We start from the raw sequence: 228,113 nt of genomic DNA, 5'->3' as shown, positions 1-228,113 counted from the left end.
TCTGACGTACATGATGCTTCGAACCTTGTGAACTCTGGTGCGCGCTCCTTCATATACTTATCTGCCTGATCTAAAATCTCTTCGACGTTTACATAAGTTCTGATATACGGCTTTGATCCCATGGTTGTTTGCAGGTAGCAGTAATGACAATGCCCCATACAGCCTGTTGCAAACGGAATGGCATATTCAGCCGAGGGTTTGGATGAATCAAACTTTAATGTTTTCCGGACACCGATAACTAAAGTTGATTTCGCATTGCGATATTGCTGAAGATGATTTTTCCCAGGAATATTACGCACCTGATTGTGGGATGTTGTTTCTCTGATTTCAATGCCCATATTCTCAAATTTTTCTTGTAATTCTTGGCCTAGCGGATATTCCAGTGCCCTCGGTTCTATATATACAAGCTGCGGAACAAATGGGTTCTGCATGATGCCACATCCTTTTCCTTTACTAACGTTACTTTTCTCACTAGGCGGAAAGGATATGAGTTGTAATGATTTCCTTGTTACTCATACGGATCAATATCAAAGAGTTCTTTGTAAAGCGATTTAGCTTCTTCATAGCTTGCAAACACAGCATCGTCCTCTGCGAACGGATGATAGGTTTCATAAATAAACAGGGAAAGCTCGCCTTCATGGTATGGATGGTGCACAATTTCGGCTTCCTTTATGTGAGCTACATTGGCAGCGTGCGGATTTCTGTAGATCACATAAACAGTATCTCCTGCGTTAAATTGGTTTGACATACTATCCCTCCTAGCCATGTTATTGTGTCCTTCTATGCCCTTACTTATGAAAAAAACCAGACAGGCCGGAGGCCGTCTGGTTTTTTTACATTACTTGAATGTTTCTTTTACGAACGCGACAACTTCTTCTGTCGTGCTCATAGATAAGATTTTCTCTTTGAATGACTCAGCTTCTTGTTTAGACAATTTGCTGATCTGTGTTCTTGCCGGAAGAATAGACGTTGCGCTCATTGAGAACTCATCTAAGCCTAAGCCGAGAAGGATTGGAATCGCAATCTCGTCTCCTGCCATTTCTCCGCACATGCCAACCCATTTTCCTTCTTTGTGTGCTGCTTCAATTACCAGTGTAATTAAGCGAAGGATTGCCGGGTTGTATGGCTGATACAGGTAAGATACACGTTCATTCATACGGTCAGCTGCCATTGTGTATTGGATCAAATCGTTTGTTCCGATACTGAAGAAATCAACCTCTTTAGCAAACTGATCAGCGATGACTGCAGTTGACGGAATCTCAACCATCATTCCGACTTCAATATCGTCAGATACAGCCTGTCCCGCTTTTACGAGCTTTTCTTTCTCTTCAAGAAGGATCGCTTTTGCTTCTTTGAATTCGTTAACTGTCGCAATCATAGGGAACATGATTTTCAAGTTTCCGTATGTACTTGCACGAAGCAGCGCGCGAAGCTGTGTTCTGAAGATTTCTTGCTCTTCAAGGCAAAGACGAATCGCTCTATATCCCAGGAACGGGTTCATTTCTTTAGGAAGCTGCAGGTAAGGAAGCTCTTTGTCTCCGCCGATATCAAGTGTCCGCACGACGACTGATTTTCCTTCCATACGCTCAAGAACCGTTTTGTAAGCATCAAACTGCTCATCTTCTGTAGGCAGCTGATCTCTTCCCATGTAAAGGAATTCTGTACGGTAAAGGCCAACTGCTTCTCCGCCGTTTTCAAGAACACCTTTTACATCATCAGGAGTACCGATGTTCGCTGCAAGCTCTACATGATGTCCATCTTTTGAGACAGTCGGTTCATTGACAAGCTTCGCCCACTCAGCTTTTTGAGCCAAATAAGCATTATGTTTTTCTTCATACTCTTTTACAGTTTCCGCAGATGGGTCAATAATGACATCGCCATTGATACCGTCAACGATAACAGTCACGCCGTTTTGGATCGTGCCTGTAGCCGCTTTCGTTCCAACAACTGCTGGAATCTCAAGAGAACGTGCCATGATGGCAGAGTGAGATGTGCGTCCGCCGATATCAGTAGTGAATCCTTTTACGAACTCACGGTTTAATTGAGCTGTGTCAGACGGTGTTAAGTCTTCAGCTACAATAATAACCTCTTCTGAGATCATGCTTGGGTTTGGAATTTCGACGCCAAGCAGGTGGCCGGTTACGCGTTTTGTTACATCGCGGATATCTGCCGCACGCTCTTTCATATATTCGTTGTCCATAGATTCAAACATGGTAACGAACATAGAAGACGTTTCTTTTAAAGCGAATTCAGCGTTCACTGAATCAGTGCTGATTTTTTCTTTCACAGGGTTCAGAAGCTCAGGGTCACTGAGAACTAAAAGGTGAGCAGAAAAAATATCAGCTTTATCCTGACCCAGTTCTTTCAAAGCGTGCTCTTTGATTTTTTCGAGCTCTTCTTTTGAACGTGCAATCGCTTCATCAAAACGGCTTACTTCCGCTTCAGAATCAGAGATGTTTTTCTTTTCAACCGTTAAATCTGGCTCTTCAAGCCGGTATGCTTTTGCAATCGCGATGCCGGCTGAAGCACCAATCCCTTTTAATTCTTGCATTACTCGCCGAGTCCTTCGCTTTTCATTGTTTCTTCTAAAGCGTTAAGAGCATCGTTTTCGTCAGCTCCGGAAGCAGAGATTGTGATCTCAGCGCCTTTAGCGATACCTAAAGACATAACACCCATAATAGATTTAAGGTTAACTGTTTTGCCGTTATATTCTAAATTAACGTCAGCGTCGTATTTGCTAGCAGTTTGTACAAGAACTGTCGCAGGACGAGCATGGATTCCAGAATCTGCAGTTACTTTAAATGTTTTTTGTGCCATTTTTATCATTCTCCTTTTAACTTAAAGCTTAATTACTTCACAATATTATATCATACAACCGTACTTGTCATCTGACAAGCACGGCGTACTAACACCCTTATTTTTCAATCTTCACAATATCTTCTTGTTCTCTGTTGACTGAACCGCTTGCTTTAATGCTGACTGTTTCTCCTTCAGCAAGGTTTGTAAATACAATCGGTGTCATGAGAGATGGGACATTCGGTTTGACTGCATCCAGATCAACTTCAAGAAGTTTTTGTCCAGGCTCAACGCGGTCTCCTTCTGATACGAAAGACGTAAATCCTTCGCCCTTCAGGCTGACGGTATCAATACCAAAGTGGATTAAAATTTCTCTTCCGCCGTCGGATTGCAGGCCGATCGCATGTTTCGTCGGGAACACATTGAGAATTTTTCCGCGAACCGGTGATACGACAATTCCTTCAGAAGGGAGAATCGCAAAACCGTCACCCATCATTTTTCCTGAGAAGACTTGGTCAGGAACATCCGTAATCGGGTGAATTTCCCCAGTAATCGGAGAAACGAAAACTTCCTCGCCGATTTCATTTTGCAGCGGTTCTGCAATCACTTCCTCAACCTGCTGGCCTACTTCCTCTTGAGCAGATGTTTTCGGTTCAGGTCTAGGCTTGCGTCCCGCAATAATGTCTTGCATTTGTGTTTTTAACCCGTCAGAACGCGGTCCGAAAATAGCCTGAATGTTGTTGCCGACTTCCAGCACTCCGGAAGCGCCAAGCTGTTTCAGACGGTCTTTATCAACCTTTTTCTGATCGTTTACAGTCACACGCAGACGAGTGATACAAGCATCAAGGTGTTTGATGTTTTCCTGGTCACCCATTGCCTGCAGAATCTCATAAGGAAGATCCCCTGCTTCACCTGTTTTCCCAGGTGCTGCTGTTTCTTCCGCAGCATCCTCGCGTCCAGGTGTTTTCAGATTAAATTTGCGGATGGCAAATCGGAATCCGAAGTAGTAAATGACCGCTAACCCTAAGCCGACAGGGATGACTAGCCACCATGCTGTCCGGTTCGGTAAAATACCGAATAGGAAGTAGTCAATTAAACCACCGGAGAATGTCATACCAATCTTAACATTCAACAGCTGCATGACCATGAATGAAAGTCCCGCAAACAAACAGTGAATCGCAAACAGGACTGGAGCAACGAATAAGAAAGAAAATTCCAATGGCTCTGTGATCCCCGTTAAGAAGGATGTCAAGGCCGCTGAACCCATAATACCTGCAACAAGTTTTTTGTTTTGCGGTTTTGCTTCATGATAAATGGCAAGCGCCGCAGCAGGCAGACCGAACATCATAAATGGATATTTACCTGTCATGAACGTACCTGCCGTTAACTGTACGCCGTCTTTAATCTGCGCCATAAAGATACGCTGATCCCCGCGGATGATTTCTCCTGCAGCACTCTTATAGCTGAAGAATTCATACCAGAACGGCGAATAGAAAATGTGGTGCAATCCGAATGGGATAAGCGAACGTTCAATCACCCCGAAGATAAATGCAGCAAGGGTTGGATTCGCTTCCACTAATCCTGTTGAAAAGGCATTCAATCCATGCTGGATCGGAGGCCAGATCACTAACATAATAAGACCCAGAATCAGTGCAGAAATTGACGTAACAATTGGAACGAAACGTTTACCCGCAAAGAAACCAAGGTATTGCGGCAGTTCAATTGTGTAAAATCTGTTAAACAATAATGCAGCTAACACACCGACGATAATACCGCCGAACACCCCTGTCGCCAAGGTAGGTATACCAAGCATGTTTACATATGCAGGATGGTTTTCCGTAAAGAACTTGGCTCTTTCAACTGAATCCGAAGGAATGGTTCCGTTTGCAAGAAGAACCGCACTCATGGATACATTCATTACAAGATAACCGATAATTGCTGCAATCCCTGCAACTCCATCACCATTGGCAAGCCCGATGGCTACACCTACTGCGAAAAGAAGCGGAAGGTTATCGAAAACAATCTGCCCAGCGCTTTCCATCACACCTGCTACAAGCTGAACATTGTCATTGCTCAAGAAATGCAGGACCTGAATCATGTCCTTATTTTGCATCGCATTCCCGATCGCAAGCAAAATACCCGCAGCCGGAAGGATCGCAACTGGAAGCATAAGCGCACGCCCAATTTTTTGAAGAACGCCGAATAATGCTTTAAACATAAGAATTGACCTCCTCTTTTTACTAGTCTGACCTTACAGCTAAAAATCATGACAACGAATTCACAGGCGTAAGTCTTCCAGTTTAACCGTTTACATTTGCCCTTTTACACAACAAAAAGGCATGAGCAAAATTGGGTGCGCAAAAGAACGAGAATGAACTTCCCGTTTTTTTCCCTCAATCACTCATGCCTGATCGAATCAGTAACACGTTATAAGGATAAACTAAATTTATGAAATTTTATTGGTTAATCGGTACAGATGAAGCGTCAGATAAACCGCTTCCGCCTCATGAACTGGTTTCTTCAATGTTTGCTGCAAGATTTTAATCAATTTCCAAGCTGTATTGTAGCATAGCGGATATTCATTTTTCAATAACAACATTAATTTTTCTGGTTCTTTAGTCGGTTCTTCTTTTTTAATTCTTTCTATTGTAAATCTGATATGCCTGATCAGCCGCAAATAGTTCACACTTTCCTTATTTACTTTCATTTGAAATGAGTCTTCAATCACCTCGACAAGCTGCGCCATGAGCTGAGAGTGCTGATTGACTTCGGACAGCGGACGGTTTGTCAACGCTGAATGGATATGCAGAGCGATAAAACCAATCTCCCCTTCCGGAAGGCAGATTCCCGCTTTTTCATTGATCATATCTATGACTTCTTTGGCAATTTGGTACTCCTCAGGATATAGTGACTGAGTCTCCATTAGAAATGGATTTTTCATATCAAATCCCTGCTGCTGCCTTTTGATCGCAAATGCGATATGGTCTGTCAACGCAATGTGAATATGTTCATTTAATGAGTGATTAGTCCTATTGCTTATGTGATAGATGACATCGTTTGAAATATCAACGAGCTTTTCATCAACATAGTCAAGGAGCTTTTTAAACTGCTTTTGTTCCTTCTCGTCTTTTAAAATGAACATTTTATCGTAGCCTTTATCTTCAATGACATCATCTTGTTTTTTTCCGAAACCAATACCTTTTCCGATTAAAACGACTTCGCTGTATTTATGATGAGAAGCAATTAATACGTTATTATTCAGTACCTTTTTCACTGTGAAGGACCCATTCACGATCCTCAGCTCCTTTGTCATTCAATACCTCATATCGTACATAACGAACAGAATGCACGTCAAACCTTTTTTCAATGCATTCACTAAACAGTCGATCTTTCGATGAGACGGTAATCCAGAACTTTCCTTTCAATCGGCTGCCCTTGAATTCTTTTTTCCAGTATGGCAAATGCCTGCTTTCCCATTTCCCTTGTCTGAATATCGATCGTTGTGATTCCAAGCGCTTGGCTGATTTCGTGGTTATCAACGCTTAAGATTGCAAGCTCATCCGGTACTGACACCCGCTGGTTCTTTGCTTCAAGAAAAAGCCCTGCTGAGACTTGGTCATTGGCAACAAAAATAGCCGTCGGCTTTTCCTTCCACGTTTTCCATTTATGAAAAAGCGCCTTCCCATCATTGATTGTAATCGCTTTCTCAACTACCCAGCCTTCACGAAATGCCTCACCGATCTCTTCCAATGCCTCTTTATAGGCTTTGATTCGAAAATGGCTGTTCATGCCTTTTTTTCTTGCCAAACAGATGGCTATTTTTTTGTGCCCTTTGGCAATTAAATAGTCCAAGCCGTTCCGAAATGCTTCTTGGTGAGGAATGCTGATGGTTGGGAAGCGGGCATTATCTGAATTCTGGCAAAGCAAAATCGGGCCCTCCCATTCCATGAGTTTCTCATCAGCAAGCGCCTTTGAGCAAAAAATCAGGCCGTCAACCTGGCGCTGCTTTAATTGGGACAGCGCAAAGATTTCTTTTTGTACCTCATAGTTTGTTTGGAATAAAGAGAGGTGAACCCCGGATTCCGCGGCTGCGTCGGCTATTCCTGCAATCAGCTCTGCAAAATATGGCAGATTAACCGTCGGCAAGACAACACCAATCATGTTTGAAAATCCTTTCGACAAATGTACAGCGTGAATATTTCTCGTGTACTCCAATGATTCCATTGCCTCAAACACTCTTTTTCGTTTGTCTTCACTGACGTATGGATGATTGTTTATGACTCGGGAAACCGTTGTAACAGAGACACCGGCTTTTTCTGCAATGTCTTTAATATTAGCCATAGATTCCCTTCTTTCTAAATCCCCTTGATCTGGAATGCGTTTCATACAATATGATATGGACGTACCAGATATCTTTTTGTGTTTTAAGCTGAAAGGAGAAGATCACATGGGTTTCTTCATTTTAATTGGGTTATGTCTCACTGTTCTCGGTGGCAGCTGTCTTGCTGTAAAACCTCTCAACCAAAAACATGAAATTAAACCCTTTCGAACATTTGATGATTTTTTTATTTAATGCAGATAAAAAAGGACGATGTCGAGAACAAAGTCCTTTTTTATTTCTATTACGGCAGTATGATTAACTCCTTTGGATATTGGGTCAGAGCAACTGCTCCGTCCTTTGTTACGTGAACGTCATCCTCAATGCGCACGCCGCCGATCTCAGGCACATAAATCCCCGGTTCGATCGTGTAGACCATGCCTTCCTGCAGCAGTGTATCGTTGGCCTGGCTCATTGATGGATACTCATGGACAGAAATTCCGAGTCCATGCCCAAGCCGGTGAGGAAAATAATCACCGTATCCCGCTTTTTCAATGATTCCGCGGGCAGTTAAATCCAGATCTCCGATTCTCACACCGGGTTTGCTTGCCTCAATCGCGGCTTTTTCCGCTTGAAGCACAGTCTCGTAAATGGCCTCCTGCTTCGGATTGATGGTTTTGTAAGCAAACGTTCTTGTAATATCAGAGCAATAGCCGTCAAGAATAACACCGAGATCAAATAATACAAAATCACCTTTCTTCAACGTGGCTGTACCAGGATTTCCATGAGGCTGGCCAGATTTTTCTCCGAATAAAACCATTGTAGAGAAAGACATGCCCTGAATTCCTTTTTTCTTCAGCTCATACTCAATTTGAGCGAGCACTTCCACTTCACTGATGCCTTCACGCAAAGCGGCTGTGCCGACTTCAACACCGTAATCTGCAAGCTTTGCCGCCTCTTTCAGCAAACGAATCTCATTGTCATCTTTAATCAGGCGAAATTGATTGAGTGTTTCTTCTGCTGAAACAAATTGAGCCCCGCCAGTCGCATGCTTCAGCTGTTCTGCACGTGATAGCGAGATTGAATCCTTTTCTACCGCAAGCGTATGTATGCTGATATTTCGCTTATTCAAGGCCTTCTCTATCAGCTCCCACGGATTTTCGTGATCCGCATAGCCAATGATTTCATGATTCCAGCCTGCGTTGCGGGCCTGTCCTGCTTCCATTCCTGGACAAACAAAGAAAGGCTCCTCTTCTTGAAAAATAAATAACCCCATTAATCTTTCATGCGGCTCTGTGTAAAAACCAGTTAAGTAAAAAACATTTTCTTTTGTATGAATAAATGCGGCAGTATGCCCCGCTTCCTTCAGCCATGAAGAGACGCGTTGTATTCTATTCACTTCTTGTTCCTCCCTGCCATTTGCAATGCATTGTTCTGTCTTCCATTGTAACAGGTTTTACCGGTGTTTGCCTTTCACGACGCCTTCATTTTCTAATGCATTTTATTTCCTGCTCCTCTTCCTGTATACTGACAGTAACGTTCAATCGCAGGGGGGTTGTTCCGTTTGCTGATGAATTTTTTCAGACGAAAAGCAGTTATGCTCTTAACAGTTTTGGGAATTTCCGCTCCTTTTATCGGGATGAAGATGGTGGGCTTTTATTATTACAGCTCTATCATAGGCTGTGCAGCGGGTTTCCTTTGCTGCATCCTCGCTCTCATCCTGGTTATGAAAAGATCTGAAAAAGACAAAAATGAAGGGAAAGCTTGATACATAAAAAACCAGCAGCCTGATTAGGGCTGCTGGTTTTATTTTAGGAGTCTTAAACCGTTTAGTATGACCAAAATCGTGCTGCCCTCATGACCAATCACGCCAAATGGCAATTCCATCACCTGCAAAAAGTTTGCACAAATCAGCAGGCAGATTACAGCTAGAGAAAACACGATATTTTGTTTGATGATCTTGTTCATTTTCCGAGACAAGCGGCACATGTTTACGAGCTTTTTCAAATCGTTTTTCATGAGGACCATATCAGCGGTTTCAAGTGCTACATCTGTTCCGCCGCCCATCGCAATGCCGACATCCGCCGCTTTGAGTGCCGGCGCATCATTGATTCCGTCACCCACCATTGCAATCGTTCCGAATTCTTCTTTTAACCGTTTGATTTCATTCACTTTTTGGTCAGGCAGGCATTCTGCTACGACAGTTGTCATGCCGGCTTCCTTGGCAATCGCTTGAGCCGTGTCTTCGTGATCTCCTGTCAGCATGGCCGTTTTAATCCCAAGTCGGTTCAGTTCTTCCATGACCTCTTTTGCTTCAGGCCTGATTTGGTCCTTCAGTGCGATACAGCCTGCTATTTGATCATCCTTTTTCACAAATACAATTGTATGACCGCTTTGAATGACATCTGATGCTGTTTGTTTCAAAAATTGTGCTGCCATTTCCTCGCCGATAAAACCTGCTTTACCGACCTTCCATTTCGCACCCGACACTTCTGCCATAACGCCAAACCCTGAGGTTTCTTCTATAGATATGTAGCTGGACTGATTCACGCCGCGGCTTTCAGCGAACGCCGTTATGGCTTGGGCGAGCGGATGGCTTGATTGCGTTTCGATGGCATAGACAGCCTCAAGAACTTCCGCTTCACTGAATCCTTCTGCTATTCTGATCGTCTCTACGGCAGGCTGGCCTTTTGTTACAGTGCCGGTTTTATCAAAGGCGATCATTTGCACTGAGCCCAGCTGTTCAAGAAAGACGCTTCCTTTCACAAGCATACCGTTGCGGGCGCCATTTGAAATCAGGGACAGCGCCGCTGGCATAATAGAGGCGACAAGCGCACAAGGTGACGCGACAACCATAAACACCATTGCGCGGTAGAAGGTTTCACTCCAGCTCCAGCCCAGCGCAAAGTGCGGGACGAATAAAAGGAGCGCCACCGCAATTAGCACACCTTTCACATAAGCATTTTCAAATCGTTCGATGAAAGCCTGCGCGGGTGAAACACTATTTTGCGCTGATTCAACCAGTTTGATAATTTTTCTGAATAACGAATCTTCATTTGCTTTCGTGACACGGACAGTCAAGGAGCCATTGCGATTCACCGTTCCTGTGAATACAGCGTCGCCTCTGTTTTTTTCTACAGGCATTGATTCACCTGTTAAAGCCGACTCGTCAAGACTTGTCGAGCCCGATTCAATGATACCGTCTGCCGCTACGCGTTCTCCAGGTTTGATCACAATCATATCACCGGCCTGCAAGTCTGAAACCGGAACTCTTTTGGTTTCACCATTGACCATCAATGTCGCTTCTTCAGGCTCAAGCTGCATTAAAGACGTTAAATCTCTGCTGCTTTTATTCATCGTGTATGTTTCTAAAGCTCCGCTTAAGGAAAAAATAAATATTAAAATAGCACCCTCTGCCCAGTATCCGATCAAGGCGGAACCAACGGCAGCGAAAATCATTAAAAGTTCTACATTCAGCGTTTTGGATTCGAGTGTTTCTTCGATTCCTTCCTTTGCTTTAGCAAATCCGCCGATCACAAAAGCCAGCAAGAAAAGTATTATGGATAATACCTGATATCCGGATAAGAGCCAGCCTGCCAAAATAAGAGCGCCTGATACAAGTGCTGCAATAAGCTCCGCGTGCTGTGCCCAGTTTTTTTCCCTCTTGTCTGTTTTCAATGGCTCATGCGGGTCGCGTTGAACGATAACTTGTTCATTCATATCGAATTCTCCTCTCTAATTGAGAACGTAAATCATCTTCATTTCTCTTATAAAAACAAAATCGCTGCCCAAAAGGCAGCTTTATCGTCAGTTATTTCTTGATGTCTTCCTTTATTATAGCACGCACGAAGAGAATTTCAATTATAATTATTTTAATTTCTTTTTGATAATAATTATCATTAATGTTTATTCACTTCTTCTCTATATGAAAAAAGCTGAGAGTCTATGCTCTCAGCTATTCTTCCGTCCATTCCTTCAGTTGTTCCGCTGTCATCGGGCCAATTTTTGTTTTTTCAATTTCTCCCTTTTCATTCAGCAAAAATGATGTTGGGATCGTAATGATATGATACTCCTTCATCAATTCCCCTTTTGAGTCAAGGACAATCGGAAACGTCAGCTTGTTTGCTTTAATAAAGTCTTCAACGACTTGCTGATTTTGTTCCGAATTCACTAAATTCACCGTTACCAGCTTTACACTGTCGGATGGATGGGCATCATAAAACGATTGAAACTGGGGAAGCTCCTTTTTGCAGGGCGGACACCATGACGTCCAAAAATGGAGAATTGTTTTTTGCCCTTTATTCGGAATCGAGATGTCCTCCCCTTCTATCGTTTTCATAAGAAAAACAGCGGGAACAGCAGGCTGTTTTTCCTCAGCTTGTGCCGCACATGGAAACCATGCAATCAACCCTAATAACATAATGTATATAGTAAGCAAGCGCTTCGTCAACATGGAATCTTCCTTTCATGCTTTTCAATTAGCTTGCCCCTGCAGTTCCTATATCATCCTTCAATTCGCGGCGTTCTGGTCCCTCCCGTAAGGAATACGGATACCTTCAATGCTTTGCAGATCGTGGCATAGTGCAGGCTCGTCAAAAGAATCATGCCAGTGTTCATTCCAAGGATAATCCCGAGCATTTGCAGATTCTCCATTGATCCCAGTACATACATCATACTTAGCGCAATGATATGGCTCCATACATTGTGATAAAAAGCCTCTTTCACAAAACCCATCCCGATTAAGCACGCCTGCAGCGGCATGACAAACAGATGAAAGAGAAAGTAAGGCCACAACAGCTGCAAGTAATACTGCGCTTCAGGAGAGTGAAAAAACAAATGTGTGAGAGGTCCCGCAAACTGGAACATGACCCAGACGGCAGGTATACCGTAACCTAATGTAATGAAAATCGACTGTTTCAGCCTTTTTAACACGATGTCATACTGAGAAAGTGCATAAGCTTCCGAAATACTCGGTATCATGACGACCATTAACGAATGGGCAATAAAAGCAGGGAACGACCCTATCGTCACAGCCACTCCTGCCAGCATTCCGTATTGATCGATCGCCGCTGTCCCGGCAACGCCCGCAGCCAAAAGAGCTCCTTTTACTAAAAAGGGTTCAATTGCATTGACAACCGCATGAAAAATGCGCAGTCCTGTTGTAGGAATTGAAACAGCAAGCAGTCTTTTCCTTACATCCTTTCCGCGCAAATGAATGTGCTGCTGGCCGGATAACGCCCGCCTTGCCATGATAAATTGTGAATATAAATAAACAAGCACGACCACATCACTCACGACTAGAACAAACAAGGAAACCAGCACAGCCATGTCCAATTCAAATGAGTACCATTGAAAAAAGAGGAATAAGCACAAGAGCTGGATGATTTTTTTCAGCACATTGGCAATTGCGATCTTCCCCATTTTCTGCACACCCATAAAGTAGCCCCTGGCGATTGAAGTAAAGGCGACAACAGGAATTAAGCCGATGACAATCCCTTTAATAAACGGGTGGTATGTATCAAATACCGGTATAAACGGAAGCGCAATACTAGCGGCGGCAGTAGAAAAAGCAGTAAAAATGGCTGTCATTCTGAAAGCGTGCCTCAGCATGCTTTCATGAAGCTTAGGATTTGACTCGGCAATGAATTTAGAAATGGATATCGGCAGTTCCAGGCTCGCGATGACAATAATTAAAAAGATCGTGGGCAAAATACTCATGTAAAGCCCCATCCCATGCTCGCCAAGCTCCCGCGCCAAAATCATATTGACGACAAATTCAAGGCATTCAGCGAAAAAGGCGGCAATGGATAAAAGAATGATCCCTTTCACAAATCGATTCATGATGTCTCTCCTTGTCTCTTGTACTACCAACATCATATGAGACAAGTTCAAAAATTATTTTATTTTTACTCTTTATATGAAAAAAAGCACAGCTGAGACAAATTGTCTCTTCTATGCTTAGACGGCAAAAACGTGTCTGCCGATTTTTTCTACGATTTTTCTTGAACGAATCCAATTATCTGACGCTGTTTTCGGATTATAAAAGAATATGGCATCTGTTTCTCTATTTTTTGAGGACAGCGCTTCTTCGGCAGCTTCAATCGATTCTTTATCAGGCTTTTGGTTAATGCTCCCGTTTGCGACCGGTTCAAAGGCGTTTTTCTGATAAATAACTCCTCTTATCGTATCAGGAAAACCTTTTTTCTCCGTTCTGTTCAGTACAACGCTTGCTACAGCGACCTTGCCTTTATATGATTCTCCTTTGGCCTCTGCGTGAACGAGACGGGACAGCAACTCTTTTTCAGACTGTGTATATGTTTCTTTCTCATCATTTGTTTTGTTCGGTTTATCTTTCTCTTTCTTTTCAGTGTGTGCTGATAGCTTAATCGGTTTTATTTTCTTGTCTTTATCAGCAGACAGTGAAGGGAAAGATTCATTCGTATTTCGATCTATATGTGTAAGCCATTTCGCTTCTTCATGTTTTGTCTTCTTTGTGCTCAGTAGTGAAGCTTGTGTATGCTCAATTTTGGCTGCAGGCATGAAACAAAGAAGAAAAACAGCCAGAGCAGTGAATTTCGTTGTCATACAGTTTCCTCCTTAAAGTGCTCCAAAAAACACTTCATAACCTTAACAAGAGATCCATTCATTTTCACGGAAAAAGATTTTCCAACTCTCCCAAGGAGGTATCAGGATGGAATAAAGAGGATGACTCACTGCTTAATGGCAAAAAAACAGTCTGAAATTCTATAAATATTGTCAAATTAAAACATGTTTATCCATCTTTGACACTTTACATTTTATTTACACCTGTTACAGACAGCTGTAATAAAAGGCTTGTATTCTGTCATATATGATAAAAAGGCTTCTCACGTATGAGAAACCTTCAGCTTCTTGGCTGTTCTAAGTATTGAAAGATAACATCTCCGCCTTGCTGGGCAATTCCTCGGAAATGTTTAAAATCATCTTGTTTAGATAACACGGCCCTGAAATCAAGAAAATGCTCTTTCTGGATTCTCAGTTCATTTATGGCGCCGGTGCGCAGCTGTTCAATCATTTCTGTTATTTCTTCGGGACGCAACAAAAATTCCCCCCTTTTCTTTCTATTGACGAAAATTAATATATCATCTTTATAGCGACAGAACAATTCATAAGGGAGATAAAACTCCTTATCGCTTTACTTCTCAATGAAAATACTGCAAAATACTTTCAAAAGGCATTATTATGTTTAAAGGAGAGGAAGCTTGTGAAAATCGCTAAGGTTGGGAATGTCATTGAATTTAAAAACGGATTAACCGGTGTTGTAGAAAAAGTAAATGAGAATTCTGTTATCGTTGATGTGACGATCATGGATAACTATCGGGATCTTGAGTTAGATTCATTGACAGTTGTTAATCATAAAAATTATAAGATCATCAGAGACTCCTATTAAAACCTCCTTATTTCCACATTTATTCAAAAACTGCAAGACGGACAATTTAACACCTTACATATGAAATTCGCTTTCTCAAAAGCTGCCGGCCGGCAGCTTTTTTACATAAAAAACACCGATCATGAATCGGCGTTTTTGTCTATTTCCGTTATTTCTATATAGAACTCGCTGACGGCCCCCGGTTCGTACAGGTTGGTCAATGATGTTGAATAATTTGTCATTTTCCCCCGGAAGGCAAGACCGCGTTCCGGAACCTCGACATTAAACGTTTTTTCATACAACAGGACAGCGATATCATGGTAAGTCTCATTCGTAACGTTTAAGGTAAATGCAATTTTTCGCTTCGGCTCGCTCTCCTCTTGATATGCAGCCATTTCTAACGTTACATTGTTTAACCGCAATGTCTTCACTTCATATCACTCCTTTATAGTCCATGCATCTTAGCATACCTTAGCGAATGTTTACAATGAATATGTTCTTAACGGTTATATGAACCAATTCATTCGAAAAGACACCTTTACAAACATACGTTCGTTAAATTATAATAAAACAGACGAGCTGCCATCCAGCATCCCGTCTTTTCATTAGAAAGCGGCGAGTGGAATTCCCCCCGGATTCGCTCGTCTTTTTTATGTAAAAACCCCCTCATTTCTAAGGAGAAACTATATGGTCGATTATCAACAAGTCATGTTTCACCATGCGTACCTTGGCGCCTTGAATTTCCCCATCCTTTAATGAGAGCGGTCAATCAATTCTCATCATGTTTTTTAGATAAACCAGCATCCATTCAGGAAGTATATGAGTGTATGCTTTTAAAGTTCTAGTTATTCGTGCGCTTCCATATCGATCCTGAACAATTCTGAATGAAATGCAATAATCCTGCTATTAAGGTAGCATGTGTATGACTTAAATCATGGAAGCAGAATAAATTCAACACATCCGTAATTACTTGAAATGCATACTATAACATAAGTTTGAATGGGGATTTCAAGCCCAATGTAATGCCTCGTATAGAACATTTCGGGAGAAGGGCCTATGGAATGCCCACACTGTTTTACCCACACTCGTAATAAACTCCTTTCAGTATGTCCATTTAGAGATTCATTGCAATTATCTTCGAATTTTGTTCTGAACTATAAATCATTATATATTTTTAAACACTGTATTCCAGACTGACGCATCTTCTTGTCCAAGACTCCAGCTGCCAAGACCTTTCAGATTATATTTTTGAGCGAGTTTTATTTTTGCTCTGAGTGACTGTTCATTTTCAAACCATAATGTATATGTTCCCGAAGGCAACGGCCCCTTGTTATCGTGATTGACAGTAAAAATAGCTTTTGGAGATTGACTCTTGGTGTCAAAAATAATTGTTCCGCTATGCCTTTTTACTAATGAGTCAACAAGGTAAAGGGGAATGGCTTGAGAGGCAGATTGGCCTTCCATCCAGCAGCGGCCATAGAATGGCAATCCTAAAACTAGTTTTTGAGGAGAGATTTTTTGGGTCAGAACATATTGAATGGACTTTTCCACCCATCCTACACTTGCGGTAGGCCCAGCAAGGCGGCTTTCATCATAGGCCATAACCATAAGATAATCTGCATATTTAGCTAAATACTCGTAATCATATGATCCGTGCCAGCCCTTCGTCCAGCCAAAAGGATTTGCCGCCACTGCAACTGATACTTCTTTATGTTTAGGAATACTTTCCCTTACTAATCTAATAAAATCTGTAAATAGATTCCGATCTTTTTCTGTAAGGTTTTCTATATCGATATTAACTCCGTCCAAATCCAGTTCTTCTATTGCATGAGAAATTTGTTTAGCTAAAAGAACTCGGTTCATTAATGCAAATCGTCCCAAATCCTGATCCCAATGATTGCTTAGAAAAGGAACTACTTTTAATTTTCTTCTATGAAGAGCTTTAATCACATCGGGATTAGCTGAACGGAGAAGTAATGATCCATCTTTTCTGATATAGAAAAAATCAGGAGACACAACATTTAATACTCCGTTCGTTTGATCAACGTGTTGAATAAAATCCCATCCTAATCCAGAATAGAAATAGCTCATTTGAAACATCTCATAACCCCTTCATCCCCAAAAATATCAAGTTCCCCACAAATAAAAAAATGAGGATTGTCATTTCAATTTGATTCGTTTCCGAAACCTCAAAGATTATCTTTCTCTTATCTTTATAATTTGTCCAGGATAAATTCTATCTGAAGAAAGCTTATTAAGATTCATAAGTTGTTGTACCGGAATTTTAAAGGATTTGGCAATCGTCCATAATGTATCGCCGGATTCCACATGATATACTTCGTATGTCACGGGAAATTCCATATAACGAGGCGTTCTTTTTACTTTATTCGCTTGATTTCTTATTTTAGGTATTTTCCCCTTCATTCATATTACTCTCCTTTAGAAAAATTTGTTATTAATATTTCTAAACCGTTTCTCTCTAATCTTAATGATTTGTCCAGCATATATTTGATCTGATTTGAAATGATTAAGCTCCATGAGTTGCTGCAGGGAAACATTATACTTCCTGGCAATTATTGATAATGTTTCACCGGGAGTAACATGATGGATCACGTATTTTTCTTTGAGAACATCTACATAATGAATGGTTTCCCCTAAGTTTCTTATGATTCCTCTGCTTTTTAGCACCTCAAGCATTCTCTCGGCTCTATGCCGATAGGAATCATTCTTTACAGCCTTTTTACCGTTTATCTGAATCTTTTTTCTCTCGCTATCATGATTCAAATAGTATTTAACCTTTTCCAAAGTTTCTTTTGGGGAGGAAGAAACGATGAGATCGCGGCCAGGTTTGAATTTACCTCGAACTGCTGGTGTATCCGATGTCAATAAAAACCCCCCGGAACCAAGAATCTCATAGGTGCGTTGCGTAAGTTGGCTTTCACAGTTTTGCAAACCGATAACGACTTTTGCTGAACTGTAAACTTTATATGCTTCAGTATAATCAAGGTATCCATGGATCCAATTGGGGGGAATTTCTCTTCCTATATATTTACTCATTTTTTCCCAGTTTCTCCCCCAAAAATCAATGCGAATACCTTTCCGTATAAGAGGACGAATAAGCGTTTTTAAAGAGGACGAACGGAACACTTCCGGATGTTCTTCAAGAAAATTAGGGTAAGCATTAGCCACCACTGCTATATCACAACTGTATTTCGCTAATGGTTTAATCTGGTGATGTATACTTTCGTGAAATGCAAAGTCTAAGTGAGCTGCTTTAATCCCCATGCTTTCATAAGTTTTACACAGAGAAGGCGTAACCGTGAAAACAAAATCCGGTTTCATCTTTTTAATTAACGGGATAGTAAAGTTTTGAGTGTGCAGCGGGTCTTCAGTAGCCCAATAAACGAGAGGGATATTCACCTTTTTAGTAGCGTTGCGAATCCAGGCCTGCTTTTCCCTTGAATGCTCTGGTGTCCATCCCATAGATACTATTAGATCTGGTTTAAATTCGTCTATCATTTCAGTGATATTTTCCCGACTTACAGGACCGGAAATCATTACGGTATGTCCTGCTTCCCTAAACCCATTCGGTAAACCATAGAGCCACATGGGATGACTCTCAAGGAAAAGAATTTTCACACATTTCCATCCTCTCTTTCACTTTTTAATGTCTACTTTATTGGTATGTATATGTAATATAACTTGTCGCGGTACTAGTCTATAAAAAACGTTCAGGTGTGAGATCACGTGATAGCTTGTGTGGGATGCCCCACAAAAAAAGAAAGCAACCTACAACATATTTTCCTATGTGGTTATTCAGGACATAAGGATTCCTTTAAATATTTTTAAAAGTATTAGAATACAAGGACAGGGATATTATTTTTTATTAAAAGTCAAGAGCCCCCGTTACTTTAAGTACATTTATTCACAGTGTAATCTTTTTTACAGGTCATTTAGTAGTAGCCCCAGGAAAATGCGAATTTACAACGTTAATCAAATTCAAACATAAAAAAGTCGAATTCCCTGTCCTTTAAGGAAAACGACTTTTTTATACGACTTCTTCAAGTAAATCCCCATTAACCTTTTTTGGGGACTATTTGTAATCTCTGCGCAGTGAAATTATACCTGTGCTAGCCCGCCATCTACGAACAATTCAACACCCGTCAAGTAACTGCTTTCGTCTGAAGCAAGGAAAGATACAGCGTTTGCTACTTCTTCAGGTGTCCCAACTTTTCCAGCTGGAACAGTATTTCTGCTATTTTCCAGTACCTCTTCAAGTGCATCACCAAAAAGCTCATCGTAGGCAGGTGTAAGAATAACTCCTGGACTAACCACATTTACACGGATTTCAGTACCTTTTAGGTCAAGAATCCAGTTGCGAACCAGTGCTCTTAATGCTGCTTTAGATGCTCCATATACACTAAACGCCGGGTTGCCAATTGATCCAGCAGTAGAGCCCGTTACAATAATAGAACCTACTTTGTCTGGGAATAGTGATAATGCTTTTTGAACAGTAAAGATGGTTCCTTTAACGTTAATGTTGAACGTTCTATCAACCTGCTCTTCAGTAATTTCACCTAATGGAAGGAAGTTGCCGATGCCTGCATTAGCAAAAAGAATGTCCAACTTACCTTTTTCCTGCTTTATAATGTCATATAGTTTGTCTAAGTCTTCAAGCTTAGAAATATCACCTTGAACACCGGTTACGTTCTTGCCAATTTGGTTAACAGCTTTATCAAGTTCGTTTTGTCTACGTCCCGTGATATAAACATATGCACCTTCGTTTACAAATTTTTGTGCCGTAGCAAGACCAATCCCACTTGTTCCACCCGTTACAAGCGCTATTTTACCTTCAAATTTACCCATACTTAACACTCCTTTAGAATTAATATTATTTTATGTCTAGTACCTTTAAGTACTTGAAGAACAACTTACAAGATATAGTATCCTTCAGTAAGCACATTATCGGAAGTACCCACTTTTTTGTGATATAGTAACTAAAAAGTAATAAATGTGGAATGGAGAGCTTTAGACATGAAAAAAAAATTTAGTTGTGGGTTTGAAGTGACAAAGGAAGTTATTGGCGGAAAATGGAAAGGCCTTGTATTATACTTTTTAATGAATGGACCAAAGAGAACGAGTGAATTAAAGCGCATTATCCCAAATATAACTCAGAAAATGCTGATTCAAACACTTAGAGAGCTTGAAGACAGTGGACTTGTGAGCAGAAAGATGTATAATCAAGTGCCACCGAAGGTTGAATATTCATCCACTGAACTTGGAGAATCTCTTAAACCTATCTTGCAGGAGCTCTGTCAATGGGGAAGCCATTATGCGGAGCAAAAGTATACAGAAGGTGAATATGAAATTGTACAACCAGAACAACTAAGTTAGGATTGATGTAGCTGCTGAAGTAAATGCTAAACAACTTCAATACCATCACCTAACAGATGAAGAACAGTCAGAAATAAATGAGATATTCAATTTTGAAAGTGAAGTTCTAATAAGAAGTGTCATCGACTATATTCAGGAGAACTTTGATGAAATTCAAAAAAGAGCTGTTTCAAATGTTAAAGAGAAGGTTCAGAAACTTAGCCAAAAAATAAATGAAGATATTGATAATAATATTTAATGCCTATGATCTCTAGATAGGCATATTTTCTTTCGGATAAAAAAGAAAAGACGTACAAATTGTACGCCTTAATCTGCTTCTGTACTATCAATTTTTCACTGCATAAAAGTCACAGTTCAGGTTGCACCTCAGGTCACACTTTTTAATACAATTCCCATGAGTAGAGCCATTTTCAGGTGTGACTTTTCCCACTTTTATTGAGCTTAGTGCGGGTCACACTCCGGTCACTTCGGGTCACCCTTCGCTGTGACCAGGTCACATTTCCGCTGAAAATTAACGCTAAATGTTCGGATTTTACTGTGACCACATTTCGCTTCACACTCCGTATCACACAACGGAATGATTAGCGATTATCAATCGTCTCCGGATACAAATCATGATTCATCATACGGTACTCGGCCATTTTCTCATACTTCGTGCCCGGCTTTCCGTAGTTTGTGTACGGATCAATGGAAATTCCGCCTCTTGGCGTGAATTTGCCCCATACTTCAATGTAGCGCGGGTCCATTAATTCAATCAAGTCGTTCATGATGATATTCATGCAGTCCTCGTGGAAGTCACCATGGTTTCTGAAGCTGAATAGATACAGCTTTAATGATTTGCTTTCAACCATTTTTTCATCAGGAATGTAGCTGATGTAGATTGTCGCAAAGTCAGGCTGGCCTGTTTTAGGACATAAAGATGTGAATTCCGGGCAATTGAATTTTACAAAGTAATCACGGTTTACATGTTTATTCGGGAAGGATTCCAGCACGTCCGGTGCATATTCGAACAAATAATTTGTACCTTGATTGCCTAGCAATGTTACACCTTCTAATTCTGATTCTTTTCTTGTCGTCATGTTCATCTTCCTTTCTATTATACTCCGCGTTTGTTGCCCCATAACAGGGTGTGCAGCTGCGGGAGCACTCTGACGAGATTCAGCTCCGCATCGACAGCTACCTTATCAACAAGCGCTTCATATTTTCCAAGCAAATGTGCAATCAGTGACTGATCATCTGTCGTATGCACGTCATCATTTCCGACTTGTAAATAAAACGGGATTCCCGGATACCGCTTGTGCACAGTTTTGGCAAATTCCAGATCTTCATCATTAAAGATGACAACCTTCAAGCTGACAGCATGCTGTCTATCATTCTCTTGAAGTGAAGTTAAAATGTGGTCAAGCTTTTGAAAGTTCGTTACCATTTTTGAGCTTGGCGGTTTTGGAGAAATTGTCAGGTCATCAATCAGCGTAAACCAATCCTGATAAACGGTCCCTTGAGTTTCAAGCGCTGCACGGATGTTATTTTCCTTCAGCAGTTCAATAAAAGCATCCAGCTGTTTTAACAGAGCCGGGTTGCCGCCTGAGATCGTCACATGAGAAAACGCGTCTCCCCCAATGTCCTTAAGCTCCGCAAAAATCTCCTCCGCCGTCATCCAGCGAATATCTTTTTTAGCAGACCCGTCCCAAGTGAAAGCGGAGTCACACCAGCTGCAGGAATAATCGCAGCCGGCTGTCCGGACGAACATCGTTTTCTGTCCGATCACCATGCCTTCTCCTTGAATCGTCGGGCCGAAAATTTCTAATACAGGAATTCCTTTAGCCATTCAAACCACCCTTTTTCGGACGGTAGACACAGTAGCTTGTCGGTGTTTCACGGACAAACACCTGTACACAGGTCGGCTTATTCTCCAAAGTGTCTAAATAAGCCTGTACGTTGTCATAAATCGTTTTCGCCACGACTTCAGTTGTCGGCAGCGAATACCGGTCGTCCTGAGAAAAATCTTCATGATCATTTAATAGCGTGTGATCATAGTTTCCGTGCACCAGTTTTTTGAGTACGCTGAAATTGACAAGAAAGCCTGAATCGTCAAGTTCGTCGCCGGCAACGGTTATATTTACGGTATACGTATGCCCGTGAACCCTGCTGCACGCTCCCGCACTTTCCCGAGGGATAAAATGAGCGGCTGAGATATGCATGTCCTTATTCAGTTCAAACGAATAAGGATGCTGGGCCTGCGGATAAATTTGAGATAACAATTTATGCACGCTCTCCTTTCATCACCATATATTCTTCATAACCTTTTGAACGAAGGTGACATGCCGGACATTCGCCGCAGCCGTCTGCGATGATGCCGTTATAGCATGTTAGCGTGTTGTTTTTCACAAAATCCAGCGCGCCAAGCTCATCTGCAAGCTTCCACGTTTCCGCCTTATTGAGCCACATGAGAGGCGTGTGGATCACAAACGGCTTCTCCATTGCCAGATTTACCGTGACATTGCAAGATTTCACGAATTCGTCACGGCAGTCAGGATAACCGCTGAAGTCTGTCTCGCAAACTCCTGTAATAATGTGGCGCGCGCCAATTTGGTAAGCCAGGATAGACGCAAAGGATAAGAATACCAAATTGCGGCCTGGAACGAATGTGGATGGCAGTTCGCCGTCTTTTACTTCTATCTCAATATCATTTCTAGTCAGGGCATTCGGTGCAAGCTGATTTAAAAGTGACATATCAAGCAAATGATTTTTCACACCAAGCTTTTCCGCAATGGATTTTGCCACTTCAATTTCCTGCGAATGTCGCTGATTATAATGAAAAGTCACCGTTTCGACTTCTTCGAATTCTTTTAAGGCCCACAGTAAGCATGTTGTACTGTCTTGACCGCCGCTAAATACGACAATTGCTTTTTCTTTTTTCATGATTCCTCTCCTTCTCCGCAATAAAAACGTCGGCGAGAGATATCGCTACAGCTAATTCACGCAAAAAAACACCTTTTTTCGGAAGGTGCTCTAGAAAAACATAAAAAAGGCCGTATCCAAGGATACAGCTCGTCCTTAGTTTTTTATAGAGGGTGTAGCTAGAACCTCTCCCGCATATCGCACGGATTTTCTTCAATTTTTTCACTTCTGCTATCTTACCATAATGATGTTTTTCTTGACAATAAAAAAGTCAGTCCCCGGTTCCTAGATCAATTATCGCTCTATAGTGACGGTTCGTTTCATTATATATATTTATAAACTGCGCCGCCGAGGAGCTTTTTTGCAAAGCAAAGCGCCTATGAAGGCCAGGCTCACATAGCCAAACAAGGGATAAATCGTTGAAATAAGCCTGCCGTACCCTATTTGGCTCGTAATATAAGCCGTGATCATAATGGCTGCAAAGATATATTTGCTTTTCACTGGAAGAAAGCTTTGCACTTGTTTTTCTAATCCATATAGATTACCGATAACTGATGTGAACACTTCTCCGAAAATAATGAGTAAATAAATCAAATGGACAGATCGTGCAAAGAGATAAACCACTTGCGCCATCGGTATATCATACAAAAATACATCCGGAAGAGTCGACAAAGACAGAAAACTCGCGGACAGCACAATCGTCAGCATCGTGCCTCCGATTAAAGCGCCTTTTTTTATCACTTTCTCCGATGACATTTCATTCGCCAGCGGAACCAAAACAGCTTGGGCAAGCGATAAATTTAAAGCCCCGTAAGAAACTGCTGATAACAGCCAATCCCAGCGATGCGGCCAGACCCACTGAGCTGCGTTTCGTGATTCGCTGAATATAAAAGAGTCGGCCACCACAATCATTGAAAAGATGATTAAAAGAGGAACAACAAACACATTGACACCGAAAATGCCTTTTACTCCTCTAGTCATCACAATTAAACTCAGACCGATTGTAATGAGCATCCCAATCTGAGCGGACATCCCCAGCTGTTCCTCAAAAAGCGCCCCTGCCCCTGAAAGCATAACAGATGTAACTCCAAGGAGAACAAACAGCATAAATACATTGATAATCCGCCCAGCCGTCGCCCCGAACAAAAATATGTTCATTTCTTGATATGACTTGGCATTGATTCGCTTTGAAATGATCATCAGCTTGGCCCCCAGTAACGTAAACATTCCGCCGCTGACGAGAATGCCGAAAAAACCGAACCAGCCGAACTTCAGAAAAAACTCAACAATTTCCCTCCCAGTCGCAAATCCAGCTCCGACTACTGTGCCGACATACACAAAAGCAAGCTGACTTGCAGACCCTTTTGATTGTTCCATTTCTTCCCTCCGAACGAACCGCAGTTTTGTCCATATATGCCTTTTTATAACCTATGAGACAAGTTCCTTGAAAAGACGAAGAAAACATGTTTTACTTTGTAACAAATCAAAAATTTTTGTGCATAAGACTTGAAAGTCAAAGATAGTCAGAGTATACTATTAATCAAAGTTGGTCAAACAAACCGGCCTTTTTTTAAAATCAATTGGTCAAAGATAGTCAAATATTCAGTCTGCTTTGAGCATATTGGTTTGAATGCCGCTAAGTTTGCCGTATACTAATAGTCAAAGAAGGTCAAATTATTAAGGAGGTTTTGGCAAATGCGTTGTCAACATTGTCATCAAAACGAGGCGACGATTCGCCTTAACATGCAAATAAATTCCGTTCATAAACAGATGGTTCTTTGTGAAACTTGCTATAACGAACTGACCCGTAAACCTTCAATGAGTATGGGTCCTCAATCTTTCGGATTTCCGTTTGAACAGGCATTCCAGCCGAAAGAACAGAGCGCAGCAAAACAACGCGGAAAAAAAGGGCTGCTTGATGAGCTGGCTCAAAATATTACAAACGGTGCTAAAGCCGGTCTCATTGACCCCGTCATCGGCCGTGATGATGAAGTGGCGCGAGTGATCGAAATTCTAAACCGCCGCAACAAAAACAATCCGGTTCTTATTGGTGAGCCGGGTGTAGGGAAAACTGCCATCGCTGAAGGGCTCGCTTTAAAAATTGCTGAAGGCGATGTTCCAAACAAACTGAAAAACAAAGAGCTATATTTGCTTGATGTTGCATCCCTTGTTGCAAACACAGGGATCAGAGGCCAATTTGAGGAGAGAATGAAACAGCTGATCACTGAGTTGAAGGAACGAAAAAATGTCATTCTGTTCATTGATGAAATTCACCTTCTCGTTGGCGCAGGCTCTGCAGAAGGATCAATGGACGCCGGCAACATTCTCAAACCGGCCCTAGCCAGAGGCGAACTGCAAGTCATTGGCGCGACAACACTGAAAGAATATCGTCAAATCGAAAAAGATGCCGCGCTGGAAAGACGTTTTCAGCCTGTCATGGTGCAGGAGCCTTCAATTGAACAGGCTATCCTCATTCTGCAAGGGATTAAAGATAAATACGAGGCGTACCATGGCGTAACATTCAGTGATGAAGCAATCAAAGCGTGTGTCACTTTATCATCCCGCTACATTCAGGACAGACACCTGCCGGATAAAGCAATTGATTTATTAGATGAAGCAGGTTCAAAAGCCAACCTGTTAATTGATGAACTGAATGATGAGGATGCCGCTGAACGCTTAACTGCAATTGAAGCCGAAAAAACAAAAGCCCTGGAAGAAGAAAATTACGAACTGGCTGCAAAACTCCGTGATGAAGAACTCGCATTGGAGAAAAAACTGAACAGCTCCTCCGCTCATACTGCTGTCACTGTGGAAGCTGAGCACATTCAGGAAATTGTTGAACAAAAAACAGGCATCCCTGTCGGCAAACTGCAGGCAGACGAACAAACGAAAATGAAAGAACTCGAAGCAAAACTTCATGAACGCGTGATTGGACAAGCAGCCGCTGTTCAAAAAGTGGCAAAGGCGGTAAGACGAAGCCGCGCCGGTTTAAAATCCAAAAACAGACCAGTCGGCTCCTTCCTCTTCGTCGGTCCTACCGGCGTAGGGAAAACAGAGCTTTCTAAAACACTGGCAGATGAATTATTCGGCACAAAAGACGCTATTATCCGACTCGATATGAGCGAATACATGGAGAAACACGCCGTATCTAAAATTATCGGTTCACCGCCTGGATATGTCGGCCATGAGGAAGCTGGACAATTAACTGAGAAAGTGCGCCGCAATCCTTACAGTATTGTGTTGCTGGATGAGATTGAAAAAGCACACCCAGACGTTCAGCATATGTTCCTGCAAATTATGGAAGATGGCCGTCTGACAGACAGCCAAGGCAGAACCGTAAGCTTCAAAGACACTGTGATCATCATGACAAGTAATGCGGGTGCTGGGGAGAAACAAACGAAAGTCGGTTTCCAATCAGATGACAGTGTCATCGAAGAACAAACATTGATTGATTCACTGAGCATGTTCTTTAAACCTGAGTTCCTCAACCGTTTTGACAGCATTATTGAGTTCCGCTCATTGGAAAAAGAACATCTTGTCAAAATCGTCAGCCTTCTTCTTGGAGAACTTGAAGAAACATTGGCTGAACGGGGCATTAGCTTGAATGTGACAGATGAAGCGAAAGAAAAAATCGCTGAGCTGGGCTACCACCCTTCATTCGGTGCACGTCCGCTAAGAAGAACCATCCAAGAATGGGTTGAGGATGAAATGACTGATCTGCTGCTTGATAATGGCGAGATCACAAGTTTTCACGTGATTTTAGAAGATGATAAAATCAAAGTGCGAGCGAAATAACAATCAGCGGTTTCCTTTTAGGAAGCCGCTTTTTTTATGCTTTCATACTCTTGACTTAGAAAATACCGTCCCTTCCCCTGAAGCGCTATTTCCCTTCATCCTTTACACTTTTTTTAAGGAGGGATGGAACATGTTTATATACAGTGAATATGTATTTCTACTATTATATGAATACCATCTGAAGGACAGCTTGCAAGCAAGCTGCTAATTTCAGTAGACACCCGGGCTTTTCAATTTTGGAGAGCCCGTTTTTGTTTATTTCTCCCTTCTATGCCTCTTCCTTGAATATTTCATGAACAAATTCACAATCTCCCTAAAGTTCCGGGCACCAAAACCGATATTAACCATAGACAAGCTAGTAAAAAAGGATTTGGTGAAAAACTATGGATAAAACTTCGTTAATCGGTATTATTCTTGCTTTTGTGGCATTGAGCGTCGGGATGGTTCTGAAAGGCGTCAGTTTCAGCGCCCTTGCAAACCCCGCTGCCATTTTAATTATTATCGCCGGGACAATATCAGCAGTCGTTATTGCGTTCCCAACAAAAGAAATTAAAAAAGTGCCTGCGCTGTTTCGAGTGTTATTTAAGGAAAATAAACAGCTCACAATAGAGGAACTCATTCCTATGTTCTCTGAATGGGCTCAGCTTGCACGCCGCGAAGGTCTGCTTGCTTTAGAAGCAAGCATTGAGGATGTAGATGATGCTTTCTTGAAAAACGGGCTCAGCATGGCTGTTGACGGGCAAAGCGCGGAATTTATAAGAGATATTATGACAGAGGAAGTCGAAGCAATGGAGGACAGGCACCAAGCCGGAGCCGCTATTTTTACACAAGCAGGAACGTACGCTCCGACACTTGGAGTACTCGGCGCTGTAATCGGGCTGATTGCCGCTCTCTCTCATATGGATAACACAGATGAGCTTGGACACGCCATCAGTGCCGCCTTTGTTGCCACACTTCTCGGTATCTTTACAGGGTATGTGTTATGGCATCCTTTCGCAAATAAATTAAAACGAAAATCAAAACAAGAAGTAAAACTGCGTGAGGTCATGATTGAAGGTGTTTTATCCGTTTTAGAAGGACAAGCACCGAAAGTCATCGAACAAAAGCTTTTAATGTATCTTCCTGCGAAGGACCGCTTGAAATTTGCAGAACAAGGAGAGGCGCAAAATGGCGAGAAAAAAGAAGAAGAAGCATGAGGACGAGCACGTTGATGAATCATGGCTCGTTCCTTACGCCGACATCCTTACTCTTCTCCTGGCATTGTTTATTGTGCTGTACGCGAGCAGCTCGATTGACGCAGCTAAGTTTCAAATGCTCTCAAAATCATTTAATGAAGTTTTTACAGGCGGAACCGGTGTACTGGACTACTCCAGTGTCACTCCTCCTGAAAACGAGTCAGACGGCGTCGATGAAGTAAAAAAGGAAAAAGAAGAGAAAGAGAAAAACAAAAAAGAAAAAGAAAAAGCAGCTGATCAAGAAGAACTTGAAAATGTGAAGAGCCAGGTGGAAAAGTTCATCAAAGATAAAAAGCTGGAACATCAGCTGGAGACGAAGATGACTAGTGAAGGCCTTCTAATTACGATTAAAGACAGCATCTTCTTTGATTCTGGAAAAGCGACCATCCGTAAGGAAGATGTGCCGCTTGCAAAAGAGATTTCAAATCTTCTTGTGATTAACCCGCCAAGAAATATCATTATCAGCGGACATACTGATAATATGCCAATTAAAAATTCTGAATTCCAATCAAACTGGCATTTAAGCGTCATGAGAGCGGTAAACTTTATGGGGCTCCTGATTGAAAACCCCAAGCTCGATGCAAAAGTGTTCAGCGCCAAGGGTTATGGCGAGTATAAACCGGTGGCTTCCAATAAAACTGCGGAAGGCCGAAGCAAAAACCGGCGGGTTGAAGTTCTCATTTTGCCGAGAGGCGCAGCGGAAACAAATGAAAAATAGCAAAAAAGGAAGCCTTGTGACATATCAGGCTTCCTTTTTTTACTTATTATGAAACTGTTTTGCGTTTAACCCTACTCTTTTTAACATTTCGGTGCACATCTCTACCTCTTCTTCGCTTAATACGCTGATCATTTCATCAATTTCAGCAGCGTGATCAGGGAAAATATCGTTCAAAAGACCGATGCCTTTTTCAGTAATTTGCGCAAATGTCACTCGTCTGTCTGTAGGAGACGCTTTCCGAATGAGAAGTTCTTTTTGCTCCAGCTTATCTACAACGTATGTGATGCTCCCGCTAGCCAAGAGAATTTTATCTCCTATCTGCTGCAGCGGCTGATCGCCTTTATGGTACAAAAGCTCTAGCACAGCAAATTCAGTCGGATTCAGCCCATGCTTATGAATATGCTTATTCATATGATCGTTAATAGACCGATACGCGCGCGACAGCACGATAAATAACTTCAGTGATTTTTCTGTCATGTCTCAATCATCCTTTTAGAAACCGTTACAGAGAAACATTAATAAACAAAGACCAAAATGTCAATAAAAATCTTTCCAATATTTCTCTTCTTTTTTAAAATGTAAGCTTGCCAACACCTTTTTCTAATTTTTTTGGTTATTTTTTCTTATTAAAGAAGAAGAAACAATGATATAATACCTCTAATCAGGTGTATGTTGGAGCGATGCAAATTGAAAATACTAAAAGGCGCCTGCGGGAGAGTCAAACTTTATATCATACTGGTCGTGATTCCGGCAATCGTCATCAGCTTTTTCGTATATGAAAAAGAAAAAGATACAATAGCTGCAGAACATAAACAAGAAGCAAGTGTCCTGCTAAACCTTCACCGCAACAAAATCAATTATTTAATCGGAGAAACAATGGCGAGAATGACCTCCTTGTCCATCGCCATCGACAGACCGGTTGATATAAAGAAAATGCAATCAATTTTGGAAAAGACCTTTGATTCAGAGCCGAGATTTTCCGGTCTCTATTTTCTCAATGCCAAAGGAGACGTCACCGCAAGCACAACCGAATTAAAAACGAAAGTAAACCTGGCCGACAGATCTTTTTTTACAAAAGCAAAGGAAACTAAAAAGACAGTCATTTCAGATAGTTATTCGAGCAGAATTACTGGTCAGCCAATTTTCACAATTTGTGTCCCTGTTTTGGACTCAAAACGTAATGTGACAGATTATCTTGTCGCAGCTATTCAAATTGATTATTTGAAAAATCTCATTAACTTACTAAGCCCTGATGTTTATATTGAAGTTGTGAACCAAGACGGGAAAATGATTTTTGCGAGTGGACAAGCCTCTCATGCAGAGGATCAGAAACCTGTCAGCGGATATCTGGATGATATCAGCTGGAATATGAAAGTCTATCCGAACCCGGTCACCATAGAAGAACTGACGAAAAGCCTAGTGCTTCCACTTTCATGTATTATTGTTCTGCTGAATATCCTATTTATTCTCGTGCTGTATTATTTGCTGAAGCGGCAGACCCAGCTGGAGCGCTCAGAAAATGAGGCGCAAAAATTAGAGCTGATCGGGACGCTTGCTGCTAGCACAGCCCATGAAATCCGTAACCCCCTCACCGGCATAAGCGGCTTTATTCAGCTGTTGCAAAAGAAATATAAAGGTGAGGAAGATCAGCTTTACTTCTCCATTATCGAACAGGAGATAAAGCGAATCAATCAAATAGTGAGTGAGTTTCTTGTTCTCGGCAAGCCGACAGCTGAAAAATGGGAGCTGAACTCACTTCAGGACATTATCGGAGAAATTATGCCGATCATTTATTCTGAGGGCAATCTATACAATGTTGAAGTCGAATTACAGTATTTAACCGAGCAGCCCTTACTCGTAAAATGTACAAAAGATCATATTAAACAAGTGATTTTAAATGTAGCAAAAAATGGCCTCGAGTCAATGCCTGAAGGAGGCAAACTGACGATCTCCCTGGGAGCTTTAGATAAAAAAGCCATAATCAAAGTTGTGGATAACGGTGAAGGGATTTCTCAGGAAATGCTGGATCACATTTTCCTCCCCTTTGTTACTTCTAAAGAAAAAGGAACCGGGCTCGGCCTTGTTGTTTGTAAACGGATCGTACTGATGTACGGAGGCTCTATTCATATTGAAAGTGAAGTTCGAAGAGGCACAGAGGTGACAATCACCCTCCCTGTATCCGCTTCATAGCCCCCCTGACCATGTCAGGAGGGTTTTTTATCTTCGTGATCGGGCATTGCCATTCGATTTGCTTGCTGGTCTTCCAGAAAAAAGGACTTTGATGAAACGCAACAGCATTTTCAAAAGTAAAAAAAACATAAAAAATACTAAAAAACCCTTTATACCTTCCGTGGCATCTAAAAACTCCATATTCCCTCTCCCCGTCACCTTTTGCTGAATCTCAATCGCAAATACGATGACAATAATGACTGTAACGGTATAGATAAAGGACAAGGCTGTCATACTCCATTTAGAAAGCCATGTAAACACAGCGTGAGTGACGCCGAAAAAGAATATGCCAAAAATGCCGATCACCCAAAAATGCATTTCTTTGTCAGTTAAATGAATGCCAAATATTCCGCATAAGGAAATAAAAGCATCATGAAATTGATTGACCATTTCGGTAATGAGAATCGCCAGTTCTTTCATTAGTTCCCTCTTTCATATGAATTTTTTCCAGAAAAAAAGAGCGCTTCCGAAAAGCTCTCTCTTTATATATGCATCTGATAGGCCGCTATTTATTTGCATCATATGCTGGCATAACATCTCTGCGGGGCCACAAGCCTAATTTCTTTACAAGGCCTTGAATCCCTTGGGAATGTTCGTTTTCTTGCATAAGCTGGTGATATTCATTTATTAAACAATCCAGCTCCTGACTGTGCCTGATCGTGTCATGCCCTGTAAATCCCTGCTTTCTAGCGGCATCTATCATTAACTTTCTTTTTTCATCAATAGACACCAACAATCTTTCTTGTTCAGAAGAACCGCCCATTCACTTCACCCCTCGCCGCTAAGAAATAGGAAACAAGTTTGATTGGGTTATTGTGCATTATTACAGATTATACTTTATTTGTAAACATATTTTCATTAAATAAGTTAATTTTTCAGGTATAATAGATATATTGATAGGATTAGAAGAACAATACCCAGGTGAAGAATATCTTAAACACGCCGCCAGGCAGGAGGAATGCCCAATGAAGAAAAAGAAAGCAATTATGCTCGGAGCGGCAGGCGGAAAAGCAATTTTGAAGAGGAAAAACCGAAAAAAATGTATCCAGCACATCACTACTTTTTTTCAGATGCTTCGCGATTGGCGAAATGGCGACTACCCTCGTTCACAGGTTAAAACACTTTTGCTGTTAACTGCCGCAATCCTGTATATCGTCATGCCGCTCGATATCATTCCAGACGTAATCCTCGGTCTTGGGTTCATTGACGATGCAGCTGTTTTAGGTTTGATTTGGACACTGATTAAAAAAGAACTGTCACAGTATGAAAAGTGGCGTTTGCAATAAATATAAAAAGCCCCGTTCGATGAACGGGGCTATCTCATGCTTATTGATTCACGCTGTCTTTTTCATAAATAGGAACCCAGCCTTCAGTTGTGACAAAAATTCTCATCGCGACAACTTTGCGGTCCTCCTGAAGCGTGAAGTAATGGCGGATATTCTCAGGCACGGAGATTAAATCTCCAGGGTTTAAACGGACATCAAAAAACGTTCCGTCCTTGCCTTGAATGACAAAAATACCGTGTCCGCTTACAATAAAACGAACCTCATCGTCTGTATGGTGATGCTCTCTTTTAAAGTTTTCAAGCAGTTCATCAAGTTTCGGATTGCTGTCTGACAATGAAATAACATCCTGTGCTTTATAGCCGCGGCGGGTTGAGATATCTTTAATTTCAGTTTCGAAGGTATCAAGAATTTGCTGTTTTTCTTCTTCTGTCAGATCATATTTCTCTGAGAGATGTTCCGGAAGTTTCGTGATATCCCATTGCTCATAAATAACCTCTTGACTGTCCAGAAATCTTGCCACTTCCTCTTGATTTTCAATCGTTGTATTTGCCTCATCATGAATTCGAATTGTAGCCATTTCAATTCCTCCTTTTATTTAACCAGCTGATGCTGGAGTGTTTTCAATTTCAAATGGTAGCTAAACAAAAATTCATACGCTTCAAGCACTCTTTTTGCCTCAAATGCTGTTCTCCCCCAAGCCGTAATACCATGATTTCGGATCAGAACAGCTCCTGAATCTTCTGAAATCTCTTCCGCAAACAGTGCCGCAAGCGTCGGGATATGTGCCGGATTTTCTATAATCGGAACGGTCACTTCTGCGTTCTCTTCCCACAAGCCGAGTGCTTTTATAATTTCCTGCCCTTTGAATGTGATTTTCTTTTGGTCTCCGTATAACTCTGAAATCACATTATTGTTTACCGTATGGACATGCAGGCAGCATCCGGCATTGGTTTTATTGTACAAATGTGTATGCAAAAGCGTTTCTGCTGACGGTTTCAGAGAATGCCCGCTTTCAGCAGGCTCTCCGTTTTGATCAACCAGCAGAAAATCTTCAACCGTCTCTTTGCGTTTATCTTTTCCGCTTGCAGTGACGAGAAATGTTAAAGGATCATCTGTAACCTTAATTGACAGATTGCCGCTAGTCGCCGGAAACCAATCTCTCTCTGCCAATTCCCGTTTTACTTCAGCGAGCTCTCGCCAGCGTTCTTGTTTTGCAGCCATTCCTGTACCTCCTTTACATTCTCAATTTCCTTTCTTATCTCATAAAAATCTTGATACGGAAGATGATTGAGGTTTTGCTCCCGGCATTCGTTTAATAAATAATCCCTTGCAAAGCATAGGTCAGACAGCTTTGCTGCCTCCACATCTGTAACCGAATCACCGATCATGATGATATATTGGTTCGGTTCAGAAAGTTCATGGATGACCGACGGCTTACAGCACCCGCATTGATTGCTGCATGTGCCCTTGCAGGAATGAGGCCAGTCAATATGGATATAGTCATTGTCAAATGAAGCATGGTTGCAATATATGCGTTCTTTCTCCACAATGCCTTCAAGCAAAGGATATACAAAAAAGTCCATTCCACCGCTTATGACATAAAACGGAATCTCGTGCTCATTGATAAATGCTACAAATTCCCGAAAGCCTTCCCTAATTTTTGCATCTTCCAATACAAAACTTGTAATCTCTTCTTTTAAACGGCTGGGCAGAAGGCCGAACATCCGCCCGACACCTTCCTTGATCGACAGCGTTTTGGAAAGTACGCCGTCTTTTAATGCCACCCACTCTGGGGGAGCAAATGTTTTCATGATATTTATAATGTTGTCGTTCATCGTGATTGTTCCGTCAAAATCACAAATAATAAAAGGTTTTCGAGTCGTCATACGGCTTCAACCTTTCCCCATTTATCTAGCGCAAGCTTAAGATCCTTGCATTGTTCGGCTTTTTCATCAATCGGCTGGGCCTCTAGGACCGCATCAATAATGGCTCTGAACGCTCGCCCCCCGCCTTGGGCACCGTTCGGATGTCCATGTACGCCTCCTCCGGCGTTAATAATGTGGTCTATGCCGAAATCACGCATTAATAGCGGAACCATGCCGGGATGAATGCCTGCTGACGGAACCGCAAATGTTTGGTTAAAAGCATCCTCTCTCACACATTCTTCATGAATCGCCAGTGCATCTGCTCTTGGAAGCGCAACCGAACCATATGGAGACGGAAAGAGGCTGAAGTCAGCACCGCAATATCGGTTTAATTTTCCGAGTAAAAGAGCGTGAGAAAAACCGTAAAACGGAGAAGACGTAAACGCTCCGCTGACTGCTGGATGCGCCATAATCGGAACTGGGATTTCAGGATCTTCTGCAAGGCCTTGCATAACGTCCAAGCCGTAAGCAAAGACATTAAACAAAAGCGCATCCGCTCCCAGCTCGGCGGCGCGTCTCGCTTTGTCTTTCAGATCAGCCGTACGTCCAGTCAAATTCACCGCATACAGCGTTTTATGTCCGGTTTGCTCATACGTTTCTTTCAATATTTGCTTTCCTTCTGCAATTCTTGTTTCAAAAGGCGCTAGACCTGTCTCAAAGAAAATTTCATCGTCTTTAATCAAGTCAACTCCGCCAAGCGCCTGCTGCCGGAGCTGTTCTTTAATATCACTCAGGTCCCTTCCGATTACGCCTTTAAATATGCTCATTAACAGCGGTCTCTCAAACTCTCCCAGCAGCTTCCGGATGCCGTATACGCCAAACTTCGGTCCCGGCAGTGCACGCTTAAATGCTTCAGAGAAGTGAAGATCGATTAATTTGATTTTTCCGTCCAGGGACAGCTTGCCAAACACTGTTGTCAGCAAAGCCGGAATATCCTGAGAGAAATTGATTTCAGGATAGGCAATTGTGATGACCGCTTGTTTTTCTGATGCAGCAGTTCCCTCTCTCTCCTCAACTTTTATCACCCGCCCCTTGTGCTTTTGCATTTGCTCCTGTTTTACAAGGGGCAGATCAGTCCAGGAGCCTACTGTCAATCCTGTTGCGATTTGTTCTGCTTTCTTCTCTGTATCGGCTCCCGGTTCGGTCAGGAGATATGTCGCTAATAACTCACTCATGCCAGAGCTCCTTTCATTTTCATCCATATCAAAAAACCTCTTCAAACTGCAATCGCGTCTAAAGAGGTTTCGTTTCTCGTCCGAATCTTATCTCTCAGCCGCTAGCTGCAAGAATTAGCACCGTGCTTTATAAGTCGGTTGCCGGGCTTCATCGGGCTCGTCCCTCTGCCTGCTCTTGATAAGAAAATATAGATTTTATAAATTATTTTGAATTATCCCATCGTTATAAGGTCTTGTCAATGCTTTTTTGGGTAAACAGGTTCAGTTTGCCAATTCGATAAGCGGCTTCCTTAAGTCTTTCTTCACTTGTTAAAAGTCCGACTCTGACGTAGCCCTCGCCATATTCACCGAAGCCGCTTCCAGCCGCAACTACCACATTCGCTTTTTCCAGCAAGAGATCTGAGAACTGCTCTGAAGTATAGCCTTCAGGCACAGGCAGCCATGCAAAAAAAGAACCTGCGGGAGCTGTTACATCCCAGCCGATTTCCCGGCATGCCGTGATCCAAGCATTTCTCCTGCTCTCATACCTGGCATTTTGCTCTGCCACGCACGTCTGATCGGCTAACAGTGCCTCTGCTGCAGCCTCCTGAGTCGCTCTGAAAAGACTGACAAACATATGGTCTTGATAAAGATTGATCGCTTCAATGACCGAAGCGTTTCCGACGGCAAAGCCAACCCGCCATCCTGCCATATTATACGTTTTTGACAGCGTGTAAATTTCAATTCCGATATCCTTCGCACCTTCAGTCTGCAAAAAGCTTAAAGGCTTGCAGCCGTCAAATCCTACAGCGCCGTAAGCAAAATCGTGAACGACGCAGATTCCGTTTTCAGTCGCAAAACGCACGGTATCTTCAAAGAACTCGGAAGTAGCAACAGCTCCGGTCGGATTATTGGGATAATTCAAATACATCAATTTCGCCTGTTCCCTTATTTCAGCGGTTATGCTGCTGTAATCAGGGAGAAACGCCCTGTCCTTTACGAGCGGCATCATTTCCATCTTTGCTTTTGCAAGTGTGACACCCGACCAGTAATCAGGATAACCCGGATCGGGAACTAAAATCGTATCACCGGGATTCAACAAGCATTGCGGGAGCTCGACTAGACCCGCTTTTCCGCCGAATAATACAGCGACTTCGGTTTCCGGATCCAGATCAATGCCGTATTCTCTTTTGTAAAATGCAGCAGCCGCTGACTTCAGACGGTATGAGCCGCGAAAAGAAGAATATTTATGATTCTCAGGATCAGCAACAGCTCGTTTCATCTCCTCGACAATATGTTCAGGAGTCGGCTGATCTGGATTTCCCTGTCCTAGATTGATAACGTCATGTCCTTCTGCGAGCTTTCGGTTCACTTTCTGCACCAGAGAAGCGAAGAATTGTTTAGGCAATTCCTTCAATACATGAGACTGTTCAAATTTCATCTATTCTCACCTTCTAAAAAAATCTTGAAATGATAGTCCATCATCATATATGGTTAAATGAAAAAAGTAAAGAAAAATTTGGGGTGTTAAAAAGATGAAATGGACGATATCTTGTCTTCAATTTGATATTTCATACGGCAAACCTTCGGAAAATATAAAAAAGGCTGAATTTTTCATCGAAAAAGAAAGCAAACATGCTGGTGTTCTTGTTCTGCCTGAATTATGGACGACCGGATATGATCTGGCCAATCTTGATGAACTCGCTGACGAAGACGGCCGCTCCGCTCAGAGCTGGCTGAAGAAAACGGCAAAAAAACATGGTGTTCATATTGTCGCCGGGTCGGTCGCTGTCAGGAAGAATTCTGATGTTTATAATACAATGTACATCGCGGATAAGGAAGGGCAAATCATTAAAGAGTACAGAAAAGCCCATCTTTTTCAGCTGATGGATGAGCATCTGTATTTATCAGCCGGTTCCGAAGACGGATACTTTGAGCTTGACGGCGTCAAAAGCTCAGGATTGATCTGTTACGATATCCGTTTTCCGGAATGGATCAGAAAACATACGACAAAAGGCGCCAACGTGCTGTTTATTTCTGCGGAATGGCCTCTTCCCCGCCTTGATCATTGGAAAAGCCTGCTTATTGCGCGGGCCATTGAAAACCAATGCTTTGTCGCAGCCTGCAATTGTACCGGTTCAAATCCGGATAATGAATTTGCAGGACATAGCCTGATTATTGATCCATGGGGGCGCATACTTGCTGAAGGCGGCCGAGAAGAAGGCATAGTCCGAGCGGAAATCGACCTTCAAGAAAGCGCAGAAGTTCGGGAGAGCATTCCTGTTTTCGATGATATCAGAAAAGATTTATATTAAAAAAAATATTGACAACTAACTAAATTACCTGTTACCATGTTCATCAACTGATAAATTAGAATTGTCAAACAAGTGAATATATTCTCTTATCGAGAGTTGGGCGAGGGATTTGGCCTTTTGACCCCAACAGCAACCGACCGTAATTCCATTGTGAAATGGGGCGCATCTTTTTCGCGCCGAGACGCTGGTCTCTTAAGGCACGGTGCTAATTCCATTCAGATCTGATCTGAGAGATAAGAGAGGCGGACATAGATGTTAAGCCTCCTTCTCTCTGAGAAGGAGGCTTTTTTACGGCTACATATTAAGTGATTACATAATTGGAGGTTATGATGATGGGAGTCACAAAAACACCTTTATACGAAACGTTAAATGAAAGCTCCGCTGTGGCGTTGGCGGTGAAGCTTGGCCTATTTCCAAGCAAAAGCACGCTGACATGCCAGGAGATCGGAGACGGCAACTTAAATTACGTTTTTCATATTTATGATCAAGAACATGACAGAGCATTGATCATTAAACAGGCGGTTCCGTATGCAAAAGTGGTGGGAGAAAGCTGGCCGCTGACAATCGACCGTGCAAGAATCGAAAGCAGCGCTCTCATCCGTCAGGGCGAGCATGTGCCTCACCTGGTTCCAAGAGTTTTTTATTCTGATACGGAAATGGCGGTTACCGTCATGGAGGATCTCTCTCACCTCAAGATCGCAAGAAAAGGACTCATTGAGGGTGAAAACTATCCTCATCTGTCGCAGCACATCGGTGAATTTTTAGGAAAAACACTTTTCTACTCATCAGATTACGCGCTTGAACCTAAGGTGAAAAAACAGCTTGTTAAACAGTTTACAAATCCAGAGCTATGCGACATTACGGAAAGACTTGTTTTTACAGATCCTTTCTTCGACCATGACACAAATGATTTTGAAGAAGAGCTTCGTCCTTTTGTCGAAAAGCTTTGGAATAATGACAGCGTTAAAATCGAAGCCGCTAAGCTGAAAAAGTCATTTTTAACGTCTGCAGAAACGTTGATTCATGGTGATTTGCATACAGGAAGCATTTTCGCAAGTGAGCACGAAACAAAGGTGATTGATCCTGAGTTTGCTTTTTACGGACCGATCGGCTTTGATGTAGGGCAATTTATCGCCAACTTATTTTTGAACGCACTCAGCCGTGACGGGGCTGACAGAGAGCCGTTATATGAACATGTCAAAAAGGTCTGGGAAACGTTTGAAGAGACGTTTAGTGAATCCTGGCAGAAGGACAGTCTGGATGTTTACGCCAACATCGACGGTTACCTCACTGATACGCTCAGCCATATTTTTGAAGAAGCAATCGGATTTGCGGGCTGTGAGCTGATACGACGCACGATCGGCCTTGCCCATGTAGCTGACCTGGATACGATCGTGCCGTTTGATAAACGAATCGGCAGAAAACGCTTGGCGCTCGAAACCGGCACAGCCTTTATCGAAAAACGTTCGGAATTCAAAACGATAACAGATGTTATTGAATTATTTAAGTTACTTGTAAAGGAATGATCTATTCATGACCCATTCATTTGCTGTTCCACGTTCTGTTGAATGGAAAGAAACAGCTATTACCATTTTAAATCAGCAAAAGCTTCCTGATGAGACGGAATATTTGGAGCTGACGACGAAAGAGGATGTATTTGATGCGATTGTCACGCTCAAAGTAAGAGGCGCTCCGGCGATCGGCATTACGGCTGCCTTCGGCCTAGCGCTTGCTGCCAAAAACATTGAAACAGATAATGTCACGGAATTCCGCCGCAGACTGGAAGACATCAAACAATATTTAAACAGCTCACGGCCTACCGCCATTAATTTGTCATGGGCGCTTGAGAGACTGAGTCATTCGGTCGAAAACGCGATTTCCGTAAATGAAGCAAAAACAAACCTTGTCCATGAAGCCATTCAGATTCAGGTCGAGGATGAGGAAACGTGCCGGTTGATCGGCCAAAACGCCCTGCAGCTTTTCAAAAAAGGCGACAGGATCATGACAATCTGCAATGCCGGCTCAATCGCGACAAGCCGCTATGGAACGGCGCTAGCTCCGTTTTACTTGGCCAAACAAAAAGATTTGGGATTACACATTTATGCCTGTGAAACAAGGCCTGTCCTGCAAGGTTCACGCCTTACTGCTTGGGAGCTGATGCAGGGGGGCATTGATGTCACTCTGATCACAGACAGCATGGCTGCCCATACGATGAAGGAAAAACAAATTTCCGCTGTTATTGTCGGAGCCGACCGAATTGCAAAGAACGGTGATACGGCAAATAAAATCGGCACATACGGTCTTGCTATTTTAGCAAACGCCTTTGATATTCCGTTTTTTGTCGCCGCACCTTTATCTACATTTGATACAAAGGTCGAATGCGGCGCTGATATCCCGATAGAGGAACGCGATCCCGAGGAAGTCAGGCAGATTTCCGGAGTTCGGACCGCTCCATCCAATGTGCCTGTCTTTAATCCCGCTTTCGACATTACACCTCATGATCTCATTTCAGGAATCATCACAGAAAAAGGGATTATGACCGGAAACTATGAAGAAGAGATTGAACAGCTGTTTAGAGGAGAAAAGGTGCATTAAAAAACCGCTGGACTTTGCTCATTTGGAGCCGAGTCAGCGGTTTTTTTGTTTCTTTTTGTTAACATTGATGATTTCATCTTTTTGAGCGCTTGATAAGATATGCAGTTTCACAAACAGTTCGGCAAAAACGGCAAGTTTCTCAGAGCGGCTCGGCTTCAATTGCTTTGTCCTCCTTTTTCATCAGACCAACTTTTTTAACTTAATAAAATGATATGTCGGCCGTGAAAAAAGGGAACGTGCCATATGTTTTATTTTTCTTTATAGGAGATTCGCTCGATGTTTAGCAAAAATGCTTTGATCTCCGTTTTGCTTCCGGCGTATCCTGTTAACGCACTGTTTTTGCCGATCACTCTGTGGCACGGGACAAAAATCGGCAGGTCGTTACGTTTATTAGCCTGCCCGACAGCGCGCACCGCTTTCGGACTGCCGACCGCAGCGGCAATATCCGCATAGCTTCGGGATTCGCCATATGGAATCCTCTCCAGCGCCTGCCACACTTTTTGCTGAAAAGGAGTGCCCTTTTGGCTGAGCGGCAGGGAGAATGTCTTCCTTTCGCCTGCGAAATATTCTTGAAGCTGTTGTTTCGCTTCTGCAAGATTAGGTGTTTCCTTGTGCTCAGTATTCTGAACCATTTCTTTCCAATCCACCCAATCTTCCTGACTGAGAAATAGACGAGTGATCCGGTCCTCCTCTTCGGCAATGATAAGTTCACCGAGCGGCGTCTCGGCTGTCGTATAGTAGTTCATTCATCATTCCTTCTTTCTTCAGCATTCTGTCTGACAGGAAGCGTAATATGAAAAACGGTGCCCTTCCCTTCTTCACTTTCTACCATAATCTCGCCTTGATGTTCTTCAATAATTTTATAGCTTACCATAAGCCCAAGTCCAGTTCCCCGTTCCTTTGTCGTATAAAATGGTTCACCAAGGCGCTTTAATTTATCTTCTGTCATTCCGATTCCCTCGTCTTTTAAGGAGATAAGAACATGATCTTGATCCAATGCCCTTATCGTTACAAAAATATTTCCGCCGTCAGGCATCACTTCGATGGCGTTTTTTAATATATTGATAAAAACCTGTTTCAGCTGATTCGGTTCACAGTAAATCGGGGGAATGTCGTCAATTAAATCAAGTTGCATTTGTACATTGCTAAGATTGGCTTGCGCATTTAGAAGGTCTATCGTGTCCCTCATAATTTGGGTAACATGTTTTTCCTCATACATAATGGCCTGGGGCTTGGCTAAAATCAAGAATTCGGTGATGATGGATTCGATGCGCTTTAGTTCTGAGGTGATCACGTTGAAGTAAAGGGCGTAGTCTCCCTCGACACTCCCTTTCAGAAGCTGAATGAAGCCTTTAAGAGCAGTCATCGGATTTCTGATTTCATGAGCAATGCCGGCTGCGAGTTCGCCGACAACATGAAGGGTATCTGATTTGCGCAGGCGTTCCTCCAATTCTTTTCGCTCTGTTACGTCTTTAAAGATAGCCAAGTTCATATTTTGAATAATATTCCGTTTAAATGAGAATTCGAGTTTTCTGTTATCACCGCTGCTCAGCAAAAATGGAATTTCGTTGTCCATTTCATCAAAATTAATCTGCCTTGCCGGTGATGCCAGATTTTCTATTTCATAAGCAGAAATAATATCTAACAGGCTGTGCTGTTTGATCTCTTCATGTGACAGGCCCAAAATATGGCTTGCTAACGGGTTGGCGTCAATGATCCTGTATTGATTATCGAACAATACATTGCCGTCCATTGAGCCGTTGAACACTTTTCTGAATTTCAGCTCGCTTTCCCGAAGCTCCTTTTCCATCCGCTTTCTGTCGCTTACATTTCTTAAGATCGTCAAATGCTGATTTTCAAGGATTGTCCGTTTTGAAGTAAATTCAAGCTCTTTGAATTGCCCGTTCCCCATTTGAAACAGCAGCTCTTCTCTGATCTCTCCGTATTTTGCGTATTTCCTTTTCGTTATGCTGTATTTCTGCTGCGAGTCAACGAGAAAATCACACAGCTTTCTTTTCAACAGCAAATTCATCGGCAGCTCAAAAATTTTACAGGCTGATTGATTCGCTTTTACGATTCTTCCGTCATTCGACCAGATGATGATGGCGTCCATTGCATTTTCAAAGATTTCTCTGAAGCGCTCCTCACTTTTAAAGAGCTGCAGCTCCATAGACCGCTTCTCTGTGATATCCCTCATAATGGACATATAAAAACCGCTGATGATGTTTGATGTAATCGTGAATTCAAATAGTTTTTGAACTCCTGAACGAAGCTTGACAGGCAGCTCCCCCTTCGCTTTTCCCTTGCGGTTGAGCGCCTTCCAGATATTGTCGAAATCTTTACGTGAGCCGCTGTCTATGAACTCATACAAAGATAAATGAGACAGCTCATTATGATTGATTTCAAAGCTTTTACAAAAGGACAAATTGGCATCAATAAAACCGCCATCTTTATCAAACAGGACGATTCCGTCAACTGCTCTGTCAAACAAGTCCTTAAAAAGCTGTTCATTCATAGAGAATTCCCGCTCCAGAATCTTCTTAGAAGATATGTCCCTCATGACAACAAAAAAGAAATCCTCGCCAATACCTCTTTTGGCCAGAAACTCTATGTATTTTGTTGCCCCGCAATCAAGCCTGATCGGAACCTCCTTCCACAGAAAGCCTTTTTTAAAAAACTTCTTTACGGAAAGATTCAGTTCATCCTTTGGGATTGAAAACAAAAAATCCAAAACAGAACGCTTTTTCAAATCTTCCGAGTCAACTTGAAGCATCCTTTCTGTTGCTTCATTTGCCTGAACAATCCGCATTTCGTTATCACAAATAAAAATAGCATCGAGCGTATTGTTGACAATCACTTGATGCTGATTCAATTCCTTTTTCAGTCGCGCGTTTTCTTCTTTGAGGCGATTCAGTTCCTCTCGCAGCTCCGAGTTTGTCTGGACACCAAGAGTTTCCATGCATGTACACTCCTTCTTCAAAACCTATCCCTCAATATTTCTACAAAATGCGGGAACTTCCTTCATTTGCCCTATAAATTTCAGAAAATTTCAGCGCCATTACATTACGAAGACATTTTCTACGATCCTTACCGTCACTTTACATCGACCTAACAATCAGCATTTTTTTAGATTCCTTTTTCATCTTTTATTTTAAAATATGTACCAGCAGGGAATAATCTCTTAGTGACTGATGAAAGAGAAGGTGATGCTATGAGTAAGTCGCGGGACAGTTATTTCGATAACGCAAAATTTTTATTGATATTCCTTGTTGTATTCGGTCATATCCTTCGTTCCTTTATTAATGATAATCATTTTATGCTCTACCTCTACAAGTTCATTTACACATTCCATATGCCTGCATTTATTCTTGTATCCGGTTATTTCGCGAAAGGCTTTAAACGGGCGGGATATGTAAAAAAGCTGGCGGTCAAGCTGATTATTCCGTATTTGATTTTCCAAATCATTTATTCCGTCTTTTATTACATTATGCAAGATGAAAGCATAGCAAATGTGAACCCGATTGATCCGCAATGGTCGTTATGGTTTCTTGTAAGCTTATTCTTTTGGAACCTGCTCCTATATCCTTTTTCAAAGCTTTCAAAACAGTGGGCGCTGTTTGTCAGCTGCGGAATCGCCGTGCTGATCGGTTATCTGGACTTTGTCAGCAGCACGCTGAGCTTGTCACGGACATTCGTATTCTTACCGATGTTCCTTGTCGGTTTTTATTTAAATAAACATCATTTTGATTTATTGAGATCAAAACGCGGCAAACAAATTGCGCTCGGAGTGCTTGCCGCAGTATTCGTCATCTGCTGGGGCATCGATTTTGACTATTCTTTTCTGTTTGGTTCAAAACCGTATTCTTCATTTGGAGACGTTACCCTGGTAAGCGGACTATCCCGAATCGGCTGGTATGTACTCGCCTTTGCGGCAACCTTCAGCTTTTTAGCGCTTGTTCCGCAAAAACGGTATTTCTTTACCAGATGGGGAACCCGGACATTTTACGTGTATCTGCTTCACGGGTTTATTATTAAAACATTACGGCAGGTCGGGCTTGAGGATTGGCTTACTGACTATCAAAGCTTAGTGATCCTCTTGCTTTTAACAGCAGCCCTGACATCAGTCCTCTCCAGCAACTTTGTTAAGACAGTCGCTCAGCCCTTCATTGAGCTGAGGATGACCAGCTTATTGCAATTTGTCAGAGGAACGGGCAAAAATGCTTATTTAAAATAGAAAAAGCACCTCTTAAGCGGACGCCGCCTAAGAGGTCTTTTTTATTGTTGTTTTTTGTTTTTTTCTTTTTTCTTTTCAGGCTTGGTGACTTCCAGCGTTTCGATGATCTTTCCGGCATTGTAATCCCCAAGTTCACTTGAGAATTCTTCCTCCAGCACCTTTTTATTCATAGGCTTTTTATGATTTTGCATGTCTCTGCTATGACGGTTTTTCTTCACAATTACATGCCTCCCTGCTGGCCCTGTTTGGAATTGCGGTTTGCCCCTCTAAAATTGGGGTCGTCATGATATTGTGTCTTATATGAATTGGGGTCCATGCTCTTGGTAGGTGTATTGTTATTTTTAATGGCTTCATTCACTTCAGCTTTACGCTTCATACGAATCCTCCTCGCCAATTTTCAGACATTTTAAGATCCAGGAGCGTAAATTGCACCTGTCGAAGTTAGGTTCTCCAACTGAACAGGAGGCACACATCTTTTTTTTGGCAATCAAAAAACACCGCAAAGTATGCGGTGTTTTGCCTATCCGATAATCACTCTTTCTTTCGGATAGTGATAATTCGCTTCAATTTCCTTTCTTCCGATCAGATACAGGAAGGTCAGGATGCCGATTCGCCCGATAAACATGACAATCATAATGACGCATTTTCCAACACTGCTCAAATCTGCCGTAATTCCAAGCGACAGGCCGGTTGTACCGAATGCCGAGCACACTTCAAACAAAAGCTCCAGCAGGGAATGCTTTTCTGTAATGGTCAGAATGAGTGTCGCGCCAAAAACGAGCAGGATCGCCATCATCGTGACAACAAGCGACTTCATCAAGTCAGCAGGGTGAAGCTCCCGTTTGAATACCTTTACGGCCTTATTGCCGCGGGCAAAATGAAACAGCGCAAGAAGGTTCAAAGCAAAAGTCGTTGTCCGTATGCCTCCCCCGACTGAGCTTGGCGACGCTCCAATAAACATTAGCGCACAAATAAAAAAGAGTGTGGAATCTGATAATTGGCTGATATCGATTGTTGCCAGCCCCCCGCTTCGGGTTGCCGTTGATTGAAACAGGGACAAAAACAAAACATCATGCCATGATTTTCCTGCGAACGCATGGTTTGCTTCCAGGGCAAAGATGCCAATGGCTCCAAACAAGACAAGTGAGCCGAACGTAATCGTCGTGATCTTTGTAAAAAGCGTAAATGGATAACGCCGATGCTTTGAAAACAGGAAATCCTTTACTTCAACAAGCACGGGAAATCCAATCGCTCCAAATATAATTAAAAGCATTGTAATAAACTGCACAAAGTAATCGTGGCGAAATGGAATCATCGAATTACCGGTAATATCAAATCCGCCGTTTGTCGTTGCACTGATACTGGCAAAAAATCCGTGTAAATAGGCTTCCTGATAGGAGTCATAGTAGGTTAAGAAATATGTGCCGAGTATCAGCCCGCCAAAAAATTCAATCCACAAGATCAGAAACAGTACCTGCTTCATCAGATTGACAATTCCTGAAAACTGGGATTGGTTTTGATCAACCATAATCAGCTTCCGTTCTTTCAGCCCGATTCGTTTTCCCATGATCAGCCAAATGAACGTTCCGAGCGTCATAATTCCGATTCCGCCAAATTGCAGAACAAATGCTAATATAAAAATCCCTATTGTGCTGAATGTATCAGCTGTATCAACAACTGTCAGTCCCGTTACACTGACTGAACTGACAGCTGTAAAAAGCGCATCAATAAACGTCCAATCCGCCCCCGGTTTATGGGCCGCTGGCAAACTCAGCAATATAACGGCCACAGTAACTGCAAGAAAATAATATAATGCGATCAGCTGGGCCGGTGACAAGGCCTGTATCAATTTTCCAAACTTTAATCTCATGTAAAATCCTTCTGCCTCTCTTTTTAAGTACGGTAATTATTCTAAAGATATTAGGTCCATTTTTAAAGGCTTTTACGAAACATTTTCTTAACTTGCTTATTTTTTTATGATTTTAGTCAATGGATAAAATAAAAAACCTCTGAGAATTCTCTCAGAGGAACAATGTGTTTGTATTATTTAGCTTCCAGCCGTCTGATTCGCTCATCTAAATCAGGGTGAGTAGAGAAAAGCGAAGAGCGCTTCTTGCCATTAATCTTTAACGTTTGGACAGCTGTCTGATCGTCTTCCATAATCCGGGAAGAATAGCTTTTAAGCGTCCGCAGCGCATGAATCATCTTGTCCTTGCCGGCAAGATCCGCTCCTCCCCTGTCAGCATGGAATTCACGATGGCGTGAATACGCAAACACAACCAGGCTGCCAAGTATCGAAAAGACAATCTGAAAAATAATCATTGCAATAAAATGAACGATCGGCGCTAGATCTTCTTTGACAAAACGGCTTGCTATCCAAGCGGCGATACGCGATAAAAAGACGACAAAGGTATTAACGATACCTTGTAAAAGCGTCATTGTTACCATATCACCATTTGTGATATGCGCGACCTCGTGGGCAAGCACACCTTCAACCGCTGCGTCATCCATCTGCTCCAGCAGCCCTGACGATACTGCGACAAGTGAACGGCGTTTTGACGGTCCAGTCGCAAACGCGTTTACTTCAGGTGAACGGTAAATCCCGACTTCCGGCATTTTCGTTAAACCGGCAGAGCGGCTTAATCTGTGAACACGATCAACCAATTGCTGTTCCTCATAGCTGAGCGAGTGTTTTTTCGGATTCAGCACTCTGACGCCCATCATCGTCTTTGCCATCCATCTGGACATCGCAAGAGACGTAAAGGAACCGACAAATCCAACGACTAAACTGAACACAAGAAGCGCCATTGGATCGATACCGCCATCAGCTGTAAAGTACGTCCCGACTCCTGTAACAGAGCTTAAAACAGACAAAACGATCCCGATTGTTGTAAGCACCAAAATATTCGTTAGAATAAACAGAAAAATTCTTTTCGCCATAACAACCTCCGTTATTTTAAGTTCAAAAGAACCCGTATATTTAAATTATAAAACATCCATTTGAAAATGCAAGGAATTCGACGTATGATGTTAATGTAATTTGCTGACGCTTGAATTTTGAACTTATACATAGACATATATCCGCGTCAAATTGTTTAAAGAGGTGAACAATGAACATTTTTAAACTCTCTCGAACCGATATGGTGCGGCTGCTCTATTCCCTAAAAGGACAAGGAGAACATAGCCCGCTCGACATTCTCGTCCAATCAGCGAACATGTCAGCAGAAAAAGCAGCCAATCATCTAGAAATTCCTGAATTTCTTACAAGATACGAACGAAAAAAACATAAAAAAGAATACGGTCTGTCTACAAATGAAATCGTAGAGCTTGGCAACTTATGTGAGCTGACTTCGTTAAAGTCAACCGCGATTCAAAACTGGGTAAAGCGTGATATCAAAGATCTGATCGGTCACCCTGAGCTGGGCAAAAAATACTCAATTGAACAGGCAGTTATTCTTTTAATTGTACGTGATTTAAAATCCATTTATGACTTTGAACACATACGGGCTATTTTAAAAGTGGCCTTTAACACAATCTCAGACAGATCTGATGATGTCATCAGCCCGATTGCTTATTATGAAAGCTGCGCATATGTGCTTGATGCCATCCATCACCAAGATACTCCTTCTATGAAAGAATCAAATCTGCAGGAGATCGCCGAACAGGAGACAGAGCGTCTCCGTCACCGTTTTGAAGAACTGAATGACAGCCAATGGCTTAAAATCAGACAGATTATCGCCATTACAGTCCTCTCCATTTTGACATTCCATATTCAGGCAACCGCACATAAAATGACAGCAGACATTCTATAGTCTGCGTCACCCCGGCTCAGAGGCCGGGGTTTTATTTTTCTCCACAACAATTGCCAGCATAAATAAACCCCGTATATTTCAAACTAAATACGCGTTAAGAATTTCTTTATCGAAAAAGGAGATGAAAAAGATGGCGAGCAGAAATAAACTCGTTGTTCCAGGGGTGGAGCAGGCACTAGACCAATTTAAACTCGAAGTGGCTCAAGAATTCGGTGTGAACCTTGGTTCTGATACAGTCGCACGCGCTAACGGCTCTGTAGGCGGAGAAATGACAAAGCGGCTGGTACAGCAAGCACAATCACAATTAAATGGCACAACTAAATAAATTCAGGTCTTTATTCGCCGGGGGCACTCGGCGAATCTTCATTTTTAGCTGAATTATTATCACTGCTGTAGCCGTTTGGATTACGTCGGTCTGAAGCGTTATCCCTTCTGGACGAAGAACGGTTCTTGCCTTGTTCACCATTGTTCCAGTCCCTGTGATATTGGCTTTGGCCCTTGTCAGCGCCGTTATTTTCATTTCCTTTATCTTGAGGATCTTGTATTGGGGTTTGCTCATGGTCCCCATCTTTTTCGGTATTTGTGTTTTCATCTGATTCCTTTATTTTTTTATCTTTGTCACTATCATCAATCTGGTCATCCGCTTTCTCTTCTTTCTGGTCTCCGGAATCAGCATCATTCAGCTGTTCATTATCTCCTTGCTTGCTGTCCTGGGTGTCAGTTTGATCGGTGTTTTCATCCTCATTTTCATCACTCTTTTGATCCTCTTCCCCGGATGGTTTGCTGGAGTCATCTTTTATATCTTTATTGTCATTCTTTTCATTTGATTTGATGTAGCTGCCTGTTGAGACGCCTTCTTTCTTCGCTTTTTCCCTCGTTTGCATATCTGACTCGAGAGATTCCATGCGGTATGTCGTTTTATATTTTTCAGTCACATCATTCAGCTGTTTTTTCACAGCCTTTTTATATGTATTGTCTTCTGTGTTTTCATAAACAGTGGAAATCAATATTTCTTTCGATTTCTTTACATACCCGTGTTCACTGCAGTCGGTTATAATATCGTCAATCACCTTTTTAAAATCAGTCTTCTCCCAATCATCTATATCATTCACGACTTTCTGTCCCTCATCGTTTAGAGGCGTCAGTTCAATCACTTCATAATCACTGTTTAACGCCATTTCGACGCTTGGATTGATATCGATTGTCATATACGCATAGGCCTTATTATTAGAAAAAACGGGGAGAACTATAAAAATAAAAAGCATAATAGCAGTCATCGTAAAAATCCCCATTTTGAAAGGGCGCAGTTTAAAAAAATCAAAAAAGCTGGCCCTTCTGCCCATGCGTGTTTCACTCGGAAGCATGATTTCTTCACCGATTTCATAGCTGTGTCGATCATTTTTGGCTTTTAAAAATTGTCCGTCAGGGGTCAGCAACGTGACGAATTTTTTATTTTTCTCTACTATAATCCCTCTTCTCATGAGTGCAGCACCCCTTTAAGATAATCTTTTAAATAAATATAATCACCCGTAATGATAATACACATCGCAATAATATATTTTCTGTTTCTCTCAATCGTTTTTCGGCTTACAGAGACAAGCTGTTCAAGCTGTTTGACCGGAAGCTGCTTCTTTGTATACAGGATAGCGGCCAATTCTTCATGTTCAACAAGCGTTAATGCCACCTTTATGGCGTTTTGCCTTGCATCCGTGTGCTTTGGAGAATTTTCAAGCAGTTCTTTAAACGATAAACCATAATCCTTGAGCTGCTTTTGAAAATAGAGGATTTCCTCCCGCCTCTGCTCCTGTTCAATCTGACGGCGGTATTCATCAATGGAAAGCTCGGCTTCAATCAGGCTTTGTGATGACTCCTGATCGTCTCCTTCCTGTAAATCGATATTTATATTTTGTGCGCTTCTGGCTTCTTTTCTAATGTAATCAATGACTTTTCTTTTTATAATAAGCTCAGCAAATGCGAGCAGAGAATTTCCTTTTTCAGGTGAATATTTTTCTATAGCTTCATTAAACGCGATCAGTCCAATACTGAACTCATCGTCTTTTTCATCTATATATCGTTTACAAACGGATGAAACCGTCTTTGCGATAAATGGCTTATATTGCTGTATTAATTCATTTTGCAGATCTTTATTGCCTTTTTGTATACTCTCAACAGCTTTTTCAAGTGTTTGCTTCTTTTTTCCCAATTTAAACAAAAGGCTAAGCACTGGTTTCACCTCAGTTCCTCCCTATAACTACTCATTAATGATAGCTAATTTGATAGGGATTCGCAAAGGAGAAAAAGAAATATTGATTTCCAATGTCTCAATTATGACAAACCATTCTGACGTCCTATACATGATTTCGTGCCTTTCTAAAGAATTAAGGGGGTTTTATGCGTGTTTTTTGTAACAAAGATGTTATAAAAATGTTATTTTATTTCGCTTATGAAAACGCTTCAAACACAAAAAGACTCTGCTTTTAAGCAGAGTCTTTCAGATTACGCCCGTTCACGGGTGCTGTTTTTTTGTTCGTTTTGTGCGCCCTCCGGCTGTTTTTTCCCACCTGACATAAACCAGCCGCAAACCGCGATTGCTGCTAAGACACCCCAGAATATCAGCTTCCATGTTCCAGAATGAATAAAGTGCTCAGAAACAACCGCTATGTCGCGATGGGCAAGCGTATATAAAGCAAGCTTCACTCCGACCCAGCCAACAATCACAAAGGCTGCTGTTTCTAGGCTTGGACGTTCCTTTAATAACTTCACAAACATGGAAGCCGCAAACCGCATGATCACCACTCCGATGATACCGCCGGCCAAAATGACGAGAAATTGTCCTCCGTCAAGTCCGCCGATCTTCGGGAGTGATGTCCCAGGAAGTGTAACCGCCAGCGCTACTGCTGCTAAGATGGAATCAACAGCAAACGCGATATCTGCCAGCTCAACTTTTAAAACAGTCGGCCAAAAACCGCTTTGCTTCGTCTCTTTATGTGTATCTTCTTTCTTAAATACATATCTTTTCAATAAGTGGCTTGCTGAGATATACAGCAAATAGATCGCGCCGATCGCTTGAACCTGCCATACGTTGACCAAAAATGAAATGGCGAATAAAGAGCCAAATCGCAGAACAAAAGCCCCTGCCAATCCATAAAATAACGCTTTTTTTCTTTTTTCCTCCGGCAAATGTTTTACCATTACCGCCATAACCAGCGCGTTATCGGCGGCTAAAATCCCTTCCAGCCCGATCAAGACGAGAAGAACCCAACCATACTCTAATAATAATGCTGCATCCATAAATGATACCCTCCCAAAAAAGTTGTTTTCTTTCTCTTCATCCGATCTTATGCCGGCCGGACATGCAAAAAAGACCTTTGCCGACATAAGGCAAAGGTCTTGCTAGACATGAATTCAGGCATGCCAACAAAGCCGATGGATACAATCCATGAAATGACGACTTTGTTTCCGGAGTACATTCCGGACGCTACTCCCCTTTGGGATTTCAAGAAATATGATTTTATACGTCAATGATATGCGCAGCGCAATGATTTGTCAACGTTTATTTTTTAAAAATACAGATAATTGTTCGGAATGCGTGCGTTTCTTCCTCTTTTTCATCAGTAAGTAGAGCAGGAACAGCGCCAAAATCGCTATCCCGATCGGAAGCATATATTGATCAAGAATAGAGCCGACTTCCTTCCAATTTTCACCGAGCTTCACACCGAGATAAACATATACAAATGTAATCGGAAGCATAGCAATGAATGTATAAAGCGAAAACACCCAAACATTCATTTTTGCAATTCCGCACGGTATGGAAATCAATGTCCTGATGCCAGGCAAGAAACGGCCGCTAAACGCGACAAAGCCCCCATGTTTTTTGAAAAATTTATCTGACTTATCAAGCGCTTCAGGTTTAATAAAGAGATACTTTCCAAAACGTTCAAGAAACGGCCTTCCTCCGTACCGGCCTATCCAATACAGCGTAAGCGGACCGGCCACTCCCCCAAGCGATCCTGCCAAAACAACGCCGGCAAGTGTCATATCGCCTTTAGATACCCAATAACCCGCAAGCGGCAAGACGACTTCGGCCGGAATAAACTCAATGCTGAGCGCTAGAAATATTCCAAAATAAGATAAGCTTTTAAATGCTTCTATCCATGACATAACCAGCTCTTCGATAGCCACCAACTCCCTTGTTTCATGTTTATGTATCATACATTTTTGTTTTTTCGGAAAACATCAAGATGATTTTAACACATTTTTCACGGTCAGTTGAACTAAAAATAGATCTCCCTCGTATTTCTATCGTTTTGAAGGCTGAAACTCTGCGGTTAAGCAGCCGATAATAAAGAGAGTCAACAAGACTGGAACACACGATACGGGGGGAATCTCCATTTGGAAATACACGTTACATATAATACGACTCTCATATGTTTATCTATTCTAATTGCCTGTACCGCCTCGTATATTTCCCTTGAACTTTCAAGGAAAGTCACCATCAATACAGGCTTAAAAAGTAAAATTTGGCTGATCGGCGGCTCACTTATTATGGGATTCGGTATTTGGTCAATGCATTTTGTAGGGATGATGGCCGTCCATATGGAAATGCCGATGGAATATGAATTCATGCCTTTAATGGCAGCCATTGGCGCATCTGTTTCGGGATCATTTGTGTCATTATATTTTGTCAGCCGGCACATCCTTACATATTACAGACTGCTTACCGGATCAGTTGTGCTTGGCGCATCTATTGCTTCTATGCACTATATCGGAATGTCTGCCATTTCCCGGGTAATGATTATTTACGAACCTATTTTATTTACAGTTTCAATTATCATTGCGATTGCAGCCTCTTTCGTCTCGTTAAAAATATTCTTTGACTTGGCCGTAAAAAAACATTCTGAGCATCTTATATTCTATAAAGTCGTCAGTTCAATTGTAATGGGCATTGGGATTTCGGGCATGCACTACACAGGGATGCTTGCGGCAACTTTCCATAAGGACATGGCTCCGCCCGGAAGCCATATGGAGGTGCAAACGTTTCATTGGTCAATTTTTGTTACTTTAATTATTTTTTGTATCCAAACGTTATTGTTATTCAGTTCCCATGCAGATCGAAAGTTTATTAAACAGAGCGAACGCATAAAGGATAACGAACAGCGATTTCAGTCTTTAATCGTCCACAATATTGATGCAATCTTTATTTTATCATTAGAAGGAGACATAATATCTTCCAATCACGCTGGTGAGGAAATGATCAGCAAATTTGGCTTCAGCATGCATGACTGGAGGAATTACACATCACAGAAGATTAAGCGCCTTTTTGAGCAAGTTAAAAAAGATAAACAAGCGATGAACAGCGATAGCGAACTTATCACTGAAAAAGGCCAGTTTCACTTAAATATTACGCTCATACCTGTTGAGGTCAATCAAGAACTGGACAGCATTTATGTCATTTGCAAAGACATGACGAAGCAGTACAAAGCAGAAAAAGAAATCCATAGAATGGCTCATTATGATTCGCTTACAGACTTACCTAACAGAAGACATGCCATCTCTCATCTAACAAAGGTACTGAATCGCGAGCATACCTTGCATTATAACACCGTTGTATTCTTTCTCGACTTAAACCGGTTTAAAGTGATTAACGATGCATTAGGGCATAATGTCGGCGATCAACTGCTTCAGTTTGCGGCTAAACGTTTGTCATCTGTAGTCCCTGATAACGGATTTATCGCCCGTCTTGGCGGTGATGAATTTATTATTATATTAACAGACGCCAATACAGGAACAGGCGAAGCAGATGTTTTAGCAAGAAAAATTATCCAAATATTCAAAAAACCTTTCAAGATTCAAGATCACACCCTTGTCACATCTGTCAGTATCGGGATTGCGATATCTCCAAAAGACGGGACGGATGGCCTTGAATTGATGAAAAAGGCTGATATGGCGATGTATGCGGCTAAAGAACGAAACAAAAGCAAATACAGATACTATTCTTTTTCAATCGGCAACAAAGAAACCGTCAAGCTTAACCAAGAGATGGTACTCAGAGAAGCAATCGAAAACGATAGATTTGTCTTGCATTATCAGCCGCAATTCAGTGTAAAAAAACAAAAAATGACAGGAGCAGAAGCACTGATACGCCTTGTGACACCAGACGGGCAACTGCGTCCGCCCGGAGAATTCATCGGTGTCGCAGAAGAAACGGGACTTATTATTGATATCGGAAAGTGGATTATAGATGAAGCATGCAAGCAGGCAAGGATTTGGCACGACAAAGGCTATGATCTTTCTGTCGCCATTAATATTTCCGCCAGACAGTTTCAATCTAAAGATCTGATTCCCCTCATCAAGGATACGCTTAATAAATACCAGCTTCCTCCGCAGCTTCTTGAAGTGGAGGTGACGGAAAGCATGACAATGGACAATCTCGATCACTCCAAAAAGGTTTTGTCATCCCTAACAGAATTAGGAATCAGAATCAGTATTGACGATTTCGGTACTGGTCACAGCTCTCTTAGCTATTTGAAGGACTTCCCGATTCACAGGCTGAAGATTGACAAATCATTTATTGACGATATTCAGACCCATCCTAAATCAGAGCAAATTACCGGAGCTATTATTGCCATGGGGCATCAGCTGTCTTTGCAGGTGATTGCCGAAGGTGTGGAAAATGCAGCTCAAAAGCAGCTTCTTTTTGAAAAAGGCTGCGACCATTTGCAGGGCTTCTTTTTCAGCAGGCCAATACCTCCGGAACAATTCGAACAATTCATTATTGAACAGCCGTCGCAATAACAGCGCCGGCTTTTTTTCACCCATAAGTTACTACACATGAATCGTACTCCTTCTCTTCACACTAAAGAAAAAAAGGGGTTTATCGATATGCATACAATGTGGAAGGGATCGATCAGCTTCGGATTAGTAAACATCCCCATCAAGCTATATGCGGCCACAGAAGATAAAGATATTAAACTGCGCAGCCTCCATAAAGAGGATCACGCACCAATCAAATACGAGAAAGTTTGCACAAATTGCGAAAAAACTCTTAGTCCTGATGAAATTGTGAAGGGATATGAATATGTAAAAGGGAAATATGTAGTACTGACAGACGAAGATTTAAAAAGCTTAAAACAGGAGCATGAGGAGAAAGCAGTTGAGATTGTTGACTTTGTTCAGCTTCAGGAAATTGATCCGATTTATTTTAACCGCTCCTACTTTGTCGGCCCCGGGGATAATGGGACGAAGGCCTATACCCTGCTGCGTGAGGCGCTGCGCTCAACCGGAAAGATCGGTATCGCCAATATGACAATCAGGTCAAAGCAGCAGCTGGCGATTCTCCGTGTTTATGAAAATTGTATCGTCATGGAGTCTATCCATTATCCCGATGAGGTCAGAAGCGCCGCTCATGTCCCAGGTGTACCTGATCAATCGAATGTAAACGATAAGGAACTGCAAACTGCTATCACATTAATAGATGAACTGACTGCTGAGTTTGAGCCTGAGAAATATGAAGACACGTACCGACAGGCGCTGCTGCAAAGAGTCAACGACAAGCTAGAAAATAAAGAAACGGCTGTGACTCCTGATAAAGCGCCACCTCGTGAAGATGTCATTGACCTGGTAAGCGCTCTGCAAGCCAGCATCGACAGAACCAGAAGGCCGAACCGGGAGACACCGGCTGCCGCACCTGCACAAGCCGCTGAACCGAAAGGAGCCGGAGATAAAAAACAAAAAACAACTAGAAAAAAAGCCTCCGGCACATCATAGCGCATGGCGTTTACCATGCAGCCGGTTTTAACTTCGTCACCGCCAATCGGAGCAGAATGGCGTTACGAAGTAAAATATGATGGGTACCGCTGTATTCTCCGCATCCATTCTTCAGGTGTGACCTTAACCAGCAGAAATGGTGTGGAGCTCAGCAGCACCTTCCCTGAAATCACACAATTCGCCAAAACTGCCTTTCAGCACATGGAAAAAGAGCTTCCGCTGACACTTGATGGTGAAATCGTATGTTTGGTGAATCCTTGTCGTGCAGATTTTGAACACCTTCAAGTGCGGGGGCGTTTGAAAAGGCCAGACAAGATTCAGGAATCGGCAAACGCGCGGCCGTGCTGCTTTCTCGCCTTTGATTTGTTAGAGCGAAGCGGAGAAGATGTAACGCTTCTTTCGTATTTGGACCGCAAAAAATCGCTGCGTGAACTCATATCCGCAGCAAAGCTTCCTGCATCTCCAGATCCTTACGCAAAAGAAACCATTCAATCCATTCCCTGTTATGATCATTTTGATCAACTCTGGGAGATGGTAATAAAATATGACGGAGAAGGAATTGTAGCGAAGAAAACAAACAGCAAATGGCTTGAAAAGAAGCGGTCGTCCGATTGGCTCAAATATAAAAACTTTAAAAAAGCTTATGTTTGCATAACAGGGTTCAACCCTAACAACGGGTTTCTGACGGTATCGGTGTTAAAAAACGGAATAATGACACCGATTGCCTCTGTCTCGCACGGAATGCGCGATGAGGAAAAAAGCGCTATACGCGAGATTATGGAACAGCACGGACATCAAACACCCTCAGGCGAATTTACGCTTGAACCTTCGATTTGTGCAGCTGTTCAATACTTAACAATTCTCCAAGGCACATTAAGAGAGGTATCGTTTATCGGTTTCGAATTCCAAATGGACTGGACCGAATGCACGTATGCGCAAGTCATACGACACTCCAAACCGGTTCACCCAAAACTCCAGTTCACAAGCCTGGATAAAATCATATTTGAAATGAATAAAAAAACAAAAGAAGATTTTATTCAGTATATGATTGAAGTCAGTGACTATCTGCTCCCATTTCTGAAAAACCGGGCTGTCACCGTCATACGCTATCCGCATGGATCTAGGAGCGAATCATTTTTCCAAAAAAACAAGCCGGACTATGCGCCGGATTTTGTTCAGTCCTTCTATGATGGAAGCCATGAACATATTGTCTGTGAGGATATGTCTACATTGTTATGGCTTTGCAACCAGCTTGCTTTGGAGTTTCACGTTCCTTTTCAAACCATTAAAAGCAGGCGTCCAGCTGAGATTGTCATTGATTTAGACCCGCCTTCGCGAGATGACTTTCTTATGGCCGTGCAGGCCGCAAATGAACTGAAGCGGCTGTTGGATTCCTTTGGCATCACATCGTACCCGAAGCTGTCCGGCAACAAAGGCATCCAGCTTTATATTCCCTTGTCTCCCGAGGCATTTACGTATGAAGAAACACGCCAATTTACGCAGCTAATCGCAGAGTACTGCACCAATGCATTTCCCGAGCTATTTACCACTGAACGCTTGATTAAAAACAGACACGGCAAATTGTATCTTGATTATTTGCAGCATGCAGAAGGAAAAACGATTATCTGTCCCTATTCGACGAGAGGAAATGAGCTTGGGACTGTTGCAGCCCCGCTCTACTGGCATGAGGTGCAATCATCTTTAACACCCGCTCTGTTTACAATTGATACGGTCATCGATCGAATTAAGAAGCAGGGCTGCCCATTTTTTGATTTTTACCGCAACCCGCAAGACGAACCGCTTAGCGCTATATTGCATCAGTTGAAGAAAAAGAGCTGACTAATGAAGTCAGCTCTTTCCGTGTTTAACTGTACTTTTTTTCTAACCGCTCTTTTTCCTGGCGCTGAAGCGGGCTCAGCTGTTCATTATACAAATCAATATCAATCGCGTATTTCGGCCGTCTTTTCACTTCAGAAAAAATCGTTCCAATATACTCTCCGATGATTCCAATTCCCATCAATTGCAGCCCGCCCAAAAACCAAATGGATATGATAAGAGACGCCCAGCCTGCATTCGTATGGCCGAGCAGCTTTTGAATAAACGCGCCAATCCCTGCCACAGCGCTGAGGAAAAACAAAACAAACCCTAAAAGCGTAAAGAATCGAATTGGTGCGACACTGAATGAAGTAATCCCGTTAAAAGCGAAGGATAGCATCTTTTTCAGCGGATATTTCGTTTTGCCGGCAAAGCGTTCCTTGCGGTCATACAAAACTTCGGCCGATTTAAAGCCGATCATGGGGACAATACCTCTTAAAAACAGATTCGCTTCCGGATAACGCTCAAGCTCTTCGAGGGACCTTTTATTCATTAAACGAAAATCAGCATGATTATAAATTAATTTAATCCCAAGCTTATTCATGAGACGATAAAACCCTAACGCGGTCGTGCGCTTGAAAAAGGTATCGGTTTTTCTGCTCCGGCGTACACCGTAAACGATCTCGCAGCCCTCATGATATTTCAGCATAAAATCCCGGATCACAGAGATGTCGTCCTGAAGATCAGCATCGATTGAAATGACGCAGTCTGACCTATTCTTCGCTTTATGCAGTCCGGCTAAAAGCGCTTTTTGGTGGCCGACATTGCAGGCTAATTTTAAGCCGGTAACCTTCTTGTTTCTTATGCTCTCCATAGCAATCAAAGCCCAAGTGCGGTCTTTGCTGCCATCATCGACAAACAGAATTTTACTGTCTTCAGCAATTAATTTTTCTTCAATTAAATCATCTACAACCTCTGTCAGCTGACGGCTTGTTTCTTGAAACACTTCCTCTTCATTGAAACACGGGACGACGATGGTTAATACTGGCTGTGACTGTTTCAATCGATATCCTCCTTATCTTGTTTCATATAAATAAATGCGCCAAGCGGAATCTTTATGGTCAAACGTCTTTACGAGCGCGAGATGGTTTTGTTCAGCATTCATGATCGGAACTGAAGAAAAAATGTACCGTCCACCCATTTTTTTAAATACATCTGTATTTAATTGAAGGTTGTTGATCGTTTTCTTCGAGTTCTTTTTGAAATCATATCGTTTACCGAGTTCATCGACAAAAAGGTAGCAGCGGCTGCCCCATTCATCAAAATATTGTTTCAGCCGAGAATTTTTTTCCAGCTCTTTTTCAATGATTTTCCTAAATTCATATTTATATGAAAGCGGATACAGATTGTTATACGTATCTAACGTATAAAACCCGTTATATTGGGCGATAGACGGATGCAGTCCGATGCTCGCCACCCTGTACGAATCCTGCGGACGTCCGATATATTCCTTAATCTCTTTAAATTGCTCCGATGCATAAAACTCCTTGAATGTCGGTGCGTTGTAATGAACGCCATACGTATATTCTTCATTAAAAGGCGCCAACACCATCAGCTGTGCAGCGACTGCGGCGTACACAAGCCATTTCCATCCTTTCCCCATCCGCCAAATGAGATATAAAGCAAGCGCAAAGCTCACGTATATAACAAGCGGCCGAAGAAAATGAAAACGGGCAAAATTAAATTCTGCTAAAAAGGCAAATTTCTGCTTTGGAACAGCCCAAATTTTGTTGAACCAAAACGCATACCATAATGACAATCCGTAATTAAGCACACATAAAAACAGATAAACATTTTCTGGCTTTGTCCGATTTCGTTTGAACAGCAGAGCAGCAAATACGACCAGCAGGATCGGAAGGATGACAACGGTATGAACGGTCATCACATGATTATGGCCATAGACAAAGTTTTTTACGGATAGCCGAAGAGAATGCCAAACGTCATGCCTGGATGAGATAAATTCGATACGATGCATCGGTGCGTGTTCAAACAGCATCGAATAGACAAGCCGATATTCAACGAAAAGATAGATACTCGTCATAAATGCAATACTGCCTAAGAACATCAAATTCCATCTTCTTTTTGTAATGGCATCATACAGCCAAAAACACGCCATCCCTGCCAGGAAAAAGAAGAAACCTAGAACAAAGCTTGAGTATAGAGGGAGCAAGCCCAGCGTCAGCCACTCTCTCCATGAGATATCCCCTTTTCGGATATTTAAAAAAGCCCACAGTGCCAAAGGGTACCCAAGCGTACTCAGCATTCCCGAAGGCCAGAACGGTGTTAAGGCAAATGCAAGCGATACGCCAATTCGGATGAAAGCCGCTTTTGGTTCCGGGATTATATGTTTCTTCAGCAGCACATACATTCCAAAAAAAGCGACAACTCTTGTAACCGTCTGGCTTATTGCATAGGCGGTCATGGAAGAAAAGAAAGCATGGAGCCAAACAATTCCGCTCCACTCGGTGCCAAAGGCATCCCGGGGCAGCCCGTTAATGATTTGCGGAATGGCAGCGTCAACCTTGCCGACGATTTCTCCGCTATCGGCCAGAACCTTGTACCAAGCGATGTTGGAATCTAAATTATCGTGGACCCGGATATGGGCATCTTCCTTTAAAATAAAAAGCGGGGATACATACAATAAAAGAAGAAATAATGCGATCCAGAGATAATATGTTTCTTTTTTTTGTTGTCTCATCAATCGTAACATTGCTTACACATCCATTTGTTATTCTGACTCCGTCGGCATGTTCTGCCTCATGTGTCAAAATTTATTATCCCTTTTCCCTTCCAAATCATTCATCATATGACAATCCGTTTTTCAACCTGTCTCTACCCATTAATTCCCGCTATCCATAGGGCTTGATCACTTACTATACTGATAGAAGGGAGGGGATATATTTTGTTTACAATCTTACTTTCATTGGCCATACTCGTATTTGTGCCATTTCTATATAAAGCGAACCGCAATACAAAAGATGTGAAAGTCAACACCATTTCAATCGACCAAAAAGACGGCCTTCCAGCCAGAAAAAAATTAAATATCCTTCATTTATCAGATCTTCACTTGGAAAACATTTCAGTCTCACCTGAGGAGCTGTATCATTTAACAAAAGATCAGCCTGTGGACATCATTGCTCTTACCGGGGATTTTCTTGATCGGAAACGTAATATTCCGAAGCTGGCAGGTTACTTGAACGCCTTGCAAAAGCTAAAGCCTGCATATGGAATGTACGCGGTGTTCGGTAACCACGATTATGTATTGAAAGAAGAGGACTTTCAGAGATTGAAGCGAGTTTTAGAGGAAAACGGCTGTATCACGCTGCAAAATGAACATGTTCGAATCGAGACGGCTGCAGGGCCAGTCAATATTATCGGCATTGATGATTACAGTACGAATCGAAGTAATATCACCGGCTCTTATCAAAGTCTGGAAAATGGCTATCATCTTGTCTTAACACATGACCCAAATATTATTCTGGATATGAAAGATGTTCATTATGATTACCTGCTGTCAGGGCATTTTCACGGCGGGCAAATTCACTGGCCAAAACCGTATCATTTGGTAAAAATGGGCAAGCTCGTGCGAATGAACATGATTAAAGGCCTTCATTATCATCACGATAAACCATTTTATATCAGCGAGGGTTTGGGACAAACCGGCGTAAATATCCGTGTCGGAAGCCGCCCTGAAGTGACATTTCATCAGATTTAATCAAAAAAGACTGTGCTGACCGAGGCATCAGTCTTTTTTTTGATAGGTTTTCTGCAGCTTTTCTTTTGAGATAAACAAATAGGATGAATTCGGTAAATGCCGCAAGCTCACAGGCTTTGAAGTCAAATATAAAATCGGCACATGGGACACTTTTTTAAAGCATCTGTAAAAAGGATTCACCGGGGTGATCACATCAAAGCCGAGCCTTTCCACACCTTTGTCAAGCATTGTAATCCCAATGATTCCTTTGATTTTCTCGCTTTTTTTATGATTGTTGATATAGTCAAGAAGAAGCGGCATCGATTGATATACTTTCTGATAAATAATGATTCCCTTTCTGACTGCGCTCTCAATGCTTTGAAGCTCCCTGATCAGCTTTATGTTATGCAGATGAATTTTAACGAGCACATCATTTTTTCTAATATGCGTTCCATCACTAAGCACGACATGATGTCCTTTATACTTCGTCAGCCTGACTCGAAAAACGCTTTTTTGATCGTTGTCAATCAAGCTTAGCCTTGAAAAAAAGAAATAAATCGGGTCAACCACTCTCCATATGGAAAGGAAACAGGTTTTCATCTTTTCACCTTCCTTATGATCAAAAACACCCTTATATTTTGTGAACGTTCTCCTCAAAATATAGTTGCCATATTTTTTTAGGAGGACTGTCATGAAAAACATTCTCATTTTTCCTTTTTTAAGCATTTCCACCGGCCATCATCATGTGGCTGATGCATTGCAGGCTGAATTAGAGTCTCAAGGGCTGGCAGCTGAAAAGATTGATATCTTTTCACATGCGTATAGCCGGTTAGAAAAATTGTCCTCCGTGGCTTATTTAAAATGGATTCAATATTTCCCGAAAACGTACAGCGGCATTTACAGGCTCCTCGCCTGCGGAGAATTCCAGCATGACAAACGCTATTTCATGTACGAATGGCTGTTCACACAGCAAATGAGGCACATCCTCCAAGAAAAACAGCCTGATATCGCCTTCTGCACACATGCGCTGCCTTCTTATCTGCTGAACCGACTAAAGCCTGAATATCCGAATCTGACGGTTGTGAATGTATACACTGATTTTTTCGTGAATCAATTATGGGGACGGAAGAACATTGATTACCATTTTGTTCCGAGCACGGAAGTAAAGAAGCAGCTAATATCAGAGGGGATCGATCAGAACAACATATACTTGACCGGTATTCCAGTTCACCGAAATTTTGAAATGGAATCAGCAGATACCTTGCAGCACCACCCGCCATATACCATCATCATCACAGGGGGCAGTATGGGGGTCGGCAGGATTTTAAAATGGGTGCAGGAACTGTCGCCAGGCGGAAAGATCTTATACAAAATATTATGCGGCAGAAACGAAAAGCTCTACTCCTATGTCAAAAGTTTACACCACCCCTTGATCGAGGCGATTTCTTACCTTCACAGCAAAGCAGAGATGAACCGTTTGTACGAACAGGCGACAGGCATCATGACTAAACCCGGAGGCGTGACCATCAGTGAATGCTTACAGAAACGGCTTCCGGTATTTATTTATCATGCACTGCCGGGACAGGAGGAAATGAATTTAAACCTCCTACATGAAAGGAAACTCGTCACAGATATGAGAAACTGGGACATGCAGAAAGCAGAAGAGTATATCGCGGCATTTTTTCAATCGAACGAACAGAGGAAGGAGTATAAAAAACACGTCAATGGATACCTTGGCGAAATGTCTGATAGGAAGATTGAAGATGTTTTAAAAAGAATCATATGGAATCAAAAAAACACTCTCCTGAAATAGAGAGTGTAGAATAGTTAACGAAACAGCAAATGCTGGCTGTGTATGCCTGCTTTCTTGAGCAGGACGATCAGCTGGTCCTGTTCATCAGGCGAAAGACCTGAAAACGCTCTCGCAATACGCAGTGCATGAATCGGATAAATTTTATCCAAATACTCATTTCCTTTGTCAGTTAAATGTGCGTAAACAGAGCGTTTATCTTTCGGGTCCTGCTCCCTAACTAAAAACCCGTTTCTTTCTAGTTTGTCAATAACATATGTGACGTTTCCGCTTACAAGCAGAAGTCTCGACCCAATTTGCTGTAATTTTTGCGGGCCTCTTGTGTACAGGAGCTCCAGTACAGCAAATTCAGTGGGATTAAAACCGTGCTCTTTGCTATCACGGATACTATGTTCGGACACACTTTTGAAAGCCCTTGCAAAAACTCTGTACAAATTCATCGCACGCTCAACTTCTTCTTCGTTAAACGATAATCTCATCATATCTACCTCGTATATAGGATTTTTATAAAAAAATAATGAAAACCCTTACATATAATAAGAGTTCAGTCCCTTACTATACGTATTCGCTATAATTCGAGAAATTCCTTCTAAAAGCAAAAAAATCCTTATACATTATCTTGTATAAGGATAATTTTTATGATTTGTAATGCTTCGAAAGAAATAAGCGTATTCTTTCCGAAGCTCAGAAATCGTCATTTTGTTCATGACCTCTTTATTATAAACCCCAATCTGATAGAGTTTTTCAGAATAATGGCTTCGTTCTTTTTCTAAAGCTGATTTCAATAAATTACTCATAGCGTCCTCCTTCATTTTGAGGTATCCTATACAAAAGATACTCTTTTTAAATGAACGTGGTATGAATCTAATGTAAAGAATTTATGTTTACGAAGATTTTCGGTATTGTCCGTTTTGAACCGATCTTAATAATTGAAAAGCCTGTTCTCCGGCAAGCTGCATAAACGTCTCCAGCATTTCATCACGCTTGATATCCAACTCTATAATTTCTTTTGCCAGTGAGACTGCTTTTTCTTCCTCCATGATTATCCTTCCTCCTCGTTTGATTCGTTACATAAAGGATAAAACGCGCTTGGGTGTTACGCATTATTCTTGTTAATTTTTCTTCCGTATTTTTTCAAAAATCTTCTATTTGATGTTAGAAAATATGACAAGCGTCAGGTTTTTTCTCTTTGTTTTTTATATACTATTATCAAAAGACATCCAGGGGTGGAAAAATGACCACAGAAGATCATTCTTATAAAGACAAAAAAGTGATTTCAATCGGAATTGTGAGTGAATTGACAGGATTGTCCGTAAGACAGATCAGGTATTATGAGGAACGAAAGCTCATTTACCCGCAGCGTTCTTCAAGGGGCACAAGAAAATACTCCTTTGCCGATGTGGAGCGGCTGATGGATATCGCCAATAAGCGTGAAGACGGCGTACAGACGGCAGAGATTTTAAAGGATATGCGCAAAAAAGAACAGATGTTAAAAAACGATCCGCAAGTGCGGAAAAAAATGCTGGAGGGGCAGCTTAATGCTCACTTTCGGTACAAAAACCGTTAAATATTAAAAGTCCGGCTCGCAGTTGAGACGGACTTTTTACGTTTATAATGAGTGAATGAATGCAGTGGCAATGCCAAAGTAGATTAATAAAGATAAAATATCGTTTAACGTTGTAATCAGCGGTCCAGAAGCAATTGCCGGGTCTACTTTCAGTTTGTGCAAAATAATAGGGATAATCGTTCCTGACATCGTGCCGATGATTAAGGTTAAGAACAGTGAAGAGGCGACAACAAATCCCAAAAGCGCATTCCCCTGCCATATGATGGAGACAATCGCAATCAGCACAGAACAAACCGCTCCGATAAAAATACTTGTTCTGAACTCCCGGAAGATCAGGCGCACAATCGTTTTTTTGTTCATTTCTTCTTTAGACAAACCTCTGATAACAACCGCGAGAGATTGTGTTCCCGTATTTCCTGTCATCCCTGACACCATCGGCATGAAAAACGCAAGCGCGACAACTTGCTTCAGCGCGTCTTCAAAATAGCTGATAATGCTTCCTGAAATCAGTCCGATAAACAAGAGTAAAATCAGCCATGGCAGGCGCCGGTATGCCGCCACGTAAGCTTTTGTGTCAAAGGTGATGTCTTTACCGGAAGCGGCAAATTTTTCGTAATCCTCATCAGCTTCCCGAATAACAACGTCGATAATATCATCGACCGTCACAATGCCGACAAGCACGTTGTTTTCTTCTACAACCGGTATTGCCAAAAAATCGTAACGTTCTATCAGGCGGGCAACTTCTTCCTGGTCCTGAAGAGCATCTGCTGATATGACGCGGGTAAACATTAAATCCTGCACCTTTTCTTCAGGTTCACCCAGAATCAAATCGCGGTAGGAAAGAACCCCAACCAGCTGTTTGCTTTCATTAATAACATATAAGTAGTTGATCGATTCAGCTATTTCAGCGAAGCTTTTCAGTTTGACGACCGCGTCTTTTACCGTGTAATGCTGAGGGATCCACACATACCGGTTTGTCATCATGCGTCCCGCTGATTCAGCCGGGTAATTCATCAAGAGCTGTACAGCTTTTGACTCTGACGCTTCCATGCTGGACAAAAGCTGTTCCTTCAGTTCTTCGTCCATTTCTTCAAGCAATTGAGCGAGGTCATCGTTGTCCATTTTGTTCATCGCCAGTGTTGCTTTTGTTTTTCCGACTTTATTTAAGACGACAAGCTGAAATTCGCGTTCCAGCTCCCCGATCATATCAGTGATATCGTCTACAGTTAAATAAGATAAATAGCGGGCGCGGTGTTTTTCCGGCATTTCTTTAAAAATAAATGCCATGTCATAGGGCTGAAGCTCATCAATAACACTTCTGAAATCCCTGATTTTCCCGTCTCGCAGTAAAATAATGATGCGTAAAATGAGTTCGTCATAGGTCATGTTTTGAACCATCGGGACTCGTACCTCCTCTACGGAGACGTGCCGGCCTCGCCAGAAGGTGCGGCAGTTCGTCTCCTCATCGTGTAATCAATTGTCTTGCTGTCATAGTATATGGGTACTTCTTCAGATTGACTCGAATGGGGAGAATCCATACTCCGCACCTCCTTTGATTGGTTTCGTTTTAAAGGCATAAAAAAAGCCTTCGGGATTGAAGGTGAAAGAAGCACGGCAAAAAAAGCGTGCGGGCGCCTTCAATCGTAGAGCTTTAGCACTGTATGGCATAGGACAAGCATCCAGCTGCATTAAAAATCACCTTATGTCGATGATTTCTGTTGACCCATTGGCGTCTTTGGACATTTTTGGGCAGCAGCGTATCTCCATACAGGAGCCTCACCTAACGAAGTTCCTAATTGAATTGACACACTGAGATTACAGAAAAAAACAAGCTGTGTCAACTCAAAAAAGTAATAAATACGCTTACATCACAATTACGGAACAAAACAAGGGCCTAAGCCCTTATTCTGTTGTTTGTGTCTCGTCATCTTCAGAAAGCAAATGATACGTTTCATGAAGAAATAAGGCATACTCTCCTTCCTTCGTCGGATGAGGGACATATTCAGCCTGATTGATGTATTGCTCCTCTTTCTTTTCCATGCGTTTCGCCTCCTTTTCTACTTAGATTGTCCAAAAGAAGGTTTCTTATCATGAAAAACCCCCGCTGCAGCGGGGGTTTTGATTAGTCATCTATCTCCTGTTTGATAATGCGTCCATCTTTTGCGGAAATTTCAAATTCTGTCTCAGTTCCTTGCTTCGTTTGGATTTCCATTTCATAGATGTAAGCACCGTCATCTTCGTCAAGCTTACTTTCTGTTACGGTTCCACCTGTTTGCTTTAAAGCAATTTCTTCAGCTTCTTCTTTGGTTATGGCGACTTGTTCTGCTTTCTCCTTTAACGGGTCATTAAGCTCTTGTTTTGTATGAATATCTACATAAACGTCGTAGTCTTCACCTTCTTTTTCAATCTCCACTTCATAGACTTCTTTGCCGTTGTAAAGGTCTCTGTCAATGTCTTCTACTGTGCCATCAACAACTGTTTTAGCAATTGCTTCTGCTTCTTGTTCAGTGAGTGCATCCGTCTTAGAAGAAGCCTGTCTGTTTTCATTGTTTTCTTTGGCAAACGCGTTGTAGCTGAATCCTCCGGCCGCTAGGCACCCTGCTAAAAGACCGACCATCCATTTTTTCTTGAGCATTTGTGAGTCCTCCTTTGTTTTGTATGAGTACAGTTTACACACTCAACATGAAAGGAAAACGAGAGCAAGATGAGAATTTGATGAGAAACCGTCAGTCTTCATACACAATGTTAGCTACCTTTCCTGTGTAGGCATTGATTTTCACTGTCGCTTCCTTATTATCAGGAAGATCAACGTCCACTTCAAAGATGAGAGTGCCCTCACTTTCTTCGAGATCTGCGTCATCCGCTGTTCCTCCCGTTTCTCGCTCTGCAATTGTTTTGGCTTCTTTTTTCGTAATCGGCGTTTTTTGTTGATCTTTGCTGCTGATTTGATCGGCAGACAAGACTGTTTTTGCCTGCATGTCTACCTTCACTTCGTATGTTTTCCCGTCTTCTTTTTGTATGGTATAAGTGGCAACTCGACTTTGTCGTGTTTGTTTTTTGACCGTTCCCGGCACTCGCTCAAGCGCGAGATGCTCGGCTTCTTTTTCTGTCATGGCAGATGGATTCACTGCTTTTACTCTATTCATAGAAAGAATGTCAGCCGATATTGCGTCTGCTTTTACAAAGTAAGTTCCCTTTGGATTTTCAAGGGTTATATCATATGTTTTTTTATCCTTTGATTGTGTTGCTTTCGTGACCTTGCCTTCATAAGAGGCTTCGACTTTTTTTACGACAGTCTCCTTTGACAATACGTTCTCATGGGTTTGCCGAATGATGAGAAACGTACAGATGATGACAACTAAAATGGCTACTGCAGCAAAAGATACTGTTTTTATTGTTTTAGTCATCGGCCTCCCCCATTCTGTTCGCTGAATTGCATGGTGACAGCTGTTCCTCGTCCCGGCTTGCTTTTGACAGACAGCTCAATGCCATGCTCATCGGCGATTTGCTTGGCAATGGAAAGGCCTAAACCCGTTCCGCCTGTTTTTCTGTTTCGTGCCTCATCTGCCCGGTAGAACCGTTCGAACAAATGCGGGATATGCTCCTCAGGTATTCCGATGCCTTCATCCCTCACTGATAGAAACGGCCGTCCATTCCTCGTTCCGGCTGACATCTCAATAGGCTTTTCACTATACTTTATTGCATTATCAAGCAAAATGGTCAACAGCTGCTTGATGCGTTCTTCATCAGCCTTTACAAGCAGGCTCTCTTTATCTGTTTCAAGCAATATGTCACGCTGATAAACGGGCTGGAGCGTTTGCATAACCGCGCGCGCCGCTTCAATCAGATCGATTGTTTTCAGATCAAGCTCAAGCTCTTGATGACTTTTGGCCAGCGCCAAAAGCTGATTGGTCAGTTTTTTCATATGCACCGCTTCTGAGTGAATGGCTTCTATCGACTCCTCAAGCACCTCCGGCTTTTTTGCCCCCCACCGCTTCATCAGGCTGCTGTAGCTTTCTATAATGGTGAGCGGGGTTTTCAATTCGTGTGAAGCATCTTGAACAAATTGCTGCTGTTTATCATAGTGCTCCTTCAGCATCATTGCCATTTCATTAAATGTCAGCCCCATTTGATACAATTCATCGTTGGACTGTCCTTCTAAAGAAATCGTTTTAAATTCTTTGTCTCGCTGTATGTCTTTCATTGTGATCATTAATCGTCTGATCGGATTGATGATTCGGCGGGCTAGCAAGCTGCCTGCAAAAAAAGAAGCAATGCAGACAGCAGCACTTGCAGCGATTAAAATAATTTTCAGCAGAAACAGACTCTCTTCTGTGTTCTCAAGCCTTTCAACCAGCTGAAGAGACACCACTTGTCCATCGGTCCAAATCACCGGAACAGCAGCCTCGGCAAACAGCTTGCCGTCATGTTTCCTCACATCTGCCGTTTCTCCGCTATGAAAAGAGAGAGGAAAATCTTTATAGGCTTTTTCTTTTGTGATCGTCATAACGGCTTTTTGATCACCATTCACTACACGCACCATGCCATTTGCCGGAAGATAGGCCTGCAGCATATCCTGCAAAGCCACTCCTTCTGTTTCAGCGGCACGCAGCGCTTCGGCAATGTTATCCGTCTCATCAGCAAGCCGGGCCGCATCCTTTGATGTCAGCGCAGACGAAAAAATGAGATATACTGCGGTATGAACCAAAATTAATAAAATCAACAGTGATAGCGAAGTGTATAGATGAATCTTGGTCTTCAGCTTCATCGTTTACCCCTTAATGGCATAGCCGACCCCGCGAATCGTATGGATCAGCTGTTTTTCGTAAGGATAGTCCAGTTTTTTTCTGATGTATCTTATGTAGACGTCCACGACATTTGTATCACCGATATAATCAAATCCCCATACCGAGCTTAGAATTTGCTCCCGTGTCAGCACTTGCTGCGGATGCTTTAGCATATAGACGAGCAGATCAAATTCCCGCGGCGTTAATTCCACCTCTTTGTCTCCGCGTCTCACTTCACGGGTTTTTTCGTTCACCCGCAAATCGTCATATGTAAGAAAGGTGCCGATATCTTCAGTTTTTGTTCCATTTTGTCGCAGCGCCGCCCTGATTCTCGCAAGCAATTCCTCGATTTCAAACGGCTTGGTGACATAGTCATTCGCACCGATATCCAGACCTGTTACCTTATCAGGAATACTGTCTCGCGCCGTTAATAATATGACCGGTGTCTGCGGATCCGTTTTTCTCAAGCGGCGCAGCACTTCCAGTCCGCTAAGCCCCGGAAGCATGACATCAAGAAGCACCAAGGAATACCCGCCTTCCGCTGCCGCATCCAGACCTTCTGTGCCATTGTGTTTGATGGTGACGCTGTATCCTTCATATTCCAATTCAAGCTGAAGAACCCTGGCGATTTTTTCTTCATCTTCCACAATTAATATGTGTCCTTTTTCCAAATTTGATCATCCTCTCCCGTCCCTATATGAAAAAAATGATTTCGTTGTTTACAAAATGATTCTTATCATCTATTATGATGTCAAAATAAAAAATTGTATACGGAAAGCACTAGGGGTGCTGTTTTGGCTGAGATAAAGCGCGGAAGAAACGCGCTTTGATCCCTTATGACCCGATCTGGATAATACCAGCGTGGGGAAGTGCAGGTTGACCGAATGGTGTATTTTTTTGTGCGCTTAATCGATCTATGACTGCATATTCCCTTAGGATATGCAGTTTTTTATTTTACCAAAAAAACAGGAGGTCGGAGAAATGGAGCATATTTGCGGTACAAGCAGAATCGCCGGTTTTCGCTTCTCTTTATATCCGATGACGGATGATTTTATCAGTGTGATCAAGTCTGCGCTGAAAAAAACAGATACATCCAAGGTTTGGACGAAAACCGACCATATCAGCACGGTGTTACGCGGATCGATTGATCATGTATTCGATGCTGCAAAAGCCATTTACCTTCATGCAGCGAACAGCGAAAAACACATCGTCATGAATGGCACGTTTTCTATTGGATGCCCGGGTGACACACAGGGGGATACATATCTTTCCAAAGGTGATAAGCGTGTCAATGAAGATGCTGTCCGAGGCTTGAAGGCGGAAGCGCCGTGCCAATTTGCCCTTTATCCAATGAACGAGCCGGATTATATGGGATTGATTATGAAGGCTGTCGACATTGCAAAAGCCCAAGGCACTTTCGTACAGGGTGTCCATTACGCGAGCGAGCTTGACGGGGATGCGCATGACGTATTCAGCACATTGGAAGCACTTTTCCGCATGGCTGAGCAGCAAACAAACCACATCACCATGACTGTGAATCTTTCGGCTAACAGTCCATCAAGAAAAAACAGAAAGCAGGGATAAAATGAAAAGCTGGAAAGTAAAAGAAATTGTCATCATGTCCGTTATCAGTATCGTATTTGCCGTTGTTTATTTATTATTTACACATTTCGGAAACGTGCTTGCAGGTATGTTTGGGCCAATCGCCTATGAACCGATTTACGGCATTTGGTTTATCGTTTCTGTGATCGCCGCGTACATGATTCGAAAACCGGGTGCGGCGCTCGTTTCTGAAATCATTGCCGCTCTCGTTGAGTGTCTGCTGGGAAATCCGTCTGGCCCGATGGTCATCGTCATTGGCATTGTTCAAGGACTCGGGGCTGAGGCTGTGTTTCTTGCAACACGCTGGAAAGCATACTCTCTCCCTGTCCTTATGCTTGCCGGTATGGGGTCTTCAGTAGCCAGCTTTATCTATGATCTCTTTGTTTCTGGCTATGCAGCCTATTCACCAGGTTATCTGCTCATTATGCTTGTGATCCGCCTCATTTCCGGCGCGCTTTTGGCGGGGCTTCTCGGAAAAGCTGTCAGCGACTCTCTCGCTTATACAGGTGTGTTAAACGGAATGGCACTCGGAAAGGAACTGAAAAAGAAACGGAAGCGGGCGTCAGAACATGCAAGCCTTTGATAAGCTTCTGACGGTTGAGCAGCTCAGCTTCTCTTATGAAGAAGACGAGAAACCGGTTTTTCAAGACATTTCGTTTGAGCTTCAAAAAGGAGAATGTGTTTTATTATTAGGACCGAGCGGATGCGGTAAAAGCTCGCTTGCCCTTTGTTTAAACGGTCTATATCCGGAGGCTTGCGACGGCATTCAGTCCGGACATGTCTTTCTATTTCAAAAGCCGGTCACAGATGCTGAAACCTCCGAAACGATTGCTCAGCATGCCGGGGTCGTTTTTCAGGATCCTGATCAGCAGTTCTGCATGCTGACGGTGGAGGACGAAATAGCGTTCGGGCTGGAAAATCTGCAAATTCCAAAAGAAGAAATGACAGAGAAAATCAACGCCGTATTAGAAAAATTACGCATTATCCATTTAAAAGAAAAAATGATCTCAACCCTTTCAGGAGGACAAAAGCAGAAAGTGGCTCTCGCCTGTATTTTGGCGATGGAGCCTGAGCTTATTATTTTAGATGAGCCGACCTCTCTTTTAGACCCTTTCTCAGCGCGGGAGTTCGTTCATCTGATGAAGGATCTTCAGCGGGAAAAAGGTTTCAGCCTCCTCGTCATTGAGCACCAGCTTGATGAATGGGCGCCTTGGATTGAGAGAACGATCGTGCTCGACAAATCAGGCAAAAAGGCGCTGGATGGCCTGACAAAAAATATATTTCAGCATGAAGCGGAGACACTAAAGAAATTGGGCATCGCCATTCCAAAGGTCTGTCATCTGCAGGAAAAGCTGAGTATGCCGTTTACTTTATCAAAAGAGATGCTGTTCAAAGAGCCTATTCCTGCCGGGCATGTCAAAAAGAAGAAAGCCCCTTCTGGGGAGAGTGTGCTTGAAGTCAGCAGCCTTTCGTTCGTGAGAGGACAACAGGCGATTTTCAATGACATCAGCTTTTCGTTGCGCGAAGGCTCCTTAACGGCGCTTGTCGGTCCGAACGGAACTGGAAAATCGACGCTCCTATCAGTTCTGGCCCGTCTCATGAAACCGCAAAGCGGCAAAATCCTTCTCTATGATCAGCCGCTGCAGAAATATAAAGAAAAAGAATTGCGTAAACGGATGGGATTTGTTTTTCAAAACCCTGAGCATCAATTCGTCACCGATACGGTGTATGACGAGCTTCTGTTCGGCCAGAAAGCAAATGCTGAAACTGAGAAAAAAGCGCAACACCTGCTGCAGCGTTTTGGTCTTGCACATTTGGCTGATCATCATCCGTTTGCGATCAGCCAAGGGCAAAAACGGCAACTGAGCGTTGCTACTATGCTCATGCATGACGTAAAGGTTTTATTATTAGACGAACCAACCTTTGGCCAGGATGCCCGCACAGCGGCTGAATGCATGGAAATGATTCAGCGTATCAAGGCAGAGGGAACCGCTGTCCTTATGATTACACACGATATGGAGCTAGTCTCTTCGTATGCTGACAGCGTGCTTGTCCTTCACGATACAGGCCTGGCCTTTGACGGATCTCCAGCGCAGTTGTTTTCTCAAGAAACAGGGCTTGTCCAAAAAGCAAAGCTCACCCTTCCCCTTCTATATGAATGGATGGCATTTCAAGAGGAGGTGCGTGATGAAGCAGCCGTTACATCTCATTAATCCGACTGTGAAAGCGGCGGCGGTTTTTTGTTGTGTCGTCATGCTGTCGTTTATTTACAACCCATACACTCCGGCATGTTTTTATATCATCATCGTTGCGGGCGTTCTACTGGCGGCCGGAATCTCATTGGAAAAATGGTTGTTGTTCACGATTCCGTTTTTGGTTTTAGCATTCGGATGCGTGTGGACAGCCGCAGTTTTTGGAAAGGTGCCGACAACACCGGATAATTTTTTGTTTCAAGCAGGCCCTATCTCAATTAACAGCGATAATGTGTCTGTCGGCATCTCTCTCGGGTTTCGTATTTTATGCTTTTCCGCCTTATCGATGATGTTTGTTTTTACAACCGATCCGATTCTATTTATGCTGAGCCTTGTCCAGCAGTGCAGGCTCTCACCAAAGCTCGCGTACGGTGTCATTGCAGGCTTTCGCTTTCTTCCGCTGTTAAAGGATGAAGTCCAGCTGATTCAGCAGGCTCATAAAATCAGAGGAGGAGCGGCGGAGAGCGGCATCATTAATAAAATCAGTGCGTTAAAACGATATACCATACCGCTATTGGCAAGCGCCATCAGAAAAGCGGAACGGACAGCGCTTGCGATGGAATCGAAAGGATTTACAGGAAGCAGAAACCGGACATACTACAGGACATTGAGCGTGAACCGGCGCGACTGGGTGTTCTTTTGCCTCGTCCTCATATTATTCGCGGGATCCTTTCTCGTATCTTTATGTTTCGCATCATAAAAAATCCGCTATCACAGATAGCGGATTTTTTTATTGATGATAGTTTAATGCTTGAGCAAGGTTGGTTTTAATAGTAATATTCGAAAAGTCAATCCCCAGCTGTACAGCAGTTTGCGCAATTTCAGGCCTGATTCCTGACAGGGTTGACCGGACACCGATCAGATTAAGCGCCTCAATCAATTTAAAGATCTGGTGCGCCACCATCGTATCCACCACAACAACACCTGACAGATCGATTAACAGATGCTCCACACGTCTTTTCGCACAAGCTTGAAGCGTGTTTTCCAGAATAAACTTCGCCCGTTCGGTATCAATGTCACCGACAAGCGGCAGCAGAGCTGTTGATTTGCTCAGGGTAATGACAGGTGAGCTTAATTCCAATATCATTTCTCTTTGGGCGTTTAATTGCTGCTTGGCATTCATTTCAGCGTGATCAACGAATGTATAAATGGTGAAATCAAATACTTTCACAATCAAATCAGCCCATTTTTGCTTCTCTCCCGGCTCAAACGCTGACTCATTTTCTTCTGCGAACTTCTCAAAATACTTCGTATATAATCTCCTGTTTCTCATAAACTCCCGAATGACATACTGAACCGGTGTGTCGAGATGTTTTTGATCGTTGGTCAGCTCAATGACCCACTCTTGAAACTCTTCGAGAAATTGTTTTTCCGGTAAAACATACATGTAATTCAGATGCCGGTAAAATTCTCTGTCCTGCTCTTTCAATTCTTCCGTTACTGTTGCATTATGTAGGGCGTAAAGCGAATTCGGATCACTTTCCTCCATCGTTTCAATCCATTCCTCGGCCATTTGTTCCACATGCTCTGAAAAAAATGCATATAATTTTTCATTCAGTTTCATGACACTGCTCCTTTCCCCAACACTATTATAACTTGACTTACAGTTGAATCCCAGTCATACACGCCGAAGCCATCCAATATTTTGAAAATTACTAATTCTTTGGTGTGTATCCTATTTTTTCAAAATGCTTCAAATGGCTCTGTCCGAGCGCTTGTTTTTTTCATATAATATGAGGCAACACCCTTGAATCCACTTGAAAGCATAAAAAAGGAGGGCTTTTTTATGAATGGTGAAATCCGCTTGATCCCGTATGTGACGAATGAGCAGATCATGGATGTAAACGAGCTTCCTGAGGGCATTAAAGTGATTAAGGCGCCAGAAATGTGGGCAAAAGGGGTAAAAGGCAAAAATATTAAAGTTGCTGTATTAGACACGGGCTGCGACACAAGCCACCCTGATTTAAAAAATCAAATCATCGGCGGAAAGAACTTCACGGATGACGACGGCGGCAAGGAAGATGCGATTTCCGACTACAACGGACACGGCACACACGTCGCCGGAACGATTGCAGCAAATGATTCAAACGGAGGCATTGCCGGAGTCGCGCCTGAGGCAAGCCTATTGATTGTGAAGGTTCTTGGCGGCGAGAACGGCAGCGGACAATACGAATGGATAATTAACGGCATCAACTACGCGGTGGAACAGAAAGTCGACATCATCTCAATGTCCCTTGGAGGGCCAAGCGATGTGCCAGAGCTGGAAGAAGCAGTGAAAAACGCAGTGAAAAACGGAGTGCTTGTCGTTTGTGCAGCGGGAAATGAAGGTGACGGCGACGAACGCACAGAAGAGCTTTCCTACCCCGCAGCTTATAATGAAGTGATTGCAGTTGGATCTGTTTCTGTAGCGCAAGAATTATCAGAATTTTCTAACGCAAATAAAGAGATTGACCTTGTGGCACCAGGAGAAAACATCTTATCCACCCTTCCCAACAAGAAGTACGGTAAGCTGACCGGCACTTCAATGGCTGCCCCTCATGTCAGCGGTGCGCTTGCTTTAATCAAAAGCTATGAAGAAGAATCATTTCAAAGAAAGCTTTCTGAATCTGAGGTTTTCGCACAGCTAATCCGCAGGACACTTCCTCTTGATATTGCAAAAACGCTGGCAGGCAATGGATTCCTGTATTTAACAGCTCCTGATGAGCTCGCAGAAAAAGCAGAGCAATCACATTTGTTGACCCTATAAGATTATTTTTCTTATATAATATACGCCACATCATGTAAATAAAAATTTCAAATTCTATGTTGACAATGAATTTGAATTACTGTTAAGATTACCAACAAATGATTCAACTTTTCAAAAAATTAATAACATTTTCTCTTATCGAGAGTTGGGCGAGGGATTGGCCTTTTGACCCCAACAGCAACCGACCGTAATACCATTGTGAAATGGGGCGCACTGCTTTTCGCGCCGAGACTGATGTCTCATAGGGCACGGTGCTAATTCCATCAGATTGTGTCTGAGAGATGAGAGAGGCAGTGTTTTACGTAGAAAAGCCTCTTTCTCTCATGGGAAAGAGGCTTTTTGTTGTGAGAAAACCTCTTAGCAGCCTGTATCCGCGGGTGAAAGAGAGTGTTTTACATATAAAGGAGGAGAAACAATGACAACCATCAAAACATCGAATTTAGGATTTCCGAGAATCGGACTGAACCGGGAATGGAAAAAAGCACTTGAAGCGTATTGGAAAGGCAGTACTGATAAAGATACGTTTTTGAAGCATATCGACGAACTATTTTTATCCGCAGTAAAAACACAAATTGACCAGCAGATTGATGTTGTGCCTGTTTCTGATTTCACACAGTATGACCATGTACTCGACACAGCAGTCAGCTTCAACTGGATCCCGAAACGTTTCAGACATTTGACTGACGCTACCGATACATACTTCGCTATCGCCCGCGGAATCAAAGACGCTGTATCTAGTGAAATGACAAAATGGTTTAATACAAATTACCATTACATCGTTCCGGAATATGACGAGAGCATTGAGTTCCGTCTGACAAGAAACAAACAACTCGAAGATTATCGCCGGATCAAACAGGAATACGGTGTGGAAACAAAGCCTGTGATTGTCGGCCCTTATACGTTCGTTACGCTTGCTAAAGGCTATGAACCGTCTGAAGCAAAAGCGATCCAAAAACGCCTTGTGCCATTATATGTACAGCTTTTGAAAGAGCTTGAAGAAGAAGGCGTAAAATGGGTTCAAATCGATGAGCCGGCGCTCGTTACCGCCTCTAGTGAAGATGTCCGCGGTGCAAAAGAATTATTTGAAAGCATTACAAGTGAGCTTTCATCCTTGAATGTGCTTTTGCAGACGTATTTTGATTCTGTTGATGCTTATGAAGAGCTGATCTCTTACCCGGTTCAGGGAATTGGCCTTGATTTCGTTCACGACAAAGGCAGAAACCTAGAACAGCTTAAAACACATGGCTTTCCGACAGACAAAGTGCTGGCAGCCGGCGTTATCGACGGACGCAACATTTGGAAAGCGGACCTTGAAGAGCGTCTCGATGCCGTTCTTGATATTCTCAGCATTGCAAAAGTTGATGAACTGTGGATTCAGCCTTCCAGCAGCCTGTTGCATGTTCCAGTAGCGAAACACCCTGATGAGCATTTGGAAAAAGACCTATTGAACGGATTATCCTACGCAAAAGAAAAGCTGGCCGAGCTGACAGCTTTGAAAGAAGGCTTAGTATCAGGAAAAGCGGCGATCAGCGAAGAAATTCAGCAGGCTAAGGCTGATATCCAGACGCTTAAACAGTTTGCAACAGGCGCCAATTCCGAACAAAAGAAAGAGCTTGAGCAATTAACCGATAAAGACTTCAAGCGCCCGATTCCGTTTGAAGAACGTTTAGCCCTGCAAAATGAATCTCTCAGCCTTCCGCTTTTGCCGACGACAACGATCGGAAGCTTCCCGCAGTCTGCTGAAGTGCGAAGCGCACGCCAAAAATGGCGGAAAGCAGAGTGGTCCGATGAACAGTATCAAAACTTTATCAATGCGGAAACAAAAAGATGGATTGATATTCAAGAAGAATTGGAGCTTGATGTCCTTGTTCACGGCGAATTTGAACGGACAGACATGGTCGAATACTTCGGTGAAAAGCTGGCCGGTTTCGCCTTCACTAAATATGCCTGGGTTCAATCATACGGCTCACGCTGTGTCCGCCCGCCAGTCATTTACGGAGATGTTGAATTTATTGAACCGATGACAGTGAAAGACACAGTCTACGCACAGTCATTGACTTCCAAGCATGTAAAAGGAATGCTGACGGGCCCGGTTACAATCTTAAACTGGTCTTTCCCTCGAAACGACATCTCGAGGAAAGAAATCGCCTTCCAAATCGGGCTTGCCCTTCGCAAAGAAGTTAAAGCGCTTGAAGACGCAGGCATTCAAATCATTCAAGTCGATGAACCAGCGCTGCGTGAAGGCCTTCCATTGAAAACCCGCGATTGGGATGAGTATTTGACTTGGGCGGCAGAAGCATTCAGATTAACCACTTCTTCCGTGAAAAACGAGACACAAATTCATACACATATGTGTTACAGCAACTTCGAAGATATCGTTGATACAATCAATGATCTTGATGCCGATGTGATTACAATCGAACATAGCAGAAGCCACGGAGGATTTTTAGATTACTTAAAAAACCACCCGTATTTAAAAGGGCTTGGCCTTGGTGTATATGACATTCACAGCCCTCGTGTGCCGTCAACTGAAGAAATGTACAATATTATCGTTGATGCGCTTGCCGTCTGTCCGACTGACCGCTTCTGGGTAAATCCAGACTGCGGATTGAAAACAAGACAGCAGGAAGAAACGGTTGCAGCATTGAAAAACATGGTTGAAGCTGCAAAACAGGCAAGAGCACAGCAGACACAGCTAGTATAATTTGAAAAAACCATCTGCATTTGGCAGATGGTTTTTTTCTATAATACAGCCACAATCGATTTCTTATTTAGCAAATCCCCCAATTACTTTGTTTATTTTGCACTTTTTTAAGAATGTTCTTTGCATTCTTTTCGGCTATACTAATAACACTCTATTGACAGGAGGGATTGGGATGAATCATGAAACGTTCTTAAAACGGGCTGTCACTCTCGCATGTGAAGGAGTGAATGCAGGAATCGGCGGGCCTTTTGGAGCCGTTATCGTGAAAGACGGAGCCATTATTGCAGAAGGACAGAACAACGTCACAACAAGCAATGATCCGACTGCCCACGCGGAAGTCACTGCTATTCGGAAAGCCTGTAAGGTGCTAGGAGCATACCAGCTTGATGACTGCATTTTGTATACGAGCTGTGAACCATGTCCAATGTGCTTGGGCGCCATCTACTGGGCCCGGCCTAAAGCCGTTTTCTATGCAGCTGAGCACACAGACGCTGCCGAAGCCGGGTTTGATGATTCATTCATTTATAAAGAAATTGATAAACCTGCTGAAGAAAGAACGATCCCCTTTTATCAAGTGACACTAACAGAGCATTTATCCCCGTTTCAAGCATGGCGGAACTTCGCCAATAAGAAAGAATATTAAAAGGATCAGGCATGCGCGGCCTGATCCTTGTTATTTCTCCAAGTAGCGCTATGCTCTGTGCAAATACAAAACAGCAATCATGCGCGCCGGAATTCAGCTTGGCAGACACCGAGCCAGCCGCTCCCTTCATCTGTAACTTTTGGTTTAAAGGCATGCTTCAAACGCTTCTCTGACGTTTTATCAAAAATCTGTGCCCGCCCCGCATGCTCCGACACCAAAAAAACATCCTGAGAACACTCAGGATGCCGGTCATTATTTTAATTCTAGTTTTACATCAACATTTCCTCTGGTTGCCTTTGAGTAAGGACAGAATTCATGAGCGGCGTTGACAAGCTCTTGTGCCTTTTCCCGATCTAAATCTTTCGTGTTCACAACAAGTGTGACACCGATTTTAAACCCGCCGTCGCTCTCATCCTTCATGAGGCTGACCTGCCCTTCAATCTCCGAATCAATTTCGATATTCTGCTCTTTGGCTACGTGTTCGAGCGCGCCGCCGAAGCATGCAGCATAACCTGCCGCAAAGAGCTGTTCCGGATTTGTGCCGGTTTGTCCTTCTTTCTTGGCATTTGGCATGACAATATCAAAATCAAGAACACCGTCATCTGATGTAATATGTCCTGCCCGTCCGCCTCGCGCGGTTACTTTTGCTGTAAATAGTGCCATATTTCCCAACCTCCTTATTTGTATCTAGTTGTTATATTTCCCTTTCTGATCTTTTTAAACATGCTATGTTTGCCGAGAATAGGAAAAGTGAGGTTTTTCAGATACAATAGAATCGAATGACAAAAAAGAGTTGGTGAACAAAATGGAAAATAAATTTGATCATATGAAATTGGAGAATCAGCTTTGTTTTTTGCTATATGCGAGTTCGCGGGAAATGACAAAGCAATACAAGCCGCTGCTTGATAAGCTGAATATAACATACCCTCAATATTTGGCTTTGCTATTGTTATGGGAACATGAAACGCTTACTGTCAAAAAAATGGGCGAACAGCTGTATTTAGATTCAGGGACGCTCACTCCGATGCTTAAACGAATGGAACAACAGGGTTTGATTACGAGAAAAAGATCTGAAGAGGATGAGCGGTCCGTGTTGATCAGCCTGACAGAGGACGGAGCGTTATTAAAAGAAAAAGCGGTTGACATTCCAGGGACAATTCTGGAGCTCTCAAAGCAGTCTGGGGAGGATCTCAAACAGTTAAAATCCGCTCTATATACATTGCTGGAAACACTTCATCAAAAAAATTGAGGATGCCTTGTACAGGCATCCTCTTTTTATTTATTCAGCAACTTCAAGTGTCACATCAATATTTCCGGAGGTTGCTTTTGAGTACGGGCAGACGCCGTGCGCTTTTTTCACAAGCGCCTCCAATTCTGATGCACTGACTCCTTCTCCTTTTACTTGCAGCGTCACACCCAGCTTATAGCCCTGGTCCGCTTCATCCTTTAACAGGCTAACATTCGCTGTAACCTCTGTCTCTACTTTTACCCGTTCTGTTCTTGCGACAAGCTGCAGGGCGCTGTCAAAGCAAGCTGCATAACCTGCTGCAAACAGCTGCTCTGGATTTGTCGCTTTTTCTAATTTCTTGGCTCTCGGTGTCCCCGGCATTGCGACATCAAGCTCAAGAACGCGGTCTGATGAAATGACCTTTCCTTCTCTTCCTCCTACCGCTGAAACAGTTGCTGTAAATAATGGCTGACTCATTTTTCATTCCCCCAATATATTTTATACAATTAAATTGTACACAATTAAATTCGAAATGTCAATTTTTCTCGTATAAAAAAGCTTATCTCGTAATGAGATAAGCTTTTTCATTGAACATTGCCCTGCTATTCACGGATTTGCCCAGTTCCTTTAATGATGTATTTTGTAGAAGTCAGTGCAGGAAGCCCCATCGGTCCTCTTGCATGAAGCTTTTGCGTGCTGATGCCGATTTCGGCTCCGTAGCCGAATTCAAAGCCGTCGGTAAAGCGGGTTGACGCGTTATGATAGACAGCGGCAGCATCGACAGCCGTTTGAAAATATGCCGCGTTTTTGTCATTTTCAGTTAAAATCGCTTCTGAATGATTGGTGCCGTATTGTTGGATATGCTTCACAGCTTCTTGGACGTTTTCAACCGTCTTTACACTGAGGACAGGCGCTAAAAATTCGGTTTCCCAATCTTCTTTTGATGCTTGTTTGCTTGAAGGATGAAGTTCACACACCAATTCATCACCCCGAATTTCAACTCCCGCGTTTTCCAGCTGGTCCAGCAATTCTTTCCCGTGCTGTCTTGCCCAAGCCTTGTGAATCAGCAATGATTCAATCGCGTTGCATACGGAAGGGCGCTGCGTTTTGGCATTTACGACAACCTTTTCTGCCATTTGCGGTTTGGCTGTTTCGTCAATGAATATGTGGCAGTTTCCTGCTCCCGTTTCTAATACAGGAACTGTTGATTCTCTCACAACGAGATCAATCAGTTTCTTGCCTCCGCGCGGAATCAATACGTCTAAACCATCATTTAACGTAAAGAGCTCTTTTGCTGTCTCTCTGCTCGTATCCTCAATCAGCTGCACAGCGTGAATCGGAAGCGCTGATTGCTCAAGTGCTCTGTAAATGACACTGACGAGCGCTTTGTTGCTGTGGATGGCTGAGGAGCTTCCCCGCAGCACAACCGCGTTCCCTGTCTTCAGGCAAAGGGTAGCCGCATCAACTGTGACGTTTGGCCTCGCCTCATAAATCATTCCTACGACACCAAGCGGCACACGGATTTTTTCAATAAACAGGCCGTTTTCTTTTTCAATCGTTTCAAGAGAGTCGCCGATTGGGTCCGCTAAGTCGATTAAGAGCTCCACCGCGTCCGCGATATCGCGTATACGTTTCTCATCCAATGTGAGACGGTCAATGATGTCCGGTGTTAGACCATTCTCTTTTCCGTTCACAATGTCTTTTGCATTCTCCGCCAAGAGAAAATCCAGTTCTTTGCGGAGTCCGTTTGCAATGAGGCTGAGCGCCTCATCCTTCTCGGCTGTTGTTTTCATGATCATTTCGGCTGCTGCTTCTTTCGCCAGCTTCGCTTTTACAGAAACTTCACTCATTTTTCCGCCTCCTAGTCTTTTACATTGACCCAGTCATTCCTATGAATAACCTCAAACGTTTTCTCAAAATCAAGTTCGTCACTGCGTTTGCCTTTAGCCTCCATAATCTCCTCGGAGGAGTAATGAGTTTGGCCTTTGCCGATCACGCCACCCGGTCCCCTGACTTCCACAACCGCCCCTTTCGGAAAGCTTCCGTTCACACCCACAACGCCAGCGGGCAAAAGGCTGCTTCCATTATGGATCATCGCCTCCTCGGCACCCGCATCAATGATAATTTCTCCCGATATCGGCGAGTGGAACTGAATCCACTGCCTCGTGTTGTTAACCGAAGATAGTTCTTTGTCTCCGATATAAGTGCCATCTCCCCTGCCGTCCAAAATGTCCGCAAGTTTTTGCTCTCCGCTGCCTGTTCCAATGAATACTTTCACTCCCAGAGACAGCGCGGTTTGTGCGGCTAACAGCTTTGATTTCATTCCGCCGGTGCCGACCTTTGATCCAGCTGAACCTGCATATCCAAGCAATTCAGGCGTGATCTCCGGCAAATAATCAAATCGTTTCGCCTCAGGATTTTCATTTGGATTGGCATCATACAGTCCGTTAATGTCGGTGAGAATCATGAGCTGGTCCGCGTGAATCAATCCGCTGACTAACGCAGAAAGCATATCATTATCTCCGAATGTCAATTCTTCAACAGACGTAGAATCGTTCTCGTTGATAATCGGAATGACGCCGCGCTCTAATAATTCCATTATCGTAGCATACGCGTTTCGGTACCGTTCTCTTTTCGAAAAATCATTTCTCGTTAAAAGGATTTGTCCCGGAGTCAGTGAGTATTGTTTAAATTGATTCATATATTGCTGCATTAACAGTGTTTGTCCGACCGCGGCCGCCGCCTGTTTTCCTTTGATGGTAACGGGACGGGATGGATAACCGAGGCTGGAAAACCCCGCCGCTACGGCACCCGAGGTAATCAGAATCATTTCATGCCCCGCTTTTTTTAACACGGAAATCGCCTGAACATGCTCTCTGATTTTTGCCTCATCAATGCTTCCTTTGCTATTCGTGAGCGAACTGCTTCCTATTTTCACTACTATTCTTTGTTTTTTCATTTATTCTCCTCCGCGGCTCTTCTACAATAAAAAAACCCATTTCATCCTGATTCATAAGGACGAAATGGGTTTCCGTGGTACCACCTTGATTGAACGCGCTTGTGCACGCTCCGCTCTCCTGTAACGCCAGGTTATGCGCCTAGGTTTTCCCCCTAGGACTCCAAGGCAGGTTCGGCAGGTTTCATGCGGCAAAATGTTTCAGCGATTCATTTTGCTCTCTGTCACAGAAAGGTCTGCTTACTAATCCTCTTCAACGCTCAATGATTTTTTTATATTATGCAAAGAAAAAAGACACTTGTCAAGGTTTTTTGTCATCAAAAATAGCCCGCATTGCGCGGGCCTCTTGCAGTCTAGTTAAAGACGATTGTTTTATTTTCATGAACGATGACACGGTCTTCCAAATGCCATTTCACAGCACGGGCAAGCACGCTGCGCTCAATTGTTCTTCCGATGTTTTTCAGCGCTTCCGCATTATCGCGGTGGTCCACACGCTCAATATCCTGTTCAATGATCGGCCCTTCATCAAGATCGTTTGTCACATAATGAGATGTCGCACCGATCAGTTTCACGCCGCGCTCGTAAGCCCGTTTGTACGGATTCGCACCGATAAAAGCAGGCAGGAATGAATGGTGGATATTGATGATGCGATTCGGATGAGCCGAAACAAAATCAGGAGTTAGAATCTGCATATAGCGTGCGAGCACGATGACATCAACATCGTACTGCTCCAGCAGTTCAAGCTGCTTCTTTTCGACTTCCGCTCTGATGTCTTTGTTCGCTTTCATATAGTGGAATGGAATGTTCAGGCGCTCAACCAGCTCTCTCGCTTCCTCATGGTTACTGATGACAACAGCGATCTCCGCCATCAGGTTGCCGGTTTGCCATTCCCAAATCAGCTCATGCAGGCAGTGGAGCTCCTTTGATACAAAAATGGCGACACGCTTCAATTCGCTTGCCAAAGTTAAGCTCCATGTCATGTCGAATTTTTCCGCAACAGAGGCAAACGCTGCCTGAAGTGATGATTTTTTTTCACGAATGCCTGCGCAGTCGAATTCGATTCTCAGGAAGAACCGGCCGCCTTCAGGGTCTGTCGTATATTGATTTGATTCTATAATATTGGCACCGTGTTCAAATAAAAACGCGGAAACTGCAGAGACGATACCCGGCTGATCGGGGCAGCTGACCAAGAGCCGACCTTTATCCTCATTTCCGTCACGGTATTCGTCCAACCGCTGAGTCATATATGATTTCATGAATAATCCCTCTTATCTTTGTAAGTCTAAACTATTTATCCATTATACTGAAGATTTGATAAAAATCAATTTATGACAGAATTTTTAAACCAACTGCTGAGCATAAAATCAACGCGATAAAGAAGATCCGTTTGGCGTCTTTCTGCTCCTTGTAAAAGAGGATGCCGATAAGCGCCCCGCCGGCGGTGCCAATTCCTGTCCAGACCGCGTAAGCCGTTCCCATCGGAATGGTTTCCATTGCGTACGACAGCAAGGAAAATGAAGCGGCAAAACCAACAATGATCAACAGCACCCATTTCACGCTTTTTTCTTTCGCATATTGATTCATAAGGGCCACGCCGGCCATTTCTAAACAGCCCGCGCACAATAAACTGATCCAGTGCAGCATTATGCCTCGCCTCCTTTTTCCTCTGTCTCATCCTGTGTCACAAGCTTCAACCCGATTACACCGATTAAGAGCACGCCAATTAACAATAGCTTCGGCCATCCAACCGGTTCATGAAAAAGAACGATTTCACTAAGTACTGTCCCCACTGTGCCGAGCCCGGTAAAGACGGCATACACGGTACCAACAGGCAGACTGTGAGTCGCCTTCATTAGAAGGTAAAAGCTGAATATGATGCCGATGGCAGTGCCGCTCCATGTTAAGGCTGAGTCAGCGTGCTTTAAGCCTATCACCCAAACAACCTCGAAAACAGCGGCAAGCACGACCAATCCCCATTTCATTTTGAGTCATTCCTTTCTATCTATTAAGATTCTCCGAAAACAAAAAAACCCCGGACAGTCGTCTCACATGAGATTGACTCTCCCGGGCTTTTTTCCCTCCGTGTGCATACGCGCTTCTATTTACGCGTATGTGTTTTCTCTCGGACCAGTCCATGTCAATTGACATGCGGAACCCTAGAAAACTTTACATGATATCATGATACTAAACTCAGCTCTATCTTTCAATTGTAAGATTTTCTTTCATATACCGCGATCGGTTTATTCCATTTTCTGATCGTTTTGCTGTAATGCATGCCGATTTTCTCCGCTACCCGTATGGACGCTTTGTTACCCGGATCAATCAAAGCCGCCATTTTGCCGAACTGCCGCTCGTTAAAGCCATAGTCCAGACAGGCCCGAGCCGCTTCTTGCGCATAGCCGTTCCCCCAGTGGCGGCGGGCAAACATATAGCCAATTTCCATTACGGTTTGATTTTCGATCTGCTGGGGAACGATGCCGCATTGCCCCAAAAACTCCCCTGTCAGCTTATCTTCGGCGATCCACAGACTAACGCCGTACCCTTTTTCATTTCGTTGGTTCCAATTGACCCACTCGCGGGTTTGCCTCTTATCTTTTAAACCGGAATAATATGTCATGACGTCAGGATCATTAAAAAGCAGCCCAAACAAAGTGGCTTGATCCCGATCTTCCATACAGCGCAAACGAATTCGATCAGTCACAAGCTTCGTTTTAGCGTTCATACTTCGCCACATCCTGCTTCCATTCTTTTTTGAGAGCTTCAATATGTGCCTGATGATAGCGGTTATGATCTGCCATATGCCAAATTCCCCATCGTATCGTCGCGGTGTCACCTTCGAAGGAAAGCGGCTGGTTCAAAGCATTTTCAGTTAAAGTGAAGCATACCGATTTCAGCTCGTCTACTACATGCTGATGTCTTTTCAGGAGTTCATCTAAGTCTGGCTGATTCACCGGTTCAGGCAGCCGTCCGCTTTCATCTGTCATCGGGCCGTATGCCTGTTCAATATGGTCCGGTATCCGATTTTCCTTGATACGCCAGACCCATCTGATATCAACATTTGTGATATGGTGCAAAAGCTGAGCCGTGCTGTTTTTTGTTTGGCAGCGCCCCTTATAGTAAAGTTCACTGTGTGTCATATGGCTTACGATGGAAGCCAGACGGAGACTGTTTTCTTCCACTGCGGAATACAGCAAACTGACCGTTGGCGCCATGTCGTTTCTTATGGATAAGTCCTTCATGTTCAGTTCCCCTCCTAACTAGGTACATTTGACACCAAACAAAAATTCCCTTTAAAAAAGAAAAAAAGCTCTCATTACAAGAGAGAGCCATCTTAATTGTTATTTCCCGGTTTATATAAGTAAGGATCATGCTGCGGTTCATTAGCGGTATTTAAATCAAGGGATATATCACCGCGTGCATTCATCGTGCCAAGGGTAATCGAAGACAGCAGTTTGGGGCTGTACCCTTTTTCCTCAAGCTTCTCAAACAGCCAGGATCGGTTTTTTTGGAGATATTTCAAATTATGATCAAGGATTTCGCCATCCAGTATGAGCGGAATCGGGATAAAATTCCGTTCAGCTTCCATATTCAAATCCCGCACCTGCACCGCTCTCGCTTCCTCTTTCGGGATGACGCTTACTTCTCCCGTTTCTTCAATGATAGCAAGATCAATGTCAGCCGGGTCGGCATAGCCCTTTTCCCTCAGCTTTCCGAGCAGTTCATTAACAGTCAGCCTTTCTTTACGAAGGCCGCGTTCATCAATATCCCCGTTTCGGATTAGGACAGTCGGGCTCACGACCAGGAGCCATCGCCATTTATTAGATAAAGAGAGCTTGCTCATGATAAGATAAAGCACCAAAAAAGCACCCGCATAATAAATTGACATCGGCAGCTTGGATGTAAGGATCGGCTCACTGATAATGGTTCCGATTGCGAAGGTCAAAAGCAGGTCAAAATTGTTCATTTGTGACACAGCTTTTTTACCGGCAAGCCGAAACAAAATATATGCAATCGAAAATACGATAACTGGCTTCAGTAAAAATACCCATACCATCCATAACACCGATCTTTACCTCCATCCGCTGGTCATATTGAGCCTATTGTGCCCCGTGGCAGGCCCTCTATGCATCAGTGTCTAGGCGAACGTGCATATCGCCTGAACATAACATAATAGAAAGTGACACCGATTGGAGGCGCAATACGCAATATGAAAAATCAGAAGTCGAATACCCTTTGGCCCTTTGATCTGCCATTGGCTCCCCAACCCGAGGGCTACCAGCAGCAAACAATCGACAGGCTGGCCGGTTTGGAGCTAAGGATGGAGCAACTAATTAGAGCGATTGAGGTAAACAATGAATTACTGAGAACAATGCAAGAACAGCAAAACCGTGTATGCACAAATGGCGGCGGGTCTGTGATTGTCCGGATGTAGAAACCGGCGCTTGTCTACCTTCTTATATCTCAATAAAAAACTCTTCTCTGAAAGGAGAAGAGTTTCATGTATGTGTTCAAACGGACTGCGCCAAACTTAATTGCGGGCCGAATAGCTCGTAATGGATAGATTCCGGCGCTGATCCGAGCTCTGATACAAGCTTATGCATTGCCGTAATAAACGACGGTGAACCGCAAATATAGTAATCCGCATCTGTGTTGGCAATCAGTTCTTTGAGGAATTGCTGATCAATCTGTCCTTCATGAAAATGCAGATCACCTGCACGGTCTTCCTCTGTCGGCTCGCGATACACAAATGCTGTTTTAACAGAAGAATGTTTTGCTGCTTCTTCTACTTCATGGCGCAATGCATGATATTCACTGTTTTTCGCCGCATGAATGAACAGAATTTGCCGTTCAGGCTGTTTGGAAACAGAAGTTTTAAGCATACTGATCATTGGTGTAATGCCAACTCCGGCACTGATCAAAACGAGATCTTTTTGTGATGCATGATCTAAAACAAAGTCCCCTGCCGGTGCGCTGATCTCTATTGAATCTCCCTCCTGCAGCCCATCGTGTAAGTAGGAAGACACGACACCATCTTTCTTCACTGAAATTCGATAATAGTCTTTTCCCGGCATATCAGACAGGCTGTACTGGCGGATATGCGTATATTCAGAATCAGGAATCCGCACTTTGATGCTGATATATTGCCCTGCTTGGAATTCAGGTAACGGCTTGCCGTCTTCCGGTTTCAAATAAAAAGATGTAATTTCTTTGCTTTCCCGCTCTTTTTTTGCGATAACGAATGGCTTATACTCCTTCCAGCCGCCGGCTTGCTCTTCAGCCTGTTCATACATGTCTTTTTCAATTCCGATGAACGCGTCAGCAATGACTCCGTACGCTTTTTCCCATGCCTGCATAATGTCAGGAGTTGCAGCGTCTCCCAATACATCTTTAATCGCAATCAGCAAATATTTACCGACGATTGGGTAGTGCTCAGGCTTAATTCCGATACTGCGGTGCTTGTGGCCGATTTGTTTGACAACCGGAATGATGTTTCCTAATTGGTCAATGTTTGCCGCAGCTGCAATAACGGCATTTGCCAGTGCAGTTCGCTGTGTTTTTTTCTTTTGGTTTGTTTGATTAAAAATGTTCAAAAGCTCTGGATGGTCTTGAAACATCCGATCGTAAAAACGGCCAGTGATTGTTTCTCCATGCTGTTGCAATACGGGTACAGTGCTTTTAATAATGTCGATTGTTTTGTTATCTAACATTTTATAAACAATCCTTTCGAAAAGATGTATTTAAAATATATCTTTAAAATACATGATCTTACGAATAAAAGATATATCTAAAATGAATCTTTAATAAAGTTGTCACAAAATTATCAATTTAACATGACATTTGTTGCTTTTTTATAGAATCCCCTAGCAAAAACGGACTAACCATTGTAATAATCACCATTGAAAAGTACAAAAAAACCCAAAACAACTTATGTTTTGGGTTTAACGTTCACCAAGGCTTATCAGTTCCGAGCGCATTTGCAAGCGCCTGGCTGTGTTTCTTGCGGTTCTTACGTTCATTAGCGCGCTGTACAGCTGTATTATGCAGCATGATTTCTTCTTCTGTTTCCGGTACAACCCTCGGTACAGGCACCGGCTTGCCATTTGAATCTAATGCGACAAACGTCAAAAAGGATGTGGCAGCGAGTTCCCGTTCGCCAGTCATCAAATGTTCTTTAATGACTTTCACAAATACTTCCATAGAAGATGTGCCGACCCATGTCACATAGGACTCTAGGCAGACAGAATCCTTTTGCCCGATCGGCTTTAAAAAATCTACAGAATCCATTGAAGCTGTTACCGTTTCACGTCTGCAATGGCGCGCCGCTGAAATAGAGGCAATGTCGTCTATGTAGCTCATTAATTTTCCGCCAAACAGCGTATTATGGTTGTTCGTGTCAAGCGGGAACACCCTGCTGGTTTTCACAACCTTTGACTCTTTACAAAATCTTGTTTCCGGTGTTTCCATACCTTTCTCCCCTTTGATGTCTGATCTTTTAGCTAAATGCACTTATATTCTCCTATTAAACAATATTCTCTTCCATTTGTCTAAAATTTAAAATGGTTTAATGATTTTCATGATGAGGGAATAATAAATGTATTCTTCACACTTTAGGAGGAAAAACAAATGGACGTATCCATCCCGAAATCTCAGCACAAAACGGTATGCCGAACGGAATACGGCACACTTCAGAAAGTGATCTTATGCAAACCTGAGCACATGACCATAAAAGATGTTATAAACGAAACACAAAAACATTTTGAAGATGACAATATTCATGTAAAAACCGCTAACGACCAGCACAGCCGCTTAGTGGAGGCACTTAGGTCACACAACGTTGAGGTCGTCCTTTTGCCCGTTCGCGACGGGCTCCCAGAACAGGTTTTTACTAGGGACATAGGATTTGTCATCGGAGAAAAAGCCTTTCTGTCAAGCATGACTGAACCGATTCGCCAAGGAGAAGAAGCCGTTATAAAAGATTTTTTTCACAGCCAAGGTATCTCTTACACCCGCATGCTTGATACGAGTATTGAAGGCGGAGACGTCATTATCGATGATGACATTGTCTATGTCGGAATCAGCCAGCGCACCGACATTTCAGCTATCGGCCAGCTGGAAGAGGCACTTCCTGAATATACGATCGTTCCAGTGAAGCTTCATGAAAAATTTTTGCATTTGGACTGCGTATTTAACATTATATCTGAAAGCGAAGCGTTAATTTATCCACAGGCCATTGAGCCAGATGCAGCCGATATGCTGGCAAAACGTTATGATCTTATTGAGGTGCCCGAGGACGAACAATTTACGCTTGGCACCAACGTCCTTTCAATCGGAAAAAAAACGATCATCAGTCTCCCTGGCAACCGCCATGTCAATCAACAGCTATCGAAAAGAGGCTATCACATTATCGAAATTGACCTGTCAGAAATTATTAAATCAGGCGGCTCCTTCAGGTGCTGCACAATGCCGCTGATTCGAGGCGAATGAAGAATCTTCCCCTTTTTCATGTTTTGAACAGCTTATTTTATCAAGATACGTTAATATAGAGGTGACATCATTTTTAAGGGGGAAATCGCATGACAAAATACATAGGATATGTGGGAACATATACAAAAGGCGGAAGCGAAGGAATTTATTCATTTGAGCTTGATACTGAGAAAAAAGCACTCAGCGAGCCAAAGCTGGCCGCTAAGCTGGGCAACCCGACATATGTGGCGCCGAACAAAAACAACACCATCCTTTATTCCATCGAAAAAGCAGACGGCCAAGGCGGAGTTGCTGCCTATCAAATCGATAAAAACAGCGGCGAATTGACATTTCTGAATCATCAGTTAATTGATGGCCCTTCGCCATGCCACGTAAGCGTTGATGATCAAAATCAATTCGTACTGACTGCCAATTATCACAGCGGGAAGGTACACGTTTTTCCGGTTCAGGAAGACGGCAGCTTGCAATCACCTGTTTCAGAGGCCGCTCACACAGGAAAAGGGCCGCACGAAAGACAAGAAAAACCGCATACACACTACGCGGGGTTCACACCTGAACACAATTATGTGGTAGCGGTTGATTTAGGTATAGATAAGCTCTACACCTATAAGCTTAAAGACGGTGTGTTGACTGAATCCGGAAGCCATTCCTTCGCTCCCGGTGCAGGACCTCGCCATATCGCTTTTCATCCGAAAGAAAAATACGCTTATGTCATGACAGAATTAAGCAATGAAGTGATTGCGCTTGAATACAACCCGACAGCCGGCGAATTTAGAGAAATCCAAGTCGTTTCTGCCATCCCTGATGATTTTACAGATAACAGCCAGGGAAGCGCAATACATGTCACGCAGGACGGACGTTTTGTTTATGTCGCAAACCGCGGCCATGACAGTATCGCCGTATTTGAAGTGAATCAATATTCAGGAGAGCTGGCTTTCGTAGAAAGAGTGTCGACAGAAGGAAACTGGCCTCGTGACTTTGTATTTGACCCAACGGAAGAGTTCCTCGTTGCTTCAAATGAAGAAACAGGCAACCTTGTCTTGTTTGAAAGAGACAAAGAAACCGGCCGATTGACACTCCTCCCATCAACGGTTTCTGTCCCTTACCCGGTTTGTGTAAAGTTTTTACATCAAGTATAATCAAATGGAGTGGCTCTAGTAAAAAGGAGCCACTCTTTTTATTTTTATCTCACTTTTTCCTTCGTTTCAGCATTTCGATACAAATGGCAAGCGACAAAACGGCCGGGTTCGATTTCTTGAAGCTGGGGACGAGATTCTCCACATTCAGGCATCGCCTCAGGACAGCGGGTCCGAAACACGCAGCCGCTTGGCGGATTGACCGGGCTCGGCAACTCTCCTTTTAAGAGAATACGCTCACGCTTGTCCTCCAATTCAGGATCTGGAATTGGAATCGAGGACAAAAGCGCCTTTGTATAAGGATGAAGCGGTTCACGATACAAGGTGCCGCTCTCTGTAATTTCCATCATGTGCCCTAAGTACATAACACCGATCCTGTCACTGATATGCTTCACCATCGAAAGATCATGGGCAATGAATAAAAACGTTAGCCCTTTCTCTTTTTGAAGCCGCTTCAGCAGATTGACCACCTGCGCTTGAACAGAGACATCAAGTGCAGAAATCGGTTCGTCCGCCACGATAAATTCAGGATTCAGCGACAGTGCTCTCGCAATCCCGATTCTCTGCCTTTGCCCGCCGCTGAATTCATGCGGATAACGGCTGCCAAAATCGGGATGAAGCCCAACTGCCTCAAGCAGCTCGTCCACGACGAGAAGCCGTGCTTTATGGGTATTGTAGAGGTTATGAATCTCCATTGGCTCCAAAATAATTTCTCGAACGGTCATGCGCGGGTTAAGTGAAGCATAAGGGTCCTGAAAAATCATCTGCAGTTTGCGGTTGAAGGCAAACTGCTCTTTTTCACTTAGTGCATGAAGATTTGTGCCGCGGTATGTCACGCTTCCTTCTGTCGGCTGATAAAGGCGCATCAGCACTCTCCCCAAGGTTGATTTCCCGCACCCTGATTCCCCGACTAGCCCGAACGTTTCTCCTTCACGAATCTGAAAGGTGACCCCGTCGACGGCTTTGACTGTCCGCTTTTTCCCTGCGTCAAAATGCATTTTTAGCTGGCTGACCTCTAACAAAGGCAGTGGCGTCATTTGTCTCCCTCCTTATTCTGAAAAACAGCGGCGCACCGCACAAAGTTCTTTTTCATAGATTGTGTCTTTTAATGTAAGGATTTCGATTGATTTTCCTGTCTTTGGAGAATGAAGCATTTTCCCGCCGCCTACATACAGACCGACGTGATGAATCGCTCCTTTTCCTTCCTCATAAGCAAAAAACAGCAGGTCACCGGCTTTCATATCATCAAGTGGGACACCCTTCCCCGCCTTAGCCTGATCTCCCGCATCACGGGGGATGCTATATCCATTTGCCTTAAATATACTGTACATAAATCCGGAGCAATCAAACCCAAACCCGCTGATCCCTCCCCACAGGTAGGGAAGGCCAAGGAAAAACGCACCCGTTTGAATGATGTCTTCAGCAGTCCCTTTCTGTTGGCTGACAGGCACTGCATCACTTTGCTTCACAAACCTTTCTCCCAAAACGGTCGAAACCTTAAAATATCCTTTTTCTTCTGCAATAAGGGGGAGAACTGTCAAAAAGCTCAATTCGATCTCCTTTTCTCCATTGCTTTTGTACAAAAAGGCAGCAGGTTTGCTGATCATCACATCGTGTTGTGTATGGATGGGCTTTGTTTTTTCCAGCTGGTTCTTTTTCATCCAGCCTGGGTATCCGCGCGGATCCTTTCGGGATGGCTGGCTAGGCACGATCACAGAAACCCATTCCTCCTGTTCCGCTGTCACAAGTACCTTTTCGCCAAAGAGAACCTGAGTTTGGATTACATTGTCTGTACATAATCCAAGCCGTTCATCATACGTCATGCGCTCCAGCCAGTCTCTGATCCTTACAGTCGGTTGAAGCATGAATTGATCAGACGGACGCGGTGAATCAGGCGCTGTCCAGATGTTGGCCACTGCTGATATGACAGTGTGCATCATTGCTCTTTTTCCCCTTTCAAAAGCGCAGCCCCGGTGATTCCGAGGCCCGGTTTGCCAGGCATCGAAACCGTGCTGCCGCTATATGTTATGCCGCCTTTGAATACATCTGTTTTCAGCATCAGCGGCGCGTCAAAATCAAAGCGTGTGATGTTTCTCTTGCTTGCCGCAAAATGCGCCGCGGCCGTAATGCCCAGCTTCGTTTCGATCATGCTGCCGACCATACACTCCACCCCGCAGGCCTCCGCCATGGCATTAATTTTCTCTGCTCCGCTGATGCCGCCCGCTTTCATCAATTTAATATTGATCAAGTCTGCGCTCCGGGTTTGCAGAACTTCGAACGCCTGGCGCGGTGTAAAAACACTTTCATCAGCCATAATCGGCGTATCTGTTGCATCTGTCACCTTTTTAAGCCCAGCGAGATCATCTTTATGGACAGGCTGCTCGACAAGCTCAATGCCTAGGCCCGCATCCTCCATTTTCCGAATGGCAGTTACCGCTTCCTTCGGCCTCCACCCCTGATTAGCGTCTAAACGCAGTTTCACAGCTGATCCGACACGTTTTCTGATTTCCTGGATACGGGCGATATCTGTTGCAATATCATCTTTTCCGACCTTTATTTTCAGCGTTTGAAAGCCTTGTTTGAGATAATTCTCGGCATCAGCTGCCATCTCTTCAGGTGAGTTGACACTGACGGTATAATCTGTTTCCAGCGTATCTCGATATCCGCCAAGCATTTGATAAAGCGGCAGCCCGCACATCTGCGCCCAGCCGTCGTATAGCGCCATTTCTACAGCAGCCTTCGCGCTCATATTTCCTGTAAGAAGATGCTGGATGTCGTGCAGAATGGCCTCACAGCCGGACAGGCTTTTTCCAAGCAATGCCGGTTTTAAAACATTGTGAATGGCACTTTCAATGCTATCCATGCTGTCTCCTGTAATCACTAACGTCGGGGGTGCTTCTCCCCATCCGACTGCACCGCTGTCATAAGTAATCCTTACTATGACTGATTCAGCCGTATACACAGTGCGAAGCGCGGTTTTAAACGGCTTTGTCAGCGGAACGGCGATTCGGCTTGTTTCGATTCGAATGATTTTCATGTCTTCAGCGCCCCTTCTGAAACGCCCGCCTCTATTACGACTGTTTTTTCTGCTGTATTCATAGCAGCTTTCGCACCGATCGGAACGGCAATACTTGGCGAGCAGTGGCCGATTTTAAATCCTCTCAGAGCAGGCCTGCCCGCAGAAATAATATAGTCTTCCAGCACCTGCTCAAGCGAGAGAGACTTCTCTCGCTTCACCGGGACACAATTGTGAAAATCACAAACTAGAATTCCGGCCGCGTCCGTCAGCTTCCCCGCCATTTTCAACTGATTCAGCATTCGGTCGATTTGATAAGGCTCCTCGTCAATATCTTCAATAAACAGAAGCTTTCCTCTCGTATCAATTTCAAATGGCGTGCCCAGTGTAGACGTCAGCAAAGACAGATTTCCCCCGACAAGCTCGCCTTCCGCTTTTCCAGGAACAAGCGCGGTCAGCGGAGAAAGCTCTTCTGTATAGGTGAATTCCGTCTCTTGGAAGAGCTGCTTATATGACGCTTTTGTCAGCGGGTGAACGTCGTCAAGGCCAATATCCGAGCTGAGCATTGGGCCATGGAAGGTGACAAGACCTGTGTTTTGATGAATGGCAGTATGTAAAAACGTAATATCGCTGTATCCCCAAAAGATTTTAGGGTGTTTGCGGATCAAGCTGAAATCAATGCCCGCGGCGATACGTCCTGTCCCAAAACCCCCGCATGCGCACAACACTGCTTTTACCTCCTCGTCTCTGAACATCTCATGGAGATCCGCCAGCCGCTCATCATCCTGTCCCGCTAAATAGCCGTGCTGGTTTTTCAGCGCCTTGCCCAACTTCACCTGAAGACCGAGCTCTTCTAAAAATAATAGCGCGGTGTCAAGCTTTTTTTGATCCGGCGGACTTGCGGGCGCGATCACTCCGACTGTATCACCCTTTTTCAGCGCTTTCGGCTTGTAATTCAACGAAAACACTCCTTTCATTTGCTCTGCACCCTACGTATACGTGCAAGAAAGAGAAAAAATACCGCTCCTTCGCATAAAGAAGCAGTATTTCCTCAATCACCGCCATCAGTTTTTATCTGCCCATTTTAAATCGATATAGCCGACAGGGTGACGGACAATTCCCTTTACTTGTTCATTTTGCAGGTGAACCTGATTATAAAAATAAACCGGGATGATCGGCGCTTCATTGATGAGCAGCTCTTCAGCTTGATGCATAAGAGAGAACCGTGTTTTTTCATCGGCTTCATTTTTCGCCTGTTTGATCAGCTGATCGTATTCTTTATTGGCCCAGCCTGTGCGGTTCATCGAATTACCCGTTTGAAAGGCTTCCAGAAAACTGATAGGGTCTGCATAATCAGGCAAAAATGAGCTTTGAGAGAATTGGAATTTCAGCGCTTTTTGATCCTCTAAAAATACGTTCCATTCCATATTGGCCAGCTTTACATCGACTCCAAGGCTATTTTTCAATTTTTGCTGAATAGCTTCGGCAATCTTTTTATGCTCCGGCTTTGTACTGTAAGTAAGCGTGATCGCAGGAAGCTTATTATAGTTTTCTTCCTTCATGCCCTTTTCGAGCAGCTGCTTCGCTTTGCTTTCGTTAGGCTTGATCAAGTCTCCGCCTGCTTCACGGAAATCTTTGCCGTCATGCTGCGTAAATCCAGGCGATACAAAGGCGCGCGCCGGTTTTTCATTATTTTTCGTGACGTACTTTACAATTTCCTCTTGATCCACAGCCATCGCAAAGGCTTTTCTGATGTTTTCATTTTGAAACGGCTCCATGTTGACATTAAATCGATAGAAATAGAGACCCGCCTGGTCAACAATATTGACGTTATCCTGATCAAGCAGCTGATCACTCAGCTCAGCAGGGACATAAGCGGTATCAAGTTCCCCTGATTGAAACATCTGGTAATCTGTATTTCTGTCACTGACCATCGCCCATTTCACCTTATCAAGCTTCACTGTATCTTTATCCCAATACGTGTCGCTTTTCTCCATTGTGATGCTGTCATCATGCTTCCATTCCGTCAGCTTAAACGGGCCGTTTCCGACAAATGTATCTGCCTCAGCAAACCACTTCGGATTGTCTTTATCGACCTTTTCATTTACCGGAAAATACGCAGGATTGGACACAACGCTCAGAAAATATTTTTGCGGTGCTTCCAGTGTAACTTCAAGGGTTCGATCATCCTTTGCCGTCACCTTCACATCGTCTTTTTTCCCTTTCCCGCTGTTATATGCTTCGCCGCCTTCAATAAAATAACCTAGGAATGCCGATGAAGCGCCTTTTTTCGGATCAAGCATCCGCTTCCACGCGTATTCGAAGTCTCCGGCTGTTACAGGATCTCCGTTTGTCCATTTCGCATTTTCCCGAATCGTAAATGTGTAAGTTTTATTATCTTTCGAAACAGACCATTTCTCCGCCATTGCCGGCTCGGGCTCATGATCTTTGCCAAGACGCGTCAGCCCCTCCATGATGTTATTTAACGGCTGCCATGACACATTATTAAAGCCGATCGGCGGATCGAATGAAGTCGGTTCATTTTCATTATTTACATACAGCACCTTTTCTCCGCTGGTTTTTGCCTTATCATGACTGCCTTCTTTTCCGGCCTGTTCATTTGCTGTGCACCCCATCAGCGCAAACGAAAGTCCTAATGCAAGACCCATGCCCCATAGCTTTTTCACTCGTTTCATCCTCTTCCCCCTTTTCATGTTCAATCCTTCGCATCTCCTGACAGCACCGCATGCTCTGCTCGTTGATCCTGCAGCCAGCAGTTGACGGTGTGCGAGTCAGATCTGATCGTCTGGCCCGGGTACACCCTGTCACACACAACCATCCTGTTCGGACAGCGGGCGGCAAACGGGCAGCCCGGCGGAGGCGAAAATAAATCCGGCGGCGTTCCGTCGATCGGGATCAGCTCCGCTCCATCTAAATCCAGCCGCGGGACAGAAGCCAGCAGTCCTTTTGTATAAGGGTGCTGCGGCTGATAAAAAATATCTTTTCTCGTGCCGATTTCCGCCATTTTCCCGGCATACATGACTGCGACTCTGTCAGCTACCTGGGCAACGACCCCTAAATCATGTGTAATCAGGATGACAGACACATTCGTTTTTCTCTGAATCTCTTTAAACAGCTCTAAAATCTGTGCCTGAATGGTTACATCCAGGGCGGTGGTCGGTTCATCCGCAATTAAGATGTCAGGCTCGCAAATCAGCGCCATCGCAATGACAATCCGCTGTCTCATGCCGCCGCTGAATTGGTGGGGATATTGCTTTAGGCGCTCTTCGGGATCTGGAATACCAACCAATGACAGCATGGAAAGCACCTCTTTCCGTGCCGCTTTTTTGCTCATTTTTTTGTGGCGCAATAGCGCTTCCCCCAGCTGGTCGCCGACAGTCAGCGTAGGGTTTAACGCCGTCATCGGGTCTTGAAAAATCATAGAAATGTCGGCTCCCCTTATACCTCTCATTTCTTTGTCAGAGAGACGGCAAAGGTCTTTGTTTTTAAATAGAATGCTGCCGTCTGTCACCTTCGCCGAATAAGGCGGAAGCAGGCCCATGATGCTTTGGGAGGTAACGCTTTTGCCGCAGCCGGATTCGCCGACGATCGCAAAGGTTTCTCCTTTATACAAATCAAAGCTCACCCCTCTGACCGCCTGAACCGTCCCGCCGTAAGTCGTAAAAGACACGTGCAGATTTTGGACTGACAGAACTTTTTCCATACAGCTACCTCCTCAGCTTAGGGTCAAGCGCATCCTGCAATCCGTCCCCCAGCACATTAAACGCGTACATCGTCAGAGATATGAAAAAGGCCGGAAAAAACAGGCGCCACCAATGCCCAGATAAAATCGTGGGCAGGCCGTCATTCGCCATCACGCCCCAACTTGCAAACGGAGCCTGTATGCCGAGGCCGAGAAAGCTTAAAAATGATTCTGCGAATATGGCGGCAGGTACGGTTAATGTCATTTGTACGATGATCGCTCCCATAGTATTCGGCAGCAAATTCTTCCGGATGATGCGAAAGGTTTTCGCGCCAAAGGTTTTCGAGGCGAGTACATATTCATAATTTTTAATCTGAAGCACCTGGCCTCTTACAATTCTCGCCATGCCGACCCACCCGGTCACAGTCAGCGCCACAATAATCGTGCCCAGTCCCGGCCCCATGAGCACCATCAGCAAAATGACAACAAGCAGGTACGGCAGTCCGTACAGCACTTCGATAATCCGCATCATAATGCTGTCAACCCTGCCGCCTTTATAGCCGGCAACGCCTCCGTAAATGACACCGATCAAAAAATCAATCAGTGCTGCCATCACGCCGACAAACAACGAGATTCTCGCGCCATACCATGTCCGGGTAAACACATCCCGGCCGAGTTCATCGGTGCCGAACCAATGATCGGCTGAGGGCGGAAGATTTTGTTCTGTCAGCGATTGGCGTACGACACTATGGGGCGATAAAAAGGGCCCGATAACTGCCATGACAAAAAGAAATAAAAGAATAAAGAGTCCGGCCATCGCTAATTTATTTTTTTTCAGCCTCCTCCAGGCATCCTGCGTGTATGATAAACTCGGCCGCTTGACCGAATCGGCTTCCCGATTTTTTTCCTGATTCGAGACAAACCACTCATCAGGCACCTGATTGTGCTGTTCTGGCTGGCGTTCATCCGTTTGTACAGGGAGATTCACACGCTTCACCCTTTCTTATGCAGTTTAATGCGCGGGTCTAAGAGACCGTAGGCCAAATCGACCAAAAACAGCATGATAATCAGAATGACGCTGTAAAAAACGGTCGTTCCCATAATCACGGGATAGTCCCGCTGATTAATGCTTTCAACAAAATATTTTCCCATTCCCGGAATGGCAAAGATTTTTTCAATGACAAAGCTTCCTGTTAAGATGCTGGCGACGAGTGTGCCCAGGACGGTAATGACGGGCATGAGTGCATTTCTGAGTGCGTGTTTTACGATAATTTTGAATGGAGAAAGCCCTTTTGCTTTTGCTGTGCGGATATAATCCTGTGTCAGAACTTCGACCATGCTCGACCGTGTCAGCCTGGCAATGATCGCCATTGGCCCTACAGCAAGCGCTGCGGTCGGAAGCACCATATGAATCGGGCTCGTCCATGTCGCAGCAGGAAATAGTTTGAGATTGACAGCAAATTGCTGAATGAGCAATGTTGCCAGAATAAAATTCGGGATGGAGATGCCGAGTACTGCAAGACTCATCGCGGCGTAGTCCAAAAAGCCATTGCGGCGGAGTGCAGCGATTACGCCCAGCACCAGCCCAGAAATCACAGCAATGACAATCGCTGTCATCCCAAGCTCAAAGGAAACGGGAAATCCGCGTTCCAGCATATCATTTACGCTGTCCGACGGTTTTTTAATTGAAGGTCCGAAATCGAATGTAATGATGGATTTTAAGTAGAAAATGTATTGGAAAATGAGAGGATCGTCTAAGTGATAGTAGGCTTCGAGATTTTTTTGAACGGCTTCATTTGTGCCTCTCTCCTCGTTAAAAGGAGATCCGGGAATGACCTTCATAAGAACAAAAGTCAGGGTGGTAATCACCAAAATTGTAGCTGCCATTGCCCAAAAACGCTTTATCATGTATCGCGCCAAAGCCTAAAACACCCCTTTAGCAGAATGATGTTCGCATCGCAAGCTCAGTCATGACAAGCATCGCCTGATAGGCTTCAAGCATGTCCTTCGCCTGAAATTGAACGGTTGTAGTTCCCGTCTTGATTTCCGTTCCCGGCATCAGATTCGCCCATTCTGCTTGGCCATAATTGGCGAATTCAATGCTCAGAACTGGCCTGTCAGGCGGGGTGAGCGGCTTGACTTTGTCCTTGTTTTGCAGGGCAAACGCAGTTTTTTCTGTCAACAGCCGTCCGGCTTTCGCAGGGGACAAGCACTTCACTGCGGATCTTGAAATGGTTTGTTTGACTGCGGCTGTCGTCACGTTCGGGATAAGCTCTTCTGCTTCCTTCGCCGCCCGGTCATCCCCGGCTACCAGTAATACCGGGACATCATAATAACCGGCAACGTATGCATTTAATCCAAGCTCACCGACAGGCCGATCGTTTATGTAAAAATGACGGACGCCGAAAATCATGCTGTGTGACATGACACCGGGAGTCGAGGCTCTCGCATGATAACCGAGAAACAAAGCGCCTGTAAACGTATCATCCAGTCCCTCCACCATTGAAAATGGTTTGACGTCACCAGAAATCAAGTCTGCTTCAGGGTGAAGCTTTTCAACCATCAGATTATTCATCTTCGAATGACTGTCATTGACCAGCACCTCGGTACACCCGCTGTTAAACGCTTCAGCAATACAGTAGTTTGCTTCTTCAGTCATGATAAGCCGTCCGCGTTCATAATTCCGCTTGCCGGAATCCACAAAGGTATCGTCCGGAAGACCCGAAATACCTTCCATATCTACTGACATGTACAATTTCATAACGCTCCTCCTTTTTTACTAAATTATGAATATTCTAACAGATTATATTAAAAAAAGAGGAAAAATGCAATATAACTGGGAAAAATCTCAATCATTCAGTGATAAAAAAAGAATCCTCTTTCAAGGATTCATGTCTGTTTACCAACCTGTTCTGTAAGCAGTTCATATTTTTTCAGGGTTCTTTCAAACACCTCATCAAAAACGTCCGGCACAGAGGCGCGTATCACCTCAGCTCCCTCTCCCGTTATTCCGCCTTTGGTTGCGACACGTTCCAGCGTCTCCTCGAAAGACATATTTTTTTCGATCAGCACCTTGCCAGTTCCGTATAGCGAATGAATCAGAAAATCAAAGGCTTCTTCTTTGGACAGGCTGCTGTTTCTGACGGCAGACAGTGCCAGCTCTTCAAAGATTGCAGCTATGAATCCCGGTGCCGAGCTCGTTAAATTGCTGGCCGCATCTAAATTCGATTCTTTGATTTCTCGTACACGGCTGAAAACCGATAACAATTCATTCAGACGTTCTTTTTTCTCTGCAGCCAGCGCTTCACTGTGAACGACAAGTGAGATGCCAGCTTCTGCTTCGGACGTAATGGCAGGAATAACACGTGAGATACCGGCTTCTGTTTCTGCCTCCAAAAGACGCAGCGGCACACCGGCAGCTATGGATACGATGTGAGTATTTCTGTTCACATACGGGTGCAGACGGCGCATTGTTTCGATGACATGGAGCGGCGGGACGCATATCAAAATCAATTGGCACGTATTTGCCCAATTCTCCAACGGATCAGCCGATACGTTTGGATAATCTGACATGAGTGCCCGCAGCCGCTCCCCCTTCGTTCTCGTCTCAATAAATAGCTCATTCTCTTTTATTTGTTCATGTTTCAACAGCTGTCTGGCGATCATATCCGCCATGCTGCCATATCCAATCAATCCAATCTGTTCCATCGACTCAGTCCTTTCATATACAATATGAAGTGTACCGTTTTCCGCACTTTTTCACAATTTCCCATAATCTTTTCATTTTTATCCCACAGTTTTTGTTTATGATAAACTCAAGTCATAAACCTATCAATATAAATAGACATGTGAAAATAGAGAAACGGAGTGAACATGATGGATAACTATCGTGATGAAAACAGAACGAAAGGTAATGAGAATGAGGTCTTTTTAACGAAAGAGAACGATCAGAGCACCTCCTACTCGGCCCGCAATGTCATTCATGATCAGGAGAAGAAAAAACGAGGCTTCGGATGGTTCAGACCGTTGCTTGGCGGAGTGATCGGCGGCAGTCTTGCCCTTGGCATTTACACGTTTACACCGCTTGGCGACCATGATTCTCAGGACACTGCAAAACAATCATCCAGCCAGCAGCAAACGCAATCTGTTACAGCAACAAGCACCTCCTCTGAATCTAAAAAAAGCTCATCAAGCTCAAGCAGCTCATCTGCATTCAAGAGCGAGGACTCTTCTAAAATCTCAGATATGGTAGAAGACCTTTCACCAGCGATTGTCGGTATTACAAATCTTCAGGCACAATCAAACAGCTCTTTGTTCGGCTCTAGTTCTTCTGATTCCAGCGAAGATACAGAAAGCGGTTCAGGGTCAGGTGTCATTTTCAAAAAAGAGAATGGCAAGGCTTATATCATTACAAATAACCACGTCGTAGAAGGGGCATCATCACTGAAGGTATCTTTATATGACGGCACTGAGGTTACTGCAAAGCTGGTAGGCAGTGACTCGTTAACTGATTTAGCCGTCCTCCAAATCAGTGATGACCACGTCACAAAAGTGGCAAACTTCGGTGATTCATCTGATCTCAGAACAGGCGAGACCGTTATTGCGATTGGGGATCCGCTTGGAAAAGATCTGTCCCGCACAGTAACACAAGGAATTGTAAGCGGCGTGGACAGAACGGTTTCAATGTCTACATCAGCCGGCGAAACGAGCATTAACGTCATTCAGACAGACGCAGCAATTAATCCAGGTAACAGCGGCGGTCCTTTGTTAAATACAGACGGCAAAATTGTCGGCATTAACAGTATGAAAATCAGTGAGGATGATGTTGAGGGTATCGGATTCGCCATTCCAAGCAATGACGTAAAACCGATTGCTGAAGAATTGCTGTCTAAAGGACAAATTGAACGTCCATATATCGGTGTCAGCATGCTTGATCTGGAACAAGTGCCGCAAAATTACCAAGAAGGCACACTCGGCCTGTTCGGCAGCCAGCTGAATAAAGGTGTTTACATCCGTGAGGTCGCTTCAGGCTCTCCTGCTGAAAAGGCCGGATTAAAAGCAGAGGATATTATCATCGGCCTAAAAGGTAAAGAAATTGATACAGGCAGTGAATTGCGCAATATCTTATATAAAGACGCAAAGATCGGTGATACCGTTGAAGTGAAAATTCTCCGAAACGGCAAAGAAATGACGAAAAAAATTAAACTGGATCAAAAAGAAGAGAAAACTTCGTAAGACATAAAGCCTCAGGCCGCAAAAGCGGTCTGAGGCTTTTTATTAGATAAAAGACCTAATTGTTCTATGAAACTTTCAGACGAGATATCCGTATATCATACAGATTGACATCATTCTCATCAGATGCTAGAAACATCGTTTGCTAGGAGGCATGAACATGAAAACCGTAGGACTGAGTATGATCTGTGCAGGATTGGCTTTTCTTTTGCTGAGCTTTCTTCTCTCTGAATCGACGTTGACGTGGGGAATTGTATTGGGTACCAGTATTCTATTAAACATAACTGGTACGGCTCTAATCATGCGTTTCTTAAAAGCCCCCCAATCTAACAGCTGACATGCAGCAAAGCCGATGACGAAATCTTTAAGTTTTGCTGTTTTTATTTCGGCATGACTGAACCGCAGTACAAGCTCACAATCTCTTCTTTACCCAATTTCCATATATCTATTAGCATCTTTTGCTTTAGATCGGGCTCAGAGCATAAAAACTCCCTGTCCATTACGGACAGGGGGTTTGAGGTTATGACATATGCTGGTCTCTATAGAGTCTTTTATTTTCAATTCCATACGATTTTTGGACAATGTAAAGCGGCCTGTCTTTGGCTTCATCGTAGATTCTGCCGATATATTCGCCGATCACGCCCAAAATCAGAAGGACAATGCCGCTGAACAGGAGCTGGATCACAATAAGTGATGACCAGCCGGTAATCGTGCTGTCTGTGAATAGTTTCAGATACAGCACGATAAACATATACAGAAATCCAGCACCTGACATTAAAATCCCCGCATAGCTTGCCAGCTTCAACGGTTTATGTGAAAATGTCGTGATGCCGTCCATTGACAGCTTCAGCATTTTCTTGAGCGGGTACTTTGTTTCTCCGGCGAGCCTTTCATCACGTACATACTCGACCGCTGTCTGTTTGAAACCCACCCAGCTGACTAGCCCTCTGACAAATGGATTTTTTTCTTTTAATCTTTTCATTTCATCACAGACTTTTCTGTCCATGAGACGAAAATCCCCCGTATCAATCGGGATATCAATATCTGTCATACCGCTGAGAAGCCGGTAAAACATAGCCGCAGTTTGTTTTTTGAAAAAGGTTTCCCCTTTTCGTTTAGTCCGCACGGCGTACACGACCTCATAGCCTTCCTTCCACTTTTCAATCATATCTAAAATCAGTTCAGGAGGGTCCTGCAAATCGGCGTCAATGACGACGATTGCATTCCCCTGTGCATAATCCATACCCGCCGTAATGGCGATCTGGTGTCCAAAATTCCTTGAAAAATCAATAATTTTCACTCTCGGATCGATCAGGCTGTGCTCTCTTAAAATCTCAATACTGCGGTCTTTGCTGCCATCGTTGACAAAAAGCAGCTCGTAGTTTTCCTTCGTTTGATCCATGACCTCTTTTAAGCGCTGATAGGTTTCATGAATGACAAGCTCTTCATTATACACAGGTACAACAATTGAATATTGAATATGTCTGCTCATGTTTTTGCCTCCTATTCATCAGCATGTAGTTCGTATAATGTTGCTGACTGATTCATTCCGCCAGGTCCGCCCATTTTGCTGTTTTCACCTGAAGCCTTGCTGCTTGATGTATCAGCCGAATCAGTATTTTCTGTTTTTTGATCAGAACTTGATTGCCATTTTTCTGATGCTACTTCTTTTCCATTTTTCTCAACCCATTCAACAATGTCATTGTTTCCGCCTCTTCCCATTCCAGAAGCCAAGAAGTATTTCACTTTTCCTTCTTTTACAAGTTTTTTGAATTGAGTCAGTGTGATTGCCGGGTCAGAACCGCTGTATCCGCCAATAGCCATGACAGCTTTTTTCGTTTTAATGATATATGGTGCCGCTGTGTTCGAATCGGTTGTGGCGAATAGGTATTCAGCTCCGGAGTTATTCTCCTCTAGATATTTGATCAGTTTTTCATTTACAGTCGCATCAGACATTCCCATGCCTTTTCCGCTCATTGATGCGAGCTGAGGGCCTGTTTCAGGCAGTGAGCTGTTGCCTCCGTACAGAAGTGGCGTACTTGCCCAATAAATCGGCATCACCAGCAATGCGAGGAGAGCTGCAAGTGAAACATAATAACTGAACGGTTTTTGGCGCTGTTTAAACAGCAGCAAAGCAATCGCTGACAACACGCCGATAACACCTACCCCGATACTCCATCCAACACCGATTTGATCGTTGTAGTTTCTGAGAATAAACAATTCAAATCCAGTTGTCGCAATAATTGCTCCCGGCAAAAGCCATGCTTTCCAGCCTGTCTGATTGCGATACAGATGAACAAGGGCAACCCATCCCGCACCGACAAGAGCCGCAATCGGCGGTGCCAGCATGATGAGATAATAATGATGGAAAAATTCTGCGACACTGAAGAATCCGGCAATCGGTACAAGCCACGCAACCCAGAACACCGTTTCCTTCTGCTCTACAGATAATCTTCTTCTTTCTCTTGCGCCAGCGATCAGTAAGCCTGCGATTCCAAATATCGCAAATGGCAGAAGCCAGCTGATTTGATCAGATAACTCTTGTTGGAAAAGCCGCAGTGGACCAGGTGTTCCCGTTCCAAACATCCCTGAACCTGATTGCATTTTCGAACCGGTTCCTGTATCGCCTTTCCCTCCGTCTCCGCCGCTTGGAGGGCCTCCTTGACCGCCGCTTGGCATTTGGCCATTGGATGGAGGCGCCGCCATATTGCCATTTGAGGATTTACCATCGCTTGATGAGCTGTTGCTTGATGACTGATTAGGCGGTGCTTGAGTTTTATCAGAAGAAGACATTTCTTTTGAAGCGTCTTTGTTTGGCGCACCCTGGCCGCCGCCTGAATTTTGGCCTGTCAGCCGCTGGATTCCGTTATAGCCGAAAGCCAATTCCAAAACAGAGTTGGTTTGGCTGCTTCCGATATAAGGCCGCTTGCTTGCAGGGATATTGTCAACAATGAGCGGCCACGATAACGAAACGGCTGCTAATACGGCTAACGCACTTACCAATGAAACGATTTTTTTCTTGATTGTGGCGTTTGCCGCAATCAGATAGAACAATAAGAAAGCCGGTAAAATCATGTAAGCCTGCAGCATTTTTGTATTAAATCCTACTCCAACAACCAAAAATGCTGCTAACAGCCAGATCAGCTTTCCTTTTCTGATCGCTTTAAAGAGAAGCCATGTAGCAAGCAATAAGAAAAATACCAGTAATGCATCAACATTGTTTGTACGTGCTACAGCTACAGCAATCGGTGTACATGCCATGATGAAAGAGGCAATTCTTGCTGCTGTCTTACCGAATGTCGGTTTTATTAACAGATACATTAAAAGGACAGAACCTACACCAGCAAGTGCCTGAGGCAGGATGACGCTCCAGCCGTGCATACCGAATATAAGTGCGCTGATGGTTTGTATCTGGAACGTAATAGGCGGTTTATCAACCGTTATAAACCCCGCCGCGTCGAATGAGGCATAGAAAAAATTATGAAAGCTTTGCATCATACTTGTGACTGCAGCGGTGTAATAAGGATTCACCGTATCATCATTCCAGATGTTATAGATATTTAAGAATGCAGATGCGAGCAAAATGAGGATGAGGAAAATATCCAGCTCGCGTTTTTTCTTTTCCACGTGTTTTTCACTCCTTTTGGCTAACTTGGAAATAGTGTAACAAGCAAATATGAATAAACTATTAATAAACAAAGACAATATTTTTGCCGAGGCCATTTCATGCCAATCATCCTATATACAGCTGGTTTCTAGCCCTTTCTCCAAATCGTAATCGGCGATGCGTTTTCCCAAAATAAAAAAGCCCTCCGGCGCGCCGGAAGGCAAATGAATCACAATTTATTGGATCGGTTTCAATTTCGCTTCAATTTCTGCTCTTCGATGCTCTAGATATGGCGGAAGAGCAATCGTTTGGCCAAGCTCATCAAGATTTTCATCTACCATAAAGCCCGGTCCGTCTGTTGATAACTCGAACAAAATGCCGTTCGGTTCTCTGAAATACAGCGCCTTGAAATAGTAGCGCTCAACTATGCCTGAATTGCTAAAGCCTTCGCGGCTGATGATCCGGTGCCACCCGGCAAGTTCTTCTTCATCTCTTACCCGAAATGCGACGTGGTGAACACTCCCTTTGCCTTGACGCTCGCGCGGAAGATCGTTTCTTTCTATTAAATGGATTTCCGTTGCAGCACCGCCTTCTCCTGATTCCAGAATAACGGCGGTTCCTTGCCCTTCGACTGGTTCACGGCTGATTTCTGTAAATCCAAGAATATTCGTCAATACGTGTAAAGTTGGTTCAGCATATGGCACAGTCAGTTCAACCGGCCCTAACCCGCGAAACGAAAATTCTTCCGGAATGCCGCTCTGCTCAACAGGCAGGCCATATCCTTTTCCTTCCTCATCAGCAGTCAGCACAAGTCGCTGCCCTTCATGATCTTGAAATGCCAATATGTCACGTCCGGCTCTTTTGGAGATGCCGCTGTGCGTTACTTGCTGCTCTTCAAAACGTTCTTTCCAGTAATGCAGGGCTTCTGTGCTTGGGACGCGCAAACCAATAGAAGAAATACTGTTTGTTCCCGCATGAAACGGTGCAATGCGGGGAATCTCGAAAAACGTCAGCTCAGTTCCCGGGTTTGCCACTTCATCTCCGTAGAACAGATGGTACATTGTCGGTTCATCCTGATTGACGGATTTTTTGACGAGCTTTAATCCTAATACTTTCTTATAGAAATCCAAGTTTTTTTGTGCGTCGGCCGTTAATGCCGATACGTGGTGAATGCCGTTAACTTTCATATGCTGTCCCTCCAGGTTATTTTATCTCGATTTCGAGATATCATATCATAATTGTATATTTATTGTTCTAATAACAAAGTATTTTATTCGCATGAGAAAGTCAACATATCAGCTTCACCGAAGGTTCGTTCATTTTCTGAATTCTCACCTCCCCTCTGTACCGGCTAAAATCCTAATACAGAAAACACGAACTTTGTAAATAAAAATTATGAATTTTATTCGTTTATAGATCATTAAAACAGGTATTTCCACAGTTTTATCTGCTGTACACAAAGCAAATTTCGAAAATCAGAAAATTTATTTTATTTCACTTTTCTAAAATAGGGTTTACAATATGAAAAAATAGATTCTTCAACATGAAGCTTCAACATCATAGGAGGTTAAGGACATGCATACTGAAGACAACGGTTTGAAAAAAGAGATAGGCCTCTTGTTTGCCCTTACTCTTGTCATTGGAACCATTATCGGTTCTGGTGTTTTTATGAAGCCCGGCGCTGTGCTTGCTTATTCAGGTGATTCAAAAACGGCGCTTTTCGCCTGGCTGTTAGGCGGTATTTTAACACTGGCGGGCGGTTTGACAATCGCGGAAATCGGAACGCAGATTCCAAAAACCGGCGGGCTTTATACGTACCTTGAAGAAGTGTACGGCGAGTTTTGGGGATTTTTGTGCGGCTGGGTGCAGATTATCATTTACGGTCCGGCGATTATCGGCGCGCTGGGTTTATATTTTGGATCTTTAATGGCGAATCTTTTCGGCTGGGGATCTGGACTATCAAAAGTCATTGGAATTATAGCAGTTCTCTTTTTATGCGTCATTAATATTATCGGTACAAAATACGGCGGTTTTGTCCAAACGCTGACAACGATCGGAAAACTGATTCCGATTGCCTGCATCATCATCTTTGGCCTTTGGAAAGGCGATCAGCACATCTTCACAGCAGTAAACGAAAGCATTTCCGATATGAACTTCGGGGCGGCTATTTTAGCTACGTTGTTTGCTTATGACGGATGGATTCTCCTTGCCGCTCTCGGCGGAGAAATGAAAAATCCCGAAAAGCTGCTTCCACGCGCTATGACGGGCGGATTATTAATTGTAACGGCGATCTATATTTTCATTAATTTTGCATTGCTTCACATCCTGTCAGCGAACGAAATTGTCACGCTTGGTGAAAATGCGACAAGCACCGCTGCAACCATGCTGTTCGGTTCAATTGGCGGAAAGCTGATCAGTGTAGGGATTATCGTCAGCATCTTTGGGTGCTTAAATGGAAAGGTGCTTTCTTTCCCGCGTGTTTCATTTGCAATGGCGGAACGCAAACAGCTTCCATTTGCTGAAAAACTGTCACATGTACACCCGTCGTTCCGCACACCATGGATTGCGATTTCTTTTCAAATTGCTTTGGCTTTGATTATGATGCTGATCAGCAACCCTGATAAGCTCTCAGAAATCTCCATTTTCATGATCTACATTTTTTATGTGATGGCCTTTTTTGCAGTGTTTATTCTCCGCAAGCGAGCAGAGGGAAAAAAGCGCGCCTACAGTGTTCCGCTTTATCCATTTATGCCAATTCTGGCAATCGCGGGCTCCTTCTTTGTGTTAGGCAGCACACTCATTACAGATACAATGAGCTGCGGATTATCCATCCTCATCGGCCTTGCCGGACTGCCTGTTTATTACGGGATGAAAAAACGAAAAGCAAGCTGATAAAACGGTTCCCTTGTTTAGGGAACCGTTTTTTGGTGAAACAGAAGATAAAAGTTGACAGGAAAAACACAACTTTTGATATACTTTTTACGTTAAGCAGAAAGTTTTTGCAAACTTGGGTCGTTTTTTTAAAGCGAAGTAGGTCAAAATAAGGAGACACGATTTATCAAAAAAGTCAAGATACGTTTTTTTCGACTTTACCTGTTTTTTTTCGACAAAAGGCTATATAATAATTTGATGTGTGCATTGTTCATTCAAACTATGGAGGGTTTTTAATGATAAGAAGAAAAAAAGATAAGTTCTCACTCCTTTTAACAGAAATTGCAAAGAACATAGACGAAACTGCAGAATATTTTGTGAATTTTAAGGTCACTAACCAAACGACTCTTAAAGAATTTGCAGATACGTTAAAGGAATATGAAACAAAAGGTGACAATCATGTTCATGTCATGATTAAAGAGCTTAACAAAGCGTTCATCACTCCTATTGAGCGCGAAGATATCCTTCAGCTGACAAACAGCTTGGATGATGTGCTTGACGGAATCGAACATTTCTCTGCCATGATGGAGATTTTCTCAATTACTTCATCAGACGAGCATATTGATAAATTCAGCGGATATATCAGAGAATGTGCGAAAGAGATTTTGATTACGATCGAGCTGCTGGCAGAAAATCGCTTAAAGGATATTCAGCCTCACGCAATCAAAATTAAAGAGTATGAGCACAGTTGTGACAACTTGCACAGAAAATCATTAAAGAATCTTTTCGGAAATGAAACAGATCCAATCAAAGTCATTCAATATCGTGAAATATACGAAACGCTTGAAGAAATCGCCGACTCTTGTCAAAGTGTTGCCAATAATCTTGAAACCATCATTATGAAAAACGCGTAACGAGGGGTAAAAATGGATATTCTATTAATATTAACGATACTAATAGTCATTTGTGCTCTAGCGTTTGATTTCATCAACGGGTTTCATGATACGGCAAACGCAATTGCGACTTCGGTATCAACAAAAGCGTTAAAACCGCGCCATGCCATTATATTGGCTGCTGTGATGAACTTTGTCGGAGCAATGACGTTTACAGGTGTTGCCAAAACCATTACGAAAGACATCGTAGATCCTTATACGCTGGAAAATGGCTCTGTTGTCATTTTGGCTGCGCTACTCGCTGCAATTGCCTGGAACCTTATCACATGGTACTACGGTATCCCAAGCAGCTCATCCCATGCCATCATCGGCGCTATTGCCGGTGCAGCCATTGCGGCAGCCGGATTTGCAGCGTTAAACTATAAGGGCTTCATTAAAATCATTGAAGCACTGATTCTATCACCAATTATTGCCTTTGTCCTTGGTTTTATTCTTTATAGCATCGTTAAGCTGATTTTCAAAGACAGCAACTTGGCGAAAACGAATAAGCAATTCCGCAGAGTGCAGATTGTAACAGCTGCCCTGCAATCGTATACACACGGAACAAACGATGCGCAAAAAGCAATGGGAATTATCACAATGGCTCTCATCACAGCGAATTTACATACTTCTGCTAATGATATTCCTACCTGGGTGCAATTCGCCTGCGCGACAGCCATGGGTCTCGGAACATCAATCGGCGGCTGGAAAATCATCAAAACCGTTGGCGGAAAGATCATGAAAATCCGTCCGGTAAACGGTGTTTCCGCTGACTTAACCGGAGCAGCCATTATTTTCGGCGCCACGTTTATTCATTTGCCGGTCAGTACAACCCACGTCATTTCTTCATCAATTCTTGGCGTCGGTGCGTCCCACCGCGTAAAAGGCGTAAACTGGGGTACGGCCAAGCGAATGCTCATTACATGGGTCATCACGCTTCCGATTTCAGCGACACTTGGTGCCATCGCCTACTTTATTTTAAATATGATATTTTAATGTCACACCGCTTCTGTCAAAGGAGCGGTTTTTTTGATGGAACAGGAAAACCATCCGGATCTCTCGAATACAATAAGCAGAACCTATTTCAGATGTGAGGGATTCGAATATGGTTTTATTCTTTCAGATCATGGTCTGGTGCATCATGGCCGGACTGGGGTTATACGTATATGCCACGTGGCGTTTCGAAGCGAAGGTCAAAGAAAAAATGTCCGCCATCCGGAAAACTTGGTATTTGCTGTTTGTTCTGGGCGCTATGGTATACTGGACATATGAGCCCACTTCCCTATTTACCCACTGGAAACGGTATCTCATTGTCGCAGTCAGTTTTGCTTTGATTGATGCTTTTATCTTCTTAAGTGCATACGTCAAAAAACTGGCCGGCAGCGAGCTTGAAACAGACACAAGAGAAATTCTTGAAGAAAACAACGAAATGCTCCACATGTATCTCAATCGGCTGAAAACATACCAATACCTATTGAAAAACGAACCGATCCATGTTTATTATGGAAGTATAGATGCTTATGCTGAAGGTATTGATAAGCTGCTGAAAACCTATGCTGATAAAATGAACTTAACGGCTTCTCTTTGCCACTATTCGACACAGGCTGATAAAGACCGGTTAACCGAGCATATGGATGATCCGGCAGATGTACAAACACGGCTCGATCGAAAGGATGTTTATTACGACCAATACGGAAAAGTGGTTCTCATCCCTTTTACCATCGAGACACAGAACTATGTCATCAAGCTGACGTCTGACAGCATTGTCACGGAATTTGATTATTTGCTATTTACGTCATTAACGAGCATATATGATTTGGTGCTGCCAATTGAGGAGGAAGGTGAAGGATAATGGAACGTGCGTTTCAAAACAGATGCGAGCCCAGAGCGGCGAAGCCGTTTAAAATCCTGAAAAAACGTTCAACCACCAGTGTCGCAAGCTATCAAGTCAGTCCGCATACAGCAAGAATCTTCAAAGAAAACGAACGGCTGATTGACGAGTATAAACGAAAAAAAGCATGATCACACTAAAAGGACAAGGGAAAACAGCTCTTGTCCTTATTCCTTTTCTTAAAGGGTGACATATAATAAATACAAACAGAGGATAATGTCAGGTGATACAGTGAAAAAATTGGTGAGGCGTGTGAAGTTTGTTGATTACGGAAGGTTTGGGCTTTCCGGGTACTCGCTTCGGGTGAGGGAGCGCAGTGCTGGAATTATAAAAAAGTTGAAGAAGAAAAAATAAATCCCGGAGCGGCTCCGGGATTTTTATGGTCTTTGATCAGCTTAATTGCGCTGCGATCTTCTCTTTCGTCGCAGGCCCGTAGATACCGTCAGCAGTTAGACCGTTAACAGACTGAAAACGGGCAACTGCGTCAGCTGTTTTCGGTCCGTAAACGCCGTCAATTCCGTTGTTAACAGCGCCTTTATCAGGGTAAAAATACAGAGCCGCAAGTGCTCGTTGCACCTGAAAGACGTGTTCTCCTGATGTATAAGGTGTTGTCAATTGAATGATACCATCAGGGAGCGGATAGAGCTCGGGTTTTTCAGCAGCCGATGGAGCACTTACAATTAATACTTGACCAACGCGAATAAGATTCGGGTCTTCGATATTGTTCCACTCTTGCAGCTGAGCAACCGTAACACCAAATGCTCTCGCTATAGATGTAAGTGTGTCGCCCTGTTTCACGACGTAAGTTTGGCTGCCGCCTCCCCCAATTCCTGCTTTGAACGAATCCCACGTATCTAACAATTTTCGCGGACATTCCTTCCCTGACCAATACTTATGAGGGACGACATTGGCGAGACTGATATTATGTTCAGCCATTAATGTTTTGATGAGCCACTGGGCATTTGCTGTTGCTTTTGCAAAATCGCCATCGGCATTTTCGCAAATTTCAATTCCAATAGAAGCCCGGTTGCCGCTGCCATTTCCGTCTCCCGCATGCCAGCCGTTTTCATTTAAAGGCAGATGCTGATAAATTTCTGTATCATCAACTGTAAAATGCCAGCTTGTCGTCGTATCAGGATTTTTCAAATAGCGGGCATGCGCTGCAGCATCTGCTCCTACTGCGGTATTCGCTGTGTTGTGCACCGTAATGTAAAGCGGCGTCATTGCGTAGCCTGGACGGTTATTTGCGCCAACCGGAATAAAGTCTTGAATAATGTTAACCATTTTCATCTCTCCTTATTTCGTCAGATTATTGTCCCTTAACAAGTCGCGCTGTTTTTTCCCTTTTTCTGTTACATAGTTGTTTTTAAACCAAGCGGCAAGTGTCGTTCCAATTGTAAATGCGATGGAACCGGCTGAATAAAGAGCGTCAGCGAGCTGATTGACCTGCTCCTCCTGAATGTCCAATGGTGATTTGCCGAGCATCAGCATGGTCTGGTTGATTAAAGCAATTAAAAGAAGCACCGTCCTGATGACCGTGCCCTTGTCAAACGTGTTCATAAAAATCCCCCTTTAATGCTGCAGCAGGCTGTACATAATGGCGATGGCTCCGCCAATGATGCCTGTAGACACTGCTGTAATGATGGCACCTGTGATGGTGCGTTTAATCCACGTGGTGTTTTCTTCAATTTTGTTTAATTTTTCGTTCAGCGTCATGATTTGCTGGTCTTGCCGGTCAGACACGCGTTCTAATGCGGAAACCCTCTGCTCAAGTGCTTTGTGCTCGCCTTTCATGTCTGCTAAATCCTGCTGAAACACATTCACGTCTGCCTCTTGCTGCATCTCTCACTCCTCCTTCACATGCAGATCACCTCCCTTCCGAGGGCCGAGACTATTATGAAACCGCGGTCCCTTTTACCGAAAGAGTACCGCCGGTGATACTGATAATCTCCATGATGATCTCCTTAAACCCTTTAATATCAAAGGCCCATGCCTCAGCTTTTCCTAATGTACTGGAGGCAGTGGTAGCATCATCAGTTTTCACGCCTCTGATCGGCAGTTTCTGTCCTGACACCGATTTGCCCCAAAATTTGACTTCGCTCATTTCTGCTGTGCCGTAGACTTCAACGAGTAAATGCGCGGCACCGTCAACAGGTAAAGCAGCCCCCTCGCTGGCGGACTCTGCATTTTCATGAAAGACAAAGTCAAATGTTTTGCGAGCCTCGACTTTCAGCCGTCCATCGTGTGTTTGATTCTCCGCAAAGTCAATCTGTAAAGGCGTTTTTTCATTGACACGCACATCCATCTCACCCGCACCGACTGATTGGTATAATACAAACTCAGATTGCTGAAGATTCCCGTTCACATAGCGGAAACGGTAATAGCGTTTAGAAAGATATACCCAGTCCGTCGCTGTCAGGACGCCTGCTGCGACATTAACTGCTGCTGTCGTTGTCCAAACATTGTTGTTGTCGCTTTCTTCTATAAAGAGCGTACCTTCACGATCTGCATACGCCCAGCCCTTCACTTTCGAAATCAGAACTGCGCCAAGCCTGTCCTGCCCGAGCTGACTGTATGCCTCAGTCGCCTTTAAAGCAGCATTTGTTAAAATCTCCGCTACGCCTGACAAATTCGAAACAGGTGTCACAAAATCATTTTTTCCTCCTCGATAGGGCTTTACAGCGCCGGCTTTTCCAGCCTTATCGAGAGGAAATTCATATTGATACTTCACCATCTTCATCCTCCTTTGATCTAAAAACAGGCAAAATAAAAAAGCCTTACATGGCTTTACCGGTAATTTCTTTATACTGGTCAGCTGTGATCAGCTTTTTGTTCACACCCTCTGCCAGATCCTCAATTGAACAGTCTTTATATGCTAATGCTTGTTTTACCATATCTGCTGTCGCCCACTCATAATAGAGGGCAAGCACCCAATAATTCATTCAGAGTAATCTCCTTTCAAAGAAAGTAGTGAAAGCTTTATACCTGCCAGCTCGTTTCCCAAAGTTTTGTTCAATTCTTCAAGCTGCTTGCGTGCCAGCTTTTCTTGTGACAATTCTTGAGCGAGAAGCTCCACCTGATCAGGCGGCTCGTACGGCGGGTTTTTTTGTGATTCCTCCCACCAGGATTCGAGTTCTGCCTGAGTCGGCAACGGCGCCCGGAGATTCCATTTCTCAATGTATGAACCGTTCCCGTCATTACGCAATTCAAAATCCTTTCTCGATACTGCGTTTGGATACTTGTACATAATGGCATCATATAAGATCATAAAGGTACCTCCTAAACTCTCGGGTAATTTCTTCCGCCAAGCTCCAGAACATCAAAATAATTGAGAGCTCCATTCGAATCTGTAACATATCGTGTTACATCTCCAGAATAACCAACATAAACATAAATTTCAACATAATCTCCTGCATCAAGCGGAACTGTAACAGATCCAGTAACAGTTGCATTAAACTCATTATCACTGTTATTGGAAGGGGTAGGCATTCTAAATTGATTCATTAATTTATACTTTGTGCCGTTTACATAAACATATAATTCAAAATTGGAGTATCGCTCAGTATTTTCTATATATAAACTAGCACTGACTAAATGCATTCCTGCATGACTGGCTACAAACCTATTGTTTTTTGTATCAAACAATTTATGGCTATCTTTTATAATACGGTTATATTTAATTTTGTTATTTTCTCCTTTAATAAGAGCTTGACGCCCAGTAGTCCCAATATTAGCGTGAGCAAACCCTGATATCTTTTGCCACGCAGTCCAGCCTGAATCTGCCCACCAATGACGGATCCAAGTCCCTACATGATCATAACTTCCACTAGTTGTGTCTGCATTTCCATAGAAATACTGAGTAAAGCGATAATTACTATGCTTTTCATTTTTTACAAATCCATAAGTGAGCGGGTATCCTGTAGTGTTATTGGCCCCTATGTCCATAAAAGTGATTCCGTATTTGTAATCATTTCCGCTTATTCTCGCATCTTGGATTGCATTTGATCCTGTTAGAACAGTTAACTTTTGATTTGTATAATTTGTTTCAACATAGTTTTTAGCATCAGCTAAAGCTTTATCCGCTTTATCTTGTGAACCTTCTGAATTCTCCAATATATACCATCCTGAATAATCAGTACCATTAACTGCTACCCTTGTATAAAGTGTTTTCGTAGAGATGCTAAACCAATCTTGACGTGTAGCCCATTTATTTGCAGAGGGGTAGATAATTAATAAACCTGTTCTGTTATCATTTAACGGAAATTGATTTTGCAAAACTGGATTTGCATTCATGTAATTAGTGTCTAAACGATAAGTGCCAGGCGGAAGATTTAAATCATTTGCATCGGTTATTGAATTTAATGGTCTAGTAATAAAGGCCGTGCTGTTAGTATAATCTTTTGATTGGTTTAAAGCAGTATCAGCTTTTTTTTGCGCACCATCAGGTGTCTCCTGCTTAACATTCTCAACATTTCCGAGACCCACTTGTTGTTTAGTAACTGAATGAGGATTAGTTTTATCATTTTCATGAAGATCTAATTCTGTTTGAACTCTATCTATAAAATCTGTTGTTGCAATTTGTTTCCATCCTCTAAATTCTCCATCAGTGTGAACCATTCCAATCCACATCATGCTTCCCCAACTTTGGTAAGCTACTATTGTTTTCCTTCCTGAACCGCCTTCTACAATATCGTAGTTATACCAAACTGCATCGCCTTCCACCGGATTGTTTACAACTGACTGACCAACTGCACAATAAAATCCAGAAGATAATGTAAGAATATCTGTACCGTCTTGGAGTTGTATTCTTTTACCGTCGTCTCCAGTAAGTTTAATTAGTTGGGCAGCATTCCATTTGTTTCTTTCCTCTTCAGATACATGAACTTTAGAATTGTTTAAATGAGCATCAAAATCTGCTTGTGAGGCTTGTTTCACATTTTCGACATTCCCAAGTCCAACCTGTGCTTTTGTTACTTGGTTAGGATTATCTCTTCGTGCAGCAAAATTGTCTGTATATGCTTTGGCGTTTGCTTCAGCTTGATCTGCCTTATACTGGGCACCGGCAGGAGTTTCCTTCGCATTCCATTCATCACGTTCTACTGATGTAATATGCCGGGTTGAATCATGATTATGTTCATTAAATTCCGTCTTTGAAGCCTGCTGCACATTATCCACATTCCCCAGCCCGATTTGCGCCTTTGTTGTATTGTGGGGGTTGTTCATGTCGTTTTTGTGGGCAGCCAGGTCTGTGTGGGCGTCTTTTATTCCTTTTTCCCAGCGGTTGACGTCATCTTCGTTGATGGGGTCGTCCGGAAGCCAGTCTGTTTTTTCTTCGTATGCCATGTTTACACCACCTCAAAAGTAAATCTGAAATCAAGTGTTCTGTTTTCGCTGACGTCCAGGTCAGTCTTTCTCTCTGTGATCACATTGCCCAGCTCGTCAAAAATTTGTACCGTTTCGATATGCTTGATGTCTTCCTCACGTTTTGTCAGAATGGTGACGGTCGCACCGTCAATGGTGAGATCTACTATTTCTGTTTTTTGGCCGTTGAGCAGCACGTGATCGATTCTGCTTTTTAGATCAGCCGCTGTGCGTTCTCTGTATATGGTTGAAATCAAGTTAAGACCACCTCATTATTGTTAAGAGTGACAGAATAACCGACCTTGAGCTCACTGGCTGTTCGGTATCTGCGATGATTCAGGATAACTGTGTCTTTGATTTGCAGCGTCTCGTTCAATCCGCCTCTGAGCGTATACGCCAAATGAGCGGGCTTCATGTTTTCTATCGCTTCGATCAGCTCATTCATGTGCTGGAGGTCATCAACATTGATATCGACGTTAAATCGGTATTCGCCGGGAATCAGGCGGACCTGTGCAGACGGGTTTTTCAAGAAACGGTTTACCGCCTGCTCAATGGCCCTGTATGTGATTGGCGGGATGTTCGACATTTTGGAAATGAGCCTCAATCGTCTGATCTCATCAGTGTCACCTGATTCCCGCGGTACGTTTAAAATCTTTTCCCAGCGGCTGAGCCCCCATGTCGCCGTCGGCACGAATAACTGATCCGTCAGATCAAATATGCTGTCATTTTGTTTATCAAACTCAGGCGCTTCCGCTTTCAGCAGCTCAGCCATTTCTTTAAGGCTGGTGAGAAACGGCGGCAGATAAGCTCGCATGTCATCTTGTTTGCTCAATGATCTTCACCTGCCCAAGCTTAGGAATTTCCACGTCGCTCAGCACCAGATTTTCAGACGTGCCGTTGATTTGAATATTGGAGTAGTCACTGACTGATGGTGAATTATAGACGATATTGTTAATTTGAGAAAGGCGGATGACGTTATCTTCAAACGCCATTTTCTTAAAGAGATTTAAAACGCCTTCCTCAATTTCTGACTTCACTTCATCAATTGAGTGATTGATCTCAGGCAGCACTTCGGCAGAAATCTCAACTTCTTTCCAGACCGCGCTCTCCACTGTGACAACGGCTCCGATTGGCGCCTGTCCCTCTCCCTGTCCTGGTTCAGGGTCGATATAATCTTTCACTTTTTGAATTAAAATAGGAGAAGCGGGCTCAAGATTCGCATTGGTGACGACAATTTTGACCGTGCCTTCACCGTTCCAAAGCGGGAAGATCTTTGCCTTTCCCACACCGTCCACTTCCTCAGCCCACTCTTTATAATGCATTTTATTGGCACTGACGGCCTCACGCCGAACCCTTGTAAAATACCGTTCTCGCAAGCTGTCATCTCCCTCTTCTTCGCGCCCCGGAATCAGGATTTCTTTGACAATGGCCGTTTCTAAACCGGGAATGGTATCCAATGACAGTAAATTGCGTCCGGTCAGGTTGGCGTTTCCTGCTTCACCAGGTGTTTCACAGATGAGCGTCCCGTCTGCCGTATATTGAAAATAAAGATTATCCACGTAAAAGCGGGAGCCGACAGGAATAGTAACTCCAGATGTAAACTCTCCCGCTCTGACAGCCTTTGTCGCGGCAGTTCTTTCAATTCCCGCTTCCGCTGCACGCCTGTCTAAAAATTCGCCTTGTGCGGTATCAGAAAAAACTAGCTCAAGCACAGTATCCAGCCATATATAAGACTTCGCAAGCTCGGCCGCCGCCGGGGCTAACGCATTATAAATGACGCTGCCTTCTCTTGTGTCAATATCTGCGGAAATGCTGTTCAGCATACGCTCCATAATCGCTTCAAAAGTCTGATCTTCAAACATCTTCGCCAATCACCTCCTCAATCTCAAGCGTTCCTTCATCCGTCTCCACCACGAAGGACACATGAAACGCGTCGCCTTGTTTTTCAATCTCAAAATCTGTTACAGCCGATATCCGGTCATCATAAACCAGCGCCTCTTCTATCAGCCTCGGGATCTCCATCTTTTTATAGGCATCAGTTGTCTCATGATCGGTCAGCACGTCCTGAAGCTCGTTTCCGACATTATGGCTGTATATGGAATACGCATAGCGTTCTGTCTGTAAGGCGATATACACGAACTGCCTGATCGCTTCAAGCCCGGTAATCAGCTCATTCGTAATTCTTCCGTTTTCAAAATCTATTTTGTACGTTTGCGAGGTTTCAATGATTTCACTCACATCTTCAATATCTTCAAACTCCACTTCTGGTGTCAGGGCCATGATGCCCACTCCTTTTACATGCTAAATAAAAACCCCTTCGTACTGAAGCGGTTTGTCTATACCTTATCTAAAATAAAAAACGATTGCCCGCCAGTCAGAGCCGCGGTCATGAGGCGATCCCCCGGTTCGAGTGCATCGTCTCCTCCGGACTGCATTCGTTTTGGGATAATGATGGCGTCTTCCGGTATGATCAGTTTGCTGTTTTCTTTTAATTTGATTTCCACAGGAGAAACCGAAACGACTTCAGCCGGGAGCAGTTCTACCGGAGACTCAGCGTCAATTGCGCCGACTGCCAAATGTTTTATAGCCTCACTTAATCTCATCAGGATACTCCTTCCGGAATCGTATTCTTTTCGACAACATCGATCGTCATCGTATGTTTCGTTCCTTTAAATTCATGCCGGTCCGTATCTACCCAATAGGTTTTCTTGATGCCGGCCTCTGGAATCGAAATATAGACGGGCAAGCCGCTCTGCACTTCCGGAATGCCCACTGCCTGAATATTTTTCAGTTCTTTTTTCACGCCCTTTTTTTCAGCAAGGCGTACATCTGCCCGCTGCTGAAGCTGTGCCTGGTTGATGTCATCTGTGACCGTTTCCGTATATTGAAGCACACCGTATTTATTTAAGCCTGAACTGTCCTTGGCAGAGGCTTTATATGTCTTATTGTCCTTCTGCCGGCGAAGCACCACCCGAGTAGCAGTATCGTTTATAGAAGTGCTGTATTGGTAGCCCGTGATATTGACGCCCGTTTCAAGCACCCATACTTCTGACGGATCTGGCCAAGCGCGCAGACCGAGCTTTCCTTTTTCCGAATACAGCTGGTAATGTCGTCCTGTCTGGCTTTTCGTCTGTTTCAGCGCTTTTAATATGATGTCATACAATGTCGTATCATTTTTAATGACAAGACTTTTGATCGTATGGCCTGTGTTTGCGATCGAGGTTGTCGGTATCTGGAAGTCACTCGCAATCCTTCTGATGATCTGGTCGGCCCGCTGATTGGAAAACACGTACATATCCTGGTTTTTGACCAGGTACTGAAGCATGTCATAAGCGCTGAAGGCAAGCGTATGCTCGTCCGGGGTTCTTGCAAAAACAATGCCCCGAAACAGCTCTTTTCCCTTCCATTTAAACAAGACCGTATCTCCTTCTGAGACACTGTAATACGTCTGGTCGCCCTGCTTGGTGACGATGGTTGCTTCAATAGAACGCGGCGCCTGATAACGATGGCCTTCAAGCGATACGCTTTCTGCAACCAGCTCAAGCCACTCTGTGTCTTTAATGACGAACAGTTCTATCATCATACATCACCTGTTTCATTGCGGTATCTTTAATTTTTGGCCGGGAAAAATCCAGTGGCCCGGCTGCCTGATGTTCCGTTTGCTTCGTTTGATCATTGCTGTTTTATTGGCGTTCCAAATTTTGCGCCATTGGGTGCTGTTCCCGTAAAATCTGCCTGCAATGTCCCATAGCGTGTCTCCCTTTTTCACTGTGTACGTCTTCGGCGCAGCCTTCGACGGACGTTTTGCCTTTGTTTTTTTCTTCTGCTTGATTTTCCGCGGGGAAGCGGTTTTGTATTCTTTTAATTGAATATCAAAGGAACGATCACCTATATCCTGCTGGCCTTCGCTATAGGAAAAACCTTCAATACTGCATGTTAAATTCACTTTAGTTCCCGTAATCAAAAACTGAACCGGTTTTTTGGCCTTCATCCATTTTTCAATTTTTGTTATCGCATTTTCCGGCGACGGGAAGGTTTGATATTCAGCTATTGGGCTGTATTTCTTCGGAAAAAACGAAGAGAACGAAATTTCTTTCGCTCCTTGTTCGTCAATAAATGTAAGGTCACCGAACTTGGCTACTTTAACCGTCTCATTCTGAATCGTATTTGAAATATTCAGCTGGTCGGGAAGAACGGGGAGCCGCAACTTGTCCTTCCCTTGTGAAATCCAAAATTCATATACGGATTTAGTCAAATGCAACGACTCCCTTCGTTCCAATATTGATATCCTTTTGCAATTCATCTATAAGCGCCTGCTTGATTTTCGCTGCAAGGCTTTCGGCGTCTTGTCCATTATGGAAATGCTGGTCTCCGTTAAACTCAATCTTTATTTCTTTCGTTCCGGCTGTTTGTATCGTTTGCCGTGTACCGGATGTAACTGCTGAAACTTGTCCTGAAGAAAGCTCAGACTGCTGGGATTGAGACGGATCTGTCACTTCCATTCCCAGAGCTTGCGCAGCTCTCTGAAGGAGGTAGCGGCCTCGGATGCCACGTTCCTCTGGGATGATCCATTCCCGCTTGTTTCCTTCACCGACACGTGCAATTTGTTCTTTTGTAATCAGCCCGCCGTTTGCGTAACCGACATAAGGTCCGCCATGCTTCATGCTTTTAATACCAGGTACATTGTCAATAGAGCCGTATCTGCTTTTGATGTAGCCGATTGCGGCAGCAGCGTTATGAATCGGGTTTCTAATGTTACCCATGCCTGGCGCTTTGTGTGCGTTAAAAGTGGTTGGTACTGTCTGCATGAGCCCTTGGGATGGATTGCCTGCCTTCGCGTTACTATCCCACAGGTTAATGGCGTTAGGGTTGCCTCCTGATTCAAACTTTGCAATTGTCATCAATCCCGGAAGCCAGCTTAATGGTGTTTTTGTGGCCATCATTGCAGCCATAAGCCACTGCTTCACATTTCCACCTACTGCACCCATTCCGGAATAAGCAGCTGCCAGTGATCCAGCTTGCTTTTCAGCATATTTTTTCACATCGACAGAATCCAGACCTTTTACAACACCAACGGAGGCAAAACGCCCTAAGCTCATCATGACACGAGAAGGTGAATGGATATCTAGCTCCTCCCGGAAAGCTTTCTCGACTTTTTTTGCTAGTTCCTTGGCAGCTTCATGAACTTCACTTGCTTTTGAAGTCATGCCTGAAACAAAATTCCCGATCATTCCGGTTCCCCAACCGTTTGATGATTCTTTAGACTTTAAAAACGGCTTATTCACATGAGTATTTACATACTGATCAGTGCCAGTTTGTGAACTATTTTGACCGGAAGCAAACCCTTTGATCGTACCAGTTCCCCATGAAGAGGATTTATTTACAGTGTTCTGGAATGGTGTTTTGACTTTCGTCTGCAAGAAGCCATCTGTTCCGGTTGCCGTACTGTTCTGGCCGTTAGCATAACCATTGACCACTTGTTTTCCGTAATTCGGAGAGTAAGAGATCAAGTTTTTCATAGGCTGTCCAACATTTTTCTGTTTCCAAGCGTCCATAGAAACAACATTATCCCCAATACCTTGATCAAAGCCCTGCGTGAACTGTTGACCAAAAGAAGCAGCCTGTTCATTAAGGCTCGAGGTGTCAACGGTAGGAGATACTGTAGCAGAAACTGTTGATCCGCCGGCTAATGGAGAAACAGCAGCTTCTCCACCTGCAGATGAAGCAGAAGCCATGTCATCAACAACGCTCATCCCTAGTTTAGAAGCGGCCTGAGAAAGAAGCATTTTACCGCGACCCTTGTTGTTATCAACAGGGATCACAAACTCCTTGCCCGCTTCACCAATCCATGAAATGGTTGGTTTCGTAATATAGCCGCCCGTCGCTTTCCTTTCAAGGACGCTTTTTTGTTTAGGAAAAACACTTGTTGGCCCTGATGATTGCGACTGAACAAGACCAGCAATTCCTCCACCACCGCTAGTATTTTTACCAGATGAAGACTTACCGGATTTCTTTGTTGTCAATCCCGTAGCTTCCTCGCCTCTCCCTATGATATTGCCTATGATCTCCCCTCCAGCGTCAGCTAGTCCTTTTAGCTTAATGACCCACCAGAAGGTCTTTTCAAACTTCCTCTTAATTCCGTCAGCAATATCACCTAATGGATCACCAACATTTTCACGGAACCAAGTTTCAACGTCTTTCCATGCGTCTGTCACTGCGGTTTTTGCCGATTCAAATTTTTCCGAAATGGATTTTTTGGCATCCTCCACTTTTGAAACAATAGGATTCCAAACATTTTCACTGAACCAAGCCGAAACTGCACTCCATTTATCAGATATCCACGTCCATGCTTCGTTAAGCTTTGTCCAGATCCAGTTTGCCGCATTAGTGACAGCATCACTTACCGGCGTCCACACATTTTCCATAAACCAAGTGGAGACTGTAGACCATAAATCCGAAATAAATGTCCATGCTTCGTTGATCTTCGTCCAAATCCAATTTGCTACGTTACTAACTGCGGTACTGATCGGATTCCAAACGTTGTCATAAAACCAAGTTGCCACCTGAAGCCATTTTAATTGGATCCAGATTCGTGCATAATCAATATGTGCTTGGATCCAGCCAGCCACAGTTGCCACTGCGTTACTAATTGGATTCCAGACATTATCCATGAACCAGGTTGAGACAGTGGACCATGTATCTGAGATCCAAGTCCAAGCATCATTTATTTTTGTCCAAATCCAATCAGCAGCATCGGTGACACCGTCAACTAATGGATTCCAGACATTATCCATGAACCAAGTTGAGACAATCTTCCAGAGTGCTTGGATACCATCCCAAGCAAATAGAAAGGCACCTACTATTAAATTTATAATCGGAACTGCCGTGTTATAAATAGGTGTCCACACGTTATCCACAAACCAGGATGATACGTCATTCCAGGTATCAGTCAGCCATTTCTTAGCATCCTCGAATTTGTCAGTGATCTTATCAATCTTATCGCCGGCCCAATCACTAACAGGGGTCCAGACATTATCCATAAACCAATCTGAGAAATCAGACCAAGTATCCTCGATCCAATCAACGGCTTTTCCTGCACCGTCCTGAATTCCATCCCATGCTTTAGAAGCGCCGCCATCATCAAACCATTTGCCAATGGATGATCCTAAATCTGAACCCCCGATGCCACCTGCAATACTACCGACAACGCCGCCGACAGCAGTGCCAACAACGGGGACGACAGAACCAATGGCTGCACCCGCGGCTCCTCCTGCAGCAGCTCCGCCAAGATTCCCGGCAAAGGAACCAACTTTCTCACCTGCATTTTCTTTGTTCATCCCGAGTAAGTCGGTTGCCGCTAATGCAGTTCCCAAAAGAGGGATACCTTTCGCAAATTTCCCCAAACCTTTTAAAGGCGTTAAAACTTTCCCCCATTTTGATGAGTCGGTGGCAGCGGACCTCATACCTCCGAACCAGTTTCTGAACTTAGAACCAGAATTTCTTCCGCTTGTGGCATTTTCTCCTGATGTACCGCTCTGACGTCTTCGTAATACCTCGCCTGGAACTCTCAGTGTTCGTCCTGAAGTCCTTGCACTTGTCGGACTTTTTCTTTTTTTATATCTTTTGTTGACTTTGCTTCCAGAGCTATTACCTCCGCACCCACAGCAGCAGCAACAGCATCTCTGCCCGGTGTTGCGTTTATTAACTTTCTCATTACTCTGCGTATTCCCAGGCGCAGTATTTGCTTCATTATCATTTTTTTTCAATCCAGGAATTTTTTCAAATAACGAGTCAAGAATCGTTTCTATCACTTTATCTTTAAAAGCTGTTCCGAAGTCTTCTAATGTTTGCATAAACCAATTCTTTTTTTCTTCCGGTTTCTTCTCGTTGATCTTATCAGCAGCTAATTTTTCTTTAGCGATAATATTAACTGTATATGTTTTTTCAAAATCTTTTAAAAGTGCTGTAATTCGATTAACGGTTTTTGTTATTTCATCAATCACTTTTAATTTAACTGTATATGTTTTTTCAAAATCTCCTAAAAGGGCTGTAATTCGATTAACAGTTTTTGTTATTTCATCAATCACTTTTAATTTAACTGAATATCCATTTTTAAGGTTCTTTTGCAAATATCCCAATATTCGTTTTGTAGCTGGGGTGATTTGATCATTGACGAAAAAACCGACTGAAAACTGATTTCCGCTCAACATTTTTCTTATTTTTTTATAAGCATCTGTTACATGTTCAATTAGACTTACAGTAATATTTCTTTCTATTGGGAGCCGTTTCAGCTTATGCTCAATAACATTAAGTCCGGCAGTAGCCTGATCATCAAGAACCACTTTAACTTCAAGTGATTTTGCGAATTTCAAAACAATATAGTCATTGATCTTTCTCAATCTGTAAAAGGCTTGATCCTCTGCCTTAATACTGATTTTGATTTGTCGATTAATGGTTTTCACCTTTTTTTCGACCATTTGAAACCCTTTATGAATTCGTTTTAACTTTTTAGAAACTTTATCTTCCAGGTCAAAACGAGCTGTCAATTTAGCGATATTATGTACCTCCTTTCCTCGATTCTTTTTCCATTAATTCAAGCTTATATCCAATCAGTCCATACAACAGCGCCTTGAAGTTTCGAGGCGCTTCATACAGTTCTAATAAATCTGATGGAGAATAATGAAGCTCGTGCATCGCATAGTAGAGATACACGGCTTCTTTATGCCCATCCTTGATTAGTTTTTTGCTTCTTCTTCCAGATCCTCTAATTCATCTTCAAATCCATTAATCTCAATCGCTTTGTTTAACCAGTTCGCATACTCGCCTCCAACTGAGAGCACGCGTTTCGCAACTTCTACCGGGTCAGCCGTTTTGTAAGCTTCTCGAAGCTCTTTTGAACGGAAGTCCGGATAAACGGTTGATTCAACTGCGATTCGGGCATAAAAGCGTTGGCTGTCTAAATCTTTTACACGGCCTCTGCCTTTGACATTTTTATACGTTGTTGTTTCTTTCTCCAATTCATCAATGCGCTCCGTCGTGATCGCTTTAAAAATAAATGGCACGATGTTCCCTTTTTTATCAACAAAACGCTTTGAGATCGGCACTTTGATTTCCTCAGCTTCAATTGTTTTTCCCGGCATAAAAAAGGAAAGATCATATACGTTTTCGTTCTTCTCGCTCATGTAAAAAACTCCCTTGTCTATTGTTTGGTTTCATCTTTAAAAAACAGACCTTTCTGAGAAAGGTCTACGTATGGGCTGATTCAGCTTTGATTAAAACGTGTCAGATAGCTTTTCAGGGACGTCGAAGTCTTCGAATGTAAATGGAACTTCTTCCTCTAACGCTTCTGAATCGACATCAAGGCTTGCGATTTTGGCAGAGTCAAAGTTGACGTCGTACAGCGTAACTCGCTCTGTGCCCCGGCCTGAGGATTGATCATCCAGCACAGCTTGGAGCGTGAAATAAGGGTCGCTGCCTTTTTTGACATAGTCCATCATCAATAGCACGAATTTTGATGTGACTTTGTAGAACGTTGCGGTCCCTGTTCCATTTGCCCCTGTTGTTTTATGGCCTGTCATGCGGCGGCCCATAATGTTGACTTCGGATTTGTTTTTCTCAACGTTTGCTTCAAATGTTTTGATGTGCGCCATTTCCTCACCATCGAGAAATAAGCGGCCTTCTTTTCCTGAGATTGTGTTTTGTGCTTTTAATGCCATATTAGTTTACCTCCACATTAAAGTAGAATTTTTCTGCTGCGTCGACAGGCTGTACAGCCAGGTCAATCAAGAAGCCGTCACGATCTTCATTCATTGAAATTGTGATATCTTCATCGGAATCAAAGCCAGTGATGCCGCCTGCATCCTGAAGTGTTGTCATGTATTGCGTGATCATCGTTTTTACATACTGCAGTCCGTCTTCAGATGCCGGGATATCGCTTCCGCTGCCTTTTCTTGATTTAATTAAGGCTTTCAGCTCGCGTGTTAAATCATTATTCACAGCATCCAGGACACGAACGATTTTGTTCTTCGCAAATTTCTTGTTTTTCTCAGCTGTGAACGTCACGAGTGAGTTAATGTCCTTTTCTACGCTGACGGATTTGTCACGGGCGTCGAATGTGAATAAAAATTCACCTTTGCCCAGACGTTCAACAATCGTATCGTGGTCAAGGCGGTGTAACACATCAACGGCGCCTTCGTACTCTACAAATGTGAGTGATTGGTTAAAGGTTGCTCCTGCACTCGCTCCAGCTACCCAAGCTGTTGCTTTGTCCGGTGTAACTTCCGTGCCATCTTCAAGCAGCACACCCTCGGTTACGTTGATGATGCCTTCATAATCACCGGCATAATTGGCTGTGACGCCTTGCACTTTTTGTCCTTGGCCGTCGCGCAGGCGTTTAATGAAAGCAGCAAACGTCGCCTTCAACTGGTCACCTTCTGCAACAGGCAGCGCAATCACATCAAAGCTCTCCGTTTCAGCCGCGGCTAAGAAATCTGTATAGTCGGAGTTGACAGGGGCTTTATCCGTACCGCCAGATAAACGGATTCCCGCGGATGCATTCAGCGTCTCAGCTGCAGTGTCTCCTTCTGATCCAGTGAGAGGAATCGTTGAAGAAAGATCGCCTGTTCCGGTAAAAGTGACATAGCCGTTAGCTGTTAATTCTTCAGCCTTTTTGACAGTCTGTTTATCAACCTCTGATTCGTCCATATATGTTGTCACATCGAAAGAATTAGCATCCAGCACATTTTGATTGATGCGGATGATAATGTCATTTCCTTTTGTTCCGCCATATACTGCAGTTGCTTTGACGCCTTCAGCAATATCAGCAGACGCTCGGACACCTTCGGTTAGACGGTACATCAATACCGTTTTCGCATTTTTCTTCGCTTCACGCAGCAGCAATAAAGACGGGTCATCAATGCTGAGGCCCACTTTTTTGTTTAGGTCTTCAACGCTGGAAATGGAGACGAACGTTTTCGCTTCGCCCCAGCTTGATGCGACCGGAAGTGCGACTGTTCCCCGTTCACTGAGTGATACCCGCTCCTGTGCCGTCGTTTTAAAGTTAAAATAAATACCTGCACGTTCTTTTTCTTTGCCTGTTGTAAATGTTCCGCCATTCATGATGACATGACCTCCTTGGTTAGAAATGTTTGAATCAATTGGTTGGCTTCTGATTTCGTCATACGTGGTTGATCCACGCCAAATAAAGCCCCCTGAAGAATATCCGGCTTAACGCCGAACAGTTCCTTCGCGTGCTTAATCAAATCCGCTGTATCAAATAGAGCTTCCCGGCTCTTTGTATGTACAGCCTTCTTCTGTTGTTTGTCCTTTGACACCGTTTATTTCACCCCGCTGTTCATGTCGATATCCTGTAAGACAGGCTGTTCTGTTTTGTGATAATAATATCGGCTGCTCCACCTGATCACCATGGCCGCCTCGCCCCTGTCCCCTACCCTTGTCTCGATTTGGGAGATGCGAACCATATCCCCCGTCTTCTCGCCGGATTCACTCAGCAGCGGAATCATATTTCTCGCTTCTCTGATGGCATCCGCGAGCCTGTCCGCTTCATCCAGCGCCTGAACGGAGTCCAGATGAAACAGTTTTACATTGAGACTGTAGGTTTTTTTAAATGTGGAGACCGTATCTGTTTCCTCGAAAACAGATGGTGGCGGGACGTATAACGACGGCACCTGAAAGTGATCAGGAAGCTCGCGTTCATAAATGGGAACAGACCACCGGCTGTACAAAAACGCCATGATCGATCCTGTTTCACTGTTCATCCTGCTCCTCCTTTACAGCTTCTTCAGCCACTGGCGCAGTTTGCTTTCCAGCGATTTTTCAAACAGCTGTTCATATAAAAGCAGTGCATGATCCCAGTAGCCCGTGCCCGGTATCCATTTTCTCTTGAGCGCCATTCCCGTTGAAGCGGCTGGATCATAAATAAACCGTGAGCCTTGAAAACGCCCCGGCACCCATCTCACATCTTGTTTTGACGTCCAATGGCCGTCATTAAGAAATGAGGCGTAATCAAGCTGTGTCCCCACCTCAAGCGAAAGCCCGCCGCTTTGCACAATCCAGAGATTGTCCTCTGCGCCTTTCTCAAAGGAACTGAGCAGTTTTTCTGTATCAATCGTTTGTGTGCTGATGAGTTCAGATTTGACGATCTCCAGAAAATCTTGCCCGCACTCCTCAAGCCACCGGGACGCCTGTCTGGAAAAACCGCCTGAAGCCGCTTCTTTTAATGCCGTGTTCAGCTGTTTCAATCCCGCTATTTTCATAGGCTTTCATCCCTGACTGCGACGACCTCCCAATGATGATGTCTGATCCTTTTCGGCAGCTTTAGTATATATTTATGATTCTCCCAAATGATTTTATCGTTCACGCGGATGTCCGCTGACAACGGAAAATGGACGAGAAAGCTATGATATACAGTTTGATCCGGCTCCTCCTGAATCAGCTGCTGCGTTTTTTCGGTAAAATAACAAGGGACATCTTGTTCATCGGGTGTATCCGGATATGAAATCACCGGCTGCAGCCTGTCTGCCGGAATCCCAAATCGGCCTGCAGACGGCGCTTGCGCTGCTTCATGATAAATGTCGCAGCGATGAATGAGCATCTGCCTGTAGCTCATAAAGACCTCACCTTCAGTCTGGAGGATTCAGGGGCGTAGCCCGGCGTGATAAACTCCTCGAGCAAATGATATACCTCTGGCCGCTGAATGCCGCCTTCTCCGGAAACCGTGTAGGAATAATCCCCCATTTTCTCAGACTGATAGCTTGATGAGGCAGATTCATCGCTGTTGACAAGCGCAAAATACTGGGCAAGCTTTACTAAAGCCAACTTCACCTTGCCGGGCAGCGGATCATACAAGCTGTCTTCAAAGCGGTGGCCCGTGATGAGAGCCGCTTCTGCTTCCGCCTCGATGATATCCTGCGCCAGCAGCTCTTCCGGCCTGTTTTTCACCCGATCATAGACCGAATAGGAGGCTACGTCAGTCGGTTCAATGAGCATGAGCTGACCACCTCGTTTCTATTATTCTTTTACGTTAATTAATTTTGCGCAGGCATCCTCTTCCTCGAACTTGCTGTCCAGCTTGGCCGTTAAGACAATAATAAATTTACGGGAGCGGATGTCTTTGTCGACTTCAATTCGGATATTGCGGGAGAAGCCGAGAATGATATTTTTCGGATGTGTGAGAATGATATCAGAAGCGTCATATTGCGCGTCTCCCTCACCGACTGTGTACGGCTGAATATTGGATACTCCTTTGACCGGTACGCCGAATGCTGTTGACAAGCCGCCCTGAACAGCCTGGTCCCCAAGGTTTGTCTGGCGGTCTGCCACGCGGTCCTTCCATTCAACTTCTAAGCCGTGAGACGTATAGAATCTGAATTCCTGAGGGATGCGCAAATATTTTGGCGGAACTGCCTTTAAGCCTTTCTTAAATGTCGCTCTGGACAGTTCTTCACCGTTCATGTCAACGATATGGGAAACCGCCTGTTTGCGGATGCCGTCCAGCTGTGCCAGATACGGATCAGCTGATGCTGTATCGCCGTTAACGATCAGCTCTTCAATATCAACTGCTGCGCGCTCTGCTAAAATTTGCATGATCGTCTGCTGCAGGCCGTCTTTTTCAATATTGTTTTCAAGTGTGTCATACGTAATGTTGATTTCCGCAATGACTTCCTTCGTGTTCAGCTGGACAGTGCTTGTCGTTGGAACTGTCAGCTCGTCGTTTGACAGTGCTTTTCCTTCTTGCGCAGCCCGCAGAATACGCTGGCCGAAGCCGATTTTCTCAAATTTTTGCGAGTCATTTTCCATTTGAATCACGCGGGATTCACTGAAAATGGTCGGCGTGTTTTGCACCATGCGGATAAAAGCCGATGCTTGCGCAGGGTTCATAAGCCCGCCGCTTTTTAAAGCAGAAAGCGACATTTCCGCTTTCCGAATGATCTCTTGATTTCTCAATTGATTTCCTCCTCCTTGACTGGTTTTACAGCAGTCCGCTCCAGATTGATTTTTTGACTTGCTCTGTATTGCCGCCCGTATCGTCCGCTGTCTGCTTAGACGCGCCTCGCGCTTTTTCCAAAGCCTCGATGCGTTCGATCAGCGGGGCAAGCATGTCTTCAACGAGCTTTTTCAGACGCTCGTCATCACCCGTCTGCTCCGGCTTTTCCTCCGTGTCTGTGTTTTTTTCAATCCGCTCAAGCCGTTTGAGCAGAGGGTAAAGCGCATGCTCGAATGATTCTTTCATGTCTTCTTTTCTCATTTCTTCAGTCTCCTTCCCTGTTTTGTCAGCAAGCATTTGCTTGAATACACTGAAGAATCCCGCTTTTTCAACCGGTTCTTCCTCATATACATCTGCAGTGCCCGCCATGCTGTAGCCGGTGATGATTCCAGCCTTGATCTGTTCCCACACCTCGTCTGACGCTCTTGTCACGAGCACCCATGAGCCCTTTGTAATCCGCTTTGACCCGATCATAAAATCATCGGGCGCCACATAGGACTCGACCACGACGCCGGTTCCGCCCTCGAAGCTGTGATTGATATCAATCTCCCGTGCCTCCGCGAGAAAACCGTGCGCCGCTTTTTCAATTTCCTCGGCGGTCATAAAATCGCCGTGGGCATCAGGAACATCAGGCTCATACACGATTCCGTACACGAGCTTTTGTTCATCCTGCTCACTTTTTGTAAACAGCCGAACCTTTTTTTCAAATGACGGAGGTTTGGCTGACTTCGTAAAGAAAAATTCTGTCTGGTTAGCCGCCTTGTCCACATAACTGACAAAGCTGATTTTGGCATTTCTTAATTCTCGCGCCACCTGCTTGATTCACCTCCCTTCAGGACGTTTTGATATCTTCGATGCTTTCTTTCAACTCCTGCATGAGCGCAGTCAGGTTTGTCTTTTCCGCATCCTGTCCTGCAGGCCGTTTATAAATGTCCTCCGGCCACTCCTCCAGTGTTTTTCCAAGCACCCGTCCGGCAAGGTCACGTAAATCATTCGGTGAGACTGCTCCGGCTGTAATAAAAGGACCGAGCACCTTCGCAATCTCAAGCGGATCACGAAAGTCCGGTCCTTTTAATGTCAGCCTGACGTCATGGATATTCAGCTCCGGCAAAAGCAGCGTGTTCAGTTTATTCACGAGCGTTTTTCGCTCCGGCTGAAAAACCTGCTCCTCCGTAATTTTTCTAGCAGTATCAGCTGTCGCCCGGTTGTATTCCTGGGCCTCGCCTGTATACAGCGGCGGGAGGCGGAACGCGGAACGCAGCTTATTTCTGCTTTTTTCATCGTATTCAAGAAACAGGGCGTCGTTTTGGAGAATTTCCGCCAAGGATTTGATTTCCACGGAAACCGGCGTAATATCCTCGCCTCCGTGGAGATCCTTTTCTTTTGCGATTCCTTCCGCTTCGATCAGGAGAAATTTATGGGCGTTCTCCACGCCTTCAAGATCATTCATGTATTCCTGCAGCTCCCGGTAAGAAGCTTCAGACAGCATCCCGTTTTCCACTGTAATCGCAGCGGGGACGTGACGCCCCTGCTTAAAATACATAAAATTGAGCTCTTCTGCTTTTCGGGCCCCGTATAAATTGACAATATTGCCGATCCAGCGGGGTACACCGTATACGCCGCTTCCGATTTTGAGGTGAATGGCTTCATTTGCTTGATACTTCTCTGCCAATGTGTTTACATATTCACCTGTGCGAATATCCATTTTTCGCGGATCGCCGTATTCTTTAAAAAATACTTTCTTTCCATTGATCATCTGCACATATTTTCGGAAGCGTTTTTGCCTTTTGATCCTTTTCATTTTCCCGTTTTCTTCATATACAAATGAAACCTCTACAGGCTCGCCTGCTCCGCATACACGCATATATTTCACATCTAAATATTCGATGCCGGCAGGTTTTCCCGCCCCGTCGCGAAGCACTTCCATAAATCCGTTGCCTGTTTTTTCTCTGTCTTCGATGGCATAGCCTAAAATCATTTCAGCTGATTCATCAAAGTGAAGACATTTATAAAAGGCTTCGAGTCTGGCCCAGTCTTTTTCCGCTCTTTTCTTTTTTGCCTGATCGACATCACTTGCGTTGACATCAAATGTGTACTCAACATCGAATCCAAAGCCTGTAATATTCACTCTGTACGCATCAATGCATTGCTGAAGAATGGTCGAGTATTCGGCAATGGTTTTGAGCTCGATGATATTATAGGGCGGAGCAATAATGTCCTCTCCGTACAGCTCAGAAAAGTCATCTTCATAGATTTGCTTTGTCTGAGGAGCCGCGGCATTGGCTTTAAATACAGTTGCTCTGACTGTTTGGTTGTGCATGATTTATGACCTCCTCCTTTCTCGGTTCGGCCGCATTCGTTTGTGTGCTGTCTCTTTCATATCAGCAACCTCATAATCATCAAGCGCATACCAAATGGCAGAAAGCGTATGCGGGTCAATCGTGAATTCATCCTCAATCAGAGCTCCGTTTTTATCTTTGGCATACGTAAGTGTCTTGAGCTCATAGATGACATTTTCACAGCGGTCCGAACAGAAGATTTTTTTGAACCGTTTTACCTTTTTGGTATATTGAAGCCTGGAGCCGGGAAACTTTCTGGCTCCAACCATCCGAAAGCCCTGCTGGCGGAAATATTGAATGCTTTTCGGCTCAGCCGAGTCGGCTTTGATCAATTCCTGTGTCTCAATAAACTCACGCAGCTCCTCAGCCGTCCTATCATCTGTCATTTTATTTTGATAATACTCCCAATAAATGTAGAGGTATTTTTTTTCAGGATCTACAGCAAGCCGGACGACGGCATTATAGGATTCCTCGAATCCAAAATCCATACCTGTACGAAAGATTGGTTTGCTGATGGCTGCGATACATTTTTTCACTTGATCATGCGGGAGTACCTCGAACTGCGGCAGCACCCTGATCCCGTTGACGCCGAATCGTCCTTTTCGGGCAATCCGGTACAGGTCGGGATCATACTCTTTGAGTCCGTCAAGCTGTTTCACATAGCTTTCCGGGAGAAAAAGATTGTCGTTAGCGGTGGAATGATGGTAATACGTATCTCCCTTTACAATCGTCCGCTTTTCGTAAAGTTCGCTGTCATCCAGCACAAACCGTTTCTTGCGTTCATCCCGAAAAAAATGCCTATACGTCCAATTGGAGGTGCCGACGGGATTGGTGGTACAGATCATATGAAGCTTTAGCTCAGGATGGCGAAGACGTCCGATTAACTCCTTGAACCCCTCATACTTCACCTCTGAGCACTCTTCAATCCATATTAATGAAATGTTATGAACCGATTTTAATTTTGCCGGATTGTCCATTCCTTTGAACATGATCCGGCTGCCATTGTGAAATCGCAGCTGCAGCGGGGAAGAAAGAGATGCCACGGCCTTTGTGAGACCGAGCTCTTCGATCACCTCTTGAAACAAGGCGAAGGTCGAATCCCGATGGGTATCGAACACCTCCCGGATCACAAGGGCCGTCCGTTTTTCCTTCAGCAGCTTTAGCACGATTTTCAATGCGGTATGATAGCTTTTGGATGAGCCGTAGCCGCCGACAAGAAACTGGTACGTCTGCTCCCAATTGAACACGTAATCTTCGAAATGAGGGTTGATTTCTTTTACAATCATGACTTGCGCTCTTTTCGTTTGATCATAATTTCAATCGGCTCCTGGCTGTCATCTGTTTTCTCCGCTTTTTGTTTGGCAAGCTTCAATTTCTCATTTTCAATTTTTTGTTTAAATTGATCTGGAAACAAATCAAAATATAAGGATAGCTTCTCAAGCGCCTTCATTTTATCTGCAAGCTTGATGGCAATGCCTTCTTTCCCAAGCTTTGCTTCCGTTACAATGGTGCCATCAACGAGCCCGGAGTCTTTGACATCGACAAAGCTGATTTCCTTCATAATCGGATTATCATCTTCATCAAACAGCGGACCCGATTTCCCGACAGCCTGGACCTCTTTTTTTCCAAAGGTCACATAGTCCGTAATATCCGCAAACGCGATCTTGATATAAACCTGCAGCACATCCATCGCTTCAATAAACATTTCATTGACCATTTCTTTTTTAATGCGTCTAATTTCAGCAGCGACCTTTTCGTTTTTTAAGAGTCGGCTGCCCGTCACATGAGCGCTGTCCGGAGAATAGCCCGCTTTGATTGCTGACTGTGTGGCATTGAAGCTTTTGACGTAATACAGGCAAAACAGCCGCTGGCGTTCATTTAATTCATCGTTGTTTATAGGGCGCTGTTTTTGTTCGTTTTTGGACGCAGAAAACAGCGCCTCTTTCCATTTGTCTTGTTTTTTCCAGATGCCGATTGTTTTCGCGGAAACACCGATTGTGTCCGCAATCGCCCGATTTGTGATCTTTCCTTGATGTTGTTGATAGATTGCTAATGCTTGTTCGCGCTGTTGTGTTTTCATGCTACTGCATCACCGCCACCTCCAGCATGGTTGTTTATTCATAAAAGCGGCTGATCAGCCAGCCGCTTAGTGTCATGCTCTATTCACTTATAGGTGGCAAACGTATGACAAGCTTTCAGGCAAGTGATCGATTCATTTCTTCCTGCTGTCTTTGCATCTTTAAACTCGCCCGTTTAATCGTCGTTTGCACTGTCGATTTTTTTACGCCGAGAAGATCGGCGATCCGTTCATAAGAAAAACATTCTACCTTATGCAGCAAAAACATTTCCTTTTCTCTGTCCGTTAACAGGGCTAATGCTTCTCGAATTCTATCTCTGTCTTCTTCTGATACCTGTCCGTCCGGCTCAAACATCATAGCGCTGGAAAATGATTCGATGATTCTCGGGTCCTTGATCATCAGCCGCTGGTAAACATCACGCCGGTCAATCGCCCGTCTGATGCCGGGCTGCCTTCCTTTTTCAAGCCATTCTGTTACATATTCAAGATCAGTAATCATATTTCTGATGATTTTTTTATCCTTCAGCTCTTCAGCTGAGAGCACGGATTCATCTGCCTCAGCGAGCGGTTTATATTGTATTCTTGTTTGTTTGAGCGTGCGTTTATATTCAAATAGTAAGTCTTGCATTCTATGATCCTCCTCATTTTTGGCAAATAAAAAACGGACACCAATCAACGCACAAATGCTGTGCAGTTGATCAGTGTCCGCAGGCTTTCCGTCTTGGACGTATTCTGTTTTCGCTTTAATTTAATTTGTAGCCGATTTCAAATTCCACACGAGCAAGATCGCCCTTTCTTGTTTCGACGAGCGTTTTTCCATGCTCTGGCGCTTCTGTGATCCATGCTTCTTGCTTGATGCCGTCCACAATAATGACACGGATTTTCCCGTCCTCCAGCTGGCTCTTAAGCGTGACGGAATCGATATGCAGCAGTTTTTTCGGATGAATCATGTTTTATTTCCTCCCCTTTTCGGTGCAGCGCTTGCTTCAGCTTTTTCTAATAGCTGAATGATACGCTCCTTTGAATGAATAGAATTCCCTTTCAGAAAATCAAGTGCTGCTTTAGACGCTTCCAGCAATTCAGGCGCAGCGGCCATCAAAGAGGCATTGCTTTTTTGCGAATAAGAGCTGAGGTCAAATACAGCTGCAATCAGCCGCCCGTTTGAGTACGGAAATCTTTCTTTTTCTTCTTCACTGTAAGCTGAATAAATATAGATCGGTTTCGTATCCCCGCACGGGACAGCACGCCACGGCGCAGGGCTTTTCTCTGCCTGTTTTGTCTTTGCCAACACTTTCACTTCCCGTCGTCCTTATACCATTGTTCAATGTTTTTTTCTGTTCGCTTTGCCCGAAACAGCAAAGCGATTAGAGCAGTCAGCTGTTTAATCATAGATATTCAGCCTCGCTTTTCCCGCTGTCAGCATTTGCTCCAGCTTTTGAATGACAGGCGTTAAGTCAGTGCCGGACCGGCAGTTCGGACATGGATGAAAAACAACTCCAATACCGGTATGTTCCACAATGACTTTCTTTGTTTGACAAAGCTTACACATTATCTGACGCCCTCCAATCTATGGTTAAGCTCGTAGGCTGCTCCTTTGATAATCACTAAATAGTCACTGCACATCTCATAGATTCTCGTGCCGAGCGCTTCATCGACCCGTACAAGTCCTTCAATTGTCAGCTCGCTCGAAAGCAAAATCGGTTTATGATTTAAGTAGCGATAGTTGAGTACCGAATACATTTGCTCTAATTGCCAATCTGTAGCGCGGGGTTTGCCGTTAACCGGTTTAAACAGATCATCAATGAACAGCACATCCGCCTGCTTCATCCGGTTCAGCTTCGCTTCTAATAGGGCAAAATCATTTTTCAGATCAGTAAAGCCTTCCACGAACGGAAAATAAATGACAGGCACATAGCATGTTCTCATTAATTCGTTGGCTGCGGCGGTCAAAAGGTGTGTTTTCCCTGATCCGGGCTGTCCTAAAAGGGCAATGCTGTTTTTTCGGCAATCCTTGATTTGTTCATAATCGGCAACATACTCTTTTGTACACTCAAATGCGTCTTTTATGGCCTGCGGCTTTCCCTCCGTGCGGAATTCCTTGAAGCCGAGCTGTCTGAAAGCGTGGGTAATCTCACTTGCACCCAGCAGCCGCTTCACTTTTCGTTCTGCCATGCAGCTGCACATCGTCCAGACTTCCAGGCCATTCTGCCTGACGAGATAACCTCCCTGATCCTTGCAGCGCAGGCAATCATACCTGCTTGCGTCTGATTCGGCCGGTTTGTCCGCCAGTAATGGACGTCTCCCTCTTCTCAGCTCGTCCAAAATCTGTTCGATTGTTCGTTTTGTCATGTTTTTTCATCCTCTCATGCTGAATTGCGGCATTCTTTTTGGCTTGCTGCGCGAAAAATCGATCTTCAATGAATTTCGAGCAGTAGCGAAAAGCCTTGATTGTTTCAGAAGCGGCGGTCCGCCGGTTTTCAAAAGCCTGAAAGCATTCTTCAAGCCATTTGATTGTTTGCGTGACAGGAACGCCGATGGCAACAATGCGGGCGATGGCTTGATAATCTCTTGAGGAAGGATACACGGTGCGTCCTTCTTGAGCCGACCGTAATTGTGTAAACCGCTTCGCAATGTGATCCACTGCATCATCAGCAGCAGTATATTTGTTTGTTTTATCTATATCTGTACGGTCGTTTGTGTCCGGTGTCTGCGGCGAAAATGGCCGTTCTTTTAGACTCCCGTGTACAGTATTGTCCGATCTGAAGCTGAATTTTTTTGAATGCTTGACCGAAATCATCAGTCCGTATGGCGCACGGACGGCCTTTATGTAATCATGGTTTTCGAGAAGCTCCAGCCATCTTCTGACGGTTTTTTCACTTACGCCGAAGACTGCCGCCATTTCTCTCGCTTTTAACGGCTTATGGCCGAGTACGATGCCCCAGCTTACGCCGTCTTTTTCGATTTCTTTTGTTGTTGAGCTGATAAACCAGAGAAACAGCCATAACGCCGGGCCAATTTTGTCATAATGTTCTGAATTCAACAACCCTGAATACGTCGGAAAAGGATAGCTTTTATCGTTTTTCATTGTACGCCGCTTCTCCTTTTAACATCATGTATGCTTGAAACTGTTCCTGCGTTTCAAAGTGAAACACCGGAAGGCCGCATGCGGTAAACGAAATGGTGCCGCCGGATTGTCCGAGATGGCGCTGATCTATGGGATTTTCACTAAAAACGATTTGGATCGGATACATGTGATCACTCTCCTGATCTTTTTTGATACATTTTGTATCGGATGTTACCAAGTATAAACGATACATTCTGTATCATCAAGTTATTTTTGATACTTTTTTTATCATAACTTTATTTTGATACATTTTGTATCTATAATCATAAGTAACGTAGGGAGTTTAAAAAAGAGAGGTCATAGTATGATAGGCGGCAGATTGAAGAGTCTCAGAGGGAAAAGGACACAGGAAGAAATCGCATCACACATCGGTGTGTCACGGGCACGATATTCCCACTATGAAAACGGGCGAAGCGAACCCGATTACGACACACTCCAAAAGCTGGCTGATTACTTTCAAGTAACGACTGATTACTTATTAACGGGGAAAGACAAAAAATCCGATGACGATATGTTCTCAGATCCGGACCTGCAGCTTGCATACCGCGATATGCAGGATTTTTCCCCAGAAAGCAAACAGCAGGCCATCGAATTTATCAACTATTTAAAAGAAAAAGAGAAAAACCGCAAACCGAAAAATAAATAAATCGTTCTCTGTTCTCTAAAACATATAAAAAGTAGACCGATATAAAGAAAAAAGTGTTTATTTTTTAAAGAAAAGGGAAAGATTTCTACACTACCTTCCAGTCCTATACGGGCTTTTCTTTCTCGCTAAAAACAGAACAAACGTTCGAAAGGGAGTATTCAATTGGGCGATTACTTATCACATCTGGAGGAATACGTTAAAAATTTATACGGCCGGCTGGGCATCACATCCCCTCATCACATTGACATGCTGAAAATCGCAAAGGATCTGGATATTTGGGTGCATTTTGAGGATATGGGGAGCATGATGGTGAAATACGACGGCATGTACAGTATCGTATTGAACCAAAAAAAGTCACGGGAAGAGCAATGGGAGGATTTTGGCCATGAGCTGTGCCACGTGTTAAAGCATGCAGGCAATCATTTTCAGATGAACAAGCTCTTCAGAGAGCTTCAGGAATTCCAGGCAAATCAATTTATGTACCACTTCTGTGTGCCAACCTTTATGCTGTTGCAGATGGAACTGCCGCAATGGAGAAGCCAGGCACTCGCCACAATTGCGGCGGTATTCCGGGTAACAAAGGAATTTGCTGATAAACGGCTTGACATGTTTGAACGGCGTAAAGCAGGTATTCAATTTCAGAAGCGGCTCGCTTATTTATTATCTCACAAGCGGCCAAATGCGTACGAGGAAGGCGATCAGCAGCACTTGCAGGTCGCTGAGGAAAAAGCGTTATATCATATTGGTAAAAACATCTGATCAAATACGGGCTGAGGATATATTCCTCAGCCCAGAAGAGAACCTAACATTTCGACATTGGGGGAACTGTATTATGCAGCCACATGGGCGCCGGTTTAAGATGAGGCGCAGATGCGAACGCAATCGGAGCCGGGATATACCTGAATTCACCCCGGCCGTCAAAGGCTTCCCCATGTGCCCATCTTCCTTGTGAGCTTTCATCTCCCCTGGAAAAGTTAAACAGGTCATAGGAGACTTCCTGCTTTTCGAGCTCACGCGGAAACGTCGTCGGGACGACAATATCCCGTTCTCTTTCCTCCAGCTCTTTAATGGCCGCGTACCACATATTTTGATGATAGGTATCCCTTGCAATCAAAAATGACAGCATATCTCTTACCCCTGGATCATCGGTCATGGCATAAAGCCGTGTCACCTGAAGGCGTCCTTGGGCCTCCGCATTTAAGTTAGCGCGAAAATCGGCCAGCAGGTTTCCGCTTGAGATAATGTATTTTGCATTCCACGGATAGCCCTCACTATCTGATGCCATCGCCCCCAATCCGGACACAATCGCGTGCTGAGGGTTCATCCCTGACATGACTGCTGCAATAGCGGGATTGCTTTTATAAGCATCCTCCTGTACATCCGCGGGTGCATTGTCCAGAAGCCTGGAAATCATCGTTGCCAGCATTTCTACGTGCCCAATCTCTTCGGTCCCCACATCATATAACAAATCTTTATACTTAGCATCCGCCCTGCAGTTAAACCCTTGAAACAAATACTGCATCATGACGCTAATTTCACCGAATTGGCCGCCGAGCACCTCTTGAAGTTTTTTCGCATAAACCGGATCGGGATGAGCTGGCTTTGCTTGATATTGAAGCTCTTTTATATGATAAAACATGAATCATTCCTCCCCACACTTTCGCACAACCCCAGCGTATGAAGGAATAGGCCAACCGTGCAGGTCCCGTCTAGTTTTATGTATAAAAGCCAAGCTTGACGGCTTCCACATATCGATCAAACAAATCGTTTTGTATGTAGCTTTTATCACGGCACCCAAAATTGCGGAATAGCGCATTTCGCTGTGCCGTGCTTACCTCCAATTGCAGTCCCATTTCTCTTTTCGTCCGATTGACAATATTGTTTGGGTGTACACCTGCCAGGCGGTCTTTCTCATTAGTGAGCTCGGCGCTAAAACCCGCTTCATTCAGACGCTCACAAATGAGCTTGGCTTTTTTACGATCCGCCCCGCCGACCAATGTATGCGGGATTTTCGGATCATAATACCCGTGAAACGCTAATGCGTAATGGTGGTCATTCACTTTTTCTAAAGCCAGCGGCTCATCAAAACGAATGCTAGTGAGATGCAAGGAACGGTTGTTTCGCTGCTTTAGACCCTCAAACAAATAGATGGAACATCGATCCGAAAATGCCCGCACCAGTTCACTGACGCCAGGCTCAATTCTGCCGCCGTGAGGACCGAGGACGATAAGCTCACTTCCGTTTTTCTCCTCATAAATAATCCGGTACTCCGACTCAGAAGCAGAAAGGGCCGCAAAGCTGTCATACATATCTTCCATCTTGAACGCCCCCCTTTACCAGTCAGCACCAGTTTACTCTACTCATCTATGAATGAAAACCTTTTTTATAGTATGATTTGATAGAATACGCAGAGGAGGTATATGATGGGGTTTATTGATGGATTACTCGGCAATGCATCAACACTGTCAACGGCAGCTGTGCAAGAAGAGCTTGCCCATATTTTACTTGAGGGTGAGAAGGTTGAAGCCGCGTTTAAGCTGGTTCGCGATTTGATTGTCTTTACTGACAAGCGGCTTATCCTTGTAGATAAACAGGGAATTACAGGCAAGAAAACGGAATTTCAATCGATTCCGTACAAAAGCATTTCCAGATTCAGCGTGGAAACTGCCGGCCGCTTTGACCTTGATTCAGAGCTGAAAATTTGGATCTCCGGCGCGGAACTTCCCGCTGTCTCAAAGCAGTTTAAAAAAGATGAAAGCATTTATGATATTCAAAAGGTGCTTGCCGCAGTTTGTATGTAAGGCGAAAAGACGGAAGCTTCACAGCTTCCGTCTTTTCATTTACAGCTTTTCCTCCATCTTCGCTTTCGTTTTCGGACCGTAAATCCCATCAGCCGTTAAACCGCTGACAGACTGAAAACGTTTCACTGCATTAGCTGTTTTCGGGCCATAAACGCCGTCAACGCCGTGATTTTTCGCTCCTTTATCAGGATAAAAATAAAGAGCGGCTAAAGCAGTCTGCACCTGCTTTACTTTTGTCCCTTGCGTCAGCGGGCTTGTCACTTTGATCACGCCGGATGGGAGCGGATATGAGGATGCGGCATGGCTTTTAGAAGCAGATGCCGTCTGAGGCAGTTTGATCACCTGTCCGATTTTGATGTGGTTCGGGTCAGTGATATGATTTATGCTTTGCAGCGTTTTCACACTGGCCCCGTGTGATGCGGCAATCCCTGACAGTGTGTCACCTTTTTTTACATGATATTCAGACGCCGAAGAAGAGACTGCAGCTTTTTTCGCTGATACGCCCCCGTTTAATTCCTTTTCAATCGCCGCCTTCACTTGATCCCAGCGCCCCTCTGATAAAATGCGGTGCGGGCAATACTTTCCGCTCCAGTCCTGATGCTTTCTCACCCGATCGATGCCCCAGCCGCGCTCCTTCAACAGCTGTGCAACAAATGAAATCGCCAAGGCTTCAGCTGCCTCATACTTCGGGCCTCCCGATTTGCTGTAGCAAATCTCAACACCGATTGATTTGCGGTTTCCCGGACCGTTTGTGCCGTCACCAGTGTGCCAAGCGTTTCGGTTAAGCGGCAGACCTTGAATCACCTCTTGATCATCGACCGCAAAATGAAAGCTTGTCGAGCTTGTGTTCCCGATCATATAGCTGATTTCATTGGCCGCTGATGCATCGTTTGCCGTGTTGTGAATGGTAATGTATTCAGCGGACATTGCATTAGGACACTTCAACGCGTATTTCGCCTCAGAAACCAAATTTTTCTTTACTGGAATGCTCACCTATCATCTCTCCTTTTCTTTTTTCATAAATAGGTGGCATTCGTAGGACGAAAAGCTCATATCATCTATCACCGTAATATGGATAAATGTGTTAAACTGAAGTTCACGGAGGGTCTGAATATGTATACATATTTAATGCTGACAATGAGAACGGAGAAATTTAATCAGGAGCATGTGGCTGGGCACTATGAATTTCTGGATCGTTTACAGGCAGAAAAACGTTTAAAAATGTTTGGGCCATTCAGCGACGCCACAGGCGGAGCGTATGTCATCGAAGCAGATTCACTGGAAGAGGCAGCGGAAATCGGCCATGCGGATCCGCTGGTGGCAAGTGGATCTTCTGAGCTGACGATAAAAGAATGGAAGCTGAAGAAATAAAAAAGACCCCTAAGGGTCTTTTTTTATGCATCATGTTTGATTGCGTGCCGCAATATGAAATGTTTTCCCTTCTGTGTTTGCTGTTTCACCTGCATGAACCATCACCTGAGTAAAGCTGAACCCGACCGCAACGAGCAACAAACCTGACATCCATTTAGATTTCATATAAACAATCTCCTCTCTGGATTTGTTTTTGTGCGTGCACCATTTTCTCATAAAATGAAAGTGCTTTTTCGGGCTGTCCGTTTTCTATATAGAATTGGGCAGCATCATGCGCCAGCTCTTCAATATAAGGATACAGCATATGTTCTTCAAGAAATTGAAAGGTGTGTGAGACTGATTCTGTGTCAATGTTTTTTCCGTATAACGCATGTAAAAATTGAAAAAGCTCCACAAATAATTCATCACTGTATTGACGGGCGATTTCCAATCCTTCACGATACTTTTTTTGCGCTTCGGCGTCATTTTTTTGTTTATACAGAACTTGTGTTAAAGAGTAGATAGAATGCGGAAGATTATCGAACTTTTCCGACTTGCAAATAGAAACAGATTTCCCAAAGTATTCGGCTGCCTTTTGCAGTTCACCCATTTTCTCATAGCAGTTTCCGAGATTATATAGGGCAGAACTGATCAGGCGGGGATTGCCTTCTTTCTTTGCAAGATCTAAAGCCAGTTCTAAGTGGGGCAATGCTCTTTCTGGATACTGCATATCATCATAATTACCTGCAATAACGAATTCACATTGGATTCTGCGGACGGTGTACGTTTCATACATTTGGTATGTTTCTAATGCCTGAACGGCGTAGCTCATCGAAACATAGGTTTGTTTTAAATTGTAAAAAATCTCAGCCATTTTAAAAGCAAACTCTGCTTTCTCAATATCATCCGAGACGAGGGCAAGATTCTTTTCTGCCCGTTTATAATACATCATGGCACTGACAAACATCTTCTGCTTAAATTCATACATTCCTCGAAAAAAATTAAAGTAATATTCGAGAAGCCCTGTCAGCTTGTACTGATTCCCTTCGATGTCTTCTAACAATTCTGAAAACTCTAGCTGCGACGTGTCCTCTCCAAAAGGCTTAATGTAATCCAGCATGACACGGTGCCTGAACTCCATTAAAGAATAATACAGCAGCAAATCTTGGTCTTCTTCCATATCCTCAATTTCTCTTTCTACTTCGAGCTTGACCCGTTCGGCTTCAGCGACGTGGAACTGCCGGATATGAGTATACCATTCATTAATTTTAAGCCCGACATAAGAGGACGGAATCGTCTGCTTCATCCTCAATTAATCCCCCCTTTTGAATTACCCGAGATATGTCATATTTTATCATATTTACAAGAAAAAGAAGAACGCAAAATAACCGCAATTGTCGAATTTCGGCTAACCGCAACAAAAAAGCACGGGTTTTTCAAACACCCGTGCTTTCTTTTAGTGAAAACCGACTTTGTTTCTTTCCATCCAGCTTCCCCGCTGGCTTTTTCTTTGCTCTCCTGTCATGTCTTTCACCATGGTTTCAATATGGTGATTCCCTTCTTGGTGCCATTGAAGGGCTGAAGATACATATAATTCTCCCAGCTGTGCAAAGGAAAAGCCTTCTGTAAGTTTTGCGGCGTTTTTTATTTCTCCTTCACTCAAAAAGATGCCAAAGCCTCTCATTTTCATATATTCCAGCCGCAGCTCTTCATCCGGAAGCCCGATTTCATAGGCACGGTCAAATCGTCCTGCACGATTCATCAAACCTGGATCGATCTCTTCGGGATAGTTTGTCGTACCGATGAGAAATAGCCCCTCTTTTGATGTCGCGCCGTCCAGCGTATTGAGAAAAAAGGACCGCACATCTTCCGGCATCGAATCTATATCCTCGATGACCAGAACTGCAGGAGCGAGGCGTCTCGCTGCCTGAAAGACTTCTTCTATTGTCTCGCTCGACGTAAATTCAGTAATTTGCCAATAAGCAACAGGTGCATCGATACTGCCTGCGATCGACTTCACTAACGTCGTCTTTCCGTTTCCAGGAGGTCCATATAACAGAATGCCGCGCTTGTAAGGGATGTCATATGTTTGATAAAACGATTTATCACTATGAAAAAACTGATCAATTGATCTGTATATCTCTTTTTTCAATAGCGGATTCATGATGACTTGACTCCGCTGAACCTCTCTGACAATGGCTTCCTGCTCTCTTGAAGTCCCTCCATCTACATCCGTAAACACGGTCACTTTCCGCTTGCTTTTTTCCCAAAGACGCGGTCTGACTCCCTCCAGAAATGCACGCATCTTTTCATCGTTAACCGCAAACAGACAATCAAAACTCATAATGCTCCCATCTTGAAAATATGGAATTCTGGCAAAAGCAACTCCCTTTTCAGGATACGCGTATACACTGTTTCTTATAGACTTATGGACGGTATAATCCGGTTCTTTCTCATCTTCATCGTAAGCAAAGGTTTTCTTTTCAAGCTTTTCAAATATATATGCCACATGCTCAGGCTCCAATGAACCGCTGCGGACATCTTCTACAAGAAGCTCCCAGTATTCCGTATTTGGATCATCACTGGCATAGAGCTCATAGAATACACCGTATTGATCATAAAGCGTTTCTTCAATCCGTGTGATAAGGTAACCGAAAGTGCCGTAGCCCGCCGCAGCTCTTTCATTCTCTTTTTCTTCGTACTGATAAATGAAAGGTATGTTAGTCATGTTTATACTCCATTTCATGTTTTGTGAACGTTATATATACGATTGACATAGCATTTTGTTTCATCCCACAGCATATTACTTGTGAATTCATAACCGTTGATATAGGATTTCATTGCACCATTTATTTTTACATATGGAGGAGATCATAATGTGCCAATCCAATCAAATTGTCAGCCATTTTTTATCCCATCGAAACGTGACCAATGAGCTTGCCGAAAAAATCAGCAAAGACCATTACAGCTACAAACCGGCAGAAACATCAATGTCAGCAGAAGAGCTGGTCAAACACATTCTTACGTCTTTCCACTTGTTCGCAAATGTCATTAAGGAAGGCAATGCCTCACCATTTCAAAACAAGCAGGAAGAAACAGAAACAGATCTCAATGTTCTGGCAAAAACATATACAGAAAAAACGGTCGCTATCCTTGAACAGCTGACTGAAGAGCAGCTGGACAGAGAAATTGATCTGACATCCGCTTTCGGCAGAAAAGTCACAGGCCGCGCGCTGCTTCAGCTTGCAATGGAGCATGAAATTCACCATAAAGGCAACCTGTTCGTGTATGTGCGGGAAATGGGCCACACTGAGCTTCCTTTCTATCAGCAGCGCATGTAGCGTAAACAAGAAAAAAGATACCTGTTAAGAGGTATCTTTTTTTTGCGCCTTTAGTACTTCTCGATTTCGTCCAGACACTCATTATAGGGCAAATGAATAGAGATATTGAGCATACCAAAATTTCAAGCAACTAACGTGCAAAAATTCAAAAAATTTAATTGATTAACGCGTCCTAATCATATATAATCTGATAAAAATAGTCGGGTTTTCAGGAGGCCTTTATCATGAGTGTAAGCATCATATTGATGGGTTTGTTTGTCGGAGCCTTAGTCGGATTGACGGGAGTGGGTGGAGCGGCCTTATTAACTCCCCTTTTAATTGTGCTTGGAATTAATCCTTCCATCGCGGTCGGTACGGATCTTGTATATAACTCGATCACAAAGCTGTTTGGCGTTGCCTCCCATTGGCGGCAGAAAACGATTAACTTTAAATTGGTAAAATACTTAGCCATCGGCAGTATTCCGAGTGCTTCGCTAGCCATTGGCATATTGCATTTGTTCCCCGCCTTTCACCAGCATCAGGAAGAAATTATTAAGCACGCTCTAGGATATGTGTTAACGCTGGTTGCCATTTCAATCATCGTTCGTTTGTTTTTGGATAGAAAACTTCGCCCCAACCGCTGGCAGCTGATGCCGCTTGAAAATAAGAGGGCGCTGACAATTCTTATTGGTGTTGTGTTTGGGTTTATCGTCGGATTAACATCAATCGGGTCCGGCTCATTATTTGCAATCGCCATGATTTACTTATTTAACATGAAAGCGTCACAGATTGTCGGAACCGATATCGCGCATGCTTTTCTTCTTGTTACGGCAGCAGGCATTTTGAACGCAAGCTTCGGAAGCGTGGATTACATGCTGGCAGCTAATCTGCTCCTCGGTTCAATTCCCGGCGTACTGATCGGGAGCCATCTTTCGCCTCGATTCTCCCCGCGTCCACTGCAATTTATTATGGCGTCCATTATTTTAGTCAGCGGTTTAAAATTGATTTAATGAAGAAGGCTATCCGCTTGAAGGATAGCCTTTTCTTATTATAACGTCACACCCGATTTAAAAATGGCGAGTTCTTTGAAATCATTTTTTTCATGGTTCACAAGCTGGCCGCTTGCCACCTCAATCATATAGTGGATAAACTCACGCAGCACATATTCCTCATGAACATCATCCTCTGCTAAAAGGCCTGCGTTAAAATCAATCCAATGCGGCTTCGCCTCATACAGCTCGGTGTTTGTCGCTACTTTCACCGTCGGGACAAAGGTGCCAAACGGCGTGCCTCTTCCCGTTGTAAAGAGGACAATTTGGCAGCCGGCAGCCGCCAATGCGGAGGAGGCGATCAAATCATTGCCCGGTGCGCTCAAAAGAGTCAGCCCTTTTGTCTTGAGTACTTCACCGTATTTCAAGACATCCGTGACAGGAGAAATCCCCGCTTTTTGCGTACAGCCCAGCGATTTATCCTCAAGTGTAGAAATGCCGCCCGCTTTGTTGCCCGGTGAAGGATTTTCGTACACCGGCTGATCATGTTTAATAAAGTATTGTTTGAAATCATTGATTAAATCGACTATCTTATGAAACACTTCTTCATTGGCAGCCCGCTGCATCAGGATGGTTTCTGCGCCGAACATTTCCGGTACTTCCGTCAGCACAGTACTCCCTCCCTGTGCAATGAGATAATCTGAAAAACGTCCAAGCAGCGGGTTTGCGGTTATGCCGGAAAAACCGTCCGAACCTCCGCATTTCAGCCCGATCTTCAGTTCAGACAGCGGAATGTCTTCTCTCTTATCTCCTTTGGCCGCTTCATGAATTTCCTTCAGCAAAGCAACGCCTGCCTCCATTTCGTCGGTCACCGACTGGGATTCCAGAAACTTCACCCGCTTCAAGTTCACATCTTGCAGTGCTTCCTTCATTCTTGCCAGCTCATTGTTTTCACAGCCAAGCCCTAACACCAAGACGCCGCCGGCATTTGGATGGCGAATGGCATTCAGCAGGATCTGCTTCGTATTTTCATGATCGTCGCCAAGCTGCGAGCATCCGTATTGATGCTTTAACACCAGTACGTTATCAAATGGAGCGATATCCCCTGTTTCTCTGACAAAACGCTGCAGCATTTTTTCTGCTATTCCATTGACACAGCCGACAGTTGGGACAATCCACAATTCATTCCGTACACCCGCATCTCCGTTTTCTCTTCTAAAACCTTTAAACGTCCGGTTCTCATTAGAATACGGATTTTCATCAAATCTCGGTGTATAGCTGTATAATTGGATATCAGACAGGTTTGTTTTCGTATTATGGACATGAATATGCTCTCCGATCGAGATATCTTGTGATGCATGACCGATTGGAAACCCGTACTTGACGATGCTGTCGTTTTCTTTGATAGACTGCAATGCAATCTTATGGCCTCTTTTTATATCATCCTTTACTTCAATCGACACGCCGTAAGCATGCAGCCTCTCTCCCTTTTGAATATCCCGCAGAGCAAGAAGGACATTATCTTGCTTATGAATCTTTATAAACGACTTCAACGTACCTCTCCCCCTTGTATGCAGTATTGTTCAAGAGCCCTCTGCATGCCCAGCTCATGAATATGATTCAAGTAAACAGCGACTCTATCAGTCAGCTTCGGTATCTCATTGAGATCTGCCCCCCACAGCCGCTGTTCGCCTAACACTCTTGATGCAATCCGAAGCATGTCGCCATCCTCCTGACACCAAACCTCTTTGAAAAATTGAAGAACTGCCGGATCATCCTGCAATGTCTCGTTATCATGATAAAAATACAGAAGAGCACTGAAAGAAAACACCAAGCGTTCAGGAAGCTGTCCCTTTTGTTCAGCATATTCCTTAAGAGTCGGCAGGTTTCTCGTTTTGAATTTGGAAACGGAGTTCAATGCAATGCTTTCCAGGTAATGCTTAATATACGGGTTTTTAAAACGGTTCAGCACATCGTCAGCATACTGAGAAAGACCTTCCATTTTTAAAACAGGAAGAATTTCGTCGTCAATCAGCTCTCTTATAAATCGCCCAACTTCCGGATGCTCGACAGCATCCCTAACAGTTTTTAAGCCGTATAATAAAGCCACTGGCGTCATTGCTGTATGAGCGCCATTTAAAATCCTTACTTTTTTAGTCCGGTATGGGGTGAGGTCGCTGACGATCTTTGTATGGAGCCCTGCAGCCGCAAAGGGAAGTTCTCTTCCAATCCAATCAGGCCCCTCGATAACCCATAAATAATATTGCTCTCCCACAACTATCAAATCATCCTGATAGCCAAGATCCGCCGTGATCTCATCAATGCTGTCGACGGGAAAACCCGGAACAATCCGGTCTACTAAACTATTACAAAATGTATTGGCCTCATGAAGCCACTGTGTAAATCCTTCCCCCAGCTTCCACAGATGTGCATAATGAAGAACCGTTTCCTTCAGCTTTTCACCGTTCTTCTCGATCAGCTCACATGGGATTAGGACACACCCTTTTGTCTGATCTCCTTTAAAAGCCTGATAGCGGAAGTAGAGAAATGCAGTTAATTTCCCAGGGAATGTTTTTTGCGGCCTATCCTCTAAACGATCTTTTTCATCACATACGATCCCAGCCTCAGTGGTGTTGGAGATGATAAACCGAAGCCTTTCGCTTGATGCCAATTCTTTGTATGCTTCATAATCAGAAAACAGGTCAATTCCCCGGCTGATTGAGTTGATAATCATATGCTCGTTTACCGCTTCTCCATCTTTCATTCCTTGTAAAAAAAGCGTATATAATCCATCTTGCTCATTTAATCGTTTGATTTTTTCTGAACCCCTTGGCTGAACAACCACCACACTCCCATTAAAATCAGTGTGTTGATTCAATTGATCAATCTGCCAATCGATAAATCCCCGAAGAAAGTTTCCTTCTCCGAATTGGAGAATTTTTTCTGGATACTGAGTATAGTGATCGTACACATTTTTATTCAGCTTCTGCACCCTTATTGCCTCCCTCTTTTTATGCACACGTTAACATTTTTCTGTATAAAGAATGCCCGCTGAAAAACGGGACATCACGTCGTCAATCGTCTGACTGAATCACGCACCATAAATTCTGTGTTTTCCAAGATTTTTTCTGCTTTTGTTTCGGGCTTGCTGATCAGAGACAAGAGTTTTTGCGCGCCAAGCACGCTGATTTTCTCCACTGGGCGCTTTACTGTTGTAAGTCTTGGCGTGATGTACTGTGAAAACCCAATATCATCAAACCCGATCACCGAAATATCATCAGGAACGCGCAGGCCCTTTGCGAATATCGCATTCATCGCTCCGATTGCCATGTCATCATTCGAACAAAAAACAGCGGTTGGAGGATTCGGCAGTGCCAGCAGCCGCTCCATCGCTTGAAAGCCGCTTTCCATATCGTACTGTCCTTTGACACTGTATTCATGCTTGATCGGAATATGATGTTGAATCAGTGCAGATAAGTAGCCTTCCTTTCGCTGCTGGGAGGATTTAAAGCCTTCGATCCCCTCGATGATGGCGATGTCTTGATGTCCGGACTGAATGAAGTATTCTACAGCTTCTTGAGAGCCTTCCTTGTCATTGGACAAAATATTCGTGATGGTGCGATCATCAATATCACGATTCAGCACGACAAGCGGAATGTTTTTTTCGCGAATATGGTAAATAAAAGAATTATCAATGTCACTTTGGCTCATTAAAATGATGCCGTCATATCTCATCGGTGTAACGGAGTCATAGTTTTTCAGATCATCAATGCCGCGCACATACAGATTGTAATCCTCACTTATGGCTTGATTGACGCCTTTAATTGTGTCTGCAAAGAAGCTGTGCGAGGTTCCGTTTGTAATGCTTGTAAAGAACAGCCCGATCGTATGCGACTTTTGCATCGCCAGACTTTTCGCATTTACATTTGGTGTATAGTTGAGCTGCTCTGCTAGCTCTAATATTTTTTTCTTCGTATGTTCTTTGATGTAAGGGCTGTTGTTGAGTGCTCTGGAAACAGTAGTGTGGGATACGTTTGCGAGTTTTGCGATATCTTTTATGGTTACCATCTAATTCCCTTCCTTATCATACCGGCTGCGATTATTTACTGTATATTGTATCATCAAACATACCGCCTCTCCCACTATATTTCCAGATTAATAAGACACAGGATTCTCAGCTTCTGTTCCCGCTGGCTTGCCAATGATTGGACGGACAAAACGAATCACAGCAAGTGAAGCGAAGACAGCCAGCCCTCCGGCAAGCAAAAATGCTCCAGAAAACGTGCCTGTTTGGTCAACAATAAATCCGGTTAAAGCCGGGCCGATAATTCCTGCCGTGTTGGCGAGGAAATGCATGAAGCCGCCAACAGAACCGACATTGTTTTGATCAACCACATCTTGAATGACTGCCCAATAGATAGCACCTGTTAAATATAGAAAAAATACTGACAAAGCGACCAGTGTGACAGCGCCCGCAGTCGTTGCCACCAGCCCGGCAAAACCAATCAGGACAGCTGATGAAAACAAACACGTGACAAGCACAACCTTGCGCGAGAACAGCACACCTTTTCGTGCCGTTTTTTTGTACACATAGTCAGAAACAAATCCCCCCGCAGCCAGCCCGATAAATCCTAAAATCCACGGTATGACCGTGATGACACTCATCGATTCAACACTTAATCCCCGCTCGTCGACAAGATAGCTCGGAAACCATGTCAAAAAGAAGAAGAGGATGTAGTTGTAAGCGAAAAAAGCGAACGCCGTGAACAGGACCGTTTTTTGCTTCAGGTAAAAGGTGAGCGGAATTTTTTCTCCGGGAGACGTTTCTGCTTTTATTGCCGGTGCTTCCTTGATCGTCTCTTGCGGCTTTTCTTTGACAAACTTGAACCAGAGCCCTGCCCATATCAATCCAATAATCATAATGAGAACGAAGGATACCTTCCAGCTGAACGCTACTGCGATCATGCCGACTATCGGGCCGGAAATGGCTCCCCCGAGCGGCGTGCCGCTGTTGGTTACACCGATAACAGACGCCCGCTGGGTCGGCGGGAACCAGTTGTTCACCATCTTGTTGATGGTCGCCGAAAGCGGGCCTTCTCCCATTCCGAAGAGAATACGGATAATCAGCAAGCTGACAAAGCCAAAAGCGAGGGCGACTGCTCCGCTAAACAGCGACCAAACAACCATCGCGACAAACAAGGTCAGCTTTGCCCCATAGCGGTCGGATGCCACGCCCCCAAGAAAATTAAAAATCGCATAACCTATCGAAAAACTGCTGAAAATCAAGCCCATTTGCGTGGCAGACAATGTGAGATCATCCTGAATAAAAGGAGCTGCAATGGAAAGCGCCGAGCGATCCAGGTAATTAATCACCCCTGCCAGGAACAAAAAAAGGATAACGGGAAGCTTATCTTTTGAAAACATCTCAACCTCACCCCTATGTTGGTTCAGTTTCTGTTGCACCGCTTTCGTTACACACCTGAATAAGCCATAAATCCTCCATCGACAGGAACGGTGATCCCAGTGACAAAACCGGAATAGGATTCATCCGCCAGCCAAAGGAGCGTACCGAGCAAATCCTCGGGTTTTCCGAAGCGCTTCATCGGTGTTCCCGCAATAATTTTGTGAGATCGGCTGGTGAATGTTCCGTCTTGGTTGATCAGCAGATCATGATTTTGTTTTGTCAGAAAGAAGCCTGGGGCAATCGCATTGACCCGCAGCCCGGTTTCGGCAAAATGAACAGCCATCCACATCGTAAAATTATTGATGGATGCTTTCGCGGCACTGTATGCCGGAACCTTCGTCATAGGTGAATAAGCACTCATCGAAGAAAGATTGATAATCGCGGGTGAATGTGCCTTCAGCAGCTCTTTTCCAAACACTTGCGTGGCCAGAAACGCACCGGTGAAGTTGGTGGAGAATACAGTTAGAAAGCCCCTCTCATCCATATCAAAAAAGGATTGGCCTTCTCCCGCTTCTTCATATGTCTCCACATCGGTTATCGCGTCAGGATGATTGCCGCCAGCCCCGTTAATTAACAGATCAACAGCGCCAAATTGGCCGAGGATGTCTTCCTTTGCCCGCTCCAGTGACATCCTGTCCAGCACATCCGCAGCAACAGCGCACGCTGTGCCGCCAGCCGCCGTTATCTCCTTCACGACCGCTTGGCCTTTTTCAGCCGTCCGATTCAATATCGCCACCTTCATGCCATGACGGGCTAGCTCCCGTGCCATCGCAGAGCAAAGCACGCCGCTGCCGCCAGTGATGACAGCCGTTTTACCTGCCAGGTTCTCATGCAGCGGGATCATACGCCCACCTCTTTTTTTGCCATTGCTTCATAGGCGTCCCACAACCCGTTCAAATACATGATGCCAAGTGCCCGATCGTATAAGCCATATCCCGGGCGGCATTGCTCGCCCCAAAGATGGCGCCCATGATCCGGTCTGACATATCCTTCGTAATCCTGCTTATGCAGTTCTTCCATCACGCCTTGAATGTTGATCGAACCATCCTTTGTTAAATGAGATGTTTCAATAAAATCACCATTCTCATAAATTTTCACATTGCGAATATGTGAAAATGGAGCGATGCCGGCATACGTTTTAGCGATCTCCACCATGTCGTTAGCGGGATTGGCTCCCATTGAACCTGTACAAAGGGTGATACAATTAGACGGTGAATCTGATATCGCCCGCAGTTTCTTATAGCTTGCCTCTCCTGTGATAATGCGCGGCAGTCCGAAAATCTGCCACGGCGGGTCATCCGGATGAATGGCCATTTGAACACCATAGGCCTCAGCAACAGGAAGAATTTCCTGCAAAAAGAATGATAAATTGTCCCATAGCTTTTCTTCATCGACCGTTCTGTAGGCAGCAAAAAGCTCTTTGATCCGAGCCAATTTTTCTGGCTCCCACCCCGGCAGTGTCATGTCAGATGCATCCTCCACCGTCCGAATCAGCTCTTGAGGATCAAGGCTTTCCACCTTGGCCTTTTCAAAAAACAGAGCGGTCGATCCATCTGCTAGCGGCCGGAACATGTCCGTGCGTGTCCAATCAAAAACCGGCATAAAATTATAGCAGATCACTTTCACGCCAAATCCGGCAAGGTTGCGGATCGTTTGCTTGTAGTTTTCAATATACCGGCCGCGTTCTTCGTTCCCAAGTTTAATTGCTTCGTGAACATTCACGCTTTCTACAACTTCAGCATGAAAACCATAGGATTGAATATATTCAGTCTCGGCTCTGATTTCTTCTTTTTCCCACACGTTGCCGACGGGCTTTTGATGGAGAGCCCAAACGATGCCTTTGACACCGGGAATTTGCTTCACGTGTTCAAGTGTGACTGTATCGTTGCCTCGTCCATACCATCGGAATGTCATATTCATGCTCGCACCTCCGGATTCAGTCATTTAATCAAACGTGATGACGGCTTTTCGCACCTGATCTGGATGCTCCTTAATAAACTGAAATGCATGATGAACGTCATCAACTGAAAATGTATGGGTCACCAGCCCGTTATGCATTAACCGGCCTCCATTCAAAAGCTCTACCACTTTTGGAAACTGATTGGTCTGCAATCGGGATCCGGTTATCGTGACTTCTTTTTTTGTAATTGGCAGCTGAGAAATCTGAGCCGCTCTTTCATCAAATCCAAGCACAACCACATGTCCCGCCGGTGACACAGCCTCAATTGAAAGTGCAAAAGTCTCCGGCAGGCAAACAGCATCAATGACCACGTTTGCTCCTTCATTCCCAGTCCATTCAAGGACCCGCTCGGCAACATGTTCTGCTTGGACATTTACAACAGCATCGGCGCCGTTTTCTTTCGCAAATGCCAGCCGATCGTTGTTCAAGTCAGTCATCATGACAGCAGCGCCCGCCAGTTTTGCCATTTTTAACACACAGATCCCGATGGGTCCCGCTCCCTGGATCAGGACGGTATCACCTTTTTCCACCTGGCCTCTCCACACTGCCTGGGCGCCTATCGTATAAGGCTCGGCCATGACTGCTTCCTCCCAAGGCAAGTCCTTTGAGACCGCGTGAAGCTGCCTTTCCGGAAGCACAATATATTCCCGCATGCCTCCGTCCTCATGTACGCCAAATACAGAAAGCTTGGCGCAAACATTCGGCCGCCCTTTGCGGCAGGCATAGCACGATCCGCAATAAGAAATCGGCTCAATCACCACATGATCACCGGGTTTTAGGCTCTGTACATTCGCACCAACTGCCTCCACTTGTCCCGTTACCTCGTGTCCGATGACTCTCGGGAGGGTAGCGAGCGGATTCGTTCCATGATAAATGTGCATGTCTGAACCGCAAACGCCGACTCGCTTGACTTTCACGAGCACTTCATCATCCTTTGAAAGAACTGGCTTCTTCACCTCCGCTGTCACCAGATCATACGCTTTTCGCACTTGAACCGCTTTCATTTTACTCACCTGCTTTTTAAGAATTCATACACGCTCCGGGCGATAGAAATTCCGTTTTTCTTATTTCTTTCTTCATGCAGCTGCTCGATCTCGCCGGGCACATACACTCTTTCGAATCCAACAGCCGGCGGTGATTGCTGCAGTTCATCAATCATGGCATCCATCTGCTCTAAAAACGTATCCCAGTCAGTAAAAAAGGCTGGATTGATCGCGCAAACGTAATGCCCCAGCTTTCTTTTTTGATCAAGACCGCTGTACATTTTGGCAATATGAGGGCCAAAAGCCGCGCCCGCCAGCAATCCGGAAAACACATCCACCACAATCGATAGTCCATAGCCTTTCGGGCCGCCGAATGTTGAAAGTGAGACGACCTTGTCAGGATCAGTTACGGCTTCTCCGTTTTCATCGACTCCCCATCCTTCAGGAATTTCTTTGCCCTCTTCACGGGCCTGCAGAATCTTCCCAAAAGCCACTTTGGATGTCGCCATATCTAGGATAAACGGTTTTTTGTGCTTAGCCGGAACACCGTAAGCAATCGGGTTTGTCCCTAAAAAAGGAGTCCTCCCCCCAAACGGGACAACGATACTGTCTGTATGCGTCATTGCCATTCCGATCAGCTTTTCGTCAGCCGCTTTTTGCACAAAATAGCTTAGCGCTCCGCAATGGCTGCTGTTTACGGCCGTGACCATGCCGACTCCTTTTTTCTTCGCCATGTCAATTGCATGGTCCATCGCCATGTCGCAATTCACATGACCGAAACCATCGTCTCCGTCAAGCACCCCGGTCACAGGCCCCGTTTCTTTAAAAACAGGCTGTGCCCCAGGATTGATCCCTCCCGCTAAAAGCCTGTTCACATAGTGTTCTGTGCGCAGCACGCCATGCGAATGTACATTGCGCAAATCAGCGTGCACGAGAACATCTGCTACTTTTTCAGCATCTCGTTCATTCAAACCGGCACCGGCCAGCTTTTGCCGAACGAGTCCCTTTGCTTCTTCAGCTGCAATTGTTATCGTTTTCAAACAAGTGCCTCCTTCCTTTTCAGTTTTTTGGGCACTCCCCTAGTGAAACCCCTACAAACACATTTTATTTACAAATTATTTTAAATATTCTTTATATTATATTGTCAGTTCTTTTGATGAAGATCCTGAACGATCTGAGCATGCTGCTGGTCTGTGAGTTTATAAAGAAAGCCGATAATGATCATCGCTAATGCCAACGCAATGGCCGGATACAGAAGAAGCAGCGCTTTGATGCCAATCAGCGCCTGTGCTGTCTGGACTGCATTCGGCACATAGCCGATAATCCCCAAACCGATCCCCGAGAGAAAGCCAGACAAAGATTGAGCAAGCTTTCTTGAGAAATTGAAAAGTGAATATGTCGTTGCTTCCTTCCGTTCACCGGATTTCCATTCACCATAGTCGATAATATCGGAGACAAGAGCCCACGTGATGCCATTTGGGATACTGATTCCGATAAAGGCGATACTGGCGAGAATTGTAAACACATAAACGTTAGATGGAAGCATAAAGTTGATCAGATCCGCGGCCACACTGATGCCGAAGCCGATCATTGCCGTTCGTTTCTTTCCAAACATCTTGACGAGCTTTGGAAGGAATACGACGCCCAAAAAGGAAGAACCGATAATGATGAAGTTCATATAAGCCATTAATTCAACATTGCCCAAGTTATATTGTGCGAAATAGACTAGCATGGCGGATTTAATGTTGTATGCGGAAATTGAAAAAATCGTCATCAGGACAAGGGTTAACAGCGGTTTATTTGTAATAAATGTTTTGACGACAGATGAGAGTGTTAATTTTTCTTTGGGTGCTTCCGATATGACAATGCGTTCTTTGCAGTTGCGGTAGCAAATATAAAACCAAAGCACACCGAGTGCGGCGAACAAGCCCATGACCACCGGGTAGCCGACCTTCGGATTATCAAACTTGATGAGCAGCGGCATCACGGCAACACTTGTGATAAACAAGGCGCCAAGTGATCCGATTTGGCGGAACGTCGAAATGGAGGTCCGGTCCTCAGAATTTTGAGTCATCGCTGCCCCTAATGAGCCGTACGGAATATTCACAAACGAATAGCCGATGCCCCAAATCATATAGGATGCATATGCATAAATCAGTTTTCCGGTCGTTGATACATTGGGAGACAGAAAAATAAGAACAGTAAGCACCGCAAGCACGATGCTGCCAATTAATAGATAAGGCCTGAATTTCCCCCGTTTGCCGATATTTTTGCGATAATCGATTGATGAGCCGACAATTGGATCTGTTATCGCCGCAAACAGCTTACTGACTAAAAAAATGCCGCCGGCCATCGCAGCGGGGATTCCCGCTACATCAGTGAAATACTTCAATAAATAAATCTGGCCGAGATCAAACATAAAACCATTGCCAAAATCACCAAAACCATAGGACATTTTCTCTTTCAATGAAAGCCTTTTTTCCGTTTCGACCGACACAACCTTATTTGCCAGTTCAGTTCGCATGTTCCACCTCTGTGCCTTAAGAATTTTCGGATAGTGGTCCGCTCAGCGATACTGAGCGGACACTTTGTTACACGTTTGCTTTCTCTTCTTGAAATTGAAAGTAGTGTTTCGCATTGTCATAGCAAATCCCCTGAACGATGCTTCCCAGAAGTTCCATATCGCGCGGCACTTCGCCGTTTTCCACCCATTCCCCAATCAAATTGCAGACGATCCGCCTGAAATATTCGTGGCGCGTATACGAAAGAAAGCTTCTGGAATCGGTGAGCATGCCGATAAAACGGCTGAAAAGGCCAACATTTGATAACGCTTTCATTTGGTCGAGCATTCCGTCTTTAGTATCGTTAAACCACCAGGCTGTGCCGAATTGTATTTTTCCCGGGGTAATACCGTCCTGAAAACTGTTGATCATGCTGGCGATGACATAGTTATCATTTGGATTCAGTGAATATAAAATCGTTTTCGGCAGCTGGTTCTTCATCTCAACTGAGTTCAGCAGCTTGTATAAAGGCTTAGCAATTTCTTCATCGTTCATTGAATCATACCCTGTATCAGGTCCGAGCCTTTTCATCATTTTTGTATTCGTGTTTCTTAAAGCGTTGATATGAAACTGCATCGCCCAATCGAGCTCCGCATACAAACCGCAAAGAAACTGAAGCGTATATGTCTTAAATTTCTTCTCATCTTCATAAGAAACCTCTGTTCCTTGTAATCTGTCAGAAAAAATCCGTCCAGCTTCTTCTTTTGTTGTTTCGGCAAATACCATTGAATCTATCGCGTGATCAGAAACTCTGCCGCCGGCTGAGTGGAAGAATCGCACTCGTTTTTCCAAAGCCTTTAAAAACGCATCATAGGTTGTAATGGATATGGCGGCGGCATCTTCAAGCGCCTGCACCCACTCAGGAAAGCCTTCACGATTGATCTCAAGTCCTTTATCCGGCCGAAATCCGGGCAGCACGCTGACAGGAAAGTCTTTGTCTTCTCTTAATAATAAATGGTATTCAAGAGAATCGACAGGGTCATCCGTTGTACACACGACCTTTACATTTGATTTCACGATTAAATCCCTTGCCCCGAAGCCATCCCCTTGGAGCAGTTCATTTGTCCGTTTCCATATAGCCGGCCCGGACTTCTCGTTTAAAATCTCATAAATGCCAAAAAAACGCTGCAATTCTAAGTGAGTCCAGTTGTAGAGTGGATTGCCAATCGCCATCGGCACGGTTTTCGCCCAAGCCATAAATTTCTCCTCATCAGGCGCATCTCCGGTGATGTATGTCTCCTCAATTCCATTGGCTCTCATGATGCGCCATTTATAATGGTCACCATACAGCCAGGCTTCCGTGATGTTTTGAAATGTTTTATTTTCATAGATTTCTTTCGGGCTTAAGTGGCAGTGGTAATCAATAATCGGCATGTCTTTCGCATACTTGTGATAGAGGCTGACAGCGGTTTCATTTTTCAATAAAAAGTTTTCGCCCATGAAGGGTTCCATGTCCTCACCGTCTTTCATTCTATTTCAAAATGTTAACGTTAACATTTTGATTTGTTTTTATTTTACCTTTATATTCCTCTGGGATCAATCTCTTTTTTTGAAAATGAAATGTTAACGCTGTCATAAACATAAAAAAAGACATTGCCAGAAAGCACTCGGAAAGGAATGCTTTTGGCAATGCCAGATTCATTAAAAGGATTAGTAAGCCAGGCTGAAAAGTCCTTTAATATGTGTCAAATATCGTACATTACTTGCTTCTTTCATCAAGGAAGCAGGAAGACCTTTAAGCGGTGTAGAATTAGCACCAATAATGGCAACCGCGTCTTTGCGTCCAAGGCTTGCAAGTGTACCAGAGTTTACTGGCTTGAATGTTTCAAGCGTTTTGCCTTCCAGGTAAGCGAATAGGTTGTAACCGATCAGCTCACCCATTTGCCATGCGATTTGTGCAGTTGGCGGGTATGGACGGCCGTCTGCACCGAAGTAAACTGCGCTGTCTCCAGCAACGAATACATCTTCATGAGATGTAGATTGCAGGAAGTCATTTACAGTCGCGCGTCCGCGGTTCACTTCTAGACCTGATTCACCGACTAATGGGTTACCTTGTACGCCGCCAGTCCAAACAAATGTGTTGGCAACAACTTTAGATCCGTCTTTCAGATCAATTACGTTTCCTTCTACATTTGTAACAGGAAGACCTGTTAAGAACTCAACGCCGCGTTTTTCAAGGCTTGCAGTCGCACGCTCGATAAGATCATCCGGAAGAACAGGAAGGATCTTCGGACCTGCTTCAACAAGTTTCAATTTGATTTCTTTATGGTCTACGCCGTATTTTTTCGCAAGGTTCGGCATGATGTCAGCAAGCTCGCCAACAAGCTCAACACCTGTTAAGCCGCCTCCGCCGATAAGGATTGTTGCATCTGCTTCGTTTTTCGTTTTAGAGTACTCGCGCACACGATCTTCAACATGTTGGAAGACTTTGTTCGCATCGGCAGCAGATTTCAATACCATGCTGTTTTCTTCAAGACCTGGGATGCCGAAGTAAGCCGTTACAGAACCAAGACCTACAACAAGCGCATCGTAAGTTAATGTAGAACCGTCAGCAAGCGCAACTTCTTTTTTATCAACAGAGAAAGAGCTTACTTCCGCAATTTTAAGATCAATGTCTTTGCCTTTGAAAAGTTTTTCTAATGGCATTGCAACCGCTTTTTCAGACACGTTGCCTGCAGCAAGGCGGTGTAATTCCGTAATGATTTGGTGAGTAGGGTATTTGTTTACCACTGTCACGCGTGCTTGTTCTTTTGTGTAATGTTTGCGAACTGTTAGAGCAGAAAGAACTCCGCCATAACCAGCGCCTAGAATGACAATATGTTTTGACATCGTATATCCTCCGTCCTTTATATCAATTTGAATCTGAGATTATTTTTGGTTTTCGCGTTCGTTCATGACTTCAAGGTAGCTGTTAGCAAAACGGAACAGCTTTTGAGCTTGAGGATCTTTCAGCATGCGAAGAAGGCCGAAAAGTCCAATTGTTTCGTTGCTTGCTTCCGCGCGGTCTTTTGCTTCAATCGCAGTCGCAGCTACTTCTTTCGCTGTTTCTTTTACAGGCTCGAGAATTTCAGTGATCGCACCGACTGTGTCGCTCTTTAACACTTCGTCAGTCGCTACAGACTGAGCGAAATCATAAGACTTCGTTAAAATATTCACTAACTCAGTCAGCTTCGGAAGCTGGTCAACTAAAACAGTCAATGATTCTTGAACTTCTGGCTTTAATAGCTGATCAATAAGATCTTGCTGGCTTTGGCTGACAGACGCATTTGTTTGATCGATTGTTTCTGGCATATCCAATTCTCCTTTACTATAAGCAGTTTGCTGATTTTTTTGGAAAGGGTAGTGCCTCTCCCTGTCTCACGCTTTTAAGGCATAAGAATAAGGATTGTGAATTCATGCACAATCATTTACAAAAATAAATGTTTACTACCCAGTTTTTCATCTTGCCATATTCAGTATTATTTTTATCTAAAAATAAACAATTGAATAAGTCAAAATCCTTTACTCTCTCTGAAAATAGCAAACACAAAAAACTCCAATTCGATTACCTTCTATATGATAACACTTTTTGAACAAAATTTGAACGTGAATTGCTTCGATTATGAAATTAATTTATATGGAGCTCATGTCATATCGTTTCTGCGACACTAGTTTTTGACAATCCAGCAATTTCCCCCCCTTCACTTTACCCATATTTCCAATAGAGGCTCTCTTTTTCCTGTGATCGGATCATTCGCCGGCAACGCCGCCTGCTTAATCTGTTTGACCGCTTCCTCCCGCTCATTCGGCTTCCCCGTCTTCATATCGTACTGAACGCCACCGGGATAGGCGCCAAGGACAGTAAAATCGGGGCTTGAGCTGAGCTTTTTATGTCCGACTCCGGCTGGAATCACGACTGCGTCGCCTGATTTGAAAGGGATGGCAGCCCCTTTTTCACCCCCAAACTGAATCACAGCCTCTCCCCTAAGGGCAAACAGGACTTCATGCGTATTGCTGTGATAATGATGGTATGGAAAAACACTCCCTGACCAGCTGTTTGACCAGCCATGCCGGATGACGATCCGCTCTGCCAGTCCGGTGTCCTTAAGCGCGTTTTGATACACCACGAGCGGAAAATCAGGGTGATTCGGAATCCTGCCGTCATCCGGAAAGAAGTATGTCTGTGTCTCTTTTTCCATCAATTTCACCTCCCTTTTTTGTCTTCCACACATAGCGGTTCGCAAAACATGATGTTTTTCTCATGATTCCATTGATCTGCATGATACCGAATAGTATAGTATAAAAAAATAATGCCAGAATGAGGGATATCATGAAAGCTATCGTTATCGGAATATTGGCTTCACTCTTTTTCGCCGTTACCTTTATATTAAACAGAGCGATGGAGTTATCAGGAGGCAGCTGGCTTTGGAGCTCTTCGCTGCGCTTTATTTTTATGGTGCCGTTTTTATGTTTGATTGTCATCATGAGAGGGACATTCACGCCTCTTTTACTAGAGATGAGGAAAAAGCCGTTTTATTGGATCAAATGGAGCTTCGTCGGTTTCGTGCTTTTTTACGCGCCGATTACATTTGCGGCTGCATACGGTCCGGGGTGGCTCATAGCCGGAACCTGGCAAATTACAATTGTAGCCGGGGTGCTCTTATCTCCTTTGTTTTATGTCAAACAAGATATGCCGGGCGGTCCGCAGCTCGTTCGCCAAAAGATTCCCCTGGTTTCACTTGGCACTTCTGTGATCATCCTGATTGGAGCGGCTCTGATTCAGCTTCAGCATGCAGAATCGCTTTCTGGGAGGATGCTGCTTTTCAGTGTGCTGCCGGTTGTCATTGCGGCTTTTGCCTATCCGTTAGGAAACAGGAGAATGCTCGAAGAATACGGAGGCCGGCTTGATACATTTCAGCGCGTGCTTGGAATGACATTGGCAAGCCTTCCATTCTGGCTTATATTAGCAGCTTACGGCTGGTGGTCAGATGGCCTTCCAACAGCAAGTCAAACCGTTCAATCCTTTATCGTTGCCGTCAGCTCAGGCATCATTGCGACGGTTTTATTTTTCTGGGCCACTGATATGGTAAGAGACAATCCGCAAAAACTCGCAGCTGTTGAAGCCACTCAATCCGGTGAAGTGATTTTCGCGCTGCTTGGTGAAATTGTTCTGCTGTCAGGCGTTTTCCCATCTCTATTATCATTTGCCGGTTTGTTCATTATAATAGCGGGGATGATGTTACATACCTTCGCTTCACAGCCGAGAAAACCGAAAAAGAAAGCACAGTCAAATCTGACTGCGTAGCATCTGCAGGAGAATGGGTGAAAGCCTGTTCTCCTTTATTTGTGCTACCAAAAGGAATCTGTTTCACGTTATAGTTAAATATAATGTCAGCCTACTTATATTGAAAGGTGATTATTGTAATGGAAGCAAACGATCAAACACAAAACATACCAGCCATCTCCTTCAGATCAGTCAGAAAAAGCTATAAACAAGATGGACAAACCTATGATGTGCTGCAGGATGTCACCGGAGACATTCAACAGGGTGCAATCGTAGCCGTTTTAGGCCCTTCCGGCTCAGGCAAAAGCACCCTCCTTTCTATGTGTAATTTAATGAGAACGCCTGACAGCGGCGAAATCAAAATATATGGAAAGGAAGTAAGAGAATGGAATGTCAATGAGCTGAGGAGAACGGCAGCCCTCGCGTTTCAATCGGCTCCCGTGCTCGACGGGACAGTGCGTGACAATTTAAGTCTTGTACAAAGGCTGCATCAATCCCAGCTGTACTCTCCTGAAAAGCTGGCTTCTCTTACAGGGCTGCCGTCAGAGCTGTTAGACAGAAGCGCCAGAGACTTATCGGGCGGGCAGCGGCAAAGACTGTCACTGGCCAGAACGCTCTCAAATCCTTCCTCCATTCTATTGTTGGACGAGATCACGTCGGCATTGGACCCGGTTTCTGCTCTTGAGATTGAAGAACTGATCAAACGTCAGCATCAAGAGAAAAAATGGACAGTCATGTGGGTCACTCATAATATGGAGCAGGCAAAACGAGTAGCCGATACCATTTGGTTTATGGCAGATGGCCGGCTGCTTGAAATCGCAGAAACCGAAACATTTTTCTCCGCTCCGCAGCATGAAGCAGCGAAAGAATTTTTGAAGGGAGGCACTCGGTAATGGATTACCTTTCTCTCTCTTTAACGATGATCTTTGTTTTGATCGCCTTGTTTTTATCAAAATCCTTTAAAGCCGGTGTAGAAAAAGACATGATCATCGCCACCATCCGGGCCGCGGTGCAGCTGCTTATCATCGGTTATGTTTTGTCGCTGATTTTTCGCGGAGACCACCCTGTTTTTATCCTGCTGATGGTGCTGTTAATGCTCGCGGTGGCGGCGCAAAATGTCATCAAGCGAAAGAAAAATACTATCGGTTCGTTTTGGAGGGTGTTTGCCGCGTTAGCAATCGTAGAAATTGTGACGCAGGGAATTCTGCTGTCTCTTCATATCATTCCGCTTACGGCACGATATGTCATTCCGATCAGCGGGATGGTCATCGGAAATTCGATGGTGCTCTCGAGTTTGTTTCTAAACCGGCTTAACTCAGAAGTCGGCGTTCGCAAAGAAGAAATTCAATTAATATTGTCACTTGGCGGCACACCGAAGCAATCCATACAGCGCATTCTTACTTCAGCGATGAAAATGAGTATGATCCCGACGCTCGAAAGCCAGAAAACACTGGGTCTTGTCCAGCTTCCCGGCATGATGACAGGCCAGATTCTAGCCGGCGCGGACCCGATTCAGGCAGTACGCTTTCAACTCTTAATCGTGTTTACAACGATGGCCTCAGCCGCGCTGACTTGTGTAATCTTAAGCGTGCTGACATACCCATCATTATTCACCGTTCATCAGCAGCTGAAGCAGAATGAATGACAGACAAAAGCCGCTTTCCGAGGGAAAAGCGGCTTTTTGTACTTGTTATTCCTTTTCTTCATAATACTTGGCCAGCTCAACAATCATCGCACCCATCCGCTCAATCTCTGGCGCAAGCAGTCTCGTAATGCCCTCTTCCCGCAGTGCTTCAGCAGTCACTTTTCCGACAGCAGCTGCGATGGCGCGTTCTTCGAATACCTTCTTCACTTCATTGATATAACCTCGCCCCTTGGCAAAATCAAACAGGGAACGAACCTGAATGGCCGTTGTAAAACAAACGGCATCGATCTCATCGTTCATCAGCTCTCGGCATAACCGCTCCACCGTTTCCTCCTCCGGCGGGATGTGCTGATAAGGCAGAATCGGCAGGACAGACGCGCCTTTTTCTTCAAGAAATGCCATGAGAGCCGGCGCTTTTTCGCCATGAAGCTGCACCATGACTGTTTTTCCTGAAAAGTCGTGAGGCTCCAAAGAACGGATTAAGCCTCTTGTTGTCCCGTCTTCATCCGAAGCTTCCGGTGTGATCCCAAGCTTTTTCAACGCAGACAGCGTTTTGTATCCCCGGCATGCCGCTTTCGCTTGGCGAATGGCCTGCAGAAACTCATCTTTCAGTCCAATTTTCTCTGCCATATCGACAAGAGTCTCCAACCCGATGCCTGTCGTGAAAATGACCCAGTCAGCTTTTTCTTCCGCAAACGTCCGCAAATCCGGCTCCACCTGCTTCTCTGCTAAGTAAACTGTACCTTGGAGAGGCCGGATGACAGGTATTCCGCCCTGTTTTTCAATGATTGTACTGATTTCTTCCGTTTTTCGTGAGCCACCGATTGCCACACGTTTTCCAAGTAACCCTTTTCCCATACCCGTTTCCTCTCCTCTTTGCATAGGCTTTTTATGTATACAAGCTTATTAAAGCTATTTTGGCGCAAACCAAGGGAGAAATCAAGATAAACCCAAACCTCTAAAATCCATTGAATACGCCGGAAGCTTGCTGTAAGATAAACAGCAGACACGTCTTGTAACGGAGGGACGACATGGAAACAAAAAAAGAAGAATATGAAACAAAAGGCTACGATACATCGATCGTTTACGAATTCAATGAATATCCGGACGCCCGCAGCGGGCGCTGCGACAACTGTGATTACACACTGTTCAAAAGCTCTGTAAAAGGCGGAAAATTTCTTAGAGAATGCCGGAGATGCGGGATGAAAAAAAATATTTAAACAGAAAACCGAAATCAAATTGATTTCGGTTTTTATGTTTTTACTGCGGGACAGCGGATTTTTTCATAAACGCTTCAATCTCAGCTGCCGCACGCTCCGCTCCGCCAGCTTCTTTTACATCCTTTTGCATATTCTTGACGCGGCTGAGCAGCTCTTGATCACTGGATACAGCCTGAACCGCTTCCTGCAGGCTGGAAACAGTCACTTCCTCTTTCGGCAAATAAACGCCAAGGCCTAATTCATCAACCCGATTTGCAGTGAGCTCTTGCTCATACATTTGCGGAATGACGACAAGCGGCACACCTGCGTTCATCGCTTCCATCGTACTGTTCATCCCGCCATGAGAGATGAACAAATCAGCTTTCTCTAACACCTCAAGCTGCGGCACACTTTGGCGAATGGTAAAGTTAGCAGGAATATCCTCCAAGCTTGCTGGATCAATCGTTTTCCCAACCGACATGATCACTTGCCATGAAGAATCCCGAAATGCCTTGATGCACATCTTGTAAAATTCCGGCCATGCGTTAAACGCCGTACCCAAAGAAATCAGCATAAGCGGGCGATCATCCTTGTCAATCAACAGGCTTTCTTTTTCCTTCCGTTCTCCGAGAGAGGGGCCGACAAAACAGAAACGGTCATCGAACGTCTCATGCTGAATCTGAAAAGACTTCGGCATAAAGACAATATTTAATGCTTCCGGCACAGCTAACTGTTCAAATGAAACAGCCGGCAACTTCTCTTGCTCCAAGTAGGCTTTAAATTCAGCCTCTGCTTCTCTTATTTTTTTCAGCATGTCTTCATTTCCTAACTGAAAGGATTCATTTTGGGCATATGACGAACAGAGCTTAATGACCGGAACATTAAGCTTTTCAGCAAACAACTTACCAGCCAGCGCAACAAAGTCATAGATGATCAGATCAGGCTGATCATCCTTATATAACTCCTCAAGCTGCGGCAGAATGCTGAGTGATTCTTTCAAAAGGCTGAGGGGCGCGTCATTCTTTTCCATCATCTCCCTGATTTGCTTAGGATCAATATTCAAGGATGTATGATAGATCAATGCTTCTCCACCGGCTTGCTGAACAGCGGGCGCAAACTCCTCAGTCGTCGCGTACGTGACACGGTGCCCTTTCTCACAAAGCTTCTCTACTAAAGCAAGCGTAGGATTGACATGTCCGTATGCCGGGATATTGATCATCGAAATATGGTACTTTTTCATGAATCTCCAGTCTCCTTATCTATTACATTTTCACACGGAAGCTCTTTAATCCGTATATCACACTGTTTTCAATCGGAGTGATACTGACGCACTCCATATGAGGAAAAGCAGAAATCAAAGACGTTAACGCGATATTTGCTTCAAGACGGGCAAGCGGAGCCCCAAGGCAAAAATGGATGCCATGGCCAAACGCAATATGCGGGTTGGAATGGCGACGGATATCAAACATGTGCGGCCTGTCAAACTTCGCTTCATCACGATTTGCCGATGCCACAAACGCCAAAACCATATCACCTTCTTTAATCAGATGCCCACCGATCTCCGTATCCCGCTTGGCAATGCGCCTCAAAACCGGGGCGGGCGCTCTGAAACGTAAGGCTTCCTCCACTGCCTGAGGCATCAGTTCAGGATGGCTGCGCAGTTCCTCGTAAACGCCTGGCGTTTCTAATATGCTGTACATCGCATTTGAAATCAGGTTTGTTGTGGTTTCATTTCCGGCCACCAGCAGCAGCGTGCAAAACGGAATCAGCTCTTCACCGGACAGCTTCTCGCCTGTTTCTTCCGCTTTCACTAAAATAGAAATAATATCCTGTGCCGGTTTGTTTCGCTTTTCTTCTATGATGCCGGCAAAAAACGCAGCCAGTTCTTCCTCACACTTATCTCGTTCTTCCAAAAAGGCTTTTTCAGCTTCTTCACTTTTATCCTTCGGTGTACTGACCAGAAGATCAGACCATGCTTTAAACTGATCCATATGCGCTGAAGGCACTCCTAGCAGCTCAGATATCACAATAACCGGAAGCGGGTATGAAAAATCGTGAACAAGGTCAAACTCACTGCGCCCCTGACATTTTTGAATCAGTTCATCTGTGATTTCTTGAATTCTCGGTTCCCATTGCTTCATCACGCGCGGAGTAAAGGCTTTATTCACGACTGAACGGATTTTTGTATGCTTCGGCGGGTCCATGTTAATGATGGAATTTCCAATAGAGCTTGTCTGCTGCGGCATGTAACTGGAAAACAGCTCTTTATCCCCAACAACTTTTTTGACATCATCATAAAGAAAAACGCTCCACACTTGATTTTCTTCATCAAAGGAAACAGGCGCATCCTTTCTCATCGATTCGTACCATGGAAACGGATGATACGCATCCTGTTTGTTTTTCCCATTGAGCAGCGCTCGCTGCAAGGCTTGCCGGCGGTTTAACACATTCATGTACGGTCACTCCCCTTGAAAGAATTCAGCAATTAATGTTCCACTTCACCTCCCGCTTTCGAAAAAGAGAGGGACTACCACAAATAATTAAATTGATAACAGCAGGCAGGCGATCACGATGTTTGATGCAGGCATCATATATTCCCCCTCGAATTTCGTTCATCTTACCATAATCTTTCAATTTTTTTCTATTCTGCACTGCTGTTTTGGTTCACAACGTGACCTTAGGCATAAGCACGCAAAGCCAATATAGATTCAATTGCACCGCTCCGCTCAAAAAACGCCTCTGTTTTCAACCAAATGCACTAACTCCAAAAATGACTTTCCCATTATGTAAAATAAGCTGATTCTATGATTAAATAGAAGGTAAAAGGTGAAGGAGAGAACAACGTGGCAGCACAGACTGATTACAAAAAACAAGTTGTCGGCATCCTACTTTCACTTGCATTCGTACTGTTTGTGTTCTCTTTTTCTGAGAGACATGAAAAACCGCTTGTTGAGGGAAAAAAACAGGAAAACTGGCATACTGTCGTCGACAAAGCCTCTGTCAAAATTTATGGCAGCCGATTAGTTGAAGAAAACAAATTAAAGCAAAAACTCGGCCATAAACAAGCCGATTCTATTTTGACCCTTCTGAAACTCGCCAACGAAAAACACATTACATTATAAAAAAGAAAGAGCCCATAGGCTCTTTCTTTTTTAGTCAAATATCGTTTTCTTGTCCGGATGGCGCAAAAAGTCAAACAGCATGCTAAGCTGTGAGGGTGTGTTTCGTTTAGGAGAGAGCGGCGGGAGTCTGTCTTCCGGAAAAAAAGCGGCATGATTCGTCTCGACCCCTGTTTCCCCCTGCCCGCCCGTCATGCTGCATGCGATGAAGATTTTATAATAGTGATAAGGCTGAGGGGGATGAGAGTGTTTATGGCTGTCTAGCACGGCCAGCAATCGAGACGGCTCTGTATCGTACCCCGACTCTTCTTTGATCTCCTTGACGACGTTTTCAGCTGGCGATAAACCAATCTCGCAAAATCCACCCGGCAGCGACCACAGCTCATCATGCTTCTCCCGGACAAGCAAAATCTGATTCTCTCGGAATACTGCGCCGCGAACATCCGCTTTCGGTGTCGGATAGCCCTTCTCGCCTTGCCATAAATCAGTGATAACTTCAATGTCCTTCTCCGAGTAATCCGCCATCATTTCCGTGCTAAGCTTCATTAGCTCTTCGTACCTCTCCCTGTCGTACACATCCTTGGAAAAAGCAAGCCCAGCCTGTGCGATCGCCCGAATTCGCTGTGCCCGTTCCAGCCATTTGGTTTGCACTTTTATCACTCATCCTTTCAAGTCAAGTTTCGCTATAAAAAATGCACGTTTTCCACAGATGAAAAACGTGCAACTGTAAATTAGCTTCTAATCTAACTTCACCAAGTAATCAATATCGTCCTTTACTCTCTCTTCTGTATTACTGCTATTTGTATCAGCTAAAAACGGATTATATACCAGTGTGTAATGTTTCTGTTCTCCTTTAGGGATGACATAACTGAGTACACCTGTAACCTTTTTCCCCGATACTAGTGTTCCTCCCATAAGGATTCTGCCCTTCTCTTCTATAGAAAAAACAGGCCGCACTGATTGATCATTCTTATCTCTTAAATCAAACCCGATAAAATTGTAGCTTATTGAATCTTCCCCTATATTTTCCATCGTAACTTCTATAATAAGCCGTTCCTCATCATCTTTTATTGTTTTTGTCTCCTCATTTACAGCTCCGCCAACATTCATATATTCACCTTTTTGCACTCTATCAACTTTATTCACTGTAAAATTCGTATGTCCTGCTTTAAATGTTTCTCCTATTTTATGTATTTGATCATCTTTTTTGGTCTTCGGCTCACCGCCTTTTTTCAATTCCTTATCAAGTTCCTTTTCAAGCTCTTCTTGCGATTTTTTCTCTTTCGGTTTTTCCTTCTCTGACGCATCGCTCGATTGGCTGCACGCAGAAAGCGCTAACCCGATCGTCAAGACAAATAATAGTAATAAGACTTTTTTCATGATTGTTCCCCCATCTAAAGTAATCGATTTCTATTATAATCAGATTTTTCCTTTTCTTAACAGGTAAGAAAGTAACGATTATTTCTATCTCATTCATCACAATCTTACTTCTTCCTAGTATTTGAATATTTTTTACTAGTCCATTAGACCTTTTCATCAAAAAACCCGAGCTGGCTGAAGCCGCTCGGGTGGGAGGTCAATCTCGCTTATTCATTCCTCTTTTCTCTCGAGGTTCCTGATGATGTTTTTGGTGTTCCGGAGGCTGCGTCGTGCGTTCCAGCTCCTTTGTATCTTGTCCCATTCCTTTTAAAAAGGAAAAGAGCAGTGTAATTGATTTGTTGATTTCCGGGTCTTTTAGCGAGCGGATAATATCAAAATAACCTGTCTTTTCTTCACTGTTTTTCTGCTCTACAGCGCTTGCCACACCCGCATTCACTTTCAAAATGAGAGGCTCCAGCTGCTTCACGTCCAGCATGCCGAGTGTTCCAAACAGAAGAAGCAGATTTTTCAGCGTATTGGCTGTTTCCTCTGTATCTGCCTTTTTCACCAGGATATCAAGAACTTTATCCCCTTGGCCAAAAAGGCCGCGGAGCAACGGCAGGACACCGCGCTCGTTCATATGGCCCAGCATATGCAATGTTTCGAGAATCGCTTCTTTGTGGTCAATTAGAGCATCTTCAATTTCCCGCAAATCACGCTTTCGCTGATCCTCTTCTGTTACCTCGATTTTTTGGATTCGTTTAATCGCTTTAGCCATTATGGCCCATCCCCCTTTTCACAGCGTCACCAGGGAAAATATAATCCTTCCGCGCCCATTTCTTATGAACCTGCACACCGATTTGCGGCTGCGGATTGCCGTTGCGGTGGTTGATCTTAGGCAGCGGGCTGATTCCGTCGTGCTTCAAAATTTCCATCTTGGCCGATGTTTCTTTGTAAGCAGGCGTATCGGTATCCTTATCGGCATGGCTGCCTGTTAACAGGTTGATCGCCGCTTCCCCTGAATCGTTCATTGGCAGATATACTTCCTTCCCTTTGACTCGATCAGTAATCAGGCACTTCACTTTGACATTTCCGAAAGGCGATGTGAGTCTGACGAGGGTTCCGTCCTGAATCCCTCGTTCTGCCGCAAGCTCAGGAGAAATTTCTAAGAACACTTCCGGTGTTTTCTCCGAAATCCCTTTTGATTTGTAAGTCAGGTTCCCTTCGTGGAAGTGCTCCAAGAGCCGCCCATTGTTGACATGGATATCATATTCCTCACCGAATTCCTTAGGCTCTGTCCACTGGACAGGGTAGAGAATGGCCTTGCCGTCCGGGAAAGGGAAGCGCTCTGTAAAGAGTAAAGGCGAATCCTTTCCATCAGCGTTTACAGGCCATTGCAGGGAATTATAGCCCTCAAGACGTTCATAGGTGACACCGGCATAAATCGGCGACAGCTTGGCTGCTTCCTCCATAATGTCTGCAGGATGCTCATAGAGCCAGTCGGCGCCAAGCTTATTGGCAACCTCCATAATAATCTGCCAATCCGGCTTTGATTCACCCAGCGGTTCAAATACCTGATACAAACGCTGAATCCGGCGTTCTGTGTTTGTAAACGTTCCTTCTTTTTCAAGGCTTGGGCTCGCAGGAAGAACCACATCAGCAAACTCCGCTGTACGTGAAAGGAAAATGTCCTGCACCACAAAGAAATCAAGCTTTTCATATGCAGCGTGTACATGATTGATATTGGAGTCGACAAGGCCCATTTCTTCACCTTTTACATACATCGCTTTCAACTGTCCGGAATGGATTTTTTCAATCATTTCGTGGTTGGTCATACCCGGCTCCTTCGGCAGCGGTACGCCCCATGCCCGCTCGTATTTTTGGCGGACTTGTTCGTCCGTCACTTTTTCATAGCCCGGTAGTCTGTCAGGCATACTCCCAAAGTCACTTGCTCCCTGCACGTTGTTATGGCCGCGCAATGGGTAAGAACCTGCTCCCGGTTTTCCGTAGTTTCCTGTCACAAGCAGCAGATTAGAGATCGCCGTGCTCGTGTCGCTTCCTCCAATATGCTGTGTCACGCCCATCGCCCACAATGCGCACACACTGTCAGCTTGCCCGATCATCTCTGCCATTTGGATAAGGGTTTCTTGATCAATCCCGGTTTTCTCCTCAGCATATTCAAGTGTGTACGGCGCGAGGCTTTTTACATATTCATGCCGTCCGTTCACTCTTTCTCTCAAAAATCGTTCATCGGCCTTGCCGTTTTCTATTAAATATTTGGCGATCGCATTCAGCCAGACGATATCCGATCCGGCACGCGGCTGGACAAATAAATCGGAGCGTTCTGCCATTTCGTGTTTTCTGATATCCGCGACGATCACTTTCTGCCCTCTCAGCTTATGAGCCCGTTTAATGCGAGTGGATAAGACTGGATGCGACTCAGACGTGTTCGAACCGATAATCAAAACAAGGTCCGCTTGCGCGATATCTGTAATTGATCCTGAATCACCGCCATAGCCGACTGTCCGGAACAGGCCGGCAGTCGCAGGAGATTGGCAATAGCGGGAGCAGTTGTCCACATTATTTGTGCCAATGACCCCTCTGGCCAGCTTTTGCATAAGATAGGATTCTTCATTTGTACATTTAGAAGATGTAATAAAAGCGAGAGAATCCGGGCCAAACGCCTCTTTTAATTCAGTGAACTTGCTGGCGATCAGCGATAACACCTCCTCCCACTCTGCTTCACGGAAATGATCGCCTTCCCGGATCAGCGGCTTTGTCAGGCGTTCTTCGCTGTTGACGAAATCCCAGCCGAACTTGCCTTTCACACAAGTAGAAATGCCGTTGGCTGGCGCTTCCTCCTGCGGCTCTACTTTCAGAATGTCTCTGCCCTTTGTCCAGACATCAAAGCTGCAGCCGACGCCGCAATACGTGCAGACGGTTTTCGTTTTTTTGATTCGTTCATCACGCATGGCCGATTCCATATCAGAAATGGCGAGAATCGAGCCGTAGCCTGTCTCTACGCCTTTCGTGATCTCAATCATCGGTCGCAGCGTTTCGTTATTGATGCCTGTTAAATATCCGGCTTCCCCTTCCATTCCTTTTTCCATCATCGCGTTGCACGGACAGACCGTTGAACAATGGCCGCATGACACACATGACGACTCATTGATCGGCACGTCGTTATCCCAAATGACGCGCGGGCGTTTCCGCTCCCAGTCAATGGTCAGCGTTTCAGTTACCTGAACGTCCTGGCATGCCTCAACACAGCGTCCGCACAAAATACATTGATCTGGATCATACCGATAAAACGGATGGGATTCATCCTTATGGTATGGCTTGTGATCAAACGGAATGCTTTGGTGATTGATTTTCATTTCCTTCACCGTATTATGTATTTCGCATCCCCCATTGTTGTAATCGCAAACTGTACAATAAAGCTCATGATTATATAAAATCTTGTCCATCCCGATGACCTGCGCTTTTTTCACGTCAGGTGAGAGCGTATCAATGATATCCCCATCCTTTAATTCAGCGGAGCACGACCTCTTCAGCTCACCATTGATGCTGACGATGCACGTATCACATGTCTCAATCGGCCCTAAGCTTGGATGATAGCAAACTTGCGGCACTTCAATCGAGCTGTTATTCAAAAGCTGCAGCACCGTCTGTTCCTCGGACGCTTCCATTTCAACGCCGTTTATTGTGATTTTTTTCTTGCCAGGCATCTCCATTCCCCTTTCTTGCTTTATATACCGAATTACCTATTTCAGTTCCCTTACAACAACTCAATAAAACATACAAAGCGCACTCACATGTTTCGTTGCAAAAACACGGGGAAACGGAATGGTAGATCAATTAGGAGGGATTAACATGAAAAAGACAATGTCTGCTATAACCGCGGCAGCAGCAGTAACAAGCTGTTTTACCGGCTTTGGGGCTGCGTCCTTTTCAGCACCGGCAAAGGCTGCAGCTCAAACAAATACACTCTATGAAAATACAACCCAATCAGCCTCCGAGCTCGTCAAAAACCTTTACAACACCGCCTACAAAGGAGAAATGCCTCAGCAGGCGCAAGGCCTTACCATTAACAAAAGCACAAAAGGGGATGTCCACGCTGCGTTTGGGGAACCGGAAAGACCAGTCGGGGGAGACAATCGATTTGATTTATATCACTGGAATATGGGACAGCCGGGCTACGGATTTTCCTATCATAAAGACATGACAATTTCAGAAATCCGATACTTTGGAACCGGTGTGGAACGGCAGCTGAATTTAGGCGGAGTTACGCCGGAAGTGCTGCAGAAGCAATTAGGACCAGCAAATCGGGTGTTAACCGTCCCGTTTACCGATGAAATCGATTATGTATATGATACAGGCCGCTATGAACTCCATTTTGTAATAGGCACGGATCAGACAGCCGACCATGTAAACCTAAAAGCAAAATAAACACCCTACGCGGCTATTCAGCCGCTTTTTTAGTGGACAAATAAAAGCTATATTCCTTACAATACAGGGAGATGAAGCAGAGACGGGGTATCAATTCGCAATGAAGCGAAATCGTTGGATATATGCAGTTTTCACCATACTGATCATTGGGCTGGGGCTTGGATCCAGAGCATTCTCCAGTGTTCTTCCTGATACCCTCAATACTTATCTGGGAGACTCGTTGTGGGCCGCCATGATCTTCACGGGATGCGGATTTCTATTTCGGAAGCTGAAGACAATGATAACGGGCATTATCAGTCTTTCTTTCTGTTTTGTCATTGAATTCAGCCAGCTCTATCATGCCGAATGGATCGACCAGATTAGAGATACTTCTCTTGGCGGGCTTGTACTAGGGTACGGTTTTTTATGGAGCGATATCGAAGCATATACAATCGGAATTGCCGCCTGTGCCGCCATAGAACTGCTGGTTTTGGGAATCAAAAAGCGCCGCTGTATGTGACGCTTTTTTTCATTTGGAAAACAATCCGCACTGAGAAAGAATGGCCTTCGCATCCAAACGTGTGGCCTCGCTTATCGTGATATGATGTTGATTCATAAATGACTGAACGGCATGATAGCCAACTGCATAACCCGCAAAAGCCGATAAACCTACAGGTTCAAATCCTTTGTCTTTAGCAATTGGATCACCAAACATATAACGGCTGACTTCCGAAAATCCTTTCACATCCAACACCTCATTAATCACATCAATGGAATATTGCAAATCCTCATGATCAAAACGAGTTACCCAAGGGCCCAATCGTTCCGTACCAAACAGCTCTCTGGCGAATGATTCCGCCAATCCTTCAATCACAAGATAATCCCCGACACTTACAGAGCCATGATGAAAATCTATATACGAAAACCGCAAATTATGATGAAACTCATGAGCAATAATGGAAGGAATCCTTGGCAGGTTATAACGGTTCGGATCAATCCATACATGAATAAAGCCCGGTATCCCGCCAAACCCGCAGTAGCCTTTTTGCAGCTGAAGCTTATTTGGATCAGCGATATAAAGGCCGAATTTGATCTCCTTTGCATTCACCCGCAGCTGTTCGCGCTCATCAAAAAATATGCATTGCCGAAGTGCAGATTCCGCAGTCTCTGAAACATGTGATTCTTTCAGTATTCGCAGTGCTTTCTGTCCGATTTCAACATCACGGACATCCAAATAGCCAAGCATTTTCGCAGCCATGATCACATCATAGCCGTTTGGCTCCTTCGCTTTCAGCGGAACATGGATGGCGGTCCACATCTTTTCAAACGGCCTCATCATCGTATACCGAAATTCATCTTCTCTTTTCTGTTCTTCCATTGAAAACAGCTTTTCGTATTGCTCAAAGGTCTTTTCCATGACAAGATTCATCCTGATTCCCTCCTTGTCAAAAACATACGATATGCCGCAGCGTAGGGGTCAACAGCGAAAATTAAGCCATTTTTCACTGTAAAATGATACAAAGCCGCCGATAGGTAAGGCATAGGAGGTGGAACGATGGATATTCCTGCTTTATCGGTTGCAATGCATCAAGCATCCCTTGCCCAGAATGTTAATATCGCTTTAACGAAAAAAATGCTGGATACCGCCCAGCAAAATGCCGATCAAACCTTAAAGATGATTCAGCATCCGACTCTCGGACAAACCATTGATGTAAAAGTTTAACCTCACATCAAAGGCGGCCAAGAACTCCATCCTCCCGGCCGCCTTTATTGTTCACAAAAAAGCATGCATGTTTTGATTGTTCCTCCGTATGATTTATTGTTTGCCATATTAAGGAGGTCATAAAGGATATGAAAAGACTGTTTACGAAGGCTTCATTGGTGTTATTTGCAGTAGTATTTGTTTTTGCCGTCAAAGGTGTACCCGCCAATGCGGAAACCCATGCCTACGATGGAAAAAGCCCTTATTACAATGATTGTGCGTCCAGCGGCTCTACAAAAAAATCCTCAAACTTAGTGAATGCCAGCAATCAAGTCATCGGAGTAGTCGAGCTTAAATTCAGCAGTACATGTAAAACGGCTTGGGCAAAAATCACGATGAATAATACATTGACGTCTGGCTTTGAAGCAAATGCGGAGATTACCCGAAACACGGACGGAAAGAGATATAATTGTGATTCTGCAGGCGGCAATGGAAAAGCGGTGGCCGGCCAAAAGTCTTGCTATACACCGATGGTATATGATTTAGATCCAAGGACTTCTTACGCTTTTGGCAAGTATTCAGGACCAAACTTAAATGTTTGGGCCACCACAGGCTCTTATTAAATAGAAAAAAGGCTGTCCGTACGGACAGCCTTTTTTAATTTATTTCGCTTCTCTTTGTTTTTTAACCTCTTCAAGCTGAGAAACTGTCACCAATTGATAGCCTTGATCGGTGAGCTTTTTCATAATTTCATCGGCCGCATCAGCAGAGGTGCGGTAAATATCGTGAATCAAAATGGTTCTTCCATCTCCCGCCTGATTCATGACACGGTCAACAATTGTTTTTTTGTTACGGTCTTTCCAATCTTCCGGGTCAACATCCCATAACGCAACATCCATTTTCATTTGACTCCGCAGTTCATCATTAATGCCGCCGTATGGGGGTCTTACAAGCGTCGGACGGTATCCGCTTATTTTTTCAATGATGTCTTGCGTATCATTGATCTGCTTTAACGCTTCTTTCACTGAAAGCCTTGTGAGAAGCGGATGGCTCCATGAATGGTTCCCCACCTCATTTCCTTCTTTCAGCATTCTTATTAGCGTTTCCGGATAATATTGAACCCTGCTCCCCAAAACAAAAAACGTGGCATGACCCTTATATTTCTTCAAGGAGTCTAGAATCTGATTTGTTGTCGCAGGATTCGGGCCGTCGTCGAAAGTAAGCGCAATGACTTTTTGATTTGGATCAACCGTTTCCTCTTTGGGTAAAGAAATCACTTCATGCTTCGGCTTTTGTTCTTTGATTTTATTTTTATTTTTTGCTTTATCAATATATTGTTCTTTCAGAATGTCTTTCAAAAGACTTTTCTTAATGGCAATCGATTGCTCTCCAAGATAGCCTGCTGCAACCTGATATGTGTCAAAGTAAAGTTCGATATAATCCTCCTTGATGGCAAAGCGGCTGAAATTTTCTTTTTTCGGAGCCGTCCCTTCCTTTAACAGTGCATCGTCCGCGGCAATGTCCTTATTCTTTTTCAGCTCGTGATAAGCGATTAACGAAAGCTTATGTAAGTAGTCAGCGTCCTCTTTGAAAATATCATCAATGGAAAGAAACGCTTGTTTACTAAAATCATAGTTAAACGTTTTTTTCACGGTTTGCCCGTGTGCCCCGCCGATGTATTTATATTCATTAAATACAATCGCCACTGTCTGTTTGGCATAATGGACAATTTTATAATCAACATTTAATTCGTTGCGTTTTGTCGTATGCTCTTGGTCAACGTCCTTTGTTTCCTTTTGAAATTGACGAACCTCTTTTTCTGCGAATCTTTTTAATGCCGAATCCATTTTTTCATTTTTGAAAACGGGATAGTTAACCGCGTAATTAAAAGTTTTCCCGTCATTCACAAGCGTTGCGATCTCAACATTCCCATATTGAGAATCAGTTCTTACTTTATTCATGACCGTTTCTTTTTTCAATGAATGATTATGGAAAAAGCCGATAAGGCCCACCACACATACAACTGCTATTAATACATGAAACCATTTGATTCTTTTTGCCAACAACAAAAACTCCTTCTTTCGTAGCCATTTCGATTTACTCTTCATCAGTTGGAACTGTATCTATTTAGAAATGTTTTTGTAACATTTTAGTAACATTTATTTCACATTTGTAATACTATGAGATTTAGAAGTTCATGTCAATCCTTTTTAAGGAATTTCATCATAAAAAAAACCGAATTTCATGAATGTACATACACCCAACTTAAGCATCAGGAATATGGTAAAAGGAATAAAAAAAGCTAGGGAGGTTTTCCTCTTGGATTACCCTTTGAATGAACAGTCATTTGAACAAATTACCCCTTATGATGAAAGACAGCCTTATTATTATCCGCGTCCGAGACCGCCATTTTATCCGCCTTATTATTATCCAAGACCGTATTATCCGTTCTACCCGTTTTATCCGCGCCCGCCTTATTACTACCCGCGCCCGCGACCGCCTTACTACCCTTGGCACGGTTACGGCGGCGGTTATGGCGGAGGATATGGCGGAGGTTACGGTTACTAGTCGCCGCATATCAAAATGGGGGCAGTCCAGCTCCCCATTTTTTTGTTTTAAAAATGACAATATCATGACAAATATAGGAAATAATTGTGATTCCGTCCCCCTCTTGTTACGATAACAAAAGCATGCAGTTTTGGGGGAGGCGTCTATTTTTGGAGAATACAAGAGATTCTGCAGCCATATCTGAAACAAAATACATAAAAGCTTCGAACCGGGTAACCATTTACGATTTTATCAAACTTGCAAAACCCGGCATTATCATATCAAACTCGATAGCAGCCTTCGGCGGATTTTGGATCGCGTTTGCAAGCGCAGAAAAAACGTTAACCGGCTTGGCTTTTTTGATGACAATGGTAACAGCAATGTTGGGAACCGCGTTTGTGATGGCTTCCGGCACTGTCTATAACAACTATTTTGATCGGCATATGGACGCAAAAATGGCACGCACTCGCAGCAGGGCCTCGGTCACAGGGAAAATGCCGCCAGCCATGATCTTAACATATGGCTCTGTTTTAGGAATTGCAGGTCTTGCCATGCTTTATTCCCTCAATCCATTAACGGCCTTTCTCGGACTGGCCGCCTTTATTTTTTATGCGATCATCTATACGGTATGGGTGAAACGAACGTCTGTGTGGAGCACATTTGTCGGGAGCTTCCCAGGAGCTGCGCCGCCATTGATGGGGTATTGTGCCGTAACCGGTGACTTCAGTATGACAGCAGTGCTGTTGTACACGATTATGTTTCTGTGGCAGCCGCCGCATTTTTGGGCGATTGGGATAAGACGCAAAGAGGAATATCGCGCTGCTGGCGTTCCGCTCTTGCCAGTAGTCAAAGGCAATCATTTAACAAAAATAAAAATGATGCAATATATTGCCGTCCTGGTGCCGGTCACGCTATTATTTCCTTTCTCTCTCGGCACCGGCCATATAAGCCCATTTTATTTCTTAGCCGCCTTGGTTCTCGGAGGCATATGGATCAAAAAAAGCATCAAAGGATTCAAAACAGACGATGACGTGAAGTGGGCAAAGGATATGTTTGTCTACTCGCTTATTTATTTTTGCTTGCTATTCTTCATCATGATGATCGATTCATTTATGATGTTTCTAATCAGATGATGCAAAAAGAGCCACACATTAATGTGACTCTTTTTTGTTTGGAAAAACAGCATCTAATAGAAATGTCACGGCAAAAAACACAGCCATGCAAATCAAAAATCGTATAATCTCACTCAAAATCCAGCTATCAGCTATGCGCATACCATCGGTTTCTCGGAGGGTTGCGCATATTGAAAAAATCATGAGTATGTTTTTTAGGGTTTCTTTGTTCATAAAATACCATCGCTTTCTCGATAGGATGACTTAAAGGCAATGAGATAAGTCATCAAGATATAAAATGTGTCGCATCGTTGCATGTTTTGATTGAAAGAAATCATTGTTTTTTTGCCAGCCAATTGTAAAGCTCAGGCAAACAGATGAAAACCGTTTCTGTGAAAAAGCAGATCTAATCGAATGCTTCTATACTCTCTCCACAAATAAAAAATGCTAAGAAATACATTTGTTTCTCTAATCTATAAACCCGCACTCTTTTTCCATCATCAGGTATTATAAGCCAAAACCAAACAAAAAAATAGACTTGCGTTTGAGTTGTATGGAAGTGAAATTGCAAGAATAACCCATACGGTGGTAATATATTGTTTGATTTTCCCATATTCATAGATTTGGAGGTCATACAAAAGTGAAGGGAATATTTTTAGTTGTTCAGCTTGGATTTTCTATTATGATATTTCTGTTTTTAGCTGCTGTTAATTGGTATCAAGGAAGCGAGCTTGTTTCAGATCGATTTGATTGGAACTATACTGCTAAACTCTCAAAACTGCTAAATGGAATTGATGCCGTCAGCAGCCCCAAACAAATTTCACAGCTTGATTTTTTCATCTACTCCGCTAAACACTACCCTGTTATGAGTGCGTTAATGATCATCTCCTTCTTATATGTTCTGACCGCTCTTTTTTTACTTATATACTCAGTCAAATGCAATAAGCAAGAGATTCATTTGGACTGCTGACCCGGTGAAATTCGTTTTTATAGCCCCTTAACTCTTCAAGATGTTCCTGTGTTTAGTGAGGCAGACCTTAACCTAGGTTTTCGGAACTTCTCGCTCCATTTTACGTATACCTTAATAGGAGGGATCAAACGATGAAAGAATATGAATTCGTAAGAGTTGAGCTGAGTACGATGAGAAGAAGGCCTAAAGAAGACTACCAGCAAATCATCCATGATTATGCGAAAAGAGGCTGGAGATTCGTTCAGATTTTCGCTCCCAGTATAGATGGGTATGGGGCAGCTGCTTATTTTGAAATCATATTTGAAAGGGATGCGGAAAAAGCTTAATCGATATGACTAAGCTTTTTCGTTCCCCTGTATCTGCATCTATACAATTTCTGCAAATGCGGCATCACATGATCTGGCTAAATCTTGTGGCGCCAACTTTAGCTGCATACCGATTTTCCCTGCACTGACAATAATAAAATCAAGCGTTTCTGCAGATGCATCAATATAGGTCGGGAACAATTTTTTCATGCCAATTGGCGAGCAGCCGCCGCGAAGATAGCCAGTTACCGCTAACAGCTCCTTCATTGCAATCATTTCTATTTTCTTTTCCCCTGTCACCTTTGCTGCCTTTTTTACATCTAACTCTTCTGCAACGGGTACAACAAAGACATAATAATGATTTGTTCCTGCTGCTGCAACCAACGTTTTATATACATATTTCAAAGGATAACCGATTTTTTCCGCAACAGAGATGCCATCTACCGGCTGGCCGTCTGTTTTATACCCTAATACCTCATAAGAGATGTTCTGCTGTTCTATCAGACGAACCGCATTTGTTTTTGCTATTTTTTTCGCCATTGTTTTCACCCACTATCAAAATGATGTATGTCTAACTTCTTGCAGTAATATGTAAATTCTATCATCCTAACCTGCATTTTCAAGGTTACTAGCATTGAATCAACGAAAGGACAAATTGATTTCCTTGGACGCCTATAGCCCATTATTAGTCTACATGGAACAAAACAGGAATGAACAAATAACTCCCACATACAATTTGTATGAATGGAAAATAAAGGAGTGGTTGCTTTGTATCATTACTTTTATGGCCCTGCGTTAATTCCTTACTTTTCACATACTCATAACCCTCAAAGAAGTCCAGACTTTTCAGAAAGACAGCGAAGAAGAGAAATCACATTGACTGTAGATGGCTTTGTCCCCCCATCTTCCACCGAAGATCTTGGAGACGGCTTTTATTCTTACGCATGGACGAACCAACAGGTCATCAATCCAGGTGAATACTTAGTTTGTCATCTTGAAGGAAGAGATATCAACGTGATAAATGGTGGATTCACTCCGCGCGATACTGCTCCATTGTATGCGGTAGCAAGCTTTCCAAGACGAAGAAACCAATGGGTCATTATCATTCATAATCCTGTTCAAACCCAAAGAGCCATATCGCTTTATTTGATTGCGAAAAGGTAGCACAACATGTTATCAGAAATCCTGCTTTCAGGAACAGAAAAACGGGTAGGGACACATTAACATCGGCATTTTCCTACCCGTTTTTGGGCTGGGCAAACTCTTACCTGTCACTCTTTCAATTCCCCTCAATTTCTTCATCTTTCTCTACTGCCAAGGTATCAGAGAAAATTGTTATATGTTACTATTATTACCAGTAAAAAGAAAAGAGGATTAGATATATGGTTCTCCTTGAGACGAATCGATTACGATTAAAAACCATTGATATTCCCCTTCTTGACGCCGCGTCTAAACTAGATCATCAGGCTATCAAAGAATTAGGCTATGAAACAAATGGTGAATGGCCAAATTCTGATTTTTTTGAAGCGATACCTTATTTCCGCGAGATTTTAGTCAAAAACAATGGAACAAAAGGATTTGATTCATGGATTATTGTAAAGAAGGACAATTATGAAATTGTTGGGGGAACTGGATTTTTAGGTGATCCAGACGAGAATGGCATGATTGAAATCGGTTTTGCAACAAATAAAAGTCATCGCCGCAAAGGTTATTGTGTGGAAGCCGCCCAAAAACTAATAAACTGGGCATTAAGCCAAGAAACAGTAAACCGGATCACCGCAAGATGTGAACATGATAATCTAGGCTCACAAAAAACCTTGGAGAAGTTAGGGTTTATATTGAATCATAAATCAGCGGAGTATAAACATTGGCTATATGTTACGAAGTAGAGTCCTTAATTACAAAAGCAGGCACTGCGCCTGCTTTTGTTTGGATTATTTACCTCTGTGCTTCTTTTTCGCTTTTTGCTTTTTGAGCATATACCTTTGCTCTTTTACATGTTCTCGTTGTTCTTTCATTATTTGTTTTTTCTTTTGCTTTCTTGCTTCAAGCTCTAGCTTTATCGCCTCTTGAGCTTTAGAAGCTACTCCGGCGTTTTTCAACTCTTTTGAAACCTGGCGCTGCAATCTTTTTGGATTGATCTTTTTTTGACGTCTGCCTTGTAAACGAACTCCTTCCTGCTCAGCTTGGGCCAACATATTCAGGAGTTGGTTATGAACAAACTCTAATACTTCAGAATCCCTCGGCTCTTTGCCAAAAAGATGACGAAAGGCTCTTAGCTTTCCATTGTCCACAACTTCAACAACGCCTACCCAAAACTGACCATCGTAGTAAATCGTTAATTTCATAACGATTCCCTCCTCATAAAAGATATTAAAGAATGATGGACATCCCGAGGAGGGGAAGGTTACTGACATTCTCAATCATGCATCCGGACTACCAACCGAATCGTGTTTTTTCATTCTTTACCATATACAGAAAAGAGTGTAACATTTCTTCTCCAACTATTAAACTCTTATTTTATTTAGATCATTGCTGGAGAATAGGCGTCTTCACTCGCAAATTTATTTCTCAAGCCCTGCCATGTTACAGATGGGAGACGATACATTCTGCATATCCTTCGAGTTTAAATTCTCCAAGACCGTAAGGCAGCAACATATGATCTCCTTTTTTGAAAGGATAGAAATACTCACCAGAGATCATACGGCCCTCCCCTTCAATCACACTGATAAGAAGGAATGGTTTTTGCTGCTTTAAGCTTGCTGATCCTGATAAGTTCCATTTCCCCACCGAAAAGTAAGCGCATTCAATCAATGTCGTTGTAAGCAAATCCTCAATTTGTTTATGGTGAACTGTATGCCGTTCTGGAATAGACGGGACCTCTATCACTTCGATGCTCTTTTTCAGATGAAGCTCGCGCAGCTTGCCTTCTGCATCTTTTCGGTCATAATCATATAATCTGTAGGTTGTGTCAGAGTTCTGCTGCGTCTCCAAAGCAAGAATTCCTTTTCCAATCGCATGAACAGTACCGCTTGGCACATAGAAAAAATCCCCCGGCTTTACCTTTACACGGCGCAAGAGCTCATCCCATTCTCCACGCTCTATCATGGTAGTTAGTTCTTCCTTTGTTGTTGCATTGTGGCCATAAATAATCTCGGCATCTTTTTGGCAATCAATAATGTACCAGCATTCTGTTTTTCCAAGCTCACCGTTTTCATGTATGTTGGCATATTCATCATTCGGATGCACCTGAACAGATAAGTCCTGGTCAGCATCTAATATTTTTGTAAGCAGAGGGAAACGATCCCCTTCAAGCTGTCCGAATAAATGTCTGTGATGTTCCCATAATTCGCTGAGCGTGAACCCCTTATACATTCCGTTTTGAACAACGCTTTGACCATTTTGATGCGCGGCAAAAGCCCAGCACTCTCCTGTTCGTTGTGACGGAATGGTATAGCCAAAATCAGCTAAAGCGGTCCCGCCCCAAATTCTTTCTTTGAAAACAGGCTTGAAAAATAACGGTTCAGTCGTCATGAAAATCCCCCGCTTTATTCGATTTCTTCTAGCAGCTTGTAAGCTTCTTCTGTTGTTTGCACAGAGAGCAGCCGCTCCCTATAATTGTCATCCATTAGCTTACGAGATAGCATCTGCAGTATTTTGAGATGCTGGTTTCCCCCGCTCTCTTTCGGTACAGCAATCATAAAGATTAATTTAGCTTCTGATCCATCCAGGCTATTCCAATCAACGCCTGATCGTTTGATCCCAAAGGCAACACTCGGCTCCCTGACCGCCTCAGACTTTCCGTGCGGAATCGCGATATTCATGCCAATCGCCGTTGTTCCCTGTTGTTCACGATTCAAAATGGCTTGTTTAAACCCGCTCTCTGAAAGCAGCGCACCTCTTCGTGACAATTTCTGAATCAATTCATCTATGATGTCATCCCTCGTTTCCCCCGATAAATTTGGTTCAATTAATTCCGGGCTGATAATGTCTGTCAGTTTTTTAAATTCCGACATCTCAGCTTTTTGGCTTTGAATTGGCTGCTTTATTTCATTTGCTGCCGCAGCTTCACTTGGCACGGAGGGCGGTGCAGTTTCACTGAGCACAGGAGACGCCGTAATATCCTTTTTTAGTACATTGACGAACAGAGCAGTGACAAGAGATCCTGCAATCACAGCAATAAAAAACATCAAGACATGATCAACTGCGCCAAGCACTGCAACGATAGGTCCGCCGTGCGCCACTCTGTCTCCCACATTGCCAATCATGGCTATCACAGAACCTGTCATTGAGCCTGCCATAATACTTGGAATAACACGCAGAGGGTCCTGCGCCGCAAATGGAATCGCTCCTTCAGTAATGCCGAAGAGTCCCATCGTAAATGCCGCTTTCCCCATTTCTCTTTGAGATGCCTCGAATTTTCTTTTTCCTAAAAACGTCGCAATGCCAAGACCAATCGGGGGGATACAAATGGCGACAGCAATTGGTCCCATAATTTCATAATTTCCTTCTCCAATCATTGCCGATCCAAACAGAAACGCCACCTTATTTACAGGACCGCCCATATCAAATGAGATCATCGCCCCTAAAATCAATGCCAGAAGGATCGAGCTCGACCCTTTCATCCCCGCCAGCCAAACTGTTAAAGAGGCGAAAATTTGAGCTACAGGCGCGCCTATCAAAAATACAAACGCTAAACCTACAATCAGTGATGCAAACACCGGAATAATAATAATCGGCATAATCGGCTGGATGGCTTTTGGAACTTTTAATTTTTTGATCCAAAGTGCAGCGTATCCGGCCAAAAACCCGGCAATAATCCCCCCGAGGAATCCGGCGCCGCTTGCGCTGTCATAAAAACTTCCAGTCGCCGCAATATAACCGCCGATCATACCTGGCACAAGCCCCGGTTTATCAGCGATGCTATAGGCGATATAGCCGGCTAAAATCGGAATCATAAATGAAAATGAAGCACTGCCGATCTGTTCAATCGTTTTCCAGAAGGAATCATCCGGAATAACTAAGCCTTTAGGTGTTTTCTCCCCTCCAAGCGTTAATGCAACCGCTATCAATAATCCGCCGACAACAATGAAAGGAACCATAAATGAAACGCCGTTCATTAAATGACGGTAAATTGGATTTTGTTTCTTCTCCTGATGATTGACGGATTCCGATTTTGTAGCGGAACGATAGACCGGTATATCCCCGTTAAGAGCTTTTTGAATCAATTCTTCCGGTTTGCGGATACCGTCCTGTACCCCCACAGACAGCAGTTTTTTGCCTATAAACCGGTCTTTGTTTACCGAACGGTCTGCAGCAATAATGATTGCGTCCGCTTCGCGAATTTCCTCTTCGGTTAGCTTATTTTCAACACCAATCCCTCCCTGGGTCTCAACTTTGATGCTAACGCCCAGTCTGTCAGCAGCTTTTTGCAGATTTTCTGCTGCCATATACGTATGGGCGATTCCATTCGGACAAGATGTAATCGCTAACAGTTTCATAGGAAACCTCCTTTAAAGTGTGAATAATAAGATCTTGTCTCAACTGTATACCGAAATCAGCTCATTAAAATCGTTTTTTTTACCATAGGTTCCGGTAATAAAGGCATTTTTCCCTATAACAAAAAAAGCAAGGAATAATCCCTGCTTTTAATAATCCAAATGAGATAAAAATGTCATGACATTGGTTTCTTTCGTCAGCTTCTGGACGAAGGCCGGCTGCTCGCTAAGATATGAAAGCTCGCTAAACAGCTGCTTTGTCATGGTTTGATCCTCGTGTTTGACAGCCAGCATAAAAACGAGCGAAACTTTTTCATTTCCCCATTCAAGCGGCTCCTTTAATGTGGCAATCGCGATTGCTGATTGTTTAATAAATTTAGCGTTTGCATGAGGAATGGCAATGCCTGATCCAATATTTGTCGCCGACATTTTTTCCCTCATCACCGCATGAACCGCATAGTCCTTATCAACATAGCCTTTCTCAAACAAAGCTGTCGCCAGCTGTTCGATTAACTTGTAGCGATGCTCCGCCTCCTGCTGCAAAAAAACCAAAAAAGGAGTCGTATTGTTCAGCATCTGAAACGTTTTTTGTTTTTGGCGGTGTGATTCGCCCAGCTGACGTATAAACGCACTTAATTTCTTCTCTTCGCCAGGCTCTAAAAGCGGAGATACAACAATATGGGGAACCGTAATATTCTCCAGCGCAATGGTGGATATGACAAGATCAATATCCTCATGCTTTTTGATATAATCCTTTAAATCGGCCTTTGCAATACAAGCCATTACAGCGATTTGGTGATATTTCCGTTCAATTTTTGTCCGCAGCAATTGTGACATCCCAATCCCCATGTGGCAGACGATAACCGCCTTTTTATGTGTCTCGCTGCTGCCCTGCATCCGTTCGATCGCTGCCTGAAAATGCAATGTCAAATATGCTGCCTCTTCCTCAGGAATATGAAGATCAAAAGTTTGATTGATGTCTTCCAAAACATCAATGATGAGGTGGAACAAATAAGGGTACATCTTTTTGATGTCATTGAGCATAGGATTTGCTACAGAAAGATCGTAGCTCAGCCGTTGTAGCACAGTATTGAGATGAATGTTCAAACCATTGATCAAATCCTGATCCTTATGAAAATCCATCATTTTCAGCTCTGAAACACGATTGATTAAATGCCCTACAACCTTAGGAAGCACAGCATTTTCAAAATTCTCTTCTGTCTGCAATGGATAACGAACTTTACCGCCCAATATATGTAATGTTAAGTACACGGCTTCTTCTTCAGGGAAGCGGATTGCAAAAACCGGTTCAAGCCGCTGTAAACAAGCAAATGTCCATTGATATTCTTTCTTCTTTCTTACTGCCGCCATTTCTTTTGGGGACAATGAAATCGGCTGCTTCATTTTGATGCGGCGGACCATTAACAATGTATGCAGCAGCAAACTTTCAAACGTTTCGTCTGTGAAATAGAGGGAATGCTTTTTTTGTAGTGATTTGATTTCTTTCGTCACAAAGTCTACTTCATAATGTAAAAACTTACTTTTAATAAATTGGCTGGTAAACGCTGTATTGTGGATCAAATCAGATATTCTTGCCAATGCTTTTCTTTTATTTCTTTCGTTCCCTTCAACCTTTAATCCAAGCCGCTGCCTAGAAACCAGTGTGAGATCAAAACGCTTCAGCCACTCTTCTACTGCGTATAAATCCTTTTTTATGGAAGATCGATTGACAAAATGCCGAGCGGCAATGTCTTTTGCGGAAACAGGCTTCGGATTCATTAATAAGTCATAAGCAATGTGCAGCATTCTTTCTTCATCGCTCCGCTGCCTAGAAGAAAAATGTTCAGTATGTAATTGTTGGCTTAGCCAGGTCCTTTCCTGTTCTTCTATATGTAAATAAACGCCCAACCCTGGTTTTCGAATAAGCTGTGCATGAGAATGCTCATTGAGATAATCCTCGATCACTTTCAAATCATTCCGGATTGTTTTTTCAGAACACTGTACCCTATCTGCGAAATCTTGCACAACTAAATAGTCATCAGGTTCAGATAACAACAGATACAAAATCTCTTTTTGTCTTGTATTTATGTATTCCATCTGTTTTTCTATCCTTCCTGTCAGTATCTACTTGAGCAAATTGATAGTATAAGTATACTATATAAGAAACCGTTTACATTATAAAATAAAATCATAGAGACAAAAGTTTCGTTTTTTACCGAAGCTTCCGGAAAAATGCGATTTTTATACTCTTTGAGTTTGCTATGTAATGTATATTCAGCAGAAATTCATAAAAATACTCCAATTCTTCACCTATTTAGAACGAAGATTTTCTAATGTATGAGTACGAAAGTAAGAACATGATGAAGAAAAGTGATTTGATATCTTCGGGGATAAAGTGCAGGTAACAAAATTTCCACACGCTCAACAAACTAATAACCATCAAATGTGTTTTATTAACATTTTAAGGATGGCCATTCTCTCTCAGCAATTTTCAATCATAAATACAAACTCTGTGCAGGGCACACAATAGTCTTAGCTCAAATCAGTTGATCGTTCACATATTATTAACATTTATTTACAAGGAAAATAATTACTTTTATTGAATTGTTATAGTGCAAGACAAAAAACTTTAAAGGAGTGTTTCAAAATGAATTTCAAAAAAACGGTTGCTTCTGCTTTATCGATTTCTGCGTTAGCTCTGTCGGTCAGCGGGGTAGCTTCAGCTCATGAAATAAACTCCACACCTACTGAAGTAAAGAACATTTCTATTTCACCTACACATGTTATCAAGATTCAAGACTATGATTTACCTCTAAAAGTTGGAGAAACCTATTCTGTTAAAAATAATTCAGCTACTCGTTATTGGACTGATAACCAAAAAGTTGCTGAAGTCGATCAAAATGGTTTAGTGACGGCTAAATCAAAAGGGAAAGCCACGATCACTTTGTTTAAAGGTACTGCAGTATTCGGAAAAGTATATGTAACGGTTTATTAATCTCTTATCTGCCAGATTTTCTGGATGCAAAACATGCATGAATAAAATAAGGTCCCCCTCTAAAAAGAGAAGGGACCTTATTTTATTTCAATTGCGCTTCAAGTTTAGATTTAGTTTTGGGAATACATCATACATTGGTGTATATTGTGTTTCAGTAGCTTAGCCCCGAATAAATCCACCTTCTGAATGAATAATTTGTCCAGTTATCCATTCAGCCTCATCACTTGCAAGAAAAGCAATCATTCGTGCTGCATCATCTGGTGTGCCAATACGCCCCATTGGAAATTTAGGTGAAAGAAAATTTCTTATTTCATCTGTCATCCATGTAGAATCTGTTGGACCTGGGTTTACGGCGTTAACAGTGATGCCCAATGGTGCAAGTTCTTGTGATAACGACCTAGTAAATGCAGAAATAGCTCCTTTAGTTGCTGCATACGCTAACTCCCCAGGCAAAGGACCTAAATCCTGCCCTGATGTCATATTGATGATTCTTCCTGATATTAAATTAGACTTTTTAAACCGACGGGCGAATTCAACACAAAGAAGAAAATTCGATCTCATATTAACCGCATAATGCTCATCAAGTGATTTAGCATCTAACGATACATAATTATCACTTGCGGAATGAGCTGCATTATTAATAAGGATGGAAGGATATCCTAATTTATCTGAAATTTTTTCATGTATTGTGAATGCAGCATGTGCATCTGATAAATCAATTTTCATTGCCTCACAGCGGACACCCATACGTAAAATTTCTTGTTGAAATTCTTCTATCCAGGCCGTATTAGAATTCCAGTGAGTAAAGAAGATATGTATACCCTGTGAGGCTAACTTACGACAAATAGCCGTACCAATATCCCCTTGACTGCTTGCTCCTGTAATTAGTGCAATTTTTTCTTGAGAATGACTCATTATTTTAACCTCCAATTTATACGGAGTATCTCCATTATGATGGTAACAAGCTATCCAAAGAATATAATCCATTAAATCAAACAGAGCTGACTTTGAATACATTTTAAAATCAGCTTAAAAAAACATTTTCGTCTCAAAAAATATTAAATAGAAAAAATAAGAGTTGGACAACAATTTACTACTTAGTCACAAGTGGCTGATACTAAGTCGTTGAATGTCTCTTTTTAAAGAGCCTTTCAATCATTCACATTGCTTTTCATTAACCATTCTACTTCCGTTAATTCTTGTTTTTGAACGTCTATTGTGTGTTTTTTCGTGAAATGGGTTTTCACAGCTTCATCGTTTTCCCAAATCTCCCAAAGCATTATTTTACGTTCTGATGGCTCAAGCGGATAAGCATGGAATGTAATACAACCCTCTTCTTTGTTCGTTTCTTCCTCAAGTTTTTTAAATTCCTTCATTATTTCATTAAGGTCTTTATCACTGATGATTTTTAAACATGCCGTTATGTAATGCATCGAAATTCCCCCTCCTATCATTTTTATGGCTTTTCATTATAACATTTTCTTGAAAAAGATAGATGCCATTTATAAATCATTAGACAACTTCGAGTGCCTTTTAGATCAGCTTTCTTAAATTCTAAAGCAAGCTAAAGAGTTCGTATCAGACGATACGGTCCTTATTTATGTTTATTCTGACTTTTTTTAGTCTAAATAGATGAACTTTTCAAAAAAATAATTCTATTAGAGGGTGCCCTTAGTGGTATAATATTAAATATATGTGAAAAAAAGGAGGTATTTGATTGTCTGTTTCGGATTTAATCCCATATCATTATGTAACTACAGACATTAATCATTGGTATGTTGTCATAAAACAGGGTCGAGTTGAGAAAGCAAAAGAAATGAAACAAAAAGTTGAAAAAGCATTCGATATGATGGAGAAAAATGAAAAAGTAGCAGTCTATCTCCAGCTATTAAAGCTGCGGCACGAAATAATGCTGTCGTATCTCGAACCTGACTCTGTTAAAAATATAGATGGTGTTTATTCTGATCTCAAAAAGACAAGGGAAAATATGGCCCCTGAATCCCTCACAAATACAATAGAGTTCTATTATCATTTTTTTACCGGCATGTATCATTTTAGAACGAGAGACTTAGTTATTGCTTTAACATATTATCGCGAAGCCGAAAAATATCTTGATTTATTAGATGAAAACGCAAATACAGATAAGGCAGAGTTCTATTTTAAAGTGTCAGAAGTCTATTACTATATGAAAGAGACTCATTTCTCAATGAATTATGCTCAGCGAGCATACTCTATATTTAAAGAGCAAAAAGATGTTCATGGGAACCTTACATATGGCAAAGAAATGGTCCAATGTCAGTTTGTTATCTTTGGGAACTGGCTAGATAAAATGTGTTATGAGGATGCTTTAGAAACAGCTGAAAAAGCCTTAAATGATGCTATAAAAATAGGGGAGCAACATTTAATTGGTTCAGCTCATTTTAACGTGGGATTATGTTATAATAACCTTGAAGAACTTGACAATGCTGAGAAACATTTTCAAATCGCCTATGAAATTCATAAGGATCGAAAACACATTTATGAGTCCAAAGCGATTTTTAATCTGGCATATGTCAAAGCAAAGAAAAATGATTTAAAGGCTGCATTAGAATTATACCAGGAAGGTCAGAAGGTTGCTGCCCGACACAACAACCAGGAAGTAACCGAGAAATTAAAACTGGTTAAAGGCCTTTATTTATCATTCGACTTACAAACACTTAGAGAAGTGTTCAAGTTCTTCGAAGAGAAAAATCTTTACGGTGATATGGAAGAATACGCTGTTGCTGTTGCTGATTTTTTGACCAACAAAGAAGACAGACATGATGCGGTCGATTTTTATCAAATGGCAATTGAAGCACGCAAACAAATTCAAAGGGGGAAGCATTTAAATGAAAAAATGTAAAATTGCAATTTGTTTAGCGCTCTTGCTTGGCGTTGTTGGAGTATCTAGCGCTTCATACGCTCTTTCTGAGCAGTCCACTTATAAGGTCGCAGATAGAGCAGCAACTTAATATGATATTAAGAAATAACCCCATTTTGGACTTTAGAAATGGGGTTTTTATTTTATCTTCTCAACTCAATATTATTCCTGAGTTTTCATTTAAGTCATATACTGCATTAATAAACCGACAGCCCCTATAAAAAGTAAAAAACCCTTGCACAGCAAGGGTTTAAGCTATGATTCCGACTGGGCTCGAACCAGGGATCTCCCCCCTGTCACAAGGTAGCGATTATGTTCTGACACGAACAGACGTTTTATTCCCAAGCCCTATTTTATAGGGTTTCTTACATAAGTTTCTGATTAAAAATATTCCTTTTTGATTAAATTTGTATAAAGCCCGTCTAAAAAACGACGGGCTTTTAATTAGTTCTTGTTAGTTATACTGTTTTACAGTTGTTGGTTTTGGGCTGTAATAAGATGGTCAGGGCTATACCTGATGCCAGAGTTAAAAAATAGCCACATAGCATAAAATAGGGGGCGATTTCGTTTTTGAGAAAATAAAGCCCAAAGAGAATAACGGCTGTACCGATAGTGAAATAAATCGGCTTTTTACTTTTCAAAGTCAAACGGCTTGATTGAGTAAACTTTTTGTAGATTAAAGGCAAGCCGGTATAAACCCCTATGAAAAATGTAAATAAGATAGACCAAAGGAAACCGATTGGCGAGAAATAGCTCTCGGAAAATATTCCGTCGAAAGCCCAATTGCTCAACACAACGAAGCCAAATAGATAAACAAATGCCAATATGATCTTGACCATGATATCCCTCCCCTACAATCCAATATACACGTGATATAAGGTTGTTTAAATGGGTAAAACCATTCATTTACTTTTCAATCTTCCCGCTCCTTCAAAGCCTAATACTTTAATCAATAGCACCATTTGTTACTTTCATCCCATTTACCAATATTATACATTAAGATAAGATGGGGACGAAAACATTAAGGAGGGATAAAATGAAAAAGTTACTTGTGGGTGTGGTTTTTGCCCTAGCTTTGAGTTTTTCATCTCTGTTTAGTCTTCAAAGTGCAAATGCTGCCGAAAAAGTGGACAAGAATTCTGATCTGATTATTGATAAGGCGACCTTTCACGAGGTAACAAAACAAAAAAACTTGAGAACCCTTTCATCTGAGAAAATCCCAACTGTTAAAGAAGTGAATAAGGCTTTAAACAGTATGCATGTCACCAAAGATCATCCATATCAAGAAATTGATCTCGGTAATGGTTTCACTGTGGAAATGGGCGTCAGTACAGATATGGGATTGGAAAAGATAAAAACACAAGCCACCCAAAATAAAACTGCAAGTGGCTATTACGCTGTAAAGTTTACAGGGATAAAATTATATGATATTCGAGTAAGTGACAACTATTCATACGAATATGGAAAGAAAATAACAAAGTGGGAAAGTCCGCCAAGTGCATCCGCTTCAGGTTTTGCTGGCTGGAATGGTAAAATCACTTCCAAAAAAATTGCAAACATTGATAAAACGGCTAAGGATGCAATCGCCAATTCTGATTACACGTTTGTAAAGTATGGAGGTAACCGCCACGGCCATATGGAATTACGATTCACTGCAACCGGAAACTGGTACACACATCACGTTTCTATTAAATAAAAATAGCCCTCCAATTGAGGAGGGCTATTTTTATTTAAGAAGAGATTCGAGTTTAGCTTTAGTCTTAGGACCATAAATGCCATCAGGATTTAAACCATTCATCAGCTGGAATCGTCTTACTGCGTCATCAGTTTCCAAACAAATAATCCAAATAGGTAAATTGACACAGATCAAATTATTCATTTCACACTTTTGAATTATATCGCTGTCTATTTCTTCATTTTCCCATGGTAAAATCTTGTTGGAGCTATTCAAACGAAAGGATATGAACATGAAAGTATTTGAAGCTAAAACGTTGCTTTCTGAAGCAGATAAACGCGCAAAGGAATACAAGGAATTAAGAAGTCAGATGGTCAATCTAAAAAAGGCTTTTAAAGCTGTAGCTGATTTAGATGACAGTGAGTTTTCCGGCAAAGGCGCCGACAACATTAAAGCATTTTATCAAGATCATGCGGGTGTGGCTGACAATTGGATTGACTTACTTGATATGAAAATTGCTTTCTTGACGAGTATTTCAGGCACTTTAGAGGACGCCAGCTTATCCGATGCATATATAGAAGAATCCTTTTTAGAACACGAGCTAGCTAACGCTTACACAAAATCAAAATCCATAATGTCTGAACAAAAGAAAGCGATGAAAGATATCTTACTTGATATCGATGACATCCTTCCACTTGATTTGTTCTCGACTGAAGACTTTAAAGACGAACTCGCTGATGCCGAGGATAAACGCAAAAAAACAGTCAATAAACTAGACAGCGTGGACGAAGCACTTGTTACTGAATATGCCCAGTCAGAGCCAAACGAGCATTTCATCAAGAAGGACTTCCAAAAACTTGAGGAATCAACTGGCAAAGGCAAGAATGCTACACCCATCCACTACAATGCCAAGGCATATCGTGAAAGTGATATACATAAGAAAAAAGGCGATATTGAGAAAAAGACTGAAGCTTATTTGACGATTAAAAAGAAAGAAGAAAAAGAACGGGAAATTAAAGATCTAAAGAATAAGCTAGCTGACGGAGTGACTGACCCGGATGAATACTTAAAAATTGCCAAGAAAATCGGCTATAAGAATCTTACCCCTGAACAGCTTGAATTTGTTTCATTTCTTGAACAGCGTAAAGCTTTCATGGATAACGGAAAAGAAGTGTTGCGAATCATAGGTGATGGCGCTAAAGGGGCGATTGTTGGTGTATACGATCTTGCCAAGGATACCGGTGAAGGAGCTATTCAATTCGGATGGAATATCGGTTGGACAATTGATAACTTAAACAAGGATCCTCAAAAAGTGCTGGATACAGTTCTGGAATACGACTATCAAGCTGCCTTTCAAAGCATGGTTGACACATTGAAGGATAATTGGGATAAAAAAATGATTCACGGAGATACATACACGCGGCTACACTATGTTACTTACCTGGGCGGAAGTCTTCTGTTATTGAAAGGTGGAAAGTCCTCTATCTCAACAGGCTCGAAGGATCTTGCTAAAGTTGGGAAAGCAGCTGGTGGCACAGTTAAGAAAGGTGGAAAGTCTGTAAAACAGTTTGTCAAGTCTCCTGTTAACCGGTATACTCCTGCATTAGAAGGAATCCTTCAAGATGCTGAGAATACCATTAATGTGAAAAATACTCCGCTGCTAAAAAGTATTGCGGAAGATAAAAAAGAGAGTGTTCTCAGAAGATCTGAAAGTTCTAACAACATGGGTACAGGTAATATCAAACAAGGTGATAGTACCCCTCTCGCACCTGGCGGCGGATTAGCTGCTCATGAAGCAAAAGGCGGGCATCTTATAGAAAGACATATCGGAAAGACTGATGAAGAATTAATAGAAAGACTGAGAACTGATCCTAACCCACATATTACAGCTTCATCTACTTTTAAAGATAGGGCTACCGCTGAGAGAATTGCTAATTCAGTCTTAAACGATCCAAAAAATATAAAGAAAATCGAAAATTGGATTGATAATCCTAAAAAACCTAAATTAATGTTAAAATACAAGGGCGATGGAGAAATAATCGGCAGAAGTGTAACAAGAAATTCAGAACTAGTAGAGAACGTTACAAACGCAAAAATTATACTCAAAAAAGATAACAACGGTAACTTTATTCTTACAGGATATCCAACCAAATAGAAAGAGAGGAAGTATCATGGATGAAAGTTATGATTTCTTAGACGAATTAGAAAATTTTTTAGGTGCAACATTTCATCAAGATATCAGATCCCCTGAACACGCATTAGACGAATTTATTGAGGAAATTAGTAAAGAAGGTTTGCTATTTACAGTTAAGTTTTGCGAAGAGTTTCTAAATAGCGATCTAACTAAAGAAGAAAAGGAAGACATTATAAAGTGTAATGCAGAAATATATTTCCCGACAATTGGATTACCACCTATAGAATGGTTGAAAAGTGTAATAGAAAAACTAAAAGAAGCTATTTAAAAGAAACACTGAAAGGCCCCCATTTTAAGAGGGCCTTTTTATATTACTTCAATTTCGCTTTTGTAGCTGGTTCATAATAGCCATCGATACCTGAAGAAAATACAATTAGCTATCTAGAAAATTGTAATAAAGAAGATTTATATTGGATCAGTGAGGTATTTGAAGATTTAGCTGATAGTTTACAAAGTAAAGAACTTATTAATTGCTTAAGAAAATTAGATGAAAAGTACCCTGACTTAGAAATGACAAACGATATTGATATAGCAGAAAGTTATATAGAATAAGATACGCACTATTTCTCAGATTTGAAGTTAACATTTCTTGGCGGTGATAAGTAATGATTGAAATCGAAATTTATGAACCTGTATTTCAATTTCTAGGAGGTATATTTCATCAAGATATAGAAACTCCAGAGTCAGCACTGGACGAATACTTAGAAGAGATTCCAAAAGAAGAGCAAGAAACTGATATAGTTGCATTGAAAGATTTTATTAACAGCGATTATTCGGATGAAGAAAAGAATGGTTTTATCGATGAAGCTGCTGACGGAGTGGACGTTCTTAGTTACGGCGTATCTCCAATCATATGGCTCGAACAAGTTATTCAAAAAATCGAAAAGAATATTGAAACTGTATAATCCATTAAACCTAGCATAGAAACAGAGCTGATTTTGAATTCACTTCAAAATCAGCTTAAAAAACTTCCGTCCCCAATTCGTCCCCAATTCGATGAATGAGACAAAATCAATAAATAAGCAAAATAAAAAACCCTTGCTGCGCAAGGGTTTAAGCTATGATTCCGACTGGGCTCGAACCAGCGACCTCTACCCTGTCAAGGTAGCGCTCTCCCAGCTGAGCTACGGAATCATGATATGTATGTGTTGCTGGGTATGTTATTGTCTTTCTGACAAGTTCTATTATATAACCTTCCCTTCTATTCGTCAACTGCTTTTTTAGAAAAACTTTTTTTGGACTTGCTGTTCCGTTCCCCGGCTATTATAATATGTCTTAATTTTCTAACAATAGGGGTGATGGGATTTTGCATTCTTTGATTTCTTCTGATGATGTATGGGTATTGTGGGGGTTTATTGCGGTGTGGGCGGCAGTGAGCATCGGGCTGGAGCAGCGCTTTAAGTGGGCGTCCGCTGTGTCGGGTGCTATTATCGCGCTGGCAGGTGCTATGGTGTTTACAAATGTAGGAGTGCTTCCTGTTGAGTCGCCTGTGTATGATACTGTGTGGTCTTATGTGGTGCCGCTGGCGATACCACTTTTATTGTTTCAGATCAATGTTCGGCAAATTTTTAAGGAAAGCAGGCGTTTGCTGTTTATTTTTCTGATTAGCTCCGCTGGCACTGTGCTTGGGAGCATTCTTGCTTTTTTTCTACTTAAACAGCATATTCCCTATCTCGATAAAATCGGCGGGATGATCAGCGCCTCTTATATCGGCGGCGGGGTCAACTTTGCGGCGATGGCGGCAAAATTTGAGACGCCTGGTGAATATGTGTCGGCTACCGTTGTGGCTGATAATTTTATGATGGCGCTTTTGTTTTTTATTTTAATCAGCATTCCTGCACTCAAATGGTTTCAGCGGCATTATGCCATGCCGTTTGAAGAGAAGGTAAAAGCCGATGGAAACAGCGGAAACAGTGCTGAAAGCTATTGGAAACGGAAGGATATTTCCTTAAAGGATATAGCTTTTAATGCCGGTGCTGCTTTCGCACTTGTTGCGGTAAGTATGAAGGTTTCCGGTTATTTTAAAAGCATTTTTTCTCATCCCCTGCTGACCGGTACGCTTGGCGATCAGTACCTGGTGCTTACGTCTTTAACTGTTCTTATCATTTTTCTTTTCCCACGTTTTTTTGAAAGGCTCAATGGATCTCAGGAACTTGGAACCTTTTTGATTTATTTGTTTTTTGTGGTGATCGGCATTCCTGCAGATCTCCGTTTAATCGTCACGAATGCGCCTCTTATTCTATTATTCGTGTTTATCATTGCGATCAGCAATTTAGCGGTTTCCTTAGCTGCCGGAAAATTGTTCCGTGTGCAGCTTGAAGAAATTCTGCTCGCCGTCAACGCTACTGTCGGGGGACCGACGACTGCGGCTGCGATGGCAATTGCCAAGGGATGGCGGGAGCTTGTTGCCCCGATCATGCTTGTCGGTACGCTCGGCTACTTAATCGGCAACTATGTTGGCACTTTTATGGGAAATTGGTTTTCTTCCTTCTTATAAAAAGGATATTTGCATTTCCCTGAGAATAATGTAAGAGGAATGCTGACATGAGAACGGAGAGATCACTGTATGTTAAAAGGAAAAACCATTTATGTTAGACCTTTAGAAGTAACGGATGCCGAAGAAAATTTGCGGCTGCAAAGCGAAAATCGGGATTTTTTCGAACAGTTTTCTATGATACGCGCAGACGATTACTATACGGTTGAGGGGCAAAGAAAACGAATAACCGAGTATCAGGAAAGACTTGAGAAAGATGAAGAATATCATTTTGGCATCTTTACAGCGTCAGACGATAGATTAATCGGGACGGTTTCGCTCTTTCAAATCATCCGTGGCGCGCTGCAAACTGCGTTCATCGGGTATTTTTTAGACAAAGCCCATAATGGAAAGGGCATTATGACAGAGGCAGTCAGATTGGTTGTTGATTATGCGTTCCACGAATTGAAACTGCATCGGATTGAAGCCGGTGTGATGCCCCGTAATCTCGGGTCCATGCGTGTTTTAGAAAAAGCGGGATTTCATAAAGAAGGCATCGCCCGAAAAAATGTAAAAATTAATGGCGTTTGGGAGGATCATCAAGTCCTCGCGATTCTGAATCCTGATGACGAACAATAATAAAAGAAGCCGGGCCATCCCCGGCTTCTTTTTTAACGAACCGCAACTGGAGCAATTTCTTTCAGCGCTTGTTCGAAATCGTGTTCTAAATCGTCTGCATGTTCGACGCCCACACTCAGACGGAGCAGGCCATCAGTGATACCGCGTTTTTCACGCTCTTCCTTAGGCATTGCCGCGTGAGACATCGTTGCCGGATAGGACAAAATCGATTCCACGGCGCCAAGGCTGACAGCGAAGACTGGAAGTGACACATTCTCGACTAACTTCTTAACGGCCTCTTTGCTTTCAAGCTCAAAAGATAGTACGGCGCCCGCTCCCGTTGACTGGCTTTTATGGGTTTCAGCGCCGGGATGATCAGCCAGTCCCGGATAATACACGCGCTTCACCGCCGGATGCTTCTGGAAAAATTCCGCAAGCCGCTGCGCTGTTTGGCTCGCTTTCTCTAAACGGACCTGCAACGTTTTTAAGCCGCGCAGCACGAGCCAGCAATCTTGCACGCCAAGGACGGCGCCGAACGCGTTTTGCAGCTTATACAGCTGCTTCCCAAGCTCTTCATCCTTGACAGCAGCTAAACCTGAGAGTACATCGCTGTGTCCGCTTAAGAATTTTGTCGCGCTGTGAAGTACAATATCCACGCCGAGATCAAGCGGACGTTGCAGTGCCGGTGTCATGAATGTATTGTCCAGAAAGGTCAGGCAGCCGTTTTCTTTTGCAAGCTGAACAACTGCTTTAATATCCGTAATCCCAAGTGTCGGATTTGATGGCGTCTCCATATAAATGACCTTTGTGTTCGGCTTGATGCTCCGCGCCACTTCATTACGATCCGTCATGTCGACAAACGTATGCTCAATGCCAAACCGGGTCAGCACCTCTGTCACCATACGGAAGGTTCCGCCGTATACATCTTCTGTCACAAGAACGTGATCACCCTGTGACAGCAGTAAAAATGCTGTTGAGATGGCAGCCATGCCTGAACTGAAAGCAAATCCTCTTGTTCCGCCTTCCAATGCGGCAATTGTTTCTTCGAGAGCTGTTCTTGTCGGCGTGCCAGAGCGGCTGTAATCATATGCCCCGAACTCTTCAAATGAAGATTGGTGAAAAGTCGAGGCGTGCTGAATCGGTACACTGACCGCCCCGGTTCCGCCGTCTGTTTTAAATGGATTGTGCACGAGCTGGGTTTCCAGCGTCCAATTATGTTTACTCAAATGAAACAGCTCCCTCTTTGACCTGACATAATGCCTGTTTTAGATCCTCTTTTAAATCTTCCGCATGTTCAATTCCGACAGAAAAGCGCAGCAACCGATTGCACACCCCGTTTGCGATGCGGATCTCTTCAGGAATATCCATGTGCGTCTGGGTCGCAGGGTATGTAATAAAGCTTTCCACCCCGCCGAGACTTTCTGCAAAACAAATGGTCTTCAGTGCTTTTAAAAACGGATTGACCCATTCTTCTTTTTGCAGACGGAAGGACAGCATGCCGCCTTTTCCGGGATACAGCACATCCGAAATTTCTTCCTGCTCTTCTAAAAACGCCGCAAGCTCCTGCGCGTTTGCCTGATGCTGGCGCATTCTGAGGCTCAGCGTCTTCATTCCTCTCATCAGAAGCCACGAATCAAATGGCGGCAGGACGGCGCCAATCGCATTTTGATGCTGAAACATTTCCTCTCCAAGCTGCTCATCCTTCACAACGACAAGTCCAGCAAGCAGATCGTTATGCCCGCCTAAATACTTGGTTGCGCTGTGAATGACAATGTCAGCTCCCAGCTCAAGCGGCCGCTGCAAGACCGGTGTATAAAATGTATTATCTACGATCAGCAGAAGACCGTGCTCCTTTGTAATCCGGGCAATATGTTCAATGTCCGCCTCCTGCATGAGGGGGTTTGTCGGCGTTTCCACAAACACCGCTTTTGTATTCGGCGTAATCTTAGAGCGTAAACAGTCCTCATCGCTGAAATCATCATAATGAAAAGTCAATCCGTATTTTTTCCATTCATTTTCAAATAAACGGTACGTGCCGCCATATAGGTCCGATGAAACGATCAGTTCATCTCCGCTTTTAAACAGCGCCATAATCGTTTGGATAGCAGCCATTCCCGAACTAAAGGCAAGCCCTCTCGCGCCGTTTTCTAAGTTAGCGATCGCGTCCTCAACAAGCTGGCGTGTCGGATTTTTTGTGCGGACATAATCAAATCCGGTAGATTCTCCGATCCCTCTGTGGCGGTATGCTGTTGATAAATAAATAGGAGCACTCACTGTTCCCGTGACTTCATCGCTACGGTTCCCAATTTGGGCTAATTTCGTTTCAACGTGCTGTGACATATAGCTGACACCTTCCCTTTTCAAAATAAAAACCCCTTCTTCATAAGAAGAAGGGGTTTAACGCTTCTTCTTATCTTCCAAGCATAAAAAACGCTTGCTGGATTTAGCACCTTGGCGCTTTGCACATGCAAAACAAGCCGGTTGCTGAGGTTTCTAAGGGCCAGTCCCTCCACCTCTCACGATAAGAAATATCGATTTCAATTTTCTGATTGTTTTATATTAGCGCAATTCACAGTTTATTTCAACACTTTTTTCTTCGTGTGCCGAACCGTTTAAAGAGAGAAATTTCTAATAATTCATGGTACAATAATTGAAAATGCAAGAAAGTATAGTGATGTCCTGGAGGAATGTTTTTATGGCACCGAAAAACGGCACAGTGCAAGAAAAGAAATTCTTTTCAAAAGAGCTTAACGAGGAAATGACCTTACTTGTTTATCTGCCGTCCAACTACTCCCCGCTTTATAAATACCATGTCATTATCGCACAGGACGGCCACGATTATTTCAGGCTGGGGAGAATCGGCAGACAGGTTGAGGAATTGCTGTCGAAACACGAAATAGACCGGAGCATTATTATCGGTGTTCCCTATAAGAATGTAAAAGAGCGCAGAAACACCTATCATCCGGAGGGTTCAAAATTTTCGGCTTATAAACGGTTCATCGCCCATGAGCTCGTTCCTTTTGCAGATGATGAGTATCCAACCTATCAGATCGGTTACGGCCGAACGCTGATCGGTGATTCGCTCGGAGCAACCGTGTCACTTATGACAGCGCTTGATTATCCGAATATGTTTGGCAACATCATCATGCAGTCTCCCTATGTTGACAAACATGTACTAGAAGCCGTGAAACAGTCAGGCGATATCAAACACCTCTCTATTTATCACCAAATCGGAACAAAAGAAACTGACGTCCACACGACAGACGGGAACATTCTGGACTTTACAGAACCGAACCAGGAGCTGAAGCAGCTGCTGGAGAAGAAACTTTCCGATTATGATTTTGAGCCATTTGACGGAGACCACAAATGGACATACTGGCAGCCGCTCATCACCCCGGCGCTGAAAAAAATGCTTTAACACTCTATCATACTTTATTTCCAGGAGGGACATAATATGAAATATGGAATCGTTTTATTTCCATCAAAAAAGCTCCAAGACCTTGCAAACTCTTACAGAAAGCGCTATGACCCAAGCTACTCTCTAATCCCGCCTCATTTGACGCTGAGAGCATCCTTTGAATGCGCGGAGGAGAAAGCGGATCAGCTCGTATCACATTTAAGAAACATCGCAAAAGAGTCCCACCCACTCGTTCTCAAAATGACAAAATACAGCTCATTTGCGCCTGTCAATAATGTCATTTACATCAAAGCAGAACCGACGGAAGAGTTAAAAACACTCAATGAAAAGCTATACACCGGTGTGTTGGCAGGAGAACAGGAATATAATTTCGTTCCGCATGTGACGGTCGGCCAAAATCTTTCCGACGATGAGCATTCAGATGTGCTGGGACAATTAAAAATGCAGGAAGTGTCGCATGAAGAAATCGTTGACCGTTTCCACTTGCTTTACCAGCTGGAAAACGGATCGTGGACAGTATATGAAACCTTCTTGCTAGGCAGAGGAGAATAATGTTTGAAAGCAGTTATCGCAAAAAATGAAGAACAACTGAAAGATGCATTCTATGTAAGAGAAGAAGTCTTTGTCAAAGAACAAAACGTGCCTGCTGAAGAAGAAATTGACGAACTTGAAAATGAGTCAGAGCATATCGTCGTGTATGACGGTGAAAAGCCTGTCGGTGCCGGAAGATGGCGCATGAAGGACGGCTACGGCAAGTTAGAGCGGATTTGCGTACTGAAAAGCCACCGCTCAGCCGGTGTCGGCGGCATCATTATGAAAGCGCTCGAAAAAGCCGCGGCAGACGGAGGCGCTTCCGGTTTCATTTTAAACGCGCAAACACAGGCTGTGCCGTTTTACAAGAAACACGGGTATCGCGTGCTTTCTGAAAAAGAATACCTCGATGCCGGCATTCCGCACTTACAAATGATGAAGGACTGAACGCATCCGGATCTTTTGAGATCCGGATTTTTACTGCATATAAAAAAACCGTTCTCTGGTATGAACGGTTTTTTATACATATCGATTAATATATGTGCCCATTCCTTTTTCTCGCAATCTCTTATAAAGAGAGCGCTTACGTTTCATCTCGTTTACTTTTCTTTCAGCTGCCGTTTGATTCTCCTGCTGCTTTTCCAGTTCTTTGTATACCCGCTGAAACGGGACATAGCTGATTTTTTCGGTTCCGGCATAATCCTGCTTATGTCCAATCGTTCTATTAGCATATTGAGCGTATTGCTGGTTCTGAATTTGACCTGCATATATCATACAATACCCACCCCTCTGCTGTCTCTTTTCCCTTAAACTTACTTTTTGAAACACATTTCTTTTGATATGATAGTCATTGTCTGTAATGAACACCTTTTGATTGGGAGGACCCCTTTTTGAAATGCGCCCGACTGAATGATAGAATCATACATTTACATACATATTCGAGAGAACATTATCAATTCCTCTTTGAAGAGGGAATAAAAGGACATTTATTTTGTTCTCATTGCGGAAAGCCCGTTTTGTTACGGCTTAACATCGCCGATCCGCCAGAGTTTATCCATCGCCAGCCAGGCGATTTTCCGGCATGTGAGGAGGCGTGCGAACCGAAGCCCTCTAAAGAGGAAAAAAAAGAAGACGATCAGGAATCTGGTGTCATTCGTTTACCCAAGGGAAAAGCGATCGCCGCTGACCCGTCCCCAGCTGTTACGGAATGGCACCGTCCTAGAAGCATTAAACCAGGAACACCATTTGTGCCAAAAACAATAGAACCCGATACGAGCCTTTTTCCGTCTGTCGGTTTAAACACGGATCAGCTGAAAGCTGTCACGGAAACAGAGGGCCCGCTGCTCGTGCTTGCAGGTGCGGGGAGCGGAAAAACACGGGTGCTGACAGCCCGTGCCGCCCACATGATCGAACACTTAGGCATACCGCCTGAAAATATGCTGCTTGTCACCTTTACAACAAAAGCTGTCGCTGAAATGAAAGAGCGTATGGCCAACCAGTACGGATTACAGCCGGCAAAAGTCAGAAGACTTGTGACAGGAACATTCCACAGTCTGTTTTATAAGATCTTGTATCACTCTAATTCTGCTAAATGGAACGGTGAGCATCTGCTGAAAATGGAGTGGCAGCGGGAACAATATATCAAAAAAGCACTCTATGAAGAAGGCATCGATGAGAAAGAATTCCCAGTTGACCAAGCTCTGCAGCAGATCGGTTTTTGGAAAAACACTTATGTCCCAAATGAACGCATCCCTCTAAAAGATGAGTGGGAAAAACAAGTTTATCGTTTATATGAACATTATGAACGCCAGAAAAAAGAACACAGCCAATTTGATTTTGATGACATGGCTTCAGCCTGCTATGAATTGTTTATCGAGCGGCCTGACCTTCTGGAACAATATCAATCTCGGTTTACGTATATCTTAATTGATGAGTTTCAGGACATTAATCCGGTTCAATACAAAATCATGCAAATGCTCGCCAGCCCGGAGCAAAACCTGTGCTGTGTCGGAGACGATGACCAGTCCATCTACGCGTTTCGCGGAAGCAATCCGTCTTTCATTCTTGATTTTCAAAAGGATTATCCGGGAGCGAAGACGATCTATTTAACTGCGAACTACAGGTCTACGCACCCGATCGTCTCTAGTGCTGATATCGTTGTGAAAAAGAACAAAAACAGATATGCCAAAACGCTTGAAGCGGCCCGCGATGACATTCAGGTCCCTGTGCTGTTTTATCCTTATGATGAAGAGGAAGAAGCCACAATGGTCGTTTCCGATATCAAAGAAAAAATTCAAAATGGAGCCAGTCCAGAAGACTTTGCGGTTCTTTACCGCACAAACAGCGGAGGCCGTGCTATATATGAAAGGCTTCATCAATCGTCAATTCCGTATACAGCTGACCGCGGCGTCCAATCGTTTTACAGCAGACGGATCGTCCGCCAGATTCTCGCCTACTTGTACGCCAGCCAAAATGAGGATGACACCGAGGCGATTAAACATTTGCTTCCCGCCTTGTTTTTAAAACAGTCCGCTTTGAATACGCTGAAGGCGCTCTCGATTACAGAGGACTGTACCATGATCAAAGCGCTGGCCAAATTGCCTGATCTGAAGCCATTCCAGCTGGACAAAATCAAGAAAATCGTACCGTTTTTCGCAAGCCTCCGCACAATGAAACCCGTAGAAGCCATAACCTTTGCAGAAGGAAAAATGGGCTTCTCCGAGTATTTAAAAAAGCGGGGCAATGAGGGCAACAAGCTGGAAAAAGGTTCCGATGACTTGCGTGACATCAAGGTTGTCGCCAAGAAGTTCAAAACGATTCCTGACTTTCTTGCCCACGTAGACCATATGAGGGCCGCTGAGAAAAACAGAACGGATGAACATGGCGTTCAGCTGATGACCATTCACCGGTCAAAAGGCCTTGAATTCAAAACAGTCTACGTGTTAGGCACTGTAGACGGTTCGATTCCGCACGATTTCTCATTAGAAACGGCAAGAAAAGGAGACGAGGCCGCTCTTGAGGAGGAAAGACGCCTTTTATATGTAGCCATGACCCGGGCGAAACAGCATTTATATTTGTCTTGCCCCGCTAACAGGCGCGGCAAAACAGCCAACCGCTCAAGATTTTTGTATCCCCTGCTACAGAAAGCAAGACAGCCCTTGTATCATTAACAGCCCGGCAGATTACTGCCGGGTTTTTACTGTAAAAAAAGGCCCGCTGCAGTGAGTCAGCCAGGCCATCCACTTATTTATTATCCATCATTTTAGAAATCGTGCCAAAATCAAGCTTTTCTTTTCCGCTTGTAATAGATTCCACAATTTTATCTTCTAATTCTTTTGGCACGCGTCTGTTTGCCATCTGCGCTACGCGGTTAATCACACTGCGAACTGTATTTTCATCTTTAAAATTAGCGTTTTGGAGTGATCCGGCAAGATTCATTACATCCTGCATCTTCACACCTGTTTTCTTTTCGATGTTCTTAAAAAATTGATTATCCATAATGCGCCTCCTTTTGGCGGAGTAATACGGTATTGTATGAATGCACATAATACAATGTGCTTTTCCAACATTTTTAAAAATAAACACAAGGCAAGGAAGCACGGGTTATAACCCGTACTTCCTCAATACATCTTAAAAGAAAGATGCACCTACGATGATGAGGAGAATGAATAATACGACCAACAAAACAAATGTTGAACCATAGCCGCCGCCGTAACCGCCAGCATAACCGCCATAACAGCCGCCGCCGTAGCCGCCGCCGAATCCGTATCCAAAGCCCATAGATAAGCACCTCCTTTACTCTCTATACACTATGTGAGCTGATTGGATCGGCTTGGATATTCGCATAGGGCGTTTGCGGATTTACGATTGATCATATTGAGCTTGATGTTTTTTAAGTAAGGCCTCCGTTTTTTCAGCCAGCTCTTCAATCTCATCTTCAAATTCCAGACCGGCTTTATCAAATGCATCCAAGTCTTTTCTGATGCGGCCCATCGTGTCTTCATGCTTTTTTTGCTTTTGTTCGTGTGGTTCATATCTTCCTTCTATCCATTTTTCAAACTCATTCACTTTTATCCCCCCGCTTATGATATATGCTGAGCAAGGCCGCCCGGTTAAAAAACAAAAAACCGGAGTTCTCCGGTTTCTTTGCCAGGCTATTGAGGCTTTTTCTTTTTATTTCCGCACCCGCAGCCTTTCTTTTTTATCTTTTTTGATTGATACGATGAATCTGTATATGGAGATTTTTGGGAAGGTTTATTGAATTGATTCATTTTGTTCCCTTCCTTTCCTTATGTCATATATGCTACTTTATGCTGATGCTAGTGAAAAGTTGCTGGTGGTAACGCCTCATTCTTGCAGCCATTTTGATACGAGCGTTTCTATGATGCCAGCAAGGCCGGCGATCGCCAAAAGTAAAATCAGCCACTGCGCCGCTTGCGGGATCAACGCCTGGCATAAAATCAAAAAGCCGGCGCACCACACGCCAGTGCACCAATAGCAGCTCAGCAATTCACCAATAAACGCCCTGACACCGGTTCCCTTAATCACGATATAGGTTTGAATATTCCCGTCCGCATCCTTTTCTTCCTTCTCTTCATGAAACAGACTGCGAAGCGGCGCCATAATCGTGTCAAACACCAGCAGGCGGGCGAGCCGAAAGACCGCAAGCGATAGAAGAACAATTGTCAGCCCATTTATAACCACTCGTTCACTCCTTTGCCAATCATGATCCCTTCACATATATGCGAAAACCCTATTCTTCATGAATTGTATCTTGTCCGGCAGAAAATTGGTTATTTTTATTATTCCGCTCGGCACCCCATTTGCATTATATAGAGTATGGATAAGAAAGGAGTGAAGGTTATGTCATTTGAAGAAAAAGTCGAATCCCTGCACCCTGCAATATTTGAGCAATTATCAAGCGAATTCGAACAGCAGATCGAAGTGATTGATTGCGAAAATATCACAATAGATACGTCACATGTAACAGCTGCCCTTTCTATACAAGCCTTTGTGACAACTATGATTATCCTGGCGACTCAGCTCGTCATCGCTGACGAGGATTTGGCTGACGCAGTGGCAAGTGAAATTCTTATTCTCGATAGCTCCCAAATCAAAAAAAGAACCATCATTAAAATTATCAACAGCCGAAACATCAAAATTACTTTGTCTGCCGACGAGATAATAACCTTTGTACAAATCTTGCTTCAGGTGTTAAACAGCATTCTCAATGAACTTGACGTCCTTTAACCCTTTCTTTTTCACAAACTTAAAAGACGAGGTGAAAACAAATGTCAGATAAAGATAAGATCAAAGAAGAGCTTGAAAAACTTCCAGAAGCTGATCCGATGACGAAAATGCTGGTCCAAAATATATTTTCTAAACATGGTGTCACAAAAGACAAAATGAAAAAAGTTTCAGACGAAGAAAAAGAAATGCTTTTAAATCTTGTAAAAGACTTACAAGCTAAATCACAAGCATTAATAGATAGCCAAAAGAAGAAAAAAGAAGAAGCATCCGTGCAAGAGCAAAGGAACGAAAAGCCTCTCAGCCGCAGAGAGCAATTAATTGAACAGCTCAGACAAAGACGGCAAAACAATAACAACTCAAATTAATTATAAAAAATAGGGCAATTCATCATGATATATGACTCAGTCAAAGTAAGAGGCTCGCTCATTTAATAACAGTAAAAGAAAAGGAGGAATAGATATGGAAAGCAGACCATATTCTTGGGTTGCACTTGATCCTGACTGTGACCATCCGTTAGACGAAAAAGATAAAAAAGAAGAAAGAAAATGCAATTGCGATATTTGCTGCAATGGTAACGGGTTTTTTGGCAATGACAATGCCTTAATTGACCAAAATCTGGCTCAGGCAAATCTCAACAAACAGATCTCCGATGAGACAATTATTATCAGAGACTCATGTGACATTAACGTTTCATCTACAGACGTTCAAGCAATAACTTCAGTTTTAACAGCGCTAAATTCAGCAACCGTAATATTAACTCTCACATCCATTGCAGATGGCGTAATTGCAGAATTAGTTGCACAAGATTTATTACAGATTGCATCTAACAAACAAGTAAATCGCCAAAAACTTCTTATCGAATGTTCTCGCGGTGTAAATGTCACAACAGTAGATGCCGATATTGCAACAGTTGTTTCTACAGCAGTAAACCTCTTAGTCGCCCTCTTAACAATCACTCTTGTCCTTTAGAACCTAAAAGCAGAGCTAAAAACGCTCTGCTTTTTCTTATTTTCCAAGCATATGATGAATATATAGACGTTCACCCACACCAAGTGGGGCACGGGTACATATGTTGTTAAGGACTAAAGTCAAATACCCTATAAAGAAGGAGCTGAAATCAATGAGCTGCGGAAAAACCCATGGCCGGCATGAGAACTGTGTATGCGATGCAGTGGAAAAGATTTTAGCAGAGCAGGAGGCAGTTGAGGAACAGTGTCCGACTGGCTGCTATACAAACCTTTTGAATCCGACAATTGCAGGTAAAGACACAATTCCGTTTCTCTTGTTTGATAAAAAAGGCGGATTGTTCTCCACATTCGGAAACGTGGGGGGATTTGTGGATGATATGCAATGCTTTGAATCCATTTTCTTCCGCGTTGAAAAATTATGTGATTGCTGTGCAACACTGTCTATTTTACGCCCTGTCGATGTCAAAGGCGATACCTTAAGTGTTTGCCACCCTTGCGACCCGGATTTCTTCGGGCTAGAAAAAACAGATTTCTGCATTGAAGTGGATCTCGGATGCTTCTGCGCGATTCAGTGCCTGTCACCAGAGCTAGTTGACAGAACATCGCCTCACAAAGATAAAAAGCATCATCACAATGGATAAACACTTGTAAAGAGGAATCCCCTTCCAAACTCTATTACAGGTGCAAATCATTCAGCTGCTTCCAGCGTGAGGCAGCTGACTCTCCATCATTTCGCCAGTCTCAAATTTATAAGGCAGGAGGGATAATATGAGCCAGAAAACATCAAGCTGCGTGCGTGAAGCTGTAGAAAATATTGAAGATCTGCAAAACGCTGTTGAAGAAGACTGCCCGACCGGCTGCCACTCTAAGCTTTTATCTGTAAGCCATTCGTTAGGCGACACAGTGCCTTTTGCAATATTTACATCAAAATCAACGCCATTAGTCGCCTTCGGAAATGTCGGCGAACTCGATAACGGCCCTTGCTTTAATACAGTATTTTTCAGGGTCGAAAGAGTGCATGGAAGCTGCGCAACACTGTCATTATTAATCGCATTTGACGAACACAAACACATTTTGGACTTCACCGATAAAGATACGGTGTGTGAAGTGTTCCGACTCGAAAAAACGAACTACTGTATTGAAGTTGACTTAGACTGCTTCTGCGCAATCAACTGCTTAAATCCTCGATTAATCAATCGTACACATCATCAGCATTAATCATAAGCTGGAAAAGCTTGCAAGCCTGCAGGCTTTTCTCTATGTAAAAAAGCTGCCCGGCAACATCAGCCGGGCAGCTTTTTTCTTTTTCGTTAAAAACCGAGCGGGTGCAAAGAGGTAATATCATCGATTGCCAGTTCGGTTGGGGCTCCGTTTCCGGTTGTTCGAAGCAGGACGGAATCATTTCTTCTTCCGACAATCACGCCCCTGTACGTTCTTCCATTGGCTTCAATCAAACAAAGCGCTCTCGGCATGTTATGAGGCAGCTTTGTTAAAAAATCAATTTTTTCGTGGATCGTCATCTTGCTCATCGGTTTTTTCACTTTTCGTGCCGGCGGTGCTTTTTCCTCCGCTTTATCAGCACTATGGACAGCTTCCGGTTCTTTCTCAGGCTTCCGGGTCTCAAGTGCAGGCTCTTCCTTTTTTTCTGCTTTCGGGGGCTCGTGTTCGACGGTTTCTTCTACGGCCTGCGGCTCTGCTTTCTGTTCCTCCTGGCTTTTTATGTTCTCTGGTTCTCTCACCTCTTGAGTTTGCTGACTCACTGGTTCGGCTGCAGGCTTTTGGTCTTCTTGCAGGACATCCTGTGCCACAGCTTCCTCCTGCTGCTTCTCATGGTAAGCCGGCTTTTCCTCAGCTTTTGGCGGAGCGGGTTTGTCGGCCTTTCTTTTGATGACAATCTCCTGCATGGATGACCTTGTAGTTTCTGCATAATCCGGCTGAACAATATACATGAGCGGTTTTTTATCCGCGTTTCTTTTCTTATTAGACATCTTCATCCCTCCGATTGTGTCATATTCTATCTATATGACAGAAAGCTGAAAATCAGAAGAAATAAAAAAGCAATCCCTATTCGGGATTGCTTGAAATAGATCCTGCTTAGCGGGCAGTGATATGGAAACCTGAATCAACGTGAAGATTTTCACCCGTAATCCCGCGGGACATATCGCTGAACAAGAACGCAGCTGTATCGCCCACTTCTTCAGGTGTTGTCGTGCGGCGAAGCGGTGCACGCTCTTCGATGTCTTTTAAGATAGAGTTGAAATCGCTGATGCCTTTAGCAGATAATGTTCTGATCGGGCCGGCAGAAATGCTGTTAACGCGGATATTTTCTTTTCCTAAGTCAGCAGCTAAATATTTCACACTTGCATCAAGAGAAGCTTTTGCTACACCCATGACGTTGTAGTTTGGCATCACAAGCTCTCCGCCAAGGTACGTCAAAGTGACAATGCTTCCGCCTTCAGTCATCATCGGACGTGCCGCTTTGACAACAGCAGTCAGAGAATATGAGCTGATGTTATGAGCCAAAAGGAAGCCGTCACGATTTGTGTTTAAGTATTCGCCCACAAGCTCTTCTTTGTTGGCAAACGCGATACAATGCGCGATACCGTGGATTACACCGACCTGCTCCTTAATGCTTGCGAAGCAAGTTTCGATTTCTGTGTCGTTTGTAACATCGCAAGGAAGGATGATGGAGTCGTTGCGGTCTAATGTTCCGGCAAGCTCGTGAACGGATTTCTCCAGGCGTTCACCAGCGTATGTGAAAATCAAACGTGCACCCGCTTCATGTAAAGAACGCGCAATGCCCCAGGCGATGCTGCGTTTGTTGGCTACCCCCATCACAACAATGTTGCGGCCTTCAAGTGAAAAATTCATATGTATAAAGCCTCCTATATTTAATAAAGACATAGTATTAGTACCTGATCTTAATTCCTATCATATCATAACCTTGTCCAGATGAAAAGCGCATACCGTAGCAAACGCAAAAGAGATCACCATCAGCTGGTGATCTCATCGGCTTGTATTTAAGCTGTTTCGTTTAAAAGCGAAATGGTTTGTCGGCCCGTGTCCCGATCCGATGCCGAGCGTATTTTCCACCGCTTCGCGGACAAAGTTGGCCGCAATCTCAAATGCCTGATGGATGCTGTCTCCTTTAGCCGTTTGGGCCGTTAAAGCCGCAGCAAAGGTGCAGCCTGTGCCATGCGTATGCTTCGTATTGATATAAGGATGGGTGATTTGCATAAATATGCTGCCATCAAAAAGAAGGTCAGTAATGTGATTGTCTTCAGGCTGGTGCCCGCCTTTGATAATGACATGCTGCGCACCCATCTTGACGAGCTGCTCGGCTGCTTTTTTCCGGTCATCCAGCGAGCTGATTGTCATTCCTGTCAGCGTTTCTGCTTCCGGGACATTCGGCGTAATCGCGTAGCTTCTTGGAATGAGCAACTCCTTTAAGGTGGCAACTGACTCATCACGCAGCAAGGATGCCCCGCCCTTTGCGATCATAACCGGATCAACAATTACACGATTGAATCCGTGCTCGTCAATTTTTCTTGCCACTTCTTCAATCATGTCGGCATTCCAGAGCATTCCCGTTTTGACTGCATCCGGTCTCAAATCCTCAGCAACAGCGTCAATTTGCTGTCTCAACGCCTCTACAGTCAGCGGATGCACCCCATGAACGCCAAGCGTATTTTGAGCGGTTACCGCTGTAATCGCAGACATTCCGAATACATCAAGCTCTTGAAAGGTTTTAATATCAGCTTGTATCCCTGCGCCGCCGCCTGAATCTGATCCGGCGATTGTCAATGCTTTATATATACTCATTACACTACACTCCTTTTATTACCCGATCCATTTATGATAAATGGATTTTGCCCGGGCAATATCATTTGTTCCATGGATCAAAGCTCTGCCGTCCCGGAACAGCACCATTTTCATATCATCCGAGCGGCAGGAAATTAAATACGGGTTCGCAGTTACTTCAAGCCCGGCCTGCCTCAGCTGACCGGCAAGCGCTTCAAGATCCGCTTCTTTCGTAATAGATGATCTGATCTGCACCGTGTTCCTGCCGCACAATACAGCCGCTTTTGTTTGATTTTCATATGACAAAAACGGAAAATCCTTTGTGCCGCAGCTTGGGCATGCGTCATGTTTGAGACTGGCCGCTCTCACTTCTGACCGCTCATTTTTCCACAAATCAAAGGAGCGCAGCACCGGCTCGCACTCCTCTCCCGTCAGCAGCTTCAGTGCATCTGTTACCTGAAAGACTGCTACCTGCAAAACAGCCGGACTGATGATGCCGGCTGTGTCACATGTTGCTCCGCCAATCGGAAGTGTATCGAGCAAGCAATGCAGGCAAGGAGTAGAACCCGGCACCACGGTAAAGGTGAGACCGTAGCTCCCTACACAGGCACCGTAAAGAAAAGGAATCCCTTCCTTTACCGCAGCATCATTTACGATCAGGCGGGTTTCAAAATTATCAGCCGCATCCACTATAATTGATGCATCCCTAATCAGCTCGAAGATATTTTCTGCTGTCACATCCATGACAAGGCCGGTCACATCAACATCGCTGTTAATCGAACGGAGACGGCGCTCCGCAGCGGCTGCTTTCGGCATTTCTTTTTTGACATCATCTTCTGTATAAAGCTGCTGGCGCTGGAGGTTGCTCCATTCAACATAATCTCTGTCGGCAATTTTCACAGAGCCGACTCCCGCTCTCACCAGCATTTCTGCACTGGCTGTTCCGAGCGCGCCGGCACCGATAATCACGGCGCGCGCTTCTTTCAATTTTTTCTGGCCGGATGGGCCGATCGGAGCAAACAGCTCCTGCCTTGAATACCTGCCCGTCATACAGGAAGACCTTCTCCCGGACTGCTTGCCGTTCCGTATTGCTTAAGCGGGATTCGGCCCGCCTCATAAGAAAGGCGCCCTGCTTCCACTGCGAGCTTCATGGCACGAGCCATTTTCACGGGATCGTCAGCGCCAGATACAGCCGTATTGAGCAGTACGCCATCCGCTCCAAGCTCCATTGCGTATGCCGCATCTTTAGGCGAGCCGATTCCCGCATCCACGATGACCGGCACTTTCGCCTGTTCAATAATAAACGACAGATTCAAAGGATTTAAGATTCCTTGTCCTGATCCAATCGGAGATGCACCCGGCATGATGGCATGAACGCCGAGCTCTTCCAGCTTTCTCGCCAGCACAACGTCATCCGACGTGTACGGGAGCACAATAAAGCCTTCTTCAAGAAGCTGTTCAGACGCTTTTAATGTCTCAACAGGGTCAGGCAGCAAGGAACGGCTGCATCCGATGACTTCAACTTTAATCATGTCACAAAGGCCGGACGCTTTCGCCAGCCTTGCAATCCGAACCGCTTCTTCAGCAGTGCTGGCGCCCGCTGTATTCGGCAAAAGCGTATATTTGGATAAATCAAGCTGTTCCAAAAAATTCGGCTGAGATGCTTCAAAGATGTTCATTCTCCTTACAGCAAATGTTAAAATATCAGACTCAGAAACAGCTACTGCTTCCTTTTGAATGTCAAACGATGGGTATTTCCCCGTGCCCAGCAGCAATCTTGATTGAAATGATTTTCCGCCAATTGTTAACATGCTCATCCGCCTCCTACAAAATGGACAATTTCAATGACATCACGATCACAAAGCTCAACCTCGTGATAGCGTTCTTTCCCGATTATTTCTTTATTTCTTTCCACGATAACGATTTTATTTTCAAGCTGATACGACGCCAGCAGGTCTTGAATTGTACCTGCGTCTTTTTCCCACTTCACGTCTTTACCGTTCAGCTGTAGCATCATATCTGAACCGCCTCCTTGCGATCAATTCGGAATGCGTGCAGCCAGTCTTGGTTGACCTCTTTATTCATGATGAGATCACTGATCAAAGCGCCCGTTGCGGGAGCAAGCAGGATCCCGTTTCTGAAATGGCCCGCCGCAAATAAAATACGGCTGTCCTCAGGATGTCTTCCGATGTACGGTTTTCCATCCTTTGTTCCCGGCCGGAGTCCCGCCCAAAAACGATCCACCTTCATATTCTGTATAGCCGGCAGCATCGTTTTTGCTTTTTTCATAACGGATTCCAATCCGCCAAGATCCGGTGCTTCACTCCAGTCCCCCGGCTTCATTGTCGCGCCGACAACCAGTTTGCCGCTTTTTCTCGGTACGATATAGCAGTGATCATGGTAAAGCGTTTTTGTCAGCGGGATATCATCATTCCAAACGGACAGGCACTCCCCTTTTACAGGGAGAAAAGCATTGTTCAGTCCAAGCTGTTTAAAAAACATTCCGCTCCACACCCCGCTGGCAACGACAACATGATTAGCCCATACGTCTCCGCTAGGGGTCTTGATGGACAGGGCTTCACCGTCACGTTCGACATGCAGGACGGGCGTATGCTCAAAAATCTCCGCCCCAAGCATTTTTGCTGCTTTCACATACGCCTTGCAAACAAAATAAGGCTCCACATGCACATCATCCTGAATAAAAGATGCACCAAAGATGTCACCAGACGCATACGGCTCTTTTTCTAACACCTCTTCTTTTGAATACCAGCTGACAGAGTCCAAATCGTCCATCTGTCTCAGCTGCAGCACATCTTCTTCAGAAAATGCAAGCTTAAACATACCGCCGTTATGCTGCCTGATATCCACACCGGATAATGCATAAAGCTCTTCTCCAAGACCTTTGTACAGACGCTGACTGTGCATAGCGAAATCAAAAAACGCGTCACGTTCCTCGCATTCGGCATGGGCGCCCAGCATTCCAGCAGCGGCACTTGTCGTTCTGCCGCCCATTGTTCCGCTTTCAAACAATGCGGCGCTTTTGATTTCCTTTGCCAAATGATAAGCAATCGCGGAACCGATAATTCCGCCTCCAATCACCACTGCTTCATAATGCCTTTTCATAGCGCATCTCCTTTAGCTTACGGGAATATCGTCTGGCTGCTTCCAAGGGCTCAGCGGAAGACAAAATTCCTGACATAACAGCAATGCCGTCTGCCCCTGCTTGTTTTACGTCTCTTAACCTGTCCGGCGTCATCCCCCCGATGGCTATAACCGGGATGGAAATCCGCTGTTTGATATCTGACAGCAAAGATACTCCTCTGCCTTCAAGACCCTTTTTGCAATCCGTTTCAAACACATGGCCGAACAGCACGTAGTCCGCGTCTTCCTTTTCTGCTTGAACCGCTTCCTCCAGTGAATGCACCGACCTCCCGATATGAAGGTGTGGAAATCTGGCTCTGACCTGCTTCGGTGAAAAGCTGCCGCTTGGCAGCTGCACGCGGTGAATAGTAGAGAAAAGCGCAATATCCACGCGCCCGTTCATCACCAGTTTTCGTTTATCTATACCGCCTTCAAAAATAAGCTCGAGCAGTTTCAAAATATCCGCCGCCGATTTTGAACGTTCCCGAATATGAATAAAATCAACTTCATTCTGAATCGTAATGATGATTCTCGCTAGCTCTTTTACCGGCTTGCTGTCATCCGTTATGGCGTGAAGCTCCACATTCCTCCACCTCTTTTATGGCGCTGTCAGACCAGCCTTCTTTTCGATAGGCCATTCCCCAAAATTGATATTCATAGTAGCTGGAGATGACAAAATTCTCTTTCATCTTGGCACGTACTTCCTCCGTGCTGTTTTCCGCCAGCTCATCAAAGCGGTTGATTTGCTCCTCGACCTGTTGTCTAAACCAATCACCGCCATATGTGCCAATCCACTTCTGATAAATTGGATGCCCCGGATCACAATGCAGCAATTTCTCACCAACCTCGTAATAGAGCCAATAGCATGGCAGCAGGGCCGCTAAGATTTCAGCGAAATTCCCGCTCAAAACCGAACGGTACATATGGGATGTATAAGAGTACGCAGTAGGAGACGGCTTAAACGCCTTACGCTCTTCCTCGCTGATTTCCAACAGCTCGGCAAACTCCCGATGAAGCGCCATTTCCGCCTCATATGTACCTTGGGCATGGCTTGCCATCCGCCCCGTTGTATAAAGGTCCTTCGCATAAGCGGCGCCAAATGACTGCACCTTTGCAAAATGCGTTAAATAATAGGAATCCTGAAGTACGTAGTATTTAAAACGGTCAATCGGAAGCGTTCCGTCACCGATTCCTTGAACGAACGGATGGACAAAGCTCCCCTCCCACCATTCTGCGGCTGCACTGCGGCATTCTTCTGAAAACTTCACAAATCATTCCCCCTCTGAAAATAAAAAAACCACTTTCCCGCAAGGAAAAGTGGTTTGGAATTGGCATAGTAAAATAACACAAATACCGCTCCACTTCCCTACGCAGGTCTGAACCTGTTCAAGTTATGAGGGTCTAAAAGTCACACTTTTATCTCAGCCCTTATGAAGGACACCCCTAGTGGTTAAACGAATACATATTGAATTGTTCTGCATCTCTATATTAACACGAATCCTTATTTGGTCAAGATTTATCCTTCCAATGTTTTCTTAAGATCCGTTACGTACCCCCGAGATCCGGTGACAATTAAACGGTCTCCAAGTTTCAGCCTCGTATCCCCATGAGGAACGATGCTGTCCACACCTCTGAAGATCCTGACAAAGATGACGTCACCTGTTAAAGGGAATTCCCGTAAAATGACACCATCATATTTACTGTTCTCCATATTAATTTGATACAGCGAAGACTCTTGGTTCGTGAGCAGCTTCATGACGCCAGGCGCTTCAATCAGTGCGCGAAGCAGCGTTTTTGTCGACAGCAGAATAGAAAAGATGCTGATTCCCTGCTCCTTCAGAGCTGCTTCATGCTCCGGTGATCCTACGCTTGCAATGACTCTTTCTGTGCCTTTATCTTTTGCAAGTAATGCAATGTCTGCATTCATATCTTCATTTCCTGTCGCCACAACGAGGATATCCGTTTCAAAAATGCCGAGTGATTCAAGCGTCTCGTGTTCATAGTCAGAAATTGTTTCAACAGCAAACACTGATTCTGACAGCTTTTCCTCCGCATTCTCTTGGTAGACGTGTACAACACGCACGTCATACTCTTCCTCTGGCAATTCGAGTGTGACAGGCAAAGTCATTTGATTGGCGCCAATGAACGTAATCGTCTTTTTCTCCTCCGGCTGCTCTTCCCGTTTGTATAATTTTTTAAAACAGATCGGCGTAAAAATACTTGCAATGACGGCTACTAAAATTAACGCTCCTGACATATTTGCACTGATCACGTGAAGCTGCTGCCCGATTGTTGCAGCGGCAATCACGAGCGAAAGCGTTGATGTCAGCAGGAAACCAGACGCGAAAATGGTTCGGTTATCATACCACTTCTTTAAGTACATGACAGGAATGATTTTGCTGACTAACAGCGCCAGCAGCAGGAGCGGAATCATGATTAAAATTGTTTTATCCTGGAAAAGAGTCCAAATATCAAGCTTCACACCGACCATCACGAAGAAAATCGGTATTAAGAACCCATAACCGAATGAGTCCAGCTGCTGAACAAGTTCTTTGTTTGGCGAAAGCAGGGAAACAAGAACCCCCGCTAAGAAAGCGCCGAGAATATTTTCCGCCCCAAGTGATTCAGACAGGGCAACGAGTACAATGATTAACGTAAAAATGGCACGCGTCCCGATCTGGATCGTCCCTTTTGACATGGATTGAACAAAAGAGCGATGTTTGAAGACCCGGCCGAAAAAGTAAAGCACCACTCCGGCCGCAAACAGAATCATCAGGAGCCACATGTTTCCGCTGTCCTCTCCGTATAAAGAAGAAAAAACAGCAAGAAGAATCATCGTGGCCAAATCAGCAATAACAGCAACAAGCAAAATAATCTGCCCGATATTCGAATTCATGATCCGTTCTTCTTTTAATGTTGGAACGACAACGCCTAATGAAATCGTTGAAATAATCAGGGTCATCAAAAATGCATTTTGGATAAATCCGGCCAAGACGAACCCATAGGACAAGAGCAATGATAAAATAAAAATACCGACGAAAATAACAGATGCCGCAGCAAACGTATTCGGCGCTTCCTTGCCATTCGGCAGGAACTGCTTTTTCTTTCCTTTCTCAAACGACGAAAAATCAATTTCAAGCCCGCTTAAAAACATTAAAAAGATAAATCCGAGCATAGAGAGTGTCTGGAGCCAGGTGTCACCCTCCACAACTAAATTAAGGCCGCTTTTCCCAATTATCAGCCCCATAATGATTTCAGCAACAACAACCGGGATGCTGAGTTTAAACCGATGCAAAAGGATGGGTGTCAAAAATGCAACGATAAGTACAACAACTAAAGATGCGACAGATGTATGCGCCATAATCAGAACCTCCTTTTTAAGTCAGGGTTATGCTAGTTCTCACTCAGAGAACAAAACCTCATTTTTAAAAAACATAACGCGATTTTAACAAGGGTGATGATGAAAAATAAAGTGATAAGGTCTTAATCCTGTTTAGAAAATGATTCTTCTTCTATAATTTGCACATAAAAGCTTGTGATGACTCACAACACTTTGCTTCATAATAAATAAAACAATCGGTAAGGAGGAGACCGCATGGCTTACGATATCATCAGCGATATTCATGGCTGCTATGACGAAATGACTGCATTAATTCAAAAGCTTGGCTATACAATCAAAAATGGAGTACCTGTCCATGAAGAAGGCAGGGTGCTTGTTTTTGCCGGAGATTTAACTGACAGAGGGCCTAAATCTATAGAAGTCATCCGATTTGTAGCCGGCGCTTACGAAAAAGGCGCTGTACGTTATGTCCCGGGAAACCATTGCAATAAATTATATCGTTACTTAAAAGGAAATCCGGTAAAAGTGATGCATGGTCTCGAAACAACAGCAGCAGAGCTTGAGGAACTTTCCAAAGATGAGAGAAAATCAGTCAGCGAACAGTTTATGAAGCTGTACGAAACAGCGCCGCTTTACGACATCTTACATAATGGAGAATTAGTTGTCGCCCATGCTGGCATAAGAGCTGACGATATCGGCAAATATACCCGCAGAGTGAAGGACTTTGTGCTTTACGGTGACGTGACGGGTGAAACATATCCGGACGGCAGACCCGTCAGGCGTGATTGGGCGGCAGCCTATAACGGAAAGGCTTGGGTGGTATACGGTCATACACCTGTGAAAGAGCCTCGGAAGGTCAATCGCACCATCAACATTGATACAGGCTGCGTGTTCGGAAATCAACTGACAGGCTTTCGCTTTCCAGAAATAGAAACCGTCTCTGTTCCAAGCTCCCTGCCTTACGACGAATCAAGATTTCGCCCCATATAAAAAAGGAGAGAATCAATGATTCTCTCCTTTTATCAGTTTTCTCATGTCCTGAGGCAGTGGAGCATGAAACGTCATGTTCTTCTGTGTCAGCGGATGGATAAACGAAAGATGCTCGCTGTGCAGAGCCTGCCGGCCAATTTCCTGTCTCGTTCCGCCGTACAGTGTATCGCCGCACAACGGGTGCCCGAGATAACTCATATGAACACGAATTTGATGGGTTCGTCCAGTCTCAAGCTGCAATGCCACCGAGGTCATGTCGTCATTTGCACATGTGACGTAAAAATGAGTAACAGCCTTCTGGCCTTCTGGCGTTACCGTCCGTTCAATAATACTTTCAGGATGTCTGCCAATCGGAGCATCGACTGTTCCCTCCATCTGTGCCATCCGCCCGTGAACCACTGCCGCATATCGGCGTTTCACAAGGCCGTTTTTTTGCGCAGACGATAAAATGGAGTGGGCAAATCGATGCTTGGCAACAAGCATGACACCTGATGTATCCCGGTCTAGCCGGGTGACAAGATGTACTGTCGCCCTCACTCCGGTTGTTTGATAATGATCAATAATTCCATTGGCAATGCTGCCGGAGGGGTGCTCTCTCGAAGGGATTGATGACACATACGGCTGCTTGTTTATCACAAGCACATGTTCATCCTCATAAAGGATATCGAGCGGAACAGGCTCTGCCAGCAGCGTCTCACTCACCTGTTCCTCAGGAAACTTCACGATAAGAAGATCTCCATCTTTCAAAACGTATTTGACCGTCACATGCTCACCGTTAATCTGCAGGTCTCCCCCGCCAAACTTAATATCGGTCAGCAGACGTTTCGAAATTCCCAGTTCACCGGCATATTCTTTTACAGTCATCCCGTCCTCAGCGGAAGTAATGTTCTTTCTGATAAAAAAATGCTCCACGATATGCCCTCTTTCTATTCACCTTTTCCAATAAACGAATCCTGGACTCTTTTCCAAAATGGAAACGGACGGAATCTCGCAAACCGCACTTTTTCGGATGCAACTTGGCAGCGGATCGACTTTACATCCTTATGGAGAAGGGTTAAATGGTCAATCGTCACTTGAAAGTCAACTTCGTTTCTCGGCTTAATCATGCAATCATGATGGGATGGGAGAAGCAGAGGTGACCCGACCGTACGGAACACGCGGTTATTAATTGAAGCCATTTCCGCAAGCTGGATCGCCCTGATAGACGGATGGATAATCGCTCCGCCCAGCGCCTTATTGTAGGCTGTGCTGCCTGATGGAGTTGACAGGCAGAGGCCGTCGCCCCGGAAGGTTTCAAAGAGCTGCCCTTTGATTTCCACATCAGCAACAAGGCTTCCTTCGATGCTTTTAATCGTACATTCATTCAAAGCTAAGTATCTTTCTTCCCGCTCGTTTTCGTGATAGGTCACAATGACTTCGAGAAGCGGATATTCGACTGTATGATACGGCGTTTTCGCGATGGCAAGAACAAGTTTTTCAATTTCATGAGGAACCCAGTCGGCATAAAAACCCAGATGACCTGTGTGAACGCCGACAAATGCTGTTTTGTCCAAGCGGTCGCTGTATCTGTGAAAAGCATACAAAAGCGTTCCGTCGCCTCCGACTGAAATAACGATTTCCGGTTCATTTTCATCCAGTTCCATATCAAAATCCAATAAATACGCCTGTATTTTGCTTTTCAGCGTATCAGAAACTTGATCTCCTTTTGATGATACGGCAAATTTCATGCTCTTCTTCCCCTTTACCTATTGTTGCTCGCTTCCTTTTTTCTTTCTTGAAAAGGCAGCTTGAGCTTCCTGTACTTCACCCCTGATCTCCGACATCTCTTCATCAAGCCGGGAAGCCGCTTCAGAAGCGCGCTGAAGCCTTAGTTTTACTTTTTCAGGAATGTTTCCGCTGTATTTATAATTCAATGAATGTTCAATGGTCGCCCAAAAATTCATCGCCAGTGTACGGATCTGTATTTCTACGAGAACATGCTTTTCTCCGGATACCGTCTGCAAAGGGTACAGCACAACAAGATGGTATGATCGGTATCCGCTCTCTTTATGTTCCGCAATATAATCCCTCTGATCCACAACGGTGAAATCTTTTCTGGCAAAAAGCATCTCTTTTACGATTTGGATGTCATCGACAAATTGGCACATGATTCTAAGGCCAGCAATGTCCTGCATGGTTTCAATTTCATGCAGCGGTATGCTTTTCCGTCTCGCTTTTTCAAGAATGCTCGCCACAGGCTTGACGCGTCCGGTCACAAATTCGATCGGTGAATGGTCGTCCTCGTATTCATATAGTGTGCGGATCCCCTTGAGCTTCACTTTCAACTCTTCGACAGCCTGGCGGTACGGCACTAAAAAACGCTCCCATTGTTTGTCATCCATCATACATCCCCCAATTCCGAACCAGTTTCTATAAAAACACGCGTTTCACTTTTTCTTCCATTTCTTCTCCATAGTTTGCATTATCTTTTATATTTTCTAAAAGATATTCCAGCTCCTCATGCAGGCCTGCCAGTTCAATTGTTTGGTCTCCTGCCTCTAAAACAACCGGTATTTTTTGTGCATGGGCCTGCTTCAGTTCCGGCCATACATGTTCCTTTATAATGACATATTCAAAAGAATCAGCTAATTCAAGTATGTATACAAAAGCAAAGTGGTCAGAATCAACAAGCATTTGACCTGACGGCTTGCGTTTCGCTTCGTTTCCTTCTGTCTGACAAGTAAGGCGAAGCTGATCATCCGATAATGTTGCATTCAAAATTTCGATTCTGTTTTGCATAATGCTCTCCTTTTTTAAACAAAGTACAGATTCATTTTATCATATCGAGCTCGATATTGATAAACCTAACATCTAAAGAGATAATAGTAAAAATAAGATTTACAGGGCGGAAAGGAAGAGCATCATGAGCCAAGAAATTGAAATCGAATTTAAAAACATGCTGACCAAACAAGAATTCAAAAACATAGCAGCGGCACTCCAGCTGACAGAAAAAGATTTTACAGATCAAAAGAATCATTATTTTGATACAGACAGCTTCGCGCTGAAACAAAAACAAGCTGCGCTTCGTATCCGCAGAAAAAACGGAAAGTATGTCCTTACATTAAAGGAGCCGGCTGATGTGGGGCTTCTGGAAACGCACCAGCAGCTTTCAGAGGTATCAGATCTCGCTGGATTTTCAGTTCCCGAGGGCCCTGTGAAGGACCAGCTGCACAAGCTTCAGATCGATACGGATGCCATTCAATACTTTGGATCTTTAGCAACAAACCGTGCGGAAAAAGAAACAGAAAAAGGCTTAATAGTTTTAGACCACAGCCGATATTTAAATAAAGAGGACTATGAAATTGAATTTGAGGCGGCGGATTGGCATGAGGGCAGAAAAGCTTTCGAGAAGCTGCTTCAGCAATTCAGCATTCCTCAGCGCGAAACCAAAAATAAAATTCTGCGTTTTTATGAAGAAAAACGAAAGTCTATATAAGGTGGAATGGCATCGTGAATGTAACGAATTGGGCAGCTTTACTTCAGCTTCAGGCACTACAGTCCATATCTAATGCACGCAGCAGCTCGGACACTCAGAATACGGAAAGCCCGCTTTCAAGTTTTAGCTCTTTGCTCAGCCAATATACAAACGGCCTGGCATCTCAGCAATCAGCACCTTCTTCATCGCCAAGCCCGCTCAGCATGCTGAACAGCGCGAATACAACAGCGCCGTCACTGCTTTCAGCGTATGGGCTTAACTCATATACGAGCAGCAATTCAGGTTCAGTCACAAAAGCGGCAGAAAGCACTGAAACAGCTGCTGCAGATTCAGCTTCAAACAAACATGAAGCAAATCAGATCAGTTCGGGAGACTTCTCTATTGACAGTGCGATTAAAAAAGCCGCTGATAAATATGGCGTTGATGAAAAACTGATCCGTGCCGTCATCAAACAGGAATCAGGCTTTAATGCAAAAGCGGTCAGCGGAGCAGGCGCGATGGGCCTCATGCAGCTGATGCCGTCAACAGCAAGCTCACTTGGCGTTTCCAATCCGCTTGATCCGCAGCAAAATGTGGAGGGTGGAACGAAATATTTAAAA

253 protein-coding genes, 1 tRNA gene, 5 pseudogenes and 9 riboswitches (2 of these 268 running past the window's edge) are annotated in these 228,113 nt (G+C 43.7%); of the genes and pseudogenes, 81 read left to right on the top strand and 178 right to left on the bottom strand.

Features of this window, described 5'->3' with window-relative positions; translation table 11 throughout:
- The 8 genes from splB to papB form a co-directional block, all read right to left on the bottom strand.
- Nucleotides 1-431, bottom strand: the 5' end (the start) of a protein-coding gene (gene splB / locus NSU05_RS07425; protein WP_021479398.1) for a spore photoproduct lyase. Its footprint begins 598 nt before the window's first position; 431 of the gene's 1,029 nt are visible here — the first part of the coding sequence; the start codon lies at nt 429-431; the stop codon falls past the left edge of the window.
- A gap of 77 nt (nt 432-508) precedes the next feature.
- Entirely contained in the window at nt 509-748 is a 240-nt protein-coding gene (gene splA / locus NSU05_RS07420; protein WP_003218644.1) for a splAB operon transcriptional regulator SplA, read from the bottom strand.
- Between the two features lie 90 nt (nt 749-838).
- Nucleotides 839-2,551: a phosphoenolpyruvate--protein phosphotransferase gene (gene ptsP, locus NSU05_RS07415; protein ID WP_003218638.1), complete on the bottom strand. Its 1,713-nt coding sequence runs from the start codon at nt 2,549-2,551 to the stop codon at nt 839-841.
- Complete coding sequence (locus tag NSU05_RS07410) at nt 2,551-2,817, bottom strand: phosphocarrier protein HPr (protein WP_003154654.1); 267 nt, start codon at nt 2,815-2,817, stop codon at nt 2,551-2,553. The genes ptsP and NSU05_RS07410 overlap by 1 nt, the downstream gene beginning before the upstream one ends.
- Before the next feature lie 97 nt (nt 2,818-2,914).
- Nucleotides 2,915-5,014 (bottom strand): PTS glucose transporter subunit IIABC, encoded by a 2,100-nt coding sequence (gene ptsG / locus NSU05_RS07405; RefSeq protein ID WP_003244661.1) that lies wholly within the window; start codon nt 5,012-5,014, stop codon nt 2,915-2,917.
- 228 nt (nt 5,015-5,242) lie between these two features.
- Nucleotides 5,243-6,109 carry a ptsGHI operon transcription antiterminator GlcT gene (gene glcT, locus NSU05_RS07400; protein WP_003218635.1) on the bottom strand — a complete coding sequence of 289 codons (867 nt, stop codon included), beginning with the start codon at nt 6,107-6,109 and terminating at the stop codon, nt 5,243-5,245.
- A 62-nt stretch (nt 6,110-6,171) separates the two neighbouring features.
- A complete protein-coding gene (locus NSU05_RS07395; protein WP_033884224.1) occupies nt 6,172-7,137 on the bottom strand; it encodes a LacI family DNA-binding transcriptional regulator in 966 nt (321 codons plus the stop codon).
- A 281-nt stretch (nt 7,138-7,418) separates the two neighbouring features.
- Entirely contained in the window at nt 7,419-8,513 is a 1,095-nt protein-coding gene (papB, locus tag NSU05_RS07390; protein ID WP_038428888.1) for a di/tri-peptidase, read from the bottom strand.
- Nucleotides 8,514-8,678: 165 nt separating this feature from the next.
- Here papB and NSU05_RS07385 point away from each other — a divergent pair, with 165 nt between their 5' ends.
- Entirely contained in the window at nt 8,679-8,882 is a 204-nt protein-coding gene (locus NSU05_RS07385) for a hypothetical protein (RefSeq protein WP_015715796.1), read from the top strand.
- A 38-nt stretch (nt 8,883-8,920) separates the two neighbouring features.
- Here NSU05_RS07385 and pfeT read toward each other — a convergent pair whose 3' ends face one another.
- The 5 genes from pfeT to NSU05_RS07360 all read right to left on the bottom strand — a co-directional run bounded on the left by pfeT (nt 8,921) and on the right by NSU05_RS07360 (nt 14,192).
- On the bottom strand, nt 8,921-10,834 hold the full coding sequence (pfeT, locus tag NSU05_RS07380) for a metal-transporting ATPase PfeT (RefSeq protein WP_038428887.1): 1,914 nt from the start codon (nt 10,832-10,834) through the stop codon (nt 8,921-8,923).
- Nucleotides 10,835-11,069: 235 nt separating this feature from the next.
- Nucleotides 11,070-11,567 (bottom strand): sporulation thiol-disulfide oxidoreductase StoA, encoded by a 498-nt coding sequence (gene stoA, locus NSU05_RS07375; RefSeq protein ID WP_014479641.1) that lies wholly within the window; start codon nt 11,565-11,567, stop codon nt 11,070-11,072.
- 50 nt (nt 11,568-11,617) lie between these two features.
- Nucleotides 11,618-12,955 carry a sporulation protein YkvU gene (gene ykvU / locus NSU05_RS07370; RefSeq protein WP_038428886.1) on the bottom strand — a complete coding sequence of 446 codons (1,338 nt, stop codon included), beginning with the start codon at nt 12,953-12,955 and terminating at the stop codon, nt 11,618-11,620.
- Between the two features lie 117 nt (nt 12,956-13,072).
- The gene (locus NSU05_RS07365; protein ID WP_038428885.1) at nt 13,073-13,699 is read right to left on the bottom strand and encodes a cell wall hydrolase; all 627 of its coding nucleotides are present in this window, start codon (nt 13,697-13,699) and stop codon (nt 13,073-13,075) included.
- A 298-nt stretch (nt 13,700-13,997) separates the two neighbouring features.
- Nucleotides 13,998-14,192, bottom strand: coding sequence for a hypothetical protein (locus tag NSU05_RS07360; RefSeq protein ID WP_038428884.1), 195 nt, complete (start codon nt 14,190-14,192; stop codon nt 13,998-14,000).
- Between the two features lie 165 nt (nt 14,193-14,357).
- On the opposite strand from NSU05_RS07360, the gene NSU05_RS07355 reads away from it, so the two are divergent.
- Nucleotides 14,358-14,543, top strand: a complete 186-nt coding sequence (locus NSU05_RS07355) for a YkvS family protein (RefSeq protein ID WP_003232446.1) — start codon at nt 14,358-14,360, stop codon at nt 14,541-14,543.
- Nucleotides 14,544-14,662: 119 nt separating this feature from the next.
- Here NSU05_RS07355 and NSU05_RS07350 read toward each other — a convergent pair whose 3' ends face one another.
- The 5 genes from NSU05_RS07350 to NSU05_RS07330 all read right to left on the bottom strand — a co-directional run bounded on the left by NSU05_RS07350 (nt 14,663) and on the right by NSU05_RS07330 (nt 19,388).
- A complete protein-coding gene (locus NSU05_RS07350; RefSeq protein ID WP_038428883.1) occupies nt 14,663-14,953 on the bottom strand; it encodes a YkvR family protein in 291 nt (96 codons plus the stop codon).
- Between the two features lie 733 nt (nt 14,954-15,686).
- Complete coding sequence (locus NSU05_RS07345) at nt 15,687-16,622, bottom strand: glycosyl hydrolase family 18 protein (RefSeq protein ID WP_038428881.1); 936 nt, start codon at nt 16,620-16,622, stop codon at nt 15,687-15,689.
- A gap of 96 nt (nt 16,623-16,718) precedes the next feature.
- The gene (locus NSU05_RS07340) at nt 16,719-16,946 is read right to left on the bottom strand and encodes a LysM peptidoglycan-binding domain-containing protein (RefSeq protein WP_017695061.1); all 228 of its coding nucleotides are present in this window, start codon (nt 16,944-16,946) and stop codon (nt 16,719-16,721) included.
- A 15-nt stretch (nt 16,947-16,961) separates the two neighbouring features.
- On the bottom strand, nt 16,962-18,161 hold the full coding sequence (ykvP, locus tag NSU05_RS07335) for a spore protein YkvP (protein ID WP_032721438.1): 1,200 nt from the start codon (nt 18,159-18,161) through the stop codon (nt 16,962-16,964).
- Between the two features lie 480 nt (nt 18,162-18,641).
- Nucleotides 18,642-19,388 carry a glucose 1-dehydrogenase gene (locus NSU05_RS07330; RefSeq protein WP_038428879.1) on the bottom strand — a complete coding sequence of 249 codons (747 nt, stop codon included), beginning with the start codon at nt 19,386-19,388 and terminating at the stop codon, nt 18,642-18,644.
- A 168-nt stretch (nt 19,389-19,556) separates the two neighbouring features.
- Here NSU05_RS07330 and NSU05_RS07325 point away from each other — a divergent pair, with 168 nt between their 5' ends.
- On the top strand, nt 19,557-19,916 hold the full coding sequence (locus NSU05_RS07325) for a winged helix-turn-helix transcriptional regulator (RefSeq protein WP_038428878.1): 360 nt from the start codon (nt 19,557-19,559) through the stop codon (nt 19,914-19,916).
- A 581-nt stretch (nt 19,917-20,497) separates the two neighbouring features.
- Here NSU05_RS07325 and queF read toward each other — a convergent pair.
- The 5 genes from queF to NSU05_RS07300 all read right to left on the bottom strand — a co-directional run bounded on the left by queF (nt 20,498) and on the right by NSU05_RS07300 (nt 24,194).
- Entirely contained in the window at nt 20,498-20,995 is a 498-nt protein-coding gene (gene queF / locus NSU05_RS07320; RefSeq protein WP_003218613.1) for a preQ(1) synthase, read from the bottom strand.
- A gap of 17 nt (nt 20,996-21,012) precedes the next feature.
- Nucleotides 21,013-21,744, bottom strand: a complete 732-nt coding sequence (gene queE, locus NSU05_RS07315) for a 7-carboxy-7-deazaguanine synthase QueE (protein ID WP_003232460.1) — start codon at nt 21,742-21,744, stop codon at nt 21,013-21,015.
- A complete protein-coding gene (queD, locus tag NSU05_RS07310) occupies nt 21,737-22,186 on the bottom strand; it encodes a 6-carboxytetrahydropterin synthase QueD (RefSeq protein WP_003232462.1) in 450 nt (149 codons plus the stop codon). Before queD ends, queE begins: the two co-directional genes overlap by 8 nt.
- Nucleotides 22,179-22,838, bottom strand: coding sequence for a 7-cyano-7-deazaguanine synthase QueC (queC, locus tag NSU05_RS07305; protein ID WP_021479407.1), 660 nt, complete (start codon nt 22,836-22,838; stop codon nt 22,179-22,181). Before queC ends, queD begins: the two co-directional genes overlap by 8 nt.
- Before the next feature lie 129 nt (nt 22,839-22,967).
- A riboswitch (PreQ1 riboswitch) is annotated at nt 22,968-23,012 on the bottom strand.
- A gap of 138 nt (nt 23,013-23,150) precedes the next feature.
- Nucleotides 23,151-24,194, bottom strand: a complete 1,044-nt coding sequence (locus NSU05_RS07300; RefSeq protein WP_003244712.1) for a hypothetical protein — start codon at nt 24,192-24,194, stop codon at nt 23,151-23,153.
- A gap of 318 nt (nt 24,195-24,512) precedes the next feature.
- Between NSU05_RS07300 and clpE the strand changes: the two genes are divergently transcribed.
- The 3 genes from clpE (at nt 24,513) to motB (ending at nt 28,565) form a co-directional block, all read left to right on the top strand.
- The gene (gene clpE, locus NSU05_RS07295; RefSeq protein WP_076457777.1) at nt 24,513-26,612 is read left to right on the top strand and encodes an ATP-dependent protease ATP-binding subunit ClpE; all 2,100 of its coding nucleotides are present in this window, start codon (nt 24,513-24,515) and stop codon (nt 26,610-26,612) included.
- A gap of 383 nt (nt 26,613-26,995) precedes the next feature.
- A complete protein-coding gene (gene motA, locus NSU05_RS07290; protein WP_003238984.1) occupies nt 26,996-27,808 on the top strand; it encodes a flagellar motor stator protein MotA in 813 nt (270 codons plus the stop codon).
- Nucleotides 27,780-28,565, top strand: coding sequence for a flagellar motor protein MotB (gene motB / locus NSU05_RS07285; RefSeq protein ID WP_038428876.1), 786 nt, complete (start codon nt 27,780-27,782; stop codon nt 28,563-28,565). The genes motA and motB overlap by 29 nt, the downstream gene beginning before the upstream one ends.
- 39 nt (nt 28,566-28,604) lie before the next feature.
- Here motB and mhqR read toward each other — a convergent pair whose 3' ends face one another.
- Nucleotides 28,605-29,042, bottom strand: coding sequence for a MarR family transcriptional regulator MhqR (mhqR, locus tag NSU05_RS07280; protein WP_003232475.1), 438 nt, complete (start codon nt 29,040-29,042; stop codon nt 28,605-28,607).
- Between the two features lie 192 nt (nt 29,043-29,234).
- Between mhqR and kinD the strand changes: the two genes are divergently transcribed.
- A complete protein-coding gene (gene kinD, locus NSU05_RS07275) occupies nt 29,235-30,755 on the top strand; it encodes a sporulation kinase KinD (RefSeq protein WP_072557174.1) in 1,521 nt (506 codons plus the stop codon).
- Between the two features lie 27 nt (nt 30,756-30,782).
- Here the strand turns inward: kinD and NSU05_RS07270 are convergent, their stop codons facing one another.
- The gene (locus NSU05_RS07270) at nt 30,783-31,214 is read right to left on the bottom strand and encodes a hypothetical protein (protein WP_029726990.1); all 432 of its coding nucleotides are present in this window, start codon (nt 31,212-31,214) and stop codon (nt 30,783-30,785) included.
- A gap of 85 nt (nt 31,215-31,299) precedes the next feature.
- Nucleotides 31,300-31,557: an aspartyl-phosphate phosphatase Spo0E gene (spo0E, locus tag NSU05_RS07265; protein ID WP_003218598.1), complete on the bottom strand. Its 258-nt coding sequence runs from the start codon at nt 31,555-31,557 to the stop codon at nt 31,300-31,302.
- Nucleotides 31,558-31,759: 202 nt separating this feature from the next.
- Between spo0E and NSU05_RS07260 the strand changes: the two genes are divergently transcribed.
- Nucleotides 31,760-32,080, top strand: a complete 321-nt coding sequence (locus NSU05_RS07260; RefSeq protein WP_003232481.1) for a YkvA family protein — start codon at nt 31,760-31,762, stop codon at nt 32,078-32,080.
- 40 nt (nt 32,081-32,120) lie between these two features.
- Here NSU05_RS07260 and mtnD read toward each other — a convergent pair whose 3' ends face one another.
- The 5 genes from mtnD to mtnE all read right to left on the bottom strand — a co-directional run bounded on the left by mtnD (nt 32,121) and on the right by mtnE (nt 36,600).
- A complete protein-coding gene (gene mtnD / locus NSU05_RS07255; protein WP_038428875.1) occupies nt 32,121-32,657 on the bottom strand; it encodes an acireductone dioxygenase in 537 nt (178 codons plus the stop codon).
- A 14-nt stretch (nt 32,658-32,671) separates the two neighbouring features.
- Complete coding sequence (locus NSU05_RS07250) at nt 32,672-33,301, bottom strand: methylthioribulose 1-phosphate dehydratase (RefSeq protein WP_029317714.1); 630 nt, start codon at nt 33,299-33,301, stop codon at nt 32,672-32,674.
- On the bottom strand, nt 33,259-33,966 hold the full coding sequence (gene mtnX / locus NSU05_RS07245; RefSeq protein ID WP_038428874.1) for a 2-hydroxy-3-keto-5-methylthiopentenyl-1-phosphate phosphatase: 708 nt from the start codon (nt 33,964-33,966) through the stop codon (nt 33,259-33,261). The genes NSU05_RS07250 and mtnX overlap by 43 nt, the downstream gene beginning before the upstream one ends.
- Entirely contained in the window at nt 33,963-35,180 is a 1,218-nt protein-coding gene (mtnW, locus tag NSU05_RS07240; protein ID WP_015483161.1) for a 2,3-diketo-5-methylthiopentyl-1-phosphate enolase, read from the bottom strand. Before mtnW ends, mtnX begins: the two co-directional genes overlap by 4 nt.
- Nucleotides 35,181-35,264: 84 nt before the next feature.
- A riboswitch (SAM riboswitch) is annotated at nt 35,265-35,365 on the bottom strand.
- 38 nt (nt 35,366-35,403) lie between these two features.
- Complete coding sequence (mtnE, locus tag NSU05_RS07235; protein WP_038428872.1) at nt 35,404-36,600, bottom strand: methionine-glutamine aminotransferase; 1,197 nt, start codon at nt 36,598-36,600, stop codon at nt 35,404-35,406.
- Nucleotides 36,601-36,694: 94 nt separating this feature from the next.
- Between mtnE and NSU05_RS07230 the strand changes: the two genes are divergently transcribed.
- From NSU05_RS07230 to mtnA, 3 genes are all read left to right on the top strand, one after another.
- Complete coding sequence (locus tag NSU05_RS07230) at nt 36,695-37,474, top strand: carbon-nitrogen family hydrolase (RefSeq protein ID WP_038428871.1); 780 nt, start codon at nt 36,695-36,697, stop codon at nt 37,472-37,474.
- An 83-nt stretch (nt 37,475-37,557) separates the two neighbouring features.
- Nucleotides 37,558-37,714: riboswitch (SAM riboswitch) on the top strand.
- A 92-nt stretch (nt 37,715-37,806) separates the two neighbouring features.
- On the top strand, nt 37,807-39,000 hold the full coding sequence (mtnK, locus tag NSU05_RS07225; RefSeq protein WP_029317711.1) for an S-methyl-5-thioribose kinase: 1,194 nt from the start codon (nt 37,807-37,809) through the stop codon (nt 38,998-39,000).
- Between the two features lie 7 nt (nt 39,001-39,007).
- Entirely contained in the window at nt 39,008-40,069 is a 1,062-nt protein-coding gene (gene mtnA, locus NSU05_RS07220; protein WP_017695074.1) for an S-methyl-5-thioribose-1-phosphate isomerase, read from the top strand.
- A 33-nt stretch (nt 40,070-40,102) separates the two neighbouring features.
- Here the strand turns inward: mtnA and NSU05_RS07215 are convergent, their stop codons facing one another.
- The 3 genes from NSU05_RS07215 to kinE form a co-directional block, all read right to left on the bottom strand.
- Nucleotides 40,103-40,228 carry a hypothetical protein gene (locus tag NSU05_RS07215; RefSeq protein ID WP_003232500.1) on the bottom strand — a complete coding sequence of 42 codons (126 nt, stop codon included), beginning with the start codon at nt 40,226-40,228 and terminating at the stop codon, nt 40,103-40,105.
- Between the two features lie 89 nt (nt 40,229-40,317).
- The gene (gene ogt, locus NSU05_RS07210) at nt 40,318-40,815 is read right to left on the bottom strand and encodes a methylated-DNA--protein-cysteine methyltransferase (RefSeq protein WP_038428870.1); all 498 of its coding nucleotides are present in this window, start codon (nt 40,813-40,815) and stop codon (nt 40,318-40,320) included.
- Entirely contained in the window at nt 40,812-43,028 is a 2,217-nt protein-coding gene (gene kinE / locus NSU05_RS07205) for a sporulation two-component system sensor histidine kinase KinE (protein ID WP_029946305.1), read from the bottom strand. The genes ogt and kinE overlap by 4 nt, the downstream gene beginning before the upstream one ends.
- Before the next feature lie 252 nt (nt 43,029-43,280).
- Here kinE and NSU05_RS07200 point away from each other — a divergent pair, with 252 nt between their 5' ends.
- Nucleotides 43,281-44,303, top strand: coding sequence for an acyltransferase family protein (locus tag NSU05_RS07200; protein ID WP_038428869.1), 1,023 nt, complete (start codon nt 43,281-43,283; stop codon nt 44,301-44,303).
- A 41-nt stretch (nt 44,304-44,344) separates the two neighbouring features.
- Here NSU05_RS07200 and NSU05_RS07195 read toward each other — a convergent pair whose 3' ends face one another.
- The 4 genes from NSU05_RS07195 to htpX all read right to left on the bottom strand — a co-directional run bounded on the left by NSU05_RS07195 (nt 44,345) and on the right by htpX (nt 47,243).
- A complete protein-coding gene (locus NSU05_RS07195; RefSeq protein WP_003245411.1) occupies nt 44,345-44,521 on the bottom strand; it encodes a hypothetical protein in 177 nt (58 codons plus the stop codon).
- 2 nt (nt 44,522-44,523) lie between these two features.
- Complete coding sequence (locus NSU05_RS07190; RefSeq protein WP_038428868.1) at nt 44,524-44,679, bottom strand: hypothetical protein; 156 nt, start codon at nt 44,677-44,679, stop codon at nt 44,524-44,526.
- A gap of 144 nt (nt 44,680-44,823) precedes the next feature.
- A complete protein-coding gene (gene ktrD, locus NSU05_RS07185; protein ID WP_032725587.1) occupies nt 44,824-46,173 on the bottom strand; it encodes a Ktr system potassium transporter KtrD in 1,350 nt (449 codons plus the stop codon).
- A 173-nt stretch (nt 46,174-46,346) separates the two neighbouring features.
- Nucleotides 46,347-47,243 (bottom strand): protease HtpX, encoded by an 897-nt coding sequence (htpX, locus tag NSU05_RS07180; RefSeq protein WP_003232513.1) that lies wholly within the window; start codon nt 47,241-47,243, stop codon nt 46,347-46,349.
- 170 nt (nt 47,244-47,413) lie between these two features.
- On the opposite strand from htpX, the gene htpK reads away from it, so the two are divergent.
- Together htpK and sspD are read left to right on the top strand one after the other, a co-directional pair.
- A complete protein-coding gene (htpK, locus tag NSU05_RS07175) occupies nt 47,414-48,115 on the top strand; it encodes a transcriptional regulator HtpK (RefSeq protein WP_038428867.1) in 702 nt (233 codons plus the stop codon).
- A gap of 130 nt (nt 48,116-48,245) precedes the next feature.
- Entirely contained in the window at nt 48,246-48,440 is a 195-nt protein-coding gene (gene sspD / locus NSU05_RS07170) for an acid-soluble spore protein SspD (protein ID WP_003218568.1), read from the top strand.
- A gap of 10 nt (nt 48,441-48,450) precedes the next feature.
- Here the strand turns inward: sspD and rsgI are convergent, their stop codons facing one another.
- The 4 genes and pseudogenes from rsgI to NSU05_RS07150 form a co-directional block, all read right to left on the bottom strand.
- A complete protein-coding gene (gene rsgI / locus NSU05_RS07165) occupies nt 48,451-49,596 on the bottom strand; it encodes an anti-sigma-I factor RsgI (RefSeq protein ID WP_038428866.1) in 1,146 nt (381 codons plus the stop codon).
- A complete protein-coding gene (gene sigI / locus NSU05_RS07160) occupies nt 49,593-50,348 on the bottom strand; it encodes an RNA polymerase sigma factor SigI (RefSeq protein WP_038428865.1) in 756 nt (251 codons plus the stop codon). The genes rsgI and sigI overlap by 4 nt, the downstream gene beginning before the upstream one ends.
- Nucleotides 50,349-50,611: 263 nt before the next feature.
- Nucleotides 50,612-51,585: pseudogene (locus NSU05_RS07155) on the bottom strand (TerC family protein).
- A gap of 76 nt (nt 51,586-51,661) precedes the next feature.
- Entirely contained in the window at nt 51,662-52,327 is a 666-nt protein-coding gene (locus tag NSU05_RS07150) for a DedA family protein (protein ID WP_029726984.1), read from the bottom strand.
- Nucleotides 52,328-52,507: 180 nt separating this feature from the next.
- On the opposite strand from NSU05_RS07150, the gene NSU05_RS07145 reads away from it, so the two are divergent.
- Genes NSU05_RS07145 through NSU05_RS07135 form a run of 3 tightly spaced genes read left to right on the top strand, consistent with a single transcriptional unit; the run spans nt 52,508 to nt 57,721 of the window.
- Nucleotides 52,508-54,910: an EAL domain-containing protein gene (locus tag NSU05_RS07145; protein WP_038428863.1), complete on the top strand. Its 2,403-nt coding sequence runs from the start codon at nt 52,508-52,510 to the stop codon at nt 54,908-54,910.
- Between the two features lie 36 nt (nt 54,911-54,946).
- Complete coding sequence (locus tag NSU05_RS07140; protein WP_003232529.1) at nt 54,947-55,882, top strand: Ku protein; 936 nt, start codon at nt 54,947-54,949, stop codon at nt 55,880-55,882.
- A 3-nt stretch (nt 55,883-55,885) separates the two neighbouring features.
- Nucleotides 55,886-57,721, top strand: a complete 1,836-nt coding sequence (locus NSU05_RS07135; protein WP_038428862.1) for a DNA ligase D — start codon at nt 55,886-55,888, stop codon at nt 57,719-57,721.
- Between the two features lie 25 nt (nt 57,722-57,746).
- Here NSU05_RS07135 and NSU05_RS07130 read toward each other — a convergent pair whose 3' ends face one another.
- Together NSU05_RS07130 and NSU05_RS07125 are read right to left on the bottom strand one after the other, a co-directional pair.
- Nucleotides 57,747-58,760, bottom strand: a complete 1,014-nt coding sequence (locus NSU05_RS07130) for a glycosyltransferase family 2 protein (protein ID WP_015252230.1) — start codon at nt 58,758-58,760, stop codon at nt 57,747-57,749.
- A gap of 12 nt (nt 58,761-58,772) precedes the next feature.
- Complete coding sequence (locus NSU05_RS07125; RefSeq protein WP_014479610.1) at nt 58,773-60,467, bottom strand: DUF6044 family protein; 1,695 nt, start codon at nt 60,465-60,467, stop codon at nt 58,773-58,775.
- Nucleotides 60,468-60,659: 192 nt separating this feature from the next.
- Between NSU05_RS07125 and NSU05_RS07120 the strand changes: the two genes are divergently transcribed.
- Entirely contained in the window at nt 60,660-61,472 is an 813-nt protein-coding gene (locus tag NSU05_RS07120) for a metallophosphoesterase (RefSeq protein ID WP_003245342.1), read from the top strand.
- A 27-nt stretch (nt 61,473-61,499) separates the two neighbouring features.
- On the opposite strand, the gene NSU05_RS07115 is transcribed toward NSU05_RS07120, so the two are convergent.
- A complete protein-coding gene (locus NSU05_RS07115) occupies nt 61,500-62,051 on the bottom strand; it encodes a hypothetical protein (protein WP_003245777.1) in 552 nt (183 codons plus the stop codon).
- A gap of 91 nt (nt 62,052-62,142) precedes the next feature.
- Here NSU05_RS07115 and NSU05_RS07110 point away from each other — a divergent pair, with 91 nt between their 5' ends.
- On the top strand, nt 62,143-63,264 hold the full coding sequence (locus tag NSU05_RS07110; RefSeq protein WP_038428861.1) for a glycosyl transferase: 1,122 nt from the start codon (nt 62,143-62,145) through the stop codon (nt 63,262-63,264).
- A 14-nt stretch (nt 63,265-63,278) separates the two neighbouring features.
- Here NSU05_RS07110 and NSU05_RS07105 read toward each other — a convergent pair whose 3' ends face one another.
- The 3 genes from NSU05_RS07105 to NSU05_RS07095 all read right to left on the bottom strand — a co-directional run bounded on the left by NSU05_RS07105 (nt 63,279) and on the right by NSU05_RS07095 (nt 64,301).
- A complete protein-coding gene (locus NSU05_RS07105) occupies nt 63,279-63,743 on the bottom strand; it encodes a MarR family transcriptional regulator (protein ID WP_003232536.1) in 465 nt (154 codons plus the stop codon).
- A gap of 132 nt (nt 63,744-63,875) precedes the next feature.
- Nucleotides 63,876-64,058: a stress response protein YkoL gene (gene ykoL / locus NSU05_RS07100; protein ID WP_015252233.1), complete on the bottom strand. Its 183-nt coding sequence runs from the start codon at nt 64,056-64,058 to the stop codon at nt 63,876-63,878.
- An 87-nt stretch (nt 64,059-64,145) separates the two neighbouring features.
- Nucleotides 64,146-64,301 carry a hypothetical protein gene (locus NSU05_RS07095; protein WP_003232538.1) on the bottom strand — a complete coding sequence of 52 codons (156 nt, stop codon included), beginning with the start codon at nt 64,299-64,301 and terminating at the stop codon, nt 64,146-64,148.
- A gap of 194 nt (nt 64,302-64,495) precedes the next feature.
- Here NSU05_RS07095 and tnrA point away from each other — a divergent pair, with 194 nt between their 5' ends.
- Entirely contained in the window at nt 64,496-64,828 is a 333-nt protein-coding gene (gene tnrA / locus NSU05_RS07090; RefSeq protein ID WP_003232541.1) for a MerR family transcriptional regulator TnrA, read from the top strand.
- Nucleotides 64,829-64,870: 42 nt separating this feature from the next.
- Here the strand turns inward: tnrA and mgtE are convergent, their stop codons facing one another.
- The 7 genes from mgtE to ykoG form a co-directional block, all read right to left on the bottom strand.
- The gene (mgtE, locus tag NSU05_RS07085) at nt 64,871-66,226 is read right to left on the bottom strand and encodes a magnesium transporter (protein WP_038428860.1); all 1,356 of its coding nucleotides are present in this window, start codon (nt 66,224-66,226) and stop codon (nt 64,871-64,873) included.
- 17 nt (nt 66,227-66,243) lie between these two features.
- Nucleotides 66,244-66,366 (bottom strand): hypothetical protein, encoded by a 123-nt coding sequence (locus NSU05_RS07080; RefSeq protein ID WP_009967087.1) that lies wholly within the window; start codon nt 66,364-66,366, stop codon nt 66,244-66,246.
- Nucleotides 66,367-66,457: 91 nt separating this feature from the next.
- Nucleotides 66,458-66,623: riboswitch (M-box (ykoK) riboswitch) on the bottom strand.
- A gap of 107 nt (nt 66,624-66,730) precedes the next feature.
- Entirely contained in the window at nt 66,731-66,868 is a 138-nt protein-coding gene (locus NSU05_RS07075; protein ID WP_003218541.1) for a transcriptional regulator SplA domain-containing protein, read from the bottom strand.
- 82 nt (nt 66,869-66,950) lie between these two features.
- Nucleotides 66,951-67,463 (bottom strand): PepSY domain-containing protein, encoded by a 513-nt coding sequence (locus NSU05_RS07070; protein ID WP_038428859.1) that lies wholly within the window; start codon nt 67,461-67,463, stop codon nt 66,951-66,953.
- A gap of 91 nt (nt 67,464-67,554) precedes the next feature.
- Entirely contained in the window at nt 67,555-68,235 is a 681-nt protein-coding gene (locus NSU05_RS07065; RefSeq protein ID WP_038428858.1) for a PepSY domain-containing protein, read from the bottom strand.
- Entirely contained in the window at nt 68,232-69,596 is a 1,365-nt protein-coding gene (gene ykoH, locus NSU05_RS07060; RefSeq protein ID WP_038428857.1) for a two-component system sensor histidine kinase YkoH, read from the bottom strand. Before ykoH ends, NSU05_RS07065 begins: the two co-directional genes overlap by 4 nt.
- Before the next feature lie 3 nt (nt 69,597-69,599).
- Complete coding sequence (gene ykoG / locus NSU05_RS07055; RefSeq protein ID WP_038428855.1) at nt 69,600-70,286, bottom strand: two-component system response regulator YkoG; 687 nt, start codon at nt 70,284-70,286, stop codon at nt 69,600-69,602.
- A gap of 101 nt (nt 70,287-70,387) precedes the next feature.
- Nucleotides 70,388-70,500: riboswitch (TPP riboswitch) on the top strand.
- 96 nt (nt 70,501-70,596) lie between these two features.
- Between ykoG and thiU the strand changes: the two genes are divergently transcribed.
- From thiU to thiX, 4 genes are read left to right on the top strand one after another with little or no spacing between them, the layout of a single operon-like run.
- Complete coding sequence (gene thiU, locus NSU05_RS07050) at nt 70,597-71,199, top strand: HMP/thiamine ABC transporter substrate-binding protein ThiU (RefSeq protein ID WP_038428854.1); 603 nt, start codon at nt 70,597-70,599, stop codon at nt 71,197-71,199.
- Nucleotide 71,200: 1 nt separating this feature from the next.
- A complete protein-coding gene (locus NSU05_RS07045) occupies nt 71,201-71,800 on the top strand; it encodes an ECF transporter S component (protein WP_003232554.1) in 600 nt (199 codons plus the stop codon).
- The gene (locus NSU05_RS07040; protein ID WP_038428853.1) at nt 71,787-73,430 is read left to right on the top strand and encodes an ABC transporter ATP-binding protein; all 1,644 of its coding nucleotides are present in this window, start codon (nt 71,787-71,789) and stop codon (nt 73,428-73,430) included. The genes NSU05_RS07045 and NSU05_RS07040 overlap by 14 nt, the downstream gene beginning before the upstream one ends.
- Entirely contained in the window at nt 73,405-74,169 is a 765-nt protein-coding gene (gene thiX / locus NSU05_RS07035) for an HMP/thiamine ABC transporter permease ThiX (protein ID WP_038428852.1), read from the top strand. Before NSU05_RS07040 ends, thiX begins: the two co-directional genes overlap by 26 nt.
- A gap of 30 nt (nt 74,170-74,199) precedes the next feature.
- Here thiX and rsbRB read toward each other — a convergent pair whose 3' ends face one another.
- Nucleotides 74,200-75,033, bottom strand: coding sequence for an RsbT co-antagonist RsbRB (gene rsbRB / locus NSU05_RS07030; protein ID WP_003232560.1), 834 nt, complete (start codon nt 75,031-75,033; stop codon nt 74,200-74,202).
- 222 nt (nt 75,034-75,255) lie between these two features.
- On the opposite strand from rsbRB, the gene isp reads away from it, so the two are divergent.
- From isp to guaD, 3 genes are all read left to right on the top strand, one after another.
- A complete protein-coding gene (gene isp, locus NSU05_RS07025) occupies nt 75,256-76,215 on the top strand; it encodes a serine protease Isp (protein ID WP_038428850.1) in 960 nt (319 codons plus the stop codon).
- A 132-nt stretch (nt 76,216-76,347) separates the two neighbouring features.
- A riboswitch (SAM riboswitch) is annotated at nt 76,348-76,503 on the top strand.
- A 127-nt stretch (nt 76,504-76,630) separates the two neighbouring features.
- Nucleotides 76,631-78,919 (top strand): 5-methyltetrahydropteroyltriglutamate--homocysteine S-methyltransferase, encoded by a 2,289-nt coding sequence (metE, locus tag NSU05_RS07020; RefSeq protein ID WP_038428849.1) that lies wholly within the window; start codon nt 76,631-76,633, stop codon nt 78,917-78,919.
- 172 nt (nt 78,920-79,091) lie between these two features.
- On the top strand, nt 79,092-79,562 hold the full coding sequence (gene guaD, locus NSU05_RS07015; RefSeq protein WP_003245084.1) for a guanine deaminase: 471 nt from the start codon (nt 79,092-79,094) through the stop codon (nt 79,560-79,562).
- Nucleotides 79,563-79,610: 48 nt separating this feature from the next.
- On the opposite strand, the pseudogene NSU05_RS07010 reads toward guaD, so the two are convergent.
- Together NSU05_RS07010 and NSU05_RS07005 are read right to left on the bottom strand one after the other, a co-directional pair.
- Nucleotides 79,611-79,780: pseudogene (locus NSU05_RS07010) on the bottom strand (hypothetical protein).
- 34 nt (nt 79,781-79,814) lie between these two features.
- Nucleotides 79,815-80,225, bottom strand: a complete 411-nt coding sequence (locus NSU05_RS07005) for an organic hydroperoxide resistance protein (RefSeq protein WP_003232570.1) — start codon at nt 80,223-80,225, stop codon at nt 79,815-79,817.
- Between the two features lie 142 nt (nt 80,226-80,367).
- On the opposite strand from NSU05_RS07005, the gene ohrR reads away from it, so the two are divergent.
- Entirely contained in the window at nt 80,368-80,811 is a 444-nt protein-coding gene (ohrR, locus tag NSU05_RS07000; protein ID WP_038428848.1) for an organic hydroperoxide resistance transcriptional regulator OhrR, read from the top strand.
- A 30-nt stretch (nt 80,812-80,841) separates the two neighbouring features.
- Here ohrR and NSU05_RS06995 read toward each other — a convergent pair whose 3' ends face one another.
- The 9 genes from NSU05_RS06995 to NSU05_RS06955 all read right to left on the bottom strand — a co-directional run bounded on the left by NSU05_RS06995 (nt 80,842) and on the right by NSU05_RS06955 (nt 87,809).
- Entirely contained in the window at nt 80,842-81,267 is a 426-nt protein-coding gene (locus tag NSU05_RS06995; protein WP_003232574.1) for an organic hydroperoxide resistance protein, read from the bottom strand.
- A 125-nt stretch (nt 81,268-81,392) separates the two neighbouring features.
- A complete protein-coding gene (gene proA / locus NSU05_RS06990) occupies nt 81,393-82,640 on the bottom strand; it encodes a glutamate-5-semialdehyde dehydrogenase (protein WP_038428847.1) in 1,248 nt (415 codons plus the stop codon).
- Nucleotides 82,641-82,651: 11 nt separating this feature from the next.
- The gene (gene proB / locus NSU05_RS06985) at nt 82,652-83,749 is read right to left on the bottom strand and encodes a glutamate 5-kinase (RefSeq protein WP_014479591.1); all 1,098 of its coding nucleotides are present in this window, start codon (nt 83,747-83,749) and stop codon (nt 82,652-82,654) included.
- Between the two features lie 350 nt (nt 83,750-84,099).
- Nucleotides 84,100-85,002: a formyltetrahydrofolate deformylase gene (gene purU / locus NSU05_RS06980; RefSeq protein WP_003245802.1), complete on the bottom strand. Its 903-nt coding sequence runs from the start codon at nt 85,000-85,002 to the stop codon at nt 84,100-84,102.
- A 70-nt stretch (nt 85,003-85,072) separates the two neighbouring features.
- Complete coding sequence (gene ykkD, locus NSU05_RS06975; protein WP_015252242.1) at nt 85,073-85,390, bottom strand: multidrug efflux SMR transporter subunit YkkD; 318 nt, start codon at nt 85,388-85,390, stop codon at nt 85,073-85,075.
- Nucleotides 85,390-85,728: a multidrug efflux SMR transporter subunit YkkC gene (gene ykkC / locus NSU05_RS06970; protein ID WP_038428846.1), complete on the bottom strand. Its 339-nt coding sequence runs from the start codon at nt 85,726-85,728 to the stop codon at nt 85,390-85,392. Before ykkC ends, ykkD begins: the two co-directional genes overlap by 1 nt.
- A gap of 77 nt (nt 85,729-85,805) precedes the next feature.
- Nucleotides 85,806-85,917, bottom strand: a riboswitch (guanidine-I (ykkC/yxkD leader).
- A 32-nt stretch (nt 85,918-85,949) separates the two neighbouring features.
- Nucleotides 85,950-86,468: a GNAT family N-acetyltransferase gene (locus tag NSU05_RS06965; protein WP_038428845.1), complete on the bottom strand. Its 519-nt coding sequence runs from the start codon at nt 86,466-86,468 to the stop codon at nt 85,950-85,952.
- On the bottom strand, nt 86,458-86,985 hold the full coding sequence (locus NSU05_RS06960; protein WP_038428844.1) for a DinB family protein: 528 nt from the start codon (nt 86,983-86,985) through the stop codon (nt 86,458-86,460). The genes NSU05_RS06965 and NSU05_RS06960 overlap by 11 nt, the downstream gene beginning before the upstream one ends.
- A 92-nt stretch (nt 86,986-87,077) precedes the next feature.
- Nucleotides 87,078-87,809 (bottom strand): DUF421 domain-containing protein, encoded by a 732-nt coding sequence (locus NSU05_RS06955; RefSeq protein WP_015715759.1) that lies wholly within the window; start codon nt 87,807-87,809, stop codon nt 87,078-87,080.
- A 144-nt stretch (nt 87,810-87,953) separates the two neighbouring features.
- Here NSU05_RS06955 and NSU05_RS06950 point away from each other — a divergent pair, with 144 nt between their 5' ends.
- Complete coding sequence (locus NSU05_RS06950) at nt 87,954-88,178, top strand: hypothetical protein (protein ID WP_015252245.1); 225 nt, start codon at nt 87,954-87,956, stop codon at nt 88,176-88,178.
- A gap of 76 nt (nt 88,179-88,254) precedes the next feature.
- On the opposite strand, the gene hmpA is transcribed toward NSU05_RS06950, so the two are convergent.
- Both hmpA and NSU05_RS06940 read right to left on the bottom strand, forming a co-directional pair.
- The gene (hmpA, locus tag NSU05_RS06945; RefSeq protein ID WP_038428843.1) at nt 88,255-89,454 is read right to left on the bottom strand and encodes an NO-inducible flavohemoprotein; all 1,200 of its coding nucleotides are present in this window, start codon (nt 89,452-89,454) and stop codon (nt 88,255-88,257) included.
- A gap of 238 nt (nt 89,455-89,692) precedes the next feature.
- A complete protein-coding gene (locus tag NSU05_RS06940) occupies nt 89,693-90,211 on the bottom strand; it encodes an acyl-CoA thioesterase (protein ID WP_003232595.1) in 519 nt (172 codons plus the stop codon).
- Nucleotides 90,212-90,370: 159 nt separating this feature from the next.
- On the opposite strand from NSU05_RS06940, the gene NSU05_RS06935 reads away from it, so the two are divergent.
- On the top strand, nt 90,371-91,231 hold the full coding sequence (locus NSU05_RS06935) for a dimethylarginine dimethylaminohydrolase family protein (RefSeq protein WP_038428842.1): 861 nt from the start codon (nt 90,371-90,373) through the stop codon (nt 91,229-91,231).
- Nucleotides 91,232-91,320: 89 nt separating this feature from the next.
- Nucleotides 91,321-92,370: a 6-phosphogluconolactonase gene (gene pgl / locus NSU05_RS06930; RefSeq protein ID WP_038428841.1), complete on the top strand. Its 1,050-nt coding sequence runs from the start codon at nt 91,321-91,323 to the stop codon at nt 92,368-92,370.
- A 44-nt stretch (nt 92,371-92,414) separates the two neighbouring features.
- Here pgl and NSU05_RS06925 read toward each other — a convergent pair whose 3' ends face one another.
- From NSU05_RS06925 to proG, 10 genes are all read right to left on the bottom strand, one after another.
- Nucleotides 92,415-93,404 carry an oligopeptide/dipeptide ABC transporter ATP-binding protein gene (locus NSU05_RS06925; RefSeq protein ID WP_003232600.1) on the bottom strand — a complete coding sequence of 330 codons (990 nt, stop codon included), beginning with the start codon at nt 93,402-93,404 and terminating at the stop codon, nt 92,415-92,417.
- A gap of 12 nt (nt 93,405-93,416) precedes the next feature.
- Nucleotides 93,417-94,307: a gamma-D-glutamyl-L-lysine dipeptidyl-peptidase gene (eepC, locus tag NSU05_RS06920; protein ID WP_038428840.1), complete on the bottom strand. Its 891-nt coding sequence runs from the start codon at nt 94,305-94,307 to the stop codon at nt 93,417-93,419.
- Nucleotides 94,304-95,404, bottom strand: a complete 1,101-nt coding sequence (ykfB, locus tag NSU05_RS06915) for an L-Ala-D/L-Glu epimerase (RefSeq protein ID WP_038428839.1) — start codon at nt 95,402-95,404, stop codon at nt 94,304-94,306. The genes eepC and ykfB overlap by 4 nt, the downstream gene beginning before the upstream one ends.
- On the bottom strand, nt 95,401-96,360 hold the full coding sequence (locus NSU05_RS06910; RefSeq protein ID WP_031600421.1) for an LD-carboxypeptidase: 960 nt from the start codon (nt 96,358-96,360) through the stop codon (nt 95,401-95,403). Before NSU05_RS06910 ends, ykfB begins: the two co-directional genes overlap by 4 nt.
- An 87-nt stretch (nt 96,361-96,447) precedes the next feature.
- On the bottom strand, nt 96,448-98,097 hold the full coding sequence (gene dppE / locus NSU05_RS06905) for a dipeptide ABC transporter substrate-binding protein DppE (RefSeq protein ID WP_082201005.1): 1,650 nt from the start codon (nt 98,095-98,097) through the stop codon (nt 96,448-96,450).
- Nucleotides 98,098-98,099: 2 nt separating this feature from the next.
- Nucleotides 98,100-99,107 (bottom strand): dipeptide ABC transporter ATP-binding subunit DppD, encoded by a 1,008-nt coding sequence (gene dppD / locus NSU05_RS06900; RefSeq protein ID WP_029727040.1) that lies wholly within the window; start codon nt 99,105-99,107, stop codon nt 98,100-98,102.
- Nucleotides 99,108-99,111: 4 nt separating this feature from the next.
- Nucleotides 99,112-100,074: a dipeptide ABC transporter permease DppC gene (gene dppC / locus NSU05_RS06895; RefSeq protein WP_015252255.1), complete on the bottom strand. Its 963-nt coding sequence runs from the start codon at nt 100,072-100,074 to the stop codon at nt 99,112-99,114.
- Nucleotides 100,075-100,079: 5 nt separating this feature from the next.
- The gene (dppB, locus tag NSU05_RS06890; RefSeq protein ID WP_003245446.1) at nt 100,080-101,006 is read right to left on the bottom strand and encodes a dipeptide ABC transporter permease DppB; all 927 of its coding nucleotides are present in this window, start codon (nt 101,004-101,006) and stop codon (nt 100,080-100,082) included.
- 16 nt (nt 101,007-101,022) lie between these two features.
- Entirely contained in the window at nt 101,023-101,847 is an 825-nt protein-coding gene (gene dppA / locus NSU05_RS06885; RefSeq protein WP_033884945.1) for a D-aminopeptidase DppA, read from the bottom strand.
- A gap of 128 nt (nt 101,848-101,975) precedes the next feature.
- Entirely contained in the window at nt 101,976-102,794 is an 819-nt protein-coding gene (gene proG, locus NSU05_RS06880) for a pyrroline-5-carboxylate reductase ProG (protein WP_038428836.1), read from the bottom strand.
- Nucleotides 102,795-102,962: 168 nt separating this feature from the next.
- Between proG and htrA the strand changes: the two genes are divergently transcribed.
- Nucleotides 102,963-104,321 carry a serine protease HtrA gene (gene htrA, locus NSU05_RS06875; protein ID WP_015252257.1) on the top strand — a complete coding sequence of 453 codons (1,359 nt, stop codon included), beginning with the start codon at nt 102,963-102,965 and terminating at the stop codon, nt 104,319-104,321.
- A 157-nt stretch (nt 104,322-104,478) separates the two neighbouring features.
- A complete protein-coding gene (locus NSU05_RS06870; protein WP_015483136.1) occupies nt 104,479-104,655 on the top strand; it encodes a hypothetical protein in 177 nt (58 codons plus the stop codon).
- Between the two features lie 183 nt (nt 104,656-104,838).
- Here the strand turns inward: NSU05_RS06870 and NSU05_RS06865 are convergent, their stop codons facing one another.
- From NSU05_RS06865 to NSU05_RS06850, 4 genes and pseudogenes are all read right to left on the bottom strand, one after another.
- Nucleotides 104,839-105,810 (bottom strand): glycosyltransferase family 2 protein, encoded by a 972-nt coding sequence (locus NSU05_RS06865; RefSeq protein ID WP_015715747.1) that lies wholly within the window; start codon nt 105,808-105,810, stop codon nt 104,839-104,841.
- 11 nt (nt 105,811-105,821) lie between these two features.
- Complete coding sequence (locus tag NSU05_RS06860; RefSeq protein WP_038428835.1) at nt 105,822-107,945, bottom strand: glycosyltransferase family 39 protein; 2,124 nt, start codon at nt 107,943-107,945, stop codon at nt 105,822-105,824.
- Nucleotides 107,946-107,957: 12 nt separating this feature from the next.
- Nucleotides 107,958-108,053 (bottom strand): annotated as a pseudogene (locus NSU05_RS06855) (hypothetical protein); the annotation flags it as partial.
- Between the two features lie 108 nt (nt 108,054-108,161).
- A complete protein-coding gene (locus NSU05_RS06850; protein ID WP_014476561.1) occupies nt 108,162-109,112 on the bottom strand; it encodes a ring-cleaving dioxygenase in 951 nt (316 codons plus the stop codon).
- Nucleotides 109,113-109,500: 388 nt separating this feature from the next.
- Here NSU05_RS06850 and steT point away from each other — a divergent pair, with 388 nt between their 5' ends.
- From steT to spoIISC, 6 genes are all read left to right on the top strand, one after another.
- Nucleotides 109,501-110,817 (top strand): serine/threonine exchanger, encoded by a 1,317-nt coding sequence (gene steT / locus NSU05_RS06845; RefSeq protein WP_038428833.1) that lies wholly within the window; start codon nt 109,501-109,503, stop codon nt 110,815-110,817.
- A gap of 275 nt (nt 110,818-111,092) precedes the next feature.
- Nucleotides 111,093-111,710: a DUF47 domain-containing protein gene (locus NSU05_RS06840; RefSeq protein ID WP_003218470.1), complete on the top strand. Its 618-nt coding sequence runs from the start codon at nt 111,093-111,095 to the stop codon at nt 111,708-111,710.
- Between the two features lie 12 nt (nt 111,711-111,722).
- On the top strand, nt 111,723-112,724 hold the full coding sequence (locus NSU05_RS06835) for an inorganic phosphate transporter (RefSeq protein ID WP_003232642.1): 1,002 nt from the start codon (nt 111,723-111,725) through the stop codon (nt 112,722-112,724).
- Nucleotides 112,725-112,833: 109 nt separating this feature from the next.
- Complete coding sequence (gene spoIISA, locus NSU05_RS06830; RefSeq protein WP_038428832.1) at nt 112,834-113,580, top strand: toxin-antitoxin-antitoxin system toxin SpoIISA; 747 nt, start codon at nt 112,834-112,836, stop codon at nt 113,578-113,580.
- A complete protein-coding gene (gene spoIISB, locus NSU05_RS06825; RefSeq protein ID WP_003232646.1) occupies nt 113,580-113,750 on the top strand; it encodes a three component toxin-antitoxin-antitoxin system antitoxin SpoIISB in 171 nt (56 codons plus the stop codon). The genes spoIISA and spoIISB overlap by 1 nt, the downstream gene beginning before the upstream one ends.
- A gap of 85 nt (nt 113,751-113,835) precedes the next feature.
- Nucleotides 113,836-113,973, top strand: coding sequence for a three component toxin-antitoxin-antitoxin system antitoxin SpoIISC (spoIISC, locus tag NSU05_RS06820; RefSeq protein WP_003232648.1), 138 nt, complete (start codon nt 113,836-113,838; stop codon nt 113,971-113,973).
- Nucleotides 113,974-114,009: 36 nt separating this feature from the next.
- Here spoIISC and NSU05_RS06815 read toward each other — a convergent pair whose 3' ends face one another.
- The 36 genes from NSU05_RS06815 to NSU05_RS06640 all read right to left on the bottom strand — a co-directional run bounded on the left by NSU05_RS06815 (nt 114,010) and on the right by NSU05_RS06640 (nt 140,652).
- Nucleotides 114,010-114,903, bottom strand: coding sequence for an N-acetylmuramoyl-L-alanine amidase (locus tag NSU05_RS06815; RefSeq protein WP_003245230.1), 894 nt, complete (start codon nt 114,901-114,903; stop codon nt 114,010-114,012).
- Between the two features lie 12 nt (nt 114,904-114,915).
- On the bottom strand, nt 114,916-115,179 hold the full coding sequence (locus NSU05_RS06810) for a phage holin (RefSeq protein ID WP_003232653.1): 264 nt from the start codon (nt 115,177-115,179) through the stop codon (nt 114,916-114,918).
- Nucleotides 115,180-115,191: 12 nt separating this feature from the next.
- On the bottom strand, nt 115,192-115,461 hold the full coding sequence (locus NSU05_RS06805) for a hemolysin XhlA family protein (RefSeq protein WP_003232655.1): 270 nt from the start codon (nt 115,459-115,461) through the stop codon (nt 115,192-115,194).
- A 52-nt stretch (nt 115,462-115,513) separates the two neighbouring features.
- On the bottom strand, nt 115,514-116,353 hold the full coding sequence (xepA, locus tag NSU05_RS06800) for a phage-like element PBSX protein XepA (RefSeq protein ID WP_003245597.1): 840 nt from the start codon (nt 116,351-116,353) through the stop codon (nt 115,514-115,516).
- 43 nt (nt 116,354-116,396) lie between these two features.
- A complete protein-coding gene (locus NSU05_RS06795; protein WP_014479563.1) occupies nt 116,397-116,561 on the bottom strand; it encodes an XkdX family protein in 165 nt (54 codons plus the stop codon).
- The gene (locus NSU05_RS06790) at nt 116,558-116,887 is read right to left on the bottom strand and encodes an XkdW family protein (protein WP_038428831.1); all 330 of its coding nucleotides are present in this window, start codon (nt 116,885-116,887) and stop codon (nt 116,558-116,560) included. Before NSU05_RS06790 ends, NSU05_RS06795 begins: the two co-directional genes overlap by 4 nt.
- An 11-nt stretch (nt 116,888-116,898) precedes the next feature.
- A complete protein-coding gene (locus tag NSU05_RS06785) occupies nt 116,899-118,962 on the bottom strand; it encodes a hypothetical protein (protein WP_038428830.1) in 2,064 nt (687 codons plus the stop codon).
- 2 nt (nt 118,963-118,964) lie between these two features.
- Entirely contained in the window at nt 118,965-119,237 is a 273-nt protein-coding gene (locus tag NSU05_RS06780) for a hypothetical protein (RefSeq protein ID WP_038428829.1), read from the bottom strand.
- A complete protein-coding gene (locus NSU05_RS06775; protein WP_038428828.1) occupies nt 119,234-119,812 on the bottom strand; it encodes a YmfQ family protein in 579 nt (192 codons plus the stop codon). The genes NSU05_RS06780 and NSU05_RS06775 overlap by 4 nt, the downstream gene beginning before the upstream one ends.
- Nucleotides 119,796-120,842 carry a baseplate J/gp47 family protein gene (locus tag NSU05_RS06770; protein WP_003232669.1) on the bottom strand — a complete coding sequence of 349 codons (1,047 nt, stop codon included), beginning with the start codon at nt 120,840-120,842 and terminating at the stop codon, nt 119,796-119,798. The genes NSU05_RS06775 and NSU05_RS06770 overlap by 17 nt, the downstream gene beginning before the upstream one ends.
- Entirely contained in the window at nt 120,835-121,260 is a 426-nt protein-coding gene (locus NSU05_RS06765) for a DUF2634 domain-containing protein (RefSeq protein WP_038428827.1), read from the bottom strand. The genes NSU05_RS06770 and NSU05_RS06765 overlap by 8 nt, the downstream gene beginning before the upstream one ends.
- A 56-nt stretch (nt 121,261-121,316) precedes the next feature.
- Entirely contained in the window at nt 121,317-121,583 is a 267-nt protein-coding gene (locus tag NSU05_RS06760; RefSeq protein WP_015252273.1) for a DUF2577 family protein, read from the bottom strand.
- Nucleotides 121,583-122,560 (bottom strand): phage-like element PBSX protein XkdQ, encoded by a 978-nt coding sequence (locus NSU05_RS06755; RefSeq protein WP_038428826.1) that lies wholly within the window; start codon nt 122,558-122,560, stop codon nt 121,583-121,585. The genes NSU05_RS06760 and NSU05_RS06755 overlap by 1 nt, the downstream gene beginning before the upstream one ends.
- Nucleotides 122,561-122,575: 15 nt before the next feature.
- Nucleotides 122,576-123,235: a LysM peptidoglycan-binding domain-containing protein gene (locus NSU05_RS06750; RefSeq protein WP_038428825.1), complete on the bottom strand. Its 660-nt coding sequence runs from the start codon at nt 123,233-123,235 to the stop codon at nt 122,576-122,578.
- A complete protein-coding gene (locus NSU05_RS06745) occupies nt 123,228-127,526 on the bottom strand; it encodes a transglycosylase SLT domain-containing protein (RefSeq protein WP_052124599.1) in 4,299 nt (1,432 codons plus the stop codon). The genes NSU05_RS06750 and NSU05_RS06745 overlap by 8 nt, the downstream gene beginning before the upstream one ends.
- 10 nt (nt 127,527-127,536) lie before the next feature.
- A complete protein-coding gene (locus tag NSU05_RS06740; protein ID WP_072566146.1) occupies nt 127,537-127,674 on the bottom strand; it encodes a hypothetical protein in 138 nt (45 codons plus the stop codon).
- A gap of 41 nt (nt 127,675-127,715) precedes the next feature.
- Nucleotides 127,716-128,162: a phage portal protein gene (locus tag NSU05_RS06735; RefSeq protein ID WP_015715734.1), complete on the bottom strand. Its 447-nt coding sequence runs from the start codon at nt 128,160-128,162 to the stop codon at nt 127,716-127,718.
- Nucleotides 128,163-128,252: 90 nt separating this feature from the next.
- On the bottom strand, nt 128,253-128,696 hold the full coding sequence (locus NSU05_RS06730; protein ID WP_003232677.1) for a phage tail tube protein: 444 nt from the start codon (nt 128,694-128,696) through the stop codon (nt 128,253-128,255).
- Between the two features lies 1 nt (nt 128,697).
- Complete coding sequence (locus NSU05_RS06725; RefSeq protein WP_003245369.1) at nt 128,698-130,098, bottom strand: phage tail sheath family protein; 1,401 nt, start codon at nt 130,096-130,098, stop codon at nt 128,698-128,700.
- Entirely contained in the window at nt 130,095-130,313 is a 219-nt protein-coding gene (locus tag NSU05_RS06720) for a hypothetical protein (protein WP_003232679.1), read from the bottom strand. Before NSU05_RS06720 ends, NSU05_RS06725 begins: the two co-directional genes overlap by 4 nt.
- 3 nt (nt 130,314-130,316) lie before the next feature.
- Nucleotides 130,317-130,757 carry a phage-like element PBSX protein XkdJ gene (locus NSU05_RS06715; protein WP_003232680.1) on the bottom strand — a complete coding sequence of 147 codons (441 nt, stop codon included), beginning with the start codon at nt 130,755-130,757 and terminating at the stop codon, nt 130,317-130,319.
- A 12-nt stretch (nt 130,758-130,769) separates the two neighbouring features.
- Nucleotides 130,770-131,255, bottom strand: a complete 486-nt coding sequence (locus NSU05_RS06710) for an HK97 gp10 family phage protein (RefSeq protein WP_038428824.1) — start codon at nt 131,253-131,255, stop codon at nt 130,770-130,772.
- Nucleotides 131,252-131,608 carry a YqbH/XkdH family protein gene (locus NSU05_RS06705; RefSeq protein WP_009967053.1) on the bottom strand — a complete coding sequence of 119 codons (357 nt, stop codon included), beginning with the start codon at nt 131,606-131,608 and terminating at the stop codon, nt 131,252-131,254. The genes NSU05_RS06710 and NSU05_RS06705 overlap by 4 nt, the downstream gene beginning before the upstream one ends.
- Complete coding sequence (locus NSU05_RS06700; protein ID WP_014479552.1) at nt 131,605-131,988, bottom strand: DUF3199 family protein; 384 nt, start codon at nt 131,986-131,988, stop codon at nt 131,605-131,607. Before NSU05_RS06700 ends, NSU05_RS06705 begins: the two co-directional genes overlap by 4 nt.
- Nucleotides 131,989-132,009: 21 nt before the next feature.
- Nucleotides 132,010-132,945, bottom strand: coding sequence for a phage major capsid protein (locus NSU05_RS06695; RefSeq protein ID WP_003232690.1), 936 nt, complete (start codon nt 132,943-132,945; stop codon nt 132,010-132,012).
- 25 nt (nt 132,946-132,970) lie between these two features.
- On the bottom strand, nt 132,971-133,798 hold the full coding sequence (locus tag NSU05_RS06690; protein ID WP_003232691.1) for an XkdF-like putative serine protease domain-containing protein: 828 nt from the start codon (nt 133,796-133,798) through the stop codon (nt 132,971-132,973).
- 19 nt (nt 133,799-133,817) lie between these two features.
- Complete coding sequence (locus NSU05_RS06685; RefSeq protein ID WP_032725514.1) at nt 133,818-135,305, bottom strand: phage portal protein; 1,488 nt, start codon at nt 135,303-135,305, stop codon at nt 133,818-133,820.
- Nucleotides 135,306-135,308: 3 nt separating this feature from the next.
- Nucleotides 135,309-136,610, bottom strand: a complete 1,302-nt coding sequence (locus NSU05_RS06680) for a PBSX family phage terminase large subunit (RefSeq protein ID WP_038428823.1) — start codon at nt 136,608-136,610, stop codon at nt 135,309-135,311.
- Entirely contained in the window at nt 136,607-137,404 is a 798-nt protein-coding gene (xtmA, locus tag NSU05_RS06675; protein WP_003244697.1) for a phage terminase small subunit, read from the bottom strand. The genes NSU05_RS06680 and xtmA overlap by 4 nt, the downstream gene beginning before the upstream one ends.
- A gap of 115 nt (nt 137,405-137,519) precedes the next feature.
- Nucleotides 137,520-138,029, bottom strand: a complete 510-nt coding sequence (locus NSU05_RS06670; RefSeq protein ID WP_003245797.1) for a sigma-70 family RNA polymerase sigma factor — start codon at nt 138,027-138,029, stop codon at nt 137,520-137,522.
- 115 nt (nt 138,030-138,144) lie between these two features.
- Complete coding sequence (xtrA, locus tag NSU05_RS06665) at nt 138,145-138,351, bottom strand: phage-like element PBSX protein XtrA (RefSeq protein ID WP_003244900.1); 207 nt, start codon at nt 138,349-138,351, stop codon at nt 138,145-138,147.
- Nucleotides 138,348-138,698, bottom strand: coding sequence for a phage-like element PBSX protein XkdD (gene xkdD / locus NSU05_RS06660; protein ID WP_003245290.1), 351 nt, complete (start codon nt 138,696-138,698; stop codon nt 138,348-138,350). The genes xtrA and xkdD overlap by 4 nt, the downstream gene beginning before the upstream one ends.
- 84 nt (nt 138,699-138,782) lie before the next feature.
- Nucleotides 138,783-138,950: a hypothetical protein gene (locus NSU05_RS06655; protein ID WP_003245588.1), complete on the bottom strand. Its 168-nt coding sequence runs from the start codon at nt 138,948-138,950 to the stop codon at nt 138,783-138,785.
- Nucleotides 138,950-139,750, bottom strand: coding sequence for an ATP-binding protein (locus tag NSU05_RS06650; RefSeq protein WP_010886492.1), 801 nt, complete (start codon nt 139,748-139,750; stop codon nt 138,950-138,952). The genes NSU05_RS06655 and NSU05_RS06650 overlap by 1 nt, the downstream gene beginning before the upstream one ends.
- Nucleotides 139,650-140,486, bottom strand: a complete 837-nt coding sequence (locus tag NSU05_RS06645; protein WP_003245799.1) for a phage-like element PBSX protein XkdB — start codon at nt 140,484-140,486, stop codon at nt 139,650-139,652. Before NSU05_RS06645 ends, NSU05_RS06650 begins: the two co-directional genes overlap by 101 nt.
- Entirely contained in the window at nt 140,473-140,652 is a 180-nt protein-coding gene (locus tag NSU05_RS06640; RefSeq protein ID WP_003232712.1) for a hypothetical protein, read from the bottom strand. Before NSU05_RS06640 ends, NSU05_RS06645 begins: the two co-directional genes overlap by 14 nt.
- Before the next feature lie 177 nt (nt 140,653-140,829).
- Between NSU05_RS06640 and xre the strand changes: the two genes are divergently transcribed.
- Together xre and NSU05_RS06630 are read left to right on the top strand one after the other, a co-directional pair.
- Nucleotides 140,830-141,171: an HTH-type transcriptional regulator Xre gene (xre, locus tag NSU05_RS06635; RefSeq protein WP_003232719.1), complete on the top strand. Its 342-nt coding sequence runs from the start codon at nt 140,830-140,832 to the stop codon at nt 141,169-141,171.
- 162 nt (nt 141,172-141,333) lie between these two features.
- Nucleotides 141,334-141,930, top strand: a complete 597-nt coding sequence (locus NSU05_RS06630; RefSeq protein WP_003232721.1) for an ImmA/IrrE family metallo-endopeptidase — start codon at nt 141,334-141,336, stop codon at nt 141,928-141,930.
- A 43-nt stretch (nt 141,931-141,973) separates the two neighbouring features.
- Here the strand turns inward: NSU05_RS06630 and NSU05_RS06625 are convergent, their stop codons facing one another.
- Together NSU05_RS06625 and NSU05_RS06620 are read right to left on the bottom strand one after the other, a co-directional pair.
- Nucleotides 141,974-142,810, bottom strand: coding sequence for a manganese catalase family protein (locus tag NSU05_RS06625; RefSeq protein ID WP_003245071.1), 837 nt, complete (start codon nt 142,808-142,810; stop codon nt 141,974-141,976).
- A gap of 76 nt (nt 142,811-142,886) precedes the next feature.
- Nucleotides 142,887-143,489, bottom strand: coding sequence for a poly-gamma-glutamate hydrolase family protein (locus tag NSU05_RS06620; RefSeq protein WP_003244789.1), 603 nt, complete (start codon nt 143,487-143,489; stop codon nt 142,887-142,889).
- Between the two features lie 105 nt (nt 143,490-143,594).
- Between NSU05_RS06620 and NSU05_RS06615 the strand changes: the two genes are divergently transcribed.
- Entirely contained in the window at nt 143,595-143,972 is a 378-nt protein-coding gene (locus NSU05_RS06615) for a PH domain-containing protein (protein ID WP_003245254.1), read from the top strand.
- 39 nt (nt 143,973-144,011) lie between these two features.
- On the opposite strand, the gene NSU05_RS06610 is transcribed toward NSU05_RS06615, so the two are convergent.
- Nucleotides 144,012-144,965: an N-acetylmuramoyl-L-alanine amidase gene (locus NSU05_RS06610; RefSeq protein WP_003244876.1), complete on the bottom strand. Its 954-nt coding sequence runs from the start codon at nt 144,963-144,965 to the stop codon at nt 144,012-144,014.
- A 120-nt stretch (nt 144,966-145,085) separates the two neighbouring features.
- Between NSU05_RS06610 and NSU05_RS06605 the strand changes: the two genes are divergently transcribed.
- The gene (locus tag NSU05_RS06605) at nt 145,086-145,343 is read left to right on the top strand and encodes a YciI family protein (protein WP_003232731.1); all 258 of its coding nucleotides are present in this window, start codon (nt 145,086-145,088) and stop codon (nt 145,341-145,343) included.
- 30 nt (nt 145,344-145,373) lie between these two features.
- Here NSU05_RS06605 and phrA read toward each other — a convergent pair whose 3' ends face one another.
- The 3 genes from phrA to yjoB form a co-directional block, all read right to left on the bottom strand.
- A complete protein-coding gene (phrA, locus tag NSU05_RS06600; RefSeq protein ID WP_003245487.1) occupies nt 145,374-145,508 on the bottom strand; it encodes a phosphatase RapA inhibitor PhrA in 135 nt (44 codons plus the stop codon).
- Nucleotides 145,498-146,634: a response regulator aspartate phosphatase RapA gene (rapA, locus tag NSU05_RS06595; RefSeq protein ID WP_010886491.1), complete on the bottom strand. Its 1,137-nt coding sequence runs from the start codon at nt 146,632-146,634 to the stop codon at nt 145,498-145,500. Before rapA ends, phrA begins: the two co-directional genes overlap by 11 nt.
- 144 nt (nt 146,635-146,778) lie before the next feature.
- Entirely contained in the window at nt 146,779-148,050 is a 1,272-nt protein-coding gene (gene yjoB, locus NSU05_RS06590) for an ATPase YjoB (RefSeq protein ID WP_038428822.1), read from the bottom strand.
- A 148-nt stretch (nt 148,051-148,198) separates the two neighbouring features.
- On the opposite strand from yjoB, the gene NSU05_RS06585 reads away from it, so the two are divergent.
- A complete protein-coding gene (locus NSU05_RS06585; protein ID WP_003245144.1) occupies nt 148,199-148,663 on the top strand; it encodes a DinB family protein in 465 nt (154 codons plus the stop codon).
- Between the two features lie 224 nt (nt 148,664-148,887).
- Nucleotides 148,888-149,652: a sulfite exporter TauE/SafE family protein gene (locus NSU05_RS06580; RefSeq protein ID WP_003245643.1), complete on the top strand. Its 765-nt coding sequence runs from the start codon at nt 148,888-148,890 to the stop codon at nt 149,650-149,652.
- A 38-nt stretch (nt 149,653-149,690) separates the two neighbouring features.
- Here NSU05_RS06580 and NSU05_RS06575 read toward each other — a convergent pair whose 3' ends face one another.
- The 13 genes from NSU05_RS06575 to NSU05_RS06515 all read right to left on the bottom strand — a co-directional run bounded on the left by NSU05_RS06575 (nt 149,691) and on the right by NSU05_RS06515 (nt 164,777).
- The gene (locus NSU05_RS06575) at nt 149,691-151,184 is read right to left on the bottom strand and encodes a UxaA family hydrolase (protein ID WP_003245409.1); all 1,494 of its coding nucleotides are present in this window, start codon (nt 151,182-151,184) and stop codon (nt 149,691-149,693) included.
- A complete protein-coding gene (locus NSU05_RS06570) occupies nt 151,181-152,623 on the bottom strand; it encodes a tagaturonate reductase (protein ID WP_029726236.1) in 1,443 nt (480 codons plus the stop codon). Before NSU05_RS06570 ends, NSU05_RS06575 begins: the two co-directional genes overlap by 4 nt.
- Before the next feature lie 74 nt (nt 152,624-152,697).
- Nucleotides 152,698-153,699, bottom strand: coding sequence for a LacI family DNA-binding transcriptional regulator (locus NSU05_RS06565; RefSeq protein WP_029726237.1), 1,002 nt, complete (start codon nt 153,697-153,699; stop codon nt 152,698-152,700).
- An 87-nt stretch (nt 153,700-153,786) separates the two neighbouring features.
- Nucleotides 153,787-155,055, bottom strand: a complete 1,269-nt coding sequence (locus NSU05_RS06560; RefSeq protein ID WP_038428821.1) for an MFS transporter — start codon at nt 155,053-155,055, stop codon at nt 153,787-153,789.
- A 47-nt stretch (nt 155,056-155,102) separates the two neighbouring features.
- Nucleotides 155,103-155,939, bottom strand: a complete 837-nt coding sequence (locus NSU05_RS06555) for an SDR family oxidoreductase (RefSeq protein ID WP_017697311.1) — start codon at nt 155,937-155,939, stop codon at nt 155,103-155,105.
- Nucleotides 155,936-157,015 (bottom strand): mannonate dehydratase, encoded by a 1,080-nt coding sequence (gene uxuA, locus NSU05_RS06550; protein ID WP_017697310.1) that lies wholly within the window; start codon nt 157,013-157,015, stop codon nt 155,936-155,938. Before uxuA ends, NSU05_RS06555 begins: the two co-directional genes overlap by 4 nt.
- Before the next feature lie 24 nt (nt 157,016-157,039).
- Nucleotides 157,040-158,059 carry a zinc-binding alcohol dehydrogenase family protein gene (locus NSU05_RS06545; RefSeq protein WP_038428820.1) on the bottom strand — a complete coding sequence of 340 codons (1,020 nt, stop codon included), beginning with the start codon at nt 158,057-158,059 and terminating at the stop codon, nt 157,040-157,042.
- Between the two features lie 5 nt (nt 158,060-158,064).
- The gene (gene allD, locus NSU05_RS06540; RefSeq protein WP_038428818.1) at nt 158,065-159,078 is read right to left on the bottom strand and encodes an ureidoglycolate dehydrogenase; all 1,014 of its coding nucleotides are present in this window, start codon (nt 159,076-159,078) and stop codon (nt 158,065-158,067) included.
- A 104-nt stretch (nt 159,079-159,182) separates the two neighbouring features.
- On the bottom strand, nt 159,183-160,562 hold the full coding sequence (locus NSU05_RS06535; RefSeq protein WP_038428817.1) for an MFS transporter: 1,380 nt from the start codon (nt 160,560-160,562) through the stop codon (nt 159,183-159,185).
- Nucleotides 160,563-160,629: 67 nt separating this feature from the next.
- Nucleotides 160,630-162,051 carry a glucuronate isomerase gene (gene uxaC, locus NSU05_RS06530; protein ID WP_038428816.1) on the bottom strand — a complete coding sequence of 474 codons (1,422 nt, stop codon included), beginning with the start codon at nt 162,049-162,051 and terminating at the stop codon, nt 160,630-160,632.
- Nucleotides 162,052-162,249: 198 nt separating this feature from the next.
- Nucleotides 162,250-163,428 carry an NAD(P)/FAD-dependent oxidoreductase gene (locus NSU05_RS06525; protein ID WP_015383407.1) on the bottom strand — a complete coding sequence of 393 codons (1,179 nt, stop codon included), beginning with the start codon at nt 163,426-163,428 and terminating at the stop codon, nt 162,250-162,252.
- A 39-nt stretch (nt 163,429-163,467) separates the two neighbouring features.
- A complete protein-coding gene (locus tag NSU05_RS06520) occupies nt 163,468-163,890 on the bottom strand; it encodes a DUF1641 domain-containing protein (protein ID WP_003220510.1) in 423 nt (140 codons plus the stop codon).
- A gap of 389 nt (nt 163,891-164,279) precedes the next feature.
- The gene (locus NSU05_RS06515; protein ID WP_038428815.1) at nt 164,280-164,777 is read right to left on the bottom strand and encodes a cupin domain-containing protein; all 498 of its coding nucleotides are present in this window, start codon (nt 164,775-164,777) and stop codon (nt 164,280-164,282) included.
- 131 nt (nt 164,778-164,908) lie between these two features.
- Here NSU05_RS06515 and NSU05_RS06510 point away from each other — a divergent pair, with 131 nt between their 5' ends.
- The 3 genes from NSU05_RS06510 to fetB all read left to right on the top strand — a co-directional run bounded on the left by NSU05_RS06510 (nt 164,909) and on the right by fetB (nt 167,507).
- Entirely contained in the window at nt 164,909-165,883 is a 975-nt protein-coding gene (locus tag NSU05_RS06510) for a multidrug resistance efflux transporter family protein (protein WP_033884360.1), read from the top strand.
- Between the two features lie 119 nt (nt 165,884-166,002).
- Nucleotides 166,003-166,755, top strand: coding sequence for an ATP-binding cassette domain-containing protein (locus NSU05_RS06505; RefSeq protein WP_015715714.1), 753 nt, complete (start codon nt 166,003-166,005; stop codon nt 166,753-166,755).
- Nucleotides 166,755-167,507 (top strand): iron export ABC transporter permease subunit FetB, encoded by a 753-nt coding sequence (gene fetB, locus NSU05_RS06500; RefSeq protein ID WP_003232776.1) that lies wholly within the window; start codon nt 166,755-166,757, stop codon nt 167,505-167,507. Before NSU05_RS06505 ends, fetB begins: the two co-directional genes overlap by 1 nt.
- A 45-nt stretch (nt 167,508-167,552) precedes the next feature.
- On the opposite strand, the gene NSU05_RS06495 is transcribed toward fetB, so the two are convergent.
- Nucleotides 167,553-168,365 (bottom strand): uroporphyrinogen-III synthase, encoded by an 813-nt coding sequence (locus tag NSU05_RS06495; protein WP_015715713.1) that lies wholly within the window; start codon nt 168,363-168,365, stop codon nt 167,553-167,555.
- Between the two features lie 173 nt (nt 168,366-168,538).
- Here NSU05_RS06495 and NSU05_RS06490 point away from each other — a divergent pair, with 173 nt between their 5' ends.
- On the top strand, nt 168,539-168,727 hold the full coding sequence (locus NSU05_RS06490) for a hypothetical protein (RefSeq protein WP_003232781.1): 189 nt from the start codon (nt 168,539-168,541) through the stop codon (nt 168,725-168,727).
- A 40-nt stretch (nt 168,728-168,767) separates the two neighbouring features.
- On the opposite strand, the gene NSU05_RS06485 is transcribed toward NSU05_RS06490, so the two are convergent.
- A complete protein-coding gene (locus NSU05_RS06485; RefSeq protein ID WP_038428814.1) occupies nt 168,768-169,946 on the bottom strand; it encodes a glycosyltransferase in 1,179 nt (392 codons plus the stop codon).
- Between the two features lie 22 nt (nt 169,947-169,968).
- Nucleotides 169,969-171,159 carry a monooxygenase YjiB gene (gene yjiB, locus NSU05_RS06480; RefSeq protein WP_038428813.1) on the bottom strand — a complete coding sequence of 397 codons (1,191 nt, stop codon included), beginning with the start codon at nt 171,157-171,159 and terminating at the stop codon, nt 169,969-169,971.
- A gap of 390 nt (nt 171,160-171,549) precedes the next feature.
- Here yjiB and NSU05_RS06475 point away from each other — a divergent pair, with 390 nt between their 5' ends.
- Nucleotides 171,550-171,828 (top strand): hypothetical protein, encoded by a 279-nt coding sequence (locus tag NSU05_RS06475; RefSeq protein WP_003232791.1) that lies wholly within the window; start codon nt 171,550-171,552, stop codon nt 171,826-171,828.
- A 30-nt stretch (nt 171,829-171,858) separates the two neighbouring features.
- Here the strand turns inward: NSU05_RS06475 and NSU05_RS06470 are convergent, their stop codons facing one another.
- The 4 genes from NSU05_RS06470 to fdhF all read right to left on the bottom strand — a co-directional run bounded on the left by NSU05_RS06470 (nt 171,859) and on the right by fdhF (nt 176,912).
- The gene (locus NSU05_RS06470; protein WP_082200940.1) at nt 171,859-172,485 is read right to left on the bottom strand and encodes an NUDIX hydrolase; all 627 of its coding nucleotides are present in this window, start codon (nt 172,483-172,485) and stop codon (nt 171,859-171,861) included.
- A gap of 78 nt (nt 172,486-172,563) precedes the next feature.
- Entirely contained in the window at nt 172,564-173,205 is a 642-nt protein-coding gene (locus tag NSU05_RS06465; RefSeq protein ID WP_003244850.1) for a DUF4352 domain-containing protein, read from the bottom strand.
- A 196-nt stretch (nt 173,206-173,401) separates the two neighbouring features.
- Nucleotides 173,402-173,962 carry a DUF1641 domain-containing protein gene (locus NSU05_RS06460; RefSeq protein WP_003232799.1) on the bottom strand — a complete coding sequence of 187 codons (561 nt, stop codon included), beginning with the start codon at nt 173,960-173,962 and terminating at the stop codon, nt 173,402-173,404.
- Entirely contained in the window at nt 173,955-176,912 is a 2,958-nt protein-coding gene (gene fdhF, locus NSU05_RS06455) for a formate dehydrogenase subunit alpha (protein ID WP_038428811.1), read from the bottom strand. The genes NSU05_RS06460 and fdhF overlap by 8 nt, the downstream gene beginning before the upstream one ends.
- Before the next feature lie 145 nt (nt 176,913-177,057).
- Here fdhF and NSU05_RS06450 point away from each other — a divergent pair, with 145 nt between their 5' ends.
- On the top strand, nt 177,058-177,633 hold the full coding sequence (locus NSU05_RS06450) for a YjgB family protein (RefSeq protein ID WP_021479505.1): 576 nt from the start codon (nt 177,058-177,060) through the stop codon (nt 177,631-177,633).
- Nucleotides 177,634-177,733: 100 nt separating this feature from the next.
- A complete protein-coding gene (locus NSU05_RS06445; protein ID WP_009967034.1) occupies nt 177,734-178,132 on the top strand; it encodes a DUF2809 domain-containing protein in 399 nt (132 codons plus the stop codon).
- A gap of 9 nt (nt 178,133-178,141) precedes the next feature.
- Here the strand turns inward: NSU05_RS06445 and NSU05_RS06440 are convergent, their stop codons facing one another.
- On the bottom strand, nt 178,142-179,041 hold the full coding sequence (locus tag NSU05_RS06440) for a DUF2268 domain-containing protein (RefSeq protein WP_038428809.1): 900 nt from the start codon (nt 179,039-179,041) through the stop codon (nt 178,142-178,144).
- 126 nt (nt 179,042-179,167) lie between these two features.
- Between NSU05_RS06440 and NSU05_RS06435 the strand changes: the two genes are divergently transcribed.
- Nucleotides 179,168-179,335 carry a YjfB family protein gene (locus NSU05_RS06435; RefSeq protein ID WP_015252312.1) on the top strand — a complete coding sequence of 56 codons (168 nt, stop codon included), beginning with the start codon at nt 179,168-179,170 and terminating at the stop codon, nt 179,333-179,335.
- A gap of 128 nt (nt 179,336-179,463) precedes the next feature.
- Nucleotides 179,464-179,937: a YjfA family protein gene (locus NSU05_RS06430; RefSeq protein ID WP_014663593.1), complete on the top strand. Its 474-nt coding sequence runs from the start codon at nt 179,464-179,466 to the stop codon at nt 179,935-179,937.
- A 39-nt stretch (nt 179,938-179,976) separates the two neighbouring features.
- Here NSU05_RS06430 and pdaC read toward each other — a convergent pair whose 3' ends face one another.
- The gene (gene pdaC, locus NSU05_RS06425; RefSeq protein WP_038428808.1) at nt 179,977-181,380 is read right to left on the bottom strand and encodes a peptidoglycan-N-acetylmuramic acid deacetylase PdaC; all 1,404 of its coding nucleotides are present in this window, start codon (nt 181,378-181,380) and stop codon (nt 179,977-179,979) included.
- A 253-nt stretch (nt 181,381-181,633) separates the two neighbouring features.
- Here pdaC and cotT point away from each other — a divergent pair, with 253 nt between their 5' ends.
- The 4 genes from cotT to NSU05_RS06405 all read left to right on the top strand — a co-directional run bounded on the left by cotT (nt 181,634) and on the right by NSU05_RS06405 (nt 184,269).
- The gene (gene cotT, locus NSU05_RS06420) at nt 181,634-181,882 is read left to right on the top strand and encodes a spore coat protein CotT (RefSeq protein ID WP_015715704.1); all 249 of its coding nucleotides are present in this window, start codon (nt 181,634-181,636) and stop codon (nt 181,880-181,882) included.
- A 122-nt stretch (nt 181,883-182,004) separates the two neighbouring features.
- Complete coding sequence (gene cyoE / locus NSU05_RS06415; protein WP_082201004.1) at nt 182,005-182,994, top strand: heme o synthase; 990 nt, start codon at nt 182,005-182,007, stop codon at nt 182,992-182,994.
- 619 nt (nt 182,995-183,613) lie between these two features.
- The gene (locus tag NSU05_RS06410) at nt 183,614-183,943 is read left to right on the top strand and encodes a YjdJ family protein (RefSeq protein WP_033884370.1); all 330 of its coding nucleotides are present in this window, start codon (nt 183,614-183,616) and stop codon (nt 183,941-183,943) included.
- A gap of 131 nt (nt 183,944-184,074) precedes the next feature.
- On the top strand, nt 184,075-184,269 hold the full coding sequence (locus NSU05_RS06405) for a DUF4177 domain-containing protein (RefSeq protein ID WP_003232825.1): 195 nt from the start codon (nt 184,075-184,077) through the stop codon (nt 184,267-184,269).
- Between the two features lie 39 nt (nt 184,270-184,308).
- Here the strand turns inward: NSU05_RS06405 and ybaK are convergent, their stop codons facing one another.
- Nucleotides 184,309-184,788 (bottom strand): Cys-tRNA(Pro) deacylase, encoded by a 480-nt coding sequence (gene ybaK, locus NSU05_RS06400; protein ID WP_021479508.1) that lies wholly within the window; start codon nt 184,786-184,788, stop codon nt 184,309-184,311.
- A gap of 228 nt (nt 184,789-185,016) precedes the next feature.
- Here ybaK and NSU05_RS06395 point away from each other — a divergent pair, with 228 nt between their 5' ends.
- Together NSU05_RS06395 and NSU05_RS06390 are read left to right on the top strand one after the other, a co-directional pair.
- On the top strand, nt 185,017-185,412 hold the full coding sequence (locus NSU05_RS06395; protein WP_009967031.1) for a hypothetical protein: 396 nt from the start codon (nt 185,017-185,019) through the stop codon (nt 185,410-185,412).
- 218 nt (nt 185,413-185,630) lie between these two features.
- Nucleotides 185,631-186,137: a GNAT family N-acetyltransferase gene (locus NSU05_RS06390; protein ID WP_033884371.1), complete on the top strand. Its 507-nt coding sequence runs from the start codon at nt 185,631-185,633 to the stop codon at nt 186,135-186,137.
- Between the two features lie 45 nt (nt 186,138-186,182).
- Here NSU05_RS06390 and NSU05_RS06385 read toward each other — a convergent pair whose 3' ends face one another.
- The 4 genes from NSU05_RS06385 to manR form a co-directional block, all read right to left on the bottom strand.
- On the bottom strand, nt 186,183-186,665 hold the full coding sequence (locus tag NSU05_RS06385) for a YjdF family protein (RefSeq protein ID WP_015252318.1): 483 nt from the start codon (nt 186,663-186,665) through the stop codon (nt 186,183-186,185).
- Nucleotides 186,666-186,834: 169 nt separating this feature from the next.
- Nucleotides 186,835-187,782 carry a mannose-6-phosphate isomerase, class I gene (manA, locus tag NSU05_RS06380; protein WP_339204570.1) on the bottom strand — a complete coding sequence of 316 codons (948 nt, stop codon included), beginning with the start codon at nt 187,780-187,782 and terminating at the stop codon, nt 186,835-186,837.
- 14 nt (nt 187,783-187,796) lie between these two features.
- On the bottom strand, nt 187,797-189,749 hold the full coding sequence (gene manP / locus NSU05_RS06375) for a PTS mannose transporter subunit IIABC (RefSeq protein ID WP_038428805.1): 1,953 nt from the start codon (nt 189,747-189,749) through the stop codon (nt 187,797-187,799).
- A gap of 147 nt (nt 189,750-189,896) precedes the next feature.
- Complete coding sequence (manR, locus tag NSU05_RS06370) at nt 189,897-191,843, bottom strand: mannose transport/utilization transcriptional regulator ManR (RefSeq protein ID WP_038428804.1); 1,947 nt, start codon at nt 191,841-191,843, stop codon at nt 189,897-189,899.
- Nucleotides 191,844-192,393: 550 nt separating this feature from the next.
- On the opposite strand from manR, the gene NSU05_RS06365 reads away from it, so the two are divergent.
- Nucleotides 192,394-192,741, top strand: a complete 348-nt coding sequence (locus tag NSU05_RS06365; protein WP_015715694.1) for an Ig-like domain-containing protein — start codon at nt 192,394-192,396, stop codon at nt 192,739-192,741.
- A gap of 159 nt (nt 192,742-192,900) precedes the next feature.
- Here the strand turns inward: NSU05_RS06365 and NSU05_RS06360 are convergent, their stop codons facing one another.
- The gene (locus tag NSU05_RS06360) at nt 192,901-193,656 is read right to left on the bottom strand and encodes an SDR family oxidoreductase (RefSeq protein WP_038427603.1); all 756 of its coding nucleotides are present in this window, start codon (nt 193,654-193,656) and stop codon (nt 192,901-192,903) included.
- A gap of 236 nt (nt 193,657-193,892) precedes the next feature.
- On the bottom strand, nt 193,893-194,174 hold the full coding sequence (locus tag NSU05_RS06355; protein WP_038428803.1) for a putative quinol monooxygenase: 282 nt from the start codon (nt 194,172-194,174) through the stop codon (nt 193,893-193,895).
- A gap of 284 nt (nt 194,175-194,458) precedes the next feature.
- Here NSU05_RS06355 and NSU05_RS06350 point away from each other — a divergent pair, with 284 nt between their 5' ends.
- Nucleotides 194,459-195,622 (top strand): tetratricopeptide repeat protein, encoded by a 1,164-nt coding sequence (locus NSU05_RS06350; RefSeq protein ID WP_038428802.1) that lies wholly within the window; start codon nt 194,459-194,461, stop codon nt 195,620-195,622.
- A 476-nt stretch (nt 195,623-196,098) separates the two neighbouring features.
- Here the strand turns inward: NSU05_RS06350 and NSU05_RS06345 are convergent, their stop codons facing one another.
- Nucleotides 196,099-196,479: a hypothetical protein gene (locus NSU05_RS06345; protein ID WP_029317635.1), complete on the bottom strand. Its 381-nt coding sequence runs from the start codon at nt 196,477-196,479 to the stop codon at nt 196,099-196,101.
- 197 nt (nt 196,480-196,676) lie between these two features.
- Here NSU05_RS06345 and NSU05_RS06340 point away from each other — a divergent pair, with 197 nt between their 5' ends.
- Complete coding sequence (locus tag NSU05_RS06340) at nt 196,677-197,336, top strand: hypothetical protein (protein WP_038428800.1); 660 nt, start codon at nt 196,677-196,679, stop codon at nt 197,334-197,336.
- A 30-nt stretch (nt 197,337-197,366) separates the two neighbouring features.
- Here the strand turns inward: NSU05_RS06340 and NSU05_RS06335 are convergent.
- Nucleotides 197,367-197,471: pseudogene (locus NSU05_RS06335) on the bottom strand (peptidoglycan-binding domain-containing protein); the annotation flags it as partial.
- Between the two features lie 136 nt (nt 197,472-197,607).
- Here NSU05_RS06335 and NSU05_RS06330 point away from each other — a divergent pair.
- The 4 genes and pseudogenes from NSU05_RS06330 (at nt 197,608) to NSU05_RS06315 (ending at nt 200,414) form a co-directional block, all read left to right on the top strand.
- Nucleotides 197,608-199,470: a T7SS effector LXG polymorphic toxin gene (locus NSU05_RS06330; RefSeq protein ID WP_038428799.1), complete on the top strand. Its 1,863-nt coding sequence runs from the start codon at nt 197,608-197,610 to the stop codon at nt 199,468-199,470.
- Between the two features lie 16 nt (nt 199,471-199,486).
- The gene (locus NSU05_RS06325) at nt 199,487-199,777 is read left to right on the top strand and encodes a contact-dependent growth inhibition system immunity protein (protein ID WP_029316956.1); all 291 of its coding nucleotides are present in this window, start codon (nt 199,487-199,489) and stop codon (nt 199,775-199,777) included.
- 92 nt (nt 199,778-199,869) lie between these two features.
- Nucleotides 199,870-200,061: pseudogene (locus NSU05_RS06320) on the top strand (hypothetical protein); the annotation flags it as partial.
- A 53-nt stretch (nt 200,062-200,114) separates the two neighbouring features.
- Nucleotides 200,115-200,414 carry a contact-dependent growth inhibition system immunity protein gene (locus tag NSU05_RS06315; RefSeq protein ID WP_038428798.1) on the top strand — a complete coding sequence of 100 codons (300 nt, stop codon included), beginning with the start codon at nt 200,115-200,117 and terminating at the stop codon, nt 200,412-200,414.
- A 156-nt stretch (nt 200,415-200,570) separates the two neighbouring features.
- Here the strand turns inward: NSU05_RS06315 and NSU05_RS06310 are convergent.
- A tRNA-Val gene (locus tag NSU05_RS06310) sits at nt 200,571-200,643 on the bottom strand.
- Nucleotides 200,644-200,815: 172 nt separating this feature from the next.
- Here NSU05_RS06310 and NSU05_RS06305 point away from each other — a divergent pair.
- On the top strand, nt 200,816-202,006 hold the full coding sequence (locus tag NSU05_RS06305; RefSeq protein WP_038428797.1) for a DUF819 family protein: 1,191 nt from the start codon (nt 200,816-200,818) through the stop codon (nt 202,004-202,006).
- Between the two features lie 69 nt (nt 202,007-202,075).
- Nucleotides 202,076-202,621, top strand: a complete 546-nt coding sequence (locus tag NSU05_RS06300) for a GNAT family protein (RefSeq protein ID WP_003232852.1) — start codon at nt 202,076-202,078, stop codon at nt 202,619-202,621.
- A gap of 32 nt (nt 202,622-202,653) precedes the next feature.
- Here the strand turns inward: NSU05_RS06300 and metC are convergent, their stop codons facing one another.
- Together metC and metI are read right to left on the bottom strand one after the other, a co-directional pair.
- Nucleotides 202,654-203,826: a cystathionine beta-lyase gene (gene metC, locus NSU05_RS06295; protein ID WP_021479530.1), complete on the bottom strand. Its 1,173-nt coding sequence runs from the start codon at nt 203,824-203,826 to the stop codon at nt 202,654-202,656.
- A complete protein-coding gene (gene metI / locus NSU05_RS06290) occupies nt 203,819-204,940 on the bottom strand; it encodes a cystathionine gamma-synthase/O-acetylhomoserine thiolyase (RefSeq protein ID WP_032725759.1) in 1,122 nt (373 codons plus the stop codon). The genes metC and metI overlap by 8 nt, the downstream gene beginning before the upstream one ends.
- A 67-nt stretch (nt 204,941-205,007) precedes the next feature.
- A riboswitch (SAM riboswitch) is annotated at nt 205,008-205,128 on the bottom strand.
- A gap of 167 nt (nt 205,129-205,295) precedes the next feature.
- On the opposite strand from metI, the gene NSU05_RS06285 reads away from it, so the two are divergent.
- From NSU05_RS06285 to NSU05_RS06275, 3 genes are read left to right on the top strand one after another with little or no spacing between them, the layout of a single operon-like run.
- Nucleotides 205,296-206,018 (top strand): esterase family protein, encoded by a 723-nt coding sequence (locus NSU05_RS06285; RefSeq protein ID WP_029317626.1) that lies wholly within the window; start codon nt 205,296-205,298, stop codon nt 206,016-206,018.
- 36 nt (nt 206,019-206,054) lie between these two features.
- Complete coding sequence (locus NSU05_RS06280) at nt 206,055-206,570, top strand: YjcG family protein (RefSeq protein ID WP_003232861.1); 516 nt, start codon at nt 206,055-206,057, stop codon at nt 206,568-206,570.
- A gap of 3 nt (nt 206,571-206,573) precedes the next feature.
- Nucleotides 206,574-206,996, top strand: coding sequence for a GNAT family N-acetyltransferase (locus NSU05_RS06275; protein WP_014479473.1), 423 nt, complete (start codon nt 206,574-206,576; stop codon nt 206,994-206,996).
- Nucleotides 206,997-207,068: 72 nt separating this feature from the next.
- Here NSU05_RS06275 and NSU05_RS06270 read toward each other — a convergent pair whose 3' ends face one another.
- Complete coding sequence (locus tag NSU05_RS06270; protein ID WP_003232866.1) at nt 207,069-207,323, bottom strand: hypothetical protein; 255 nt, start codon at nt 207,321-207,323, stop codon at nt 207,069-207,071.
- A gap of 116 nt (nt 207,324-207,439) precedes the next feature.
- On the opposite strand from NSU05_RS06270, the gene NSU05_RS06265 reads away from it, so the two are divergent.
- On the top strand, nt 207,440-209,719 hold the full coding sequence (locus NSU05_RS06265; RefSeq protein ID WP_038428796.1) for an ATP-dependent helicase: 2,280 nt from the start codon (nt 207,440-207,442) through the stop codon (nt 209,717-209,719).
- Nucleotides 209,720-209,792: 73 nt separating this feature from the next.
- Here NSU05_RS06265 and spoVIF read toward each other — a convergent pair whose 3' ends face one another.
- The 4 genes from spoVIF to yjcA form a co-directional block, all read right to left on the bottom strand.
- A complete protein-coding gene (gene spoVIF / locus NSU05_RS06260) occupies nt 209,793-210,047 on the bottom strand; it encodes a sporulation-specific transcription regulator SopVIF (RefSeq protein WP_003232870.1) in 255 nt (84 codons plus the stop codon).
- A gap of 132 nt (nt 210,048-210,179) precedes the next feature.
- The gene (gene yjcZ, locus NSU05_RS06255) at nt 210,180-210,329 is read right to left on the bottom strand and encodes a sporulation protein YjcZ (protein WP_003232872.1); all 150 of its coding nucleotides are present in this window, start codon (nt 210,327-210,329) and stop codon (nt 210,180-210,182) included.
- A gap of 81 nt (nt 210,330-210,410) precedes the next feature.
- Nucleotides 210,411-210,617, bottom strand: coding sequence for a hypothetical protein (locus NSU05_RS06250; protein WP_003232875.1), 207 nt, complete (start codon nt 210,615-210,617; stop codon nt 210,411-210,413).
- A 279-nt stretch (nt 210,618-210,896) separates the two neighbouring features.
- Nucleotides 210,897-211,253, bottom strand: coding sequence for a sporulation protein YjcA (gene yjcA, locus NSU05_RS06245; protein ID WP_003232879.1), 357 nt, complete (start codon nt 211,251-211,253; stop codon nt 210,897-210,899).
- 159 nt (nt 211,254-211,412) lie between these two features.
- Between yjcA and cotV the strand changes: the two genes are divergently transcribed.
- From cotV to cotZ, 5 genes are all read left to right on the top strand, one after another.
- Nucleotides 211,413-211,799 (top strand): spore coat protein CotV, encoded by a 387-nt coding sequence (gene cotV, locus NSU05_RS06240; RefSeq protein ID WP_032677403.1) that lies wholly within the window; start codon nt 211,413-211,415, stop codon nt 211,797-211,799.
- Nucleotides 211,800-211,840: 41 nt separating this feature from the next.
- On the top strand, nt 211,841-212,164 hold the full coding sequence (cotW, locus tag NSU05_RS06235; protein ID WP_003232884.1) for a spore coat protein CotW: 324 nt from the start codon (nt 211,841-211,843) through the stop codon (nt 212,162-212,164).
- Between the two features lie 94 nt (nt 212,165-212,258).
- Nucleotides 212,259-212,768: a spore coat protein gene (locus tag NSU05_RS06230; protein WP_003232886.1), complete on the top strand. Its 510-nt coding sequence runs from the start codon at nt 212,259-212,261 to the stop codon at nt 212,766-212,768.
- A 151-nt stretch (nt 212,769-212,919) separates the two neighbouring features.
- A complete protein-coding gene (gene cotY, locus NSU05_RS06225) occupies nt 212,920-213,408 on the top strand; it encodes a spore coat protein CotY (protein WP_014479465.1) in 489 nt (162 codons plus the stop codon).
- 127 nt (nt 213,409-213,535) lie between these two features.
- Nucleotides 213,536-213,985: a spore coat protein CotZ gene (gene cotZ / locus NSU05_RS06220; protein ID WP_014479464.1), complete on the top strand. Its 450-nt coding sequence runs from the start codon at nt 213,536-213,538 to the stop codon at nt 213,983-213,985.
- Nucleotides 213,986-214,077: 92 nt separating this feature from the next.
- Here the strand turns inward: cotZ and cotO are convergent, their stop codons facing one another.
- From cotO to NSU05_RS06170, 10 genes are all read right to left on the bottom strand, one after another.
- Entirely contained in the window at nt 214,078-214,761 is a 684-nt protein-coding gene (cotO, locus tag NSU05_RS06215) for a spore coat protein CotO (protein ID WP_003232894.1), read from the bottom strand.
- A 100-nt stretch (nt 214,762-214,861) separates the two neighbouring features.
- Nucleotides 214,862-215,638: an enoyl-ACP reductase FabI gene (fabI, locus tag NSU05_RS06210; RefSeq protein ID WP_046380942.1), complete on the bottom strand. Its 777-nt coding sequence runs from the start codon at nt 215,636-215,638 to the stop codon at nt 214,862-214,864.
- Between the two features lie 135 nt (nt 215,639-215,773).
- On the bottom strand, nt 215,774-216,589 hold the full coding sequence (thiD, locus tag NSU05_RS06205; protein ID WP_046380941.1) for a bifunctional hydroxymethylpyrimidine kinase/phosphomethylpyrimidine kinase: 816 nt from the start codon (nt 216,587-216,589) through the stop codon (nt 215,774-215,776).
- A gap of 18 nt (nt 216,590-216,607) precedes the next feature.
- Nucleotides 216,608-217,618, bottom strand: coding sequence for a thiazole biosynthesis adenylyltransferase ThiF (gene thiF / locus NSU05_RS06200; protein ID WP_046380940.1), 1,011 nt, complete (start codon nt 217,616-217,618; stop codon nt 216,608-216,610).
- On the bottom strand, nt 217,615-218,385 hold the full coding sequence (gene thiG, locus NSU05_RS06195; RefSeq protein WP_010886483.1) for a thiazole synthase: 771 nt from the start codon (nt 218,383-218,385) through the stop codon (nt 217,615-217,617). The genes thiF and thiG overlap by 4 nt, the downstream gene beginning before the upstream one ends.
- Nucleotides 218,382-218,582 carry a sulfur carrier protein ThiS gene (thiS, locus tag NSU05_RS06190; protein ID WP_015252345.1) on the bottom strand — a complete coding sequence of 67 codons (201 nt, stop codon included), beginning with the start codon at nt 218,580-218,582 and terminating at the stop codon, nt 218,382-218,384. The genes thiG and thiS overlap by 4 nt, the downstream gene beginning before the upstream one ends.
- Nucleotides 218,582-219,691, bottom strand: a complete 1,110-nt coding sequence (thiO, locus tag NSU05_RS06185) for a glycine oxidase ThiO (RefSeq protein WP_046380939.1) — start codon at nt 219,689-219,691, stop codon at nt 218,582-218,584. The genes thiS and thiO overlap by 1 nt, the downstream gene beginning before the upstream one ends.
- Complete coding sequence (gene tenI / locus NSU05_RS06180) at nt 219,675-220,292, bottom strand: thiazole tautomerase TenI (RefSeq protein ID WP_339204563.1); 618 nt, start codon at nt 220,290-220,292, stop codon at nt 219,675-219,677. Before tenI ends, thiO begins: the two co-directional genes overlap by 17 nt.
- Nucleotides 220,267-220,977, bottom strand: coding sequence for a thiaminase II (gene tenA / locus NSU05_RS06175; protein WP_003232909.1), 711 nt, complete (start codon nt 220,975-220,977; stop codon nt 220,267-220,269). The genes tenI and tenA overlap by 26 nt, the downstream gene beginning before the upstream one ends.
- A 78-nt stretch (nt 220,978-221,055) precedes the next feature.
- Nucleotides 221,056-221,164, bottom strand: a riboswitch (TPP riboswitch).
- A gap of 61 nt (nt 221,165-221,225) precedes the next feature.
- The gene (locus NSU05_RS06170) at nt 221,226-223,070 is read right to left on the bottom strand and encodes a monovalent cation:proton antiporter family protein (protein WP_029317615.1); all 1,845 of its coding nucleotides are present in this window, start codon (nt 223,068-223,070) and stop codon (nt 221,226-221,228) included.
- Between the two features lie 234 nt (nt 223,071-223,304).
- Between NSU05_RS06170 and prpE the strand changes: the two genes are divergently transcribed.
- Complete coding sequence (prpE, locus tag NSU05_RS06165; protein ID WP_024573345.1) at nt 223,305-224,039, top strand: bis(5'-nucleosyl)-tetraphosphatase PrpE; 735 nt, start codon at nt 223,305-223,307, stop codon at nt 224,037-224,039.
- A 12-nt stretch (nt 224,040-224,051) separates the two neighbouring features.
- Here the strand turns inward: prpE and NSU05_RS06160 are convergent, their stop codons facing one another.
- Genes NSU05_RS06160 through NSU05_RS06145 form a run of 4 tightly spaced genes read right to left on the bottom strand, consistent with a single transcriptional unit; the run spans nt 224,052 to nt 226,817 of the window.
- Nucleotides 224,052-224,951, bottom strand: coding sequence for an RluA family pseudouridine synthase (locus NSU05_RS06160; protein WP_038428792.1), 900 nt, complete (start codon nt 224,949-224,951; stop codon nt 224,052-224,054).
- 14 nt (nt 224,952-224,965) lie between these two features.
- Complete coding sequence (locus NSU05_RS06155) at nt 224,966-225,766, bottom strand: NAD kinase (protein WP_003232918.1); 801 nt, start codon at nt 225,764-225,766, stop codon at nt 224,966-224,968.
- Between the two features lie 18 nt (nt 225,767-225,784).
- On the bottom strand, nt 225,785-226,420 hold the full coding sequence (gene yjbM, locus NSU05_RS06150) for a GTP diphosphokinase (protein ID WP_003245294.1): 636 nt from the start codon (nt 226,418-226,420) through the stop codon (nt 225,785-225,787).
- Between the two features lie 28 nt (nt 226,421-226,448).
- Nucleotides 226,449-226,817: a hypothetical protein gene (locus NSU05_RS06145; RefSeq protein ID WP_038428791.1), complete on the bottom strand. Its 369-nt coding sequence runs from the start codon at nt 226,815-226,817 to the stop codon at nt 226,449-226,451.
- Between the two features lie 124 nt (nt 226,818-226,941).
- Between NSU05_RS06145 and NSU05_RS06140 the strand changes: the two genes are divergently transcribed.
- Both NSU05_RS06140 and cwlQ read left to right on the top strand, forming a co-directional pair.
- Nucleotides 226,942-227,514 (top strand): CYTH domain-containing protein, encoded by a 573-nt coding sequence (locus NSU05_RS06140; RefSeq protein ID WP_014479452.1) that lies wholly within the window; start codon nt 226,942-226,944, stop codon nt 227,512-227,514.
- Between the two features lie 14 nt (nt 227,515-227,528).
- A protein-coding gene (gene cwlQ / locus NSU05_RS06135; protein ID WP_038428790.1) for a bifunctional muramidase/murein lytic transglycosylase crosses the window boundary here: on the top strand, nt 227,529-228,113 show its 5' portion. 150 nt of this gene lie beyond the right edge of the window; 585 of the gene's 735 nt are visible here — the first part of the coding sequence; the start codon lies at nt 227,529-227,531; its stop codon lies off the right edge, out of view.

Origin of the sequence: Bacillus sp. EU52 (assembly GCF_037964975.1) — a bacterium.
Lineage (GTDB): Bacteria > Bacillota > Bacilli > Bacillales > Bacillaceae > Bacillus > Bacillus subtilis.
The sequence above is the reverse complement of the archived record's forward strand: the minus strand, read 5'-3'. Positions and strand labels throughout refer to the sequence as shown.

Coding starts and splice junctions, on each gene's coding strand:
- splA (WP_003218644.1), bottom strand. CDS start 748: ATGTCAAACCAATTTAACGCAGGAGATACTGTTTATGTGATCTACAGA.
- ptsP (WP_003218638.1), bottom strand. CDS start 2,551: ATGCAAGAATTAAAAGGGATTGGTGCTTCAGCCGGCATCGCGATTGCA.
- NSU05_RS07410 (WP_003154654.1), bottom strand. CDS start 2,817: ATGGCACAAAAAACATTTAAAGTAACTGCAGATTCTGGAATCCATGCT.
- ptsG (WP_003244661.1), bottom strand. CDS start 5,014: ATGTTTAAAGCATTATTCGGCGTTCTTCAAAAAATTGGGCGTGCGCTT.
- glcT (WP_003218635.1), bottom strand. CDS start 6,109: ATGACAAAGGAGCTGAGGATCGTGAATGGGTCCTTCACAGTGAAAAAG.
- NSU05_RS07395 (WP_033884224.1), bottom strand. CDS start 7,137: ATGGCTAATATTAAAGACATTGCAGAAAAAGCCGGTGTCTCTGTTACA.
- pfeT (WP_038428887.1), bottom strand. CDS start 10,834: ATGAATGAACAAGTTATCGTTCAACGCGACCCGCATGAGCCATTGAAA.
- stoA (WP_014479641.1), bottom strand. CDS start 11,567: ATGTTGACGAAGCGCTTGCTTACTATATACATTATGTTATTAGGGTTG.
- ykvU (WP_038428886.1), bottom strand. CDS start 12,955: ATGAATCGATTTGTGAAAGGGATCATTCTTTTATCCATTGCCGCCTTT.
- NSU05_RS07365 (WP_038428885.1), bottom strand. CDS start 13,699: ATGACAACGAAATTCACTGCTCTGGCTGTTTTTCTTCTTTGTTTCATG.
- NSU05_RS07345 (WP_038428881.1), bottom strand. CDS start 16,622: ATGTTTCAAATGAGCTATTTCTATTCTGGATTAGGATGGGATTTTATT.
- NSU05_RS07340 (WP_017695061.1), bottom strand. CDS start 16,946: ATGAAGGGGAAAATACCTAAAATAAGAAATCAAGCGAATAAAGTAAAA.
- NSU05_RS07330 (WP_038428879.1), bottom strand. CDS start 19,388: ATGGGTAAATTTGAAGGTAAAATAGCGCTTGTAACGGGTGGAACAAGT.
- NSU05_RS07325 (WP_038428878.1), top strand. CDS start 19,557: ATGAAAAAAAAATTTAGTTGTGGGTTTGAAGTGACAAAGGAAGTTATT.
- queF (WP_003218613.1), bottom strand. CDS start 20,995: ATGACGACAAGAAAAGAATCAGAATTAGAAGGTGTAACATTGCTAGGC.
- queE (WP_003232460.1), bottom strand. CDS start 21,744: ATGGCTAAAGGAATTCCTGTATTAGAAATTTTCGGCCCGACGATTCAA.
- queC (WP_021479407.1), bottom strand. CDS start 22,838: ATGAAAAAAGAAAAAGCAATTGTCGTATTTAGCGGCGGTCAAGACAGT.
- NSU05_RS07300 (WP_003244712.1), bottom strand. CDS start 24,194: ATGGAACAATCAAAAGGGTCTGCAAGTCAGCTTGCTTTTGTGTATGTC.
- clpE (WP_076457777.1), top strand. CDS start 24,513: ATGCGTTGTCAACATTGTCATCAAAACGAGGCGACGATTCGCCTTAAC.
- motA (WP_003238984.1), top strand. CDS start 26,996: ATGGATAAAACTTCGTTAATCGGTATTATTCTTGCTTTTGTGGCATTG.
- motB (WP_038428876.1), top strand. CDS start 27,780: ATGGCGAGAAAAAAGAAGAAGAAGCATGAGGACGAGCACGTTGATGAA.
- mhqR (WP_003232475.1), bottom strand. CDS start 29,042: ATGACAGAAAAATCACTGAAGTTATTTATCGTGCTGTCGCGCGCGTAT.
- kinD (WP_072557174.1), top strand. CDS start 29,235: ATGTTGGAGCGATGCAAATTGAAAATACTAAAAGGCGCCTGCGGGAGA.
- NSU05_RS07270 (WP_029726990.1), bottom strand. CDS start 31,214: ATGAAAGAACTGGCGATTCTCATTACCGAAATGGTCAATCAATTTCAT.
- spo0E (WP_003218598.1), bottom strand. CDS start 31,557: ATGGGCGGTTCTTCTGAACAAGAAAGATTGTTGGTGTCTATTGATGAA.
- NSU05_RS07260 (WP_003232481.1), top strand. CDS start 31,760: ATGAAGAAAAAGAAAGCAATTATGCTCGGAGCGGCAGGCGGAAAAGCA.
- mtnD (WP_038428875.1), bottom strand. CDS start 32,657: ATGGCTACAATTCGAATTCATGATGAGGCAAATACAACGATTGAAAAT.
- NSU05_RS07250 (WP_029317714.1), bottom strand. CDS start 33,301: ATGGCTGCAAAACAAGAACGCTGGCGAGAGCTCGCTGAAGTAAAACGG.
- mtnX (WP_038428874.1), bottom strand. CDS start 33,966: ATGACGACTCGAAAACCTTTTATTATTTGTGATTTTGACGGAACAATC.
- mtnW (WP_015483161.1), bottom strand. CDS start 35,180: ATGAGTGAGTTATTAGCGACATATCTCCTGACCGAACCGGGAGCCGAT.
- mtnE (WP_038428872.1), bottom strand. CDS start 36,600: ATGAAATTTGAACAGTCTCATGTATTGAAGGAATTGCCTAAACAATTC.
- NSU05_RS07230 (WP_038428871.1), top strand. CDS start 36,695: ATGAAATGGACGATATCTTGTCTTCAATTTGATATTTCATACGGCAAA.
- mtnK (WP_029317711.1), top strand. CDS start 37,807: ATGGGAGTCACAAAAACACCTTTATACGAAACGTTAAATGAAAGCTCC.
- mtnA (WP_017695074.1), top strand. CDS start 39,008: ATGACCCATTCATTTGCTGTTCCACGTTCTGTTGAATGGAAAGAAACA.
- ogt (WP_038428870.1), bottom strand. CDS start 40,815: ATGAACTACTATACGACAGCCGAGACGCCGCTCGGTGAACTTATCATT.
- kinE (WP_029946305.1), bottom strand. CDS start 43,028: ATGGAAACTCTTGGTGTCCAGACAAACTCGGAGCTGCGAGAGGAACTG.
- NSU05_RS07200 (WP_038428869.1), top strand. CDS start 43,281: ATGAGTAAGTCGCGGGACAGTTATTTCGATAACGCAAAATTTTTATTG.
- NSU05_RS07190 (WP_038428868.1), bottom strand. CDS start 44,679: ATGAAGCGTAAAGCTGAAGTGAATGAAGCCATTAAAAATAACAATACA.
- ktrD (WP_032725587.1), bottom strand. CDS start 46,173: ATGAGATTAAAGTTTGGAAAATTGATACAGGCCTTGTCACCGGCCCAG.
- htpX (WP_003232513.1), bottom strand. CDS start 47,243: ATGGCGAAAAGAATTTTTCTGTTTATTCTAACGAATATTTTGGTGCTT.
- htpK (WP_038428867.1), top strand. CDS start 47,414: ATGAACATTTTTAAACTCTCTCGAACCGATATGGTGCGGCTGCTCTAT.
- sspD (WP_003218568.1), top strand. CDS start 48,246: ATGGCGAGCAGAAATAAACTCGTTGTTCCAGGGGTGGAGCAGGCACTA.
- rsgI (WP_038428866.1), bottom strand. CDS start 49,596: ATGAGAAGAGGGATTATAGTAGAGAAAAATAAAAAATTCGTCACGTTG.
- NSU05_RS07150 (WP_029726984.1), bottom strand. CDS start 52,327: ATGATACATAAACATGAAACAAGGGAGTTGGTGGCTATCGAAGAGCTG.
- NSU05_RS07140 (WP_003232529.1), top strand. CDS start 54,947: ATGAATCGTACTCCTTCTCTTCACACTAAAGAAAAAAAGGGGTTTATC.
- NSU05_RS07135 (WP_038428862.1), top strand. CDS start 55,886: ATGGCGTTTACCATGCAGCCGGTTTTAACTTCGTCACCGCCAATCGGA.
- NSU05_RS07125 (WP_014479610.1), bottom strand. CDS start 60,467: ATGTTACGATTGATGAGACAACAAAAAAAAGAAACATATTATCTCTGG.
- NSU05_RS07115 (WP_003245777.1), bottom strand. CDS start 62,051: ATGAAAACCTGTTTCCTTTCCATATGGAGAGTGGTTGACCCGATTTAT.
- NSU05_RS07110 (WP_038428861.1), top strand. CDS start 62,143: ATGAAAAACATTCTCATTTTTCCTTTTTTAAGCATTTCCACCGGCCAT.
- NSU05_RS07105 (WP_003232536.1), bottom strand. CDS start 63,743: ATGATGAGATTATCGTTTAACGAAGAAGAAGTTGAGCGTGCGATGAAT.
- ykoL (WP_015252233.1), bottom strand. CDS start 64,058: ATGAGTAATTTATTGAAATCAGCTTTAGAAAAAGAACGAAGCCATTAT.
- NSU05_RS07095 (WP_003232538.1), bottom strand. CDS start 64,301: ATGGAGGAAGAAAAAGCAGTCTCACTGGCAAAAGAAATTATAGAGTTG.
- tnrA (WP_003232541.1), top strand. CDS start 64,496: ATGACCACAGAAGATCATTCTTATAAAGACAAAAAAGTGATTTCAATC.
- mgtE (WP_038428860.1), bottom strand. CDS start 66,226: ATGGTTCAAAACATGACCTATGACGAACTCATTTTACGCATCATTATT.
- NSU05_RS07080 (WP_009967087.1), bottom strand. CDS start 66,366: ATGGATTCTCCCCATTCGAGTCAATCTGAAGAAGTACCCATATACTAT.
- NSU05_RS07075 (WP_003218541.1), bottom strand. CDS start 66,868: ATGGAAAAGAAAGAGGAGCAATACATCAATCAGGCTGAATATGTCCCT.
- NSU05_RS07070 (WP_038428859.1), bottom strand. CDS start 67,463: ATGCTCAAGAAAAAATGGATGGTCGGTCTTTTAGCAGGGTGCCTAGCG.
- NSU05_RS07065 (WP_038428858.1), bottom strand. CDS start 68,235: ATGACTAAAACAATAAAAACAGTATCTTTTGCTGCAGTAGCCATTTTA.
- ykoH (WP_038428857.1), bottom strand. CDS start 69,596: ATGAAGCTGAAGACCAAGATTCATCTATACACTTCGCTATCACTGTTG.
- thiU (WP_038428854.1), top strand. CDS start 70,597: ATGGAGCATATTTGCGGTACAAGCAGAATCGCCGGTTTTCGCTTCTCT.
- NSU05_RS07045 (WP_003232554.1), top strand. CDS start 71,201: ATGAAAAGCTGGAAAGTAAAAGAAATTGTCATCATGTCCGTTATCAGT.
- NSU05_RS07040 (WP_038428853.1), top strand. CDS start 71,787: ATGCAAGCCTTTGATAAGCTTCTGACGGTTGAGCAGCTCAGCTTCTCT.
- thiX (WP_038428852.1), top strand. CDS start 73,405: ATGAAGCAGCCGTTACATCTCATTAATCCGACTGTGAAAGCGGCGGCG.
- rsbRB (WP_003232560.1), bottom strand. CDS start 75,033: ATGAAACTGAATGAAAAATTATATGCATTTTTTTCAGAGCATGTGGAA.
- isp (WP_038428850.1), top strand. CDS start 75,256: ATGAATGGTGAAATCCGCTTGATCCCGTATGTGACGAATGAGCAGATC.
- metE (WP_038428849.1), top strand. CDS start 76,631: ATGACAACCATCAAAACATCGAATTTAGGATTTCCGAGAATCGGACTG.
- guaD (WP_003245084.1), top strand. CDS start 79,092: ATGAATCATGAAACGTTCTTAAAACGGGCTGTCACTCTCGCATGTGAA.
- NSU05_RS07005 (WP_003232570.1), bottom strand. CDS start 80,225: ATGGCACTATTTACAGCAAAAGTAACCGCGCGAGGCGGACGGGCAGGA.
- ohrR (WP_038428848.1), top strand. CDS start 80,368: ATGGAAAATAAATTTGATCATATGAAATTGGAGAATCAGCTTTGTTTT.
- NSU05_RS06995 (WP_003232574.1), bottom strand. CDS start 81,267: ATGAGTCAGCCATTATTTACAGCAACTGTTTCAGCGGTAGGAGGAAGA.
- proA (WP_038428847.1), bottom strand. CDS start 82,640: ATGAGTGAAGTTTCTGTAAAAGCGAAGCTGGCGAAAGAAGCAGCAGCC.
- proB (WP_014479591.1), bottom strand. CDS start 83,749: ATGAAAAAACAAAGAATAGTAGTGAAAATAGGAAGCAGTTCGCTCACG.
- purU (WP_003245802.1), bottom strand. CDS start 85,002: ATGAAATCATATATGACTCAGCGGTTGGACGAATACCGTGACGGAAAT.
- ykkD (WP_015252242.1), bottom strand. CDS start 85,390: ATGCTGCACTGGATCAGTTTATTGTGCGCGGGCTGTTTAGAAATGGCC.
- ykkC (WP_038428846.1), bottom strand. CDS start 85,728: ATGAAATGGGGATTGGTCGTGCTTGCCGCTGTTTTCGAGGTTGTTTGG.
- NSU05_RS06965 (WP_038428845.1), bottom strand. CDS start 86,468: ATGAACGCTAAAACGAAGCTTGTGACTGATCGAATTCGTTTGCGCTGT.
- NSU05_RS06960 (WP_038428844.1), bottom strand. CDS start 86,985: ATGAAGGACTTATCCATAAGAAACGACATGGCGCCAACGGTCAGTTTG.
- NSU05_RS06950 (WP_015252245.1), top strand. CDS start 87,954: ATGAAAAATCAGAAGTCGAATACCCTTTGGCCCTTTGATCTGCCATTG.
- hmpA (WP_038428843.1), bottom strand. CDS start 89,454: ATGTTAGATAACAAAACAATCGACATTATTAAAAGCACTGTACCCGTA.
- NSU05_RS06940 (WP_003232595.1), bottom strand. CDS start 90,211: ATGGAAACACCGGAAACAAGATTTTGTAAAGAGTCAAAGGTTGTGAAA.
- NSU05_RS06935 (WP_038428842.1), top strand. CDS start 90,371: ATGGACGTATCCATCCCGAAATCTCAGCACAAAACGGTATGCCGAACG.
- pgl (WP_038428841.1), top strand. CDS start 91,321: ATGACAAAATACATAGGATATGTGGGAACATATACAAAAGGCGGAAGC.
- NSU05_RS06925 (WP_003232600.1), bottom strand. CDS start 93,404: ATGACGCCACTGCCTTTGTTAGAGGTCAGCCAGCTAAAAATGCATTTT.
- eepC (WP_038428840.1), bottom strand. CDS start 94,307: ATGATGCACACTGTCATATCAGCAGTGGCCAACATCTGGACAGCGCCT.
- ykfB (WP_038428839.1), bottom strand. CDS start 95,404: ATGAAAATCATTCGAATCGAAACAAGCCGAATCGCCGTTCCGCTGACA.
- NSU05_RS06910 (WP_031600421.1), bottom strand. CDS start 96,360: ATGAAAGGAGTGTTTTCGTTGAATTACAAGCCGAAAGCGCTGAAAAAG.
- dppE (WP_082201005.1), bottom strand. CDS start 98,097: ATGAAAAGGGGGAAGAGGATGAAACGAGTGAAAAAGCTATGGGGCATG.
- dppD (WP_029727040.1), bottom strand. CDS start 99,107: ATGGAAAAAGTTCTGTCAGTCCAAAATCTGCACGTGTCTTTTACGACT.
- dppA (WP_033884945.1), bottom strand. CDS start 101,847: ATGAAATTGTACATGTCAGTAGATATGGAAGGTATTTCGGGTCTTCCG.
- proG (WP_038428836.1), bottom strand. CDS start 102,794: ATGGAACAGATTGGATTGATTGGATATGGCAGCATGGCGGATATGATC.
- htrA (WP_015252257.1), top strand. CDS start 102,963: ATGGATAACTATCGTGATGAAAACAGAACGAAAGGTAATGAGAATGAG.
- NSU05_RS06870 (WP_015483136.1), top strand. CDS start 104,479: ATGAAAACCGTAGGACTGAGTATGATCTGTGCAGGATTGGCTTTTCTT.
- NSU05_RS06865 (WP_015715747.1), bottom strand. CDS start 105,810: ATGAGCAGACATATTCAATATTCAATTGTTGTACCTGTGTATAATGAA.
- NSU05_RS06850 (WP_014476561.1), bottom strand. CDS start 109,112: ATGAAAGTTAACGGCATTCACCACGTATCGGCATTAACGGCCGACGCA.
- steT (WP_038428833.1), top strand. CDS start 109,501: ATGCATACTGAAGACAACGGTTTGAAAAAAGAGATAGGCCTCTTGTTT.
- NSU05_RS06840 (WP_003218470.1), top strand. CDS start 111,093: ATGATAAGAAGAAAAAAAGATAAGTTCTCACTCCTTTTAACAGAAATT.
- NSU05_RS06835 (WP_003232642.1), top strand. CDS start 111,723: ATGGATATTCTATTAATATTAACGATACTAATAGTCATTTGTGCTCTA.
- spoIISA (WP_038428832.1), top strand. CDS start 112,834: ATGGTTTTATTCTTTCAGATCATGGTCTGGTGCATCATGGCCGGACTG.
- spoIISB (WP_003232646.1), top strand. CDS start 113,580: ATGGAACGTGCGTTTCAAAACAGATGCGAGCCCAGAGCGGCGAAGCCG.
- spoIISC (WP_003232648.1), top strand. CDS start 113,836: ATGTCAGGTGATACAGTGAAAAAATTGGTGAGGCGTGTGAAGTTTGTT.
- NSU05_RS06815 (WP_003245230.1), bottom strand. CDS start 114,903: ATGGTTAACATTATTCAAGACTTTATTCCGGTTGGCGCAAATAACCGT.
- NSU05_RS06810 (WP_003232653.1), bottom strand. CDS start 115,179: ATGAACACGTTTGACAAGGGCACGGTCATCAGGACGGTGCTTCTTTTA.
- NSU05_RS06805 (WP_003232655.1), bottom strand. CDS start 115,461: ATGCAGCAAGAGGCAGACGTGAATGTGTTTCAGCAGGATTTAGCAGAC.
- xepA (WP_003245597.1), bottom strand. CDS start 116,353: ATGGTGAAGTATCAATATGAATTTCCTCTCGATAAGGCTGGAAAAGCC.
- NSU05_RS06795 (WP_014479563.1), bottom strand. CDS start 116,561: ATGAATTATTGGGTGCTTGCCCTCTATTATGAGTGGGCGACAGCAGAT.
- NSU05_RS06790 (WP_038428831.1), bottom strand. CDS start 116,887: ATGATCTTATATGATGCCATTATGTACAAGTATCCAAACGCAGTATCG.
- NSU05_RS06785 (WP_038428830.1), bottom strand. CDS start 118,962: ATGGCATACGAAGAAAAAACAGACTGGCTTCCGGACGACCCCATCAAC.
- NSU05_RS06770 (WP_003232669.1), bottom strand. CDS start 120,842: ATGTTTGAAGATCAGACTTTTGAAGCGATTATGGAGCGTATGCTGAAC.
- NSU05_RS06765 (WP_038428827.1), bottom strand. CDS start 121,260: ATGGCCCTGACACCAGAAGTGGAGTTTGAAGATATTGAAGATGTGAGT.
- NSU05_RS06760 (WP_015252273.1), bottom strand. CDS start 121,583: ATGAGATTAAGTGAGGCTATAAAACATTTGGCAGTCGGCGCAATTGAC.
- NSU05_RS06755 (WP_038428826.1), bottom strand. CDS start 122,560: ATGATAGAACTGTTCGTCATTAAAGACACAGAGTGGCTTGAGCTGGTT.
- NSU05_RS06740 (WP_072566146.1), bottom strand. CDS start 127,674: ATGCACGAGCTTCATTATTCTCCATCAGATTTATTAGAACTGTATGAA.
- NSU05_RS06735 (WP_015715734.1), bottom strand. CDS start 128,162: ATGAGCGAGAAGAACGAAAACGTATATGATCTTTCCTTTTTTATGCCG.
- NSU05_RS06730 (WP_003232677.1), bottom strand. CDS start 128,696: ATGGCATTAAAAGCACAAAACACAATCTCAGGAAAAGAAGGCCGCTTA.
- NSU05_RS06725 (WP_003245369.1), bottom strand. CDS start 130,098: ATGAATGGCGGAACATTTACAACAGGCAAAGAAAAAGAACGTGCAGGT.
- NSU05_RS06715 (WP_003232680.1), bottom strand. CDS start 130,757: ATGAACAGTGAAACAGGATCGATCATGGCGTTTTTGTACAGCCGGTGG.
- NSU05_RS06710 (WP_038428824.1), bottom strand. CDS start 131,255: ATGAAAATAGCGGGATTGAAACAGCTGAACACGGCATTAAAAGAAGCG.
- NSU05_RS06705 (WP_009967053.1), bottom strand. CDS start 131,608: ATGAGCTACAGGCAGATGCTCATTCATCGCTGCGACATTTATCATGAA.
- NSU05_RS06700 (WP_014479552.1), bottom strand. CDS start 131,988: ATGCTCATTGAACCGACTGACGTAGCCTCCTATTCGGTCTATGATCGG.
- NSU05_RS06685 (WP_032725514.1), bottom strand. CDS start 135,305: ATGCACAACCAAACAGTCAGAGCAACTGTATTTAAAGCCAATGCCGCG.
- NSU05_RS06680 (WP_038428823.1), bottom strand. CDS start 136,610: ATGATTGTAAAAGAAATCAACCCTCATTTCGAAGATTACGTGTTCAAT.
- xtmA (WP_003244697.1), bottom strand. CDS start 137,404: ATGAAAACACAACAGCGCGAACAAGCATTAGCAATCTATCAACAACAT.
- NSU05_RS06670 (WP_003245797.1), bottom strand. CDS start 138,029: ATGCAAGACTTACTATTTGAATATAAACGCACGCTCAAACAAACAAGA.
- xtrA (WP_003244900.1), bottom strand. CDS start 138,351: ATGATTCATCCGAAAAAACTGCTGCATATCGATTCCGTCACGCTTAAG.
- NSU05_RS06655 (WP_003245588.1), bottom strand. CDS start 138,950: ATGTGTAAGCTTTGTCAAACAAAGAAAGTCATTGTGGAACATACCGGT.
- NSU05_RS06650 (WP_010886492.1), bottom strand. CDS start 139,750: ATGACAAAACGAACAATCGAACAGATTTTGGACGAGCTGAGAAGAGGG.
- NSU05_RS06645 (WP_003245799.1), bottom strand. CDS start 140,486: ATGAAAAACGATAAAAGCTATCCTTTTCCGACGTATTCAGGGTTGTTG.
- NSU05_RS06640 (WP_003232712.1), bottom strand. CDS start 140,652: ATGTATCCGATCCAAATCGTTTTTAGTGAAAATCCCATAGATCAGCGC.
- xre (WP_003232719.1), top strand. CDS start 140,830: ATGATAGGCGGCAGATTGAAGAGTCTCAGAGGGAAAAGGACACAGGAA.
- NSU05_RS06625 (WP_003245071.1), bottom strand. CDS start 142,810: ATGTTTTATCATATAAAAGAGCTTCAATATCAAGCAAAGCCAGCTCAT.
- NSU05_RS06620 (WP_003244789.1), bottom strand. CDS start 143,489: ATGGAAGATATGTATGACAGCTTTGCGGCCCTTTCTGCTTCTGAGTCG.
- NSU05_RS06615 (WP_003245254.1), top strand. CDS start 143,595: ATGGGGTTTATTGATGGATTACTCGGCAATGCATCAACACTGTCAACG.
- NSU05_RS06605 (WP_003232731.1), top strand. CDS start 145,086: ATGTATACATATTTAATGCTGACAATGAGAACGGAGAAATTTAATCAG.
- phrA (WP_003245487.1), bottom strand. CDS start 145,508: ATGAAATCTAAATGGATGTCAGGTTTGTTGCTCGTTGCGGTCGGGTTC.
- yjoB (WP_038428822.1), bottom strand. CDS start 148,050: ATGACTAACATACCTTTCATTTATCAGTACGAAGAAAAAGAGAATGAA.
- NSU05_RS06585 (WP_003245144.1), top strand. CDS start 148,199: ATGTGCCAATCCAATCAAATTGTCAGCCATTTTTTATCCCATCGAAAC.
- NSU05_RS06580 (WP_003245643.1), top strand. CDS start 148,888: ATGAGTGTAAGCATCATATTGATGGGTTTGTTTGTCGGAGCCTTAGTC.
- NSU05_RS06565 (WP_029726237.1), bottom strand. CDS start 153,699: ATGGTAACCATAAAAGATATCGCAAAACTCGCAAACGTATCCCACACT.
- NSU05_RS06560 (WP_038428821.1), bottom strand. CDS start 155,055: ATGTTTTCAAAAGATAAGCTTCCCGTTATCCTTTTTTTGTTCCTGGCA.
- NSU05_RS06555 (WP_017697311.1), bottom strand. CDS start 155,939: ATGATCCCGCTGCATGAGAACCTGGCAGGTAAAACGGCTGTCATCACT.
- uxuA (WP_017697310.1), bottom strand. CDS start 157,015: ATGAATATGACATTCCGATGGTATGGACGAGGCAACGATACAGTCACA.
- NSU05_RS06545 (WP_038428820.1), bottom strand. CDS start 158,059: ATGAAAGCGGTTCAAGTGCGAAAAGCGTATGATCTGGTGACAGCGGAG.
- NSU05_RS06535 (WP_038428817.1), bottom strand. CDS start 160,562: ATGCGAACTGAACTGGCAAATAAGGTTGTGTCGGTCGAAACGGAAAAA.
- uxaC (WP_038428816.1), bottom strand. CDS start 162,051: ATGGAACCCTTCATGGGCGAAAACTTTTTATTGAAAAATGAAACCGCT.
- NSU05_RS06525 (WP_015383407.1), bottom strand. CDS start 163,428: ATGTCAAAACATATTGTCATTCTAGGCGCTGGTTATGGCGGAGTTCTT.
- NSU05_RS06520 (WP_003220510.1), bottom strand. CDS start 163,890: ATGCCAGAAACAATCGATCAAACAAATGCGTCTGTCAGCCAAAGCCAG.
- NSU05_RS06515 (WP_038428815.1), bottom strand. CDS start 164,777: ATGGAAAAAGAGACACAGACATACTTCTTTCCGGATGACGGCAGGATT.
- NSU05_RS06510 (WP_033884360.1), top strand. CDS start 164,909: ATGAAAGCTATCGTTATCGGAATATTGGCTTCACTCTTTTTCGCCGTT.
- NSU05_RS06505 (WP_015715714.1), top strand. CDS start 166,003: ATGGAAGCAAACGATCAAACACAAAACATACCAGCCATCTCCTTCAGA.
- fetB (WP_003232776.1), top strand. CDS start 166,755: ATGGATTACCTTTCTCTCTCTTTAACGATGATCTTTGTTTTGATCGCC.
- NSU05_RS06495 (WP_015715713.1), bottom strand. CDS start 168,365: ATGGGAAAAGGGTTACTTGGAAAACGTGTGGCAATCGGTGGCTCACGA.
- NSU05_RS06490 (WP_003232781.1), top strand. CDS start 168,539: ATGGAAACAAAAAAAGAAGAATATGAAACAAAAGGCTACGATACATCG.
- NSU05_RS06485 (WP_038428814.1), bottom strand. CDS start 169,946: ATGAAAAAGTACCATATTTCGATGATCAATATCCCGGCATACGGACAT.
- yjiB (WP_038428813.1), bottom strand. CDS start 171,159: ATGAATGTGTTAAACCGCCGGCAAGCCTTGCAGCGAGCGCTGCTCAAT.
- NSU05_RS06465 (WP_003244850.1), bottom strand. CDS start 173,205: ATGAAAAAAGTCTTATTACTATTATTTGTCTTGACGATCGGGTTAGCG.
- NSU05_RS06460 (WP_003232799.1), bottom strand. CDS start 173,962: ATGGCTAAAGCGATTAAACGAATCCAAAAAATCGAGGTAACAGAAGAG.
- fdhF (WP_038428811.1), bottom strand. CDS start 176,912: ATGCCTGGCAAGAAAAAAATCACAATAAACGGCGTTGAAATGGAAGCG.
- NSU05_RS06450 (WP_021479505.1), top strand. CDS start 177,058: ATGAAAAAGACAATGTCTGCTATAACCGCGGCAGCAGCAGTAACAAGC.
- NSU05_RS06445 (WP_009967034.1), top strand. CDS start 177,734: ATGAAGCGAAATCGTTGGATATATGCAGTTTTCACCATACTGATCATT.
- NSU05_RS06440 (WP_038428809.1), bottom strand. CDS start 179,041: ATGAATCTTGTCATGGAAAAGACCTTTGAGCAATACGAAAAGCTGTTT.
- NSU05_RS06435 (WP_015252312.1), top strand. CDS start 179,168: ATGGATATTCCTGCTTTATCGGTTGCAATGCATCAAGCATCCCTTGCC.
- NSU05_RS06430 (WP_014663593.1), top strand. CDS start 179,464: ATGAAAAGACTGTTTACGAAGGCTTCATTGGTGTTATTTGCAGTAGTA.
- cyoE (WP_082201004.1), top strand. CDS start 182,005: ATGCAGTTTTGGGGGAGGCGTCTATTTTTGGAGAATACAAGAGATTCT.
- NSU05_RS06405 (WP_003232825.1), top strand. CDS start 184,075: ATGAAAGAATATGAATTCGTAAGAGTTGAGCTGAGTACGATGAGAAGA.
- ybaK (WP_021479508.1), bottom strand. CDS start 184,788: ATGGCGAAAAAAATAGCAAAAACAAATGCGGTTCGTCTGATAGAACAG.
- NSU05_RS06390 (WP_033884371.1), top strand. CDS start 185,631: ATGGTTCTCCTTGAGACGAATCGATTACGATTAAAAACCATTGATATT.
- NSU05_RS06385 (WP_015252318.1), bottom strand. CDS start 186,665: ATGTCAGTAACCTTCCCCTCCTCGGGATGTCCATCATTCTTTAATATC.
- manA (WP_339204570.1), bottom strand. CDS start 187,782: ATGACGACTGAACCGTTATTTTTCAAGCCTGTTTTCAAAGAAAGAATT.
- manP (WP_038428805.1), bottom strand. CDS start 189,749: ATGAAACTGTTAGCGATTACATCTTGTCCGAATGGAATCGCCCATACG.
- manR (WP_038428804.1), bottom strand. CDS start 191,843: ATGGAATACATAAATACAAGACAAAAAGAGATTTTGTATCTGTTGTTA.
- NSU05_RS06365 (WP_015715694.1), top strand. CDS start 192,394: ATGAATTTCAAAAAAACGGTTGCTTCTGCTTTATCGATTTCTGCGTTA.
- NSU05_RS06360 (WP_038427603.1), bottom strand. CDS start 193,656: ATGAGTCATTCTCAAGAAAAAATTGCACTAATTACAGGAGCAAGCAGT.
- NSU05_RS06355 (WP_038428803.1), bottom strand. CDS start 194,174: ATGCATTACATAACGGCATGTTTAAAAATCATCAGTGATAAAGACCTT.
- NSU05_RS06345 (WP_029317635.1), bottom strand. CDS start 196,479: ATGGTCAAGATCATATTGGCATTTGTTTATCTATTTGGCTTCGTTGTG.
- NSU05_RS06340 (WP_038428800.1), top strand. CDS start 196,677: ATGAAAAAGTTACTTGTGGGTGTGGTTTTTGCCCTAGCTTTGAGTTTT.
- NSU05_RS06330 (WP_038428799.1), top strand. CDS start 197,608: ATGAAAGTATTTGAAGCTAAAACGTTGCTTTCTGAAGCAGATAAACGC.
- NSU05_RS06325 (WP_029316956.1), top strand. CDS start 199,487: ATGGATGAAAGTTATGATTTCTTAGACGAATTAGAAAATTTTTTAGGT.
- NSU05_RS06315 (WP_038428798.1), top strand. CDS start 200,115: ATGATTGAAATCGAAATTTATGAACCTGTATTTCAATTTCTAGGAGGT.
- NSU05_RS06300 (WP_003232852.1), top strand. CDS start 202,076: ATGTTAAAAGGAAAAACCATTTATGTTAGACCTTTAGAAGTAACGGAT.
- metI (WP_032725759.1), bottom strand. CDS start 204,940: ATGTCACAGCACGTTGAAACGAAATTAGCCCAAATTGGGAACCGTAGC.
- NSU05_RS06285 (WP_029317626.1), top strand. CDS start 205,296: ATGGCACCGAAAAACGGCACAGTGCAAGAAAAGAAATTCTTTTCAAAA.
- NSU05_RS06280 (WP_003232861.1), top strand. CDS start 206,055: ATGAAATATGGAATCGTTTTATTTCCATCAAAAAAGCTCCAAGACCTT.
- NSU05_RS06270 (WP_003232866.1), bottom strand. CDS start 207,323: ATGATATATGCAGGTCAAATTCAGAACCAGCAATACGCTCAATATGCT.
- spoVIF (WP_003232870.1), bottom strand. CDS start 210,047: ATGGATAATCAATTTTTTAAGAACATCGAAAAGAAAACAGGTGTGAAG.
- yjcZ (WP_003232872.1), bottom strand. CDS start 210,329: ATGGGCTTTGGATACGGATTCGGCGGCGGCTACGGCGGCGGCTGTTAT.
- cotV (WP_032677403.1), top strand. CDS start 211,413: ATGTCATTTGAAGAAAAAGTCGAATCCCTGCACCCTGCAATATTTGAG.
- cotW (WP_003232884.1), top strand. CDS start 211,841: ATGTCAGATAAAGATAAGATCAAAGAAGAGCTTGAAAAACTTCCAGAA.
- NSU05_RS06230 (WP_003232886.1), top strand. CDS start 212,259: ATGGAAAGCAGACCATATTCTTGGGTTGCACTTGATCCTGACTGTGAC.
- cotY (WP_014479465.1), top strand. CDS start 212,920: ATGAGCTGCGGAAAAACCCATGGCCGGCATGAGAACTGTGTATGCGAT.
- cotZ (WP_014479464.1), top strand. CDS start 213,536: ATGAGCCAGAAAACATCAAGCTGCGTGCGTGAAGCTGTAGAAAATATT.
- cotO (WP_003232894.1), bottom strand. CDS start 214,761: ATGAAGATGTCTAATAAGAAAAGAAACGCGGATAAAAAACCGCTCATG.
- fabI (WP_046380942.1), bottom strand. CDS start 215,638: ATGAATTTTTCACTTGAAGGCCGCAACATTGTTGTGATGGGGGTAGCC.
- thiD (WP_046380941.1), bottom strand. CDS start 216,589: ATGAGTATATATAAAGCATTGACAATCGCCGGATCAGATTCAGGCGGC.
- thiF (WP_046380940.1), bottom strand. CDS start 217,618: ATGACGGGCAGGTATTCAAGGCAGGAGCTGTTTGCTCCGATCGGCCCA.
- thiG (WP_010886483.1), bottom strand. CDS start 218,385: ATGAGCATGTTAACAATTGGCGGAAAATCATTTCAATCAAGATTGCTG.
- thiS (WP_015252345.1), bottom strand. CDS start 218,582: ATGCTACAGCTGAACGGTAAAGACGTGAAGTGGGAAAAAGACGCAGGT.
- thiO (WP_046380939.1), bottom strand. CDS start 219,691: ATGAAAAGGCATTATGAAGCAGTGGTGATTGGAGGCGGAATTATCGGT.
- NSU05_RS06170 (WP_029317615.1), bottom strand. CDS start 223,070: ATGGCGCATACATCTGTCGCATCTTTAGTTGTTGTACTTATCGTTGCA.
- prpE (WP_024573345.1), top strand. CDS start 223,305: ATGGCTTACGATATCATCAGCGATATTCATGGCTGCTATGACGAAATG.
- NSU05_RS06155 (WP_003232918.1), bottom strand. CDS start 225,766: ATGAAATTTGCCGTATCATCAAAAGGAGATCAAGTTTCTGATACGCTG.
- yjbM (WP_003245294.1), bottom strand. CDS start 226,420: ATGGATGACAAACAATGGGAGCGTTTTTTAGTGCCGTACCGCCAGGCT.
- NSU05_RS06145 (WP_038428791.1), bottom strand. CDS start 226,817: ATGCAAAACAGAATCGAAATTTTGAATGCAACATTATCGGATGATCAG.
- NSU05_RS06140 (WP_014479452.1), top strand. CDS start 226,942: ATGAGCCAAGAAATTGAAATCGAATTTAAAAACATGCTGACCAAACAA.